Source organism: Pseudomonas sp. R3-41, from assembly GCF_054161485.1.
On the sequence record NZ_CP096421.1, the window covers coordinates 1,550,117 to 1,780,802 of the forward strand.

Genomic DNA, 230,686 nt, shown 5'->3' on the forward strand with positions numbered 1-230,686 from the left:
GCCGTAGACCCCGGATTGTTCCTGGAAACCGGAATGGCTGTGGTACCAGTAGGTGCCGTTCTGCCGGACCTTGAACTGATACACGTACATACCGCCGGGCTCGATGCCCTTGAAACTCAGCCCCGGAACGCCGTCCATGTTGGCCGGCAGCAGGATGCCGTGCCAGTGGATGGAGGTGGTGTCCTCCAAGCGATTGCGTACCCGCAGGGTCACGGTGTCGCCTTCACGCCAGCGCAACAGCGGGCCGGGGATGCCACCGTTGATGGTCTGGGCGGTGCGGGGGCTGCCGCTGAAATTGACCGGGCTTTCGCCGATGAACAGGTCGAACTCGGTGCCTGTCAGTACGCTGGGCAGGCCCGAGCCGGTGACTGCCCAGACCGGCGCACGCCACAAGCCCAGGCCGCCGAGGATGCCGCCGGCAGTCAGGCCCTTTACGAAGGTTCGCCGGGAAGTTTTTGTTTGCATGGGATGAAAGTCCGTCCGTCGATTCGCTGCGAACACCGGTTCCCCAGTGTCGCGTTGAAAAGAAGATGACATAAGCCGGCGGAGCGGGTGATTACATTTCAGTCAGCTTGCCCGAGGCGAGCACCGGGGCGCTTTTGTGGCGAGGGAGCTTGCTCCCGCTGGGCCGCGAAGCGGCCCCGAGATCTGCCATCCTATCTGCCAGTCTGTTGTTCCCGGCCCTTTTTGGGGCCGCTTCGCGGCCCAGCGGGAGCAAGCTCCCTCGCCACGGGGGGCTGCGTCCTGGCTTGTGGTCGGGCACAGGTCAGAATGATCTTTTGCATCGACGGGATATTCTGTAGCCTTGCCGGCTTCACGCTGTCCCGTGCCTGATTGATACCCACTTTCCCGGCGGTACCCGAGTGGTCCGGAGCCGGGTGTATACTCGACTTTCGCGCTAAACGCGCTTGCAGGTCTTGCGAACATGACGCAAATTTCCGAACGCCTTCTGGTCCAGGCCCACCTCGACGCCAAGCAGCCCAAGCCGCTGACCGCCGAGCAAGAGGCCTGGTACCGCGCCGCCATCGCCGCTGAGCTCAAGGCTCAGGACGCGGTGCTGGTCGCGCACTTCTACTGTGACCCGATCATCCAGGCCCTGGCCGAGGAGACCGGGGGCTGTGTCTCCGATTCCCTGGAAATGGCCCGCTTCGGCAATGCCCATCCGGCCAAGACCGTGGTGGTGGCCGGGGTCAAGTTCATGGGCGAGACCGCCAAGATCCTCAACCCCGAAAAACGCGTGTTGATGCCGACCCTGGAGGCCACCTGCTCCCTGGACCTGGGTTGCCCGGTGGACGAATTCTCGGCGTTCTGCGACCAGCATCCGGAGCGCACCGTGGTGGTTTATGCCAACACCTCGGCGGCGGTCAAGGCCCGTGCCGACTGGGTGGTGACGTCCAGTTGCGCGCTGGAAATCGTCGAAAGCCTGATGGACAACGGCGAGACGATCATCTGGGGGCCGGACAAGCACCTGGGCACCTACATCCAGCGCAAGACCGGCGCCGACATGCTGCTCTGGGACGGTGCCTGTATCGTCCACGAAGAGTTCAAGTCCAAGCAGTTGGAAGACATGAAGGCGTTGTACCCGGACGCCGCGATCCTGGTGCATCCGGAGTCGCCGACCTCGGTGATCGAACTCGCGGATGCCGTGGGTTCTACCAGCCAGTTGATCGCCGCGGCCCAGACCCTGCCGAACAAGACGCTGATCGTCGCCACCGACCGCGGCATTTTCTACAAGATGCAGCAGCTGTGCCCGGACAAGGTCTTCATCGAGGCCCCTACTGCCGGTAACGGCGCGGCATGCCGCAGTTGCGCACACTGCCCATGGATGGCGATGAATACCCTGGAACGGACCCTCAAGAGCTTGCAGGAAGGCGCCAACGAGATCTTCGTTGACCCGGCGCTGATCCCCCAGGCGATTCGCCCGCTCAAGCGCATGCTGGACTTCACCCAGGCGGCGCGGATGAAGCTGGCGGGCAATGCCTGAAGCTGAAGAAGATTGCGGGGCTGCGAGATTTTGTGGCGAGGGAGCTTGCTCCCGCTGGGCTGCGTAGCAGCCCCAAACGAGCCACCGCGCGGTTATTCTGTCATACCGCATTGGCTGGATTACGACTGCTGCGCAGCCGAGCGGGAGCAAGCTCCCTCGCCACGGGGATGTAGTGCGTTCCTACTTGGTCTTCTTGGGAATCCGTACCAGCTGCGTATCCGAGTAGATGTCATGCCAGCTGCGCTGGCGCTTGTCGAACAGCGCCCAGATAAAGCCCAGCCCCACCAGCAGCAATGACGCAATCGACACCACGAACCGCAACAGCGCCTGCCACAGGCTGATGGCGGTGCCATCGGCGTTCTGCACACGGATGCACCACACCTGCATGCCCAGGGTCTGGCCGTTGTGGGTCCAGAACTTGGCGAAGAAGCCGAACAGCACGAACAGCAGCACGGTGGACAGCAGCGGATCGCCGTCCAGGGCACCGGCTTCGGTCAGGGCGCGCATTTTTTCTTCGCCGATGATCGCCATCTGGATCATCTTGTAGGCACCGCTGGTCACGATCAGCAGCGCCGTGCACAGCAAGAAGTCATAAAACATCGCAGCCAGGCGACGGCCCAGGCCGGCGGGAGGAAAGTCACCTTGAGGGGTGAGCAAGTGTTTCGACATGACGGCCTCGAACAAAAAAGAAGCCATTTTACGGATTTACGCCCATAAAAAAGCCCCTGATATCAATCAGGGGCTTTTTAGTTCGCGAAAGCCTTAGGCTTCGGCTTGAACCTCGTCAGCCTGCATGCCTTTCTGGCCTTGCACGGCAACGAAAGTGACTTTCTGGCCTTCTTTCAGGCTCTTGAAGCCGTTGCCCTGGATGGCACGGAAATGCACGAACAGATCCGGACCGCTTTCAGGTGTGATAAAACCAAAACCCTTCTCGTCATTGAACCACTTGACGGTACCGCTCTGACGTTGAGACATTTTCTTATTTCCTTTGACGCTAAAATTGATGACAGCCTCTTTCACATGAAAGAGTACTGGGGCTGGGTTGCAGGAAAGTAAGAGACGTCGAACGGGATGTAGCGAACTTCATAAGCTACTGCCCAGGTCACGATTCCAAGCGACCCATGCAAACACAGTGACCAAACTCTACGCCAACTTCGAATGAAAAAACAACCCCCCGGAAGGCCCTGTATTTGCTCAGCTTGCCAGCATTTACGCCGCTTGCGGAGCGGGGGTTATTCGATAGGCTAGTTCAATTGTTTGCCCACGTTATAAGGAACGATCACCTCTAAAGATATGCACCTTTTTATGGCGATTGCGTTACACATTAGTGCACGTATAACGCAATCGCGTTACTTATAGAAACAACCAATCAGCCGCGGTAGTAGCGCTGTGGAACGAATGGCATTTTGCTTACAAGCAAAGGCACCTTTTTCCCACGCACGATGGCCCAGACCGGCGTATCCAGCGCTACATAGGCGCTGTCCAGGTAACCCATCGCCAACGGAGCGCCCAAGGTCGGGCCGAAACCGCCGCTGCACACCGTCCCGATAATCTCGCCCGCTTCGTTGACGATCTCTGCGCCTTCGCGCACCGGTGTGCGTTCCTGGGGCAGCAGGCCGACGCGTTTGCGCTTCACGCCGCCCTGTTGTTGGGCGAACACGCTTTCAGCGCCAGGGAAACCGCCAGCGCGAGCGCCGTCGGCACGACGTACTTTGGAAATCGCCCACAGCAGGCTGGCTTCGATTGGCGTGGTCTCGGTGTTCATGTCGTGGCCGTAGAGGCACAAGCCAGCTTCCAGGCGCAGGGAATCACGGGCGCCAAGGCCGATGGCCGCGACTTCCGGCTCGGCCAGCAGGGCGCGGGCGAGTTTTTCCGCATCGGCGGCGGGCACGGAGATTTCGAAACCGTCTTCACCGGTGTAGCCCGAACGGCTGACAAAGCAGTCCACGCCCAACAGCGTGACGCGCTGGAACTGCATGAAAGTCATTTTCACCATGTCCGGTGCCAGGCGGGCGAGCACGTTGACGGCGGCCGGGCCTTGCAGGGCGAGCAGGGCACGGGTTTCGAACAGCGGCTCGATGCTGCACTGGTCGCCGATTTTCCCTTGCAGGTGAGCCAGGTCCTGATCCTTGCAGGCGGCGTTGACCACCAGGAAGAGTTCGTCATTGCCCAGGTTGGCGACCATCAGGTCGTCGAGGATGCCGCCGTTGTCGTTGGTGAACATGGCGTAGCGCTGCATGCCCACCGGCAGGTCGATGATGTCCACCGGCACCAGGGTTTCCAGGGCCTTGGCAGCACCTGCGCCGGTCAGGCGGATCTGGCCCATGTGGGACACGTCGAACAACCCGGCCTGATCGCGGGTGTGCTGGTGTTCCTTCATCACGCCCAATGGGTACTGCACCGGCATGTCGTAGCCGGCGAACGGCACCATGCGGGCGCCGAGTTCGAGGTGCAGGGCGTGCAGCGGGGTTTTCAACAGTTGTTCGGTGGACATATCAACTCCTGGAAAATGAAAATGACGCGCGTCAGCATTCGATGATGTTGACCGCCAGACCGCCGCGGGCGGTCTCCTTGTATTTGCTTTTCATGTCGGCGCCGGTCTGGCGCATGGTGCGGATGACTTTGTCGAGGGAGACGAAGTGATGCCCGTCGCCGCGCATGGCCATGCGCACCGCGTTGATGGCCTTCACCGAACCCATGGCGTTGCGTTCGATGCACGGCACCTGCACCAGGCCGCCGATCGGGTCGCAGGTCAGGCCGAGGTTGTGCTCCATGCCGATCTCGGCGGCGTTTTCCACTTGCTGCACGGTGCCTCCGAGCACTTCGCACAAGGCACCGGCGGCCATGGAACAGGCCACGCCCACTTCACCCTGGCAACCGACTTCGGCGCCGGAGATGGAGGCGTTTTCCTTGTAGAGGATGCCGATGGCGGCGGCGGTCAGCAGGAAGCGCACCACGCCGTCCTCGCTGGCCCCGGGGATGAAGCGCATGTAGTAATGCAGCACGGCCGGGACGATGCCCGCCGCTCCGTTGGTCGGGGCGGTGACTACGCGCCCGCCGTAGGCGTTCTCTTCGTTGACGGCCAAGGCATACAGGTTGACCCAGTCCAACACCGACAGCGGATCGCGCAGGGCGGCTTCGGGGTTCTTGCATAACTGGCGGTGCAACGCCGCGGCCCGGCGCTTGACCTTCAGCCCGCCCGGCAGAATCCCTTCGTTGCGACAGCCCGCCGCCACGCAGTCCTGCATCACCTGCCAGATCTTCAGCAGGCCGGCGCGGGTCTCGGCTTCGGGGCGCCAGGCGCTTTCGTTGGTCAGCATCACCTGGCTGATGGACAGGCCATAGGTGCTGCAATGGCCCAGCAGGTCCTTGGCACTCTTGAACGGGAAGGTCAGGGGCGTGGCGTCTTCGACAATGCGGTCGGCACCGGCGGCGTCTTCATCGACGACAAAGCCGCCACCGACCGAGTAGTACTCGCGGCTGCGCACTTGCAGCCCGGCGGCATCGAAGGCGCGGAAGATCATGCCGTTGGGGTGAAAGGCCAGCGGCTTGCGGATCATCGCCAAGTGCAGCTTTTCATTGAATTCGATGGAGCGTTCGCCGAGCAGGTTCAGGCGACCGTTGCTGCGGATCTCCTGGAGCCGGGCGTTCACCGTCTCGGTGTCCACGGTGTCGGGGTGCTCGCCCTCCAGGCCCAGCAACACGGCCTTGTCACTGCCGTGGCCCTTGCCGGTGGCCCCGAGCGAGCCATAGAGCTCGACCTTGACGCTGGTAGTGCTTTCAAGCAGATCGTCACGGCGCAGCCCCTCGACAAAACGGGCAGCGGCACGCATCGGGCCGACGGTATGGGAGCTGGAAGGACCGATACCGATCTTGAACAGGTCGAACACGCTTAACGACATGGTGTTTCTCCGGTTTCTTTTTATGAGATCGACGGTTTTTATGAGATTCGCGTAGATCCAATGTGGGAGCGGGCTTGCTCGCGAAGACGGGGTGTCAGCCAAGTAAGCGTCGACTGATACGCCGCCTTCGCGAGCAAGCCCGCTCCCACAAGGGGATAGGCGGTGTTTGTTGAGAGGGCGAGCGGACCCGCCCCTTCACAGATCAAGCGTAGCTTTCGATCGACGGGCAGGCGCAGACCAGGTTGCGGTCGCCGAACACGTTGTCGACCCGGCCCACGGGCGGCCAGTACTTGCCTTCGACCAACGACGCCACCGGGTACACCGCCTGTTCGCGGCTGTACGGGTGGGTCCAGTCGCCGACCAGTTCCGCCGCGGTGTGCGGGGCGTTCTTGAGCGGGTTGTCGTCTTTGTCCAGGCTGCCGTTTTCCACCGCGCGGATTTCTTCGCGGATGCAGATCATGGCGTCGCAGAAACGGTCCAGCTCTTCCTTGGATTCGCTTTCGGTCGGCTCGATCATCAACGTGCCGGCCACCGGGAACGACATGGTCGGGGCGTGGAAACCGAAGTCGATCAGGCGCTTGGCCACGTCATCGACGCTGATGCCGCTGCTGTCCTTGAGCGGACGCAGGTCGAGGATGCATTCGTGGGCCACCAGACCGTTGCTGCCGGAGTAGAGCACCGGGTAATGCTCTTCCAGGCGACGGGCGATGTAGTTGGCATTGAGGATCGCCAGTTGCGAGGCGCGCTTGAGGCCGGCGCCGCCCATCATGCGGATGTACATCCAGGTGATTGGCAGGATGCTCGCGCTGCCGAACGGCGCCGCGCACACCGCGCCTTCCTTGCGTTCCATGTTGGCGTGGCCCGGCAGGAACGGCGCCAGGTGCGACTTGACGCCAATCGGGCCGACGCCCGGGCCGCCACCGCCGTGAGGGATGCAGAAGGTCTTGTGCAGGTTCAGGTGCGACACGTCGCCGCCGAACTTGCCCGGGGCGCAGAGGCCGACCATGGCGTTCATGTTGGCGCCGTCGATGTACACCTGGCCGCCGTTGTCATGAATGATGCCGCAGATTTCGCGGATGCCTTCTTCGAACACGCCGTGGGTGGACGGATAGGTGATCATCAGCGCAGCGAGGTGTTCGCGGTGCTCGATGGCCTTGGCGCGCAGGTCTTCGATGTCGACGTTGCCACGGGCATCGCAGGCGGTCACGACCACGCGCATGCCGGCCATGTTGGCGGTGGCCGGGTTGGTGCCGTGGGCCGAGGAGGGGATCAGGCAGATGTCGCGGCGGTCTTCGCCACGGCTCTGGTGATAGGTGCGGATCGCCAGCAGGCCGGCGTATTCACCCTGGGAACCGGCGTTGGGTTGCAGCGACACCGCGTCATAGCCGGTGGCGGCGCAGAGCATGGCTTCCAGCTCGTCGGTCAGTTGCTGGTAACCAGCGCTCTGCTCGGCCGGGGCGAACGGGTGCAGGGCGCCAAACTCGGCCCAGGTCACCGGGATCATTTCGCTGGCGGCGTTGAGTTTCATGGTGCAGGAACCCAGCGGGATCATGGTGCGATCCAGGGCCAGGTCCTTGTCGGCGAGCTTGCGCAGGTAACGCATCAGCTCGGTTTCGGAGTGGTAGCGGTTGAACACCGGGTGGCTGAGGATCGCCGTTTGGCGCACCAGCTCGGCCGGGATGCGGCTTTGCACGTTGGCGGCCAGTGCGGCGAAGTCTGGCAGGGCCTTGCCGTCGGCCAATAGGTTCCACAGTGCTTCAATGTCAGCCTGGTTGGTGGTCTCGTCCAGGGACAGTCCCAGGCGTTCAGTGTCCACCACGCGCAGGTTGATGCGTTGGGCGCGGGCCTTGTCGTGCAGGACGGCGGTTTGCGCGCCGGTGTGCAGGGTCAGGGTGTCGAAAAAGCTCTCTTGCTCGACGGTCAGGCCCAGCGCGCCCAGGCCCTTGGCAAGGATTGCAGTCAGGTGATGGATGCGGTTGGCAATTTGCACCAGGCCCTTGGGGCCGTGATACACGGCGTACATGCTGGCGATGTTGGCCAGCAGCACTTGGGCGGTGCAGATGTTGCTGGTGGCTTTCTCGCGGCGGATGTGTTGTTCGCGGGTCTGCATCGCCAGGCGCAGGGCCGGCTTGCCGAAACGGTCCACGGAAACGCCGACCAGACGGCCCGGCATGTCGCGCTTGAACGCATCCTTGGTGGAGAAATAGGCCGCGTGCGGGCCGCCGAAGCCCAGCGGCACGCCGAAGCGCTGGGCGCTGCCGATGGCGACGTCGGCGCCGAATTCGCCCGGAGGCGTCAGCAGGGTCAGGGCCAGCAGGTCAGCGGCGACGGCCACCAGGGCGTTGGCGGCGTGGAAGCGTTCAGTCAGTTCGCGGTAGTCGAACAGGTCGCCATTGCTGGCCGGGTATTGCAGCAGGGCGCCGAAGAAACCGCTGACGTCGCTCAGTTCGCGCTCATCGCCCACCACCACGTCGATGCCCAGGGGCTCGGCACGGGTGCGCAGCACGTCGAGGGTTTGCGGGTGGCTGTGGACTGAGGCGAAAAAGGCGTTGCTGCCCTTGTTCTTGCTCAGCCGCTTGCAGAAGGTCATGGCTTCGGCGGCGGCGGTGGCTTCGTCCAGCAAGGAGGCGTTGGCGATCGGCAGGCCGGTGAGGTCGCTGATCAGGGTCTGGAAGTTCAGCAGTGCTTCGAGACGGCCTTGGGAAATTTCTGGCTGGTACGGAGTGTAGGCGGTGTACCAGGCCGGGTTTTCCAGCAGGTTGCGCAGGATCGGTGCTGGCGTATGGCAGTTGTAGTAGCCCTGGCCGATGTAAGTCTTGAACAGTTGGTTCTTGCCGGCGATGGCCTTGATCGAGGCCAGTGCATCGGCTTCGCTCTGGCCGTCGCCCATGTCCAGCACGCTGGTGCCCTTGATGCTTTCCGGGATGACGCTGGCGCTCAGGGCTTCCAGGGAGTCGTAGCCCAGGCGTTCGAGCATGGCTTGCTCGTCGCCTGCACGCGGGCCGATGTGGCGGGCGATGAATTCGTTGGCGGTGCCGAGATTAACGGTCATGGGGCGCTCCTCAGGCTTCGGCGTTGGCTTTGATCAGGCGATCGTAGGCATCTTGATCCAACAGCTTAGCCACTGCGCCGGCGTCGGTCGGTTTAAAGCGGAAGAACCAGCCTTCGCCCAGCGGATCTTCGTTGACCAGTTCTGGGCTGGCGTCGAGTTTGTCGTTCACTTCGAGCACTTCACCGTCCAGGGGCATGTACACGCCGCTGGCGGCCTTGACCGACTCCACGGTGGAGGCTTCGGCGCCTTTTTCGTAGGCCTGCAATTCAGGCAGTTGCACAAAAACCACGTCGCCCAATGCGTTCTGCGCGAAAGCGGTGATGCCTACGGTGACGCTGCCGTCGGCTTCGGCGCGCAGCCATTCGTGATCTTCAGTGAAACGCAACTCGCTCATGGAAACTCCTGGGGCCAGATTCGTCTGGTGGACGCGAAGAAAGGCGCGGGGCTTGGCCCGGCCGAATGGTTATTCCCATAGCAAGAATGCGGCCAATGTTATTAATGGCTTATATATCAATGGGTTGAGTGGAGATGTCGAGATGTGGATTGGCTTGGCTGTAGCGAAATCGCTACAGCTGCAGGCCTGGAAAAAATCGTTGTGGGATCAAAGCCTTGCACCATGCAGGTTAGCGCGGCGTGTAGCGATATCGTTCCGCTGTAGCGCTTTCAGTACAGTGGAGGTCGTTTTTGACGCGATTTCGACCACAGCTCAGAACCTCTGTGGGAGCGGGCTTGCTCGCGAAGACGGTGTGCCAGCCAAGTTGATGTTGACTGACACACCGTCTTCGCGAGCAAGCCCGCTCCCACATGAACCGAGTAAAGCTAAGGCTTCCCGGAAATACCGTACTTGCGCAACCGATGGGCAATCGCGGTATGGGAGGTCTGCAGGCGGCTGGCCAACTGGCGGGTGGACGGGTAGTTGGCATACAAACTTTCAAGCAGGTGCTTCTCGAAGCTTTCCACAGCCTGTTCCAGGCTCTCGACTTCCACATCACCTTGGCGCGCTACCGAGGTGCCGGCGATGTCGAGGTCGCCGATGTCCACCAGGCTGCTTTCGCAGATGGCGGCGGCGCGGAAGATCACGTTCTGCAATTGCCGCACGTTGCCCGGCCAGCGATTGCCCAACAGTGCCGGATACGTGCCGGGAGCGAGGCGGCAGACCGGGCGCTGGATCTGCGCGCAGGCCTGCTGCATGAAATAACGCGCCAGCAGCAGGATGTCCTGGCCGCGCTCACGCAGCGGCGGCACTTCGACGTTGAGCACGTTCAGGCGATAAAACAGGTCTTCGCGGAACGAGCCTTCGCTGACCATTTTCTCCAGGTTGCGGTGGGTGGCGCTGAGGATCCGTACGTTGACCTTGATTTCCCGGTCGCCGCCCACCCGGCGGAAGCTGCCATCATTCAGGAAACGCAGCAACTTGGCTTGCAGGTACGGCGACATCTCGCCAATTTCATCGAGGAACACCGTGCCTTGGTTCGCCAGCTCCATCAGCCCTGGCTTGCCGCCCCGTTGTGCGCCGGTGAAGGCGCCGGGGGCGTAGCCGAACAGTTCGCTTTCGGCCAGGTTCTCCGGCAGCGCGGCGCAGTTCAGGGCCAGGAACGGCGCGCTGTGTCGGGCGCTGATGGCGTGGCAAGCCCGGGCCACCAGTTCCTTGCCGGTGCCGGTTTCGCCCTGGATCAGCAACGGTGCATCCAGGGCCGCGACGCGCTGGGCCCGGGCCTTGAGGGTGCGGATCGCCGGGGATTCGCCCAGCAGCGCGTCGAAACCTTCGGCGTGATCGTGATGCAGGGCCGACAGGCGCTCGCCGATGCGGTTGGGCTGATAAAGCGTCAGCAGCGCGCCGGCATCGGTGATGGGCGTGGCATCCAGGAGCAAGGTCTGGCCGTTGAGGGTGATTTCTCGAAGCGGCAAGCGGAAACCGTTCTCCAGCAGGGCGCCGAGCAATGCCTCGTCACCGAACAGCTCGGCCACGCTTTCCCCGGCCGGTTCACGCCCGTACAGGGCAATCAGCGCCGGGTTGGCCAGCAACACCTTGCCGGCGCTGTCCAGGGCCAGCACCGGGTCGGTCATGGCGGCCAGCAAGGCATCGAGCTGCAAGTGCCGGCGCTGGCCCGGCAGGATGTCCACCACGGTAACGGCCTGCACGCCGCGCACGCTGAACAACGCCTCGCGCAACTCGTCGAGCACTTGCGGGCTGAGGGTCGGGGCGTCGATGTAGACGTTGGGCGGCACCATCTCCACGGCATCCAGGTTGAGATTGCGCCCACCGAGCAAGGCCAGGACTTCCTGGGTGATGCCGACGCGGTCGATGAAACTGACGTGGATACGCATGGGGCGGTTTAGGGTTCTGGAGTGCGGAGGGTGGCCAGTATGCCTTGGGGCGGGCTGTTGGTGAAATCCCGACGCAGCCTTGAGAGCAACGGTGACCCCCCTGTGGGAGCGGGCTTGCTCGCGAAGGCGGTGTATCAGTCGACATCTAATTGGCTGACACTACGCCTTCGCGAGCAAGCCCGCTCCCACAGGAGATCGGAGGTGAGACGGGTATCGTTTAGAGCCCCACATCCCACTCAGGCGTCTCAGGAAACTTCAACACCAGAAAATCCAGCAGGCTGCGCAACGCCGACGGCATGTGCTTGCGTGAGGCGTACACCGCATACATGTTCATCCGGCGCGGTTCGGCGTGGCCCAGCAGGCGCACCAGTTCACCGCTCTGGATATGCGGGCCAGCCTGGTAGCTGGGCAGCATCGCCACGCCCGCGCCGGCTATCGTGGCCTGGAGCAAGGTGCTGGCTTCGTTGGCGCTGATATTGCCTTGCACCGGCACCGCGATCGGCTCGCCGTCTTGCTCGAAATGCCACAGGCTCTTGCCAACGTAGGAATGGGTCAGGCAGTTGTGCCGGCTCAGATCTTCCACGCGCAGCGGTGTCGAGTGCTCACGCAGATACCGCGGCGACGCGCAGATCACCGAGCGGCAGACGGTAAGGCGGCGTGCGATCAGGTTCGGGTCCAGGTCGTTGCTCATGCGGATCGCCAGGTCGATGCGTTCATCCACCAGGTTGACGGTGCGGTCGAGCATCTGCAGGTCGACGCTCACTCCTGGGTAGCGCTTGACGTATTCGGCCATGGCGCTCGCCAGTTGGGCCTGGCCGAAGGAGGTGCTGGCACTGATGCGCAACATGCCCCGTGGCGCGTCGTCCGGGGTGCCAACGGCGGCTTGCATGTCGCCGGACAACTCCAGCATTTGCCGGCAGCGCGGCAGGATCTCCGTGCCGGCGGCGGTCAGGCTCAGTTTGCGCGTGGTGCGGTGCATCAGCCGGGCACCGACCCAGTCTTCCAGCTCCGCCAGGTAGCGTGACACCACCGGCCGCGACAGGTCCAGGTGCTCGGCCGCCGCTGACTGGCTACCGAGGTCGACCACCGTGACGAACACCCGCATTGCTTGTAGACGATCCATGATTTGCCCGCTTTCAGAAACAAACTATGTCCCAGCATCGCATTTTTTGTAACGAGTCAGGCAACTAAGCTCAGTCACATCCCCTGACGGGTTTTTGGACAACGGAGCACACCATGACCGGACTTATCCCACTCAAGCGCCTGCTGCTGGCCACCGCCGCCCTGGCCTTCACCGTCCAGGGCTGGGCCGCCGATTTGACGCTCGACGTCTACAACCCCGGTGCGGCGGCGGTTTTTCCAGTGACGTCGGTGTTGGTCAGCGGTGAGAAGGAGGCGATTTTGGTGGACGCCCAGTTCGGCAAGACCCAGGCCGAGCAGGTGGTGGAGAAAATCCGCGCCAGTGGCAAACGGCTGACCACGATCTACATCAGCCATGGCGATCCTGACTACTATTTTGGCTTGGAAACCCTCACCGCCGCGTTCCCTGAGGCCAAGGTGCTGGCGTCGGCGCCGACCGTCGAACACATCAAGCACACCCTGGACGGCAAGCTGAAATATTGGGGGCCGATCCTGAAGACCGATGCACCCACCAAGGCCATCGTGCCCCAGGTGTTGAAGGGCGACAGCCTGACCCTGGAAGGCCAGCGCCTGCAGATCGTCGGCCTCGATGGCCCGCAACCGGACCGCAGTTTCGTCTGGATTCCATCGATCAAGGCGGTGGTTGGCGGTGTCGTGGTGGCCGAGAACATTCATGTGTGGATGGCCGACACCCAGACGCCGAAGTCTCACAAGGATTGGCTGGCGACGCTGGATCACATTGAAAAGCTGCAACCGGCCACGGTCATTCCCGGCCATTACCTGGGTGAAAGCGCCCGTTCCCTGGCCCCGGTGACATTCACTGCCGGTTACATCAAGGCCTTCGATGAGGAAACCGCCAAGGCCAAGGACTCTGCCGCGTTGATCGCCGCCATGAAGCAACGCTACCCGAAGTTGGGTGAAGACAGTTCCCTGGAACTCAGTGCCAAGGTGGCGAAAGGCGAGATGAAGTGGTGAGGTATTGAGACAGCGATGAGGCTGGGCTGATGCGCTTTTGTGGCGAGGGAGCTTGCTCCCGCTGGGCTGCGCAGCGGCCCCAATACCAGACAGTGAGTCGTACCTGGCGCTCCGCATGAGCATTTTTGCGACTGCTGCGCAGCCGAGCGGGAGCAAGCTCCCTCGCCACAAGGGCTTCATTTCAAGCCCTAAAGGCTCATGTCACTTGGAAATATTCAAGCAACTGCTTCAGTAGCATCTTGTGTAATCAACGGAGAATACCATGAGCAAAATCGCAATCATCGGCGCCACCGGGCGTGCGGGTAGCCAGCTGTTGGAAGAGGCCCTGCGCCGTGGTCACAGCATAACGGCCATTGCCCGCAACACCGCGAAAATTGGCGAAAGGACCGGGGTGGTCAGCAAACAGCTGGATGTATTGGACAGCGAGGCGTTGACTGCGGCCATCGCCGGCCACGACGTGGTGATCAGTGCCGCGCACTTTGCCACCGTGCCGGCCGACAAAATCATCGCACCGCTGAAGGCCGCCGGGGTCAAGCGCTTGCTGGTGGTCGGCGGGGCCGGTTCGTTGCTGCTGCCGGATAACAGCCGGGTGATCGACAGTGATGGTTTTCCTGAGGAATACCTGGCCGAAGCCAGCGCCGGTGCCGTGTTCCTGGATGTGCTGCGCAAGGAACAGGACTTGGACTGGACTTTCCTCTCGCCTTCGGCGGAGTTCGTTGAAACCGAGCGCACCGGGCAGTTCCGAGTGGGCAAGGACCACCTGCTGTTTGATGACACCGGGCGCAGTTGGATCAGCTTTGCCGATTACGCCATCGCGATGATCGATGAAGTGGAAACGCCGCAGTTTTCGCAAAAGCGGTTTACCGTCGGCTATTGATCACAGAATCAGCCGTGAAGCCGCACCCAGACGCTGACCAGCACCGTCGCCGCCATCAGCCAGGCGACGGCTGCCACGGCCAATGAGGCTTCGAGGCGCATGCGGTCGATCATCACGTACAGCGTTGCGAGATAGACGAAGTACGGAATGATCGACCACATGCCAAACACGATGGTGGTCTTCAGGTCGTCCACCGAGCGGCCCTTGCCGACGATGTAGTGGGCGATCAGGGCGAAGGTGGGGAACAGCGGCACCAACCCGGCGATGTAGTAATTCCTGGTCTTGGCGAGCATCGCCAGGATGACCACCACGGCGGCACCCAGCGCCGCCTTGAAAATCAGATCCACAGCTTCACATCCCAGGTCAGTGGCTCAGGCCATATTTTTTGACTTTGTCGAACAGCGTGGTCTTGGCCATGCCCAGTTCCTGGCTGGCCTGGGTCAGGTTGCCACCGCTGCGTTGCAGGGCGTCCACCAGCAGGTTGCGTTCGAAGGCTTCCACCGCTTCGGCGAAGGCCAGGCCCTGGCTGCCACCGCTGGCGCCGGAGCGCTTGAAGGCCGGCAGGCCCAAGGCGTAGCGCTCGGCGACGTTGCGCAGCTCGCGCACGTTGCCCAGCCAGTCATGGCTCATCAGGTTCGACAGGGTCTGGTTGTCCAGCTCCGGCACCGTGCGGTCGAAGCGCAGGGACGACTGCTGTAGGAAATGCTCGAACAGTTGCAGGATGTCTTCGCGCCGCTCGCGCAGGGGCGGCAGCTCCAGGGTCACCACGTTGAGGCGGTAATACAGGTCGCTGCGGAACTGCCCGGAGCGGCCCATTTCGTCCAGGTCGGACTTGGTGGCGGCGATCACCCGGCAATCCACGGCCACGCTCTGGTTCGAACCCAGGCGTTCGAGGGTGCGTTCCTGCAACACGCGCAGCAACTTGATCTGCAAGGGCAGGGGCATGCTCTCCACTTCATCGAGGAACAGCGTGCCGCCGTCGGCGTGCTCGATCTTGCCGATCCGGCGCTTGCCGGCACCGGTGAAGGCATTGGCCTCGTGGCCGAAAATCTCGCTTTCGAACAGGTTTTCCGGCAAGCCGCCGCAGTTCAGCGCGACGAACTGCTTGTCATGGCGCCGACTGAAATCATGCAGGCAGCGGGCGACCAATTCCTTGCCGGTGCCGGTTTCGCCTTCGATCAGGACGTTGGCCGAGGTGTCGGCGACGTTGGCGATCAGCGCGCGCAGGTGTTGCATGGCCGGCGAACGGCCAATGATCCGGCCTTCCAGGGAGTCGCGTTCGGCCAATTGCCGACGCAGCGAGGACACTTCTCGGGCCAGGCTGCGCTGCTCCAGGGCGCGGCGGGCGACGTCCACCAAGCGTTCAGGAGAGAAGGGCTTCTCCATGAAGTCATAGGCGCCTTTTTGCATGGCGCCCACGGCCATGGAAATGTCGCCATGGCCGGTGATCAACACCACCGGCAGGCTGCGGTCCCGCGCCTTGAGACGGGTCAGCAGTTCCAGGCCGTCGATGCCCGGCAGGCGAATGTCGCTGATGACGATGCCGGCAAAGTTATCGTCGACCCGCTCCAGCGCCTCTTCGGCGCTGCCCACGCCGACGCAGGGAATGTCTTCCAGGCTCAAGGCCTGCTGGCAGCCCAGCAGGACGTGGGGGTCGTCTTCGACGATCAGTACGCTCAGGTCGTGGTTCATAGCGGCTCGGCAGGTGAAGGGTTCACCAACGGTAGGTTGAGGACAAACGTGGTGCCACGCTCAAGCGGGTACTCGACGCCCAGGTGCCCACCCGCGGCGGCGGCCAGGCTCGCCGAGAGCGTCAGGCCCAGGCCCAGGCCTTGTTCGCCAGGCTTGGTGGTGAAGAACGGTTCGAACAAATGCTTGCGGGCCTCAGGATCGATGCCGTGGCCATTGTCGCGCACCCGCAAGCGATATTTACCGTCGGCGGCCTGGCCTTCGAGCCACAGTTTCGGCTCGGGTTGCGTCTGCATGGCGTCCAGGGCATTACCGATCAGGTTCACCAGGATCTGTTCCAGGCGGGTCTGGTCGATTTGCAATTGGACGTCATCGAAACCGCTGTGGATCTGGATGTCCAGGTTTTCCAGGCGTCCGCCCAGCAGTTGCAAGGCGGCTTCGACGGCTTTGCCCAGGCTCGCTCGGCCCTGGTCATCGCCGCGGCGGGCAAAGGCGCGCAGGCTGGCGGTGATCCGGCCCATGCGGTCGATCAATTCGTTGATGGTATTGAGGTTGGTGCTGGCGATGTCCAGTTGGCCGCGCTCAAGGAAGCGTACGGTGTTGCCGGACAAGGTGCGCAACGCCGCCAGCGGCTGGTTGAGTTCATGGGCAATACTGGTGGACATCTGGCCGATGGCCGCCAGTTTTCCGGCCTGGACCAGTTCGTCCTGGGCCCGGCGCAAGGTCTCTTCGGCCTGGCGTCGCTCGCGGATCTGGCCCTTGAGTCGTTCGTTGCTGGCACGCAGGTCGGTGGTGCGTTCGGTAATCCGACGCTCGAGCTGGTTGTTGGCTTCCTGCAACGCTTCCCGGGCCGCGAGACGGGTGGCGATGACCTTGCGCCGTTCGTTCCAGGCGATCAGCAGGAACGCCACCAGGGCGAAGGCCACGGCCACCAGGATGCCTTGGTTGATCGCCTGGCGACGCAGGTCTTCAAGGGGCGTCAGCAGGGTGAAATTCCACGGGGTATCGCTCAAGGGCCGGGTTTGCGACAAATAGCTGATGGCGCGCTCGTCGGACACCAGTTGGGTGTTGGCCGGGAAGGTCAGCTTCTCCATGCCTTCGGCCAGGCGCTCCCGGGCCAGGGGCACCAGCTCGTTCAAAGGGAACCAATAATATTGCAGGCTGCGGGCCAGGCGTTCCTTGGTCTCGTCGCTCAGGGGGCGCACCGACTTGAGCCGTCGCGCCGAGTCGCTGGACAGGATGATGATGCCGTTTTCATCACTGACGAACGCCTCCAGCCGCGCCCGCTGCCAGCGCTCCTCCATGGCTTCGAGGCGCACCTTGACCACGGCGACGCCGATGATCTTGCCCTGTTGTTCCAGGCCATGGGCGAGATAGTAACCGGGCTCGCCATTGGTGCTGCCGATGCCATAGAACCGTCCCGGCTGGCCGCGCACGGCGTTCTGGAAGTAGGCGCGGAAGGACAGGTCTTCGCCCAGATAACTGTCGACATCACGCCAGTTGCTGGTGGCCATCACCCGGCCGGTGGTGTCCATCACGTAGATGGCCCGGCTGCGACTGCGGCGGTTCAGGCCTTCGAGGTATTCGTTGACGGTCTTGCGATGCTCGGGCGTCGGGTCGTCCAGCAGTTGCGAGACGCTCGACTCAAGCTCCAACAGGCTGGGCAGGTAGGTGTACTTGCTGATCTCGCTCTCGACCGCACGGGCGTGCAGTTCCAACTGGCGCTCACCATTCTCGGCGAGGCCGCGTACGCCGTAGTGCTCGCTGATCCAGAAGCCGAGGTAACCCAGGCCGATCATCAGCGCAATGACCAGCGGCGGCAGGAACAGATGGCGGATCAGGCGGGGTTTCACGGCGAGTGATGGCGGCGCGGCGCGATAAAGGGTGGGGTCGCATTTCATCACAGAAGCCTTGGGTCAACCAGTGTGGCGGCGGTCGTCCTTCGAACGCGGTCCTGTGGCGAGGGAGCTTGCTCCCGCTCGGCTGCGAAGCAGTCGCAAAACGGTTCATGCGGTATGCCAGATACATTGCATTTGCCGGTTTTGGGGCCGCTGCGCAACCCAGCGGGAGCAAGCTCCCTCGCCACAAGGATCAGCGCGCCTAAAGAAGGCGACGCTTTAGTGCTGCAGGATTTTCTCGAGGAAATGCTGCGCACGTTCGGAGCGGGCGCTGATGTCGCCGAAGAACTCTTCTTTCGGGCAGTCTTCGATGATCTGGCCCTGGTCCATGAAGATCACCCGGTTCGCCACTTTGCGGGCGAAGCCCATTTCGTGGGTCACGCACATCATGGTCATGCCTTCGTGGGCCAGTTGCACCATCACGTCGAGCACTTCGTTGACCATTTCCGGGTCAAGGGCCGAGGTCGGTTCGTCGAACAGCATCACCACCGGGTCCATCGCCAGCGCACGGGCAATCGCCACGCGCTGCTGCTGGCCGCCGGAGAGCTGGCCCGGGTGTTTGTGGGCGTGGGCCGAGAGACCCACGCGCTCAAGCAATTGCAGGCCTTTCTTGGTGGCTTCTTCCTTGCTGCGGCCCAGCACCTTGATCTGCGCGATGGTCAGGTTCTCGGTGATGGTCAGGTGCGGGAACAGTTCGAAATGCTGGAACACCATGCCCACGCGCGAACGCAGTTTCGGCAGGTTGGTCTTCGGGTCGGCGATGGACGTGCCATCGACCACGATGTCGCCCTTCTGGAACGGCTCCAGGGCGTTCACGCACTTGATCAGCGTGGACTTGCCCGAACCCGACGGCCCGCACACCACCACAACCTCACCCTTGCTGACCTCGGTGCTGCAATTGGTCAGTACCTGGAAGTCCCCATACCACTTGTTGATGTTCTTGATAGAGATCATACGGCGAACCTTTTTTGCAGACGCTTGACCAGCAGCGAGGCGGCAAAGCTGATTGTGAAGTACACGAGACCTGCGATGATCAGGAACTCATTGGAGCGGCCGATGATGTCGCCATTGGCCCGCGAAGCATTGAGGAAGTCCACCAGGCCGACCGTGTAGACCAGCGAGGTGTCCTGAAACAGGATGATGCTCTGTTGCAGCAACAGCGGGGTCATCTTGCGAAACGCCTGGGGCAGGATGATCAGGCGCATGACCTGGCCATAGTTCATGCCCAGTGCCTGTGCCGCGCCCATCTGGCCCTTGGGGATCGACTGCACGCCGGCCCGCACGATTTCGCAGAAGTACGCCGCCTCGAACATCATGAACGCCACGACGCAGGAGCCGAACGCACCGATCGGCGTGTCTTCGCCGGTGATCCAGCGCAGCACGAACGGCACCGCCAGGTAGAACCAGGTGATGACCAGCAGCAGCGGGATCGAGCGGAAATAGTTGACGTAGGCGCCAGCGATATTGGAGACCAGCTTGTTGTGGGACAGGCGCATCAGCGCCAGGATCGTCCCCAGGATGATCCCGCCGACGACACCCAGGGCCATCAGCTTGAGGGTCATCACCATGCCGTTCCACAAGCCGGGAATGGCCGGGATGATGCCAGTGAAGTCGAATTCCATTATTTACCCCCCACGGAGATCAGGCCGGGCACCGCGACTTTCTCCTCGACCATGCGCATCAGCAGCATCAGGCTCATGTTCAGGGTGAAGTAGATCAGCGTCGCCAGGGTAAAGGCTTCGAACAGGTTGGCCGAGAACTCGGCGGTCTGCTTGGTCTGCGCGAGCAACTCCATCAAGCCGATCAGCGAGGCCACGGAGGAGTTCTTGAAGACGTTGAGGAATTCCGAGGTCAGCGGCGGAATGATGATCCGGTAGGCCTGGGGCAGCAGCACGTTCCAGTAGATCTGCGGCAGCTTGAAGCCCATGGCGCGGGCGGCGGATTCCTGGCCGCGCGGCAGCGCCTGGATGCCGGTGCGTACCTGTTCGCAGACCCGCGCGGCGGTGAACAGGCCCAGGCACACGACGACGCTCAGGTAGGCCGAGGTGGTCGGGTTCAGGTCCTGCTTGTACCACTCCTGCATGTCGGCGGGCAGCAGGTCCGGCACCAGGAAGTACCAGATGAACAGCTGAACCAGCAGCGGCACGTTACGGAAAAGCTCTACGTAGCACGTGGCGATACCCGACACCAGCCGGTTCGGTACGGTACGCATTACACCCAGGATCGAACCCAGCAACAGGGCGATGATCCAGGCGACGACGGCGATGGCGATGGTCCAGCCCAGGCCGGCCACGTACCAGTCGAGATAAATCTCGCTGCCCACGCCGGTGGACTTGAAGAACACGCCCCAGTCCCAGTTGTAATTCATTAGGGTCTCCCCTCAGATCGTTCGATATACAAATGCCCGCCTGGGGAAGCTCCGTTCCCGCCCGGCTTGGAGGCCAGGCACACGCGATCGGCTCGACAGCCACCGGTTCGAGTGTTTCCAGATTTGCCAGCAGGGAGTGACCATCCCCTGAAAGAGCGGGGCCCCTTCAGGAGATAAGGTTAATCAGAAATCAGGATTTCTTGTCGTCAGCCGCTTTATCGGTCGGCGTGGCGATCAGTGCCTTGAGTTCGTCGCTCATCGGGAAGTTGAGATTCAGGCCTTTTGGCGGGATCGGTTGCATGAACCATTTTTCGTAGATCTTGTTGATCTCGCCCGAAGCGTAGGTGGCCTTGATGGCGTCATCGACAACCTTTTTGAACGGCTCGTCGCCCTTGCGCATCATGCAGCCGTAGATTTCGTAGGACTGTGGGGTGCCGGTGACAGCCCAGTCATCGGCCTTCTTGGCCTTGGCGGCTTCGCCAGCCAGCAGGGCGTCGTCCATCATGAACGCGACGGCACGACCCGATTCCAGCATCTGGAAGGATTCGCCGTGGTCCTTTGCGGAGATGACGTTCATGCCCATCTGCTTGTCGGCGTTCATGGCCTTGAGGATGCGCTCGGACGTGGTGCCGGCGGTGGTCACGACGTTCTTGCCCTTGAGGTCGTCGAAATCCTTGTACTTGGAGTCTTCCTTGGACAGCAGCTTGGTGCCGATCTCGAAGATGCCAACGGAGAAGGCGACTTGTTGCTGGCGCTCGACGTTGTTGGTGGTGGAGCCGCACTCCAGGTCCACGGTGCCGTTCTGCACCAGCGGGATACGAGTTTGCGAGGTGACCAGGTTGTACTTGACCTGCAGGTTCGGTACGTCGAGCTCTTTCTTCAGGGCTTCGACAACTTTCAGCTGGATGTCATGGGAGTAGCCGACCGGCTTGCCGGAAGCGTCTGCGATGTAGGAGAACGGAATGGAAGCGTCGCGATGCCCAAGCGTAACGACGCCGGACTCTTTGATCTTTTTCAGTGTGCCGGTCAGTTCGGCTGCGAAAACCGGCGTGCTGATCAGAGCGGCAGCAATGGCTGCGCCCAGGAGATGGGGAACGATACGCATCGATGTTTCCTCGACATTGTTTTTTTTATTTCGGCCGGTTCGTCGGCCCTGAGTACTTCGAAATGCCTGGCAGCTCCTGGTGTGTTGGCGTACAGGCATTCGTCTCGAGGAGTGTAGAGCATGAGTCGTGCCAGGCCAGGGCGGTCTGTTTAACTTGTTGTTTTACCTGGTGATTAATGTTCTGTTTCAGGTTTCGTGCGGGCTTCTTTATCCGGTTAGCCGAACTGACTGGCGGGTCTTGTTCGGAAAACCGAATGCCTTGGGCCTTCACACAATCCCTGTGGGAGCGGGCTTGCTCGCGAAGACGGTCTACCTGAACCGATGATGTTGAAAGTGCCGCCGTCTTCGCGAGCAAGCCCGCTCCCACAGGGTCTCTGTGATGGGCTCCAGAATGCGAAAAGCCCCTGAATCGCGGGACTCAGGGGCTCTTCGGTTTAGCCGGGTATCGCTCAGGCCGCTTCGATCTTGCGGCGATTGTGCTCGACCTTATCCAAGTACTGCTGCAGCTTCTGTTGCTCGGCGGGGGTGGTGAACAAACCCAGCTTGCTGCGGCGCCAGAGGATATCCTGGGCATCGACGGCCCACTCGTCGCTGCACAGATAATCGATTTCGCGGGTGTAGAGGCCGGCACCGATGTGCTCGCCCAGATCGCCGAGGTCGTGCACGCCTTCGAGCATGCGCCAGGTACGGCTGCCATAGGTGGTGGCCCAGCGTCGGGCGATGTCGGTTGGCAGCCAGTCGAATTTGTCCCGCAGCGCCGAGCACAATGCTTGCGGGGTGGTCATGTTTTCCCCGCCGGGGAGGGCTTCCACGGCGGTCCAGCTCCCGCGCATCTGTGTGAAGTAGGGGGCCAGTTGCGCCATGGCTGATTCGGCCAGTTTGCGATAGGTGGTCAGCTTGCCGCCGAATACCGACAGCAACGGGGCCTCTTGACCTCCGCCCGACAGCGCCAGGGTGTAGTCCCGTGTCACGGCCGATGGGTTGTCGGATTCGTCATTGCAAAGCGGGCGTACACCGGAGTAGCTGTGCAGGATATCGTCGCGGCTGATTTGCTTCTTGAAGTGAGCATTGACCACTTTCAACAGATAATCGGTTTCGCCTTCGGTAATCGCCACTTTGGCCGGATCGCCGGTGTATTCGCGATCCGTCGTACCGATCAAGGTGAACTGATTCAGGTACGGAATGGTGAACACGATGCGCTGATCTTCGTTTTGCAGAATGTGCGCATGCTCGCCTTCGTAGAGTTTCGGCACGATCAGGTGACTGCCCTGGATCAGGCGGATGCCATAGGGCGATTCCAGCTTCAGGTCATCACGAATGAACTTGGCCACCCACGGGCCCGCAGCGTTGACCAGCGCCTTGGCGTGGATCGAAAACAGGCTGCCGTCGGCGCGTTCCAAGTGCAAGTGCCACAGACCTTTGCTGCGACGGGCATTCACGCAACGGGTGCGGGTGTGGACATGCGCGCCTTTCTCCCGGGCGGCCATGGCATTGAGCACCACCAGCCGCGCGTCGTCGACCCAACAGTCGGAGTATTCGAAGCCTTTGGTGATCTCGCTTTTCAGTGCGCTGTCGGCCCCGAACTTCAGGCTCCTGGAGCCGGCGAGTTGCTCGCGTTTGCCCAGGTGATCGTAGAGGAACAGGCCGGCGCGAATCATCCAGGCCGGGCGCAGGTGCGGGCGGTGGGGCAGCACGAAGCGCATTTGCTTGACGATGTGCGGGGCCTTGGTCAGCAGCACTTCACGCTCGGCCAAGGCTTCGCGTACGAGGCGGAATTCATAATGTTCAAGGTAGCGCAGGCCGCCGTGGATCAGCTTGCTGCTCGCCGACGAGGTATGGCTGGCCAGATCGTCCTTTTCGCAAAGGAACACCGAAAGACCGCGACCGGCAGCGTCCGTGGCAATCCCCACGCCATTGATACCGCCACCAATGACGGCGACGTCATAGATCTCGGCGAGAGGGGGCGTAGGCAAGGTAGAAGTGGGCATCGGCTGGCCTCGGGCTCTTTTTCACAATATTTGAATTCGAACATAAATGTTCATTTGCGAAAATACTAGCCCATAAGCACAGCCACGACCAGTCGAATTCGATTGAAATTACTGATCGAATGCGGCTGAAAGGAAAATTTACGAACAAAAAGAGAATTGTGGAATGCTTCTGTGGCGAGGGAGCTTGCTCCCGCTGGATGGCGAAGCCATCCCAAGCAGGCTGGCGTTTTTCTTCAGGCTAACCGCACCAGGCCGATTTTACGACGGCTACGCCGCCGAGCGGGAGCAAGCTCCCTCGCCACAGGGGATCGGGGTGAAGTCAGACCACCTCCAGCCGAATCTTGTGCTGGGTCAATAGTTGCGCCAGGGCCGGTACCGGCTGCTGGTCGGTCACCAGGCAGTCGATCAGGCTGATAGGCCCCAGGCGGACCATGGCGTTGCGCCCGAATTTGCTGGAGTCCGCCGCCAACAGCACTTGCCGGGCGTTGGCGATGATGGCTTGGGAAACCCGCACTTCCTGGTAGTCGAAGTCCAGCAGGCTGCCATCTTCATCGATCCCGCTGATGCCCACCAAGGCGAAGTCGACCTTGAACTGATTGATGAAGTCGACGCTGGCCTGGCCCACCACGCCGCCATCACGCCGTACGTTACCGCCAGCGACCAGGACTTCGAAATCGTCCTTGGCACTGAGGATCGAAGCGACGTGCAGGTTGTTGGTGATGACCTTCAGATGGTTGTGATTGAGCAGCGCCCGGGCGATGGATTCGGTGGTGGTGCCGATGTTGATGAACAGCGAGGCGTGATCGGGGATCTGGGCGGCGATGGCTTCGGCGATGCGTTGCTTCTCGTCGCGCATCTGGTCCGCGCGCATGGCGTAGGCAGTGTTTTCCACGCTTGAATCGTAGGCGGCGCCGCCGTGGTAGCGGCGCAGCAGGTTCACTTCCGCCAGTTGATTGATGTCGCGGCGGATGGTTTGCGGGGTGACGACGAATAGCTGCGCCATTTCCTCGATGCTGACATAGCCGCGCTCGCGGACCAGTTCGAGGATTTGTTGCTGGCGTGGAGGCAGATTCATGGGGCTTCCTTTGGGCTGCCGTACAAAATTTGCCCATGATGCCGCAGGAATCCACTCCCGACCAGTTTCGGAATCTTGTCGGCCTTTATTCCGCGTCTTCGTGGGGCTCCCAATCGCGGGTGCGGCTGACGGCTTTCTGCCAGCCGGCGTAGAGTTTCTCTTTCGCCGGCTCCTCCAGTTGCGGTTCGAATTCGCGCTCGATCACCGCTTTGCCCCGCAGTTCTTCCAGGCTGCCCCAGAAGCCGCACGCGAGGCCGGCCAGGTAGGCGGCGCCCAAGGCCGTGGTTTCACGCATTTTCGGCCGCTCGACCCGGGTGCCGAGGATGTCGGCCTGGAACTGCATCAGGAAATTGTTCGCCACCGCGCCACCGTCGACGCGCAGGGCCCGGAGGCGTTCGCCCGAATCCTGCTGCATGGCGTCGAGTACGTCGCGGGTCTGGTAGGCAATCGACTCCAGCGCTGCGCGAATAATGTGATCGACCCGTACGCCGCGGGTCAGGCCGAACAGCGCGCCACGGGCATAGGGGTCCCAATACGGCGCGCCGAGGCCGGTGAAGGCGGGCACCAGGTACACACCGTTGCTGTCCTTGACCTTGTTGGCGAAGTATTCGGTGTCCAGGGCGTCGTTGATGATCTTCAGTTCATCGCGCAGCCATTGGACCGTGGAGCCGCCATTGAATACCGCGCCTTCCAGGGCGTAGGCCACTTCGCCACGTGGGCCGCAGGCGATGGTGGTGAGCATGCCGTGATTGGATTTCACGGCCTTCTTGCCCGTGTTCATCAGCAGGAAGCAGCCGGTGCCGTAGGTGTTTTTCGCCTGGCCCGGCTCCACGCACATCTGCCCGAACAGGGCGGCCTGCTGATCGCCAGCGATGCCGCCGATAGCGATGCCGCTCTTCGTGCGCCCGTAGATTTCCGAGGACGACTTCACTTCAGGGAGCATTTCGCGAGGGATGTCGAGGATCTCGAGCATCTTCGTGTCCCATTCCAGCGAGTGGATATTGAAGAGCATCGTGCGCGAGGCGTTGGTGTAGTCGGTGACGTGGACCTTGCCGCCGGTGAATTTCCAGATCAGCCAGCTATCGACGGTGCCGAACAGCAGCTCACCGTTGCGCGCGCGCTCGCGGCTGCCTTCGACGTTGTCCAGGATCCACTTGAGTTTGGTGCCGGAGAAGTACGGGTCGGTGACCAGGCCGGTGGTCTGGCTGATGTATTGCTCGTGGCCGTCGCGCTTGAGCTGTTGGCAGATCTCGGTACTGCGCCGGCACTGCCAGACGATGGCGTTGTAGATTGGCCGACCGGTGGTCTTGTCCCAGACCACGGTGGTTTCCCGCTGGTTGGTGATGCCGATGGCCGCCACTTGGTCATGGTGCAGGCCGGCCTGGGCCAGGGCCTCGACCATGACCGCGCTCTGGGTGGCGAAAATTTCCATCGGGTCGTGTTCGACCCACCCGGCTTGTGGGTAATGCTGGGCGAATTCGCGCTGGGCGGTGCAGACCACGTTGGCGTCACGGTCGAAGATGATCGCCCGCGAGCTGGTCGTACCCTGGTCGAGGGCAATGATGTAATTCTTGTTCTGGATATCGGTCATGTCGATTGCCTTGGGACGTAAAAGGAAGAAGCCACGGCGCAGGTTCGATGGGCAAGAGCCTGCGTCGACTGTTTCAGGATGTTCTGGGCTTGCCGTCAATGGCCGGTGTTGCATCCTTTGTAGCAGTTATGGCGCTGGGCAGGTGGCGGGCAATCAACCCGCGATAAGCCGCGGCACCGAGGCACGCACCGACGATCGGCGCAAAAACCGGAACCAGGAAGTACGGGATATTGCGTCCACCCGTGAGGGAAATTTCACCCCAGCCTGCGAAGAAAGTCATCAGTTTAGGACCGAAGTCCCGCGCCGGGTTCATCGCAAAGCCCGTCAGTGGTCCCATGGAACTGCCAATCACGGCAATCAGCAAGCCGATCAGCAACGGCGCCAGTGGGCCACGAGGCAAGCCGTTGTTGTCATCTGTCAGGGACATGATGACCCCCATCAGAATGGCGGTGATGATCGCTTCCACGAGAAAGGCCTGGCCAGTGGACAGTGCCGCGTGCGGGTAGGTGGAGAACACCGAGGCCAGTTCGAGGCTCGCTTCGGTGCCGCGAACCATGTGCCGGGATTGTTCGAAATCGAAGAATAGATTGCTGTACAGCGTATAGACCAGAAAGGCGCCGCAGAAAGCGCCGGTCACTTGGGAAATGATGTAGAAGGGCAGCTTGCGTTTTTCAAAGTCGGTGAACAGGCACAGGGCGATGCTGACGGCGGGGTTGAGATGGGCGCCGGAAATGCCCGCGCTCAGATAGATTGCCATGCTGACACCGACGCCCCAAATGAGGCTGATTTCCCACAAGCCGAAACTCGCACCCGCGACCTTGAGCGCCGCGACGCAACCGGTGCCGAAAAAGATCAGCAGGCCCGTTCCCAGGAATTCGGCCAGGCATTGGCTGGACAGGGGCGGCTGTTGTAAAGCAGTTGTCATTCAAACCTCGGTTTTTTTGTTGTTTTGCAGCGCGTTCGATACGGCACGATTGCGCGATTTCCACCGAGACAGGATCCCCATCCTGATCTCGGGTTGCAGCTTGAGACATGTAATGTGACTTTCAGTTTCGAAAAAATATAGACAAGAAACGCTGGTGTCAAAGGTCGAAAGTGAACCGTCGGTCATATTTAAACTATTCGCGCTGTGAATGACTCTCCTGTTGGCGCGGCATCACCGGTCTTTGCAGTGCAGTCCCGGAGCCTTTTCACAGGCGATGGCTTAGAATCCGCTCACTCGTTTTGGATTTCCTTTTTCAGGAGCGGTCATGACACCCGCGTTGGATCTGCTTAAGAAAGTGCGCGCCGAACATCGCATCCACAGCTATGAACACGACCCCAAGGCTGCTTCCTATGGCTTGGAGGCGGCGGAAAAGCTCGGGCTGGATCCGGCGCAAGTGTTCAAGACGCTGTTGGCGGCCAGCGAAAAAGGTGAGCTGTTGGTGGCGGTAGTGCCTGTGGCCGGGAGTTTGGATTTGAAAGGCCTGGCCCATGCCGCCGGGGTGAAAAAGGTCGAGATGGCCGACCCGGCCGCCGCGCAGCGTTCGACCGGGTATTTGCTCGGCGGTATCAGCCCATTGGGGCAGAAGAAGCGTCTGCGCACGTTTATCGACAGTTCCGCACAGCCGCTCGCCAGCATGTTCGTCAGTGCGGGGCGGCGTGGGTTGGAAGTCGAGTTGGCGCCTTCGGTATTGAAGGAGCACACCGGGGCGGCGTTTGCCGATATTGGGCGGGCTTGATAGCCGGGTGGCTGCTGGGCAGCCAAGCGGGAGCAAGCTCCCTCGCCACAGGGGCGTAAGGCCTGGTCGGTGTTTTTATCCGGCGCTGTAGGGTGAAAATTCTGCTGATCTGTCTCTGGATAAGCCTTGCCGTTGCACCCATGCTGGCGCATCAGAAAAATAAGGAGAAGTGCCATGCAGCTTGCGTTTCATCAGGTCGATGCGTTCAGTGACCGGCCATTCGGCGGTAACCCGGCGATGGTCTATCGGCTCGACGGCTGGCTTGCCGATGACTTGATGCAGAAGATTGCCGCCGAACATAACCTGGCTGAAACCGCGTTTCTGGTGCGTGAAGGCCAGCATTGGCATATCCGCTGGTTCACCCCCACCACCGAAGTCCCGCTGTGTGGGCACGCCACGTTGGCCAGCGCTTATGTGCTGTTCGAGGTCTATCACGAACCCGTTGAGCGCCTGGATTTCATATGCCGGTCCGGTTCGCTGAGCGTGACGCGCGAGGGGGATCGGCTGTGGCTGGATTTTCCGGCCGTCGTGCCTGCCGAACTGGGCGCCTCCCTGGCGGTGCAGAGTGCCTTGGGCGTCGAAGCGGTGGATGTGTTGAGTTCCAACGAACTGTTCGTGGTACTGGAATCGGAGCAAGCGGTGCTCGATTGCAAGCCGGACATGGCGGCCCTGGCGAAACTGCCTTGGCCCGGCGCTATCGTCACCGCACCGGGGAGCAAGCATGATTTTGTCTCGCGCTATTTTGCCCCGGCGATCGGCATCAACGAAGACCCGGTGACTGGCTCGACCCATTGCAGCTTGATTCCCTACTGGTCCAAACGCCTGGGTAAACACGGGCTGACGGCTTATCAATGCTCGGCCAGGGGCGGGGCGTTGTTTTGCCGGTTGGAAGGTGAGCGGGTGAAGATTGGCGGGCATGCGACGTTGGTGGCGAGTGGGACGTTGATGTTGGGGGCGCACTGACTTTTGTGGGAGCGGGCTTGCTCGCGAAGGCGGTGTGTCAGCTACATTGATGTTGAATGTGCTGCCCTCTTCGCGAGCAAGCCCGCTCCCACACTGGGGGTGCGTTATCAGTTGGCGGCGCTATAGCGCCGTACACCGCTGTCCACCGGCGGGATCTGCGCTGCCGTGCTGCCCGAGGCCTGGAACAGCACCAGGTGCTCAGCCGCCACGCGGATGCCGACGTCGGCGCCCACCTGATGGTCGGCATGGCTGGGGAAGATCGATTCCAATTGCGCGCCGGTGGGCAACTGCAGGCGATACAAGGTTGAGGCGCCCAGGAAGGTCTTGCCGATGATTCTACCGGTGAGGGGGCTGTCCGGCGCATAGACGATATCGTCTGGGCGCAGCAGCACGTCCACCGCACCGCCGATGGGCCAAGTGTAGGCGCGGTTGCCACGCAGGATGCCCAGTTCGGTCTGCACCGATTCCGGGCTGTCGAGCTGGCCACGAATGAAATAGCCCTGGCCAATGAAACTGGCAACGAATGGCGTCAGCGGTTCGTGGTACAGGTTGTAGGGCGTGTCCCACTGTTCCAGTCGACCTTCCTTGAATACGCCGACATGGTCACTCACGGCGAAGGCTTCTTCCTGGTCATGGGTGACCAGGATCGCGCTGGTGCCACGGGCCTTGAGGATGTCCCGTACTTCATGGCTGAGCTTGCGGCGCAGCTCGCCATCGAGGTTGGAGAACGGCTCGTCGAGCAACAGCAACTGCGGTTCCGGCGCCAGCGCACGGGCCAGGGCCACGCGTTGTTGCTGGCCGCCGGACAGTTCATGGGGAAAACGCTTGCCCAAGTGTTTCAGGTTGACCAGTTCCAGCAGCTCTTCGACGATGCGGTCCTTGTCCGGATGCTTGCGAATGCCAAAGGCAATGTTCTGTGCCACGCTCAGGTGGGGGAACAGGGCGTAATCCTGGAACACCATGCCGATGCGACGCTTTTCCGGGGCGAGGGTGAAACCGGCGCGGGAGATGGTTTCCCCAGCCAGTTGGATTTCACCCTCATGCACCGGTTCGAAGCCGGCAATGGCGCGCAACGTCGTGGTCTTGCCGCAGCCGGACGAACCGAGCAGGCAACCGATGTCACCGGCATTGAGGTGCAGGTTGAGGTTCTGGACGACCCGCTGGTCCTGGTAGCCGCAGGCCAGGTTGTGCAAGTTCAGCAGTAGGGCGTGGCTCATGCGTGGTGATACGCCGGCTCGACCAGGAACTCGAGCAGGGCCTTTTGCGCGTGCAGGCGATTTTCGGCCTGGTCCCAGGCTACCGAACGCGGATCATCCAGCAGGTCCATGCTGATTTCCTCGCCACGGTGGGCCGGCAGGCAGTGCATGAACAGCACGTCGGCATCTGCCAGGTCGAGCAGGGCCCGGTTGACCTGCAGTGGCGCGAACAGCTCCAGGCGCCTGGCGGTCTCTTCTTCCTGGCCCATGGAGGTCCAGACGTCGGTGCTCACCAGGTGCGCACCGGCCACGGCCTGTTTCGGATCGCGGACGATGGACACTCGGTCCCCGGCCTTGGCCAGCAGCTCGGCATTGGGGTCGAAGCCTTCAGGGCAGGCAATGCGCAGCTGGAAGTCGAATTGCATCGCCGCTTCTATATAGCTATTGCACATGTTGTTGCCATCGCCGATCCAGGCCACGGTCTTGCCTTGGATCGAGCCACGGTGCTCGAGGAAGGTCTGCATGTCGGCCAGCAACTGGCAAGGGTGCAGATCGTCGGACAGGCCGTTGATCACCGGTACGCGGGAATGGGCCGCGAACTCGGTCAGGGTGCTGTGGGCAAAGGTACGGATCATCATCGCGTCCAACATGCTCGACATGACGATGGCGCAGTCGCTGATGGGTTCGCCACGGCCCAGTTGGGTGTCACGGGGCGACAGGAAGATTGCCTGGCCGCCCAGCTGGATCATGCCGGCTTCGAAAGAGATGCGGGTGCGGGTCGATGACTTCTCGAAGATCATCCCCAGCACGCGGTTTTTCAAGGGCTCGAACAGTACGCCGCGGTTACGCAGGTCCTTGAGCTCCACGCCTCGACGGATCACGCCGAGCAACTCATCGGGCGTGAAATCCATCAGGGAGAGAAAGTGCCTTGCGCTCATGATTGACTACCTTTTTGTAACTGACCGCAGATGCTCAAAGCCTTGTCTAATGAAAAAACGGGCGAGACCTGCGGCAAAAGCCGCACGGGGCGACGAAATAGGGGAAGGCGCGATCTTATAATTAAATGTCGCGTCTTACCAATAGGGCTACGGTTTTTGGGGAGTTCAGCGAGGCCATCACGCGAATGCGATGGCGTAGTTGAGGCCGGTTTCCTGACAGCAGCGGTCCATTTGTACACTGGCGTTGCTCGGCTTGGCAATCAAGCCCGGCGCGCGCGCGGTGGTCGATGGCCCGTTTATGCCATGTCATTCCATCCTTTCGCCTGTCTGCTGGTGCTTGTGAAACATTTCCTAATGCAAAGGCCTGGGTTATAAATGAGCCTCAGCGGCACAGGAGCCCGAAATGGATTCGAAAGAGCAACAACTGATGGAATTGCTGGGGCTGACCGCACGCTCGCTGACGCACCTGACGGCTTCGGTGACGTCCATGTCATTCGAATTGCTGCGCAGCGATGACGAAGTGACCAAGGCCGCCGGCCGGCGGATGATCGATCGCATGGCCACGATCAGCAGCGGCCTCGACGAGCATTGGCGGTTGATTGGCGAGCTGACCGGTGTACCCATCGCCCAGGAACAAGTGGAAACCATCGAGGAAATCCAACTCCTGGCGCCACCTCCCGAAGGTCCTTGAACGCACCTCATCGGCGGGCCTGATGCCCGGCAATTCACAGGACGAACGTCGCTGGCGCTGCCGGGAATCACGCGCCATAGTTTTGTTCCCGCGGCCGAAAGTGCCCGCCACGAATAAAACAGAGACTGGCCATGACCAAGACTCTCCACCACCGTGCGTGCCATCTGTGTGAAGCCATCTGTGGCTTGACCCTCGGAACCACCGAAACCGACGGCCAGGGCCTGGCGATCACCTCGATCAAGGGCGATGCGCTGGACACGTTCAGCCGTGGTCACATCTGCCCCAAGGCCGTGGCCCTGCAAGACATCCAGAACGATCCAGACCGCTTGCGCCAACCCATGCAACGCGTCGGCAGCGAATGGCAACCCATCGCCTGGGACGATGCCTTCGCGCTGGTGACCGAGCGCCTGGCGGCTATCCAGGCGCGTCACGGCCAGAACGCGGTGGCCGTCTACCAGGGCAACCCCAGCGTGCATAACTATGGGCTGATGACCCACAGCAACTATTTCCTGGGGTTGTTGAAGACCCGCAGCCGTTTCTCGGCGACCTCGGTGGACCAACTGCCTCATCATTTGACCAGTCACCTGATGTACGGTCACGGCCTGCTCCTGCCGATTCCGGACATCGACCACACCGATTTCATGTTGATCCTCGGCGGCAACCCGCTGGCTTCCAACGGCAGCATCATGACCGTGCCAGACGTGGAAAAGCGCCTCAAGGCGATCCAGGCCCGTGGCGGCAAAGTGGTGGTGGTCGATCCACGCCGCAGCGAAACGGCGGCCATCGCTGACCAGCACGTCTTCGTCCGCCCGGGTGGTGATGCGGCACTGCTGTTTGGCTTGCTCAATACTTTGTTCAGCGAAGGCCTGACCCGTGACAGTCATCTGCCGGTGGACGGCCTGGACGAGGTGCGCGCGGCCGTCGCTTCCTTCACGGCTGAAGCGATGAGTCCGCTCTGTGCGGTGCCGGCCGCGCAGATCCGGCAATTGGCCCGGGACTTCGCCGCCGCGCCATCAGCGGTGTGCTATGGACGGATGGGCGTGTCGACCCAGGCGTTCGGCACGCTGTGCCACTGGCTGATCCAGGTAATCAACCTGGTCACCGGCAATCTTGATCGGGTGGGCGGGGCGCTGTGCACCGAGCCGGCGGTGGACCTGGTGGCCACCACCTCGGGCGGGCATTTCAACCGTTGGCAGAGCCGGGTGTCCGGGCGTCCCGAGTACGCCGGGGAGCTGCCGGTGTCAGCCCTGGCCGAGGAGATGCTGACCGAGGGCGAAGGCCAGATTCGCGCGTTGGTGACCGTGGCCGGCAATCCGGTGCTGTCAACGCCCAACGGGCGGCAACTGGAGCAGGCCCTGGATGGGCTGGAGTTCATGGTCAGCGTCGATTTGTACATCAACGAAACCACCCGTTACGCCGACCTGATCCTACCCTCGACCTCGGCCCTGGAAAACGATCACTACGACACCACGTTCAACCTGTTCGCCGTGCGCAACGTGACCCGTTTCAACCGGGCGATCCTGCCCAAGCCCGAGGGGGCGCTGCATGACTGGGAAATCTTCGTCGGCCTGGCCAAGGCCTTCGCCGCCCGGACCGGCAAGGAGCTCAAGCCGACCATGCCGCCGGCACAGATGATCGATTTTGGCCTGCGCAACGGGGCGTATGGCGATGCCTCGCCGCACAAGCTGTCCCTGGCGACCCTGTTCGACCATCCCCATGGCATCGACCTCGGCGCACTCAAGCCCAACCTGGCGGCGCGCCTGAAAACCGAAAACCAGCGGGTGCAGGCCGCACCGGCGGTGATTCTCGCTGACCTGGCGCGCTTTGCCGCGTTGCAGGCGCCTGAGCCGGATGAGTTACTGATGATTGGCCGTCGCCATGTGCGCAGCAATAATTCCTGGATGCATAACTTCCATCGACTGGTGAAGGGCAAGCCGCGTCATCAGTTGCTGATGCACCCGGATGACCTCGCCGCGCGTGGCCTTGCCGATGGGCAGCGCGTGACCGTCAGTTCGCGGGTGGGGGTCATCGAAGTCGAGGTGCTGGGCAGCCTGGACATGATGAAAGGCGTGGTCAGCCTGCCCCACGGCTGGGGCCATGCCCGGCCGGGCGTGCAGATGACCATTGCCAGCGCACAGCCAGGCTCCAGCGCCAACGACTTGACCGATCACTGTCAGCTCGATGAGTTATCCGGCAACGCGGCGCTCAACGGTGTACCGGTGAAGGTGGCGGCTGCGTAAAATTGTCCCTGAGCAGCACGTTCTGCTTTCCGTTACAATGCGCCACCGTGTCGACATCTGAAGTCGCAAAGTTTAAGCCGAGGTGCTCCGTGGATATCATCGAAACGATTAAAGACCAGATTGCCAACAACACCATCCTGCTTTACATGAAAGGCTCGCCGAACGCGCCACAGTGCGGTTTCTCGGCCAAGGCCGCCCAGGCGGTGATGGCGTGTGGCGAGAAGTTTGCCTACGTGGACATCCTGCAGAACCCGGAAATCCGCGCCAACCTGCCCAAGTACGCCAACTGGCCAACCTTCCCGCAATTGTGGGTGGGTGGTGAGCTGGTCGGCGGTAGCGACATCATGACCGAGATGGCCGCTGACGGCTCTCTGCAGTCCACGATCAAGGCAGCTGTGGAAGCAGCAGCGGCGAACAAGACCGAAGCCTGATCCACATATCCGTATTCAGCACACAGTTTGTGGCTGAATGCGGACACTGTGGGAGCGGGCTTGCTCGCGAAAGCGTTGTACCAGAAACATCAACAGAGACTGACACACCGCTTTCGCGAGCAAGCTCGCTCCCACAGTGGTTTTAGGTGTGGCCTGGAACCCAGGCAATAAAAAGCCCCGCCTCTCGCAAGAGGGCGGGGCTTTTTAGTGGCTTGCTACTGGGGAAGCTTACTCTTCACCCATCTGCGATTGCAGGTAGTTCTCCAGACCGATTTTGTCGATCAGGCCCAGTTGGGTTTCCAGCCAGTCGATGTGCTCTTCCTCGGATTCGAGGATGTCTTCCAGCAGTTCACGGCTACCGAAGTCGCCAACGCTTTCGCAATGGACGATGGCGGCCTTCAGGTCGGCATGGCCGGTGCGCTCGATGCGCAGGTCGCACTCGAGCATTTCCCGGGTGTGTTCGCCGATGTGCAGCTTGCCCAGGTCCTGGACGTTCGGCAGGCCCTCGAGGAACAGGATGCGCTTGATCAGCTTGTCCGCGTGCTTCATCTCGTCGATGGACTCGTGGTACTCATGCTTGCCCAGCTTGTTCAGGCCCCAGTCCTCGTACATGCGCGCATGCAGGAAGTATTGGTTGATCGCGACCAGCTCATTGGCAAGGATCTTGTTGAGATGCTGGATGACTGTAATGTCGCCTTTCATGATGAGGCCTGCCCTGTAATAGCTGTGTATAGGGCGGAGTTTGAGCCGCGTATTTACCAGTGTCAAACCTAAGTTATTGAATAATAAATGAAAATTAATCGGAATAAGAATGTTTGTGTTCCGCGTCTGGACGCTAACTATTTGATTTGCAGGCATAAAAAAACCGGACATTAAGTCCGGTTCCTTGAAAAGCTGTGTTTACGCGGCAGTAAATTCTACCGGGTAAGGGATCGAGGCCTGTGCCGTTTGCACCTTGGCGAGGGTTTCACGCACCACTTCCTTGGCCAGGCAGGCACATTTGCCGCATTGGCTGGCTACGCCGGTGGCCTGGCGGACTTCGCGATAGCTGCAGCAACCTTCATAGATCGCTTCGCGGATTTGTCCGTCGGTGACGCCAGTGCAGAGGCATACATACATAAGTGAGAACCGTCGCTGGTTGTGACTCAATTGAGACGGATCTTAATGTTAACGAGAATGATTGTCAAAGTGGTTTCTCAAGGACTTTCACCCAGATGACGACAGGCTGACGAACGGTTTTATCCAGCGCGACGAAAGCGGCCCGCAGCGGGGCGGCGATTTTTCGATACCACGAAAAACCGTTGAAGACAGTCCAAATGCGCGGTGTATGATGGTCGGCCCTTGTAAGCGGGTTCGTGTCACAGGGCTGTCGCCTGAGGGTGGCAGGCTGGCCCGGACCTTGTTTTCACGCTATTACATCAGGAGATATCCCATGAGCGTACTCGTAGGCAAACAAGCCCCAGACTTTACCGTTCCAGCCGTCCTCGGCAACGGCGAAATCGTCGACAGCTTCACCCTGTCCTCGGCCATCAAAGGCAAATACGGCCTGGTGTTCTTCTATCCTCTGGACTTCACCTTCGTCTGCCCATCCGAGCTGATCGCACTGGATCACCGCATGGACGATTTCAAGGCGCGCAACGTTGAAGTGGTCGCTGTTTCGATCGACTCGCACTTCACCCACAACGCCTGGCGCAACACCCCGATCAACAATGGCGGTATCGGCCAGGTGAAATACACCATGGCTGCCGACATGAAGCACGAAATCGCCAAGGCCTATGACGTTGAGTCCGAAGGCGGCGTGGCTTTCCGTGGCGCGTTCCTGATCGACGACAAGGGTGTCGTGCGTTCGCAGATCATCAACGACCTGCCGCTGGGCCGTAACATGGAAGAGCTGATCCGTCTGGTCGACGCGCTGCAATTCCACGAAGAGCACGGCGAAGTCTGCCCGGCCAACTGGAAAAAAGGCGACAAGGGCATGACCGCATCGCCTGAAGGCGTTGCCGCTTACCTGGGCGAGCACAGCGACAAGCTGTAAGCGCACCCAGGCATAAAAAAACCGGCCCTCGATGGGCCGGTTTTTTTATGGGCAGTGCAAGCCGAATGGTTGGCAGAGACGCAGAGCCCTTTGCACTGAACCCTGTGGCGAGGGAGCTTGCTCCCGCTGGGTGGCGTAGCCGCCCCACATATTTTGTGAGCGCTTCGCGCTCAAGCGGGAGCAAGCTCCCTCGCCACAAGAGCCACAAGAGCCACAAGAGCCAGGCTTGGCCAATGTCAGTCGTCGAAATCCTGCCAGCCACCCATCTCTTTCCACCGGTTGACGATGCCGCAGAACAGCTCGGCGGTCTTCTCGGTGTCATAGCGGGCCGAGTGGGCCTCGCGGCCATCGAAGTCGATGTCGGCTGCCTGGCAGGCCTTGGCCAAGACAGTCTGGCCGTACGCCAGGCCCGCCAAGGTCGCGGTGTCGAAGCTGGAGAACGGATGGAACGGGTTGCGCTTCATGTCCAGGCGCGCGACGGCGGCGTTGAGGAAGCCGAGGTCGAAGCTGCTGTTGTGGCCGACCAGGATCGCTCGCTTGCAACCGTTGGCTTTCAGCGCCTTGCGTACGCCACGGAAGATGTCGGTCAGGGCTGTTTCTTCGCTGACCGCCATGCGCAGCGGGTGATCGAGCTTGATCCCGGTGAACTCCAGGGCCGCCGCTTCGACGTTGGCGCCTTCAAACGGTTCGACGCGGAAGAAGTAGGTGTGATCAGGGAACACAAAGCCTTTTTCGTCCATGCCGATGGTGGTCGCGGCGATTTCCAGCAGGGCGTCGGTGGCGGAATTGAAACCACCGGTTTCGACATCGACGACGACCGGCAGATAACCACGGAACCGCGCGGCCATGGGGTGACGGGCGCCGCCCGAACCACCGTTGCCGTCCAGCTCGTCGTCGAAATGATCTTCACTCACGCGTTTTCCTCCAGCAGGCGCCAGCGCAGTTTTTCACCGGCGCGCAGCGGGATGACGGTCTGCTCGCCGAAGGGCAGGCTGACAGGGGCGGTCCATTCGTCACGGACCAGGGTAATACGATCGGTGTTCACCGGCAGGCCATAGAAACGTGGGCCGTGCAGGCTGGCAAAGCCTTCGAGCTTGTCCAGCGCGTTGCGCTGTTCGAACGCCTCGGCGTACATCTCGATGGCGGCATAAGCGGTGTAGCAGCCGGCGCAACCGCAGGCCGCTTCCTTGGCGTGCTGGGCGTGGGGGGCCGAGTCGGTGCCGAGGAAAAACTTGGCGCTGCCGCTGGTGGCGGCGTCCAGCAAGGCTTCCTGGTGGGTATTGCGCTTGAGGATCGGCAGGCAATAGAAGTGCGGCCGGATCCCGCCCACCAGCATGTGGTTGCGGTTGTACAGCAGGTGATGGGCAGTAATGGTCGCGCCGACGTTTGCCGGTGCCTCGTTGACGAACTGCACGGCATCGCCGGTGGTGATGTGTTCGAACACCACCTTGAGGGTCGGGAAGCGCTCCACGACGCGGCGCATGTGCTCGTCGATGAAAATCTTCTCGCGGTCGAACACGTCGACGTCGCCCCGGGTGACTTCACCATGGATCAACAACGGCATGCCGACTTCGGCCATGGCCTCCAGCGCCGGGAAGATCTTGTCGATGCTGGTGACGCCGGAATCGGAGTTGGTGGTCGCGCCGGCGGGGTACAGCTTGGCGGCGTGGACAAAACCGCTGGCCTTGGCGTCGCGAATCTCTTCGGGCTGGGTGCGGTCGGTGAGGTAAAGCACCATCAGCGGTTCGAAGCGGCTGCCAGCCGGGCGCGCGGCGAGGATACGCTGGCGATAGCCATCGGCCTCGGCGGCGTTGCGCACGGGCGGAACCAGGTTAGGCATGATGATTGCGCGCCCGAAGGTGCGCGCGACATCGGCGACGGTATGGGTCAACACAGCACCATCGCGAAGATGAATATGCCAGTCGTCGGGACGCAGCAGGGTCAGGCGGTCGGACATTGGGGGGCTTCCAGGCGGGTCAAACTCTGGGGAATGCTACCGGAAAAGACCGATTCAGGCACCCGCTATCAAGTTCTGCCACAACTTACCGATAGCTCCTACAGGTGTGCCACGAATCCGTGCAGTGCCCCGGACAGGCGTCATGCCCTCAAGCAGGCGTCGATCTTTGTATTAAAGTCAGTGGAGCCTCCCGTGCGCCAGCGTTATCTAGCCTTGCTCAGTGTGTTTGCCAGCCTTCCCGCCATGGCGCTCACTTTCCAGACCCGTCTGGAGAGCATCGAGTGGACGGTCGAAGGCGACAAGTTCGAGTGCCGGCTGAGCCAGCCGATCACCGATTTTGGCAGCGGCGAATTCGTGCGCAAGGCGGGGGAGCAGGCCACGTTCCGCCTCAAGGCTTATAACCCGATGCTCGGTGGTGGCTCCGCAACGTTGCTCGCGGCCGCGGCGCCCTGGCAGCCAGGACGGGGCGATATCAACCTGGGCTCGGTCAGGATCGGCAGCGGCGATGTGCTGTTCGACAGTTCCCAGGTACAGGCAGGCCGACTGATCAGCGGGTTGATGGAAGGCCGCAGCCCCGTGGTTCGACGCAACACCGAGGATGGGCGCGTTTCCGAAGTTCGGCTGCTGCCCGTGCGCTTCAACAAGGCGTTCAACGATTACCAGGGCTGCGTGGCGAAACTGTTGCCGAAAAACTTCGAACAGATCAAGCAAACCCAGATCGGCTTCCCCGGAGAGGGGATTGAGCTGGATGCTCGGGCCAAGGCTCAGTTGCAGGTCATGCTCGACTTTATCAAGGCAGACCCGAGCGTCAATCATGTCGAGCTTGATGGCCATTCCGACAACAGTGGCAACCGCCTGACCAACCGTGAGCTTTCACGCCGTCGGGCCCTGGCGGTTCAGGACTTCTTCAAGGCCAACGGCTTCCAGGAGTCCCAGTTCACCGTGCGCTTCCACGGCGAGCGTTATCCGCTGGTCGCCAATACCAACGCCGCCAATCGGGCCAAGAACCGTCGTGTCGTCGTAAAACTGGAGCGAGTGGCGGCCACCCAGGCCCCGGCGCCACAACCGCCAACACCAGCGGCAACGCCTGCATCACCTGCTGTGGCACCCGCTGCTGCGCCGGGCAAGACGGCGGCGCCGGTTGTCCCGGCCAAGGCGGTTGCGCCTGCTGCGACGGCTGCGCGCACTTCCTGATCCCGCGCGGATCGTCGCGCAGTCGACATAATCTGTCGCTTCGTCGTCATAAGCTGTCGCGCCTCTGTAAATTATCCGCGCTGGACGTTAGACTTCCCGGCTTTCCGTACAACCCGTGGAGTGATGGCATGGCGGACGTAAACAAGGTCGTTCTGGCGTATTCCGGCGGCCTGGACACTTCGGTGATCCTCAAGTGGCTGCAGGACACATATAACTGCGAAGTGGTGACCTTCACCGCTGACCTGGGGCAGGGCGAAGAAGTCGAGCCTGCACGCGCCAAGGCCCAGGCCATGGGCGTCAAAGAGATCTACATCGATGACCTGCGCGAAGAATTCGTCCGCGACTTCGTGTTCCCGATGTTCCGCGCCAACACCGTTTACGAAGGCGAGTACCTGCTGGGTACGTCCATCGCCCGTCCGTTGATCGCCAAGCGCCTGATCGAAATCGCCAACGAAACCGGCGCCGACGCCATTTCCCACGGCGCCACCGGCAAAGGCAACGACCAGGTGCGTTTCGAACTGGGCGCCTATGCCCTCAAGCCGGGTGTGAAGGTCATTGCACCGTGGCGTGAATGGGACCTGCTGTCTCGCGAAAAACTGATGGACTACGCCGAGAAGCACGCGATCCCGATCGAGCGCCACGGCAAGAAAAAGTCTCCGTACTCGATGGACGCCAACCTGCTGCACATCTCCTATGAAGGCGGCGTGCTGGAAGACACCTGGACCGAGCACGAAGAAGACATGTGGCGTTGGACCGTCTCTCCGGAGAAGGCCCCAGATACCCCGCAGTACCTGGAACTGACCTATCGCAACGGCGATATCGTCGCACTGGACGGCGTGGAAATGAGCCCGGCCACCGTGCTGGCGACCCTGAACCGCATCGGCGGCGAACACGGCATCGGTCGCCTGGACATCGTCGAGAACCGTTATGTCGGCATGAAGTCCCGCGGCTGCTACGAAACCCCGGGCGGCACCATCATGCTGCGCGCCCACAGGGCGATCGAATCGATCACCCTGGACCGCGAAGTGGCCCACCTCAAGGATGAGTTGATGCCCAAGTACGCCAGCCTGATCTACACCGGCTACTGGTGGAGCCCTGAGCGTCTGATGCTGCAACAGATGATCGACGCTTCCCAGACCAACGTGAACGGCGTGGTACGCCTGAAGCTGTACAAGGGCAACGTGATCGTGACCGGGCGCAAGTCCGACGACTCGCTGTTCGATGCCAACATCGCGACCTTCGAAGAGGACGGTGGTGCCTACAACCAGGCCGACGCCGCCGGCTTCATCAAGCTCAACGCACTGCGCATGCGCATCGCTGCGAACAAGGGTCGCAAGCTGTTCTGACCTTGGCTACCCAAAAAAACGGCCTGCCTTGAGCAGGCCGTTTTTTTTGTCCTCTTTTTTTGTGCATGCCGCAGGTTCGTACCCGATGGCTCATTTATCCTGCCCGTGGGCTGCAAGATCTGTCTGGTTGTAGATGATGTACACGACGATGCCGGCGTGCCTTGAATGCTCCGATCGACAGGTCTCGATCAAGCGCTGGGATTGGCTGCATAAGGTACACAGGGTGTCCGGCGATTCACGGCTGTGTCGATGCAGGCCTATCAGCAGCAGTCGTAGCTCCTTGCCCGTCTGGCGCAGCATTCGTTTACGCCGACCGGTCGTGTCATCCATGGTCTTTATAAAGTGTTTGCTCTTGCGAAAATCCGAAGGTGAATACAAGGAGCGATAATTGAAGTTGAGTGTGATGAAAAAAGCAGCAACAGATAAAACGGAAAGCTGATCAGGAACCAGAGGTAATACTCGCGATCCTGATCATCCAGGAACGGCAGGGAAATCGCCGCGGAAGTTTCGGATAAAGTTGCGAATATGGCGATAAGGGTCATGGGGTGGGTGATGGTTTTCAAAGGTTTGTTCATGGTTAATGCTCATGGAATATTCATGCTCGGTGAGTAAAGTGAAAAAGAGTGTTTTGGGATAATAAGGTGTCGTGATAACCGTCAGGGATGCTGGCGTTTAATGTCAGGTGCCTGAGCGTCTTTTATATATGAATTCCTGTTGCTGAAGTGAGGTGTGGCAGTTTTAACAGCAAACAATTCAGTTACTCTTTATGAATAAAGAGCTTTCCGGCGGTCGGTCCGCGCCGGGCAGGGCGGTGAAAGAGCGCATTATTCGTGGGGGATACCGGAGGGTTGGTGAGGTCGATCTTTCTCTGAAAAAAATTCAGGACACATTTTTCCTGCCAGAATTTGTAGGAATTTTCTGCATATCTTGTAGGTTCTGTCTCTCGGTGCGAGCGGTCAGGGGGGGGCAGTATGCCAAGGTAGAAATGACTAGGCTATTGTGCGTGCTCTAAAAATTCGAACAGCGAAGTTGGATTTGCCCATGAATAAAGTGCTGATCGTGGATGATCATCCCGTCATTCGTCTTGCTGTACGTTTGCTGATGGAGCGTCATGGATATGAGGTCGTTGCCGAAACCGACAACGGCGTCGATGCGCTACAACTTGCTCGTGAACTTATGCCCGACATCGTCATTCTTGATATCGGCATTCCGAAACTGGACGGGCTGGAGGTTATTGCCCGTTTGGCGGCCATTCCTTCATCAATGAAAGTGCTGGTGCTGACTTCCCAGGCGCCTGGACATTTTTCGATGCGCTGCATGCAAACGGGGGCGGCCGGGTATGTCTGCAAGCAACAGGACCTTACTGAGTTATTAAGTGCAATAAAGGCAGTGCTGTCCGGTTACAGTTACTTTCCCAACCAGGCACTGCACACGGTGCGATCGAGCCTGGGTAATGCCAGCGAGTCCGATATGGTTGATCGGTTATCGGGGCGGGAAATGATGGTCTTGCAGCAACTGGCGCGCGGCAAGACCAACAAGGAAATCGCCGATGGAATGTTCTTGAGCAACAAGACCGTCAGTACTTACAAGACGCGTCTGTTATTGAAACTCAATGCCCGTTCGCTGGTCGACCTGATCGAACTGGCGCAGCGCAATGGGTTGGTGTGAGGCTTCAGGTCACGCGTACTTAGTAAAAAGCCTCCATCGGGGAGGCTTTTACGTGTCAGAGATCAAAATCGTATTCGGCCAGTTGCTTCTGTAAACGACGCTCTTCCAACAGGTTATCGATGGTGCGCCGCTTGCTCAGGTTGGTTTTCGCCACTTCCGGCACGGCCACAGGTTCGACGTCGTCGGCTTCAGCGGCGGTGAATTCGTCTTCTACATCCAGTTGTTCTTTGCCAGCACTCATGGGTTCGACTCCAGGCTAAGACTGCCATTGGCGCTCCTTATATCGATAAACCACGAGCGGGTAAAAAAGATTTTTTCAATCGATGGATCGAGAAAAGCAATAGCGCCTCAATCGTCCGACGTCTTGTGCTTGTATTCGCATAAATCTTCGATCCGGCAACTGCCGCAGCGGGGCTTGCGGGCCAGGCAGACGTAGCGTCCGTGGAGGATGAGCCAGTGATGGGAGTCCAGCAGGTATTCCTTGGGGACAAATTTCATCAGCTTCTTCTCCACTTCCACCACGTTTTTGCCGGGGGCCAGCCCGGTACGGTTGCTGACGCGGAAAATGTGGGTGTCGACGGCCATGGTCAATTGCCGAAATGCGGTGTTGAGCACGACGTTGGCGGTTTTGCGACCGACGCCTGGAAGGGCCTCCAGCGCTTCACGGGTCTGGGGGATTTCACTGCCGTGGCGCTCGATCAGCAGGCGGCAGGTTTCAATCACGTTTTTAGCCTTGCTGTTGAACAGGCCGATGGTCTTGATGTACTCGGACAACCCTTCAACGCCCAGGGCATGGATCGCCTCTGGGGTATTGGCGACCGGGAACAGTTTGGCCGTGGCCTTGTTGACGCCGACGTCGGTGGACTGCGCCGACAGGATGACCGCGATCAGCAACTCGAACGGAGAGGAATAGGCCAGTTCGGTTTTCGGCTCCGGGTTGTCTTCGTGAAAGCGACGGAATATTTCCAGGCGTTTTGCGGCGTTCATGGGCGCGGCGTTTCCTCGAGGGTTGAAGGGGATTTGGCGGCCGTCCAAGCCTGTCGGGCGGCCAGCAGCAGCCCGAGCAGAATGAACCCGCCAGGAGCGAGCAAGGCCAGGGGCAGGCCGCTGCCGATCAGTTCACGGATGGCGCCCAGGCTGATCATCAAGAGGCCGAACACCTCAACCAGCCGCAGGCGCACAAGCAGGCCAGACTCAACGAAGAACCCACCATGCTCCAGCGCCACGCAGCTCAGGGCGATCCAGCCCATGTACAGGCTCAGCGGTTGATACAGTTCCAGCGCCCAGGCCTGAATGAGCAAGCCTGTACAGGTGGCCAGGGTGGTGGCCAGCACAATGGCTGCGAGCAGCCTTTGCCCGGACGTCAGGCGCTGCCGGACAAGCCCCATTGCCAAGCCTTGGCAGGAGAGAATCAGCGTCCAGGCCAGCCATAGCGCCAGTGCGCCGACTAATGAATGACTAGCGCCAACCAACGGGACGAGCAGCAGGCCGCGTGTCAGGCCCCATGGCTTATTCATCCGCAGACACTCCCGTTAACTGGGCCTTGTGCTCGTCGAAATAACGCAACGCGTCATGAACCGCCTGGAGCACCGCCCGGGACGTCACCGTTGCGCCGGTCAATTGATCGAACTGACCCTGGTCCTTTTTCAAGGCCCAGCCGCTGTCATCAGGCGCCTGGCGTGATTTGCCGGTGAAGGTCTGCAACCAGGCGTTCGGCCAGCCGGCAATCGCCGCGCCCAACCCGGGCGTCTCGGCTTGGCGCAGGGTCTTGACCCCCAGCAACCGGCCTTGTGGATCGATGGCGACCAGCAATTCGATGCTGCCTTCATAACCCAGCGCCTGGCTACGCAGCAGCACGGCGCTGGGCTGGCTGTTGCGGGTCGCCAGGTAACCGCCCAACAGCGTGCTATGGGCCAGGGTTACCGCGGTTGTGAAAACGGGGCGCGCCAACGGCTGATTGTCATAGCGGGCAGTGGGCAGTACCTCGAGCAAGGTCTTGTTCGCCAGCATCTGTCGCTGGGCCTCGATGCGCCCGGCCGTAGCAAGGTGCGTGAGGTAAGTGGCACCGCTACCGAGGCCAATCAACAGGATCAGGATTGCCATGCCGCCGGGATTCTTCATGTCAGCGGTCGCCGTTGTCGCGCCTCGGCGAATCGGTCCAGTGCCGGCACGCCGAGGTTCATCAGCAACACGGCGAACGCTACGCCGTCCGGGTAGCCGCCCCAGGTTCGGATCAGGTAGATCAGCAGTCCCATGCCCGCACCAAACAGCAGCCGGGCAAGCGGGGTCTTGGCCCCCGAGACCGGTTCGGTCGCGATAAAAAAGGCGCCGAGCATGGTCGCGCCGCTGAACAGATGAAACAGCGGTGAACCATGGGAATCGGAACCCGACCCGTTCCAGCACAACAGGCTGATGATGAACAGGCTCGCCAGCAGGCCCACCGGCGCATGCCAACTGAACACCCGTTGCTGCAACAGGAACAGGCCGCCTGCCAGGAAGGCCAGATTGACCCATTCGGCGCCTCGACCACCGAAACGCCCGAACGCCGGATCGGTGCCGAACAGTTCATCGATGGTCAGGTTCGTGTTGATCCGCAGGCTGTCCAAGGCGGTCGCCCCGGCCCAGGCATCGGGCGCCGGATGAGTGCCGAACACTTGTTGCAAACCTTCCAGCAGGCCCATGCCGTGGGGCGCGGGCCATTGACTCATCTGGGCGGGAAACGCCACCAGCACCAAGGCGTATCCGAGCATCGCCGGGTTGAACGGGTTGCTGCCGACGCCGCCCCACAGGTGCTTGCCGAACAGCAAGGCGCAGGCGGCCGCCGTGACGGTCAGCCACCAGGGGCAATACGCCGGCAAGGCCAGGGCCAGCAGCGTGGCACTGACCAGCGCGCTGCCATCGTTCAGTTCGGGTTTGAGTGGTCGCTGCCGCACACACAACACGAACGCTTCGACCGCCAGCGCGGTGAGGCCGGACAATAGCAGGTTGAGCGCCACGCCCCAGCCTTGGAACCACAGCAGCGCCAGCACGCCGGGCAGCGTCGCCAGCAACACTTGCATCATCGCTGGTCGCAGCCGTTCGTCCACCGGCTCAGGAAGCGGCATGGGCGTCCACCTGGCGTTCGGCATCCTTCACCGCTTGCTCCAGCGCCTGCAACTGTTCATCCGACACCGCGGCCGTCCGGGCTTTGCTGAGTTCGGCGCGGCGCATCGCCAGTTGGATCTTGGCCCGCTTCAGCTCGGCGTTTTGCGCCGGTGCCGGGGGCGCGGTGACCGCAGGTGCGGCGTTTTCCAGTTGGCTCAGGGCCTGCTCGGCGGCTTCGAACTGGCGTTGCAGCACGATCAGTTGCGATTGCTGCTCGAAGGTCGGCGGATGGCCGAACGCTTTCAAGGATTTGTTCAATTGCGCCCGGCTCATGGCCAGGTCGATCTTGGCTTTTTTCAAGGCGGCATCGGCGGTGGCGGCTTTTTGCGCGCGTACGCGTTCCAATGCGACTTGTACGGGGTCGAGCGACGGCTCCTTGGCCTGCGCCGCCCTGTGGGTACGGGCCAAGCGCTCCGCCTGGCGCTGTTCTTCTTCACGGCGCAGGCGCGCATTGCGTTGTTCGAAGCGACGTCGGGCGTGGTTGCGCTTGGCGGTTCGCGCCTGCTGCTCATCGGTACTGAAGGCCAGGCCACCGACAATCGGCAGCACGGTCGCCATTGGCAGGGGGTGCATCTCGATGCAATCGACCGGGCAGGGCGCCACGCAAAGGTCGCAACCTGTGCATTCATCGATGAGAACGGTGTGCATCAGCTTGGCCGCGCCAACAATCGCGTCCACCGGACAGGCCTGGATGCACTTGGTACAGCCGATGCATTCGGCTTCGCGGATAAAGGCGATTTGCGCCGGGGCCGCGCCGCGGCTGGTGTCCAGTTCCAGCACGGGTATTTTCATCAGCTCGGCCAGGGCCGCGATGGTTTCGCGCCCACCGGGCGGACATTTGTTGATCGGCTCGCCTTGGGCGATGCCTTCGGCGTAAGGCTTGCACCCTGGGTGGCCGCATTTGCCGCATTGGGTTTGCGGCAGCAGGGCATCGATACGTTGAATCAGGCTCATGTCTTGACCAGCCCGCGCAATCCGAGAAAGACCACCGCCATCAGTCCGGCGCTGATCAACTGAATCGGCAGGCCCCGAAAGGGCAGGGCAATAGCGTTATTGGAGGTGCGCTGGCGCAAATCGTCGAACAGGCTCAGCACCAGCCAGAAACCCAGCCCGGCACCCAGGCTCAGGGCCATGGCGTGGCCCAGGCCTCGGTCATCCTGGCTGTTGAGCAGCGTCACGCCCATTACGCCGGCATTGCCCAGCAACAGCGGCCACAGCCCATCGAATGGCAGGGTCGGCAGCCAGCGCGCCAGCAGGCGCAGCAAGGGGGCGATCAGCAAGATGCTCAAGGACAGCCACGCCAACAGGCGCAGCGACACCAGGTTTGTCGGCATCAACAGCCCATGTTCGATCAGGTAGCCCAGGGTGCCGACGACCAGCATCAAGCACGTCGTCGCCAGGCCCAAGGCGTGCACCTGCTTTCTGCCGCTGGCCGCCAGCAGTGGATCGACGCCCAGCGGCCAGTGCAACACCAGGTTGTTGATCAGGGCAGCGCTAAACAGCGTGAGGAGGATTTCGGTCATGGGCGTGTTGGTGACGAGGGGCCTGTTACAAGATTAGGCATTATCCGGCACGCCGGGCGCGTGGGCCAGATATGAAAATCCCACAGCCACCTGCGAGGCGACTGTGGGATCGGTGCGGCGGAAGTCGTATTACTTGATCCGCTGGCCCGGCTTGGCGCCGCTGTCAGGGCTCAACAGGTAGATTTCCTCACCGCCGGGGCCCGCCGCCATCACCATGCCTTCGGAGATGCCGAAGCGCATTTTGCGCGGCTTGAGGTTGGCGATCATCATCGTCAACCGACCTTCAAGCTTGGCCGGGTCCGGGTAGGCGCTCTTGATGCCGGAGAACACGTTGCGTTGCTCGTCGCCGATGTCCAGGGTCAGGCGCAACAGCTTGTCCGCTCCTTCGACGGCTTCGGCCTTGAGGATCAGCGCCACGCGCAGGTCAACGGCGGCGAAGGCATCGAAATCGATTTCCGGCGACAGCGGGTCCTTGGCCAGTTCGCCGTTGCCGGCAGGGGCGCCGGTGTCGGTCTGGCTGGCGGCCAGGTCTTCCTTGGAGGCGTCGATCATGGCTTGGACCTTGGCGGAATCGATACGGGTCATCAACGGCTTGAACTCGTTCAACTGATGGTTGCTCAGCAGGGTCTGGTGGTCGTTCCAGGTCAGCGGCGCAACGTTCAGGAACGCTTCGGCATCGGCGGCCAGCAACGGCAGTACCGGCTTGAGGAAGATCACCAACTGGCGGAACAAGTTGATGCCCAGGGCGCAGATGGCCTGGACTTCGTCCTGCTTGCCTTCCTGCTTGGCCAGCGACCAAGGGGCCTTGTCGGCGATCCAGGCGTTGGCGCGGTCGGCCAGGGCCATGATTTCGCGCATGGCGCGGGCAAAATCGCGGCTCTCGTAGGCTTCGGCGATGCTGGGCGCGGCCGCCAGGAAGGCGTCGGTCAGTTCCGGCGCGGCGTTACCGGCGACCAGGACGCCGGCGTTGCCCTTGTGGATGAAGCCGGCGCAACGGCTGGCAATGTTGACGACCTTGCCCACCAGGTCGGAGTTGACCTTTTGCACGAAGTCTTCGAGGTTCAAGTCCAGGTCATCGACGCCACGGCCGAGCTTGGCGGCGTAGTAGTAGCGCAGGTATTCCGGCGACAGGTGGTCCAGGTAGGTCCGGGCCTTGATGAAGGTACCGCGGGACTTGGACATTTTCTGCCCGTTGACGGTCAGGTAACCGTGGACGTTGATGGCGGTCGGCTTGCGGAAACCGGCACCTTCGAGCATCGCTGGCCAGAACAGCGCATGGAAATTGACGATGTCCTTGCCGATGAAGTGATACACCTCGGCGGTGGAGTCCTTGCCCCAGAACGCGTCGAAGTCCAGCTCCGGTGTGCGGTCGCACAGGTTCTTGAAGCTCGCCATGTAGCCGATGGGCGCATCCAGCCACACGTAGAAATACTTGCCAGGCTCGCCGGGGATTTCAAAGCCGAAGTACGGTGCATCGCGGGAAATGTCCCACTCTTGCAGGCCGGAGTCGAGCCATTCGGCGAGCTTGTTGGCCACCGCGTCGTGCAAGGTGCCACTGCGGGTCCAGGTTTGCAGCATCGCCTGGAAATCCGGCAGCTTGAAGAAGAAATGCTGGGAATCCCGGAGCACCGGGGTGGCGCCGGAAATCGCCGACTTCGGGTCTTTCAGGTCGGTCGGTGCGTAGGTGGCGCCGCATTTCTCGCAATTGTCGCCGTACTGGTCTTCGGTGCCGCATTTCGGGCAGGTGCCCTTGATGAAGCGGTCGGCCAGGAACATGTTCTTTTCCGGGTCGAAATATTGGGTGACAGAACGGGTGGCGATATGCCCGGCGTCACGCAGCTTCAGATAGATCTGGCTCGACAGCTCACGGTTTTCTTCGGCGTGAGTGGAGTGGAAGTTGTCGAAGTCCACCAGGAACTCGGCAAAGTCGGCGCTGTGTTCAGCCTGGACGTTGGCGATCAGCTGTTCCGGGGTGATGCCTTCCTTTTCCGCACGCAGCATGATGGCCGAACCGTGGGCGTCGTCGGCGCAGACATAGATGCACTGGTTGCCGCGATGTTTCTGGAAGCGCGTCCACATATCGGTCTGGATGTATTCCAGCATATGGCCGAGGTGAATCGAACCATTGGCATAGGGCAGGGCGCTGGTGACGAGGATCTTGCGTGGCTCGGACATGGGGCTCGGCTACTTGATGAAACGGAGGTCGGCCACTATAAAGCGCCGGCGGCTTTTTTTCACCCTTCGGGGCTGTTTGTGGCGAGGGAGCTTGCTCCCGCTGGGGGGCGAAGCCGCCCCAAAATGGTTCTACGCCCTGGCGTATCGGCAGCGTCAGCCTCGTTGCGACTGCTGCGCAGCCGAGCGGGAGCAAGCTCCCTCGCCACAAGAGCGTTCGCCGGCCTTAATCGGGTCGCCACAAAAGCACGCGCGGCGTAGGATAGCGGCCTGTTTTTCAAGTCTTGCTATCGGAGTTGCCCATGAGCGCCGTCAACCGCGCAGCGGTGGAAACCGTCCTTCGCCAGTACACCGACCCCTACCTGAACCAAGACCCGGTCAGCGCCGGATGCGTGCGCGCCATCGACATCCAGGGCGATCGCGTCAGCGTCCAGCTGGAAATCGGCTACGCCGCCGACCTGTTCAAGAGCGGCTGGGCGCAGATGCTGCAAATGGCGATCGAAGGCCTGGACGGCGTGACAGCCGCGACTGTCCAGATCACCAGCGTCATCGCCGCGCACAAGGCCCAGGCCCAGGTGCCGGGGCTGGCGAACGTCAAGAACGTGATCGCCGTGGCCTCGGGCAAGGGCGGCGTGGGCAAGTCCACCACCGCCGCCAACCTGGCCCTGGCCCTGGCCCGTGAAGGGGCGAAGGTCGGGATTCTCGATGCGGACATCTACGGTCCGAGCCAGGGCATCATGTTCGGGATCGCCGAGGGCACCCGGCCCCAGGTCAAGGATCAGAAGTGGTTCGTGCCGCTGCAATCCCATGGCGTGGAAGTCATGTCCATGGCCTTCCTGACCGACGACAACACGCCGATGGTCTGGCGCGGGCCGATGGTGTCCGGTGCCTTGCTGCAACTGGTCACGCAAACCGCGTGGGGCGACCTGGATTACCTGGTGATCGACATGCCGCCGGGCACTGGCGATATCCAACTGACCCTGGCGCAGAAAGTCCCGGTGGCCGGTGCGGTGATCGTCACTACCCCCCAGGACCTGGCCCTGCTGGACGCGCGCAAGGGCGTGGAGATGTTCCGCAAGGTGAACATTCCGGTGCTGGGCGTGGTAGAGAACATGGCCGTGCACATCTGCTCCAATTGCGGCCATGCCGAGCACCTGTTCGGCGAAGGTGGCGGGGAAAAACTGGCGACCCAGTACGGCGTCGAATTGCTGGCTTCGCTGCCGCTGTCGATGGTGATCCGTGAACAGGCCGACGGCGGCAAACCGACGGTCATCGCCGAACCGGACAGCCAGATCGCCATGGTCTATCAGGAACTGGCCCGCCACGTGGGCGCGCGGATCGTGTTGCAGGAAGCGGCATCGCCGGCGATGCCGAATATCACCGTCAGCGACGATTGATGCTTTGAAACACAATCCCCTGTGGGAGCGGGCTTGCTCGCGAATGCAGTGTGTCATTCAACGAATAAGTTGACTGATCCAGCGCATTCGCGAGCAAGCCCGCTCCCACATTGGGTTATGCAGTGGGCTTAGATCCGCATCCCGCCATCCATCTCCAGGATCCGACCGGTGTAGTAGTCGTTCTCAAAGATATAGGCGGCCGAATGGGCAATTTCCTCGGGTTTCCCCATGCGCTTGAGCGGGATCGCGGAGGTCATTCTTTCCAGGGCCTCGGGCTTCATGCCCAGGGTCATCTCGGTTTCGATGAAACCCGGTGCAATGCCCGCCACACGGATGCCGTAGCGCGCCAGCTCCTTGGCCCAGGTCACGGTCGCTGCGGCCACGCCGGCCTTGGCAGCCGAGTAGTTGGTCTGGCCGACATTGCCGGCGCGGGAGATCGACGAGATATTGATGATGGCGCCGCTGTTCTTCAGCTCGACCATTTTCGCCGCCACTTCACGGGTGCACAGGAACACACCGGTGAGGTTGACATCGATCACCGCCTGCCACTGGGCCAGGCTCATCTTGGTCATTTCGCCGTCCTTGACCTTGAGCAGCAGGCCGTCGCGCAGGATCCCGGCGTTGTTGATCAAGCCGTGGATCGCGCCGAAGTCCTCGGCCACCCGGGCGACCATGTCGATCACCTGATCTTCATTGGCGACGTTGCACAGGTAGGCACGGGCCTCGACGCCCTTGGCCGCGCAGGCGGCCACCGCCTGGTCGAGTTTTTCCTGGTTGAGGTCCACCAGGGCCAGCTTCGCGCCTTTACCCGCGAAATACTCGGCCATGGAGCGACCCAAGCCCTGGCAACCGCCGGTGATAATGATTACTTTGTCAGTGAGTTGCATTCTCATGTCCAGATGGCGCAGCGGTGGAGGGGACCCTTTGGGCGGCCTCTCGATTCGCGACGGTGTAGCCCGACTGCACACGAGAATCGTCCCCTAGGTGTACCGGAACATTACTCCAGTCGCCTGACCGTTTTCTAGACGGATTTTATAAAAGGAGTCATAAATTGAGCGTTGAAGCTGCCAAGCATGCCCGGGAACTGCTGCTCAAGGAATACCGTGGAATGCTCTCCACGCATTCCAAATCGATGCCCGGTTTTCCGTTCGGTTCCGTCGTGCCCTATTGCCTGGACGCAGAAGGCCGGCCGCTGATCCTGATCAGCCGCATTGCCCAGCACACGCACAATCTGCAAAAAGACCCCAAGTGTTCGATGCTGGTGGGCGAGCGCGGTGCCGAGGATGTGCAGGCCGTCGGGCGCCTGACTTACCTGGCCGAGGCCCGGAAACTCGAAGACAGCGACGCCATCGAGGCGGCCGCCGAGCGTTATTACCGCTATTTCCCTGACTCGCAGAACTACCACAAGGCCCATGACTTCGATTTCTGGGTGCTTGACCCGGTGCGCCATCGCTACATCGGCGGCTTCGGCGCCATTCACTGGATCGACTCGCTCACCCTGGCCAATCCCTTCGCCGGCAAGGCCGAAGCCAGCATGATCGAGCACATGAACGCCGATCACGCCAAGGCCATTGCCCATTACGTGGAGCTGGCCGGCCTGCCGAAAAGCGAACCGGCGCAACTGGTGGGCATCGACAGCGAAGGCATGCACCTGCGTATCGGGCAGGGCTTGCACTGGCTGGCGTTTCCAACGCCTTGCAACACGCCGACACAAGTACGCGAAGCCTTGGTTTACCTGGCTCACGCCGAGCAATGGCCAAAAAATGCCGAGGCCGACGCTTGAATTCACGAAAGGTCGACGTCATTTAGGTTTTCATAGCAAGGCATTCTTGCGTAGAGGAACCCTTTGATGCGCCCTTTTTTGTTGCTCTTTCTGCTGTTCCCGGTGTTGGAGCTGTTCGTATTCGTCAAGGTCAGCGGTGCGATCGGGTTTTTCCCGGCGCTGCTGCTGGTCATTCTCGGCTCGATGCTCGGCGTGTTCGTGCTGCGCATTGCCGGTCTCGCCACGGCGCTGCGTGCCCGTGAAAGCCTGACCCGTGGCGAGCTGCCCGCCCAGACCATGCTCGAAGGCCTGATGCTGGCCTTGGGTGGCGGCCTGTTGATCCTGCCAGGCTTCATCAGCGACGTGCTGGGCCTAGTCATGCTGTTGCCGTTCACCCGTCGGTTGCTGGCCAATAAAATGCGCCAGCGCGCCGAGGAGCAGGCGATGCGCCAACGGGCCTTCGCTGATGACCTCCAGCCCCGCGGCGGGCCGGCTCCGCGCGAGCCCGTGGGTCGTGAGCCCAACGTGATCGAAGGTGAATTCGAACACCGGGATTCCAAGTAAAACTTTCTCCACGGCGCCTTCGGGCGCCGTGTTCGTTTTGGCTGCGTGAAGTAAAAAATTTTCTGCTTGCGCCCTTGTAATCCACTTGTACGCCCTTATGTAACGGTCACCGCAAGGTTTCCGGTGGCGACACCGGACAGACTTCCGCGGTTCGACTGACGAACCGCAACCGGCTCTGCCGGCTTTGTTAAACCCGCCGGGACTACACCGGCCGATGAAAACCAAAAATTAGGAGAGATCGACAATGAAGCTTCGTCCTCTGCATGACCGCGTCGTCATCCGTCGCAGCGAAGAAGAGAAGAAAACCGCTGGCGGTATCGTCCTGCCAGGTTCGGCTGCTGAAAAAGCCAACCACGGTGAAGTTCTCGCTGTAGGTCCAGGCAAGGCACTGGAAAACGGTGAAGTACGTGCGCTGGCCGTGAAAGTGGGTGACAAGGTTGTGTTCGGCCCTTACTCCGGCAGCAACACAGTGAAAGTCGACGGCGAAGACCTGCTGGTAATGAGCGAGAACGAAATCCTCGCTGTTCTCGAAGGCTGATTCCCCCGCCCATTTTCCCGTTACTACAAAGTATTTAAGGAATATCGATCATGGCTGCTAAAGAAGTTAAATTCGGCGATTCCGCCCGCAAGAAAATGCTCGCCGGTGTCAACGTCCTGGCTGACGCAGTAAAAGCGACCCTGGGCCCGAAAGGCCGTAACGTGATCATCGAGAAGAGCTTCGGCGCTCCGACCATCACCAAGGACGGCGTTTCCGTAGCCAAAGAAATCGAACTGAAAGACCGTTTCGAAAACATGGGCGCGCAACTGGTCAAAGACGTTGCCTCCCGTGCCAACGACGACGCCGGTGACGGCACCACCACCGCGACCGTACTGGCTCAGTCGATCGTCAACGAAGGCCTGAAAGCCGTCGCTGCCGGCATGAACCCGATGGACCTCAAGCGCGGCATCGACAAGGCGACCATCGCCATTGTCAAAGAGCTCAAAGCCCTGTCCAAGCCATGCGCTGACACCAAGGCGATCGCTCAGGTCGGCACCATCTCCGCCAACTCCGACAACTCCATCGGCGACATCATTGCCGAAGCCATGGAAAAAGTCGGCAAGGAAGGCGTGATCACCGTTGAAGAAGGCTCGGGCCTGGAAAACGAACTGTCGGTCGTAGAAGGCATGCAGTTCGACCGTGGCTACCTGTCCCCGTACTTCGTCAACAAGCCGGACACCATGACCGCCGAGCTCGACGGCCCGCTGATCCTGCTGGTGGACAAGAAGATCTCCAACATCCGCGAAATGCTGCCAGTGCTGGAAGCCGTTGCCAAAGCCGGCCGCCCACTGCTGATCGTGGCTGAAGACGTCGAAGGCGAAGCCCTGGCGACCCTGGTCGTGAACAACATGCGCGGTATCGTTAAAGTCGCAGCCGTCAAGGCGCCAGGCTTCGGCGATCGTCGCAAGGCCATGCTGCAGGACATCGCCGTACTGACCGGCGGTACCGTTATCTCCGAAGAGATCGGCCTGAGCCTGGAAAGCACCACCCTGGAACACCTGGGTAACGCCAAGCGCGTGATCCTGTCCAAGGAAAACACCACCGTGATCGACGGTGCCGGCGTCGAGGCTGACATCCAGGCTCGCGTGACCCAGATCCGCGCCCAAGTGGCCGAGACTTCGTCCGACTACGACCGTGAAAAACTGCAAGAGCGTCTGGCCAAGCTGTCCGGCGGCGTTGCGGTGATCAAGGTTGGCGCCGGCTCCGAAGTTGAAATGAAAGAGAAGAAAGCCCGCGTTGAAGACGCCCTGCACGCGACCCGCGCAGCCGTCGAAGAAGGCGTGGTACCTGGCGGTGGCGTGGCACTGGTTCGCGCTCTGCAGGCTATCTCCGAGCTCAAAGGCGACAACGACGACCAGAACGTGGGCATCCAGTTGCTGCGTCGCGCTGTAGAAGCGCCGCTGCGCCAGATCGTTGCCAACTCCGGCGACGAGCCAAGCGTTGTGGTCGACAAGGTCAAGCAGGGTTCGGGTAACTACGGTTACAACGCTGCGACCGGCGAATACGGCGACATGATCGAAATGGGTATCCTGGACCCAGCCAAAGTGACTCGTTCGGCTCTGCAAGCGGCTTCGTCGATTGCCAGCCTGATGATCACCACCGAGGCGATGATCGCTGAAATCAAGGAAGACGCTCCAGCTGGCGGCGGTATGCCAGACATGGGCGGCATGGGTGGCATGGGCGGCATGATGTAAGCCAGCCTTACCCCTGTAGCGAAAAACCCCGCCTGCGAAAGCCGGCGGGGTTTTTTATTGCCTTGGATTCAATCCCGCATTGGACTGGGCCACAGCTGTCTCTGTGGGAGCAAAGCTTGCTCGCGATGGCGGTGGGTCAGCTTGCCAGGATACTGAAGCTGCCATTGCGATCGCGAGCAAGCTTTGCTCCCACAGGGGTTGTCCGGTGCGTATTCAGGCGTTGGCGGGTTGGCTCAGCGCTATGCGATCAGCCATGGCGGCCGGTCGGTACAGGATGTAGTAGTAACACCCCAGGCAAATCAACCAACAGAACACCGCCGTCCACACGTTGTGGGAAAAGAAATGCGCCCCTTGCATCATCCGCCCCAGGGAAAACACCGTGCCCAGGGTGAAGGTGAGCACCAAGGCCTGGCGGGCCAGGCGCGGGCGGCGATCGCGCAGGACGAAGAACAGCGCAAACAGCGTGAACCCGGTGGCGGCGTGACCGCCGGGCCAGCATCGACCGGGTTTGTCCGTGGCCGGGCGTGGGCTGAGCAGCTCACTGTAGGTCTCCTTGCCGCCGAACTCTTTCAGGCTCCAGGGGCATTGCACCGCCGTCACCGCTTTCATCGGCGTGACGAAGGACGTCGCCAGTGCCAGGGACAGCACCAGACAGCCCAGTTCCCGCTTGAAGGGTTTGAGCCGGGTGATGAAAAACGTACCGATAAACCCCATGACCGCCAGCAGGGAAAACGCGATCACTACCTCCTTGGCTCGATCGTGCAGGATATCCTCGAGGAAAAAGCTGTGCCGACCGATAAACCCACCCGCTGTCGGATCGTAAAACAACTTGGCGAGGTCCATGTCCAGGGTGGTCAGTTCCAGCAACACCAGGATGGCTGCTACGACGGCAGGCAGGCCCAGGGCGACCCATAAATTCAGCGGCCTGGATGCGGGGCGGATGGCGGTGGGAACCATGGCAGTACCTTTGGGAGTTTTCGTTTTCAGCGTGTCGCGCAGTCTGGTCCGTGTTGCGTTCGGGCGGTGTGAAGGTTGGGTGAAAAACTCGTCAATGACTGTCGGCGCGGCCCCTGTGGGAGCAAGCCCGCTCCCACAGGGGGGGCATGCGCTGCTATGGCGGACACAACCCTAGCCGTGAGCCACGCTTGGCCGTAAGCTGCGCGGGCCAAGCCAGCCGTTAACCGTGCACGCAGAGGTGCCCATGCGAATTCTATTGGTCGAAGACAACCGCGACATCCTGGCCAACCTGGCCGATTACCTGGGGCTCAAGGGCTATACCGTCGATTGTGCCCAGGACGGTTTGTCGGGGTTGCACCTGGCGGCGACCGAACACTACGACCTGATCGTGCTCGATATCATGCTGCCGGGCATCGATGGCTACACCTTGTGCAAGCGCCTGCGCGAGGACGCCCGGCGCGATACGCCGGTGATCATGCTCACTGCCCGGGATCAGTTGGACGATCGCCTGCAGGGCTTCAAGTCCGGCGCCGATGACTACCTGATCAAACCGTTCGCCTTGTCGGAACTGGCGGCGCGGATCGAAGCCGTCATGCGTCGCGCCCAGGGTGGTGGCCGGCGGGCCTTGCAGGTCGGCGACCTGAGCTACGACCTCGATACCCTTGAAGTGACGCGCGAAGGCAAGCTACTCAAGCTCAACCCCGTGGGCCTGAAACTCCTGGCAGTGCTGATGCAAAAAAGCCCCCACGTATTGCGCCGCGAAATCCTCGAAGAAGCGTTGTGGGGCGACGATTGCCCAGACAGCGACAGCTTGCGCAGCCACGTCCATCAACTGCGCCAAGTGATCGACAAACCGTTCGAAAAACCGCTGCTGCATACCGTGCACGGCGTCGGCTATCGCCTGGCCGAGGGCCGCGATGGAGTTTAAGCAGAGCCTTGCCCAACGGATCATCATCGCGTTTGCGCTGATGAGCGCATTGGTGGCCGGCGCGTTCGCCATGGGCATCGTGGCGACGGTTCATTTGGTCGAAGAAAAGCTGATTTCCGCCGGGCTGGGTGGCGACCTGCAACGCCTGTTGCTGATGGACAGCGTCTCGGACTGGAACCATCGGCCGGAACCCGACCAACTGTTCTATTTCAGCGGCGGTCCGGGGGACTTCGAATTACCCAGGGACCTGCGCCATCTGGAGCGTGGTTTCCACGAAGTGTTTCGCGAGCAATTGTCCTATCACGCCATGGTCGAGATCGTGGATGGTCGGCACTACGTGTTGCTGCAAGACCAGAGCGATTTCGAGGAGCGCGAGCGGGTGCTGTTTGCCGTGGTCCTGGTGGGTTTCGTGCTCAGCCTGGCGTTGGCGGTATTTTTGGGTTGGGTCCTGGCACGCCGGGTGATGGCGCCTGTGGTTCGCCTGGCCCGGCAAGTCCGCCATCGCGACCAACTCCTCGGTCTCGCTCCGCCGCTGGCCCCGGACTATGCCGCCGATGAGGTGGGTGAGTTGGCCGTGGCGTTCGATGCCACACTGGGGCGCTTGCGCCAGGCCCTGACCCGCGAGCGCTTGTTTACCAGCGACGTCAGCCACGAATTGCGTACGCCGCTGATGGTTCTGGCGACCTCCTGTGAACTGCTGCTGGAAAACCCGGCGCTGGATCCGCGCGGTCGTACCCAGGTCGAGCGCATCAGCCGGGCCAGCGAAGAGATGCGCGAACTGGTGCAAACTTTCCTGATGCTCGCCAGGTCCGAACGCGAAGACAACGGCATGTCGCCTCGTCTGACCCTGGGGCAGGTGGCCGAGAACCTCCTCGGCGTATGGCGCGCGCCCATCGAATCCAAGGGCCTGACGCTGATCTTCGAACCCGGGCAAACCGTCGACACCCTGTATAACGCCACGTTCCTGACGGCGGTGATGGGCAACCTGCTGCGCAATGCCCTGCACTACACCGACCAGGGGTTCATCCGTCTGTCGCTGACCAGCACCGGATTCATGGTTGAGGACAGCGGTGTGGGCATTCCCGAGGAAAAACGCGAGGCGATGTTCGAGCCCTTCGTGCGTGGTAACGAAAAGCGCGGCGAGGGCCTGGGGCTGGGGTTATCCCTGGTGCAGCGCATTTGCGAGAACCGAGGCTGGACAGTCAGCCTCAGCACGATGGAACCCAACGGTTGCCATTTCGAAGTGGAATTGAATCCAAAGGGCTGAGCGACTGTGTTGAAAAGTCTTGTAAACATTGGAAGGTTTACCTGACTTTATTTTCACAAGTACATGACATCCCGATTCATAAGGTGGGGCCGATCAGTCATCGAGGCGCCGCCAATGTCCAAGCCCATCAAGTTGGCTTTTTCCGAAAAGTACAACGAGCAGCACGCCAGGGAATATTTTCATAAACATCGCACTGGTTTGAGTCGTCGTCTTTCCAATCAGCGAGACCAGCAATTGGCCCGGCGCGCATTGGCACTCGTCGGTGACCCCGGCCTGGTCCTGGACTTGCCGTGCGGTGCCGGGCGTTTCTGGCCCTTGTTGGCGGAAAAACCGAACCGGATCATCATCGGTGCGGACAATTCCGAGGCCATGCTCAATACCGCATTGGACGCTCAACCGAGCGACGTCGTAAAACGGGTACGGCCTTTGCACACTTCTGCGTTCGACATCGCCTTGCCTGATAACGCCGTCGATAGCATTTTTTGCATGCGCTTGCTGCACCACATCGGCGAACCCGCGCATCGATTGGCAATCCTGAAGGAATTCGAGCGTGTCAGCCGTGACAGCGTGATCGTTTCATTGTGGGTCGATGGCAATTTCAAGGCCTGGAAACGCAAGCGCCTGGAACGCACCCGTGGGCAGAAAGACTACCAGAATCGATTTGTGTTACCGACGGATACAGCAGAGAAGGAGTTTCGACAGGCTGGGTTTCGCATTCAGGAACGGCTGGATTTCCTACCGCTTTATGCCATGTGGCGAGTCTATGTATTACGCAAGGGGTAACAGCATGGTTGTGCAGGCCGTAGAGACACCCGGCATTTCCCGCAGCAGCTTCGAACACTTCTGGAACCAGCAAGGCGAGTGGGTGGAAGAACCCAATGTGCGGCGTGGTGGTGAAAGCGGCGTGCAGCGGATCAGCAGCAACGATGGCGAGTTGTTGTATGCCAAGCGTCAAACCGGACATATTTATCGCAGTTGGTTGTACCCCCTCGGTCGTCCGACCGTGCTGCGAGAGCAGGACGCGTTGCTGGCCTTGAGCCGCCTGGATGTCCGTGTGCCCGAGCTGATTTTTTGCGGCGCCCAGCGCGACCCGGCCTGCAAGTGGCGGGCGCTGCTGGTGACTCATGCCTTGGAAGGTTTCGAGCAGATCAAGCACTGGTACGCCGGAGGCGGACGTGAGCGCCATGGCGAAGCGGTGCATGACCAGATCCTCCAGGGCCTGGCTGAGAACCTGGCCCGCATGCACAAGGGCCGCTGGCAACATGGCTGCCTCTACATCAAGCATGTCTTTGTACGTGTGACAGGCGAGGGCGAAGCGGCGAAGGCTGAAGTCGCCCTGCTGGATCTGGAAAAATCTCGCCAGCGCCTGACTGCCCGGCAGGCGGCCTTCCATGACCTGAGGCAACTGCGGCGCCATTCGTCGTTCAGCGAGGCTGACTGGAAAAAAGTCGTCTATTTTTATGAGGCGGCGTTTGGCAGCGCTATCAAAGGTTTATGGCAATGAAACTCGAAATTGCTAGAGGTTTGTTTTTAGTAGGAGCCTTGGGAGTTGCATCGATGGCGGTGGCGGTATGGGAACAGCCACGCTCGCAGGTCCTCAGCGTTTCGAATGCTGGTACACATTGTCCTTTGCCACGGGTGGCAAAGGCCAGCGAGGCGATCCAACCGGACAATGACCTGCTGCTGTTCATGTTCAGCCTGTCCCAAGGGATGAGGCCGCAAAGTTGAAAGTCCCGAAACCAAGATAAAGGCCTCCCTTGTGTGAGGCCTTTATTTTTTGGTTTTTCCAATGCCACCACAAACCTTCAGCCAAATACACAACCCGTGGCGAGGGAGCTTGCTCCCGCTGGACCGCGAAGCGGTCCCCATCGGTTCAGGGTCTGGCAGCGGTCATTCAATGACGACTGCTTCGCAGCCGAGCGGGAGCAAGCTCCCTCGCCACAAAAACATCCCGTATCCGCGTGAGTTTGCTTGAACAGTCCTCAGGCCTTGTCCGGCTTGGCCAGCAGCGTGTAGATGCAAGGCAAGACGAACAGCGTGAACAGGGTCCCAATCGACATGCCGGTGGCGATCACCATGCCGATGTCGAAGCGGCTGACTGCCCCGGCGCCTGTGGCGAAAATGAGCGGTACCATGCCGAACACCATCGCCGCAGTCGTCATTAACACCGGCCGCAGGCGGATCGACGCGGCTTGTTCTATTGCTTCTCGCGGCGTCAGATGTTGTTCCCTGCGCAGTTGGTTGGCGAACTCGACGATCAGGATCCCGTGCTTGCTGATCAGCCCGATCAGCGTCACCAGGCCCACCTGGGTGTAGATGTTCATGCTCGACCAACCGAGGAACAGCGGAATCAGGGCACCGCAAATGGACAACGGTACAGTCACCAGGATCACCAGTGGGTCGCGGAAGCTTTCGAACTGCGCGGCCAGCACCAGGAAAATAATCGCCAGGGCCAGGGCAAAGGTTACCCACAACGCGCTGCCTTCCTGTACGAATTGGCGCGAAGCTCCTGCGTAATCGAAGGCGAACCCCACCGGCGCTTCTTCCCGGGCGATCTGGCGGATGGTCTCGATGGCCTCGCCCATGCTCACGATGGGGAAGCCTGAAATCGTCACCGCATTGAGCTGCTGGAACTGGTTCAGCTGTCGCGGTCGCGCCCGGTCGCTGACTTTGATCAGGGTCGACAGCGGTAGCGATTCACCCTGGGCATTTTTCACGTAATAGCTGTTCAACCAGTCCGGGTTGTCCCGGAACGGCCGTTCGACTTGGGCAATGACTTTGTAGCTGCGGCCCTCGAGGGTGAAGCGGTTGATCTCGGATTCGCCCAGCAGTGTCGCCAAGGTGCCGCCCAAGTCCTCCATGGATACACCCATCTGGGCGGCCTTGGCGCGATCGATATCCACCACGACTTCTGGCTTGTCGAACGCCAGGTCAATGTCCATGAAAGCGAACTTGCCGGATTCCAATGCACGCTTTTTGACCCGGTCGGCAACCTCCAGCAACGTTGCATAGTCTTTCGGGGAGTTGATGACGAACGCGAACGGCAAGCCTTCGCCAGTGCCCGGCAGCGAGGGCAGGTTGAAACCGAAGATCTGCAGGCCAGGCACGCTTTCCAGCCTGGCCTGGACCTCTGGCAGGATTTCCATCTGGGTGCGGCTGCGTTCGTTCCAAGGCTTGAGCAGGAAGCCGCCGATGCCCGACTGCACACCGTCATAACCATTGATCTGGAACGAGGAGTAGTACTCCGGGAACTCCTTGAAAATGGTGATGAAGTGATCGGTATACGTGTTCAGGTAGTCGAGGTTGGTGGGCTGCGGGGCGTTGGCCATCATGAAGATGATGCCCTGGTCCTCGTCGGGGGCCAGTTCGGACTTGCTGAACATGACCAGCACCGGGATCAGCAGCAGCACGATCGCCGCGAACACCAGCACCACCGGCCGGGTGTTGAGCGTGCCATGGAGCATGCGCTGGTAACGGCTCTTCAAGCGTTCGAAAAGCCTATCCAGCCGATGGGCCAGGCCCGAGGGATTCTCGTCGTGGCGCAGGAGCAGGGCGCACATCATCGGCGACAGGGTCAGGGCGACGATCCCGGAGATCACCACCGCCCCGGCCAGGGTCAAGGCGAACTCCTTGAACAAGGCGCCCGTCAGGCCCTCGAGCAGGCCTATCGGTGCATACACCGCCGCCAGGGTGATGGTCATCGAGACCACCGGCATGGCGATTTCCCGGGCACCTTCTATCGCAGCGTCGAACGGGGTCTTGCCTTCCTCGATGTGCCGGTGGATGTTTTCCACCACCACGATGGCATCGTCCACCACCAGGCCGATGGCGAGCACCATGGCCAGCAGCGTCAGGAGGTTCATCGAATAGCCCATCAACTGCATGAAGAACATCACGCCGATCATCGACAAGGGGATGGTCACCACCGGGATGACCACCGAGCGCAAGGCGCCGAGGAACAGGAACACCACGACGATGACGATCAGCACTGCCTCGAACAGGGTTTTCACCACCTCGTCGATGGACGCCTGGATGAACAGGGTGGCGTCGTAGGCGATCTCGGCCTTGAGATTGGTCGGGAGCTGGGCCTCCATCTCCGGCATGATCTTGCGCACTTCCTTGATCACATCCAGCGGGTTCGCACCCGGCGTGGCCTTGATCCCGATGTACACCGAGGGCGTGCCGCCAAAGGAACTGATGCTGTCGTAGTTCTCTGCGCCCATTTCCACGCGGGCGACGTCCCGCAACAATACACGGCTGTCGCCCTCGGTCTTGAGCGGGATCGCGGCGAAGTCCTCGGCGGACTTGAGCTCGGTGTTGGCGTTGATGCTGGTGACGACGTATTCGCCTTTCACTTCACCGGCGGCGGAGAGGAAGTTGTGCTGGCGCACGGCATTGGTCACGTCGGCGGCCGTCAGGCCGAAGCCTGCGAGCTTGATCGGGTCCAGCCACAGGCGCATGGCAAAGACCTGGTTGCCGAGGATCTCCGCCTCGGCCATGCCGGGCAGTGTCGCCAGCTTGGGCTGGATCACCCGGGACAGGTAGTCGGTGATCTGCGGGTTGTTCAGTTCCTTGCTGAAGAAGCTGATGTACATCAGTGCCGAGGCATCGGCGGCCTCGCGGCTGAGGACCGGGTCCTCGGCGTCCTGGGGCAGTTGGTTCTTGACCTCGTTGGCCTTGGCCAGCAGTTCGGTAAAGAGCCGGTCGCTGTTGGAGCCGATGCGGGCATAGACCGAGATCACCGAGAAATTCTGGCGACTGACCGAGGTCATGTAGTCGATGCCCTCGGCACTGGCCAGGCTCTGTTGCATCGGTTGGGTGATGTAGCCCTGGATGGTCTCGGCGTTGGCCCCGGGGTAGGCGGTGGTTACCGTGATCAGGGCGTTTTCCATTTGTGGATACTGACGCAGGGGCAGCTTGCTCCAGGCCTGGAAGCCCAGCAGCACGATCAACAGGCTGACCACGGTGGCAAGCACCGGGCGGCGGATGAACGGATCGGTAAAAGCCATGGGGGTTCCTTGATCAGTCCGCGCGCGGCGGGCTGTTCTGTTCGGTCAGGGTCTTGTCGTCGCTGATGGCGATCGGCGTACCGTTATCGAGCTTGAGTTGGCCGGCGATCACGACTTGTTCGCCGCTCTGCACGCCTTTGGACACCAGTACCTGCCCGTCGCGTCGCTCACCGGTTGCAACGAAACGCCGTTCGGCGATCAGGACCGGCTGGCCCTTGTCGTCTTTCTCGACAGTGCCGTCGGCGGCTTTCTTTTGCGTCACCACGTACATGGAATTGCCGTAGAGGGTGTAGGTCACGGCGCTTTCCGGGACGACGATCCCGGCGGCGACGTCCGGCAGGATCACCTGCAGGTTGGCGAACATGCCGGGCAGCAGTTTGCCGTCGGGGTTGGCCAGGGTGGCGCGCACCAGAACGTTGCGGGTGCTGTCCTCGACCTTGGGGTTGATCGCGCTGATGGTGCCGACGAAGGTCTGCCCGGGGTAGGCCGAGACGCTGACATTGACCGGCTGTGCCACGGCGAGCCGGGGCACGCTTTGCTCAGGGACGTAGAAGTCCACGTACAGGCTGCTGAGGTCCTGCAGGGTGGCGATCACCGTGCCACTGGCCAGGTAGTCGCCGACATCCACCTGGCGAATGCCGATGGTGCCGCTGAACGGCGCCAGGATGTGTTTCTTGGCCAGCGAAGCCTTGAGCTGGTTGACCGTGGCCTGGTTTTTCTTCAGTTGCGCCGAGAGCCGGTCGAATTCGCCCTTGGAGATCGCCTGGCTGCCCACCAGTTGTCGGCCACGACCAAAATCCAGTTGCGACAGGCCAAGATCGGCCTCGGCGGTTTCCAGCAGGGCGTTTTCGACTTCGCTGTCCAGTTGCAGGAGCGGCTGGCCGGCCTTGATCTTCTGTCCAGACTGGAATTGCACCTTCTGCACGGTCCCGGCGATTTCCAGGCTCAGGTCCACGCCTTGCAGCGCCTTGAGACTGCCAACGGTGGGTAGGCGGGCCTGCCAGGGTTGCTGGGCCGCTGTGGCCACGGCGACGCTGACCGGTGGTTTGGGGGCAGAAAACGTCTGGATCTGCTGGTAAACGGAGAAGGCCTTGTAGCCGGCGAGCAACAGCACCACCAGCAGCACAACACCCAACATGATCAGCATGCGGCGTCGCAGCATGTTCCACTTCCTTGGAAAGAGCCGAGAGAAAATACGGATAGGCGGGCACATTACTCTGAGTGTGCGGGCTATTCCAGATGCTGGCGGGACGGTAGTGCGTGGGGCTTTTCCGAAAAGCAGGGGCGCTCGGCGCCGATCGGCTTCGCTCCCCTGCGTCAGACCAGATGCAAATGGTTGTCCCAGAGCCCTGCCGGCAGATCCAGTGGTTTTGCAACCAGTTGTGTCTGCCGACAATCGTAATAGCGACAACGGCCTTGGCCCGACGTCACGACAAAACCGTCGGCCACCGCGCCCACGCCAGCGCAGTCCGGCAGGGGCGCGTCCAGGCGCACTTCGCCGCTGTCCAGGTCCCAGATGAAAAAGCGGTTGCCGCGGGGGGCGGTCAGGGCCACCAGGCGCAAGTCGCTGTGTACGGCAACGCTGGCGGTGTAGTGCCCCATGGCCTGCAATTGCTCTGCGGGCACGGGGAATGCCTGGAACGGTTGTCCTGGCCGTTTGATCGCCACCAGTTCCGACGGTTCGTGGGCTGCGCCCATGAACTGCTGGCCGGAGACGATGGTGCCGTCGCTGGCGATGCCCAGGTGGCGCACGCTGTTCATCGATTGGGCGAGGGTTTCCTTGCTCAGCAGGGTGCCATCGCGTTGCATCAGCACCAGACTCGGCTCCATGGCGTCGAGGTTCATTTCGACCCGGCTTTCGGCCTCGGTGCGAATGCCGCCGTTGGCGACCACCAGCGTCTCGCCATCGGGCATCCACGACACCTGGTGAGGACCGATGCCATGGGTAGAGATTTCGCCGCTGTGCACCAGCCGCTCGCCTTCGAAACGGTACACGCCCAACAGGCCGCGTCCCGGATCGGTGGTGTCGTTCTCGGTGGCATACAGCCATTCGCCGCTTTTATGGATGACCGCGTGGCCGTAGAAGTGCCGGTTCGGCAACGAGGCGATGGTTTGCAGCAGCGTCCCGTCGCGCAGGTCGATCAGGTAGCTTTCGGTGCCCGGGCGACGGGCGACGAACAGCGCAATCGGCTGCGTCGGATGGTTGATGATGTCATGGCAGCGCTGGCCGACCTGGGTGGCAAACACCCGCGTGCCGTCCAGCCGATAGCCGACGGCATAGTGCTTGCCGTCGCCATCGTCCCGTGCCGAAAGCAAGAGTGGCTGCTTGTCCTTTTGCTTGAACAGCGTCCAGCCGCCCAGGGTGACGGCGCCGAGCAGCAAGCTGCCCAGTGCCAGGACCTGACGTCGAAACATGATCAGTCACCGTCGTTGGCATTGAAGCCCAGTTGAATGCCCAGCGCCTTGGCCAGTTCGCCTTCGTGCAGGCGATGGACAACGTTGAGGCTGTCGTACAGATCGTTGAGTTGCTGGCGCCCGGCATCGTCGCCGAGCATTTCGGTCAGCGAGCGCTGGCTGCTGGCGAACAGTTTCAACGAGGCATCGTAGGCGGCGTCGATCTTGTCCGCCAATGGCTTCTGGTCGCTCGGCAGCAGGCCGCGCAGGCCCTTGTTGTCCACGCCGACCCAGACGGTCCTGGCCGCGCTAAGGCTGGCTTCCAACCCTTGCAACGACGACTGGCTGCGCCAGGCATCGGCCTGGAATGGCTGAGGTACGCCTTTGCTCTGGCGGCCCATCGGCGTGCCGAGTTTTTTCTTCAAAGTATCCAGGGCAGTAACCTGCACACGCAGCAGGTCGGCGATGGCCTCGTGGGAATCGGCGTAGCGCTGGTTGGGAAACTTGCTCATCTGGGCGAGCATGCCGTCGTTGCTGTTCCAGCCCGACAGGATCTCTTCGGCCAGCTGTTTCTGGCGTTCGCCGATGGCGATGAGCAGCGGGCAGTACTTGGCTTTCTGTGCGCTGTCGGCCATGTCGATTTTCGCGTCGAACAGCAGGTATTCGTAGGCCGACAGCCCTTGTACGACCACGCTGGACTTGGCCAGGCCTGCGGCGTCGATCTGTGGCTGGCTGTTGACCAATTGCTCGACCTGACGACCCACCAGGTTTTTCTTGTCCGGCCAGAACTGCACCTGCCAGGCGCGGTTGCCCTCGGCCAGCGGCCCGATCAGCAGCGGTTGCAATTCGGCCCAGGCTTTTTGCGCCTTGAGGAAGTCGGCGCGGGCGGTCTCCAGGTTTTCTTTACCTTGGCAGAACGCCAGGGCGCTGGTCGCCAGTTGCCGGTCGGCCTCGACCCAGCGGCTGTAGGTCGGCAGGATCACTTGCTTGGCGATGGCGGCCGAAGTGACGGCTTGCGGATCCTGGGGCGAGCAGGCGCCGAGGGCGAGGGCGGCGAGGCTGGTGAACAACAATTTGGGACGGAACATGTCAGGCTCCCATTTCTGGAAAAGGCATTTAAAGGGAATTCAGAAAGGCCAGCAACGCAGCGCGCTGCTCGGCATTGAACGCTAAAACCTGTCGCTGCGCCGCTTGTGCTTCGCCGCCATGCCACAGCACGGCTTCGAGCAGGTTGCGGGCACGGCCGTCATGCAGGAACTGGGTGTGGCCGTTGACGGCTTCGGTCAAGCCGATGCCCCACAGCGGCGGGGTTCGCCAGTCGCGGCCGCTGGCCTTGAATTCGCTGCGGTTGTCGGCCAGGCCTTCGCCCATGTCGTGCAGCAGCAAGTCGCTGTAGGGGCGGATGACCTGGTTCGCCAGTTCCGGCTCGGCGGCGTTGGCGGCGGTGGTGTATTTCGGTGTGTGGCAGGACTGGCAACCGACCTGGAAAAATAGATTCTTGCCTGCCAGCACTTGGGACGAATTCACGTCGCGACGGGCCGGCACCGCGAGGTTGCGGCTGTAGAACAGCACCAGGCGCAGGATGTTGTCGCTGACTTCCGGTTCGCCGTCCGGGCCATTGCCGCTGGGCGCACGCTTGCAGTCGACTTGGGTCTCGGTGCAGTCGTCGAGCGGCCGCAGGCTGGTCGTCAGGCCCATGTCGCCGGAAAACGCATGGACGTTCTGTTGGTTGAGGTTGGGCTGTCCGGCTTTCCAGCCGAAACGTCCCAGCACGGTTTTCTGCTGCTCATCGTCCCAGACCTGGTTGGGCCGACCGGCGATGCCGTCGTTCTCCCGCGCCTGGGCTTCGGCGTTCGCCAGCAGCGCCTCGTCGGGGATGGCTTCCAGCAGGCCCAGGCCGATCATCGGCGGTGCCACGCGGGCCGAAAAAAGCGTGTAGGGGTGCATCGGGCCATACCCCAACTGGGTGATCTGCAGGATTGGCTTGCGTAATTCGACGACGGTGCCGTCCTTGAAGCGCACCGGGACCGGGGTGTAATCGACCCGTACCTTGCCTTCGGGGGCGACGCCGGGCACCGACATGTCCTGCAACTGCCCACCATAGACCGGCTCGGGCACTACGCCCAGTTGCTCGATGACCTTGGCGTAGGCCGGTGCGTCGGGAATCGACAGGCGCACCAGCATCGACACCGCGCTGGTCGCATCCGGCGCCGGCGGATGGCCGCGACCGTCCTTGACGTGACAGTTCTGGCAGGCGTTGGTATTGAACAAGGGCCCGAGGCCGTCCCGGGCGGTGGTGGTCGAGGGGGCGATCACCCAGGGGCTGCGGAAGAAACTGTTGCCGACACTGAAATCCACGCGCCGCGAGGGTGGCAGGTTGGCCGAGGGCAGGGAAAAGGCGTTCTGGTCACTCTTGCGGACTGTCGCGGCGCCACCGGAACGGGCTTCACCCGGTTCGGCCTGGGTAAAACGCGGGGCATCATCGCAGGCACTCAGGCCCAGGGCCATGAACAGTGCACATAAACGAAGAGGCAACGACGGCATCGGGCGTCCCGGGGATGAGTGAAAACGAGGGCGCAAAGTCTAACAGGGCGGGGCAGTTTGAATAAGAGGAATTATCGTTTGGTTGATAGGACCGCGCTTGATTCACTGTGGCGAGGGAGCTTGCTCCCGCTGGGCTACGAAGTAGCCCCAAGATTTTGCGGTTGCTGCGCAGCCGAGCGGGAGCAAGCTCCCTCGCCACGGGATAGTGTTGGATGCATTTTCGGTGTTACGGCTGGACGACAGCTCCCGGCACCAACGGCAGCTCCAGTGTCGCAATGAAACCACCCTCGGGATGATTGCCCAGCACCAGCGCACCGCCATGGCGTTCGGCGGCACGGCGTGCGATGGCCAGGCCCAGGCCATGGCCGGCGGCGGTCTGGCCGGGGGCGCGGTAGAACGGCTCGGCCAATTGCCCGAGGTGTTCGGCCTCAACCCCGGGCCCGTGGTCACGCACGCTGACCAGGATCCGTTCGCCTTGGCGCCGCGCGTGCATCTCGATCGATTGCCCGGCCGGATTGAAGCGCTGGGCGTTGCGCAGCAGGTTGTCCACTGCTCGCTCGATCATGGTCGGCCAACCCTTGAGGGTCAGGTCCGCCTCGGCTTCAAGCTGTACGGTTTGCTCCGGTGAAGCCAGTTGCGCATCTTTTTGCAGGGTGACCAGCAGTGCGTTGAGGTCGACTTCTTCGGCGCTGGCGTTGTCGGCATCGACCCGGGCCAGGACCAGGATTTCGCTGATCAACGCCTCCAGGCGATCGCATTCACGGGTCAGGCGCGGCCAGAGCTTTTCACGCTCCTCGGGGCTGGCCCGTTCCGCCAATGCCAGGGCAATGCGCAGCCGGGCCAGGGGCGAGCGCAGTTCGTGGGACACGTCCCGTAGCAGTTGCCGCTGGCTGGCGATCAGGCTTTGCAAACGCGCGCCCATGCGGTTGAAGTCGGTGGCCAGTACGCCGAACTCATCCCGCCGGTTGGCCAGTTTGGCGAGGCTGTTCTGCTGGTAGGTGGCTTGACCCAGGTCATGCACCGCACCGCGCAGTCGACTCAGCGGACGAGTGATGGAGAGCGTCACCAACAGGCTGAACAAGGTTAGCACCACCAACGCGATCCCCAGGGCACTGAGGGGCCAGAGCAGACTGCCGCGGTGCCAGGCGTCCAGTTCGGGATGGGGGATGCGGTAGATGAATAGGTAGGTGTCGCCGCTTTTGGCGCTGGTGAACTCGTCGGTGAGCCGGCGCCAGGGCAGGCGGCGGTCGTCGTTGTTCTGCCGAGCCTCGAAGGCGGCGGCGCGATGGGGAAAAGTGCCACGCACCACCGGGTCGCCGCTTTCGTTGAACACCTGGACGTCAATGTGATACTGGCGCTTGCGCTGTTTCAGAATTTCTTGGGCGGCGTCCTCGCCTTGGGTTTCGTAGGTCTGCGTCCACTCTTCGGGCAGGGTATTGAGTCCCGGGTGGCGGCTGAGGATCCAGGCGTCCTGGTTCAGCATGTGGCCCATCAGGATCGAAAGTCCTGCAACCAGAGTGATGGCCAGCCAGAAACTGGCCAGGATGCGCCAGAACAATGAACGCACGATAAATCCTCGAAAACAAAGAAAGCCCAACGGTGATTGACCGTTGGGCTGGGGAGCTTCAGTGCATTATTGCGCTTTTTGCGGCTGTTGCGCTTTCCAGGCCTTGAATTCGGCCCACTCGGCGCGACGCTCGGCCTGTTTCTTCTGGATCGCGTCGAATTCTTTTTGCTGCTCAGGCTTCAACAATCCACGAATCTGGGCGTCGACCTTCTGGTGCCGGGCTTGCATTTCGTCCTGCATGGCTTTCTGGTCGGCTGGGGACAGCTTGGCCAGGTACTTGTCGACCAGTTCCCGTTGTTCGTGGCGCTGTTCGCCCATGATCTGGCGAATCTGCTGGCGTTGCGCGCGGCTCAGGTCCAGTTGGCTGTACGGGCCTTTGTCGTGCATCTGGCCGCCGTGACGCGGGCCGTCCATCGGCCCCATCGGGCCAGGGCTTTCGGGCATGGCCATGGCCACGGTCGGCAGGGCGGCGGCGAACATCAGAGCGATAAGGGTCTTGCGCATGGTGTGTCTCCTTGTCTCGTTCCCGGTCAGTTCCGGATGTGTGCAGATTACGGAGATCAAGGTCAGCGGCGGTCAGGGGTGGGTAAAGCTTGGGTAAAGACGGTTTGGTGCGAACCTGACAAATCTGCAGGGCCGGACACAAAGACCTGTGATGGGGGGGTACTTGCTGTGGTGAGGGGGCTTTTGTGGCGAGGGAGCTTGCTCCCGCTCGGTTGCGCAGCAACCGCAGAATCTTGGGGCTACTTCGTAGCCCAGCGGGAGCAAGCTCCCTCGCCACAAAAGTCTCTAGGGGCTTGTAATAACAGCCAAAGCCTCTAGAGGCTGTAGTAGTAACCCCGGCTACGCAGCGCCACGATGCGCGGGCGGCCGTCGGGGTGGGGGCCGATTTTCTTGCGCAGGTTGCTCACGTGCATGTCGAGGCTGCGGTCGTACAGGGTCAGCTTGCGGCCCAGGGCGATCTGCGCCAGTTCCTGCTTGTCCAGCGGCTCGCCCGGCTGCTTGAGCAGCGCTTCGAGCAGGCGGCTTTCGGACACGGTGAGGGTCTGTTCCTGTTCGTCGATGCTGACCACGCCACGCACCGGGCTGAAGGTCAGGTCACCCAGTTCGATCTGGCTGGACACGGCCGTCGGATGGCTGCGGCGCAGCACGGCGCGCAGGCGGGCGGTCAGTTCCCGTGGGTCGCAGGGCTTGGCCAGATAGTCGTCGGCCCCCAGTTCCAGGCCCAGGATACGGTCCAGCGGTTCACCCCGGGCCGACAGCATCAGCACCGGCAGCTCCGCGTGATCGTTGCGCAATTGCTTGAGCAGTTCCAGGCCACTGCCATCGGGCAGCATCACGTCCAGGACCACGGCAGCCGGGGCGGTTTCGGCCAAGGCCTTGCGGGCACTCTGGCCATCGTGACAGGCGCGGACCTGAAACCCTTCCTGGCTCAGCCAGCTTACGAGGAGCTCACACAGCTCCTGGTCATCATCTATCAGTAACAGCTCGCTCATGACTCACTCAATTTAGCCATTGCCGACGTTGTCTACGTCCACCGCTGGCAAAGATACCGCAGAGCAAGGCCAATAGCGCTACCCCGGCACCAATGACGAACCATTGCTGTTGATCGGTCAGCAGACGCGGCAGGGGGCTGGCCTGGGCTTCCTTGAGTTGCAGTTTCAGGCGCTGGTTCTCCTGGCGCAGCCGGCCCACCAGCGCGCTTTCGCGTTCGCCGTTGGTGTTTTGGAGTTGCTGGGTGAGTGCTTCACGCATGCGCTCGCTGTCTTTCAAGCGTTGCTGCAATTCGGCGATCTGGCCGCCAGCGCTCAGGGACAAGGGCGCCGAATGACTGCCCTCGGTGCTTTCCTCGCCATGGGCGGGCGCCCCGATCGCCAACGAGACCAACAACAGGCACAACGGACCTTTGCGCATTGCAACTCCTGAATTCCAATCGAGATTAGACAGGTTGTCGGCAGGCAAATGAGAAAGATGAGCAACTGGCGTAATGAGCCTTGGAGGCTCATTGCGCCAGGAGGATTTACGGCAGGACTTGCTTGAACGGCTTGACCACGACCTCGGCATAGACGCCGGCCGCCACGAACGGATCGGCCTTGGCCCAGGCTTGCGCGGCGGCCAGGGAGTCGAATTCGGCCACGATCAGGCTGCCGGTGAAACCCGCGGCGCCCGGGTCATTGCTGTCCACCGCCGGGTGCGGGCCGGCCAGCACGATGCGACCTTCGGCCTTGAGCTGTTGCAGGCGCTCCAGGTGGGCCGGGCGCACGGCCAGGCGTTTTACCAGGGAGTCGGCGACGTCGGTGGCAATGATTGCGTAGAGCATGTCAGTCCTCGGTTTTGGGCGTGGTGGGGTCGGCTTCGTGCAGGTGACGGGACAGGTAGATGCCCTGGCCAATCAGGAACAGCAGCGTCATGCCCAGGCTGCCGAAGACCTTGAAGTCGACCCAGTACTCCTGGAACGTGAACGCAACGAACAGGTTGGCGGCGCCGCAGAACAGGAAAAACGCGATCCAGGCGATGTTCAACCGGGTCCAGATCAGGTCCGGCAGGTTGATGGCATGGCCCATGATGCGCTTGATCAGCAGGCGGTCACCGATGAAATGGCTGCCAATGAACGCGAGGGCGAACAGCCAGTTGACCACCGGAGCCTTCCATTTGAGGAAGGTTTCGCTGTGGAACGCCAGGGTCAGGCTGCCGAATACCAGGCAGGCGATCAGGGTCAGCCACTGGCTCTTCTCCAGCTTGCGCTGGGACACGAACAGCGCGCCGTAGACCACCAGGGAACTGATGATCAGGACTGCGGTGGCGCTGTAGATACCGCCTACAGTCAAGGAGTGACCGGCGAAGTCGACGGTGCGCGGATCGAGTTTGTAGACGATGAAGAACAGCAGGAGCGGGATGAAATCGATGAATTGTTTCACAGTGGCAGCCAGAAGCAGGATGTGGCGGCATAATAACAAACATCCTTGGCCGCGATAGGGCCAGCTGATTTGAGGTAACAAACTCTCGTGAATGTTGATTTGCACTGCCATAGCACGGCCTCCGATGGTGCCCTGGCGCCTGCGGTTCTGGTGGCGCGGGCGTTCGAGCACGGCGTGCGAGTCCTGGCCCTGACCGATCACGACACCCTCGAAGGCCTCGACGAGGCCCGTGGCGCCGCCACGGCGCTGGGCATGCAGCTGGTCAACGGGGTGGAGTTGTCCTGTACCTGGGGCGGGGCGACCATCCATGTACTGGGCTACGGTTTCGATGTGAATGCGCCGGCGCTGGTCCAGGCCATCGCACAACTGCACGACGGGCGCTGGCTGCGGTCCGAAGAGATCAGTCGCAAGCTGGCCCTCAAGGGCATGCCTGGCGCGCTGGACGGCGCCCGGCAGATCCAGCAGGAACTGGGCGACAGCGGCAACGCACCGGCCCGGCCACATTTTGCCGACTGGATGGTGCGCGAAGGGTTCGTCAAGGACCGCGCCGAAGCGTTCCGCAAATGGTTGGGGGCCGGCAAGCTGGGGGACGTCAAGCAGCATTGGCCGACCCTGGAAGACACCGTCCAAACCCTGCGGGCAGCGGGTGCCTGGGTCAGCCTGGCGCATCCATGGCACTATGATTTCACCCGCAGCAAGCGCCGACGCCTGGTTGCCGACTATATTCAAGCGGGGGGCCATGCCATCGAGGTGGTCAACGGCCATCAGCCTGCCGAACAGGTCGGCAGCCTGGCGATCCTGGCCCGTGAGTTCGGCCTGCTGGTCACCGCCGGCAGTGATTTCCATGGCCCTGGGGGCTGGTCCGAGATCGGCGAATACCGCCCGTTGCCGGAAGATCTGCCACCACTCTGGTGTAGATTCAAACATGATCCCGTTATCGCCGCCGTCTGAACAGGTAGAACACGTGAGTCAATTTTTCCAGATTCATCCGGAAAACCCGCAAGCGCGCCTGATCAAACAGGCCGTGGAAATCATTCGTGGCGGTGGCGTGGTGGTCTATCCCACCGACTCGTCCTACGCCATCGGTTGCCAGATCGGCGACAAGAATGCCGTGGAGCGTGTCAGACGCCTGCGTCAACTGGACGACAAGCACAATTTCGCGCTCATCTGCAGCGACCTGTCGCAGTTGGGCCTGTTCGCCAAGATCGATACCGGCACCTTCCGCCTGCTCAAGGCGCATTTGCCGGGGCCGTACACTTTCATCCTCAACGCCACGCGGGAAGTCCCGCGGCTGTTGCTGCACCCGAAAAAGCGCACCATCGGCCTGCGGGTGCCGAGCCATCCCATCGCCCTGGCGCTGCTGGCGGAACTGGGTGAGCCGCTGATGAGCGTGACGCTGATCATGCCCGGTGAAACCGAGCCGTTGAACGATCCCTATGAGATGCGCCAGATACTTGAGCATCAGGTGGACCTGATCATCGACGGTGGTTTCGGCGGCATGTCGGCGTCCACGGTGATCAACCTGGCCGATGGCGAGCCCCAGGTGGTGCGCGTCGGTTGCGGCGATCCGACGCCGTTCATGGTCGAGGCCTGAATGTCCGTCGTGGAAACCGCCGTGGACAATGTCGACAGCCAGGCCGGCGCGCAGCAGGAGTTGCCGTTCGCCATGGTCTATGGCCAGGCGGTCATGGAAATGCCCCTGGACCTGTACATTCCGCCGGATGCGCTGGAGGTTTTCCTCGAAGCCTTCGAGGGCCCGCTTGACCTGCTGCTGTACCTGATCCGCAAGCAGAACATCAACATCCTCGACATCCCCGTGGCGGAAATCACCCGCCAGTACATGGGCTACGTCGAGTTGATGCAGTCGGTGCGCCTGGAACTCGCCGCCGAATACCTGGTGATGGCGGCCATGCTCGCCGAGATCAAGTCGCGGATGCTGCTGCCGCGCTCGGCAGAAGTCGAAGAGGAAGAAGACGACCCGCGGGCCGAGCTGATCCGCCGCTTGCAGGAATACGAACGCTTCAAGGCCGCCGCCGAAGGCATCGACGGCTTGAGCCGGGTGGGGCGCGATGTGGTGGTGCCCAAGCTCGATGCGCCCGAAGCGCGGGCGCGCAAGTTGCTGCCGGACGTGAGCCTGGAAGAGTTGCTGATGTCCATGGCCGAGGTCCTGCGCCGGGGCGATATGTTTGAAAGTCATCAGGTCAGCCGCGAAGCGCTGTCCACCCGCGAGCGCATGAGTGATGTGCTGGAGCGACTCAAGGGCGGCGGCTTCGTGCCGTTCGTCGAGCTGTTCACCGCCGAGGAAGGTCGGTTGGGGGTGGTGGTGACGTTTATGGCGGTCCTGGAATTGGTCAAGGAATCCTTGGTCGAGCTGGTGCAGAATGAGCCGTTCGCAGCGATCCACGTGCGGGCACGAGCCGAATAACGAGCAAATCAATGAATCTGACTGAACCCCGCGAGCTGGCCCCCTTGCTTGAAGCTTTCCTGTTGGCCTCGGGAAAGCCGCAATCGATGGAACGCCTGTTCGAACTCTTCGAAGAAGGCGAGCGGCCCGAGCCGGCCGTGTTCAAGAAAGCCCTGACATTGTTGGGCAAGTCCTGCGAGGGGCGGGCTTTCGAACTCAAGGAAGTGGCGTCGGGGTACCGCCTGCAAATCCGCGAGAAGTTCGCGCCGTGGGTGGGGCGCCTGTGGGAGGAACGGCCGCAGCGCTATTCCCGGGCGCTGCTCGAAACCATGGCGCTCATCGCCTATCGCCAGCCGATCACCCGGGGCGAGATCGAAGATGTGCGGGGCGTGGCGGTCAATAGCAACATCGTCAAGACGCTGCTGGAACGCGAGTGGATCCGCGTCGTCGGTTATCGCGATGTGCCTGGCAAACCGGCGATGTTTGCGACCACCAAGGCCTTCCTCGATCACTTCAATCTGAAGAACCTGGACGACCTGCCGCCGCTGGCCGAATTGCGGGAACTGGAACCCGAACCGATGCTGGAGTTCGACGACGCCCCGGTGCCCCAGGGCTTGCAGGAACTGGCGGACGCCAGTGCCGAGCCCGAAGAGCCGAAGGAGGAGACCAGTTTCCACTCGTTGTTGCTGGAGCTGGACACCATGGAGGAGGGCTTGAAGACTGATTTCGACGACCTGCTGCGGGAAGGTCCTGGTCCTGAGGGCGACTCGGATGAGCTGGCGGAGCCCGATAGCGCGGCGGCGCCGGAGCCAGAAGCAGAAGCGGAAGAAGATACCCTCGGCGTTGCCCAAGCCCGGGAAAAACTCCTGGCCGCCGTCGCCGCTCTCCAGCCGCCGGAACCCGAACTGAGCGACGAAGAAGCCGAAGCCCGGGCGTTGGCCGAAGCGATCGAGAACGAACGGCGCGAGTTCGACGATTGATCCGATTTGTGTCGCCGACATTGCTGGCACACCACAACTCCTGTGGGAGCGGGCTTGCTCGCGAAGGCGGCGGGTCAGTCGGCACTGATTAACCTGACACGCCCTCTTCGCGAGCAAGCCCGCTCCCACATGGATGATGCAATGCATCATGAGCGCCAAGCCGGGCATCACCGGTCGGCGGAAAAAGCGCCGGGCGCTGGTTGATCAGCTAGTCTCTGATGCGCAATCGCTTCAACGCGCGTATGATTCGCGACCCCTTGGCGATCCCTTCGCCAAAGACCCGTATTCAAAGCGTCAGGCCAAGCCTGACCCGACCACACCGGGAGGTGCCCAGAATGAAAGACCAAGACCAGAACGACAGCCAGGAAATCGGCCCAGCAGGCGAGAAACTGCAAAAAGTCCTCGCCCGTATCGGCGTCGGTTCGCGCCGTGACGTGGAAGCCTGGATCACCCAAGGCCGGATCAAGGTCAACGGCAAAGATGCCACCTTGGGCCTGCGGGTCGACATGCACGATGCCATCACCATCGATGGCAAGGTGATCAAGCGTGAAGAGGCCGCCGAAACGGTGCGCCGCGTGATCATGTACAACAAGCCCGACGGCGAGATCTGCACCCGTGACGACCCGGAAGGTCGCCCGACCGTGTTCGACAAGATGCCGCGTCCGAAAGAAGGCCGCTGGATCAACATCGGCCGCCTGGACATCAACACCACCGGTTTGCTGATGTTTACCACCGACGGTGAACTGGCCAACCGCTTGATGCACCCGTCCTACGAGATGGACCGCGAATACGCCGTGCGTGTGCGGGGTGAGGTCGACGACGAGATGATCGAGCGCCTCAAGGCCGGCGTTGTGCTGGAAGACGGCCCGGCGCGTTTCACCGACATCAAGCAGGCACCCGGCGGTGAAGGCTTCAACCATTGGTACCACTGCGTGGTGATGGAAGGCCGTAACCGTGAAGTGCGGCGTTTGTGGGAATCCCAGGGGTTGGTGGTCAGCCGCCTGAAACGCGTGCGTTTTGGTCCGGTGTTCCTCAATTCCGACCTGCCGATGGGCCGCTGGCGCGAAATGAGCCAGTACGAAGTCGACATCCTGGCCGCCGAAGTGGGCCTCAAGCCGGTGGCAATGCCGCAGATGACCGCCAAGAGCAAGGACAAGCTGGAGCGGATGCAGCGTAAATCCTCCCGTCCGATGGGCAAGACCGAGCGCGTGCGTACGCTGCGCCCGGCTGCTGATGGTGTGGCGACTGGTCCGCGTCCTTCGCGCGAGCCGCAGATCGAAGGCGAACGCCCGGCCCGCAAGCCTGCACCGCGTCAGGACGGCGAGCGTGGCCCACGCACGCCGCGTCCGGCCAATGGTCGGACTGAGCGCGGCGAAGGTCGCGGTGCACCGGCGGGTCGCGGTACGCCCGTCGCCGATCGCCCGGCCGACACCAAGCGTCCGGCCAAGCCGGCACCGAAAAAGCGCCCGGGCATCATCCTGGCCGACCGCGACACGCCATCGGGCAAGCGCCGTGGTGCCCCGGCAGGTTCGGGACAGCGTCCGGGTTTCGGGCGTCGCAAGCCGGAGTGAGGCAGCGGTGAGTTTCTAGCTGCAAGCTGCAAGAAAAACGCCAACCGTTGGGTTGGCGTTTTTTTTTTGTCTGGCTTTAGGGATGCGGTGCCTTCGAAACCGTCTTCGCGAGCAAGCCCGCTCCCACAGTGGCATAGCGGCGAACGCACCTCTCTCATTCACTGCAGATCAACTGTGGGAGCGGGCTTGCTCGCGAAGAGGCCTGCAATCCCACCGCTGTCGAAAGGTTATCCCCCTCTTTTCTTGCCGCTTGAAGCTCGCAGCTTGAAGCTGCCCCTAAAGCACAAACCGCCCATCAAACATCGGCTCTTTGTCCAGCGCCAGCACACCGCTTTCGAAAATCAGATCCAAATGGTGGCTGCCCTTGGCCCCGCCACCCAATCCCAGGTGCAGGCCGCAGTGGCGCTCTTCGAAACCGGCGTTGCGGGCGTACAGGCTCTTGACCCCTTCGTTGGTGCCGATCCCCAGTTCTTCGATGCGGCGGTTGGACGGGTTGGCGTCCAGGTATTTGTTGAAGTCGTGTTCCAGGCCCGGCACGTCGGTGGCGATTTTCTGGATGGTGGAGTCTTCGATCCACAGCTCGAGGGGCGATTGCAGCACGCCGTACTTGCGTGCGAACGGGATGGTGCTCAGGAACGTGCCGACGAATTTCACCTGGCCGTTGATGGTGTCGCTGTGGGTGGCGATTTCGCCGGGGGCCAGGTCGTAGTTGCCGAGGCCGTTGATGTCGGTCCACTTCTTCACGCTGCCCAGGGCGGTGTCGAAATACGAACCGTGGTCATCCTGGAAGCTCAGGGTTGTCGCCTGGGACATGCGCCGGATCAGGTGACTGTTGAGCCCGGCGATACGTTGGGGAATCACGCTGAAGGTGTCGTAGAAATAATCGCCGTAATCCTTGAACAGCAGCGATTTCTTCCAGTTGTCGGCCATCACGCCTTGCAATGCCCGAACAAAGTCCGGGCCGTCGGGGCGTGGATTGGGCAGGGTGGAAGAGTCGTAGAAGAAAATATACAGGTCGCTGTCGGCAATGGCCTTGGACAGGCGCTCCGTGGATTCGAGGTCCAGGCGCATGGCGCTGAACCGGAACGGCGAGCCGCTGCCCGCCTGTTCGGCAATGGCGCCGGTCAGTGCTTCGTAGTCAGCGGTATGGCCGAGCAACACCTTGGCGGGCTGGATGCCGGCCAGGGCGGGATGGTGTTCGAGGTAGTAAAGGAAATGTGAGATGGCTCGTTGTGTGTCCATGCTTATTCTTCCCTGACACGTTCATTTAATGTCCCTGACAACCGACAAGAGTGGCGGAGTCGACCGGCCGGATCGCCTCCGCCGGGCAGTGCCTACAGAGGCCACATCGCCGTGCCGAACGGAACCACGGCGTCGGCTTGCATCATTTCAACGGCGGCCTCATGGGTCGGCGCTTCAAACCATTCGTCCAGTTGCAGTTCGGTTTCCAAGTCTTTGTCCAGTGCTTGCATAGTGAATCTCCTAGATGACTTTTGCGGAAAACGCGGGCCGATTCGGCGAGTCATACCCGACAGAACCGGCACCGCAGAACTTGTCGGCACGATGCCTTGGCAAGTCGCTGAAAACCTAGTCGAGGGTTTTTTGGATTGCAAAAAATAATTTTATTTTTTTCTTTTGAACTTTTTGTTCCATTTTTGGCGTTGAAATTACTCATTCAAAAACAGCTGCCTGGGTGATTTATTTAATAGGTAGCTACCTACCGTCAATTTGCAGTCAGCCTACAGAATATTCCTACGTGGAAAGCCTGCGTTACGCGCTGTAAAGGAATGCTGACGATTTTGGCCGTTCGAACTGACCGGTATCGGCGTTTGGAAGGGCTGTAAGAAAAAGCTGCCGAGTAGACCGGCTTGGCGGGTTTTTTGAGACTTCGCAGCGCTTGTTTCAAGCCAACGGGAAAGGTCAGATGCGCGCCAGACCTCAAGTGTGGGGGTAGACGCTGATCCGGTGGTGTCTGGCAGCAGGGGGGCTGCAGTGTACAATGCGCCGCGTTTTACTGTGACCCTTCGCGTACCCACGCACCTTCAAGGTTATCCGCCTTGTTCACTCCGCCACGCCACAAGCGTGTCGGGTTCGATTTCGTCACAGATAAAAACAAATAGGTGACGCATGACCGTTGTAGAAAATACGCATTCGGGCGAGCTGAAACGCGGCCTGAAAAATCGCCATATTCAACTGATCGCCCTCGGTGGCGCGATCGGCACCGGCCTGTTCCTTGGCTCGGCGGGGGTGCTGAAATCCGCCGGCCCGTCGATGATCCTCGGCTACGCCATCTGCGGCTTCATCGCCTTCATGATCATGCGCCAGTTGGGCGAAATGATCGTCGAAGAGCCGGTGGCCGGTTCCTTCAGCCACTTCGCCCACAAGTACTGGGGCGGTTTCGCCGGGTTCCTGTCGGGTTGGAACTGCTGGATCCTCTACATCCTGGTGGGCATGTCGGAGCTGACCGCGGTCGGCAAGTACATCCATTACTGGGCGCCCGAGATTCCGACCTGGGTGTCGGCGGCGGCGTTTTTCGTCCTGATCAATGCGATCAACCTGGCCAACGTCAAAGTCTTCGGCGAGGCCGAGTTCTGGTTCGCGATCATCAAGGTCGTGGCGATTGTCGGCATGATTGCCCTGGGCAGCTATCTGCTGGTCAGCGGCCATGGCGGCCCGCAGGCGTCGGTGACCAACCTGTGGTCCCACGGCGGGTTCTTCCCCAATGGCGTGAGCGGGCTGGTGATGGCCATGGCGATCATCATGTTCTCCTTCGGTGGCCTGGAAATGCTCGGTTTCACCGCCGCTGAGGCCGACAAACCGAAAACCGTGATCCCCAAGGCCATCAACCAGGTGATCTACCGGATCCTGATTTTCTACATCGGCGCGCTCGTGGTGCTGTTGTCCCTGACCCCTTGGGACAGCCTGCTGAGCACCCTCAACGCGTCCGGCGATGCCTACAGCGGCAGCCCGTTCGTGCAGGTGTTCTCGATGCTGGGCAGCAACACCGCTGCGCATATCCTCAACTTCGTCGTGCTGACCGCCGCGCTGTCGGTGTACAACAGCGGCACCTACTGCAACAGCCGCATGTTGCTGGGCATGGCCGAGCAGGGCGATGCGCCCAAGGCCTTGTCGAAGATCGACAAGCGGGGCGTGCCGGTGCGTTCGATCCTCGCGTCGGCGGCGGTCACGCTGGTGGCAGTACTGTTGAACTACCTGGTCCCGCAGCATGCGCTGGAGTTGTTGATGTCGTTGGTGGTCGCGACCCTGGTGATCAACTGGGCGATGATCAGCTACTCGCACTTCAAGTTCCGCCAGCACATGAACCAGACCCGCCAGACGCCGCTGTTCAAGGCGCTGTGGTACCCGTACGGCAACTACATCTGCCTGGCGTTCGTGGTGTTCATCCTGGGCGTGATGTTGCTGATCCCCGGCATCCAGATCTCGGTCTATGCGATTCCGGTGTGGGTGGTGTTCATGGCCGTGTGTTATTGGATCAAGAACAAGCGCAGTGCCCGGCATGAACTGGCGGTGGCGGCTGCCAAGTAAGCACGAAACCCTGTGGGAGCGAGCCTGCTCGCGATGGTGGTCCGGCAGGTGAAACCTATGCCGGATGTACCGGCCTCTTCGCGAGCAAGCCCGCTCCCACAAGGTTCGGCGGTGAACACACATTCTGCGAGCACTGCAGATCCAATGTGGGAGCGGGCTTGCTCGCGAAGAGGCCATCAAAGGCGAGATCTGTATCGACTGTGCCTGCGCTATCGCGAGCAGGCTCGCTCCCACAGGTCTGTGGGATTCGCGGTATCCTGTGGGCCCTGACACCGGACACCTTCCATGCTGGTCATTTCCAACACCGTGCACATCCCGGACGCCGAGATCGAGCTGACGGCCATCCGCGCCCAGGGGGCAGGGGGGCAGAACGTCAACAAGGTTTCCAGCGCCGTGCATTTGCGCTTCGACATTCCGGCCTCGTCGCTCCCCGAGTTCTACAAGGAGCGGCTGCTGGCGCTGCGCGACAGTCGCATTACCAGCGACGGTGTATTGATCATCAAGGCCCAGCAATACCGCACGCAGGAACAGAACCGCGCCGACGCGCTGGAGCGCCTGACCGAACTGATCCTCAGCGCCACCAAGGTCGAAAAGAAGCGCCGTCCGACCAAGCCGACCCTGGGGTCGAAAAAGCGTCGCCTGGAATCCAAGACCAAGCGCGGCTCGATCAAGGCCGGCCGCGGCAAGGTGGACTTCTAGTTCTTTTCCCGCGCTTCACGGTACCGAGGCGCCTGCCGGTACAAGTAGACGCTCAAGGCCAACCCACCCAGGGCCGCCAGGGCAGCGAACAGAAAGATCGAGGCAAAGCCCAAGCCTGCGGCAATCGCACCGGCCAGCGGCCCGGTGATCCCCAGCGACAAATCGATGAACAGTGAATAAGCGCCCACCGCGGCCCCACGGCTGGAGGCCGGCACCAGGTTGACCGCTTCCACGCCCAGCGCCGGAAACACCAGGGAAAAGCCGAAACCGCTCAGCGCCGCGCCCGCCAGGGCCCAATGGGCATCCGGTGCGAGCCACAACAGCAAGAGCCCCAGGGTTTCCACCGACAGGCAGGCAATCGCCACGCGAAAGCCGCCCAGGCGGTTGATCAGGTTGCCGAACAGCAGGCGCGCGCCGATGAAGCTGGCGCCGAACAGGCTCAGGCACAGCACCGCGTTATCCCAATGCTGAGTGGCGTAATACAGGGTGATGAAGGTCGCGATGGTGCCAAACCCGATGGAACCCAGGGCCAAACCGCAGCCGTGTGGCAGCACACGCCCCAACACGTGCATGAACGGCAGGCGTTCGCCAGAGACAATGGGCGCAGCAGTCTTGCGCCAGGCCAATGCCAGTCCCAGCAGGCCCAGCAAGATGATGCTGGCGCCCATGCTCCACAGCCCCAACACGTTGACCAGCCACACCCCCAACGGCGCACCGATCGCCAGCGCGCCGTAACTGGCGATACCGTTCCAGGAAATCACCTTGGCGGTATTTGCCGCGCCAACCCGGCCGATGCCCCAGCCAATCGAACCCGACCCCACCAGGCTTTCGGCACTGCCCAGCACCAGGCGACCGATCAGCAGGCTGATCAGGCTGAACGTTGGCAGGTGGGGCGTCCAGGCCGACGCCAGCATGAACACACCGCTCAGCCCGCAGCCGGCGAGGCCGAACATCACCGCGCGCTTGCTCCCCAGGTTATCGATGATTCGTCCTGCGTAAGGACGGCTGAGCAGGGTGGCCAGGTATTGCACGCTGATCACCAGCCCGGCGATCACCGCGCCGAAACCCAGCTCGCCGTGGACGAAACCGGGCAGCACGGCCAGGGGAATGCCGATATTCAGGTAGCCGATGAACGTGAACAGGACGATGGAAACGACTTGCAGCGTGACCGCCAGGGGGCGCTGGGAATCTGACATGGGGAAAAGGTCCACGGAGCAGCTGGATAGATAGGCTGCTTATGATAACGGCGACCGTGGCGTCCGGGCGGGGAAAAGTAAAACTATTTGCCCAATGGTGGCTCAGCGGTCGTTCTGTTCGCTGACCAGGCGCGTGGTCACCAGCGCGGCGATGGCGTTTTCTTCGCTGCCAAACCGGGCCAGCAGGGCCGCTTGTTTCTCGGCGGGAAGGCGGGTCCAGATCTCGACCATTTTCTCGGCGGTGCCGATCAGGACGCTGGCCTGGGCTTCGCTGAAGGGAGGGGTGTCATCGGTCATGGGGCGCTCGGGATTCAGGCAGTGTGGAAAGCGCATCTTAGCGCTTTCCACACGGTCTGGTGGTACGGGTCAATCAGTCTTCGCTGTCGGCCTGGCGGCGTTCAGTGGCTTCCTTGGGCTCGGGTTGCTGGGCGTCAGGTTGCCCTCCGGCTTGTAGCGTGGTCGTCTGCTCAGTGTCGTGCAGGCTTGGGAAGGGGAGATTAGGGATCTCGTGCATTTCGCGCTCCTCGCAAAGTCTGTGGATAGATCTGGTAGATCCGCGCTTTTACAAAGCCTGGGCAGGATACAGCAGGAGAAATGACAAAAAGACTTTTAAATCCCATCGCGCCGACAAAAGGGATTGTCTGGACAGGTCATGTCCAGTCAGCAAGAACGATCCCGATACCGGTGGTCGCCACCGCTCAAGAACGCCCCGTACAGGCCGATGACTCTCCACATTCCGTTGTAACAGTGGACCCTGGTCATGGAGGTTCTTTATTTGAAGAGATCGACTCCATGTTTCTACAAAAATCCCTGAGAGCCCAGATTCTCGCCCTGCTCAGCGGCAGCCTGCTGGCCATGTTGCTGATCGCCCTGGCGTCCTTTCACTTCCTTTCCGATGGTATCCAGAATTATCGCCAACTGCTCGACGGTCCGTTGCGTGCGTCGCAATTGATCGACGAGGCCAACCTGCAATTCAAGGTGCAGGTCCAGGAGTGGAAAAACGTCCTGTTGCGCGGCAAGCAGCCAGCGGACCTGGATAAATACTGGAAGCAATTCGAGGCACGCCAGAGCGATGTCCAGGGCGTCCTTGGCCAGTTGACGACCCACGAAGGTGTCCCGGCGCAAATCAAGACACGTATCGAGCGTCTGCGGGGCGAACATGCGAAGTTGGGCGCGGCCTACCAGAAGGGCCGTGATGCGTTTGTGGCGGCGGGCGGCGACGCGGCGGCGGGCGATGCCGCGGTCAAGGGTGTGGACCGCGCGGCCAGTGAGCAGATGAGCGAGTTGGTGGTTGAGCTGCATAAGCTGGGCGATGAGCAATCGGCAATGATCAGTGCCGGTGCCGACCGCACGATCATGCTGGGTACGGTGATCATGCTCGCCTCAGGGCTGCTGGTCGGGTTGTTGAGTGTGTGGCTGGTCAACCGCAACCTGGTGCAGCCCATCCGTAACCTGATCGCGTACGTGACTCAACTGAGCCGCGGGCGTTTCGCCGAGCGTGTCACGAGCACGCGCCAGGATGAGTTGGGCGACCTGGCCCTGGCGGCCAATACGCTGCGCGATTTCCTTGCTGAAACCTTCACACGCTTGCAACGCAGTGCCACGGAGCTGGACAGCGCCAGCGGTGAGCTCAATGCGATTGCCAGCCTGATGAGCCAAGGCACCAGCGAGCAATTCGAACGCACCGATCAAGTCGCGACCGCGATGAACGAGATGTCCGCCACCGCCCAGGAAGTTGCCCGGCATGCCGCCGATGCGGCGCAGGCTGCCGATGATGCCGATCATTCGGCGCAGCAGGGCGAGAAAGTGATGCAGGGCACGATCCACACCATCACCCAAATGCGTGGCGAAATTGCCAACACCGCCACGGTGATCCGGCGCCTGGAAGCCGACAGCGGACGCATCGGCAAGGTGCTGGAAGTGATCCGCGGGATCGCCGAGCAGACCAACCTGCTGGCCCTCAACGCTGCCATCGAAGCCGCACGGGCGGGTGAGGCCGGGCGTGGTTTTGCGGTGGTCGCCGATGAAGTCCGCAGCCTGGCCCAGCGCACGGCGTCGTCCATCATCGAGATCAACCAGATCATCCAGACGGTTCAAACAGGCGCGGTGGACGCGGCCCAGGCCATCGAAAGCGGCCAGTCGCGCAGTGAGGAAAGTGTCGAGCAGGTGACTCAGGCCGGCGCGATGCTGGAACGCATCACCCAGGCGGTGGAAGCGATCCGCGACATGAACCGTCAGATCGCCACCGCTGCGGAAGAGCAGACCTCGGTGGCCGAGGATATTTCGCGCAACCTGACTGAAATCACCTGCATTGCCAGTACCAACCTGGATAACGTACAGCGCACCGAAGCGGCCAGTCGGGATCTGCACGGGTTGTCCGGGCAGTTGAATGAAGTGACGGCGCGGTTGAGTGCCTGACCGTATGTTCCTGATGCAGTACACCCACCTGTGGCGAGGGAGCTTGCTCCCGCTGGGCTGCATAGCAGCCCCAAAACCATTCAGCGCGGTGCATCAGGCATAAGATGGTTGGCAGATTTTACGACTGCTGCGCAGCCGAGCGGGAGCAAGCTCCCTCGCCACAAAAGCTCATGAAAATCTGGAGTAGCAGCCAGCAGGGCATCACCCTCAATAATCGCGACGCTTGCGAAAGGCCCATCGGCCTGCGATCACGGTGAAGGTCGCCACCAGCGCTACCAGGATCCAGAAGCCCTCGGGATCTTCGGCCAGAGGCACGCCGCCGACGTTCATGCCGAAGAAACCGGCAATGATGTTGATGGGCAACGCCAGCACCGTGACCACCGTCAAGGTGAACAGCGTGCGGTTGCTTTGTTCGTTGAGGTTGGCGGCGATCTCTTCCTGCAGCAATTTGATCCGTTCGCCCAGGGCGGTGAGGTCGTTGATGATCAGGGCGAACTCCTCGGTCGACTTGCGCAGCTCCTTGACGTCTTCCTTCTGCAACCATTGCGGCGGGCGGTTGAGCAGGCGCAGCAACGAGCCCGGCTCCAGGGCCAGCAGGCGTTGCAGGCGTACCAGCACGCGGCGCTGGCTGCCCAGCTCGGCGCGGTTGTTGGACACGCGCGAAGACAGCAGTTGGTCTTCGATCTGGTCGACGCTGAGGCTGGTCTTGCGCACGATCTGGGTCAGCACTTCGCCTTGGTCGCGCAGCAGATGCACCAGCAATTCCAGCGGCGAGCGAAAACACTCGCCGGCCTTGACCGATGAGCGCAGCTTGTCGACCGAGTGCAAGGGTTGCAGGCGCGCACTGATGATCAGTCGACTGTGTACGCACACCCACAAGGTGGAGACATCCGAGGACACCAGGTTGCTGAGGTTGAACACCACATCGTTCACCACCGCCAGCAGTGCCGAGTCCACGTGTTCGATACGGGTCGATCGCGAGCCTTCGTGCAGGGCTTCGAAGAATTCCTCGGGCAAGGCCAGATGGCTTTTCATCCAGCGCTCGCAGGCAGCGTGGGCCAGGTTCAGGTGCAGCCAGAGGAATTCGTCGGCGTCTTGCGGTTGTTGCAGGCTTTGCAGGGCTTGGGCCGAATCGATTTCCCGGCCACGCTCGCCGGGACGGAAACGAAACCCGTAAAGCAGGCCGAACAGGTCCGGATCGCGATGGCTTTGGTCGATGCTGTGGTTCATGAAGGCTCGCTGGCGGGAAGTGCCTGTCGCAGCGGCCACAGGTTCACTTGAGCGGCATCATTGCAGGGTTTTTTGATGGTTGTATGACAGTTGCGCGGCGTCGTCGGATCGGCGGCGGTTTACAGACGGCGTACATAAAAAAGCCGCGCAACTCGAAAGTTGCGCGGCTCTTCTTTAACCGATGGATCAAGTGTCTTGTTTGTTGGACAGGACTTTGCCGGTAGTTGCGTCGAAGTCCACGTCAAACTCTTTGCCGTCGGCCGTCTTCAGTTCCACTTCATATTCATAACCGTCGAAGTGGTTATCCAGGTCGGTGTCGGTGATGGTCGCGCCTGGGTGCAACTTCAGGGCTGCTTCGTTCATTTCTTCCAGAGGCTTGATCTTGCCGTCCTTGACCAGTTGAGGAATCTGGTCGATTCGTACATCCGCCTGGGCCAGGCCAGCGGTGAGGGTCAGGGCAGCAGCGGTAAACAGGGCAGTCAACGTTTTCATGAGTGCTTTCCTTGGTGTCGTTATTAAGGGTGAGTCGTTTAAGTGGGTTCAGATTATCTGTGGCAACTTAATTCACCCTTAATTCGAAAAATCTTGAAGCAAGTTTCCTGGAAAGGTCTTTCGACTCAGTAGCCGTTCTTTTCCAATAGCTGCGCCACGCTGCCTGTCTCGGGACGCTTGAAGTACTTGAGCAGCTCACTGGCCCGGTTGGTGAAGATGCCATCGACGCCGGCCTCCATCACTTTCTTGAAGTCCACCGGCTCATCCACGGTGTAGACGTGCACCAGCAAACCCTGGTCGTGGGTGTACTGGTTCATCCACGGTTGTACCAGGTCCGAATAGCTCTGGCTGCCGCCATGGGTCAATGCCGCCGAAGGGCCGGTGCCGATGGCGCCATGGGCCTTGGCGTACTGGACCCATTGTTCGAACTCGGCCTTGTCCTTGGGCTCCTGCTTGGCGTAATAGACGGCCTTGTCCGTTTCGCCGGACTCGGCAAGCGTCACCTTGGACTTGGGTTCGATGTTGCCTTCGCCCACCCACAGCAGCAGGATTTTCGGCACCTTCGGCATCTCTTTGTGCAACAGTTCGAGACTGCTTTTTTCAAAGGTCTGCAGCACCACTTTGCCCTTGCCCTGGCCGACGCCGGTGGCGCTTTTGGCCAATTTCGACCCAGCGGGGCTCAGCCAACCACGGTCCTGCAGTTTGTCCTTCAGGTCGCGCTCGATGCCGGGGAACAGCTTCGGCTCCTTGGTTTCGATGTACAGCCCCGGTTTATGCAGCGGGTTGCCCTCGGCGATGTTGATCACTTCATCGAGGGTGAGGATTTTCTGGCCGACGAACGAAGGGCGGGCGCGGTCCGGGTAGGCGGTGTTGAACCAGCTGCCGGCATCGAGGGTTTTGAGTTCCGCCATGGTGAATTCATTGGCGGTGCTGTCCTTGCGTTCGGGAAACTGGGTCGCGACATCCGTGGTGCGCAGCAGGCTGTCGTCATGCAGGACGAACAACACGCCGTCCTTGCTGCGCTGCAGGTCCAGCTCCAGGTAATCGGCGCCCAGGTCACGGGCCAGCTTGTAGGCGGCGGCGGTGGATTCCGGCGCGTCGAACGAGGCACCACGGTGGGCGATGACTGCCGGATGTGGAATGCCTTGAAGGGTGGCCAGGGCCTTGGGACTCGGGGCCTCGGAGGCTTGTGTCTGGCTGAAGCCGAGCAACAGGCTCAGCATCAAGGCGCTGCGGGTGAAGGTGACAGGCATGCTCGAGATCCTTTCGTAGAGGAGGCAAAACCTATCTTTTAACAATTGAACGCTGTCGGCGCTATCGCCATACCGACATAAACCTGTGTGAAGCAGATTTTTCCCACCCATTTTTCGGCCGCTTTGCAGTACCCTTGGCCGCACCAGTTTCCCCGGCAGAGGGAAACCTTAAAACCTGTGTTCACTTGCCCTGCGTGTAAACCATCGATCAGACGTCCCGAGGGACGCATCCATGAGGTTTACCATGCGCACCACTTCGACACTCATCTGCCAGGCCGCCGACCAGCTCAAGGGTTTTGTCGGCCTGAACCGCAAGACCGGCCACTACATCGTGCGGTTCAGCGAAGACGCCTTCGGCATGGACGTGGCTGACGACGGCATCATCCCCACCAGCGAGTTTGTCTGGGCCTCCGCGGCGGATGGCACCATGACCCTCAGTCGCGAGCGAATCCAACTGTTGCTGGACCAGAACATCGACGACCGCATCAACCTGACCGAACCTTTGCGGGTGTACATGGCCCGCGGCGACCTGCCGGAAATCAAGGCGGTGCGGCAGTTGGTGGAGGGCTGAGCCCCCGATCCTGAAGTGAACGGAAACCCTGTGGGGTTCACAAGAATTTTTGGAACGGCATGGTCCTGTGGCGAGGGAGCTTGCTCCCGCTGGGGCGCGCAGCGGCCCCAAAAAAGCGATGAGCGCTGCGCACTCAAGCGGGAGCAAGCTCCCTCGCCACAAAGCTTTCCAGCTATAACGCCACAGGTTGATCAACGGTGGACGCTGTGGAAGCGAGCTTGCTCCCGATGGCGATAGGTCAGTCACAGTGATGTTGGCTGATCTACAGCTATCGCGAGCAAGCTCGCTCCCACAGGGACTTTTGTCCTGGCATTAGGTTGGGCGTTGGAAGGCATAGTCCCGTTCAACCTTGCACACCCTCGTCTGGCATTTGGTATACCAAGTGGAGCGGCCTCGCTCACGAATCGCGCTGTGTTCGGGATGTTGCTTCCAGGCCAGGATCGCCGCTTCATCGCGCCAATAGGACACGGTAATCCCCAGACCATCGTCGCCACGGGCCGATTCAACGCCTAAAAATCCAGGTTGTTCCCGAGCAAGGGCCAGCATGCGCTCGGCGGCTTCGGCGTAGCCTTGGTCCCCCTCGGTACGCAGGGAGGTAAAAATCACTGCGTAGTAATGGGCGCTCATGACATTTTCCTGGCGCAGGCTTCGACAAACGCGCTGACCAGCGGTGGCACGCGGCCTTCCAGTGCGGCACGTTCAGGCTGGAACAGCGTGGCGACAAAGAACGGATGGCCCTGCAGTTCCACCGCTCGCAAGTCACCGGCCAAATCCCGGGCAACGGCGTGCAGGCGTTGGCTCAGCAAGTCTCTTTCAAAGTCTGGATTGACCCCGAAGCGGCAATGGTAGCCCTCGAACGCGGTCTGTCGGCCGTAGGCCTTGGCAATCAACGAGCTCGCATCGAACTGGAGGCTGTCGATGGTTTCGACCAAGGCACAGCTCAGCGGTGTCAGCAGCGCCTGTTCAGCCTTTGGAGAGGTTTCACCATGGACGGCATCGACCCAACCCATCACGTGACGGGCATATTCCAGCACGGCATGCTGAAAACCGCCGCAAGTGCCCAGGAAAGGGCGATGCTGTTCGCGGGCAAAACGAATGGCTAGCACGGCACCGGCTTCGTTTTGATAGGGGCTGCCGGGCACGCACCAGACACCGTCGAAATCTTCCAGCACGGCGGTGTCGGCGATGCGCGATGTTGCCAGCCATTGGAAGCGAATGGCCTGGCCGGTTTGTGTGCCCGCCAGCTCAAGTGCGAGGGGAATTGCCCGGTGCGCGGTGATTTGAGGGTCGTGGTCGCCGATCAGGGCGATGTTTAAAGGATGTTGATTTTCCATGGGAGGCTCGCCGCTTGTTGATTCCTGGTGGCCACTATAGATTGGCGTTCACGCAATCAATATTGGCGTTTACCCAAGTGATCAATGCAGCGACGCACTATCGTCTGGACTACCCCGACCTGTCCCTGATCCTCGCGCTGGTCCGTGGCGGCTCGCTGGCCCGGGCCGCTCGGCTGCTGCAGGTGGACGTGTCGACGGTGTTTCGTTCGGTACGTCGATTGGAAGCGGCCCTGGGTCAGCCCTTGTTCGAGAAAAGCCGTTCCGGGTATTTGCCCACGAGCCTGGCCCAGGCGTTGGCTGAACAAGCCGAGCGCGCCGAGCAGGCGTTGGAGGCGGCGCGGTTGGGGGTGGAGCAGGGCGGTGAAGTCATCAGCGGGACGGTACGCCTGACGTGCAGTGATTCAGTCTTGCAAGCGTTGCTGCTGCCGGCTTTAGCGCGTTTCATGCCTGCCTATCCGGCGTTGACCCTTGAGTTGAGCACTTCGAACGACTTCGCCAACCTGAGTCGCCGCGACGCCGACATTGCGTTGCGACTGACCCGTACGCCACCGGAACACCTGGTCGGTCGCAACCTGGGCAATGTGACTTACCGGGTATGCGCCAACGCCACGTATCTGCGCTCGGTAGAGGCGGGTGACCTGGCTTCCATGATCTGGATCGCGCCAGACGATTTCCTTCCGGACCACCCCACCGTGGCCTGGCGGCGCCAGCATCTACCCGGCGTGATGCCTGCCTATCGCTGCAACAGCATGCTCTCGGTCACCGAACTGGTGCGGGCTGGTTTAGGCGTTGCGGCGCTGCCGGACTTTCTGATCGACGAACGCCAGGGCCTGATGCCCCTTGGCGAATCGCTGGAGGGATACGACACGGCGCTGTGGCTCCTGACCCGCCCGGACTGTCGGGCCTTGCGCTCGGTGGTGACCTTGTTCGATGAGCTGGGGCGCAACCTGCGCTGGGGTTGAGATTCAGGCCTGGTAACGACTCAGGAACAGGTCGAGGGCCGATTCGATGACTTGGGTTTGCTCCTCCTGGGTCAGGCTCGGTTGCCCCATCGAAACCTGCGGCCAGAAAGCGAATGTCTTGAGCAGCCCATGCATTTGTTGGGCGGCAAAGGCCGGCTCCACGGGTTTCAATCGGCCATCGGCCTGGGCCTGGCGAATCCAGGCGGTCAGGCCTTCCTCACGCTGGCCCATGCGCGAGACCATGTCTTGGGCGCGCTCCGGGGAGTGAATGGTTGCGGCGATGGCGATGCGCGCCAGGTCGAGGAAATTTTCGTCCGCCAGCAGATGCAGTTTAGCTTGCAGCAACGTTTGCAGTTGCTCCCGTAGCGGCGTCTGCGGGCTGTAGGGCATGTCCTGTTCTGCGGTGATGCTGTTCCATAACCGATTCAGGATTTCCGCAAACAACGCTTCCTTGCTCGGGAAATGGTTATACACCGTGCGCTTCGATACGCCGGCGGTCGCCGCGATCCTGTCCATGCTGGTGATCTCGAAACCGCTGCTACGGAATTCAGCAATCGCGGCCTGGAGGATGGCTTCGCGTTTTCGCTCGGTAAGGCGCTGCGGTACGGTCATGGGCATTCGTCGGTTGAGAGGAGAGAACTTACACTCGGCAGTTTACTTGCTCCCGGGATTCATGCAATCTGGAAACTACACCGAGTGGTGTAGGTTTTCGTCTGACGGCTATGCGTGCATGCAACGGCCATCCAGCGTCCCACAACGACGAAGCGCAATGGCGACGACGTCCTTGGAGTTATCGCACCATGACCATCCCCTCTCATTCGACCGAAAGCCCGTCTGCCCACGATTCATCCCGGCAAGAGCAGGGCAAGTATCGCAATCATGCCTACACACCGCGAGAAGGTTTTGGCACCACCCTGCGCATCATCTGGAACATGATCTTTCACAAGCCGCATTCCACTCGCCCTGCAGGTGCCATCGACGTTCAACCGCTGACGCGCGCCGCGCTGCTGGCTGCGCCGAACCACAGCGTCTTCCGTCTTGGCCATTCCACCGTGCTACTCAAGCTGCGGGATAAATTCTGGCTGACAGACCCGGTGTTCTCCGAGCGTGCCTCACCCGTGCAATGGGCCGGACCGAAGCGTTTCCATCAGCCGCCCATCAGCCTGGACGAGTTGCCGCCCATCGAAGCGGTGATCCTTTCCCACGATCATTACGACCACCTCGATCATCAGGCCATTCTCAAGCTAGCGACCAAGACCCGCCACTTCCTGGCGCCCTTGGGTGTGGGCGACACCCTGATCAAATGGGGCGTCGACGCCAGCAAGGTACGTCAGCTGGACTGGTGGCAAGGCACCGAGGTGGACGGCATCGAGTTCATCGCCACGCCCTCCCAGCATTTTTCCGGACGCGGCCTGTTCGACAGCAACAGCACTTTGTGGGCGTCGTGGGTGATGATCGACGGCGGCACGCGAATTTTCTTCAGTGGCGACACCGGTTACTTCGAGGGTTTCAAACGCATCGGCGAACAATACGGCCCCTTCGACCTGACGCTGATGGAAACCGGCGCCTATAACGTTGACTGGCCCCATGTCCACATGCAGCCGGAGCAGACCTTGCAGGCCCATATCGACCTCAAGGGCCGTTGGCTACTGCCAATCCACAACGGCACGTTCGACCTGGCGATGCATGCCTGGTATGAACCCTTCGACCGCATCCTGGCCTTGGCCTGGGAACGCAACGTTTGCATCACCACACCGCAAATGGGCGAAGCCTTCACCCTGACGCAGCCGCAACGTGGCCGTGCCTGGTGGCTGGATGTGGACCCCTCGACCTATCAGGACCAGGCCGGTATCGCCTAGAACCTGCGCTGCGGGAATCATTCGATCATCGCGTAATCGGAACGCCCCATCGGGTCCGGGGTCGCGCCCTTGATGTTCATGCCGCGCCCCGGAGCGAAGCCGGGGAAGAACACCAGGCCCTCGGCCTCCAGGCGAAACGCCAGGGCCAGGCGGGTGACATCGAGCAATTCGCCACCGGCCTCAAAGCGGCGGATGGCCTGGACCGAGACGCCGGATTGCCGGGACAGCTCCTCGACACTCCAGCCCAACATGGCTCGCGCCTGTGCACAGTGGGCGGGGGTGAACTGATAGACAGCGATGCGTTCCAGGGTGGTTTTGATTGCGAGAGAGGCCATGGGGGTGCTCCAAAGCTGTGGGATTAAAAAATACTGTGTTTTTGTACAGTTGTTTTGAATCCCGATCAATCTCATTTTTTTGATCAATGACCGGCGGTCTTCGCCAACCAGGCGCTCGGCGCGTGACCCAATACGCGACGGAACATGGTGGAGAACGCAGCGGGACTGTCGTAGCCCAGGTCCAAGGCTATGCGTGTAACCGAATCCCCTTCAGCCAGGCGGGCCAACGCCGACATCACACACGCCTGCTGCCGCCACTGGCTGAAACTCAGCGTGGTCTGCCGGTTGAACAGGCGATTGAACGAGCGCAGGCTGATGTGCAATTGCGCCGCCCATTCCACGGGCGAGGCATGGGCGTCGGGGTGTTCCAGGAACGCCTGGCACAGGCTGAGCAGGCGAGGATCCTTGGGCAGCGGAAGGTGCAGGGGCAGGTGGGTGCTGCGCAGCAACTCGTGTAGTAGCAGATGAATCAACGCCCCGTCCCGACCCGCCTCGTCGTAGTCCGGCGCAAGCTCGACGGCCTCCATCAGCAACTGGCGCATCAGGGGCGACACACTGATGACCTGGCACTGCGTCCCCATGGCCATTACCGTGTCCGGTTCGATGTACAGGCTGCGCGTACTCACGCCCAGCATTAGCACCTCATGATCGACCCCCGGCGGAATCCACACCGCCCGTTGCGGCGGCACCACCCAATTGCCGTCCGCCGTGCTGACCTGCATGACCCCGGTGGCACCGTAGAGCAACTGCGCGCGGCGATGGCGATGCAGCGGCAATACGTGTCCGTGAGCGTAATCGGTGCCGATGGCAACGACGGCCCTGGGTGTCGCATCCAATAAATCGATCGAACTGTTGCGCATCGATGGGCCGCTCACGATTGGCGTAAATGCGAACATTATTGGCCTGTTTGCTGCTGCAGGCCAAGCTTCGCCTCCCTATCGTAGGCGCCTCCCATTCCACGGATTCGTCTCGATGTTCTATGTATTGCTTGCCTGCTTCGGCTGCCTGAGTGGCATCACCGCCGTGCTGTTCGGCTTCGGCGGCGGCTTCGTCGTGGTGCCCTTGCTGTACCGCATGCTCACCGCCAGCCACGGTGCCGACGACCCTGTCGGCCAATCGGCGATGCACATTGCCGTGGCCACCTCGACCTGTGTGATGATCGTCAACGCACTGATCGCCACGGTGAAGCATCACCGCGCCCGCAACCTCATTCGCCATTATGTATGGCCGTTGGGCGGCTTCATCGGCCTGGGTGCGGTCGTCGGAGCTGTTGGCGCCATGTGGGCGAGCAGCGAAGTCATTCGCTATGGGTTCATCGTTTATTTGGGCGTGACCATTCTGGACTGCTTGTTCAGACGCGGTTTTCTGACACAGTCTGACGGTGCAGTCCCACGGCGATTGGGCAGGGCAGAGGTCTCGGCTGGCGGGATCAGCATCGGTGCCATCGCTACTTTCCTGGGCGTGGGCGGCAGCGTCATGACGGTGCCGCTGTTGCGCCGTTGCGGGCTGAACATGTCACGCGCGACGTCCATGGCTAACCCGTTGAGTTCGCCGGTTGCGGTGGCCGGGACGCTGACTTACATGGCCATGGCCGGGTTTACCGAGTTTGATTTGGGGCCGTGGTTTGTGGGTTACATCGACTTGATGGCCTTCGCTGTGCTCACACTTGGCGCGCTACTGGGTATCCGTCTGGCAACACCATGGATCGGACGGATACCGGATAAGGTCCATGCGCGGGTGTATGTGGGATTGTTGATGTTGGTGCTGATCGGGATGTGCCTGAGGTAGGGGTCGTTATTGACCCGCCAACCCCGGCGCCTCACGGATGATGAAGTGATCCAGGTTCTCGATATTGGCACTGAACACCCCGAACGTTTCTTCGGGGTTCTTCTTGCTCGGCACCTGTTTCAACTCCGGCGTCACGCCATAAAAGAAGCAATACAACGGCGCGTCACTGTCGATGGCATGCTTGATCTCTGCCAGGAACGCCTTGCGCTTGCGGTAGTTATCGATCAGCTTCTTGCTCAGGTAAACGTTGACCGAGTAAGGCTTCTTCTTCGCCTCGTCCGGCTGCTTGAACCAGACCTTTGCTTCGAAGTCGATGCGAAAACTCAGGGTGTAATCCTTGATCTCCTTGATCTTGCCCCAGTAAATCAAGCCCTTGTTGTCCTGCAAATACTCGATCTTCTTGAAGAACGATCCATAGGGCGCCGTGTGCTCGCCAATCTTCAGCGGCTTGCGCTTGAGCAGATCCTTGTTATCGAAATTCGAAACGAAACACTCCACCGGATGGGCGAAGACACTGGTCTTGTCCGGTGTCGAGTCCTGGGCGGAATGAGCGCTATCACCGTGGGAAGATACGGAGGGAGGCGTAGGCCGAGTCGCGTCAACATCCTTCGATGGATCGGACGGCTTACGCACATACTGACGCCGAGTCAGCAACAGCTCCGACGGAAAATGTTCCTCGCGGTCGTCATCCGTTTCCGCCTCGCCACTCTCTACACCCAACCCCGGCGTTTTCGGACTGACATAAGGGCAGCCCTCGATATGCTGGCTCGTCGGCTGATTCTTGAAATGTGGCGTGCGGATGTAATTGACGTTTTTGGCATTGAACGTCGTCAGCCGATTTCCCTCATCGAACGCCGCCCGACAGGCATCGTTGGGGCACTGAAAGCGCTCCTTGGCCGAGTCGAAGGCCATGGTCTCGTCGAAATTCAGATCCCGAACGTCATAGATCGAAAGCTTGGCATCGAGGCTGAGGCAGTAGGCAGTGTCGAATTTCATCGGGGCTCGGGTCCGTGAGAGGAAGTGTATTAATACCGAAGGACGCGGCGGGCTGCACCCAAAGTTTCAGCCCACCACAAACCCTGTGGGAGCGAGCCTGCTCGCGATTCCCAAACCCAACCCAACCATCAAGCCTGCCACCCGTGGCGAGGGAGCTTGCTCCCGCTGGGCTGCGAAGCGGCCCCCGATCCGCAGTTTCTTACTCAGGGAAATCGATATCATAGTGCTGGTTTTTGCTCGACAACGTGGCCTCTAGTTATTTCGAACAGAAATAGGAGAGATCGATTTTTCCTTTTTTGGGTATGTCATCAACATGGATTGGGATGATCTGAAGGTCTTTATCTTCGTGGCTAAATCGAACAACGTGACCGAGGCTGGAATCTCGCTCAAGGTTTCGGCCTCGACGGTGTCGCGCAAGATCGCAGCGCTTGAGGAATCGCTCGGTACGGTATTGTTTTCGAAGAAAACCAACGGCTACTTCCTGACTGAGGCGGGAAGGGCGTTGTTGCCATTGGCACTGGAAACGGAGGAGCGTTTCAAACTGATCGAGCGGCAGATGTCGCAACCGGGTGATCGGATGGCGGGACAGGTGCGCATTGATTGTCCGGAGCTCATGGGCACGCACTTGATCATTCCGCAACTTGCGGTATTTCACGATCAGCACCCCGAGATCAGCTTCGACTTCATTAACTCGGCGGTGTCGTCGAAACTCACACAAAGCCACAGCGACATCATTATCCGCTTGCGCAGGCCGGAGAACGGTAACTTCACCATGCGCCGGGTCGGGACACTGACGCAGGGGCTTTTCTGCTCCCAGGCGTATGCCGATGCCAACGGCCTGCCGGCCGAACCCGCCGACCTCAAGCACCACAGCCTGATCGGCTGGACCGAAGAAATGTCGTACATGCCGCTCGCCCAATGGTTGAGCGAAATGGCTGGAAACCATAGGCTGTGGATGCGTGTTTCAAACCTGAATGCGCAGCTCAAGGCGGTCGAAGCCAATCTGGGGATTGCCGCGTTACCCGTCTATGTCGGACATCAGTCCGGTCTGTGCCAGGTGTTGGCCGATCGCCCTGCGCGCAGCTCGGAAATCTGGTTGTTGCGCAATCAGGCGACCCAGGGTGTGAGCCGCGTTGATCGAGTGGTGGAGTATCTGACGGAGCTGTTTCACCGCGATATTGCATGAACAATGGGTCTGGCCCTAGAAACCTCCTTAAAGCGGACCGATGCGCAGGAAAATCCAAACAGCCACCGCTATCAGCATCAGGCCGAACGCAGCGTTCTGGAACATCAGCAATTTAGGGCGCGATTGGATCAGCTTCTGCACGGTCGACCCCATCGACACCCAGATGACGTGCGAGAAGAAGTTCAGCGAAATCAGCGCCGCACTGAGGATCAACACGACGGTGCTGCTGGTCTCGCCGGAAGGCATGAACGTGGAAAACATCACCAGTAACATCACGATCCCTTGCACGTTGCCCAGTTGTACAACAATGCCGTCCCGAAATTGCAGGTGCATGGCCTTGTCGGTGTGCGCCTTCAGTGGCCGACGCAGCATGCGCACACCGAGCCACAAGATGTAGAAGCTGCCCACCACTTGCAGCGCCCATACCAGCGTCGGATTGTTCGTCAGCGTGTGATAAAGGCCTAAGCCGACCAGCACGGCGATCAGGAAGTAAGTCATGTCGAGCCCAACGATAAACCGCACCGAACGACGCACACCGCTTTGCGCACCCGACGTCGCCACCATCAAGTTGCCCGGGCCTGCACTCAGGGTCAGTGGCACCATGGTCGATAGCCAAAGCAACCAGTTGATGCTGAAAATTTCTTGCATGTTGTCTTCCTTAATCACAACGCGGACTGAACTCCGGCAAGTCTAATTCGCGGTTGCTTCTAAGGTTATGACGAGGAGCGCAAGGCGGTTTTTCATAAATGGGGGAAGGGTGGTGGGGAGGGGAGGCGCTCGCGACTACCACAAACAATTCAGCCATCAGGCCTGCCACCTGCCTGCGCCCTGACACCAACCCGTGGCGAGGGAGCTTGCTCCCGCTGGGCTGCGCAGCGGCCTCCGTTCCGCAGTTCCCTACTCTGAGAAATCGATATCATGATGCTGGTTCTTAGCTCGATCTGGAATTCTAATGGCTGCTTAGCTAAATCCATGGAGGCCGTTGTATGAGTGAACAGGTGCAAGTAACCCTGCAAGAAGCAAAATCCCAGCTCTTACAACTGGGGGCGCGTGCATGGCAGGGCGACAAGGTGGTAATCACCAACGCCGGCAAGCCTTATCTGGATCTGCTGCCCCATGTCGATACGCTTCAGGCGCGCAAGCCTGGACGGTTGAAGGGGACGATTCGGATATCAGCGGATTTCGACCGCACCCCCCAGGATCTCATCGATGGTTTTGAGGGCCGGTTCTGAGTACAGAATCGCCAAAGCCGTGGAAACCTGCCCGAAATTTTCAAAACAACGCAGCAACCAAGCCCGACACCAACCTATGGCATGAACCCCGTGGCGAGGGAGCTTGCTCCCGCTGGGCTGCGCAGTAGCCCCAATTCAATATTCCCAACAAAAAACCGCCGCCCGAACAACGGACGACGGCTTCCGATTGAATCTCAAAACCCTCGCAAAACCCGAGAAGCTTTCCGCCACCAGGATTCATGCTGACTAAACGGATCATCCACCAGCACCGCCGGCATATCCCGCAAGCGAATCCATGGCTCATCCTGCCAGTGCAGCATGCAGAGTGACATCTTTGGCCAATCCAACACGCTCAATGTAGGCCGTTCCACCTTATGCGAGTAGCGCTCATCCCGCAGGGTTGGCACCACCTGATGCGTGATCCACTCACGCAGCAATCGATACTCAGGGCAGTAGTGATAAACCAGCAACGCATAGACGCCCGACTCGCTGAGCATCAGACGCTCTTCGACCAAGCCGTGGACATGCACGAGCATCATTCTGCGTTGGTCAGGATCAAGCTTGCGGGTCATGCGCTCATCCAGGTGCTTGCTCATCAAACGCCCCAAATCGGATGCGCTGAACCAAGCCTGGTTTTCAACCAGGAGGGCATGCAGATGAATGTTATGGCGGGTGAAAACCGCCGGAATGTAAGCATTAGGCATGATAAGTCTCCGAGTTATACGGAGAGCAGAGCTGCGTTTTTGTGGGCATAGCTACCTCTACGTTTGACGGTTGGCGGCGCGAGCCCGACGTAGAGGATTCAAGAAAATCCCAACGAGCTATCTCTCCCACACAGAACTGCAAATGTCCTTGGACAGTACGCGGCTCTATGTTTGGCGATTAGCTACTACGTTGGGCATTTCTTAGGCACCTGCGATTAAGATAGGTAACGAGGCGATGTAGCGTCAATACGGAACAATTCTGAGTTTTGCGTAGGGGAACGGTAGGGTGCCGGCCTCAGAGTTAAACGCGGTTTTTGGTTCTGTAGAACAAAAAAAACCCCGTTTTCACGGGGTTTCTGTTACGCGTGCAGCCCAGGATTTTTCTGTCGAATCAATCCCAGCTCAAAGCCCCACCCGTCTGATACTCAATCACGCGCGTCTCAAAGAAGTTCTTCTCTTTCTTCAAGTCCATGATCTCGCTCATCCAAGGGAACGGGTTGGTCGTCCCTGGGTACTCTTCTTTCAACCCAATCTGCGACAAACGACGGTTAGCGATGAACTTGAGGTAGTCCTCCATCATCGCCGCGTTCATCCCCAATACACCGCGAGGCATGGTGTCGCGGGCGTATTCGATTTCCAGTTGGGTCCCTTGCAGGATCATCTGGGTCGCTTCTTCCTTCATCTCGGCGTCCCACAGGTGTGGGTTTTCGATTTTGATCTGGTTGATCACGTCGATGCCGAAGTTCAGGTGCATGGATTCGTCGCGCAGGATGTACTGGAACTGCTCGGCGACGCCGGTCATTTTGTTGCGGCGACCCATGGAGAGGATCTGGGTGAAGCCGCAGTAGAAGAAGATGCCTTCCAGGACGCAGTAATAAGCGATCAGGTTGCGCAGCAGCTCTTTGTCGGTGTCCGGGGTGCCGGTTTCGAACTTCGGATCGGAGATCGAACGGGTGTATTTCAGGCCCCAGGCGGCTTTTTTCGCGACCGATGGGATCTCGTGGTACATGTTGAAGATTTCGCCTTCATCCATGGCCAGCGATTCGATGCAGTACTGGTAGGCGTGGGTGTGGATCGCCTCTTCGAACGCCTGGCGCAGGATGTACTGGCGGCATTCCGGGTTGGTGATCAGGCGGTACACGGCCAGGACCAGGTTGTTGGCAACCAGGGAGTCGGCGGTGGAGAAGAAGCCCAGGTTGCGCATCACGATGCGGCGTTCGTCGTCGGTCAGGCCTTCCGGGTTTTTCCAGAGGGCGATGTCGGCGGTCATGTTGACTTCTTGCGGCATCCAGTGGTTTGCGCAGCCGTCCAGGTACTTCTGCCAGGCCCAGTCGTATTTGAATGGCACGAGCTGGTTGAGGTCGGCGCGGCAGTTGATCATGCGCTTTTCATCGACGGCGACACGGGCGGAGGCGCCTTCGAGTTCGGCGAGGCCTTCGGCGACGTCGAGTTTGTCGAGGGCGGCCTTGGCGCGAATGATCGCGGCCGAGTCGCTGGCCGTCACGGCCCGGGCTTCGAGGGCGGCGGCACCGCCGGCGCTGTCGAGGCGGTCCATGTTGGCTTCAGAAGCGTGGCCGGCGTTGGCGCCTTTTACAGCGACTTCGCCACTGTCTTCTTTGTCGAATTCGTCCCAGCTCAGCATGACGTGTCGTCTCCTGCGTGAGGGCCAGATGCCCGATGAAGGCCTACTGGCCGCGGTGGATCTTGAAAAATCGTTTGTTGCAGCAGCTGACGCAGGCAATAAACAGAAAAATGTACGGGTCGTTCCGGAGCGGCGGTGAACGCGAGGAGGCGATTGGCCTCTGCGTGGGCTCCGGGCTGGCGTGATCCCCTGTAAGGGAATATTGCAGGCCCGTTTAAGGCGGCATTATAAGGACTTTTTTGCCTACGTGCTGCGGCGAAATGGCTCACGGAAGGGGTGGCGGGTGGGATATCCGCGTGGGAGCGAGGGTTTACAAGGCTTTGGCCGCTCAAGATTTTTTTTGCATGGCGCGGATCGTGGTTTTTTTTGATCAAAAAACCAGCGTTTTTTGCGGTTTTGCACTACATGTTGTGTTTGTGGAGGGTTTTCGGCGGTTCTAGACACAACCTGGCCCGATCGAAATCGGACCATGGAAATTGCCAGTTGTGATCAGCCGTTGGAGCAACCGTTGCCCATGATGCTGTAGCGCAGGATGTGGCGTTGGCCTTTGGAGTCGTCGTATTCCATCTTCGCCGGGACCACTTCGCAGACGTTGGGGATGTCGCTCATGGAGATGACTTTGGCGATGTCCAGGTGGGTGGAGTAGGTGTACTCCTCGATGGCCGGTTTTTGCTGTGCTGCGTCGGTCGGGGCCTCATCCGCCATCGCGGTGGCGCATAGGCTGCCGAGGACCAGGACCCATAAAGCTTTCATTTGTATTTCACCTTTTTTGAGGTCGAGTGGGGTCACGCAACCGTTTTGGGGTTGCGTGTGGAGCAAGTGTTGGAAGTTGGATTAACGGCCTTCGTGGGGGCTGTGTTGCGCTAATCGTGTTTGCCGGTTGGCGAGGTGGATTTTAGAAGGTGAGGGTGGGGGTAAACAGACTCGGTTTTGATAAACACTGTTGGTTGATCTGGTAATAATCGCTAGAGGTGGTGGGGTGTCTGTGGCATCTGTGTTGGATTTACCACCGTCTTCGCGAGCAAGCCCGCTCCCACAGAGGGTCAGTGTTGGACACAAAATAGGTGTTCACTGAAATTCAACTGTTGGAGCGGGCTTGCTCGCGAAGGCGGCGTTACATCAAAGATTGATATTGGCTGACCCACCGTCATCGCGAGCAAGCTCGGCTCCCACTAGTACCGACATTTTGTAGGGACTTGTTACTACCATCGTCGAATGGTTCTATAGGCCCGCCCCGGGCTACAACGGGATCATACAAAAACAACTATTCACCGAGGTAAGAAAGATGAGTGCGGCTTCTGTGTATCCCGTTCGTCCCGAGGTAGCGGCCAATACGCTGACTGACGAGGCGACCTACAAGGCCATGTACCAGCAGTCGGTCGTCAACCCCGATGGCTTCTGGCGCGAGCAGGCCAAGCGCCTCGATTGGATCAAGCCTTTCACCACGGTGAAGCAGACTTCTTTCGACGATCACCATGTCGACATCAAGTGGTTTGCCGACGGCACCTTGAACGTTTCCTACAACTGCCTCGACCGTCACCTGGCCGAGCGCGGCGATCAAATTGCGATTATCTGGGAAGGCGATGACCCGTCCGAGAGCCGCAACATCACCTATCGCGAGCTGCACGAAGAAGTCTGCAAGTTCGCCAACGCCCTGCGCGGCCAGGACGTGCACCGCGGCGACGTGGTGACCATCTACATGCCAATGATCCCTGAAGCCGTGGTCGCGATGCTGGCCTGTACCCGGATCGGTGCGATTCACTCGGTGGTGTTCGGCGGTTTCTCCCCTGAAGCCCTGGCGGGTCGGATCATCGACTGCAAATCCAAAGTGGTGATCACCGCCGACGAAGGCATTCGTGCCGGCAAGAAGATCCCGCTCAAGGCCAACGTCGATGACGCGCTGACCAACCCGGAAACCAGCAGCATCCAGAAGGTCATCGTGTGCAAGCGCACGGCGGGCAACATCAAGTGGAACCAGCACCGTGACATCTGGTACGAAGACCTGATGAAGGTAGCCGGTACCGTTTGCGCGCCGAAAGAGATGGGTGCCGAAGAAGCGCTGTTCATCCTCTACACCTCCGGCTCCACCGGCAAGCCGAAGGGCGTGCAGCACACCACGGCTGGCTACTTGCTGTACGCGGCGCTGACCCATGAGCGCGTGTTCGACTACAAGCCAGGCGAGGTCTACTGGTGCACCGCCGACGTGGGTTGGGTCACCGGCCACAGCTATATCGTCTACGGCCCGCTGGCCAATGGCGCGACGACGCTGCTGTTCGAAGGCGTGCCGAACTACCCGGACATCACCCGCGTGGCCAAGGTCGTCGACAAGCATAAGGTCAGCATCCTCTACACCGCGCCGACCGCGATTCGCGCGATGATGGCCTCGGGCACCGCCGCGGTCGAAGGCGCCGATGGCAGCAGCCTGCGCCTGTTGGGGTCGGTGGGCGAGCCGATCAACCCGGAAGCCTGGGACTGGTACTACAAGAATGTCGGCAAGGAGCGTTGCCCGATCGTCGACACCTGGTGGCAGACCGAAACCGGTGGCGTGCTGATCAGCCCGCTGCCAGGCGCCACGGCGTTGAAGCCAGGTTCGGCCACGCGTCCGTTCTTCGGCGTGGTGCCGGCACTGGTGGACAACCTCGGCAACCTGGTCGAGGGCGCCGCTGAAGGCAACCTGGTGATCCTCGATTCGTGGCCAGGCCAGGCGCGTACGCTGTACGGCGACCATGACCGTTTTGTCGACACCTACTTCAAGACCTTCAGTGGCATGTATTTCACCGGTGACGGCGCCCGTCGCGACGAGGACGGCTACTACTGGATCACCGGTCGGGTGGATGACGTGCTCAACGTGTCCGGCCACCGCATGGGCACCGCCGAGATCGAAAGCGCCATGGTCGCCCACCCGAAAGTCGCCGAAGCGGCGGTGGTGGGTGTGCCGCACGACATCAAGGGCCAGGGCATTTATGTCTACGTCACCCTCAATGCCGGCGAAGAAACCAGCGAGGCCCTGCGCCTGGAACTGAAGAACTGGGTGCGCAAGGAGATCGGTCCGATTGCTTCGCCAGACGTGATCCAGTGGGCACCGGGGCTGCCGAAGACCCGCTCCGGCAAGATCATGCGCCGCATCCTGCGCAAGATCGCCACGGCGGAATACGACGGGTTGGGTGATATCTCCACCCTGGCCGACCCGGGTGTGGTGGCGCACCTGATCGAGACGCACAAGACCATGAATGTGGCCTGACGGTAGCGTGTAGCACCTAAGAGCCCCGCCCGGCGTTTGCCGGGCGGGGCTTTTTTATGGCCGCGCTGGGAGGGCCTGAAGTGTGGTGCCTTTGTGGCGAGGGAGCTTGCTCCCGCTCGGCTGCGCAGCAGTCGTAAACCGGTCAATGCGGTATGCCTGAACAAACGCGGTACCTGGCTATTGGGGCCGCTGCGCAGCCCAGCGGGAGCAAGCTCCCTCGCCACAGGGTTTGGTGTTTGGCTGACTGGTGTTCGAATAAATATCGGCGTTTAAAGTAGGAGGTGTCTGAACGTTACCGACGTTTCGAAATGTGTAACCAAAGGCGCCATAACGGGGCGATGTGAAACGCGAAGCCCCGCCATAGGGCGGTCCCAGGCGTCTGTGAAAATAAGCCGACACGCTGTGCTTGCCGGATTAGAAGGGTTTGCGAATAATGGGCCCGCTATTTGCAGCATAGATCGGTTTCCCTTCTTTTGCTCTTGCATGAATTTGCGAGGCTGTCAATGTGCTCGAACAGCTTTCTCGGTGCTTCTGTAATTTGTTGTCGCATTGAAGAAATATCGGCTTCGGGCCTGTCGTTAGAATGCCGATCACTCGCTCGTCGTGGCTCGCGTTGGATAAATCGTGAGCTTCCTAGGACGCAGCACCAAAGTTCGTTTCACCCATTCGCATATTGGGCTGTTGCTCACTCTGCCGTTTTTGCCCTTTACCGATGGAGTCCCAAGATGAAGAAACTTGTGCTGCTTGGCGCCCTGGCACTGTCCGTGCTGTCCCTGCCGACCTTCGCTGATGAGAAGCCCCTGAAGATTGGTATCGAAGCGGCTTACCCTCCGTTCGCCTCGAAAGCCCCGGATGGCAGCATCGTCGGTTTCGACTACGACATCGGCAATGCGCTGTGCGAAGAGATGAAGGTCAAGTGCGTGTGGGTCGAGCAAGAGTTCGACGGCCTGATCCCGGCGCTGAAGGTGCGCAAGATCGACGCGATCCTGTCGTCCATGTCGATCACTGAAGATCGCAAGAAGTCGGTTGATTTCACCAACAAGTACTACAACACCCCGGCCCGCCTGGTGATGAAGGTCGGCACCCAGGTCAGCGACGGCCTGGCCGAGCTCAAGGGCAAGAACATCGGCGTGCAGCGCGGTTCGATCCATGAGCGTTTCGCCCGTGAAGTCCTGGCCCCGCTGGGTGCCGAGATCAAGCCGTACGGTTCGCAGAACGAGATCTACCTGGACGTGTCCGCCGGCCGCCTCGACGGTACCGTGGCAGACGCTACGCTGTTGGAAGACGGTTTCCTCAAGACCGATGCCGGCAAGGGCTTCGCGTTCGTCGGCCCGGCCTTTACCGACGTCAAGTACTTCGGCGACGGCGTGGGTATCGCAGTTCGCAAGGGTGATGCGTTGAAAGACAAGATCAACGGCGCGATCGCGGCCATTCGCGAGAACGGCAAGTACAAGCAAATCCAGGACAAATACTTCGCTTTCGATATCTACGGCAAGTAACGACGTCCCGCCACTCGTGCGAAATGGCGCAAGCAACAGGATCTCTGCGGTTTGCGCCATTTTTTCATCCCACTTTCGAGGACCTGAATCATGTTGAAAGGCTACGGGGCTGTCATCCTCGATGGCGCATGGTTGACGCTTCAGCTCGCCTTGTCGTCCATGGCCCTGGCCATCGTCCTGGGGTTGATTGGTGTCGCGTTGCGCCTTTCGCCGGTGCGCTGGCTGGCGTGGCTGGGCGACCTGTATTCCACGGTCATCCGCGGCATTCCCGACTTGGTGCTGATCCTGCTGATTTTCTACGGCGGCCAGGACCTGCTCAACCGCGTCGCGCCGATGCTTGGCTATGACGACTACATCGACCTGAACCCGCTGGCGGCCGGTATCGGCACCCTGGGCTTCATCTTCGGTGCGTACCTGTCGGAAACCTTTCGCGGTGCGTTCATGGCGATCCCCAAGGGGCAGGCCGAGGCGGGCATGGCGTACGGCATGAACGGCTTCCAGGTGTTCTTCCGGGTGCTGGTGCCACAGATGATTCGCCTGGCGATTCCGGGTTTCACCAACAACTGGTTGGTGTTGACCAAGGCCACTGCGCTGATTTCCGTGGTGGGCCTGCAAGACATGATGTTCAAGGCCAAGCAGGCGGCGGATGCCACTCGCGAGCCTTTCACCTTCTTCCTCGCAGTGGCGGCGATGTACCTGGTGATCACCAGTGTCTCGTTGCTGGCGTTGCGTCACCTTGAGAAGCGCTACTCGGTAGGCGTAAGGGCGGCTGATCTATGATCTTCGACTACAACGTCATCTACGAAGCTTTGCCGCTGTATTTCAGCGGCTTGCTGACCACACTGAAGCTGTTGGCCCTGTCGCTGTTCTTCGGCCTGCTGGCGGCGCTGCCCCTGGGGTTGATGCGGGTGTCCAAGCAGCCGGTCGTCAACATGACGGCCTGGCTCTACACCTACGTGATCCGCGGCACGCCGATGCTGGTGCAGCTGTTCCTGATCTACTACGGGTTGGCGCAGTTCGCGGTCGTGCGCGAGAGCTTTCTCTGGCCATGGCTGTCCAGCGCAACGTTCTGTGCGTGCCTGGCGTTCGCCATCAACACCAGTGCCTACACCGCCGAAATCATCGCCGGCAGCCTGCGGGCCACGCCCAACGGTGAGATCGAAGCGGCCAAGGCCATGGGCATGTCGCGCTACAAGCTGTATCGCCGGATCCTACTGCCGTCGGCCCTGCGCCGGGCGCTGCCGCAATACAGCAACGAAGTGATCATGATGTTGCAGACCACCAGCCTGGCCTCCATCGTGACCCTGATCGACATCACCGGGGCCGCGCGCACGGTGAACGCGCAGTATTACTTGCCGTTCGAGGCCTACATCACGGCCGGCGTTTTCTATCTGTGCCTGACCTTCATCCTGGTGCGCCTGTTCAAACTGGCCGAGCGCCGCTGGCTGGGTTACCTGGCCCCGCGCAAGCACTGATAACGCATCGATCCGATCGACTGCTCAACGACTGACGTTTTGTGAGAACCGACCGCATGTACAAGCTTGAAGTCCAAGACCTGCATAAACGCTATGGCAGTCACGAAGTGCTCAAGGGCGTGTCCCTGAAAGCCGCCGCTGGCGATGTGATCAGCATCATCGGCTCCAGTGGCTCCGGCAAGAGTACTTTCCTGCGTTGCATCAACCTGCTTGAGCAACCCCATGCCGGCAAGATCCTGCTCAACAATGAAGAGTTGAAGCTGGTGGCGGGCAAGGACGGCGCCATGAAGGCTTCGGACCCCAAGCAACTGCAGCGCATGCGTTCGCGGCTGTCGATGGTGTTCCAGCACTTCAACCTGTGGTCCCACATGACCGCGCTGGAAAACATCATGGAAGCGCCGGTGCATGTACTGGGCGTGGCCAAGGCCGAAGCACGGGAGAAGGCTGAATACTATCTGAACAAGGTTGGCGTGGCTCATCGCAAGGATGCCTACCCGGGTCACATGTCCGGCGGCGAGCAGCAGCGCGTGGCGATTGCCCGTGCGCTGGCGATGGAGCCTGAGGTGATGCTGTTCGACGAGCCGACCTCGGCGCTGGACCCGGAATTGGTGGGCGACGTGCTCAAGGTGATGCAGGCCCTGGCCCTGGAAGGCCGGACCATGGTGGTGGTGACCCACGAAATGGGCTTTGCCCGTGAAGTGTCGAACCAGTTGGTGTTCCTGCACAAAGGCATCGTCGAAGAAAGCGGCAACCCGCGCGAAGTGCTGGTGAATCCGCAATCCGAGCGCCTGCAACAATTTCTGTCGGGCAGCCTCAAGTAATCGCTCCCGTTACGCACCTGATTTGGGTCATGCTGCGCACCGCGCGCCAGATGGTCTAATTTGGTTGCAGCCGCTTTTGGCTTTAACACTGTTTTCGCTTCGGATCGCCCGCCATGACTGCCCATCGAATAGGTTTCCTGATTTGGCCCAGCACTAAAGCCTTGACGCTGGCGCTGGCCGAGGACGCCTTGCGTGTCGCCCAGCGGGTGCATCCGGATGTGGTCTACGAGTTGTCGTTCTTGCAGGCCGAGCCACCGGCCGACGGCGCCTGGCAATTGCCGGGCGAACCCTGGGCCGGCAAGCTCGAGGGTTTCCAGAAGCTGTTCCTGCTGGCCGATGAGCCGCCGACCGCGCTGGCCTCGCCCCTGGGCAGCGCCCTCAAGCAACTGGTGCGTGCCGGTTGTGTGATCGGCGGTTTGTCTGCCGGTGTCTATCCCCTGGCGCAATTGGGGTTGCTCGACGGTTACCGTGCCGCTGTGCATTGGCGTTGGCAGGACGATTTCTCCGAACGCTTCCCCAAGGTCATTGCCACCAGCCATCTGTTCGACTGGGATCGCGATCGCCTGAGCGCTTGCGGCGGCATGTCGGTGCTGGACCTGCTGCTGGCGGTGCTGGCCCGGGATCACGGCGCGGAACTGGCCGGCGCGGTGTCGGAAGAACTGGTGGTCGAGCGCATTCGCGAGGGTGGCGAGCGCCAGCGCATCCCGTTGCAGAACCGCCTCGGCTCCAGCCATCCAAAGCTCACCCAGGCAGTGTTGCTGATGGAGGCCAACATCGAGGAGCCGCTGACCACCGACGAAATCGCCCAGCATGTGTGCGTATCCCGTCGGCAACTGGAGCGGATCTTCAAGCAATACCTCAACCGCGTGCCCAGCCAGTATTACCTGGAGCTGCGTCTGAACAAGGCCCGGCAGATGCTGATGCAGACCAGCAAGTCCATCATCCAGATCGGCTTGTCCTGCGGTTTCTCCTCGGGGCCCCACTTCTCCAGCGCCTACCGCAACTTCTTCGGCGCCACGCCGCGAGAAGACCGCAACCAGCGACGCAGCAGCAGCCCGTTCGAGTTGTCCTCGGTGCCGTCCGAACGCGGCTGAGCGGCACAACTTGCTTCTGTGGGAGCAAGGCTTGCCCGCGATGCAGGCGACGCGGTCCTTGGTGAACCGAGGCGCCTGCATCGCGAGCAAGCTTTGCTCCCACAAATAAGTCCCCTCGCCACAAGTGTTTTGCATGGCCGAGGGAAATGTAGAAGCCAGCACCTCAAATACACCGGCAACGTTTAAACTGCGCCTTTGCGACGCTATTTGTCGCATTGCCGTAAACCCGCGCAAAACGTGGGTTGGCGCTATAAGAAGTTGTCGCTTGGCGGCAAGGCCGGGCTGAAAACTGTCCTTACAATCCTTACCAAGCTCGCCAGTTCCAGGCGGGTGTTCCTCATCAGGAGACTCCGATGTCCGTTGAGCAAGCCGCGGTACAACGCGCCGATTTCGACCAGGTTATGGTTCCCAACTATGCACCTGCTGCCTTCATTCCTGTGCGTGGTGCCGGTTCCCGCGTATGGGACCAATCCGGTCGCGAGCTGATCGACTTTGCTGGCGGGATCGCAGTCAACGTACTGGGCCATGCCCACCCGGCGCTGGTCGGTGCACTGACCGAACAGGCCAACAAGCTGTGGCACGTCTCCAACGTCTTCACCAACGAACCGGCCCTGCGCCTGGCTCACAAACTGGTCAACGCGACCTTCGCCGAGCGCGCGTTCTTCTGCAACTCCGGCGCCGAAGCCAACGAGGCCGCCTTCAAGCTGGCCCGTCGCGTTGCGTTCGATCGTTTCGGCAGCGAAAAATACGAAATCATCGCCGCGCTCAATAGCTTCCACGGTCGCACCCTGTTCACCGTCAACGTCGGCGGGCAATCGAAGTACTCCGACGGTTTCGGGCCTAAAATTACCGGCATTACCCACGTTCCTTATAACGACCTGGCTGCTTTGAAAGCCGCCATTTCCGACAAGACCTGCGCCGTTGTGCTGGAACCGATCCAGGGCGAGGGCGGTGTGCTGCCGGCCGAGCAGGCCTACCTGCAAGGCGCCCGCGACCTGTGCGATGCCCACGATGCGCTGCTCGTCTTTGACGAAGTGCAAACCGGCATGGGCCGCAGCGGCCATCTGTTCGCCTACATGCATTACGGCGTGGTCCCGGACATCCTCACCAGCGCCAAGAGCCTGGGCGGTGGTTTCCCGATCGCGGCGATGCTCACCACCGAAGCGCTGGCCAAGCACCTGGTCGTCGGCACCCACGGCACCACCTACGGCGGCAACCCGCTGGCGTGTGCGGTGGCCGAGGCGGTCATCGACGTGATCAATACCCCTGAAGTGCTCGGTGGCGTCAAGACCAAGCACAACAAATTCAAGGCGCGCCTGGAGCAGATCGGCGAGAAGTACGGCCTGTTCACCCAGGTGCGTGGCCTGGGCTTGCTGATCGGCTGCGTGCTGAACGACGCCTGGAAAGGCAAGGCCAAAGACATCTTCAATGCCGCCGAACAGGAAGGCCTGATGATCCTCCAAGCCGGCCCGGACGTGATTCGCTTCGCCCCGAGCCTGGTGGTGGAAGACGCCGACATCGACGCCGGCCTGGACCGCTTCGAGCGGGCGGCGGCGAAGCTGACGCAAGCCTGAGGCTGACCCGGACCTCCCTTGTGGGAGCGGGCTTGCTCGCGAAGAGGCCATCGCATTCAACGCAAATGTTGACTGACAAACCGCCTTCGCGAGCAAGCCCGCTCCCACACTGAGTATTTTTTTCTCTGTGTCGACGTGACCGTCGAACCGTTTATTTCAAGTTAAGGAGTGACACCATGCTGGTGATGCGCCCCGCGCAAATGGCTGATCTGGGCGAGGTACAGCGTCTGGCTGCGGACAGTCCGATCGGTGTCACCTCCTTGCCGGATGACGTTGAACGCTTGAGCGACAAGATCGCCGCCAGCGAAGCCTCGTTTGCCGCCGAAGTCAGCTTCAACGGCGAAGAGAGCTATTTCTTCGTCCTCGAAGACACCGCGACCGGCAAGCTGGCCGGCTGTTCGGCCATTGTCGCTTCGGCCGGTTATTCCGAACCGTTCTACAGCTTTCGCAACGAGACCTTCGTTCACGCCTCCCGTGAGCTGAAGATCCACAACAAGATCCACGTACTCTCCCAATGCCACGACCTGACCGGCAACAGCCTGCTGACCAGTTTCTACGTGGTGCCGGAGCTGGTGGGTTCGCCATGGTCGGAACTCAATTCCCGCGGGCGGCTGTTGTTCGTCGCCAGCCATCCGGAGCGGTTCGCCGATTCGGTGGTGACCGAGATCGTCGGCTACAGCGATGAGAATGGCGACTCGCCGTTCTGGGACGCCATCGGTCGCAACTTCTTCGACCTCAACTACGCGGCGGCCGAGCGTTTGTGCGGGCTGAAAAGCCGTACCTTCCTCGCCGAACTGATGCCCCATTACCCGATCTACGTGCCGCTGTTGCCGGACGCTGCCCAGGAAGCCATGGGCCAGGTTCATCCGCGGGCGCAGATCACCTTCGACATCCTGATGCGCGAGGGTTTCGAGACCGATCACTACATCGACATCTTCGACGGTGGCCCGACCCTGCATGCCCGCGTCTCGGGCATCCGTTCGATTGCCCAGAGCCGCGTGGTGCCGGTCAAGATCGGCGAACCGGTCAAGGGTGCCGGCCGCCAATACCTGGTGGCCAATGCCCAATTGCAGGATTACCGCGCCGTGCTGCTCGAGCTCGACTACGCGCCAGGCAAGCCTGTAACGCTGGACATGGAAGCGGCCGAAGCCTTGGGTGTTGGCGAAGGCGCCAGCGTACGTTTGGTAGCGGTATAACGCTTTACAGCTGAGTTTCGCGGGTGGCGAGAGCGGCCCGTCTGAGGAGATAGCATGATCGTTCGTCCCGTACGCAGCAGCGACTTACCCGCTCTGATCGCCCTGGCCCGCAGCACGGGCACCGGCCTGACTACCTTGCCGGCCAACGAAGAACGCCTGGCCCATCGGGTCGGCTGGGCCGAGAAGACCTTTCGCGGCGAAGCCGGGCGTGGTGACGCGGACTACCTGTTCGTGCTCGAAGACGATGACGGTCGCGTGGTGGGCATTTCCGCCATCGCCGGCGCGGTGGGATTGCGTGAGCCCTGGTACAACTTCCGGGTCGGCCTGACGGTCAGTGCGTCCCAGGAGTTGAACATTTATCGGGAAATCCCGACGTTGTTCCTGGCCAACGACCTGACCGGCAATTCCGAGCTGTGCTCGCTGTTCCTCCACGCCGACTTCCGCAATGGCCTCAACGGCCGGATGCTGGCCAAGGCGCGGCTGTTGTTCATTGCCGAATTCTCGCAGTTGTTCGGCAACAAGATCATCGCCGAGATGCGCGGCATGTCCGACGACAACGGGCGTTCGCCGTTCTGGGAAAGCCTGGGCCGGCATTTCTTCAAGATGGAATTCAGCCAGGCCGATTACCTGACCGGCGTTGGCAACAAGGCGTTCATCGCCGAGCTGATGCCCAAGTTTCCGCTGTACACCTGCTTCTTGTCCGAAGATGCCCGGGCCGTGATTGGCCAGGTTCATCCAGATACCGAACCGGCGCTGTCGATGCTCAAAAGCGAAGGGTTCAGCTACCAGGGTTACGTCGACATCTTCGACGCCGGCCCGGCGGTGGAATGCGAAACCGGCAAGATCCGCGCGATTCGCGACAGCCAGGCGCTGGTGCTGGCCATCGGCACGCCGGGCGATGACGCCACGCCGTTCCTCATCCATAACCGCAAGCGCGAAGACTGCCGCATCACCGCGGCACCGGCGCGCTTTGCCGCAGGCACACTGGTGGTCGATCCACTGACCGCCAAACGTCTTCAACTCAACGCCGGCGATCAAGTGCGTGCCGTCGCGTTGTCTGCTGCCCGGGAGTCGAAATGATGAAGTCGTTGTACATCGCAGGTAGCTGGCTGGAAGGCCAGGGCGACCTCTTCGAGTCGTTGAACCCAGTCACCCAGCAGGTGTTGTGGTCGGGCAACGGTGCCACTGCGGCGCAGGTGGAATCGGCGGTGCAGGCCGCGCGCCAGGCGTTCCCGGACTGGGCGCGCCGCTCGCTGGATGAACGCATCCAGGTGCTGGAGGCCTTTGCCGCGTCCCTGAAGAGCCATGCTGACGAACTGGCCCGGTGCATTGGTGAAGAAACCGGCAAGCCGTTGTGGGAAGCGGCGACCGAGGTGACCAGCATGGTCAACAAAGTCGCGATTTCGGTGCAGAGCTACCGCGAGCGGACCGGCGAGAAGAGCGGCCCCCTGGGCGACGCCACCGCCGTGCTGCGCCACAAACCCCACGGTGTGGTGGCGGTGTTCGGCCCTTACAACTTCCCTGGCCATTTGCCCAATGGCCACATCGTGCCTGCGCTGCTGGCCGGCAACTGCGTGTTGTTCAAGCCGAGCGAGCTGACGCCGAAAGTCGCCGAGCTGACGGTCAAGTGCTGGGTCGAGGCGGGTTTGCCGGCGGGCGTGCTGAACCTGCTGCAAGGCGCGCGGGAAACCGGTATCGCCCTGGCGGCGAACCCGGGCATCGACGGGCTGTTCTTCACCGGCTCCAGCCGCACCGGGAACTTGCTGCACCAACAGTTTTCCGGGCGCCCGGACAAGATCCTCGCGCTGGAAATGGGCGGTAACAACCCACTGGTGGTGGATGAGGTGGCGGACGTCGATGCGGCGGTCTACACCATTATCCAATCCGCCTTCATTTCCGCCGGGCAGCGCTGCACGTGTGCGCGCCGCCTGCTGGTGCCGGAAGGTGCCTGGGGCGACGCCTTGCTGGCGCGCCTGGTGGCGGTCAGTTCGACCCTTGAAGTGGGTGCCTTCGACCAGCAACCGGCACCGTTCATGGGCTCGGTGATTTCCCTGGGCGCGGCCAAGGCGCTGATGGATGCGCAAAACCATTTGCTGGGCAAAGGCGCCGTGCCGCTGTTGGCCATGACTCAGCCGCAGGCCCAGGCTGCATTGCTGACGCCGGGTATCCTGGACGTGACGGCCGTGGCCGAGCGTCCCGACGAAGAGTTGTTCGGGCCGTTGCTGCAAGTGATCCGCTACAAGGATTTCCCCGCAGCGATTACCGAAGCCAACAACACGCAATATGGCCTGGCCGCCGGCTTGCTGTCCGATTCCCAGGACCGTTACCAACAGTTCTGGCTGCAAAGCCGCGCCGGTATCGTCAACTGGAACAAACAGCTGACCGGCGCCGCCAGCAGCGCGCCGTTCGGCGGCGTCGGTGCCTCGGGCAACCATCGCGCCAGCGCTTATTACGCGGCGGATTATTGCGCTTATCCGGTGGCTTCCCTGGAGACACCGAGCCTGGTCATGCCGGCTGCCTTGACCCCCGGTGTGCGCATGTCTTGAGACCGCCATCGCGGGCAAGCCTTGCTCCCACAGGAGTTATGCAAAACCTGTGGGAGCAAGGCTTGCCCGCGATAGCCGCGACTCGGTTGTTATTGATGCCTATAAAAAACAGATTCTCGTGGAGCCTCGCTGATGAAATCCTATGAAGTCAACTTTGACGGTCTAGTGGGGCCGACCCATAACTACGGCGGGCTCTCGTACGGCAACGTCGCCTCCCAGAGCAACAGCCAGCAGTCTTCCAACCCCAAGGAAGCGGCGTTGCAAGGCCTGGCGAAAATGAAAGCGCTGATGGACATGGGTTTCCAGCAAGGCGTGCTTGCACCGCAGGAACGCCCGGACGTGGCGGCCCTGCGCCGGCTGGGCTTTGCCGGCAGCGATGCCCAAGTCATCCAGCAGGCCGCGAAAGAAGCGATGCCACTGTTGGTCACCAGTTGCTCGGCCTCAAGCATGTGGGTGGCCAACGCCGCCACGGTCAGCCCGAGCGCCGACACCGCTGATGGCCGCGTGCACTTCACCGCCGCCAACCTGAACTGCAAATACCACCGCAGCATCGAGCACCCGACCACCAGCCGTGTGCTGGGGGCGATGTTCGCCAACCCACAACACTTCGCCCATCACGCCGCGTTGCCGGCGGTGGCGCAGTTCGGTGATGAAGGCGCGGCCAACCACACCCGTTTCTGCCGCGCCTACGGCGAGGCCGGCGTCGAATTCTTCGTCTTCGGTCGCAGTGCCTTCGACACCCGTTACCCCGCACCGCAGAAGTACCCGGCACGCCAGACCCTCGAAGCCTCCCAGGCGGTTGCGCGCCTGCACGGTCTGCGGGAGGAGGGCGTGGTCTACGCGCAACAGAATCCGTCGGTGATCGACCAAGGCGTGTTCCACAACGACGTGATCGCCGTGGGCAATGGCGAAGTGCTGTTCTATCACGAGGACGCGTTTCTCGAGACCGACAAGATGCTGGCCGAATTGAGCAGCAAACTCGCCAAGGTCGGTGGGAAATTTCAATCGGTGTGCGTACCGCGTTCGGCGGTCACCGTCGATGATGCGGTTCGTTCCTACCTGTTCAATAGCCAGTTGCTGTCGCGCCCCGACGGCTCGATGCTATTGATCGTGCCGGAGGAATGCCGTGGCAATGAACGCGTCTGGCAATACTTGCAAGGCCTGACGGGGTCTGGCGGGGTGATTCGCGAAGTGAAGGTCTTCGATCTCAAGCAAAGCATGCAGAACGGCGGCGGCCCCGCTTGCCTGAGATTGCGTGTAGCGCTGAACGAAACCGAACTGGCGGCCGTCAACCCAGGGGTTATCATGACCGCGCCGCTGTACGAGTCGTTGACCCAATGGGTCGAGCGTCACTACCGCGACCGCATGACCGAGAATGACCTGGCAGACCCGCAGTTGCTGCTCGAATGCCGCGGGGCACTGGATGAACTGACACAAATCCTTAAACTTGGCGCGGTTTATCCTTTCCAGATCAATTGAAAGCGCGCGCGACCTGACTACAGTCAAAGCAGGGCGCGTTGCCTTATCCCCAGACGAGAATGTAAAGACATGAGCGATACCCTGCAGCTGATCCTTGAAGACACCGACGGCACCCAACTGGAAACCTCCTGCACCCGCGTCGCGGTGATGTGGCAAGGCAAGGAATTGTGGATCCAGCAGGATGGCCGCGGTCAGCTGCTGATCGGCGTTGACGTCGAGGAAGGGGACGAGGAATACGCCAACCTGTTGTTGCGTCCATTGGCGACCAACCTGGTCAGCCTGCAACTGGAAATGGAACCGGCGGACGTCGGCGACGATGACCATGTCCATGGCCCGGATTGCGGCCACGACCATTAAGGAAACCGCGCTATGCTCGCCCTCGGCAAACTGCTTGAACTGACCCTCGCCGGCCGTGAACCGGCGGAGAAGACTCAACTGACTGTCGAAGGCGTACGGATGCGCTGGTTGAGCGAGGGCGCGCTGGAGGTCAAGCCGCCCGAAGCCTGGGACAACGGCCTGGACCTGCTGCTGTCGGCCGGCATCCACGGCAACGAAACCGCGCCGATCGAATTGCTCGACCGCCTGCTGCATGATATTGCCCGTGGTGACCTGAAACCCCGGGCACGCATTCTGTTCCTGTTCGGCAACCCCGAGGCCATCCGGCGCGGTGAGCGTTTCGTCGAACAGGACGTCAACCGGCTGTTCAATGGTCGCCATGAGTTGAGCGGTGGTCCTGAAGCGCTGCGGGCCTGTGAGCTGGAGCGGCTGGCCGCCAGTTTCTTCAGCCGGCCGGAGCGCAGTCGCTTGCATTACGACCTGCACACTGCGATTCGTGGCTCGAAAATCGAGCAGTTCGCCCTCTATCCATGGAAAGAAGGTCGCCAGCATTCACGCCGGGAACTGGCGCGCCTGCGTGCCGCGGGCATGGAGGCGGTGCTGCTGCAGAACAAGCCGTCCATCGTGTTCAGTGCCTATACCTACGATCAGCTCGGTGCCGAATCCTTCACCTTGGAGCTGGGTAAGGCCCGGCCATTCGGGCAGAACGACGGGGTCAACGTCAGCCTGCTGGAAACTGGCCTGCACCAGATCATCGAAGGCAACGAGCCGGAGTTGGACGAGGGTCTCGATGGCCTCCAGCTGTTCAGCGTGGCCCGGGAAATCATCAAGCACAGCGACAGTTTCCGCCTTAACCTGCCGGCGGATGTCGAGAACTTCTCCGAGCTTGAAAAAGGCTATGTGCTGGCCGAAGACATCGCCCAGACCCGCTGGGTGATCGAAGAGGAGGGCGCGCGGATCATCTTCCCGAACCCCAAGGTCAAGAATGGCTTGCGGGCTGGCATTCTGATCGTGCCGACGACGGACGAAAGCCTGGTCTAAAACCCACCTCATTCCAGTGTGGGAGCGGGCTTGCTCGCGAATGCGATGTGTCAGGCAATATATTTGTTAACTGACACACCGCATTCGCGAGCAAGCCCGCTCCCACAGGTTTTTTAGCCGCTTTTACACCGCTACCGCTCGCTGTTCACTGCGTCGCAACGCCCGGGTCTTGTGCAAGGTATCGGCGCAGGTCTTCGCCGCTTCCTGGCCCTTGTGCACGAAATGCTCGAAGAAGAACTTCTGGTGTTCGTCCCCGGCATGGAAGTGATGCGGCGTGAGCACGACCGAGAACACCGGCACTTCGGTTTCCAGTTGCACCTGCATCAGGCCACTGATGACCGATTGGGCGACGAACTCGTGGCGGTAGATACCACCGTCCACCACCAGGCCGGCGGCGACGATGCCGGCGTAGCGGCCTGACTTGGCCAGCAGCTTGGCGTGCAGCGGAATTTCGAAGGCGCCGCCGACTTCGAAGAAGTCGATATCACTTTCCTGGTAACCCTGGAGGATCATTTCGGCGACGAAGCCTTTCCGGCTCTGGTCGACGATTTCCTTGTGCCAGCAGGCCTGGATGAACGCGACGCGCTCGCCCGGATGACTTTTGCTTTTGCTGTCGATTGCAGTGGGTTGCATGTTCTGGTTCCTGTTTGTGTGAAAAACAGGGCGTCATGAATCGAAGGGGATTCGAGGGTACGCCGCGCACGGAGTCGCAGTCGGCCCTTGGGTGTCGATCCCGTTCTCTCTTCATCCGGACTATGACCGTCGGCCCCGGAATCACACCGGGTCTGCTGACCTTGTCGCTACACCCCAACAGTGATGTACCGCCAAGCGCTCGCGGGCTATGCACGTTGCGTGCAATTACCGCCGGTGGGGAGTTGCACCCCGCCCTGAGAACGTTTTGCCGCCACATTTTGTAACGGCGGACGATTTTTAACACATATTCCGGTGCAGTGCATGACTTGGAAGCCTTGAGCACACATTGTGGCGAGGGAGCTTGCTCCCGCTCGGCTGCGAAGCAGCCGCAAAAGATGGGCCTGCTTCGCAGTCCAGCGGGAGCAAGCTCCCTCGCCACGGAAATTACTTCGAGCGGGCTTGATTATTCTTGCCCATGCCCGCAGTAATTGTCCTTCGAAAGGGAATTCCCCAAACAGCACCCGAGGCCAGATTCATGAGTGTTATCGATCTTCGCAGCGACACGGTCACCCAACCTTCCGCCGGCATGCTCGATGCCATGGCCAGTGCGCCGACCGGCGACGATGTGTATGGCGAAGACCCGACCGTCAATCGCCTCGAAGCCGAACTGGCCGAACGCCTGGGTTTCGCCGCGGCGCTATTCGTGCCCACCGGCACCATGAGCAACCTGTTGGGGTTGATGGCCCACTGCGAGCGTGGCGATGAATACATCGTCGGCCAGCAGGCCCACACCTACAAGTACGAAGGTGGCGGTGCGGCGGTGCTCGGTTCGATCCAGCCTCAGCCTCTCGAGGTACAGGCGGACGGTTCCCTGGACCTGGCGCAGGTCGCCGCGGCGATCAAGCCCGATGACTTCCACTTTGCCCGCACCCGCCTGCTGGCTCTGGAAAACACCATGCAGGGCAAGGTGCTGCCGCTGGAATACCTGGCCCGGGCCCGGCGTTTCACCCAGGAACATGGCCTGGCCTTGCACCTGGACGGGGCACGGCTGTACAACGCCGCGGTCAAGTTGAATGTCGATGCCCGGCAGATCACGCAACATTTCGATTCGGTGTCGGTGTGCCTGTCCAAGGGCCTTGGCGCGCCGGTGGGCTCGGTCCTGTGCGGCAGCGTCGAGCTGATCGGCAAGGCGCGCCGGCTGCGCAAGATGGTCGGTGGCGGCATGCGCCAGGCCGGGATTCTCGCGGCGGCGGGGCTGTATGCCCTGGACCATAACGTCCAGCGCCTGGCCGATGATCACGCCAATGCCCAGCGGCTTGCCGAGGGCTTGCGCGCGGCGGGCTACGAGGTCGAGCCGGTGCAGACCAACATGGTCTACGTGCAGATGGGCGAGCGGGCCGAGGCGATCAAGGCGTTTGCCGATGAGCGGGGCGTCAAGCTCAGCGCGGCGCCACGCTTGCGAATGGTGACGCACATGGACGTGAGCGCGGCGCAAATCGACCAGGTGGTCGCCACTTTCGTCGAATTTTCCCACCAATGACCCGCCAATCGGGTCAATTGACAGTTTCTATTGCATAAACACGCTGTACCCCACGCGCGGGGCCGATATAATGCGGCCCTTTGCCGTTGCTTCGTCTGTTGACGTTTTGCACAGGCCTTTGGCCGCAGCCTCCGTGGAAGAACCTAATGAAAAGCGCAGAAATCCGTGAAGCCTTCCTTCGCTTCTTCGAAGAGCAAGGCCACACTCGAGTAGCCTCCAGCTCTTTGATTCCGGGCAACGACCCGACCCTGCTGTTCACCAACGCGGGGATGAACCAGTTCAAGGACTGCTTCCTGGGCCAGGAAAAACGTGCCTACACCCGTGCAGTGAGCAGCCAGAAGTGCGTGCGTGCCGGCGGCAAGCACAACGACCTGGAAAACGTCGGCTATACCGCACGTCACCACACCTTCTTCGAAATGCTGGGTAACTTCAGCTTCGGTGATTATTTCAAGCGCGACGCCATCACCTTCGCCTGGACCTTCCTGACCTCCGACAAGTGGCTGAACCTGCCCAAGGAGAAGCTCTGGGTAACGGTCTACGCCACTGACGACGAAGCCTATGACATCTGGACCAAAGAGGTCGGTGTCCCTGCAGAGCGCATGGTGCGCATCGGCGACAACAAAGGCGCGCCTTACGCCTCCGATAACTTCTGGACCATGGGCGACACCGGCCCATGCGGTCCTTGCACCGAGATTTTCTACGATCACGGCGCCGACATCTGGGGCGGCCCACCCGGCTCGCCGGAAGAAGACGGCGACCGCTACATCGAGATCTGGAACAACGTGTTCATGCAGTTCAACCGCACCGCCGATGGCGTGTTGCATCCGCTGCCAGCGCCGTCGGTCGACACCGGCATGGGCCTGGAGCGGATCAGTGCGGTGCTGCAGCACGTTCACTCCAACTACGAGATCGACCTGTTCCAGAGCCTGCTGAGCGCGTCGGCCCAGGCCATCGGTTGCACCAACGACAACCAGGCTTCGCTGAAAGTCGTCGCTGACCATATCCGTTCCTGCGGTTTCCTGATCGCCGACGGTGTGCTGCCTTCCAACGAAGGCCGCGGTTATGTGCTGCGCCGGATCATCCGTCGCGCCTGCCGTCACGGCAACAAGCTGGGCGCCAAGGGCAGCTTCTTCTATCAGATCGTCGGAGCGTTGGTGGCCGAGATGGGCGAAGCCTTCCCGGAACTCAAGTCCCAGCAGGCGCACATCGAGCGCGTGCTCAAGGCGGAAGAAGAACAATTCGCCAAGACCCTGGAGCAAGGCCTGAAGATCCTCGAGCAGGACCTGGCCGAACTCAAGGGCAACGTGGTCCCGGGCGACGTGGTGTTCAAGCTGTACGACACCTACGGTTTCCCGATGGACCTGACTGGCGACATCGCCCGCGAACGCAACCTGACCCTCGACGAGGATGGTTTCGAGCGCGAGATGGAAGCCCAGCGGGTGCGCGCGCGTTCCGCCAGCTCCTTCGGCATGGACTACAACAGCCTGGTCAAGGTTGACGTGGCCACCGAGTTCACCGGTTATGCCGGCACCACCGGTTCGGCCAAGATCGTTGCCATCTATAAGGATGGGCAGTCGGTGGACATCCTGAGCGAAGGCCAGGAAGGCGTGATCGTGTTGGACAAGACGCCGTTCTACGCCGAATCCGGCGGCCAGATCGGCGACAGCGGTTACCTGCAAGCGGGCAGCTCGCGTTTCGACGTGCGTGACACCACCAAGACCGGTGGTGCTTTCCTGCACCATGGCGTGCTGGCGTCGGGCAGCTTGATGGTCGCCGCTCCCGTGGCGGCCCATGTCGATGCCGAGGTTCGTCACGCGACATCGCTGAACCACTCCGCCACGCACTTGCTGCACGCTGCGTTGCGCCAGGTGCTGGGCGAGCATGTCCAGCAGAAGGGTTCGTTGGTGGACAGTCAGCGCCTGCGCTTCGACTTCAGTCATTTCGAAGCCATCAAGCCTGAGCAGCTCAAGGCGTTGGAAGAAATCGTCAACGCCGAGATTCGCAAGAACTCCCCGGTAGAAACCGAAGAAACCGACATTGAGACCGCCAAGCGCAAGGGCGCGATGGCGTTGTTCGGCGAGAAATACGGCGACAGCGTGCGCGTGCTGAGCATGGGCGACTTCTCCGTTGAGCTGTGCGGTGGCATCCACGCCAACCGCACCGGTGACATCGGCCTGATGAAAATCATCAGCGAAGGCGGCGTGGCCTCCGGCGTGCGCCGGATCGAAGCGGTTACCGGCGCTGCGGCCCTGGCGTACCTCAACGCGGCCGAAGAACAACTCAAGGAAGCGGCCATCCTGATCAAGGGCAGCCGCGACAACCTGATCGACAAGCTGTCGGCTGTGCTGGAACGCAACCGCCTGCTGGAAAAGCAACTCGAGCAGTTGCAGGCCAAGGCCGCCAGCGCCGCGGGCGACGATCTGTCGGCCCAGGCCGTGGACGTCAAGGGCGTGAAGGTGCTGGCCGTGCGTCTGGACGGCCAGGATGGCAAGGCGCTGTTGGCGCTGGTCGATCAATTGAAAAACAAACTCGGCCGCGCAGTGATCCTGCTCGGCAGTGTCCATGAGGAAAAGGTCGTTCTCGTCGCAGGCGTGACCAAAGACCTGACTGGCCAACTCAAAGCCGGTGATTTGATGAAGCAGGCCGCCGCGGCAGTGGGCGGCAAGGGCGGTGGTCGTCCGGACATGGCGCAAGGCGGTGGTACCGACGTCGGCGCACTGGACGCGGCACTGGCCCAGACCGTTGCATTTGTAGAGCAGGGTATTTAAGGCAGCGTCGCGGGCTCGTGGTCTAGTGACGAGCCCGCGCGCTGCTGATTGAATTATTGGGCGCCCTTCATGGGCAGAGGCGGCTTTGAAATGGCTTTGATCGTACAGAAATTTGGAGGCACCTCGGTCGGCACTGTCGAGAGAATCGAACAAGTCGCCGACAAGGTTAAGAAATTCCGTGAAGCGGGCGATGACCTGGTGGTTGTGCTGTCGGCCATGAGCGGCGAGACCAACCGTCTGATCGATCTGGCCAAGCAAATCAGCGGCGACCAGCAACCGGTTCCCCGCGAGCTGGACGTGATCGTTTCCACTGGCGAGCAGGTGACCATCGCCTTGCTGGCCATGGCGCTGATCAAGCGTGGTGTGCCGGCGGTGTCCTACACCGGCAACCAGGTGCGCATCCTGACGGACAGCGCGCACAACAAAGCGCGTATCCTGCAGATCGACGACCAGAAGATTCGCGGTGACCTGAAGGCTGGCCGTGTCGTGGTCGTCGCTGGTTTCCAGGGCGTGGACGAGCAGGGCAACATCACCACCCTCGGCCGTGGCGGTTCCGACACCACCGGCGTGGCGCTGGCAGCGGCTCTCAAGGCTGATGAATGCCAGATCTACACCGATGTGGATGGTGTCTACACCACCGACCCGCGGGTCGTGCCTGTGGCCCAGCGCCTGGACAAGATCACGTTCGAAGAAATGCTGGAAATGGCCAGTCTCGGCTCGAAGGTGTTGCAGATCCGGGCGGTTGAATTCGCCGGCAAGTACAACGTTCCGCTGCGCGTTCTGCACAGCTTCAAAGAGGGTCCGGGCACCCTCATTACTATCGATGAAGAGGAATCCATGGAACAGCCGATCATTTCCGGCATCGCTTTCAACCGCGATGAAGCCAAGCTGACCATCCGTGGCGTGCCAGACACCCCCGGCGTGGCGTTCAAGATTCTCGGCCCGATCAGCGCCGCGAACATCGAAGTCGACATGATCGTGCAGAACGTTTCGCACGATAACACCACAGACTTCACCTTCACCGTGCACCGCAACGACTACCAGTCTGCCGAAGCGATCCTGAAAAAGACCGCTGGCGAGATCGGTGCCCGGGAAGTGGTGGGCGATACCAAGATCGCCAAGGTCTCGATCGTTGGTGTCGGCATGCGTTCCCACGCGGGCGTGGCCAGCCGCATGTTCGAATCCCTGGCCAAGGAAAGCATCAACATCCAGATGATCTCCACCTCGGAAATCAAGGTTTCCGTGGTCATCGAAGAGAAGTACCTGGAACTGGCCGTGCGCGCCCTGCACACGGCTTTCGAACTCGACGCTGCTGTCCAACAGGGCGAATAAAGCGTTGTCTTGAGGGCGCGGCTGGACCGCGCCCTTTGTTTTTCTGAATGGCGCGTCTCAAAACTGTTCTTTTGCCCGCGCTGGTCAATACTAGGCCTGTAGGCTTCGACCGTTTCGGTTGTAGGTCCAATGCCTTTTTTTTGCAGACTGTTGTCCCTTAAGTGAATTGCGTGAGGAGAAAGGTATGCTGATTCTGACCCGTCGGTGTGCAGAAAGCCTGATTATTGGCGATGGCGAAATCACCGTGACCGTGCTCGGCGTCAAAGGAAACCAAGTGCGTATCGGCGTCAATGCCCCGAAAGAGGTCGCTGTACACCGGGAGGAAATCTACCTGCGTATCAAGAAAGAGAAGGACGACGAACCAAGCCATTAATTTTTATCGATTTTTATGTTTGCAAACGGGGATGAAGGTGGTTAATATACGCCCCGTGTTGCGGAGAGCTGGCCGAGTGGCCGAAGGCGCTCCCCTGCTAAGGGAGTACACCTCAAAAGGGTGTCGGGGGTTCGAATCCCCCGTTCTCCGCCATTATTCGTTTAGTGCGTCAGAACCTGGCTTTATCGGTAAGTGGTTGAAATTACTGAAAAAAGCGCTTTACAAAAGGAATTGACGACCTATAATGCGCGGCAACAAATGCACTCGTAGCTCAGCTGGATAGAGTACTCGGCTACGAACCGAGCGGTCACAGGTTCGAATCCTGTCGAGTGCACCATTTAAGAGTCGTTTGCAGCAATGCAAATAACTTGGCTTCAACCAGTTGTGATCTGGTATAAAACCACAACTTGCACTCGTAGCTCAGCTGGATAGAGTACTCGGCTACGAACCGAGCGGTCACAGGTTCGAATCCTGTCGAGTGCACCAAACACCAAAAAGCCCGCGTTTAACGCGGGCTTTTTGCTGTCTACGATTTGCCTTTCACGCACCCCTTCTCATCGAACACAACCTCGGCGCTGCGACCTTTCTTCGCCTTGTAGGTATAGCGTGTGCTCGAATTCCTGACTTTGATCGAATCTGGCTTGCCCAAGGCGCTCTCTACGTCTTGTTGGCTCATGCCGACGACGATGCGTCGTTCCAGGATGGCATCGCGCCGTTGCCTGGCATCGATGAGGTTCCCGCAGCGGTCCTGGAACTGGCCAACCACGGTCGGTTCCTTGCGGGCGGTTGTGTTGCCGGATGTTTGTCGGCGCTCCGCTTCGGGCAGCATCGCTTCGGTCGTCGGCTCGCTCGTGCCAGGGCTGTACGGGTGGATCTGCTGCAGCGACAGGGCTTCTCCCGGGCCGCAGCTCAAGGTGGTGAACGTCACGTGCCCTGCAAGACTTTCGCAGCGGTGCACGGTCTGCCCGGCTGCCCACAACGGCAGGCAGGGCAGGGCGGCGAGCAGGAACAGGTAGTGGCTGACAGGCATCCGATCGTCCTCCTTGACGGTGCAGGAGAAAAGGGTAGTCGCTGCATTCCTATCGGCGCGTGTGTTTTCTTTTCTGAATAAGTCGTCGTAAGGGGATGGTTCAGCCTGTGTTCAGGTTTGTCTCGCAAGCGCTTGTTCTTGCCATGATTTTTTAGCGTTTTAAAGCGACAAGCGGTGTATGATTGCGCCCGTCAGCCCCGCCGGGGCTTTGGAATATCTCCATGGACTTACCCAGTAGTTACTCAATATCTAGTTTTGCCAATCATGAATTAACTGATTGATCCTTCCGGCGTGCTCCACTGCTGGGAGTGGAGTTCGCCTATGACCCAAGTAGAAGTAAAAAAAACGCAGGAAAGCCTTCAGGATCGCCTCGCTCAAGTCGTTGAGCTGCTGCAGCGCCAGCGGGTCGTCGAAGACCTGACGCATCGCCAGGAAGGCCCGAATCATGACCGGGTCGAGAACCTGGTCCACCGGCAGAACCTCGTCGAGCTGCAACGCAAGCTCGATGACCTGCACTCCGCCGACGTCGCCTACATTCTTGAAGCCCTGCCACTGGAAGAGCGCCTGACGGTCTGGCAGTTGGTCAAGGCTGACCGCGACGGTGACATCCTGCTCGAAGTGTCGGACTCGGTTCGGGAAACCCTGATCGCCGACATGGACGATCACGAGTTGCTGGCGGCGGCCAAGGAGATGGACGCCGACGAACTCGCCGACCTGGCGCCCGAACTGCCACGGGATGTTGTCCACGAGCTGATGGAAGCCCTCGACGGCCAGCAGCGTGAGCGTGTGCGCTCGGCGCTGTCCTACGACGAGGAGCAGGTCGGCGCGTTGATGGACTTCGAGATGGTGACGATCCGCGAGGACGTCAGCCTTGAAGTGGTCTTGCGTTACCTGCGCCGTCTCAAGGAGCTGCCCGGCCATACCGACAAGCTATTCGTGGTCGACTATGACGGCGTGCTCAAGGGCGTGCTGCCCATCAAGCGCCTGCTCGTCAACGACCCGGAAAAGCAGGTCGCCGAGGTCATGGCCAGCGACCCGGTGAGCTTTCACCCGGACGAAGACGCCTACGATGCGGCCCAGGCATTCGAACGTTATGACTTGATTTCCGCACCGGTGGTCGACAAGAACGGCAAGCTGATCGGCCGTTTGACCATCGATGAAATGGTCGACTTGATTCGTGAGGAAAGCGAAAGCGAAGTCCTCAACATGGCCGGTCTGCGCGAAGAGGAAGACATCTTCGCCTCGGTCTGGAAGTCCCTGCGTAACCGCTGGGCCTGGCTGGCGATCAACCTGATCACGGCGTTCGTGGCTTCCCGGGTCATCGGCCTGTTCGAAGGCTCCATCGAGAAGCTGGTGGCGCTTGCGGCGCTGATGCCCATCGTCGCCGGTATCGGTGGCAACTCCGGTAACCAGACCATCACCATGATTGTCCGTGCCATGGCGCTGGACCAGGTCAGCACCGGCAATACCTCGCGGTTGATGCGCAAGGAGCTGGCTGTCTCCTTGATCAACGGCGTGATCTGGGGTGGCGTGATCGGTGTGGTGGCTTATCTGCTTTATGGCAGCTGGTCGCTGGGGGTGGTCATGACGGCCGCGATGACACTCAACCTGCTGCTGGCGGCATTGATGGGGGTATTGATCCCCATGACGTTGGCCCGTATGGGGCGTGATCCTGCCATGGGTGCCAGCGTCATGATTACCGCGGTGACCGACAGTGGCGGGTTCTTCATTTTCCTGGGGTTGGCGACTATCTTTCTGCTTTGATCATTTATCGGGAAAGCCGCCTGTTGGCGTAATACTGTTCACTTGGGAAAAACGGCGCTTGTTTCAGAAATGAAAAGCGCCGTTTTTTTTTGAAAAGTCTAATCGCCTTTTTCCAAGCGGGTGGTGCGCATATCCGTTTCTGCGGTAACGGCTGCTTAGGGTTCTCCGAGGCGGCCTGGTAGCCGACCTGTTTCTTATTAAAGGCCGCGATCTCCTGTGGGAGCGAGCCAGCTCGCGATGAGGCCGGAAAACCTGGCATCCATTTGACTGAGCTACCGCCATCGCGAGCAGGCTCGCTCCCACATTCAATTTCCAGTGAACACAAAATTTATATCCAACACGGAACCCCTGTGGGAGCGAGCTTGCTCGCGATGGGGCCGGAAAACCTGGCATCCATTTGACTGAGCTACCGCCATCGCGAGCAGGCTCGCTCCCACATTCAATTTCCAGCGAACACAAAATTTATATCCAACACGGAACCCCTGTGGGAGCGAGCCAGCTCGCGATGAGGCCGGAAAACCTGGCATCCATTTGACTGAGCTACCGCCATCGCGAGCAGGCTCGCTCCCACATTCAATTTCCAGTGAACACAAAACTTATATCCAACACGGAACCCCTGTGGGAGCGAGCTTGCTCGCGATGGGGCCGGCAAGCCCAACATCCATGTGACTGAACCACCGCTATCGCGAGCAAGCTCCCACAGGCTGGCGGGCTTTCTTATGGGTACGAGGAAAGTGGAGGAGGAGGGAGGGCCAAACGCCAGGCATAAAAAAGCCAGCACGAAGCTGGCTTGAGTGTTTTGTGTGTGATCAGCTCGGCTCTGCGGCCATCTCTACGTCATGAGCAATCAGCGAAACGAGGGCGTTCTGCTGGCGGTGGGAAAGTTGTCGGAAGCGTTGAAGCAACTCGCGTTCATGCAAAGACAGCTCTGGGCTGTCCAGGCGCATGCTCAACTCTTCACCCAGTGCACCTTCCTGAATCAGGCTTTGCTCCAGGCGCGCAATGATTTCAGAGTTCATGCTGCGATGATGATTACGAGCCACCTCGGCAATGCGTTCCCGCATTCCGTCTGGCAGACGTACGACGAACTTGTCAGCCGTACGGCTGGAATAAATTGCCTGTTTCATTGGGCGCATATTTATTTAACCGGTTAGTTCAGGGGAGCGGTTCTTGGGATTGGCCGCAGGATGTCGATAGGACAAGCCCCGTTGCCAAATGTTCAACCTGAATTGTTAAGAGGCCCGCATCATGCCTCAAAATTGCCAGATCATTGGCGCCAATTCTGTGACAAATTCTGATCCGGGTAAAGGCGTTATGCCAGCACCTTTCATCAAAAAAATGCGGACTGGTTGGAAAAAACAACAGGTTCGCATTTTGTGACCGTCAGATTGTGTCGTTGTGCCATACCGTTTGGCGGATAACGGAAATGGACAAAAACGCCTGCCGTCCCTGTCTTGTACAGGATAGTGGCAAATGGCCGATTTACTAGGATGAACAAGCCTGGGGCAGATGAATGGTGGCCGAGGCATGGCTGTCTGGCCTATCCAGCCTTCCGAGCAATACCATTTTGCCTACACTTAAAAAAGGGACGACATGACAAACGCAGGGCAGGTCGTTAACATGCACGCCGTTCCGCGCACCGCATTCCTCGTGGTCGACTCGTGTCTCAGTAGCTCAATTGGATAGAGCATCCCCCTCCTAAGGGGAAGGTTGGCAGTTCGAACCTGCCCTGGGACACCATTATAAACAGTGGGTTAGCGTGTTTGCCGCTCACTTTCCCCTGCTTCATTCCCCGTCCCAAGCGATCATCTTCGCCTTCAGCGCGCCATGCGTGCCTTGCACCGCTCTCATTCCCCCAGGCTGTGATCGACTGCCCATTTTTGCTCTTTTTTACCGAGCCTGTTTCGGTAACGCGAAACTTTCTCCCCCCTCTGCCATCTGACCGTCTCGGTACGTTATAGGACTTTTCCTTCGTAGCCGATGGATTCGTACCTCTTTTTTACCGATGTCGGTGCCGCATTTCGCAGGCCTGACCCACCGTTTCTTTGATTCAGGCCACAAGGATGTGACATGCAGCCAGCCGCACCCTGCCGAACGCGTAAACCGAGCAGCTCTCGCCGTTGTGTTGACGCAACCCGTTCATCCGCACAGAACGCCAGGCGTCTCGCACTGCTGTTGATGGCGGCCTGGATGACGGGCGCGTGGAGCGCTGCACAGGCGGCTGGGCCTGAAGAAGAGCTGCTGCGCCAGCAGGAACGCGAACGAGTGTTGAGGGAACAGTTGGAGTCCCGGCCGGACGTGCGCTTGCAGGCGACACCCGTGGATGAAGGTGTCGAGCGCTTGCCCGCCAAGGAGAGTCCCTGCTTCGCCATCAATGACATTCGCCTGATCGGCGAAGCGTCGGAACAATTCCAGTGGGCGTTGCGCGCCGCCAACCCCAAGGATGATCCGGCCATTGGCCGTTGCCTCGGTGGCGACGGGATCAACCTGACGATGAAACGCATGCAGAATGCGATCATCGAGGCCGGCTACGTCACCACGCGCGTACTGGCCGAAGCCCAGGATCTGAACAGTGGGGTCCTGGTGTTGACCCTCGTGCCGGGGCGCATCCGTGAGATTCGTTTCGAAGAGGGCACCAGCTCCCGAGCCAATGCCTGGAACGCGATGCCGGCCGGTCCTGGCGATCTGCTCAACTTGCGCGACATCGAGCAGGCGCTGGAGAACTTCAAGCGCGTGCCGACCGCCGAGGCCGACATCAAGATCGCGCCCGCCCGTGCCGCCGACGCCAAACCCGGTGAGAGCGACGTGGTAATCGCCTGGAGCCAGCGGTTCCCCGCTCGGGTGAGCCTGTCGGTGGACAATTCGGGCAGCAAGACCACGGGTAAATACCAGGGCAACGTGTCGCTGTCCCTGGACAACCTGCTGTCGCTCAACGATTTGTTCTACGCCAGCGTCAACCATGACTTGGGCGGTGGCGAGTCCGGCCATCGCGGCTCCGATGGCAGCACGCTGCATTATTCGCTGCCGTTCGGTTATTGGCAGTTGGGGTTCACCAGCAGCGAATACAACTACGAACAGTCGGTCGCCGGCGCCAACCAGACCTATCAGTACCGGGGCGAGAGTCGCAACAACGAGGTGCGCCTGTCACGCCTGCTGTACCGTGACGCCGTTCGCAAGACCACGGCCTGGGGCAGCCTGTGGACGCGCTCCTCTGAGAACTTCATCGACGACACCGAAGTCGGCAACCAGAAACGCCGCATGGCCGGTTGGCAGTTGGGGTTGGATCATCGGGAGTTCATTGGCGCTTCGATTCTTGACCTGGGCGTCGCTTATCGTCGCGGCACCGGTGCCCATGATGCGCTCAGGGCGCCTGAAGAAGACTTTGACGCCGGCACGTCACGCTCGCAGATCATCACCGCCGATGCCCAATTGCAGGTGCCGTTCCAGGTTGGCGATCAGCGCCTGCGCTACATCGGCGGCTGGCGCGCGCAATGGAACCGCACGCCGCTGGTGCCTCAGGATCGTTTCTCCATCGGCGGGCGCTACAGCGTGCGCGGCTTCGATGGCGAAAACATTCTGTCCGCCGACCGTGGCTGGACCCTGCGCAACGAAATCGGCCTGTCCCTGGGGCAGACCGGCCAGGAACTCTACACCGGTATCGACTATGGCGAGGTCAGCGGCCAATCCAGTGAATTCCTGATCGGCCAGCGCCTGGCGGGGGCCGTGGTGGGTATACGCGGCGGTTACAAAGGCCTGTCCTATGACTGGTCGGTGGGGACGCCGTTGAAGAAGCCCGATGGTTTCGAGACGGCCAACGTGACCAGCGCGTTCACCGTCATCTGGTCATTCTGAGGTGATTCCATGCAGTTCGAGACGCTAGACATTATCGCCCCCGGCCTGATCGACGAGCCTTGGAGCGAAGCCGCGGTGTTCGGCTCCGCCACCTGGTTGTGGATGCACTCCAAGGCCCATCGCGACGCGCCGTTGCACACCTTGCCAACGCTGCTGCTGCCGGCGCTCAAGCATCGCCAGTTCGTGCTTGGTTCCGAACACGGCAAGCCGGTGTTCTACCTGTCCTGGCTCAACCTCGACGAGGCGGCGGAGCAACGCTACCTGCGGCAGTCGCCGTTGGCGCTGACCCAGGACGACTGGAACAGCGGCGAGCGCCTCTGGCTCAACGACTGGGTCGCTCCCTTTGGCCACACGGCGGTATTGAGCCGCTTGTTGCAACGTCATCTTTTTATCGATCGCTGCGCCCGTGCCCTCTATCACCGAGGCGACGAGCGCGGCCTGCGGGTCAAGACATTCCAAGGCATCGGGGTCATTCCCGAACAGGCCCAGGCCTGGTTTGCCGCCCATCCGCTGGCAATCGAAGCGTAACTCCAACCACTGCTCGTGCGGGCCGGCTCCGCAAATGGAATTGCTATGAACAAGCATCTGTACCGAATCGTTTTCAACAAGGCTCGCGGACTGTTGATGGTAGTGGCCGAGAACGTTACCAGCCAAGTCAAGGCGCCGGGGACTCGTTCTGGCCCGGCGGCGGGCGCAGCGGCTTGCACGGCGACGCTCGGGGCGTTGCGCTTTGCCTTGATGACAGCGATTGGCCTGGTGTCCTTGAGCGTGGCGCCGACCTGGGCCGGCACCATCGTCGCCGACCCGGGCGCGCCGGCTGGCCAGCGACCGGTGATCATACAAAGCGCCAACGGCACGCCGCAGGTGAACATCCGCGCGCCTAGCGCTGGCGGTGTCTCGCGCAACACCTACAACCAGTTCGACGTCGATGGCCGCGGGGTAATCCTCAACAATGGCGCGGGCAATAGCCAGACGAAACTGGGCGGTTGGATCGAAGGCAACCCGATGTTGGGCAATGGCAGCGCGCGGGTCATCCTCAACGAAGTCAATTCCAGTAATCCCAGCCAATTGCGCGGTTACGTCGAAGTCGCCGGCCAGCGCGCCGAAGTGGTGATCGCCAACCCGTCCGGTATCACCTGCAACGGTTGCGGCTTCATCAACGCCGACCGGGCCACCCTCAGCACTGGTCGGGCGCAGTTGGAGAACGGTCGCATCACCGGCTACACCGTGCAGGGCGGGACCATCAACATCGAAGGCAAAGGCCTGGACGCCCGCGAGGCCGACTATACGGATCTGATTGCCCGTTCGGTACAAGTCAACGCCGGGGTGTGGGCCAACGACTTGAAGGTTACGGCCGGACGTAATCAGGTCAATGCCGACAACACCCAGGCCACGCCGCTACCAGGCGCCGAGGGAGAAAAACCCACCGTTGCCATCGACGTGGCCAAGCTCGGCGGCATGTATGCCGGGAAGATCATGCTGGTGGGCACCGAATCCGGCGTGGGTGTGCGCAACGCCGGGCAGATCGGCGCCATGGCGGGCGAGGTGGTCATCAGCGCCGACGGCAAGTTGCAAAACCAGGGCGCCATCAGCAGCACAACGGCGACCCGGGTTGCTGCCACCAGCGTTGAAAACAGCGGCACGCTCTACGCCAAGGGCGACCTGAGGCTCGACAGCACCGGTGACATCGACAACAGCGGCACGGTTGCCAGCCAGACCCACACCACGCTGACCGCCAAGACCATCCGCAGCACCACGGCCTCGAGCCTGGCGGCGGGCGTCGGCGCGGACGGCAAACTGGGCAGCAGCGGCAACCTCGCGCTACGGGCCGCCACCGTCAAGGCGCAGGGCCAGAATCTTGCTGGCGGCGATGTCAGCGTCGAGGCCGCTGACCTGGACCTGAGCGGCAGCCAGACCCTGGGCCGCAATGTGACCCTGACGGCCAGTACCGGCGATGCCAACCTCACTGGCAGTCAAGTCGATGCGACCCAAGTGCTGAATACCAAAGCGGCCAAGACCTTGCGCACCGATACGGCCAAGGTCACCGCGGGTAACCTGCAGATGGGCGCGCGGGATATTTCCAATGTCGGTGGCGAGCTGGTGCAGACCGGCACGGCCGACACGTCGATCAAGGCCACCGCCACGTTCGACAACAGCGACGGCCGGATTGCCTCCAATGCCACCAATGTGAAACTTGGCGCCGACCGGCTCGACAACAGCACGGGCAAGGTCGAGCACGCCGGCAAAGGCACCCTGGACATCCAGGCCACCCAGTTGGCCGGCAGCAAAGGTACCTTGGCGAGTAATGGCACATTGAGCGTCAAGGCCCGCGAGGTGGTGGTCGATAATGGCCTGACCCAAGGCCAGCAGATCACGCTCGACACAACGACGTTGTCCAACCAGCGTGGACGTATTCTCCAGACCGGCGCGCAACCGTTGCAGGTCACTGCCCGTGAACGCTTCGACAATCAGGCCGGGCAAGTCAGCAGTCCTGGTGCAGTGGTGCTGAAGGTCGGCGCGCTGAACAACCAGGGCGGCAAAGTCCTCGCCACCGTTGGCGGTGACTTGACCGTCACGGCCGACGAAAAGGTCAACAACGGCGGTGGCACGCTGGCCGCCAGTGGGACGACAAAGGTCAGCGGCAAGGCGCTGGATAACGCCCAAGGCACCGTGAGTGCCGGCGGTGAGCTGCACGCGAAGTTCGACCGCTTGGACAATATCGGCGGCACGCTCGCCGCCACCCAGCGCATGGAGATCATCGCCGGACAGTTGAACAACACCAACGGCGTGCTGGGGTCGGTGAAGTCCGGGTTGCAGGTCACCGTCTCGGCGGATGCGCTGAACAACAGCGGCGGACGCCTTGAAGCGCTGGGCGATATCACGCTGTCGGCCCTGGGCCTGAATAACCAGGGCGGGGTGATCAGTGGCCAGGCTTTGGACCTGAATAGCCACGGCCTGCTGATGGACAACAGCCAAGGCACGTTGAATGCCGGTGCGACCCTCGACCTGCGCAGCGGTGAATTGCGCAACGCGGCGGGCCTGATCCAGGCTAAGGGCAAGCTGTTCATCGACACCGGCACCCAGGCGCTGAACAACCTTCAGTCCGGCACCACCCAAGGCATCAGCGGCCAGGACGCGGTGGAAATCCACAGTGCCCATTTCAACAACAGCGCCGGTTTCCTCGGTGCCAAGGGCGCGCTGGTGCTCAAGGCCACCGACGTTACCAACGGCAGCGGCGGCCAGATCATTGGCCAGAAGAGCGTACAGGTCGAAGGCGCCCGGGTGGATAACCGCGGCGGTCAATTGCAGGGCCTCGGCGATGTCCAGTTGGCGCTGGGGGATACGCTCAGCAACCAGGGCGGACTGGTGCGCAGCGCGGGCACGTTGGGCGTGACTGCCGGCGTGCTCGACAACAGCGCCACCCAAGGTGCCAATCAGGGCCTTGAAGGCGGTGCCATGAGCCTGGTGCTCGACACCTTCGGCAACCAGGCCGGAGCCGTGCGCGCCGACGAAGGATTGTCCATCGGTGTCAGCCAAGCGCTGGATAACCAGGGCGGCCTGATTTCCTCGGGGGCCGGCCTGACCATCACCGATCGCGATCCGGCGCAACGTCGCCAGGCGGTGCACAACCTCGACGGGACCTTGCTCGCCGGCAGCCTGTTGTCCCTCAACGCCGCCTATTACTCGGGCACCGGCCGAGCCCTGAGCCTGGGGGACCTGACGTTCAGCCTGCAAAATGGCCTGGACCTGAGCGGACAGATACAGGCCAATGGCAAGATTGACCTGAGCACCGAAGGGGCTTTCAACAACAGCGGAAAACTGCTGGCGGGCAATCTCCTGCTGGTGCGCTCGCAAACCCTGGACAACGCCGTCAGCGGCGAGATCAGCGCCGGCCAGGTTCGCCTGACCGTCAACGACAGCTTGACCAACCGTGGCCTGATCGACGGCCAGCAAGTGCGTGTGCAAGCGCTGTCGCTCAATAACCTGGGCACGGGACGTCTATACGGCGACCGATTGGCGATTGCCACTTCGGCTCTGAGCAACCGCGATGAGAATGGCGTCGCCGCGACCATCGCCGCCCGCGAGTCGCTGGACATTGGCACCGGCACCCTGGACAACCGCGAGCAGGCAATGATCTTCAGTGCCGGGGACCTCGCCATTGGCGGTGCGCTGAGCGCCACTGACAAGGCCCAGGACCGGGCCCAACTGCTGACCAACGCCAGTGCGACCATCGAGGCCCTCGGCAACCTGTCGCTCGATGTGCAAAGCGTGCGCAACACCAACGAACACTTCAGTACCCAACAGGTGGAAGTCAGCCGCACCGCCTTGCAGGAATTCCAGCTCAGCGGTTCGCCGAACCGTTACCAGGGCAACCAGATTTCCGTGAGCCACGACGAGGTCAATTACCTCAACACGCCTGAGGGGAGCAAAGATAGCTGGAACCGCTACGACTACACCCGCGTGGTCCAGGAAACCCAGATCGCCACCTCGGCACCGGCGCAGATCCTCTCGGGCGGGACGATGCAGATCAATGCAGGGGATGTGCTCAACGACAAGAGCCGCATCATTGCCGGTGGGTTGTTGCAGGCCAACATTACCAGCCTGACCAACACCGAACTGACTGGCCAACGCACCACCACCGACAGCGGCACCGCAACGAGCTTCTATCGCATCCAGCGCAAGGGCCGGGACCGTCAAGGAACAGCCATCACGGCCTACACGCCTGCGCCGTTGATCCAGGACATCACCCTGCAACCGACCGTGTTCGCCCAGAACGCCGCCGGCAACGGTACCGGCGCCCAGATCAGCGCCCGCGCCACACAGGGCGTCGGCGAACAGATCGCCGCCACGGGCACGGTCAGCGCTCCGGTCGACAGGACCTTTCAAGTGGCGCCCATCGTTCAGGTCGCGGCCCAGACCACCCTCAACAGCAAGGGCGTGGCCGAGCAGATCCGCAGTGGCGGGCCCTCCCTGGCATTGCCGAACAACAGCCTGTTCACCACTAATCCCCAGAACACCAGCAGCTACCTGATCGAAACCGATCCGCGTTTTGCCAGCTACCGCACCTGGCTGTCATCGGACTACATGCTGCAGCGCCTGCAAGTCGACCCGGCACTGACGCAACAACGCCTGGGCGACGGCTTCTACGAACAGAAATTGATTCGTGAACAGATCGCGCAACTCACCGGCCGCCGTTTCCTCGACGGCTACGCCAATGACGAAGCGCAGTACCGTGCCCTGATCGACAACGCCGTGACCGTCGCCAGCCAATGGCAACTGGTGCCCGGCGTGGCCCTGACCTCCGCGCAGATGGCCCAGTTGACCAGTGACATCGTCTGGCTGGTTCAGAAGCAGGTCACCCTGGCCAACGGCGACACCCGCAACGTGCTGGTGCCGCAAGTGTACGTACGGGTCCAGGAGGGCGACCTCAACGGCTCCGGTGCCCTGATTGCCGGGCAGCAGTTGAACCTGAACATCGCTGGCGACCTGGTCAACAGTGGCAGCCTGGCCGGGCGCAGTGTCATGGCGATCACCGCGCAGAACATCGAGAACCTCGGCGGGCGCATCCAGGCCGACAAGGCATCGCTCACCGCGCGGGAAAACCTCAACAACCTTGGCGGCCTGATCGGTGCCGTGGACAGCCTGTCGCTCAAGGCCGGGCAGGACATCAACGTCGTCTCCAGCAGCCGGGACAGCAGCAGCGCCCAAGGCACCCGCACCAACCTGTCGCGGGTGGCCGGGCTGTTCGTCAGCGGCGCCCAAGGCACGATGGGCGTGAGTGCCGGCAACGACCTCAACCTCACCGGGGCCCAGGTGGTCAATGCCGGCAAGGGCGGCAGTACCTTGCTGGAGGCGGGCAAGAACATCAACCTGGCCACCGTCGGCGAAGCCCACGAGCAAGCGCTGGCCTGGAACAGCAGCAACTGGCGCAAGGATGCCAGCCAGACCGAAGTCGGCTCCCAGATCCAAGGGCAGGGCGACGTGCGCTTGAGCGCCGGCCAAGACCTCAACGCCCGCGCGGCCCAGGTCACCAGCGAGCAAGGGGCGGTGTTTGCCGAGGCCAAGCGCGACGTCAACCTGACCGCCGGCCAGAACTACCAGTTCGCCGATGAAGCCCACAAGGTCAAGGGCAGCAACGGGATGTTTTCCAGCAAGACCACCACCACCCGCGACACCATCAGCCAGACCTCGGTCGAAGGCTCCACCCTCAGCGGCGAGCAGACCTATGTGCAGGCCGGTCGCGACATCAACCTGAAGGGTAGCAACGTGGTGTCCACGACCCAGACGGTGCTGGTGGCGGACAACAACGTCAACATCGAAGCCGACACCGCCAGCAGCAGCGAACGCCATGACAAGTCCGTGAAGAAAAGCGGCCTGTTCAGCGGCGGCGGCATCGCCGTGACCATGGGGACCCAGCAACAGAGCGTCAAGGACCTCACCACCGAGCACACGGCCGTGGCGAGCACGGTCGGCTCGACCACCGGTGATGTGCTGATCGAAGCGGGCAAGGGCTATCGCCAAGTGGGCAGCCAGGTGTCGGCGCCACAAGGCAACATCGACGTCACGGCGCAGACCATCGACGTCGTAGAGGCGCGCAACACCCGCGAGCGCGAGCGTGAAACCCTGTTCAAGCAGACCGGGTTCACCCTCACCGTGACCAACCCGGTGATCAGTGCGATCCAGACGTCCCAGCAAATGAAACGGGCATCGGAAAAAACCGACGACGGGCGCATGAAGGCCCTGGCCGCCGCCACCGCCGTACTGGCGACCAACAATGCCGCCACCGCCGTGGCGATGGACCCGGGCGCGGCGGGCGGGATCAACATCAGCCTGTCCCTGGGCACCAAGAAGAACGAAAGCACCACCACCTACACCAGCGACAGCGCGGCCGGTTCGACCATGACCGCCGGCAACGACGTTCGCCTGCGCGCCACGGGCGCGGGTGCCGCGAGCAACATCACCGTACAAGGCAGCGATATCAAGGCCGGCCGCAACGCCAGCCTGCTGGCGGACGGTGACATTAACCTGCTCGCCGCGCGCAATATCGACAAACAGGAAACCGACAGCAAAGGCAGCAGCGCCAGCATCGGCATCGGCTTTTCTCTCGGTGCTCGCAACGGTTTCACCCTGGATCTGGGGGCATCCGGCAGCCGTGGCCAGGCGGATGGCGATGGCCTCACCCACACCAATACCCATGTCCAGGCGGGCAACCAGTTGTTGCTGTCCTCGGGCGGTGACACCAACCTCAAAGGCGCGGTGGCCAGCGGCAAGCGAGTGTTGGCCGATGTTGGCGGCGACCTGAACATCGAAAGCCTGCAAGACACCAACACCTATGTGGTCGACGAGAAGAGCCTGGGCGTTGGCATTAGCCTGTGCATTCCGCCGTTCTGCTACGGCATGAGTTCGGTCAACGGTGTCAGCGGCAGCTTCGGCGCCACGGATATCGATTCCAACTACGCCAGCGTGACCGAGCAATCGGGCATCAAGGCCGGGGACGACGGCTTTGACATTCGCGTGGGGGGCAACACCGATCTGGTCGGCGCTGTCATCGCCAGCAGCGACAAGGCCGTGCAGGACGGCAAGAATCGCCTGGTCACCGCCAGCCTCACCAGCCGCGACATCAAGAACAAGGCCGAGTACGACGCCAGCACCGTCAGCGTCGGTGGCGGCTATCGCGAAGTCGGCAAGGACCAGCAGGGCAACGCCACCAGCGGCGGCACGCAAACCCCTGGCACCGACCTGCCGAAGAACGACAACGACCTCAGCGCCACCATGCCGATCGCCATCAGCGCCAGCGACGACGCCAGCAGCGTCACCCGCAGCGGCATCAGTGGCGGCACCATTGTCATCAGCAACGACGCCGAGCAACAGAAGCGCACCGGCAAGAACGGCGAGCAAACTATCGCCAGCCTCAACCGCGATGTTTCCAGCGACCGCGACACCACCAACACCCTCAAGCCGATCTTCGACGAAGACGAAATCCGTGCCGGTTTCGAGATCGTCGGGGCGTTCTCCAACGAAGCCAGCACCTTGCTCGCCAACAAGGCCAAGGAGGTCGACCTCAAGCGCAAACAGGCCGAGAAAGCGCAGGCAGCGGCCCTGGACCCCAACGCCAAACTCACCGACAGCGAACGCTTGGCGCTGCTCGGCAGCGCTCAGCGGCTGAATGCCGAAGCCAGCGGCATCGCCGACAAGTGGGGCGCGGGCGGCACCTACCGGCAGATCACCACCGCCCTGGTCGGCGCGGCCAGCGGCAACATCAGTGGCGGCAACAGTGCGTTCCTCCAAGGGCTGGTGGTCAACTACCTGCAGCAGCAGGGCGCCGGCTACATCGGTGACCTGGTGGCGGACGGCAAACTCACCGAAGGCTCGCCACTGCACGCCGCCCTGCACGGCATCGTCGCCTGCGCCGGTGCCGCCGCCAGCAGCCAGAGCTGTGGCAGCGGAGCCGCCGGCGCGGCGGCGTCGAGCCTGCTCACCGGCCTGTTCTCCGAAGCCAGCCCCGATGAAAGCGAAGCCCAGCGCGAAGCCAAGCGCAACCTGATCGTCAGCATTGTCACCGGGTTGGCCGCCACCAGCTCCTCGCTCGACCCGGCTACCGCCAACAGCGCGGCCGGTGCAGCGGTGGATAACAACTGGCTGGCGACTCAGCAGCTGGTTCAGGCGGAGAAGGAGTACAGCGCGGCTGACGGTCTCGGGGCCAAAGCGCAGGTGATCGCCAAGTGGGCGTACATCCACAAGAAACAAGACGTCCTGACCCGCTTCGGCGTGGGCAAAGGTTTGGCGCAGGCGGGTTGGAGCGATGTCGAAGGCTTGGCGCAATTCCTCCTCAATCCGGTTGAAGGGATCAAAGGTATCAAAGCCTTGATCGACGATCCCGAGGCGCGCCAGAGATTAGGCGATGAAATGGTCGGTGACGCCAAAGCCAAAATCGCACGTATCGAAGACGCCCTTGAACACGGCGCCGACGAACGTGCCGTGCAACTGGGCCAGGATATTGGCGAACTGGTCTGGCAAGTCGGCACCATCGCCACGGGCGTGGGCACGGCGGCCAAGGGCGGCGTGGCGCTGGCGAAAACCGGGATCAAGGTGGGGGCCAAAGAGCTTGAAAAAATGGCCGATATGGCCAACATTGCCAAAGCTGAAGTGTCGGCCGGTAAGCCGATGAACTGGAGCAGCGTGGAGGGGGCGTATAGCAAGAAGCTTGAGGGGGGGTATGGCACTGTCACGACGACGGTTAATGGGAAGGTTGTTGAAAACACCGTGGACTATAGTTCGGGTGTTAAGGGGACTCAACCAACCAAGGTGATTGATCGTCTTGATGAGCTGAAGCTAGACGGTTTTAATCCCTACGATAATCCTCGCTACAAAGAAATGTCCCCCGATCAGCAGAAAACATTTTTGAAGGAGTACAACAAGCAGTTGCAAGCTCAGCAGGATGCGATTAATAGCATGACAGCTGATGAGTTTAAAATTGCACGGGATGCCTACATTCAACAAGGCCGCAATCCCGCAGCTGATTCAATGCAGCGAAGTCTAGGTCGTGAGTTCGAGAGAGAAGTGTCTGAGAGTATTCGACAAAGTTTAATAAATAAAGGTGTCGATCGTTCTACGGCAACGCAGATGGCAAAAGATCGCGCCAAGGAAATTAAATCTAGTCTTGCAGCCTTGCACGAGCCTGACATGGTTGCAGGCGGTTGGACGACGCCAGCGCCGGTAAGGATGGGGGACACCAATGTGAACTCATCCATAGGTGCTAGCTGGTCAAGTCGTTTATCATCTGTCGATCAAGCCGTAGATACGGCCATTTCCACCGGTGCTGGCAGCGCTAAATTGAATGTCCGGCTAGAGCTACTCAGAGGAGCACAGGCAAGATGAGGGACGAAGATTTCCAGTATTTCATCAGCGTGATGGGGGAAGCCACATCTCATCGACATGTGCCTGACTCCCAAATTGCTAAATATCGTGGGGTGCTGCCTGAGGCGTTGCTTGACTATTGGCAGGATGAGGGGTGGTGCGGATATGCCAATGGCCTTTTCTGGACGGTAAATCCGGATGATTATAAACATCTGCTCGATATGTGGCTCGCGGGCACTGAATTTCCACAAATAGATAACTACCACGTTATTGCGAGGAGCGCGTTTGGGACTCTCTATGCTTGGGGTGAAAAATACAATCAGAAGATTGTTGTTTCGTGTCCGACGGGGTCTATCGTCGCGTTAATGAGTAAACTGAAAACGCCTAACAAAAATCCGGATCTAGCCCTTCAGACATTTTTCGCTATGTCTGATAAGGAGCGTTATGATTTGGAGGATGATCAAGGTGAGTTTCTATTTGAGCGAGCGCTAGATAAGTTGGGGGCGCTTGATGAGAGTGAGCTTTACGGCTTTGAGCCGGCATTGTTTGTTGGGGGGACTGCTTCGCTAGATCATTTGGTTAAATGTAACTTGGAGGTTCATTTAATGATCCTGCGACAGATGCGTTCTTGAACGAGTAAGAGGGAAAGGAGGAAAGGGGATAAATTTGTTTGTTGGAAGGGCGGATTATTTAATTCCTAGTTTCCAAATAAGTCTGTCCCGAATGGCACTTACTTAACCTTCTTCGGGTGTCCATTCTTCCTGACCTCAGCCCTTGCTGATCGACGTGTTTTCATCAGCATGGGGTAAGGCTTGGGTCTTCGTTTTATGGTGCGCGGCTCAATTCTGCCAGGACGCTTTCCGACCCGTTTTTGGGCAATCAGCGCAAGCAGATTCAGCAGACGATCCTCTTGCTCCTGAGCCCTGTACTGCCTCAACGCTAGACACAGCTGAAGGCTATGCTTGAAGCTCAGTTCGCGAGGCAGACAGTCGGCCAACAGAGCTGATTGCGCCATGAGCATCCGTATCAGGTTGTGCGCCAGCAAGTAGATCCACAACTCTTTGACGGCCATACCTGGCGTTTTGCAGGTCAGTGCTTCAAGCCCCAGCGTAGTCTTGAGGTTGCGCAGATCCAGCTCCACGTGCCATCGGTCTTTAAACAGTGATTTAAGAGCAGCTTTTGGCACCTGCTGTGGACAATTCAAAGTGATGACCAGGATTTTTCCACCGGCCTTCAACTCACGTACTGTCAACGTTTCAGGTGCCTCGTCGTAATAGGCCTGACTCATCCAGGACGGCTTTGCCTTGGGTTTTTTCAACTCAACCAAATGATCTTCCGTCCCCAAGGGCTTTCCCAACTGAAAGTCCGTGCTACGCCGTCGAGCGCCATATTGTTCGAACACCCCGTCCACGCCTCGATGTTGCAATTCACACAACAAAAAGTAGGTTGCGTAGTAGGCATCGCCCAGCACAATGTCAGCTCGTTCCAAGGTATTGAGCATGGTTCTGAGCAGCGTCTGCTCATCACCTCCTTTACCGCGGAAACGTCCCAACGAGGCATCCAAAACAGCACCGCTGGCGAGGCAAACAATTCCCACCACCCGGCAGATAGGAAAGCCCAGTCCGGCTTTCTGCCCACGAGATTGCGGATAGGCCTCTTGGTGGGCCGGCGTATCCGGCAGGGTAACTGTAGTGCCATCCACGAGGCGCACAGGTCGCCCCCTCCAACGCCACGATGACGGAGCCCGGTTGCTCATCGATAACCCCGTGGAGCGCAACAAGGTTGAAACCATCTCCACCGGCAGCCGGGCTCTGGCTTTGCAGTAAGCACCGGTATGAATGCTGTTGGGCTTGAACCCCTCGTAGAGCGCCTGACAGAAAAATCATTCACGGCATTCTGACAGGAGCGATCGGCGCTCATCGCCTGGGACAAAAACAGGGACAGTGTTTCGGTCGGGGGGAATAGCCGCTGGCGATGCTTGGGTATCGACGACTCGACACCCCGCAATAGCTCTGGGTCGTTGAGCAGTTTGAAGAAAGCATGGGCATTGCTGTTCGTGGCGTGCTGGCGCATACGGTGCTATTGATGTCGGACGATTTGGCGTCTACGATTCACTCGGGCTGTGTCCTTGCTTGATCGGTGTGTGTTCGCAACTATCACCGTAGACCAAGGCCAGCCTTTTTTCATTTTTTGCAGCCGTATCAGCTAGTTAGCCGTTAAGTAAGTGCCATTCAAGTCTGTCCCCTTTTTACATGGCGAGCCGGAGGACGGTGTGCTCTCACCGGGAGTGGGTTCTTAGTGGCTCACTAAATTCGGGCTTTAGATATAGGCGCGATCACTGGCTCCCAGCTTAAATGCAGGAAAATTCCAGGATGTTGAATTTCGGAGGAAACATAGGTGATTCGGGCACCGCTGGGAGACTCCCGCTACTGGTCGGAATGGGTTGAGTATGGTGATCAGAGCATCGTCGACGCGCTGGAAACCGCCGCTAAACCTGCCGGCGATCCCGATTACGCGCCGCAGTACGTTTTCATCATCGCGTAGAAACACTGGCACCAGATGCTGTGCCGGTATTCTGCTGGCGATCTGATAGCGGACCTGTCGCGATACTTTCCCGGGCTGCTCGATGCCTGGGAGGAGGCCGAGCGCCTTGGCGCGACGGTCTGGACCCAGGAGCAGCAATTCACTCGCCATAGCTGGCGCGTCAACTACGACCATTACATCACCTGCTTCTGGCTGGTGGGCTTGGGATTGGCGCTGGATATTGCGGATGACCAGTGGAGGCGGTTGCTGGCGTTGATCGGTAACGAAGGCGAGGACGTGCTGCTCGACCGGATCATTGCGAGTCGCAGCCCTGAACGCAAAATAGGTTCTGTGCTTCTTTACCCGAAACCCTACGCTCGGTTACTGACGGCGGTAGACGCTCCGGCGGATTCGCAAGCATCGCTGTTGAGTGCGTTCGTCAAGCATTGGTACGCGGAGGTGCGTACCGGTGCCAAGTCTGGCTCTGATCCTCAGGCTGTCAGTTATAGACATCCCTATTGGTATACCTATGGCGATGAAAATTTCGAGGGCGGCGCCTATTTCGGTCGTTGGTGCGTAGAGGCCGTGGCGGCGGTCAAGGCTTTTGATATGGACGATTCACAGTGCTTGGGGCTGGAGCATTACCCAGGGGACTTGTTGAGACCCAATAGGCCGAGTACGCATCCGCTCAGGCAGGAAGCTGAACCGCCTGCTACGGTGGTTGTGGAGAATAAGGGAGGTTTTTGGGCGAGGTTGTTGAGGCGACGTGAGTGAGCAAGTTTCGTTTGATCAGTCGAGGGGCTGAAGCCTGACATCACCCTTCGTGGCGAGGGAGCTTGCTCCCGCTCGGTTGCGCAGCAGCCGCCAAACAGACAGGTCCGCTGCGCGGCCCAGCGGGAGCAAGCTCCCTCGCCACGGGTGTTCAGCCAGTCGTCTGCACTCAGTTTCTCCCACACCTTCTCCTTAACGGAACGCGGTCTCCTGCCGATAACCTGATGAGCCCGGTTGTCTCCAGCGTTTCGGCTCGCAAAGTGCGTCACGACACAGCCAGGCCAAGCGGGTGCTGAAATCCCTTGAACGTGGCTGGCTGGTGACTATCATCTGTGCGCCTCGGGGTTGTGACACGGCGTTTCGTTGTTATGCCATTGGGTTATTTTTTTACTTGCCTGGACATCCTCGATGCTGGCGTACCACCAAAAAAGCTTTTTGATCGTCGATGATTTCTCGGATTTCCGCAGTTCGATCCGCTCCATGCTGCGTGAGCTGGGCGTCAAGGACGTGGACACCGCCGACACCGGTGAAGTGGCGCTGCGCATGTGCTCGCAGAAGCGCTATGACTTCATCCTGCAGGACTATCACCTGGGCGACGGGCGCAAGAATGGCCAGCAGGTGCTTGAAGACCTGATGGTCGAGAAGTTGATCAGCCATGAAAGTGTCTTCCTCATGGTGACCGCCGAGACCAGTCAGGCGATGGTGCTCAGTGCCCTGGAGCACGAGCCGGATGCGTACCTGACCAAACCGTTCAACCGCTCCGGCCTGGCCCAGCGGCTGGAGCGGCTCGAGCAACGCAAGACCCTGCTCAAGCCGATCCTGCAAGCCCTCGACCGTGGCAAGCCGATGGAAGTGCTCAATGCCTGCATCGCCCTGTGCAAGCAGGACCCGCGCTATGGGCCGTTGTGCCTGCGTTATCGCGCCGATGCGTTGCGCGACCTGAATCAGAATGAGGCCCTTGAACGGCTGTACAACTCGATCATCGCCGATCGCCCGTTGCCGTGGGCCTACGCGGGGTTGGGCAAGTTGATGTTCAAGCGCGGCCAGGTGACGCAGGCCAAGGCCGTTTACGAAAAAGCCCTGAAAGTCTTTCCGATGATGCCGGCGTTGTACGACGGCATGGCCGAAGTGTTGATGGCCGAAGGCGACACCAAGCAGGCGCAGCACGTGCTGGAAGAGGCGGTGCGCCTGTCGCCGCTGGCGGTGCGCCGTCAGTCGTTGCTGGGCAAGCTGGCGATGACCAACGAAGACTTCGACACGGCGTCCCGAGCCTATCGCCAAGCGGTCGGGCAAGGCGCGCAGTCGCGCTTCAAGGACCCGGAAAGCAATCTCGGCCTGGCCCATGCGCTGATCAGCAAGGGCAGCGAAAAAGGCCTCGACACCCGGACGCGGCTGGAGATCAACACGACCCTCAGCGCGGTGGCGAAGGAGAATCTCAACGACCCGGGTTTGCAGGTCCGGGCGCGGTTGATGAAGGCCACGAGCCTGTTGCTCAACGATGCCGAAACCGCCGAAAAGCTCACCGAGCAGGCCTTGCAGCGCCTCGATGGCATGGAGCAGTTCATGAGCGCCGAGGCCGCGTTGCTGGTGGCCAAGCAGTTGCAAATGCTCGGCCAGACCAGCGCCGGCGAGTCGATGCTCAAGAACTGCGCGGAGATCTACGGTGATGACCCGACGGTGATGCAAGGCATCGCCAAGCTCACCGACGACCCGAACATTCTCAACCAGGGCAATGCCGCCGCCGAGTTGAACCGCGAAGGCGTGCGGGTCTACAAGACTGGCGCATTGCCAGAGGCGCGAGAACTGTTCCGCCGCGCCCTGAAGATGCAACCGAAGAACATCAGTATTGCCCTGAACATGGCGCAATCGCTGCTGCATGGCACCGACACCACTGTGGAGTCGGAACTGCTGCAGGAGTGCCGCGCCTGCCTGAAACTGGTGGGCATGATGCCCGACACCGATGCGCGTTTTGCGCGCTATCAAAAACTGCGAAGTAAGGCATTTGGCGATGAATGACAGCGAACAGGCACTCGATTTCTCCACGGTGATCGCGTCGACCGTGCATGACATGAAAAACTCCCTGACCTTGCTCATGCAGGCGCATGGGCAATGGCTCGAGCGCTTGCCCGAATCCGAGCGACAGACCTCGGAGCAGGGCGTCATCGAGTTCGAGTTCGCCCATCTCAACGGCCTCATGGTGCAGTTGCTGGGGTTGTACAAGCTCGGCGTCAACCAGTTGCCACTGCACCCGGCCTACCATGAGCTGGATGACTTCATCGAGGCGCAACTGGCTGGCCATCAGGATGTATTCCGCAGCCGTGGGATCATGGCCACCTTCGACGTCGATCCGCTCAGCCCGCTGGGCTTTTTCGACCGCGAGTTGGTGGCGTCGGTGCTCGACAACTGCATCAATAACGCCATTCGCCATGCGCGCCAGGCGCTGTTGATCAGTGTGAGCGACGAAGCCGGGCAACTGGTGCTGACCATCAACGACGACGGCGAGGGTTACCCGCCAGAGATGATCGAGCGTCAGGCCGAGTATGTGCAGGGCATCAACCACAGCAGCGGCAGCACCGGGCTGGGCCTGTATTTCGCCGCGCGGATCGCCGGACTGCACCAGCGCGGCGGCGTGAGCGGGCGGACCGAGATTGCCAATGGCGGTGTGTTGGGCGGTGGGGTGTTCCGGCTTTACTTGCCCTGAGCGTGCCCTAAAAAAACACCACAAATCCCCTGTGGGAGCGGGCTTGCTCGCGAAAGCGGTACATCAGTCATACTTATGCTGACTGACACACCGCTTTCGCGAGCAAGCCCGCTCCCACACTGGACCTCACATTCCCCGCACTCGTGTTTATTGTTTGTGGGCGCTTGATATTCCGAACAGCCGGAGCCTATTTTGTACGGGTTGCCGTTCGCGGCTCGCACATAACAAGGATTGCGTCATGACGACCGATGGCCAGCGTTCACTCGCGCAGCGACTGACGGGCATTGATGAGATTGAATGTGTCACGCCGGATTTGAATGGCGTGCCGCGGGGCAAGGTGATGACCGCCGAGGGGTTCCTCGAAGGCCGGCGGTTGCAGTTGGCGCGGGGCGTGCTGCTGCAATGCATCATGGGCGGTTATCCGCCGTCGCGTTTCTACGGCAGCGATGACGGCGATCTGGCGCTGGTGGCCGATCCGAAACAGATCCACCGCTTGCCCTGGAGCCAACAGCCCCGTGCCCTGGCGATCTGTGACGCCGACGAACTGACCGGTGAAAGCTCCCGGCTCTCGACACGTGGCCAGCTCAAGGCAGTTGTCGCGCGTTATGCGGCCCTTGGCCTGGCGCCGGTGGTGGCGACCGAGCTGGAATTTTTCGTCTTCGCCCCCAACCCGGACCCGACCCAGCCGTTCCAGCCGCCGATGGGCCTGGATGGACGGCGCGAAGACGGCCAATCGGCGTTCAGCATCAGTTCCAACAATGGCCTGCGCCCGTTCTTCAGCGAAGTCTATGCCTGCATGGCGGCGCTGGGCTTGCCTCGCGACACCTTCATGCATGAAATGGGCGTGAGCCAGTTCGAAATCAATTTGCTACACGGCGACCCTTTGTTGCTGGCGGACCAGACTTTCCTGTTCAAGCACCTGCTCAAGGAAGTCGCCCTCAAGCACGGCCTGACCGTGGTCTGCATGGCCAAGCCCCTGGCCCATACGCCGGGCAGCTCGATGCATATCCACCAGAGCGTCGTCGAGGCGGCCAGCGGCGGCAACGTGTTCACTGACGACGCGGGCGACCCGACGGCCGCGTTCCGGCATTTCATCGGCGGGCAACAGGCGTGCCTGGCGGACTTCACCGCGTTGTTCGCGCCGAACGTGAATTCCTACCAACGCCTGTGCCATCCGTTCGCTTCGCCGAACAATGCGTGTTGGTCCCATGACAACCGTTCGGCCGGGTTGCGGATTCCCGCCAGTTCGCCGGTGGCCCGACGGGTCGAGAACCGCTTGCCCGGGGCCGATGCCAACCCCTACCTGGCGATTGCCGCCAGCCTGGCCGCCGGGCTGTACGGGATCGAACATCGCCTGGAGCCGAGCGCGGCGATCCAGGGCGAATTCGAAGTGCCGGATAATCTGTCGCTGCCATGTACCTTGCATGCCGCCCTGGAGCGTCTGAAGCGTAGTCATCTGGCGAAGGAACTGTTCGGCACAGAGTTCATCGAAGGCTACATCGCCTCCAAGACCTTGGAACTGACCAGTTTCTTTGACGAAATCACGCCCTGGGAGCGGCGTGTCCTCGCGGCCCAGGCCTAACGAACCGTCGCATTCGGGCTATCTTCAACGGATAGCCCTTACTTACCTCAAGGAGCCGCTCGGAACGCCGATGCGCCAAATCTGGAAACCTTTTCGAGCGCTTTATTTCGCCTCGCTGATGATGTTGATCGGCTCGGGCCTCTTGAGTACTTACCTGGCCTTGCGCCTGGCCGCCGACCATGTGGACAGCCTCTGGGTCGGTGCGCTGATGGCCGCCAACTATTTCGGCCTGGTGCTGGGCGGCAAGATCGGTCACCGGCTGATCGCCCGCGTCGGACACATCCGCGCCTACTCGGCCTGTGCCGGGATCGTCGGGGCGGCCGTGCTGGGCCATGGCCTGGTGAACTGGCTGCCGGCCTGGATCGTGCTGCGGATGATCGTTGGCCTCGGCATGATGTGCCAGTACATGGTCATCGAGAGCTGGCTCAACGAACAGGCCGACGCCAAGCAGCGCGGTGTGGTGTTCAGCGGCTACATGATCGCCTCGTACCTGGGGTTGGTACTGGGGCAGTTGATCCTGGTCATGCACCCGGCCCTGGGCCTGGAACTGCTGATGCTGGTGGCGCTGTGTTTCGCCCTGTGCCTGGTGCCGGTGGCGCTGACCCGGCGGATTCACCCGGCACCGCTGCATCCGGCACCGATGGAGCCGCGTTTCTTTATAAAACGCGTGCCACAGTCTTTGACCACGGTGTTGGGCTCGGGGCTGATCGTAGGTTCCTTCTACGGTCTGGCGCCGCTCTACGCCTCCCAGCAGGGCCTGAGCACCGAACAGGTCGGCCTGTTCATGGGTAGCTGCATCTTTGCCGGCCTGCTGGTGCAGTGGCCGCTGGGCTGGCTATCGGATCGTTATGACCGCGCACTGTTGATCCGCTGCTTCGCTCTGGCCCTGGCGGTGTGTGCATTGCCCCTGGCCATCTTGTCGAAGGTGCCGCTGGAAATATTGTTCGTCGCGGGGTTCTGCTGTTCGTTGGTGCAGTTTTGCCTGTACCCGCTGGCGGTGGCGTTTTCCAACGACCACGTCGAGGGCGATCGCCGGGTGTCGCTCACGGCGATGCTGTTAGTGACCTACGGCGTGGGCGCCAGTATCGGCCCATTGGTGGCCGGCGTGCTGATGAAGCTGTACGGCAGCCAGATGCTGTATGGCTTCTTTGCTTTGTTTGCGTTGGTGCTCGTGTGGCGGATTCGGCCGAAAGCGGTCACCAATCTGCATCAGGTCGATGATGCGCCGCTGCACCATGTGGCCATGCCGGACAACATGACCAGCTCGCCCTTGGTGGCGTGCCTTGATCCGCGGGTCGACGAGCAGGTCGTTCAGGAGCAAATGCAGACATCGCCCAATCCGGACGGGGAGCCTGAGCCAGCCGCCGAAGCCGCTGCGGAAACCGAAGAGCCCGAGGGCCCCAGTTTTACCCAGGCCAGGCCTTGAGCTTGAACACTGGAGAGCCAGTGTGGGAGCCGAGCTTGCTCGCGATGAGGTGAGCCCAAACACAACAACACTTGGATCGAAGTGAAACCGTCCAGGGCAGGCATAAAAAAAAACGGGCAGTCACCGCAAGGGACTGCCCTTTTTTTATGCCTTGAGGATCAGAGGTCGTCTTTGTCGAAGCGGCGGGCTTCGCGCTGGAGCTGGTAGACGAACCGCTCGACTTGCCGTTGCACCAGGCCGCTGATGTTGTGGAAGCGTACGCCGGCGAAGGTGGTGTTGAATCGTTCTTCGAAGTGCAGGTAGCGCAGCTCGACGGGGGCGGTCATGTTGCCAAACGGCAGGGCTGCGACGAAGCGCTCGTACACTTGGCCCAATTGCAGTCGCTCGGTGATATCGCCGTCGAAACGCAACTTGCAACCGGTGGCGGAAATGTCCAGCAGCTTGCCTTCTACGGGGGACTTCATCTTGTCGCCGCCCAGTTCAACGCTCACCAGTTGTGCCAGCTTCAAGGCGGCGCGGAAGGCGTTGCGACGTTGGTGGTAGACCACCTCGTCGGGCAGGGCGCCGCGGTAGCAGCGACCGTCGCTGGATTCATCGATGGTCAGCGGGCCCTTGCCATCCCACGCGATGCGCACGCCGTCATGGAAGCCCTCGACGCGAAACGGCTCGCCGGCCAGTAGGAAACGCTCGCCGTCCCGGGGAATCATTTCATCCAGGGCGATGGAGTTGGTCTCGCGATCGACATTGACCAGATAACTCTGAAAGCGCTGGGTACGTTCATGGAACGTAATGATCAGCGGGTCGTGGCTATCTTGCAGCATCCGCAGGTTGCCGGAGATTTCCAGGGGCGTGGTAAGGACCTTGGGTGGCTGCGGAGCATCATCCGCGTTTGAGGCATTGAACACGGTGGGTCAATCTCCAGGCAAAATACGACTACGAATGGCTAGCATTTTGCCAGCATGTTTCGCGCGTTGATAGAGCGAAGGCATAGTTCGTTTCATGCCTGGCTGAGCGGACGGTGCTTGACCATTCTGGCCGTCGAACCGCTGGCGTCATACAGTGTCGGGATCTCGCCGCCGTTGAGAATGCGCAATTGGTTGGCGGTGGCGGCCTGCTGCATCTGGATCGACTGGCCGTTGCGGGCGTTGGTGGCCTGGCATTGGGCGAGCAGGTCGTTGAGCACCTTGCTCTGGGACAGCAACTGATCGCCGACGGTCGACTGACCGGCCAATTGCTCGAGGCCGTCATGATTGGCGGGCAGGTTGAGGCTGGCGAGGATCTCGCTGCGCTTGCGGCCATGCTGGTCGAGCAAGATGATCAGTGCCTGTTTCTGCGCCAGGATGTTTTCCAGCAAAGGCATGTCACGACCGTGCAGGGCCACGGATTCGGCCTGCAATAACTCCAGCAATTGTTGCGCTGGTACGAAGTCGTCGATGATCAGTTGCAATAATTGAGTGTCGTGCATGGCTGGCCTTGGGTCTTAGCGTCCAAAAGCCTGGCGCAGGCGGCGGCCTAGCGCTGGGCTTCGAAGTTGAGCAGTTTGCTGGCTACGCGGTTGCTGTCGACTTTGTAGCTGCCATCGGCGATGGCTGCTTTCAACTCGGCCACGCGGGCGTTGTTGACGACAGGTTGATCGCGCAGCTTGTCAGTGAGCTTCTGCAACTGCTGAGCCTCATTGCTGAGGTGTACCGACTCCCCGTTGCTGACTTCGGCTGGCGTGGACAGCGGCGCGGATTTGTCGGTTTCGACGGTTTCCTTGGTGGCGCTGGTACGCGTAGTGCCTGTCAGCGGTGAAGAGCTGTTTAAACGATTGAAATCGATGACCATGGTAAAAAACCTCTGGGTATTTGGACGCTTGCCATGTTTTCGGCCATTCCCAAAAAAACTTTAGGCTCATTTATTCAATGAACGTGCGCACGTCTGCGCTTGCCTTTGCATAAGGCACAGTCTAGGGAACACCGGGATCAAGCGCCAGCTTTCTACCTCCTCTATCGGGTCATCACATCGCCACTTCCACTTGGCCTGGGGCCATCACCTGCGCCTTGATGACGCGCTGGGAGTTAAGGTTTTTTACTCGTATCTGTTCACGCATGCCGCCATTGGACAGGGCCTCGCCGGGCATCCGCACGGCCAGGGAACCGCTGCGGGCGGTGATGACCACCTGGTCGCCCTTGCGGACCACCTCGGCCTGTTCCAGGTGCACCAGGGTCACGACTTGGTCGGCGACCATTGGTCGGACAAGTTTCTGCCCGACGGCCTGATCGACCGAGGTCAGGAAACCCTGGGTGATCTGGCTGATGTCGCGCTCGCGCAACATGACGTCCTGGGGCTCGACGATCCCGGCCCGCTTGAGCGGACGGGTGGTGGTGACAATTTCCCGGAACAGGCGCACTTGAGCGGGCACGAACACCGTCCAGGGCGCGGCGCTGTCACAACGGACCTTCACCGTGACGCGACCCAGGGGCCGGGCCGGGCTCTCCAGGGAAGCAGTCAATTCCTTGTCACACATGGGCATGCGCAGGCGCGGGTCGAGCTGGTTGACTTCGATTTCGTAACGACCTTCGGTTTGACTGGTTGCCAGATAGTCTTCTACGGTGAATTCAAGAAAGCCCTGAGTGACGCCGATAAGGAGATCAGGCAAGGTAACCGGAACCGCCGCAAGGGCAGGACCGCCCGAGGTGAACAGGCAGGCAGCCAGCAGTGCACCGAGCCAGTGGCGGCAGTGAGTGGTCAGGCGTCGAGAAAATGTCGTTTGTGCGTTCATGCCGGTTCAATAGCAAGCCCCGTGCCGTTTAGTGATGAATGCGCGTCGGACACATTAGCGTTAGGTAGGAGTCAGGGCATGGCGGGAGTAATGGATTCGGTAAACCAGCGCACTCAGCTGGTCGGTCAGAATCGCCTGGAGCTGTTGTTGTTCCGTCTCGACGGCCAACAAATGTATGGGATAAACGTATTCAAGGTCCGCGAGGTGCTGCAATGCCCCAAGCTGACCCTGATGCCCAAGTCCAGCCCCGTCGTGTGCGGTGTGGCCAATATCCGGGGTGCGACCATCCCGATTCTCGACCTGGCGATGGCGACCGGTTCCGGTCGGCTGCTGGACCAGAGCAATCCGTTTGTGATCATCACCGAGTACAACACCAAGACCCAGGGTTTCCTGGTGCGCTCGGTGGAACGCATCGTCAACATGAACTGGGAAGAGATCCATCCGCCACCCAAGGGCACCGGTCGCGATCACTACCTGACGGCGGTGACGCGGGTCGATAACCAGTTGGTGGAAATCATCGACGTGGAGAAAATCCTCGCCGAAGTGGCACCCACGCCGGAAGCGATCTCCGCGGGCGTGGTGGACGCCGAGACCCAGCACAAGGCGATTTCGCTGCGGGTGCTGACCGTCGACGATTCTTCGGTGGCCCGCAAGCAGGTCACTCGTTGCCTGCAAACGGTCGGCGTCGATGTGGTGGCGTTGAACGACGGGCGACAGGCGCTGGATTACCTGCGCAAGCTGGTCGACGAGGGCAAGAAGCCCGAGGAAGAGTTCCTGATGATGATCTCCGACATCGAGATGCCGGAGATGGACGGGTACACCCTGACTTCGGAAATCCGCAGCGACCCGCGTATGCAAAAGCTGCACATCATCTTGCATACTTCGTTGTCCGGTGTTTTCAACCAGGCGATGGTCAAGAAGGTCGGTGCCGACGATTTCCTGGCGAAATTCCGCCCCGATGACCTGGCGTCCCGGGTCGTCGATCGGATCAAGGCAGCAGAATAAAGTAGAGGTCGGGTGCGTTGTGCGCCCGGCAAGTCAACACGATGAAAGAGGCGGTATCTTGTCTACGGGTAATTTGGATTTCGAACAGTTCCGGGTCTTCCTGGAAAAAGCCTGTGGCATCCTGCTTGGTGAAAACAAGCAGTACCTGGTGTCGAGCCGTCTCAATAAATTGATGGAGCAACAGGGCCTCAAGTCATTGGGCGAGCTGGTGCAGCGTATCCAGACCCAACCGCGCAGCGGCTTGCGCGAGATGGTGGTGGACGCGATGACCACCAACGAAACCCTGTGGTTTCGTGACACCTATCCATTCGAGGTGCTGAAGAACAAAGTGCTGCCGGCGGCCATCAAGGCCAGCCCGGGCCAGCGCCTGCGGATCTGGTCGGCGGCCTGTTCGTCGGGCCAGGAACCCTATTCGTTGTCGATGTCGATCGATGAGTTCGAGCGGACCAACTTGGGCCAGCTGAAAGGTGGCGTGCAGATCGTTGCCACCGACCTGTCCGGCACCATGCTCAATAACTGCAAGACCGGCGAGTACGACAGCCTGGCCATCGGCCGTGGCCTGTCGCCGGACCGCCTGCAACGCTACTTCGACCCGAAAGGGCCGGGCAAGTGGGTGGTCAAGGCGCCGATCAAGAGCCGGGTCGAGTTCCGTTCGTTCAACCTGCTGGACAGCTACGCCAGCCTGGGCAAGTTCGACATCGTGTTCTGCCGCAACGTGTTGATCTACTTCTCCGCCGAAGTGAAGAAAGACATCCTGCTGCGTATCCATGGCACGCTCAAGCCGGGTGGCTACCTGTTCCTCGGCGCCTCCGAGGCGTTGAACGGTTTGCCGGATCATTACCAGATGGTCCAGTGCAGCCCGGGGATCATCTACCAGGCGAAGTGATTGGCTTTGTAAAAGAACGGGAGCCCCATGGGTTCCCGTTTTTTTTTGCCTGCCGGTTTTCTCTAATCCACCACAGTCCCCTGTGGGAGCGGGCTTGCTCGCGAAAGCGGTGTGTCAGTCAAGATAACAGTCACTGACACACCGCCTTCGCGAGCAGGCTCGCTCCCACAATGGGATGCATGCATGTGGCGAAAGCGGCAGAAAAGCGGCAGCCAGCGGAAGCCGATTGCCGCTTTTCTGGCATTGCCGCTTTGCCGATCCCCGCAAAGCCCCGGTTTACGGGGCTTCTGAAAGTGGCACGACGCTTGCTAAAGCCATCGTACGTACATTCTGGTCACCCAAAGGTTTCCGACATGAGCATCAGCTTCGATAAAGCGCTCGGTATCCACGAACAGGCCCTGAGCTTCCGCGCCCAACGTGCCGAAGTCCTGGCCAACAACATCGCCAACGCCGATACCCCGAACTACAAGGCGCGTGACCTGGACTTCTCCAAGGTGCTCGCCGAGCAGAACGAGAAGACCAAGAACGGCCACTTCGCCTTGAACATGACCAATAACCGTCATATCGAAGCCGAAGGCGTGGGCAGCGGCGACGAATCGCTGATGTACCGCACGCCGATGCAGCCGTCGATCGACCAGAACACCGTGGACGCTCAACTGGAACAGTCCAACTACGCGGAAAACTCCGTGAACTTCCAGGCCAGCTTCACCCTGCTCAACAGTAAATTCAAAGGGCTGGTATCGGCCCTGCGTGGAGAGTAAGCCATGTCGATCGCGAGCGTTTTCAACATCGCCGGCAGTGCCATGAGTGCCCAGACCACTCGCCTGAACACCGTCGCCAGTAACATCGCCAACGCCGAGACCGTTTCGTCGAGCATCGACCAGACCTACCGCGCCCGCCACCCGGTGTTCGCCACCATGTTCCAGGGCGGCCAGTCCGGCGGCAGCGACTCGCTGTTCCAGGACCAGGACGCGGCGGGGCAGGGCGTGCAAGTGCTTGGCGTGGTCGAAGACCAGAGCAACCTCGAAGCACGTTATGAGCCAAACCATCCGGCCGCGGACGCCAAGGGTTATGTCTACTACCCGAACGTCAACGTCGTCGAAGAAATGGCCGACATGATTTCCGCCAGTCGTTCGTTCCAGACCAACGTCGAAATGATGAACACCGCCAAAACCATGATGCAGAAGGTCCTGACCCTCGGTCAGTGATAAGGGGCGATTCATATGAGCGTCACCAGTACAACAGGCGGTTTGAGCCTCAACGAGATTCTGGCCAACTCCTCGGTCAAGACCAACACCACGACCGATGGCCTGGGCGCGGCGACCAATGCGGCGAGCGGCAACCAGGAATTGGGCAAGGATGCGTTCCTGCAACTGCTCGTGACCCAATTGAAAAACCAGAACCCGCTGGAGCCACAGGACAACGGTGAATTCGTTGCCCAACTGGCGCAATTCAGCAGCCTGGAAGGCATCACCACGCTCAACGACACCGTCAGCGGCATCGCTGGCAATTACAACTCGTCCCAGGCGTTGCAGGCTTCGTCCCTGGTCGGTCGCTCGGTGATCGCGCCCGGTGACAAGGCCGTGGTCGACACCTCCAAGAGCCTCAACGGCACGGTGGTGGTACCGGCGGCAGTGTCTTCCCTCTCGGTCAAGATCATGGACAAGGATGGTAAGACCGTCCGCACTATCGACCTGGGCAGCCAGAAGGCCGGCAACTCCGCCTTCATCTGGGATGGCAAGAACGACGCGGGCGCGACGGTCGAGTCGGGCACGTACACCTTCGCGGCCTCGACCACCATCGATGGCAAGGCCACGTCGTTGATCACCAACCTGCCGGCCACGGTCAGCAGCGTGACGATCAGCCAGACGGGCGGTGAGCTGATGCTCAACCTGGCCGGGCTGGGCAGCATTGCCCTGTCCAAAGTACAAACTATTGGTATGTAGAGCCGACTAACCGGCAAAAGGAGTCAACATGTCTTTCAACATCGGCCTTAGCGGTCTCTATGCAGCCAACAAACAGCTGGACGTGACCGGCAACAACATCGCCAACGTGGCGACCACCGGTTTCAAATCGTCTCGCGCGGAATTCGAAGACGTCTATTCGGCCACCAAGCTGGGTTCGGGCAGCAAGACCGTCGGCAACGGCGTGCGCCTGGCCAACGTTTCCCAGCAGTTCGGCCAGGGTGACGTGAACAACACCGGCAACGTGCTGGACATGGGCATCCAGGGCCAGGGCTTCTTTGTCCTGAGCAACGACGGCTCCCTGAGCTACACCCGTGCCGGTACGTTCAAGACCGACAAGGAAGGTTTCATCACCAACAGCGATGGCACCTCGCGCCTGCAGGGCTATGGCGTGGATGCCAACGGCAAGATCCAGAACGGCATCCTGACCGACCTGCGCATCGACACCTCGAACCTGCCGCCGACCGCCACCAGCCTGGTATCGTCGACCATCAACCTGAACTCGACAGCGACGCCGATCACTGCCGCGTTCAACCCGGCCGACACCGCTACGTTTACCAAGCAGTTCACGACCCCGGTCTATGACACCCAGGGCAACCAGCACTCCATGGACCAGTACATGGTCAAGACTTCCGGCAACACCTGGAATGTCTACACCTTGATCGATGGTCGTAACCTCAATGGCAGCGCGCCGACCACGACCGGTGCGAACGCGCCGATCCCTTCGACCATGTCCTTTGATTCGAGTGGCCGGTTGACGCAGGTCAGCACGCCGCCAGTGCCGCCTGCCACTACGCCGACTATCAACAGCGATCTGGTATTGACTGGTTGGGTTCCTGGCACCGTGACCAACGGAACATGGACCGCCAACGGTGCCGCCAGTGCGCCGACCATTACGATTTCCATGGGCAACACCACCCAGTTCAACGCCGACACCGCCCGTTCGATCCCAACCCAGAACGGCTACGCCACTGGCCAGATCACTAACCTGACCATCGATGGCAGCGGTGTATTGCTGGCTAACTTCAGCAACAACCAGACCAAGCCGATTGGTCAGCTCGCCCTCGCCAGCTTCACCAATGAGCAAGGCCTGCAGCCTGTAGGCGGCACCAGCTGGAAAGAAACCTTCGCCTCGGGCATCCCGGGCTACGATGCGCCACAGACCGGCACCCTGGGTTCGATCGTCTCCAACTCCCTGGAAGAGTCCAACGTCAACCTGACCAACGAACTGGTCGAGCTGATCAAGGCGCAAAGCAACTACCAGGCGAACGCCAAGACCATCTCCACCCAGAGCACCATCATGCAGACCATCATTCAGATGGCTTGATGTCGATGGCTGTTTGAAGGCTGCACAAGGAGCCCCTCGAAAGAGGGGCTTTTTTGTGGGTGGCTATTTTGTGTTGCCTGTCCCGGCCTCATCGCGAGCAAACAACTTCCGACTGTGGGAGCGGGCTTGCTCGCGAAGGCGTCGGCACAATCAGCATTGACGGTACCTGACCCACCGCTTTCGCGAGCAAGCCCGCTCCCACAGGGTTATGTGTACGCAGTTCTACATCCTGCTCGCGATGGGGCCAGGCGCCGACTTTCCTCCAGACAAAAGAAAACCCCCGATAAACCAGCGGTCTATCGGGGGCTTCTTCAGCGGGCGCTTTTACACGCCCACCCGCTCAGCTTATTGGCAAGCTTCGCAATCCGGCTCGTCGATCGCGCAGGCCTTCGGCACTGGCGCAGGTCCGGCTGGAGCAGCCAGGACCGAATCGTCACCGTGGTTGCCGCCGCTGGAAACCGCGTTCAGCTTACCGGTGTTGATGGTCGACTTCTCGGTGCTGGTGGCGGCCAGGGCACGGAGGTAGTAGGTGGTTTTCAGGCCACGGTACCAGGCCATGCGGTAGGTCACGTCCAGCTTCTTGCCCGAAGCGCCGGCGATGTACAGGTTCAGCGACTGAGCCTGGTCGATCCACTTCTGGCGACGGCTGGCGGCGTCGACGATCCACTTGGTGTCCACTTCGAACGCGGTCGCGTAGAGCGCCTTGAGCTCTTGCGGGATGCGCTCGATCTGCTGCACCGAACCATCGTAGTACTTCAGGTCGTTGATCATGACCGAGTCCCACAGGCCGCGAGCCTTGAGGTCGCGAACCAGGTACGGGTTGATCACGGTGAATTCGCCCGACAGGTTCGATTTCACATACAGGTTCTGGTAGGTCGGTTCGATCGACTGCGACACGCCGGTGATGTTGGCGATGGTGGCGGTCGGTGCGATGGCCATGATGTTGGAGTTACGGATGCCTTTCTGCACGCGGGCACGAACCGGTGCCCAGTCCAGGGATTCGTTCAGGTCAACGTCGATGTACTTCTGGCCGCGCTGGGCGATCAGGATCTGTTGCGAGTCCAGCGGCAGGATGCCCTGGGACCACAGCGAACCCTGGAACGTCTCGTAGGCGCCACGCTCGTCGGCCAGGTCGCAGGAAGCCTGGATCGCGTAGTAGCTGACCGCTTCCATGGACTTGTCGGCGAACTCGACCGCAGCGTCCGAACCATACGGGATGTGCTGCAGGTACAGCGCGTCCTGGAAGCCCATGATGCCCAGGCCCACCGGACGGTGCTTGAAGTTGGAGTTCTTCGCTTGCGGCACCGAGTAGTAGTTGATGTCGATCACGTTGTCGAGCATGCGCACGGCGGTGTTCACGGTGCGTTGCAGCTTGGCGGTGTCCAGCTTGCCGTCGACGATGTGGTTCGGCAGGTTGATCGAGCCCAGGTTGCAGACCGCGATCTCGTCCTTGTTGGTGTTCAGGGTGATCTCGGTGCACAGGTTCGAGCTGTGGACCACGCCCACGTGCTGCTGCGGGCTGCGCAGGTTGCACGGGTCCTTGAAGGTCAGCCATGGGTGGCCGGTCTCGAACAGCATCGACAGCATCTTGCGCCACAGGTCTTTGGCCTGGACGACTTTGAACAGCTTGATCTTGTTGTACTCGGTCAGGGCTTCGTAGTACTCGTAGCGCTCTTCGAAAGCCTTGCCGGTCAGGTCGTGCAGGTCCGGCACTTCGGATGGCGAGAACAGGGTCCACTTGCCGTCATCGAAGACGCGCTTCATGAACAGGTCGGGGATCCAGTTGGCGGTGTTCATGTCGTGGGTACGACGACGGTCATCACCGGTGTTCTTGCGCAGCTCGATGAACTCTTCGATGTCCATGTGCCAGGTTTCCAGGTAGGCACAGACCGCGCCCTTGCGCTTGCCGCCCTGGTTGACCGCGACAGCGGTGTCGTTGACTACTTTGAGGAACGGCACGACGCCCTGGGATTTGCCGTTGGTGCCCTTGATGTACGAGCCCAATGCGCGAACCGGAGTCCAGTCGTTGCCCAGGCCACCGGCGAATTTCGACAGCATGGCGTTGTCGTGGATCGCGCCGTAGATGCCCGACAGGTCATCCGGAACGGTGGTCAGGTAGCAGCTCGACAGCTGCGGACGCAGGGTGCCGGCGTTGAACAGGGTTGGGGTCGAGGCCATGTAGTCGAAGGACGACAACAGGTTGTAGAACTCGATCGCACGGTCTTCACGCTGCTTCTCTTCGATGGCCAGGCCCATGGCCACGCGCATGAAGAAGATCTGTGGCAGTTCGAAACGCACGCCATCCTTGTGGATGAAGTAACGGTCGTACAGGGTTTGCAGGCCCAGGTAGGTGAACTGCTGGTCGCGCTCGTGGTTGATCGCCTTGCCGAGTTTTTCCAGGTCGAATTCGGCCAGGACCGGGTTCAGCAGTTCGAATTCGATACCCTTGGCGACGTAGGCTGGCAGGGCCTTGGCATACAGGTCGACCATTTCGTGGTGGGTCGCGCTCTCGGCAACTTCCAGGAAGCTCAGGCCTTCGGCACGCAGGGTGTCCATCAGCAGGCGGGCGGTCACGAAGGAGTAGTTCGGCTCGCGTTCCACCAGGGTCCGCGCGGTCATCACCAACGCGGTGTTGACGTCCTTGAGGGCGACGCCGTCATAGAGGTTCTTCAGGGTTTCGCGCTGGATCAGGTCGCCATCGACTTCTTCCAGGCCTTCGCAGGCCTCGGTGACGATGGTGTTCAGGCGGCCCATGTCCAGCGGCGCCAGGCTGCCGTCGGCGCGTGCGATGCGGATCGAAGGGTGGGCCTGGACCGGGGCGTCGGCAGGGGAGCGGGTAGCACGCTCCTTGGCGCGGGAGTCACGGTAGATCACGTAGTCGCGGGCCACTTTCTGCTCGCCGGCACGCATCAGGGCCAGTTCGACCTGGTCCTGGATTTCTTCGATGTGGATGGTGCCGCCCGACGGCATGCGACGCTTGAAGGTCGCGGTGACCTGTTCGGTCAGGCGGGCCACGGTGTCGTGGATTCGCGACGAAGCGGCAGCGGTGCCGCCCTCAACTGCGAGGAACGCTTTGGTGATGGCGACGGTGATCTTGTCATCGGTGTAAGGAACGACAGTGCCGTTACGCTTGATCACGCGCAGTTGGCCCGGCGCGGTGGCGGACAGATCCGGGCTCGAATCGGCGGCCAGCGGCGCGGTGCCCTGCGGGTTCTCGCGAGTTGTGTCGGTGTGCATGGGTGTCTCCACGTTCTCTATGTTTGTTTGGGCACCATCACGGTGCCCACCGTTCCGTCCTGAAGCACTACAACCGACTGGCGCCGGGCATAACAACTTCGGGACAGTAGGAAGCAGGCGTTTAATGCCGCTTCCATCCGAAGTTCTCAGGTTGCGAGCGAGGCTCGAAACCGGGTTGCCGGGGTGGCAGCAATTGACTGCAACACCCGTACCGTTTCGGTCGTTTCGGACCTTGAAACAGTTGCCATCCGCAGGGGCGGTCTGGGCTTGGGGAAATGCGATGTTCCAGTTGGACAGAAGCAAGAAAAGCGCTTGAATTCTCTGCCCGACTTGTGTTTGGTTTTTGGCCTGAAACCCTACATGTAGGGTTTTTTACGCGGCGGGCTACAAGATAATGCGTTTTTGGGGGGTATGCAACGTACTACCTGTGGATAAGCCTGTGCGTAATTTGTGTGCGAAACGTGGAACAGCTCTGTAGGCCGCGACCTAGCTGGAGTGGACCTTTTTTCATTGGTTTCGACGATCCGAAAACAGCTTGAAGGTTTTTGCGGGCGCGGACGTTACCACAGAAAACCCACCCGATCGAAACGCATTTGTCTGCTTGTTTTCTGCGCAGGCGACGTTTATACAATCGGCCCATGCATGGGTGTGTTTATCCTCCTTTAACATGACAAAAAGATGGGGGGAGGTGTTTCCGAATAGTTGAAGCGGGCACTTTGTGGCGAGGGAGCTTGCTCCCGCTCGAGTGCGCAGCGCTCGCAAGTTTTTGGGGCTGCTTCGCCCGAAGCGTCGGACCGCCCCAGCGGGAGCAAGCTCCCTCGCCACAGGGGTTTGCGCTGATCCTTCCTTTTATATTCGCAGCAAGACGAGGCCCCAGTGGAACAAGAAGCCTGGCAGGTATTGATCGTCGAGGATGACCAGCGTCTGGCCGAGCTGACCCGGGAATACCTCGAAAGCAACGGGTTGCGTGTCGCCATCGAAGGCGACGGTGCGGTGGCGGCGGCGCGGATCATTGCCGAGCAGCCGGACCTGGTGGTCCTCGACCTGATGCTGCCCGGTGAAGACGGCCTGAGCATTTGCCGTAAAGTGCGCCAGCACTATGACGGGCCGATCCTGATGCTCACCGCTCGCACCGACGACACCGATCAGATCCAGGGCCTGGACCTGGGTGCCGATGACTACGTCTGCAAGCCGGTTCGCCCGCGTCTGCTCTTGGCGCGCATCCAGGCCCTGCTGCGGCGCAGCGAGCCGGAGCCGAGTACGGTGCAGAAGCCGCGGCGCCTGCAATTCGGCCCGCTGGTGGTCGACGATGCCCTGCGCGAAGCCTGGTTGCAGGGCAACGGTATCGAGCTGACCAGCGCCGAATTCGACCTGCTGTGGCTGCTGGTGTCCAATGCCGGGCGCATCCTGTCCCGGGAAGAAATCTTCACCGCCCTGCGCGGCATTGGTTATGACGGCCAGGACCGCTCCATCGACGTGCGCATTTCGCGAATCCGCCCCAAGATCGGCGACGACCCGGACCATCCACGGTTGATCAAGACCATCCGCAGCAAAGGCTACCTGTTCGTTCCTGAAGCTTGCGTAGACCTGGCGCCGTGAATTCGATCTTCCTGCGTATTTACGGCGGCATGTGCGCGGCGCTGGTGTTGGTGGCGATCCTCGGTGTGCTGGCCCTGCACCTGCTCAACCAGACCCGCGGCGAGCAATACCGCGAGCGCCTGGCCCACGGCACGTTTTCGTTGATGGCCGACAACCTGCGGCCGATGAACGACACCGAGCGCCGCCGGGCGCTGGCGGTGTGGGAGCGCCTGCTGGGCATTCCCCTGGCGTTGCAGACCTTCACCCAGACCGACCTCGACCTCGGCCAGCGCACCCGCGTACTGCGCGGCCAGGCGCTGGTCGAGCAGACCGGGCCGCACGCGGCAAAGGTCTATCGGCTGGTCAATGATGCCGAGCAATTGATGTTGGTGGGGGAAGTCCAGCAGATCAGCGAGCAACTGGCCCGCGCGACCATTTACCTGTTGGCCGACGAACTGGTGCGTTACCCGGTGGCCGAGCAACCCAAGCGGTTGGCGCAACTGGAGCAGGAAAAAGGCTTTGGTTTCGACCTGCGACTCATGACCGCCGAGCAGGCTGACATGGACGAAGACCAGCGCCGTCGCGTGTCCGAGGGCGATACGGTGATGGCCCTGGGCAAGGGCGGCGACTCCATCCGGGTCTTCGCTGGCATGGTCGGTACGCCGTGGGTGCTGGAGATTGGCCCGCTGTACCAGATGAACCCTTATCCACCGCAATGGCTGGTGTTGATTGCGGCGCTGGGCTTGAGTCTGATCGGCTTGATCGTCTATCTGTTGGTGCGTCAGTTGGAGCGACGGTTGCGTGGCCTGGAATCGGCCGCCACCCAGATCGCCCAGGGCAGCCTGGAAACCCGGGTGCCCGCCCGAGGCGCCGACTCGGTCGGGCGACTGGCTGCGGCGTTCAACGGCATGGCCGAACACCTGCAGCAACTGTTGGCGATCCAGCGCGAGCTGGTGCGGGCGGTGTCCCACGAATTGCGCACCCCGGTGGCGCGCCTGCGCTTCGGCCTGGAAATGCTCGGCAGCGCCACCACGCCTCAGGCCCGGGATAAATACCTGGCGGGCATGGACCACGACATCGAAGACCTGGATCGGCTGGTGGACGAAATGCTCACCTACGCGCGGTTGGAACAAGGCTCACCGGCCTTGAATTTCCAGCGGGTGGATCTGGATGCGCTGGTCAATCAGGTGATCGATGAACTGGGACCGTTGCGGGCCGGAGTCATCGTCGAGCGCGGCCTCTGCCTGTCGGCCGCTGATTGCGACGGCGCCTGGGTCGAGGCCGAGCCACGCTTCCTGCATCGCGCTTTGCAGAATCTGGTGGGCAATGCCATGCGCCACGCCCATTCCAAGGTCACGGTCAGTTATCAGGTGGGCCAGTTGCGCTGCCGGGTGGATGTGGAAGACGACGGGCCCGGCGTGCCGGAAGCGGCATGGGAGCGGATTTTCAAGCCGTTCCTGCGCCTGGACGACAGCCGCGCCCGGGCTTCGGGCGGCCACGGACTGGGGTTGTCGATCGTGCGGCGGATCATCCACTGGCACGATGGCCGGGCATTGATCGGCAAGAGCAAAAGCTTGGGAGGGGCGTGCTTCAGCTTGAGTTGGCCGAGGCATCAGGACAGGTCTTGAGAGATGCAGTGATCGATAGTCCCCCTTCGCGAGCAAGCCGCTCCCACATTTTGGAATGCATTCCATCTGTGGGAGCGGGCTTGCTCGCGAAGGCGGCATTCCAGGCACAACAAGTCTCAGGCCCTGATCCCCACCAGGCTCAACAACTGCCCATCCTTCACCCCAAACTGCGCCTGCAGCTCACTGCCATGGCGCCACTCGGCCGACAGGTCCGTCAGCAGACGCAATCGCACCTGTCCATCGGGTGTCCAGTCCAGCACCTCGGCATGCTCGAAATAAAAACGCTGCCTGACAATGGGGTACAGCGCCTTGAACAGACTTTCCTTCACTGAAAAGGTCAGGGTCACCAGCAAGGCCCGGTCATCGCGGGCGAGCCGGGTCATGCGTTGCAGCTCTGGCGAGGTGAGGATTTCACCGGCCAGGCGTTCGGCGCGTTCGGGGTCGAGCAGGTTCTCCACGTCCATGCCCAAGCCTTGCCAGTGTTCTTTTTTCGCGACGATGGCCGCTGCCCGGCCCGTGCTGTGGGTGATCGAGCCGCTGATATGCGCCGGCCACACCGGGGCGCGGTCTTCGCCAATGGCCGGTACGCAAATCTGGCCGTCGAGTCGCTGCAACGCCGCCCGAGCGCAGATCCGCCCGGCCAGGAACTCTGCCTGACGCTTGGCCACCGAGCGCTGGATGCTCGCCGGTGGCTCGATGACGCTGTTGGTGAAGTCGGCGCCCACCAGCAACAACGGGTCGAAGCGGGTGCTCAGCAACACCGTATCGGGCAGGGCGTCGGGCAATAGCCAGTGCTCATCCAGGGGCGAGCAACAGGCGGGGAGGGTGGGAAGTGTCTTCATGCCGGGCATTTTGCCGGGTTGGTGGGAGGCTGGGTAGTGGGGGGCGTGTGTATGGGGCAGAGGCTGGCTTTTGTGGCGAGGGAGCTTGCTCCCGCTGGGCTGCGAAGCGGCCCCAAAAGATCTGTGAGCGCTACGCACTCAAGCGGGAGCAAGCTCCCTCGCCACAAAAACATCATTTTTTCAGCTGAAAGAAGTGTGCTCAGCCAAAGATTTTCTTGAAGAACTTCTGCATATCCGCCCACGACTTCTCGTCGGCTTCCTTGTTGTAGGCGATGTCCGGTCCGCCATGCTCGCCGTGGCTCAAGCGGTCGGCATCGGGGTTGCTGAAACCGTGCTTGGCGCCTTCGAGGTTGACGAATTTATAGTCGGCACCGGCCTTGTCCATCTCACTTTTGAACGCGGTCACGTTGTCCTGGGTGACCATGCTGTCCAAGGCGCCATGTTCCACCAGCACCTTGGCCTTGACGCTGCCTGGCGTGGCCGGGGTATTGGTCACCAGCGCACCGTGGAAGCTCACCACGCCGGCCAGTGGCACACCCTGGCGCGCCGCGTCGAGCACGACTTTGCCGCCGAAGCAGTAGCCAATGGCAGCGAGTTTGTCCGGATCGGTCTGGGGCTGTTTTTTCAGCAGGTCGAGACCGGCCTGGAAGCGGGCGCTGGCCGCCTTGCCGTCCTTGAGCGCCGCCTGCATGAAGGCCATGGCGTCCTTGGGGTGCTCGGTGTTCTTGCCGCCGCCGTACATGTCGATGGCCAGGGCGCTGTAGCCCAGGCCCGCGAGATCACGGGCACGGCGCTTGGCGTAATCGTTCAGCCCCCACCATTCATGCACCACCACCACGCCTGGGCGCGGGCCTTTGACGGCGTCGTCATAAGCGTAATAACCGATCAGCTGGGTGCCGTCGGCACTGGTGTAGGGGATCTCCTGGGTCTGGATGGCGGCGTGGCTCACACCGCTCATGGCCAGAAGTACAACAGCTAGCAGCCTGCGCATGACGGATCTCCTTATAAAAAGTGGTCCGCACAGATTAGCCGATTCATTCAGCGCCGGTTCAGAGAACGTTCAACGGGTGTTCAGGGACCGCTGGTTAAGGTGACGGCGACTTCACAACACATCCACGCTGCAAAGGAACTTGATCATGACTGCTATGAAAAAACTGCTGCTGGCTTTCACCGTGCTGGGCGCCAGCGCCATGGCCCACGCCGATGACAATTTCGCCAGCCTGACCCTGGGCCAGACCAGCGACAAGGTGAAGAAGTCCGACGCCTTGAACAGCGCCCTGAACAACCCGAACGCCGACGGCATCATCGGCAAGGACACCACTTATGGCCTGCGACTGGGCAAGCAGAACGACCAGGGCCGCTACTACGCCACCTACGACAACGTCTCGGGCACCCACAACGGCATCAAGTTGCGCCAGGAAAACCTGTTGGGCAGCTACGATGTGTTCTATCCGGTCACCGGCAGCACCAAACTGTTCGGTGGCGGCACGGCGGGCCTGACCAAGCTGACCCAGGATTCGCCTGGCTTCAGTCGCGACAGCGACATCGGCTACGCGGTGGGCTTGCAGGGCGGCGTGCTGCAACAAATTTCGCAAAACACCTCGATTGAACTGGGTTACCGTTACCTGCGCAGCAACGCCAGCACCGAGATGAGCCCGCACGGTGGCGCCAAGGTTGGCTCGCTGGACCTGACCAGCAGCGCCCAGACCTACCTGTCCGCCAACTACACGTTCTAAGCAGGCGAGGGCACGGTGAGGAGATCCAGCCGGATCGGTCGAAGACGATCCGGCGCCTTTCGTTGAGGTGCGCCGCACTGGATTGTTTGATTTGCCTGGGGAGAGGCTCCATGAAATTACTGGTCGTCGAAGACGAAGCGCTGTTGCGTCATCACCTGCAAACCCGGCTCACCGACAGCGGCCATGTGGTGCAGGCCGTGGCCAATGCCGAGGAGGCCTTGTACCAGGCCCGGGAGTTCAACCATGACTTGGCGGTGATCGACCTGGGCCTGCCCGGCATCAGCGGGCTGGAGCTGATCCGCCGGCTGCGGGCCCAGGACAAGACGTTTCCGATCCTGATCCTGACCGCCCGCGGCAACTGGCAGGACAAGGTCGAAGGCCTGGCCGCCGGTGCCGACGACTACGTGGTCAAGCCGTTCCAGTTCGAAGAGCTGGAGGCTCGGTTGAACGCCCTGTTGCGCCGCTCCAGCGGCTTCACCCAGTCGACCATCGTCGCCGGGCCGTTGCTGCTGGACCTCAACCGCAAGCAGGCGTCCCTCGACGAGGAGCCGCTGGCGTTGACCGCCTACGAATACCGCATCCTCGAGTACCTGATGCGTCATCACCAGCAGGTGGTGGCCAAGGATCGCTTGATGGAGCAGCTTTACCCCGATGACGGCGAGCGCGATCCCAATGTCATCGAAGTGCTGGTAGGACGCCTTCGCCGTAAGCTGGAGGCCCCGGCCGGCTTCAAGCCAATCGACACCGTGCGGGGCCTGGGTTATCTGTTCAACGAGCGCTGCCAGTGATTCGTTCGCTTCGGCTGCGGCTGATGCTGGCCGCCATGACCCTGGCGGTGCTGTTCATGCTGGCCTTGCTGCCGGCCATGCAAGGGGCGTTCAGCCTGGCCTTGCAGGAATCCATCGAGCAACGCCTGGCCTCGGACGTGACCACGCTGATTTCCGCCGCCCGGGTAGAAAACAACCGCTTGAAGATGCCGGCGCAGTTGCCCGATGAACGCTTCAACCTCGCCGACGCCCGCCTGCTGGGCTATATCTATGATCGCGAGGGGCGGCTGGTCTGGCGGTCGAAGGCGACCCAGGAAGAAAACATCAACTACACGCCGCGTTATGACGGCCAGGGCAACCAGTTCGCCCGCATTCGCGAGAGCAATGGCCAGGAGTTTTTTGTCTACGACGTCGAGATCAAGCTGCTCGGCGGCCAGAGCGCGGCGTTCAGCATCGTTACCCTGCAACCGGTGCGCGACTACGAGGTGACCTTGCAGGGCCTGCGGGACAATCTCTACCTCGGCTTTGGCGCGGCCCTGGCGGTGTTGCTGGCGCTGTTGTGGATCGGCCTGACCTGGGGGCTGCGGGCGTTGCGGCGCCTGAGCCAGGAGCTGGACGAAATCGAAAGCGGGGCCCGGGAAAGCCTCAGCACCGAACACCCCCGGGAACTGTTGCGCCTGACCGGCTCCCTCAACCGCTTGCTTTATAGCGAGCGGGAACAGCGCAGCCGTTATCGCGACTCCCTCGATGACTTGGCCCACAGCCTGAAAACCCCGCTGGCCGTATTGCAGGGCGTCAGCGAAGACATGGCCCGGCGCCCCGAGGACCGTGGCCAGGCCTGGGTGCTGCAAACCCAGATCGAGCGCATGAGCCAGCAGATCGGCTACCAATTGCAGCGCGCCAGCCTGCGCAAGAGTGGGCTGGTGCGCCATCAGGTGCGCTTGCGCCCGGTGCTGCAAAGCCTGTGCGATACCTTGGACAAGGTCTATCGCGACAAGCGGGTCACCGTCAGTTTCGACCTGCCGGAGCACTGCCAGGTGCCGATCGAACAGGGTGCCTTGCTGGAAATGCTCGGTAACCTGCTGGAGAACGCCTATCGGCTGTGCCTGGGCGAGGTGCGCGTGAGCATGCACCAGACCCTCGGCGGCACCGAGTTGAGTGTCGAGGACGACGGGCCGGGCGTGCCGCCGGATCAACGGGCGCGGATTCTCCAGCGTGGCGAGCGGCTGGATCGCCAGCATCCGGGGCAGGGCATTGGCCTGGCGGTGGTCAAGGACATCATCGACAGCTACGGCGCCCGCTTGACCCTGGGGGATTCAGAGCTGGGCGGGGCGGCGTTCCGGATTCACTTTCCGGTGGTTTGACTGGAGTATTTTCGGTGTGTGTGCTGGCCTTTGTGGCCAGAGATTGCTCCCGCTGGGCTGCGAAGCGGCCCCAAAAACTTGCGAGCGCTGCGCACTCGAGCGGGAGCAAGCTCCCTCGCCACAGGAGACGGTGGATACACCACAGAAGTTGGATGTGATCACTCAGTTCTCCAACTCCCGATAAGCCCCCGGCGTCACACCCGTCCACTTCTTGAACGCCCGGTGAAACGCCGAAGGTTCGGAGAAACCCAACTGCTCGGCAATCTGCTGCAACGACAGCTCGGCACGCCCCAGATGGTAGATGGCGATATCCCGCCGCAGTTGATCCTTGAGTTCCTGGAAGCTGGTGCCTTCCTCCCGCAGATGTCGGCGCAAGGTCTGCGGGCTGATGTGCAAATGGGCGGCGACGGTGTCCAGGTCGGGCCAGCGCGCCGTGTCGCGGCTGAGCAGGCGGCGCAGCTGGCTGCTGAGGCTGTGGCCATCGTCCGGGCGCGACAGCAGGTCGGCGGGGGAGTGTTCGAGGAAATGCTTGAGGGTGCGTTCGTCCTGCAACAGCGGCATGTCCAGGTAGCGGCTGTGGAACAACAGGCTGCTGCCGGGTGCGTCGAATGCCAACGGGTAGGGGAACAACAAGTCGTACTCAGCCGCGTGGGCGGGCTTGGTGTAGCCGAACGTCACCTGCTCCAGGCCGATCCGCTGGCCGATTAGCCAACTGGCGAGGCGATGCCAGACCACCAGCAGGCTTTCGGTCAGGAAGTGATCCGGATCCCACAGCGTCGAATCGTCCAGTACCAGCCGCACGCGTTCGCCTTCGGTTTCCAGCGTCAGGCGCGGGGCGTCGGGGAATAACCCATAGAACAACAAGCCGCGCTGCAGGGCCTTGCCCAGGGTCCGACAGTGGATCAACGCGTGACACATCATCGCAAACGTCCCGGGTTTACTCGGTGCCCGGCCGAACCCCAAATATTCGTCCTCCATTGCCAGCCACAGGGCCTGCAACAGGCGGGCGAACTGCTCCGGCGCAATCCGCGCGCGCGGCTCATCCAAAAGTTCGGGGCTGATGCCCAGCTGTTGCAGCAAAGGCAAATAGTCGAAGCCTTGCCGACGCGCACCGCCCAAGGCGGCGCGGGCGAAGTGGCTGGCGATCGTGCGTTGGCGCATGGCAGAAATCCGTCCGTTAAGCGGGCGATGGTAGCAGGGGGCCGAGGTTGGACAAGGCGGATATCCGCCAAATCCCGGAGTGATAAACACCCTGTTGGCGGAAATCCGCCATGTTCTGCCGCCGTGTTTAACCGCTGAGGAATCCACAACGCCTTCTGTAATAACGGTTGTAGGGCTTTTCCAAAAAATGGCACGGGCTTTGCGATAGAGCCTGCAGGTCTGCCGCGTGCAGCCGAACAAAACAAATCCCTCCAGTTCAGGAGGGTTCGCAATTGAGGTGCCGTGGACGACAGGTGGAAGTCGTCATGCGGGACTCTTGAGGAAGGTTTGCCATGACGACTCGTCAGCCACTGTACAAATCCCTGTATTTCCAGGTGATCGTAGCCATTGCCATCGGCATTTTGCTCGGCCACTTCTACCCGCAGACCGGTGTTGCCCTCAAGCCATTCGGCGACGGGTTCATCAAACTGATCAAAATGGTCATTGCTCCCATCATCTTCTGTACCGTCGTCAGTGGTATCGGCGGCATGCAGAACATGAAATCGGTGGGCAAGACCGGCGGCTACGCGCTGCTGTACTTTGAAATCGTCTCCACCATTGCCCTGCTGATCGGCCTGGTCGTGGTCAACGTCGTGCAACCGGGCGCCGGCATGCACATCGACGTGTCGACGCTGGACACCAGCAAGATCGCTGGTTTCATCAATGCCAGTAAAGACCAGAGCATCATCGCCTTCATCCTCAACGTGATCCCGAACACCATCGTGGGCGCGTTCGCCAACGGTGACATCCTGCAAGTGCTGATGTTCTCGGTGCTCTTCGGTTTTGCCCTGCATCGCCTGGGTGCCTACGGCAAGCCGGTCCTGGACTTCATCGATCGCTTCGCCCACGTCATGTTCATCATCATCAACATGATCATGAAGCTGGCGCCTATCGGTGCGTTCGGTGCCATGGCCTTCACCATCGGCGCCTACGGTGTCGGTTCGCTGGTGCAACTGGGCCAGCTGATGATCTGCTTCTACATCACCTGCGTGGTGTTCGTGCTGGTAGTACTGGGCGCCATCTGCCGCGCCCACGGCTTCAGCGTCGTCAAGCTGATCCGCTACATCCGTGAAGAACTGCTGATCGTGCTGGGTACTTCCTCCTCGGAATCGGCCCTGCCGCGCATGCTGATCAAGATGGAACGCCTGGGTGCCAAGAAGTCGGTCGTAGGCCTGGTCATCCCGACGGGCTACTCGTTCAACCTCGACGGTACGTCGATCTACCTGACCATGGCTGCGGTGTTCATCGCCCAGGCCACCGATACCCCGATGGACCTGACTCACCAGATCACCCTGCTGCTGGTGCTGTTGCTGTCGTCCAAAGGTGCGGCTGGCGTGACCGGTAGCGGCTTCATCGTACTGGCGGCGACCCTGTCGGCCGTAGGCACCTTGCCGGTGGCTGGCCTGGCACTGATCCTGGGTATCGACCGCTTCATGTCCGAAGCCCGCGCCCTGACCAACCTGGTGGGCAACGCCGTTGCCACGATCGTGGTTGCCAAGTGGGTCAAGGAGCTGGACGAAGACCAATTGCAGACCGAGCTGGCTTCCGGCGGTCGTGGTATCTCCGATGTCCGTGAGGATGACGACGTGGTGGCAACCGCTGAAACCGCAGTGCCAACGAAGTAATCTTCAGGCTGCAATGAAAAACCCGCTTCGGCGGGTTTTTTATGGGTTCTCGATTTTGAAGCTGGCGCGCTTCTGTGGCGAGGGAGCTTGCTCCCGCTGGGCTGCGCAGCGGCCCCTTGCGAATTACCTGAAGCTACGCGGTGGCAGATATATTGGGATTGCTTCGCAACCCAGCGGGAGCAAGCTCCCTCGCCACGACAGCCCTCTGGATTGAGCGGATTGGTCAGCCCGAACGATGCCCCCGGTGATTGCCCCACCCTCCATCCCTGCCTAGTCTTCAATCATCACCCTCTCGGAGATCGCCCATGCAAGGTCCATTGGCATCGCTCAAGGTTCTGGACTTCTCGACCCTGTTGCCCGGCCCGTTCGCCTCGCTGTTGCTGGCGGACATGGGGGCCGAGGTGTTGCGCGTCGAGTCGCCGACCCGCCAAGACCTGCTGCGGGTGCTGCCGCCCCATGACCAAGGCGTATCGGCCAGCCATGCCTACCTCAACCGCAACAAGCGCAGCCTGGCCCTGGACCTCAAGCAGCCGGAAGCGTTGGAGGTGGTCACGCAGTTGCTGGGGGACTACGACATCCTGCTGGAACAGTTTCGCCCCGGCGTGATGGAGCGGCTGGGCCTGGGCTACGAGGCCTTGAAGGCCATCAATCCGCGGCTGATCTACGTGTCGATCACCGGCTACGGCCAGACCGGCCCCTATAAGGACCGTGCCGGTCACGACATCAACTACCTGGCCCTGGCGGGGCTGGCCAGCCACACCGGCCGTGCCGGCAGCGGGCCGCTGCCGTTGGGGATCCAGGCGGCGGACATCGCCGGTGGTTCATTGCACAGCGTGATCGGGCTGCTAGCGGCGGTCATCGCCCGTCAGCAGACCGGGCAGGGACAGCACCTGGACGTGAGCATGACCGACTGCGTGTTCAGCCTCAACGCCATGGCCGGCGCCGGTTACCTGGCCTGTGGCGTGGAACCGGGTTGGGAGAACCAGATGCTCAACGGCGGCAGCTTCTATGATTATTACCGCACCCGTGACGGTCGCTGGATGTCGGTGGGCAGCCTGGAACCGGCCTTTATGCTGGCGTTGTGCGAGGCTTTGGGGCGGCCGGAATTGGCGGCCACGGGGTTGTCGACGGCACCTGAACAGCAACACGCCCTCAAGCAGGCGCTGCAGGCTGAGTTCGAAAAGCGGGATTTTGCCGATCTGTGCAGTTTGTTTGCCGGGATTGATGCTTGTGTCGAGCCGGTGTTGAGCCTGGAAGAAGCCGTGCGGCATCCGCAGCTACAGGCTCGGGAACTGGTGACACAGGTGCCACGTGGGGAGGATTCAAGTCAGGCGCAGATGGCCTGTCCATTGAAGTTTTCCCAAGGGCTGCCCGAGCCTCGGCACATAGGGGCGAGGCTGGGGGCGCATACGGATCAGGTGTTGGGGGCGTTGGGGTTCAGTGTTGAGCGAATCGCTCAATTGCGCAGTGCCAAGGTGGTTTTGTAGTGCCCTTTAGGACCTCTTCGCGAGCAAGCCCGCTCCCACAAGGGGCTCATGCACGCTGCAGATCCAGTGTGGGAGCGGGCTTGCTCGCGAAGGGGCCAGCCCTGACACCGCATAAACGTACTATTCGACCCGAGTCTCCCCACTGAACACCAAGGTACCGCGACAGCTGCGGCACAAATACCGCCGCCCCTGGCGCACCAGGCTGTGGCGCTGGGCCGTGAACGGAAAGTCGCTGCCGTCGCAAGGGCACTTATAGATGTAGCGGGTCACGCTGCGGCGTTTGATTTCGTAAGTGTGGCAACGGTTGGGCGGCAGTTCGTACACCCCGCGCATGATCAGCTGCCATTCTTCGCCGTGGGCTTGGATACGGTCGCCAAACAGTTGGTGGGCGATCAGGTGCGCGACTTCGTGGGCGACGGTCTGCTTGAGGAAGTCCTCGGCATTTTCCCGGTACAACTGAGGATTGAAGCGCAGCAGATTTTCATGCAGGTGCGCGACACCGGCCTTCTGGCCGCGCAATTTGAAGCTGACCACCGGGCGTTTGAAAGGACGTTTGAAAAAGGCTTCGGCTTGTTGGTAACACTCTTCGACGCGGGTATTGAGTTGCTCGAGCATGCTTTACGGGTCTCCAGAAGCCCGAGTATGCCGCAAGCGCCGGCCGTTGCGAATCGTCCAGGTGCCCAGTGGTCGTTTCGCACACAGGAAGGCCGCCTTGCGGCGGCCTGTGTCGGCAGATCCTGCTTTTTTATGGGAGGGCGCTACGTCAATTGGTATAGACCGGGCCAACGCCCAGCCCCCAGACGATCACCGTGAACGCCATGATGGCCACCAGCACCACCAGGCCGACGGCGAGCACCGAGCTGGAAAACAGAAAACCTTCGTCCTGGGGAATGTTCATGAACGTCGGCAGGCCGACGTACAACAGGTAGACCGTGTAGCAGATTGCTGCGGTGCCAACGATCATCCCCAGCCACATGTGCGGGTAGAGCGCCGCGAGGCCGCCGATGAACAAAGGTGTCGCGGTGTAGGTGGCGAACGCAACGCAACGGGCCAGGCTCGGATTGGCGTCATAGGTGCGCGCCATCCAGTGGATGAAGGCCCCCATGACCGCCACGCCGCCCAACATGGCCAGGTACGACATGATGGTCATCCACAGCGCGCTTTCCTGAGTGAGCATGACCGGTGGACGATTGCCGATGACCCATCCCACCTGCGTGGTGCCGATGAACGCCGAAACCGCGGGAATGGCCGCCAGGATCAGCGTGTGGGTGAGGTACATGTGGCTGATGCTTTCCTCCTGATCGCCACGGATTTCTTTCCATTCTTGATCAGGGTGGGTAAAGAGCCCCACGACATGATGGATCATAGTCAGTCACTCCTTTGTTATTGCCATCGCCCCCCAACGGAGCGCCTACGGGCCAAGTGGCCGGGTAAGTGAAGGTCTGTAAGTGTGTGCGACCTTATGCCGCAGTATAGAAAGGAGTTACCCCGAGGGGGATGGGGGGCTTAGAGCAAATCGCGCTGTAGCGGGGCCGGTTAATCGCCGCTTGATCTGTATGCACAATTTCGCTGGCGAACAGATTCCCCTGTGGCGAGGGAGCTTGCTCCCGCTGGGTTGCGAAGCGACCCTCTGGGGTCGTCCTGTTGGCGTCTGCTTCGCAGCCGAGCGGGAGCAAGCTCCCTCGCCACAAGGGCCGTGCCACAGCGGAGATTTTTTGCGTAAAATGCCGGCCTTTCGTCACACCTCACGGATTTCGCGTCATGGGCACTCTTACGGTCAACCAGAACAAACTGCAAAAGCGCCTGCGCCGCCTGGCCGGTGAGGCGGTCGCCGATTTCAACATGATCGAGGACGGCGACAAGGTCATGGTCTGCCTGTCCGGCGGCAAGGACAGCTACACCTTGCTCGACGTGTTGATGCATTTGCAGAAGGTGGCGCCGATCAAGTTCGACATCGTCGCGGTGAACATGGACCAGAAGCAGCCCGGGTTCCCCGAGCACGTGCTGCCGGCCTACCTCGAGTCGCTGGGCGTGGAATACCACATCGTCGAGAAAGACACCTATTCGGTGGTCAAGGAACTGATCCCCGAAGGCAAGACCACCTGTTCGCTGTGCTCACGCCTGCGCCGCGGCACGCTCTACACCTTCGCCGACGAGATCGGTGCGACCAAGATGGCGCTGGGGCACCACCGCGACGACATTGTCGAGACCTTCTTCCTGAACATGTTCTACAACGGCTCGCTCAAGGCCATGCCGCCCAAGCTGCGTGCCGATGACGGGCGCAACGTGGTCATTCGCCCGCTGGCCTATTGCAACGAGAAAGACATCCAGGCCTATTCGGATTTCAAGCAGTTCCCGATCATCCCCTGCAACCTGTGCGGCTCCCAGGAAAACCTGCAACGCCAGGTGGTCAAGGAAATGCTCCAGGAATGGGAACGCAAGACCCCGGGCCGCACCGAGAGCATTTTCCGCGGCTTGCAGAACGTCATTCCGTCGCAACTGGCGGACCGCAACCTGTTCGATTTCACCAACCTGCGCATCGACGAAAACGCCACGCCGCGGTTCGTCAATGTGGTGAATCTCTGACGGTCGCAGCGACATTTATTCACGGCGCTTGCGAGCGCCGTTTTCATTTTTTAACTCAGGAGAGGGCATGCGCGATTACAAGTGGCTGCACGAGTACTGTCTGAACCGCTTCGGTTCGGCGGCTGAACTGGAAGCCCACCTGCCTGTTCCCAAGACCCCGGCGCAACTGCGCAAGATCAGCGACGACCGCTACCTCTCGACCATGGCGCTGCGGGTGTTCCGCGCCGGGCTCAAGCACAGCTTGGTGGACGCCAAGTGGCCGGCCTTCGAAGAAGTGTTCTTCAAGTTCGACCCGGAAAAAGTCGTGCTGATGAGCGCCGAACACCTGGAGCGGCTGATGCAGGACGCGCGGATCATCCGCCACCTGGGCAAGCTCAAGAGCGTACCGCGCAACGCGCAGTTGATCTTGGACGTGGCCCATGAAAAGGGCAGCTTCGGCGCGCTGGTCGCCGACTGGCCGGTGACCGATATCGTTGGCCTGTGGACCTACCTGAAGAAGCACGGCCATCAATTGGGCGGCCTGTCGGCGCCGCGCTTCTTGCGGATGATGGGCAAGGACACCTTCGTGCCCAGTTATGACGTGGTGGCGGCGCTCAACGCCCAAGACATCATCGACAAAGTCCCCACCAGCCTGCGGGACCTGGCGACGGTGCAGAATGCCTTCAACCAGTGGCATGAAGAGAGCGGTGGGCGGCCGATGTCGCAGATATCGATGATGCTGGCCTACACCGTGAATCATTGAGACCGCGTCGCGCCAATCGCGAGCAAGCTCGCTCCCACAGGGGATTTTCAGCGTTCAAAAATCCAGTGTGGGAGCGGGCTTGCTCGCGAAGGCGGCCTATCAGACGACGGAGGGCTCGCCTTCTCCCGCCAACCGCCGATTCAACTGAAACCGCCAGCGCACATACAGCAAGGCCGAGCAGAACACCGCCACGCTTGCCGCCATTTCCAGCACGCCGAACAGCTGCCGGTTCGGGTCATAGGCCGCCAATGCGCCCTTGATGAAATACAGGTTCACCACGAAGCACATCCACGAATGTCCACGGGCACTGCCGCTGAGCATGCCGGGCGCAAGTATCAGCAGTGGCACCAGTTCGATCAGCAGAATCACCCAGGGCCGGGCGCCGTGCAGGTCGGCGATCAGCAGGTAATACGCGCTGAGTAATCCCACCAGGCCGAAAAAGCACAGCAGGCTGAGGACGCGGGCCAGGCGTACGCGCGGTTCCAGCCATTGGATGGAAGGCAGGATCTTCGGCTTCTTAGCCACGGTCGTTCTCCAGCAACAGGGCGGTTTTCGCCAGGCGCGAGCCCAGGGCCCGGCAGAGGGCGACTTCATGCTCGTTCAAGCCGCTTTTCCCGTCGGCCCCGGCGTGATGGCTCGGGCCGTAGGGCGTACCGCCGCCCAGGGTGTCGATCAGGGCCGATTCGCTGTAGGGCAGGCCGGTGATCAGCATGCCGTGGTGCAACAGTGGCAGCATCATCGACAGCAGGGTGGTTTCCTGGCCGCCATGCAGGCTCGCGGTGGAGGTGAACACTCCGGCCGGTTTGCCCACCAGCGCGCCGGTCAGCCACAGGTTGCTGGTGCCGTCGAGAAAGTACTTGAGCGGCGCGGCCATGTTGCCGAACCGGGTCGGGCTGCCCAGGGCCAGGCCGGCGCAGTTCTTCAGGTCATCAAGGCTGGCGTAGAGCGGGCCTTGCTCCGGAATGTCCGGGGACACTGCTTCGCACTCGGTGGAAATCGCTGGCACCGTACGCAGCCTGGCCTCCAGCCCGGCCTGCTCGACACCACGGGCGATCTGCCGGGCCATTTCGTTGGTGGAGCCGCTGCGGCTGTAATACAACACCAGGATATACGGCGTGGTCACGGCAGGATCTCCAGGATCTTTTCCGGCGGACGGCCGATCACGGCCTTATCACCGGCTTCCAGGATCGGCCGTTCCATGAGTTTCGGGTGGGCGGCGATGGCGGCGATCAACTGGGCCTGGCTCAGGCTTTCGTCGGCCAGGTTCAAGTCCTTGTATTCGTCCTCGCCGGTGCGCAGCAACTGCCGGGCGCTGATGCCGAGCTTGGCCAGCAGGCGCTCCAGTTGCGCGGCGTCGAGCGGGGTTTCCAGGTAGCGGACCACGGTCGGCGCCAGGCCGCGGGCCTCCAACAGTTCCAGCGCACCGCGGGATTTCGAGCAGCGCGGGTTGTGATAAAGCGTCAGATCGGTCATGAGCGGGTCGCATCTTGCGTAAGGTGGCGGCTATTCTACTGTGCCGCGAAGTCCCTAGCACCTTAGAGAGGCGAAGGGTCGCAGCAGCGTTCACATCAGACAAGGATTGGCACATGACAAGGCGATTGACGGCGGCACTGACATTCATGGGCATCCTGTTGCTCGCCGGTTGCGGAAACGACTACGGGGTGGACCAGAACGGCCAGGCCATCGCCTCCCAGCGGCTGGACAAACAATGGCTGGTGCTCAACTACTGGGCGGAGTGGTGCGCGCCGTGCCGCACCGAGATCCCGGAGTTCAATGCCCTGGCCGAACAGCTCAAGGGGCGCAACATCGGTGTGTTCGGGGTCAACTTCGACCAGGTGCAGGGCGAAGAACTCAAGAGTGCCAGCGACAAGATGGGGATTCGCTTCACGGTGCTGGCGCGAGACCCGGCCGAGATCTTCGACCTGCCTCGCAGCGAAGGGTTGCCGGTGACCTACATCATCGACAACCAGGGCAAGGTACGCGAACAGTTGCTGGGGGAGCAGACGGCGGCGGGGGTGATGGCCAGGCTTGAGGCGTTGCAGGCACTCAAGTGATCCCGAACTGACATAGGGCGTTTGGTTATATAGGTTCTGTGACAGGGTGCTTTTGTGGCGAGGGAGCTTGCTCCCGCTGGGCCGCGAAGCGGCCCCAGATGTACCTGTCACTTTGATGTGTCAGACAGAATGGAGGGGGCCGCTGCGCAGCCCAGCGGGAGCAAGCTCCCTCGCCACAGGGTCAACCATGTCCCTGGTCCAAACTGGGGTGTCTGCAGGCTCAGGCCTCAGCCTTCCTCCAGCCACCACCGCAACGGCTTGCCCTGGGCCGGCCAGAAGCGCATTTGCTCGATGGGCGAGACGTCCCAGCGTTCGACCTTTTCCAAGGCCTGCAAGAAACGCGTCTCCTGCTCCATCACCGCAGGGGCGCAGAGTTTGCGGGTGCTGCCGATCTTGCCGAAGCTCAAGCGGTGGCCTTCCAGCGTGTAGGGCGCGAACCAGTGGTTGCAGCCGCCGTTGCCGTAGGCGCGGCCGTCATCCCCAAGGGTGATGGTCAGGTGGCTGTAGTCCATCAATGGCCGTTCGCCGATCCACTCCAGGATGTAGCTGCGGTTAGGTTGCAACTGCACAGGTTCAGCGGCACACCCCATCAGGCTCATGCCGATCGACGCGGACAGGGCCAAACGTTTCATCAGGCGGCTTCCTGGCATTTCGGGCACAGGTGTTTTTCACCCACGGTGGTCCAGCCCAGTTCGGCGATTCGCGCGGTGGCGGCCGGCTTCTCGGCCTTGACGCCAAGCTTGGCATCGACGGCGAATTCGAAGCTCAGTTCTTTGGCGCAGCTATCGCAGTTGACCTGCCAGGTATGGATCGCCAGTTCGCCGAACACCGGGCCGGTGGTCATGGCGGTCCATTGGCCCATGGGCTTGAGCAGGTGCCGCACGGTGTCCACGGTCAGACGCATGGACAAGTCCTTGCTGCCCTTGAGCGTGACGAGCAACACATCGTTGGCCTGGATCGAACCGCCATTGCCGGTGACCTGGTAGCGGCCCGGCGCCAGGGCGCGGACTTCGGTCAATGTATGCTGCGGGTTCATCAGGGTGTAGCGGAAATCGTGTTCGGCCATGGGTCCTCCAAATAGGCGCGACATGCTAGCACGGGGCATGGGTTGGGATGGTCAACCACGAATCTTGCCGACGAAACTCCATTCCTAATGTGGGAGCGGGCTTGCTCGCGAAGGCGGTGTGTCAGCAACACATAGGCTAACTGAAGCTCCGCCTTCGCGAGCAAGCCCGCTCCCACAGGAGGTGGTGACCTGGGGGATCAGCTATCCACCAGGTTCTGCGGCACACCAGCCGCCCAGGCGGCGATGTTGTCCAGGGTGGTCATGGCAATGGCGGCCAACGCCTCATGGGTCAGGAACGCCTGGTGGGCAGTGACGATCACGTTGGGAAAGGTCAGCAGCCGTGCCAGCACATCATCTTGCAAAGGCAGGTCTGAGCGATCCTTGAAAAACAACTGGGCCTCCTCCTCGTACACATCCAGGCCCAGGTAGCCCAACTGGCCGCTTTTCAAGGCCGCGATCAAGGCCGGTGTGTCCACCAGGCCGCCGCGCCCGGTGTTGATCAGCATGGCGCCGCGTTGCATCGCGGCCAGCGTTCGGGCGTTGATCAGGTGTCGGCTCTGTTCGTTCAGTGGGCAGTGCAGGCTGATGATCTGTGCTTGCGCCAGCAATTCGTCCAGGGGCAAATAGCGGGCGCCCAGGGCTTCGACCTGCGGGTTGGGGTAGGGGTCGTAGGCCAGCAACTGGCAGCCGAAACCGGCCATGATCCGTGCGAACGTAGCACCAATCTGCCCAGTGCCGATCACCCCGACGGTCTTGCCCACCAGGTCGAAGCCGGTCAGCCCATGGAGGCTGAAATTGCCGTCCCGGGTGCGGTTGTAGGCGCGATGAAGGCAACGATTGAGGGCCATGATCAACGCCACGGCATGTTCGGCCACTGCGTGAGGCGAATAGGCCGGGACCCGGACGATACTCAAGCCCAGGCGCTTGGCGGCGAGCAGGTCGACGTGGTTGTAGCCGGCCGAGCGCAGGGCGATCAGCCGCGTGCCGCCGGCGGCCAGCCGCTCCAGCACCGGTGCGCTGAGGTCATCGTTGATGAAGGCGCACACCACGTCATGCCGTTCGGCCAGGGCCACGGTGTCCAGGTTCAGGCGGGCGGGCTGGAACTGCAACTCAAGGCCGGCGGGTGTCGGGGCCTGGGTGAAGCTGTCGCGGTCGTAGGTCTGGCTGCTGAAAAAAATCACGCGCATGGCGGCCTCCTGGCAGAAAAAACAAGCCCGTAGGAGCTGCCGAGTGCAACGAGGCTGCGATCTTTGCGCTGACCATTGAATCGCAAGTGAAAGATCAAAAGATCGCAGCCTCGCTTCGCTCGGCAGCTCCTACGGGCCGGGATAGCGGACATTTTCAGTGATTCCGATTTCCAGGGTATTGCCCTGGATCAGGCACTGATACGCGCCTCGCTGGCCAGGCGATTGATGGCCCGCTCCAACTCTTCCAAGGCGGCGGCGGCCTTGGGATCCTGTTGCTTGAGCAGGGTTTCGCTGCGCTGGCAGGCCGCACGCAATTGCGGCACGCCGCAGTAGCGGGTGGCGCCGTGCAGGCGGTGGACCCGTTCGATCAAGGCGTTGTGATCGTTGGCCTCGCTGGCCTGGCGGATGGCTTCGCGGTCGGCTTCCAGGGACGCCAGCAGCATCGCCAGCATGTCCGCCGCCAGGTCGGCCTTGCCGGCGGCCAGGCGCAAGCCTTCTTCATGATCGAGCACCAGCAGCTCGCTGGCACCCTGGGCATCGTTGCTGCGCTCCGGCGACTGGTTGCGCAGGGCCAGGCCGGTCCACTTGAGCACCACCTGGGCCAGTTGCCGTTCGCTGATGGGTTTGGTCAGGTAGTCGTCCATGCCGCTTTGCAGCAGGGCGCGCTTTTCGTTGGCCATGGCGTGGGCGGTGAGGGCGACGATCGGCAGCGGCGTGCAGTGCCGCTCGCTTTCCCACTGGCGGATCGCCTCGGTGCTCTGGCGACCGTCCATGCCGGGCATCTGCACGTCCATCAGGACCAGGTCGAAGGTTTCCTTCTGCACGGCCTTGACCGCCGCGTAGCCGCTTTCCACCGCCAGCACCTTGGCGCCCATGTCTTCGAGCAGGGTCTGCACCAGCAACAGGTTGGCCGGGTTGTCGTCCACGCACAGCACTTTCGGGGCGCGGCTGGAAACCGGCTCGCTGGGTTCGCTGCGGGTCGGGCGGGGGTTGACCAGGTCGGACAACGAACGGCGCAACTTGCGGGTGCAGGCCGGCTTGGCCTGCAACTGACTGTGAGGGTTGGGCACCGAAAGGTGGTACAGGGTCTGTTCGGTGGTGGGGCACAGCACGAGCACTTTGCAGCCCAGGTGCTCAAGGTCCCAGATGTGCTGGTTGAGGCGCTCCGGCGGCATGTCGTTGCTGGTGATGCCCAGCACGGCAAGATCGATCGCCTGGTCGGTCTGGTGGGCGACGGTGATGCCGTTGGTCAGGCTCTCCAGGGTGTTGAACGGCGTCACTTGCAGGCCGCAGTCTTCGAGCTGGTGCTGCAAGGCCTGGCGGGCCAGTTCATGATTCTCCAACACCGCCACGCGCCGGCCCAGCAACGGCGGGCCCGGCAAGTCCTCGGCATCGTCACGGGTCTTGGGCAGGCGCAGGCTGATCCAGAATTCCGAACCTTCGCCCGGTGTGCTGTCAACGCCGATCTCGCCGCCCATCTGTTCCACCAGGCGCTTGGAAATCACCAGGCCCAAGCCGGTGCCACCCGGTTGTCGCGACAGCGAGTTGTCGGCCTGGCTGAACGCTTGGAACAGTGCCCGCACGTCCTGGCTGGACAGGCCGATGCCGGTGTCCTGAATGCTGATGCGCAACTGCACGCTGTCTTCGTGCTCGTCCTCAAGCATGGCCCGGGCGACGATAGTGCCCTCGCGGGTGAATTTGATGGCGTTGCTCACCAGGTTGGTGAGAATCTGCTTGAGACGCAGTGGATCGCCCACCAACGACAGCGGCGTGTCCCGGTAGACCAGGCTCACCAGTTCCAACTGCTTGGCGTGAGCCGCGGGGGCGAGGATGGTCAGGGTGTCCTGCAGCAGGTCCCGCAGGTTGAACGGAATGTTGTCGAGCACCAGCTTGCCGGCCTCGATCTTCGAAAAGTCGAGGATCTCGTTGATGATCCCCAGCAGGCTGTCGGCGGATTTCTCGATGGTGCCCAGGTAATCGAGCTGGCGCGGGGTCAGTTCGCTTTTCTGCAACAGGTGGGTAAAACCGAGGATGCCGTTGAGCGGTGTGCGGATTTCATGGCTCATGTTCGCCAGGAACTCGGATTTGATCCGGCTCGCTTCCAGCGCTTCCTTACGGGCCAGGTCCAGCTCGATGTTCTGGATCTCGATGGTTTCCAGGTTCTGGCGCACGTCTTCGGTGGCCTGGTCGATGCTGTGCTGCAATTCTTCCTGGGCGTTCTGCAAGGTGCTGGCCATGCGGTTGATGCCCGAGGCCAACTCGTCCAGCTCCTGGCTGCCCAGTGGTGGCAGGCGGGTTTCCAGGTGGCCGTCCTTGAGTTGCGCCACGGCTTGCTTGATCTGGCTCAGCGGACGGTTGATCGTGCGGCCCATGCGCAAGGCCAGCAGCGCGGTCAAACACAGGCCGGCGCCGATCAGCAACAGGCTGGCGAACAGGCTGCGATAGCCACGCAGCAACATGCCGCTGTGGGACAACTCCAGCTCGACCCAGCCCAGCAGGCGGTCGGCCTCTTCGGGGATCAACTCGCCCGCCAGGTTGCGGTGCTTGCCGAATACCGGCAGCAGGTAGCGCGTGGCGTCATTGCCGGTGCGTTGCAGCAACTGCGCACCGTTGCCCTCCGGCGCCCGGTTGAGCATGGTCGGGCCGGCGTGGGCCAGCGGCGCGCGGTCAGGGGCGAGGAAGGTCACGGCGCGCACGTCCGCTTGCTCAAGGGATTGGGTGGCGATGCGCTCCAGCAGATCGATGTCCTGGCGGCTCATGGCCGGAGCGACCAGCGGGGCCAACTGTTCGGCGATCATCTCGCCCCGTTGCAGCAATTGGGCATGCAAGTCCGCTTGCTGCATCCAAGTGAAATAGCCGCCCAGGACCAGCGCCATCAGGCTGGTCGGCAACAGGGTCAGCAACAGCACACGGCCTTTGATTCCCAGTTTCTTGAGCACACTTGTCTCCTGCATCCAGCGGTCTGATTGAGCTGTGCGCGCATCCGGCACGCAATACCTGCGCAGTGTAGCGATTTGCGGGCGGGGGATCTTTGGAAAAATGGTGTCTGCTGTGCATCGGTTCGACCGGAGGCTTGTTGCAGTGGGATTTGCAATCGCCTAGTGGATATCCGCCGACAGAGGTTGCGGCTGAACTTTAGGTAGGTGGCTCAGGAGCACGAAAAGATGAGCAGTCATGCTGTGGATACTTCGGCGTCTCCGCAGGAGAGTTCGTCATCACCTTATTGAAAGCGATCAGCCGATCTGTCGTTGCTTTCCAGTCTGCGATCCTGCTGTAGGCGTTGATAAACCAGCTTAAATTTTCACTTAGATTTCCAAAAGCTGAATTAATTTGCATCAGGTCACCAAAGGTTATATGGCCGGCAAAGAAGCGTGGGGCGGCTAATAAACTGCTAAGAATCAAGGCGAGTTGGCCATATGTCTCTGTGAACAAGGATAGACGCATTTTTATCTGTATTATCTTGCGAAAATTCGCCAGGCTACCTTCGAGCTTGTGATTAATGCTATTTTTCTCAGGTTCGTACCTCAACGGGGACGGAGGTTTTCTGAACTTTTCCCGAAGCCTAATTAAGAAGTAGCGTAGATCAGCTTCCAATCTTTGTTGGTTGTTGCTTAAGGCGATTAGTTTGAAGCCGATTTTTTGACTGATCAGAGTCCCGATAAAAGCATAAACAATAGCGGCTAGGAACATGTAGCAAGGAATCGTGATTCCCATAAGTACAGCATCACCGGAGGCGCTGATTAATACTATGCTGAAGGATATTACGCTGGCGGCGGTAAAAATTAGCCCGCAGGTCAAGTCAATGGTTTCAAAGGTGAATTTATTAATGTCCTCTGCGATACGTTGGTCAGGATTATCGACCTCGTTTCCAGTTTGGTCGACTTGGGCAGGATCTAATGTCCAAAGGCGAAGGTAATGATTGGTTAACCATCTTCGCCATCTCAAAGCCAGGATGTCAACCAGATAGGCTATCAGGACCGACCTGAAGACAGAAAAAATGACGACACCTATGAATATCAAGGCCAAGAGGTAAAATTGTTTTATGTTGCCTTCCTGTATTGCATCGTAGAAGTGTCGATACCATTCGTTAACGACCAGCGCTGTGGCAACGGCCATAAGCGATAAAAATATAAGCAGTGTTGCTGTAATCCATGCAAATATTCGCTCCTCACTTTGCCAATACGGCAATAAGATGGAAAAGGTGCTCCTGATAAAGCTTTCATTGTGTTGCGAAGGTCTGGGATTTAAAGGGTCACGGTCCATGCTGGTCTCATTGTGAGGTTCCTTGTTTATGATCTGTTGTGCTGCGTTAGTGCAACCTCCAAAAGCCCAGCAATCCCAAGTTTTCCGAAAGTCTTAATCGTGCGGTGTGCCAAGCATCCAAGGCGTTAATGTGCTGAGCTTCAGCGCCTGCGTAGGTGTTTAAAGCGCTTAACAATTCAATCATGCTACCCACCCCGGATCGATAGCGACCTTGCACTACCTCGAGGGATTGTTGTGACTGTGTGATCAACTTGTTGGTATGATTCAGTCGCTGAAGCTCATTGCTTAGGGTTTGATAGTTTTCCCAGAGATCAAGCGATAACCTCAGTTGCTCCTCCAGAAGTTCTTGCTTACTCGCCTCAAGACGGGCGAGGTCACTGCGTATCTGATACTTCCGGCTGAAGCCATCGAACAGCGGAATATTTAATTGCAGGCCAACGGCTCTATCCCGGTCACGTCTGTTGCCGTTAAGCATCTGGGATTGATCAATCCGGGTATGGGAAATATCCGCTGTTAGTGAAAGGGTCGGTTTTCCAGCCGCGCGACTCTCATCAAGCTTCGCTTCAGTGGCTTTGATTCGAGCCCTAGCGGCTATCAAGGTGGGATGATCTTGTTGGGCTTGTTGAAATAGCTCGTCAATTGTCTTGATGAATCGCGTATCGGGTAACGTCGTAAGGTTTCCCTCCAGTCCGAATGCCGTCTCAGGAGAGAGGCCCATGCGCATCGCAAGCATCCCAGTGGCATTGCGAAGCGCTCCCTGATCGCGAATCTGATTCAGACTGGCTTGGGAATAGGCTGCTTTCGCTTGCAATAAATCGGAAAGCGCCGCGGCTCCAGATCGATACTTCGCTTCTGCTGCGTCGAGATTTTCGGCAGCAAACGATGTAACTTTTGATGAGGTGATCAAGCTGCGCTGAGCGGCAAGAGCTCTGTAATAAAGCTCTGCTGCGGAAGCGAAAGATTTTTGCAATACGGCGTCCTGATTGGCATTGGCTGCAACCAAAAGCTGCATGGATCTTCTTAGCTCAGCCTCCCTATGCCCAAAATCGAACAATACCCAACTGAAATGCAACCTATTGAAAACCTGCCGTTGGTTTCCTTCGCTGGAAAGTTCGCTGCGTTGCTCATAATCAGTAACGGTCCGTCCCGTAGATACGCCGCTGCTGCCGGTGAACTTCGGAAAATATAAAGATCGACTGACTCCGATTTGAGCGGCTTGCGCTTTTGCATGAGCCCAGGCCGAGCGTGTTTTCGGATCATTGCAAAGTATCCGTTCTATGGTCTCCTGCAGAGATAATTTTGTAGGAATACTTCCGAAGGCGCACGGCTGATCCGTGTAGATACTTGCCTTTGAAGAAACTGATGTGACGTGGTTAGGCGCAACAAGCTCAGCCCCCATAGCTGATAACGTTATGCCCCCGACAAGTAGGGAGAGCGCACAGTTGGAATAGCCCATCATCTGATTGCATTCACATTTGCGTGGAAGGGGGACGGTTTTAATTTACCGGATTCTAATATGAAAACCCGATCCGCCGACGCGATCGTCTCGGGCCGATGGGCGACTATTATTCGAGTTATTTTGAGCGAGCGTATGGCGTCGTTGACTAATTGCTCGCATTGCAGATCGAGATGGCTGGTGGCTTCATCAAGGAATAAAATTCTGGCTTTTTTATAAAGTGCACGAGCCAACAGTACGCGTTGTTTCTGCCCGCCTGAGAGCACCGTCCCCATGTCCCCAACCAGCGTGCTGTATCCCATAGGCATTGATTGGATACTATTATGGATCGCGGCCATTTCTGCACATTGCATGATCCAGGACATATCAGCATCCTGATCGAAAAAAGAAATGTTCTCCGCCAGTGATCCGGCAAACAAGACATCATCCTGCATCACCGTGCCGACCATGTCTCGGAGTGTGCCTACGCCCATGTCTTTTACTTCTATTCCGGCAATCTTGATTTGCCCTTCGCTGGGAGGAAGAATCCCTAGCATCAAGTTGATCAAAGTGCTTTTTCCGGCACCGGAGGCTCCCGTGATAGCTATCGATTCTCCCTCGGCGATAGATAAGTTCAGCTTGTCAATAATATAAGACTCTTGGTCAGAGTAACGGTACATCAAGTCTCTTATTTCTATATGGGCGCTCCGTGTACAGGGAATGGCTAGTTTAATGTCCCCGTGGCTATCCTCCGGCGGATGAAGAACAATATCGGCTAAACGCTCACCGTAGAGTTGAAGCATATGCAATTCGAAAAAATGGTCGACCAGGTTCGATACCCTACTGACAAATTGTGTCTTATAGGCGGTGAAGGCCATTAATACACCTACACTGAAATGTCCACTCATTACCATGCCGGCGCCAAACCACACCGCCAGCAGGTTTTCAATGCCGAAAAGTAACCCGTTCATTTGGGTGTAAAGAAGTTGCATCTTTTGGGTTCGAATATCTGCATTGATTTGCTCGATCAACAGGCCTAACCAAGTGGAGCGTCGCTCATCGGGTCGCCGGAATAGTTTGATCGCCCGAACACCTCTGATGGTTTCCAAGAAATGGCTCTCCTGACGCGCCGCGTGGATAATTTGCTCCTCCGTCGCCCGGCGAAAAGGGGCGTACCAGATGCAGCGGCCTAATATATAGAGCACCATGGTGATGAGGGAAATAGAAGCCAGAGTAGGGCTGTACATAAACATTAGTACTAATGTAGCAATACTCATAAGGCCATCAAGAACGCTGGAAAAAAACGCGGAGGTGAGTGTTTGTTGGATATGGTCCACTGCGCCAAAACGCGATACGGCATCGGCCAGATGTCGTCTTTCAAAAAAGTGAATGGGCAATCTCAATAAATGAGTGAACACATTGGCGCGCCATTGCACGCTAATCATCGTGTTCATATGAATCAATACCCAGGCACGAATGGCTATCACCCCCTGTTGCATAAGCATTAATAACCCAAAGCCTAATACAAGGGTTTGCAACAACTCGTTATCTTCACTGACAAGCACATTGTCAATCGTCCATTGGAGAAGAAACGGACTGACGAGAGAAAATATTTCCAGTGCGAGCGCCAGTAGAAGTACTTGCAATAATGAACGATACAGTCCTGCCGTTTTCCCAAGCATCTGGGAAAGTCTGATGCCTGGCTTCTTTTTCTGCTCTTCAAAATTAAACTCTGGCCATAATTCCAGCGCTATTCCGGTAAAAAAATCGCTGCTCTCGGTAAGTGATATATGCCGAATGCCTCGGGCCGGATCGTGTAAGATAAGGTGGTTTTTACGTACGGATTTCAAGACGACAAAGTGATTGAAGTCCCAGTGAAGAATACAGGGCAGCTTCAGTTGCAGAAGGTCTTTCATATCAAGCCTGACGGCGCGTGTACCCAGCTTCAATTGGTCGGCTATTTGAATGATTTGTTTTAATGTCATGCCTTTTAATGAGGTTTGGAATCTGTTGCGGAGTTCATACAAACTTGAGTTATGCCCATGGTAGCCAAGTATCATGGCTAAACAGGCCAGGCCGCATTCAGTGGCTTCGGTTTGCAGTAATAATGGAAGCCGGCGTCCCCAGTGGAGTGAAATTGCATTTGTATAATTCAACTGCGTTGCTCCTAGAGCCTACCCGTCAGGCTATAAAGAGGCTCAAGAACCCATTCATAAAGATGACGCGTCTCTTGCATGATGTCCGCTTCAAGTAACATGCCGGTTTGCAATGGCCGTTGTTCGCCATAGGCCAGGACATGCTGCTTGTCCAGACCTACGCGTATTCGGTAATAACGTTCGCCGTCCAGACCAACGTCGGGTATTTCTCCGACCGTGTTTGCAAGTTCCACGGCAGAAACCGAGGCCTTGGAGATGGAATTAACTATCCCGTCGTGTTGCCCGAATTTTTGATAGGGATAGGCTTGATAGCGAATACGTACTTCATCGCCAACTCGGATGAAACCGATGGACTTACTCGGAGAGTAAAGCTCAGCCTGCAATAAGGCGTTATTTGGGACGATGCTTAACAGCGGTCTAGCGGTGCCTGTGGTCTGTCCGGGCTCTGCAAAAATGGCGGTCACGACACCTTCTTGAGGAGCCTTGATAACTAATATACGCCGCGCCTCACTCTCGATGATCTCTCGATCAATCTCCGATAGCGTTCTATGAATGATGGCAAGTTGATTTTCATGTCGAGCGGCTAAGCCAGAAAGATCGTTGCGGCGTTCGGTTATCTGTTGTCGCAGCGCGGAGCGGTCACGTTCAAGGCCATTTAGTTTCTGTCGATGATTGAGTAGCTCTGCCTGCCGCTGCTGTAGCTGATCCATGGCTATATATCCCTTTTCCATTAAACCTGAATAGCGACTGGTGGCATTGGAAGCCAAGGCAACCAGCTGTTGTTGACTGGAAATTTGTCCGGCTAAAATATCCAACTCGTTTTTTAAGCTGCTTAAATGGCTGGTAAGGCTTTTCCTTTGATCAGCCTGCAATGTTTTTGTTTTTGTGAGTTCATCAATTAAGGACCGTTTTCTTTCCTTAAGGTTGCTACTAATACTTTCCTGGATCGGATCGGAATTTTCGCCATAGTGCTCACTGGATAATGTGAGCAAGTGCGTGCCCGCCTTAACGTGCTGCCCCTCCTGAATAAAGCTTTCAAGCACCCTTCCTTGTTGTGGTGCATAAACTTTTATCTGGCCTGAGGAGGGCAGTAATTGCCCCGCTATGGTGCTTCGCTTGGTATAGCTTCCCCATAGGAAAAAAATAACAACGATTGATGCAAGGGCTGTGGCGAAGGCTGTGAGGAAGGCGAACGAGACAGGGCGAATCAGGACGATGCTGCCTAACCATTGCACCTGTTGGGCTTCCAGGGCCTCTGTTCTGAATAACGACGTGTCTTGGGTCAATGTGAGCATTCCTTGCTGACAATAGTTGCATCCCGGAGCTCCTTGGGAAGGCATGCCGCATAGCGGCGAGGTAGTAGAGATTCCCATAGACGGCCGCTTGGGTCACCCCTACATGTGTAGGGTACAAATCTTCGAATTTCGTCGTTATCGTTGATTTATGTGTGCTGTTTGGAATGGTGTTGGGTGAGCGATTTAAAAGTTGTGCAGCGAGGACGAATAGATGACCGAAAATGTTTTGAGAAGGTTAAAGCTTAGGGAGCAGTTGTCAGGAGATCCTTTCAAGATATTCGTTTTGGTTGAAAGAAATATAATGGTCGCCCTACTGATAACTTTGGTATTTATTTTTATGGATGAATTATCATTGAGAAATGATTTTTCAGGTTGGGAGGTCGTGGGAGGAACAATTGGATACTTGGCGGTAACTGCTAAGAAAATGTATTTTGATGAGGCATCTTCTGAATTAAGAGTTGGAACTAATAATATGGAGCCAAGCTTGTTGCGGAACGCAATGCTATCTATCGGATATTCAGAGCAGCGTGATGGTGTGTATTTCTCGGATGATTGCAAATCCGAAGTTATCACATGCTCCATCCAAAGGAGTGTCGCAATTTTTACTGGGCCATACAACCGACTGGTGACATTATCACGTGCTCTACAGTGAAGGTTTCTGGTAGTTGATTAGTGCTTGCAGGCGATATCGCAATGGTCGCCTATTCTGTGGGGTAAAATAGCTCCCCATTCTTTGGGTTGAATGAGCATTATTGTGACGGCCTCCAACGTCTGTTTATGAATGATGCGTTCTTAGATATTTAATGGCTTTCGCCGTATTTCCTAAACGAAAACGAAAGTCAATGATCTAGGTTTTCCCTTTGTTCCACTCTAGTTCGGTGCTGCCTAACCACCGAGCGCGCCGGACTCCTAACAAGCTGTTGGCTCCACGTAAGTGCTGATCATGATTGCATTCCCGCGCCCTGGTGAAGGTATGCCGCGTCGCGACGAGGCAGTGGAGACATCCCACAGATGTCCTTTTAAGTCACCCCTACAAGTGTAGGGTACAAATCATCGAATTTGGTCGCTATCGTTGAACCATATGAGCTGTTCGGAACGGCGTGGTTGAGCAATCTATGAAAAAATTATCGGATCTGCATGAGGTCTTCTTGAGCTTTAAGGCGGAGAAAGCTGAAGGCACTTCTATCGTCTTTATTAATAAAGGCCTGAAGTTTAACCTGACCGAAGAAGAGATACTCTCTAAGTACAGCTATGTTGTAGGCTGCAGAGGCATCGGTGGCGGGAAGACCAGGCACGAAAAAGAATTCTACGCCGAGAGATACGGTGGTGACGGTATTCTGCGAAATGGTGGAGGCGGGCGCTGTGGCTTCGATGGTGACTACCAACTGAAGGGAATTGGGCCAAATAATTTAGTAGGCGCAAATTCGGACGAGGCTCATGGCAACGGCCTTTTGTCTCTTGAGACCGCAGTTTATGAGTCAATATGGGCAGAAATTATAAATATTGCACTACCCTATGGCGCAATGAGAACCGTTGCCATTATTTCCATGGGGACTGAGTTTAATCAGGATGGAAAAACATATGCACGCGGACTTTTGGTCAGAGAAGCCGCTGTACGGCCTGCACATTTCATCAGGGCTCCTTACTTTAATGACATATCTCCGGATTCACTATGTAGTGACGCTAGGCGCGTAAAATTGGCAGTTCAGAGGTTGATTGAGTTTCTTCCGGCAGGGCCGGATGGTGAGCTGGTTAGTAATTTAGGTTTTGGTTTGGTGGAACTAGCGAAGCGTTATGCTCGGCAGTTTGCTGCTGCGAGGGCGAAGAGAATAATTCATTATAATGTAAGCGCTTCGAATGTTTCGTTGAATGGTGCGTGGCTTGATTTAAGTGGAACAAGAATATTTTCTCAGCTTATCACGGGTGACAAACTGGATATTGATCGTTTTGTTGGTGAGTACATACCGGCCTTGGATAGTATTCGATGCTTATGTTATGGCCTATGCAAGTACTCGGTGGTTTCTGCGGAAGATGCAGATATGGTATGGATGGATGTATTACTTCAGTTCGAAGCGGAGTATGAGCTTAGGTTTGGTTACTATCTCGCATTGCAGGCCGGCTTTTGTTCACGTCTTTTAGACGATTGTATAGGTAGTCCTTGTTTTCTGGAATTTTCTCGAGCGCTGAAAAACGTATTGCTACTAGATGAGTTTAGTATGTCTTTAGTAGCTGAAGGGGTGGTGAAGGGCGGTTATGAGTTCTGGGGGAAAGATTTGTATTTGTCTCTATTGCTGGGCAAGGTTTCTAAGTTGGTAAATGGAACTTTCGGAATTTGGATAGACTCCCTACGACTGGAAAGACTAAGTTTAGCGTACTCTTCTCTTTTTGATTTGATTCTGGAGCGGGCTCTTTTAAATAAGATCGGAAGAGTGGGTGTGATCCGTGGTATGGCCATTAATTTAGTAAGACTTAATAGAAGTGATAATTTGTTGCTTGATTTGAAGGGCCATATTTTTAGTGCATTGAGTAATGTGAAAAAAACTTCGTCCTCTGCGGAGCTTGATCGACTAGTTGAAGAGGTTGTGCAGGTGGCTTCAATTAATTACGCTAATGAAGGTAGTTTTGTTGTGCCGCTTTGGGAAAGCGAGCCTGTAAAAATTGGGTACGATATCGAGCGTGATTGTTTTATTGTAAAGCCTAAGGGGAAGGAGTCTTCTGTAGTTCGGGGCTTGTCCGAGGTTGTTTTGGTAAGTGGGGAGATAGAAAAGGCAAAAAACTATTACGAGCCCGTCTGGGATTATATTATGAAGGAAACATTTGACCTCTATACTGATTATGAGAGCCAATAGTCGTAAGGAGCGAGGTGGTTGGGATTCCTTGGCGTGATAATTTGTATGTATAGGCGTTATGTGGATTTGTATTCAGTAAAGTTTTATCGAGGTTTCAGTCGCAAAAAAAACGGAACGGCTTAATGTAGTTGTCTTTTATGCTTGTATAGGGGTGTTGTTGATGAAAAGGAAGTTCGATTTATATACTTCTTGTGGATGTGATGCTGTTTTGGATAAGGCAAAACAACTGGGTTTTGCTTGCATGATTACGTCTATGTGTAGGAGGTATTCTTCTTTTTCGATGACTACATTGAAATATTGGATTTCTCCAGCAATAGATCACAGACAAATTTTGTTTTTGTTTGATAAAACGTCCTCTCCTCTTGGCTATGTAACGTGGGCGCACTTGGCTGCTGATAGTGAAGAGCGTCTACTTACGCGTCTTGATTTTGTAATTCATCCTTCTGAGTGGAATGAGGGTGGAAGGACCTGGATAGTTGATTTTTGTTTTCCTTGTGGAGGTGTGTATGAATCTTTAAAAATAATTAGAAATCATCTTTGGGAGCGGGGTGTTAATAAGGTTTATTGGGTCCGTCGAAACGATGATTATACAGTTCGAAGGAGCGCTGGTTATCAAATGAAAGGTGACATATATATGAAAAAAGTTTTTTTGCAAAATTAGTGGTGTAATTGAATAGTGGATAGCTTTGATGTGAGCTTGCTGTGGATTGTTGGTATTGCTCGCTTAAGACAATATTGGAAGGAGGATTAGAAATGCGCGAGATTTCATTGGTCGAAGCAGCTGCTGTGGGAGGCGCCAACGGCGCCTTAATTGCCGGGGCCGCTATAGGTGGTGCGGCGGCAGCCGCTGGATATATTGGGACTTCAGTTGGTGGTGGGACATTTAACACAGGGGAATTTGTAGGGACGACTGTAATAGGAGCAATTGGTGGGGTGTTTACGGGGCCGACAGGAGCCGTGAGCACGAATATAATAAAGGGGGTCGGCGTTGGATACGGGGCCGGAGTGATTGGTGGAGGAATAAGTCGCCAAATGCAAGGCGCATGACGGATGAGGAGTGGCAAAGAAATAATCTAATTGCAGTATAACCATTTAAAAATGGTTGTGTTGGATTTCTTTGTTTTTCATTTCGGTTGTTGATTATTCTGTTGGTGGCGCTATGTATATGGTGTGTCTGTTGTTTTTATGTATGCTCATAGCGCTTGCCGACAGAATTTAGCTGATTTGCAAAAAAATGTTTTCAGCTAATCTTACCGAATGGTAGGTCATCAGCTTTAGTCTCTCACACGGATTAGCTTGATTTCCGTTACTCACGCTCGTACAGCGCTAAGGGTAAGGAGAATGTATTAAAGTGGAGTCGGGGGTTGGTATGTCTATTCTGTTATGGATTTTAATGGGGGGGGTGATGGGACTTGCTTTAAGAGGGCTGATTTCGGTATGTAAGTCTGCATTTGATTATACGATTTCAGATAATGTGATGTTCATGTTTATCTTTCCGGTTTTTATTGTGTTTCTAATTCAGATGGTCCCGCCACTGATAATTTGCCTGGAGGGGAGGGGGAGCTAAAATATTTCGATTAGCTACGGAAACTTACAGTTTTTGGTGATATGTTCCTGGTTGTATGCATGTTTGACGGAAGGTTCGCGTGAAAGACGAAGTCGTTTTGAGATATTTCGAGTTTTCTGCTCATACGGTTGGTAGTGTGTTGATTGTTCAAATTATACTTTTTTTAAAGTTGGACTTGTGGGTTGGCTTGTCTCTGATTTTGATTTGGTTTTCGTTGTTTTTGTTGTTGTATTTTAAGGGGCGTAGATTGCTTTGGCTGGAAGGGGGGCGAATTTGCTTTAGGCGTAAATTTAAAACGGTGTCATTTGATCGAGATGTGGTTGAAGTCAGCATAACAAACTGTATATTTAAACCAATTGAAATAGTGGTCAATATGTCTGGACGAAGAGTGGTTTTTTTACTGCCAAGATTTATACCTGAAGAGCAACGAGAGTTTGTGATTAAGATGATTGAAAAGTTTTGCTTGGAGCATAATATAGCTTATCAATGATTTTGTTGGGTTTGAGTTTGTTGGATTTTTGCTTCGAATGAGTGGAGTAGGCTTATGTTTAGTGTCTGGCTCCGTTGTGTTGGTGTGGTTTGGTGTTCGATCAGAGGGAGATGATGTCTATATTGTTGGTGTGTGTGGCAGGAGGGGCGGCGGGTTTAGCAATAGGGTTGTTTTTTAAAGGTGCTGAATTAATCCTGAAAAAGGTGTGTGGTTATGTTGTGCCGGATAGGTATAAGCAGCTGTACTTTTTCTTTGGGATCATGTTCATGGTTGTGTACGGAACGCAAGCTTTGAATGCTTACATTGGTGTCGGTTAAGTGTTGTGCTCAGGAAGTATTGATTTTAGAAGAGCTCCTACCTGGTGGTGATATGAGTACGTTGTTCGATCAAAATTTTTAATGGTGGAATACTGGAGGGAGTGGTAAAGCGCGTAATGCTTTTAAGGTTTGTTTAGCTTCTCCGAGAACAACTTCCCTCTGGAGTTTACCCCTTTCTTTCGTAAAATTGAGGAAACGTATTCTCGCACCGTGAAATCGCTAATGCCGAGCGCTAAAGCTATTCTTTTGTTTGTTTCGCCTTGCAGAAGCAACTGCAAAACTTCCTGCTCTCGCTTTGTTAAGTCTTTATTGTTTTTCTTCAATTGGCTGTTCCTTGGTTAAGATCGAGCGCTGAATTGCTTGGTAATAATATTATCGGTATATCTGATGGCTCGCTAGTTCATGGATGTCTCGACGAGTCGCGGGAAATATCCGATAAAAAATCGTGTTCCTACAGACTTTTATGTGCTGCGAGGAAAGAACTTCCCTTGGGGGGTAATAAGTACTACAGAAAGTGGCAGGTCTGACAGTTAGATGGAGCGAATATGGAGGAAGCAGCAGGTTGGCTACGTCTCTATAACTTCGCCCTGTTCGAATACGCTCCTGTCGTCCTGGGGCTGCGTTGGGTCAGGTAACGTCCCATAAATCATCGAGCGTGGCCTCCATGGCGAGGAAGCTTGCTCTCACCGGGGCGCAACTTTCATCCCCAGCTTAGCGGCACAGCCAGGCTGTCAATGGATTTACGGAAGTCGACGGGGTTGGGGTGTGGATAGACTTTTCGACTTGGGTGTCGGGGCGATCATGGCGGATGGGCTTCAGAAGGGGGTCGGGAGCGCAGCATTCGAGATCAGATGGAAGGTTTGAAGGCGGGGTTTTAACTTTATGTATAAGTCAACGATAAAGCCTTGGCGCAGGGACAGGTCTGGCCACCCAGTTAGCCATTGATCACAACCAGCGTGCCGGCAGCCAATTCGCGTTTTCCAATCAGGCAAGGAAAGTCGAGGAGTGGGGGAGCGTCGGGGAGGGCACCCACCAGTCCCAACCCCGCGAACCTGTTAGATCCTCTCCTACTCCCGACGTATGTCACGTGCCCGCTCACCCTCCCCAGTCACCAGCCACACTTCATTGACACTCAGCAACCGTGCCAATGGCTCCACCCGCTGTCGAGGTATACCCCGCGTGCTCCAGTTCGTCAGGCATTGAGGGCTGATGCCGAGCACCTTGGCAAACCCTGAGGGAGAGATGTCGTATTCTTCCAATAGGCTGCGCAAGCGTTGCCCGCAAGTCCGCCGGGCGCTGGGTTGTGGATCTTTTTGTTTCGCGTTGGCCATTGTTATTGCTCACTCCCTACCAATACGTTTAGCGCTACAACTGTAAAGAACATGGTGCCAAGCCAGATAGCTTTGGCCGCTTTGTCATCAATACAAAAGGAACGAGCCTACAAACCAGCAGGAAGAGTGCCTACAGGCGGCGCTTACAACAGACGTCCATGGGCGATTCGAGCGCTCAGATCTGTAGGAAAAAGCATCCTGTGGTGTACCGAATCGACTCCATGGGCCTGAGCATCACGCGCGCGCAAGGATCCGGTGGCGAGTGATCAAGCTCCTCCGCAAAGCAGCACACGCCTCGCTTATTCCCATAAGCCATAACCCCCTCACTTTGCGTGATATGGCCTCGCCGGGTTTGCCGGTATGATAGGCGCCCCCGCAGCCCGGATTGCGAATACGCCATGACTTTGCAGTACCCCACCATCGCCGATTGCGTCGGCAATACTCCGCTGGTCCGCTTGCAGCGCTTGCCCGGCGAGACCACCAATACGCTTTTGCTCAAGCTCGAAGGGAACAACCCGGCGGGCTCGGTCAAGGACCGGCCGGCGTTGTCGATGATCACCCGTGGTGAATTGCGCGGGCAGATCCGGCCCGGCGATACGCTGATCGAGGCGACTTCCGGCAATACCGGGATTGCCTTGGCGATGGCGGCGGCGATCAAGGGTTACAAGATGATCCTGATCATGCCTGATAACTCCAGCGCCGAGCGCAAGGCGGCGATGACGGCCTATGGCGCCGAGTTGATCCTGGTGACTCAGGAGGAGGGCATGGAAGGCGCCCGGGACCTGGCCGAGCGCATGCAGGCCGAGGGGCGTGGCAAGGTGTTGGATCAGTTCGCCAACGGCGACAATCCCGAGGCCCACTATACCTCCACTGGTCCTGAGATCTGGCGCCAGACCGACGGCACCATCACCCATTTCGTCAGTTCGATGGGCACCACCGGCACCATCATGGGCACCTCGCGCTACCTGAAAAAACAGAACCCCAACGTGCAGATCATCGGCCTGCAGCCGATGGAAGGCTCGGCCATTCCCGGCATTCGTCGCTGGCCCGAAGAGTATCTGCCGAAGATCTACCAGGCCGACCGCGTGGACCGCATCATCGACATGGCCCAGCGCGAAGCCGAGGACGTGACCCGTCGCCTGGCGCGTGAAGAAGGCATCTTCTGCGGCGTGTCTTCGGGCGGTGCCGTGGCGGGGATGCTGCGCCTGTCCAAGGAATTGGAGAATGCGGTGATTGTCGCGATCATCTGTGACCGTGGCGACCGTTACCTGTCGACCGGCATTTTCGACGCGCCCAACTGATGGCCAAGCATGAAAGAGGCTTGCGCTTCCAGCCCAGCGGCGGAAGCCGGGCCCCGCAAGTGCCCACCGGTAAAAAGCGGCGCTTGACCATTGAACGCCTGGCCAACGATGGCCGGGGCATTGCGTTTGTCGACGGCCGCACCTGGTTCGTCATCGGCGCCCTGGCCGGTGAAGAGGTCGAGGCGCGGGTGCTCGGAGCTCACGGCAAAGTGGTCGAGGCGCGCACCGAGCGCGTATTCCTGTCCAGTGAACTGCGCCGCCCAGCGCCGTGCATTCATGCCGGTCGTTGCGGCGGATGCAGCGTCCAACATTTGCCCCATGACGAACAACTCGCCCTGAAACAGCGCATGCTCGCCGAGCAACTGTCGCGGGTTGCCGGTGTCGAGCCCGATGAATGGGCCGCGCCGTTGAGCGGGTCGGAGTTTGGTTATCGACGTCGCGCCCGGGTGGCGGTGCGTTGGGACCAGAAGGCGAAAAAGCTCGAAGTGGGTTTCCGCGCCGCCGGCAGCCAGGACATCGTCGCCATTGGCGATTGCCCGGTGCTGGTACAGCCCTTGCAGCCGATCATGAGCCGCCTGCCGGAGATGCTGCGGCGCTTGAGCAAACCCCAGGCGCTGGGGCATGTGGAATTGTTCGCCGGTTCGTCCCTCGCGGTATTGCTGCGTCATATGGCGCCGCTGTCGGAGGCCGACCTGACGATCCTCAAGGATTTCTGCACGTTTCACGAGGCCCAGTTGTGGCTACACGGTGAAGGTGAGCCGCAACCGGTCGAACCCGGACAGGCGCTGGGGTTTCGCCTGGATGCCTGGGACCTTGAGCTGGCGTACCGGCCCGGGGATTTCATCCAGGTGAACGCCGGCGTCAACGAGGCGATGATCGCCCAAGCGTTGCAATGGTTGGCGCCCCGCCCCGAGGAGCGGGTGCTGGATCTGTTCTGCGGCTTGGGCAACTTTGCCTTGCCGCTGGCCCAGAACGTGCGCCAGGTGGTGGCTGTCGAAGGCGTGCAAACCATGGTGGACCGTGCGGCGGCCAATGCCGTCAGCAACAATTTGAATAACACTGCCTTTTTTCAGGCCGATTTATCCCAGCCTCTGGCGGATGCCGAATGGATCGGCGAAGGCTTTTCTGCGGTACTCTTGGACCCACCCCGTGACGGTGCTTTCGAGGTGGTGCGCAAGCTGTCGTCCCTGGGGGCCAAACGGTTGGTTTATGTATCGTGCAACCCGGCAACTTTGGCCCGGGATACGGTCGAACTGATCAAGCAGGGCTACCGGTTAAAACGTGCCGGGATTCTCGATATGTTTCCTCAAACGGCGCATGTCGAGGCCATGGCGTTATTTGAAGCGAGCCAGGATGGCTTGTCCGACTGACCCGTTCGTGCCAACCCGCCATAGCCTTGGGCGGAAACACGGACAGCGAAGGTCAGCGAAGTTGACGCATTGAATCTGCGTCGTAGGGAAGGTAAGTAAAGATGGTACAGGTGAGAGCACACCAGCCGATCAACACCGACGGCAGTATCAATCTCGAGGCTTGGCTCGATCACGCGGTCAGTATCGACACGGCACTGGATCGCGAAGCCTTGAAGGCCGCCTGCGAGTTTGCGCGCGAGGCGGAGCAGCAACACAACGCGGCGAAGAACCTCTGGTCCGAAGGCACCTCGAGTTTCCAGACGGGCCTGGAGATCGCGGAAATTCTCGCTGACCTCAAGCTCGACCAGGACTCCCTGGTGGCGGCGGTGCTGTACCGCGGCGTGCGCGAAGGGCAGATCCAGCTACCGGTGGTCAGCCAGCGCTTCGGCACCGTGGTGGCCAAGTTGATCGACGGCGTGCTGCGCATGGCGGCCATCAGCGCCAGCCTCAGCCCGCGCCAGTCCATGGTGCTGGGCACCCAGGGCCAGGTGGAAAACCTGCGCAAGATGCTGGTGGCGATGGTCGACGACGTGCGCGTCGCGCTGATCAAACTGGCCGAACGCACCTGTGCGATCCGAGCGGTGAAGTCCGCCGATGACGAAAAGCGCAATCGCGTTGCCCGGGAGGTGTTCGACATCTATGCGCCCCTGGCCCACCGTCTCGGCATCGGTCACATCAAGTGGGAGCTGGAGGACCTGTCCTTCCGCTACCTGGAACCCGATCAATACAAACAGATCGCCAAGCTGTTGCATGAGCGACGCCTGGATCGCGAACGCTTCATCACCGACGTGATGACCCAGTTACGCGAAGAATTGCAGGCCACCGGCGTCGAAGCCGACATCAGTGGCCGGGCCAAGCACATTTACTCGATCTGGCGAAAAATGCAGCGCAAGGGCCTGGAATTCAGCCAGATCTACGACGTTCGCGCCGTTCGCGTACTGGTCCCGGAAATGCGCGACTGCTACACCGCGCTGGGGATTGTCCATACCTTGTGGCGGCACATTCCGAAGGAGTTCGACGACTACATCGCCAACCCCAAGGAAAACGGCTATCGCTCGCTGCACACCGCGGTGATCGGCCCCGAGGGCAAGGTCCTGGAAGTGCAGATCCGCACCCACGCCATGCACGAGGAAGCCGAGCTGGGCGTCTGCGCCCACTGGAAATACAAGGGCACCGACGTCAAGTCCGGGTCCAACCACTACGAAGAGAAAATCTCCTGGCTGCGCCAGGTGCTGGAGTGGCATGAGGAACTGGGCGACATCGGTGGCCTGGCCGAACAGCTGCGCGTCGACATCGAGCCGGACCGGGTCTACATCTTCACCCCCGACGGCCACGCCATCGACCTGCCCAAGGGCGCGACACCGCTGGACTTCGCCTATCGCGTCCACACCGAGATCGGCCACAACTGCCGTGGCGCCAAGATCAACGGGCGGATCGTGCCGCTCAACTACAGCCTGCAGACCGGTGAACAGGTCGAGATCATCACCAGCAAGCACGGCACGCCGAGCCGCGACTGGCTGAACCCGAACCTGGGGTACATCACTACGTCCCGGGCGCGGGCGAAAATCGTCCACTGGTTCAAATTGCAGGCCCGCGACCAGAACGTCGCCGCCGGCAAGACCTTGCTCGAACGTGAACTCGGTCGCCTGGGCCTGCCGCAGGTGGATTTCGACAAGCTGGCCGAAAAAGCCAACATGAAGACCGCCGAGGACATGTTTGCCGCGCTGGGTGCTGGCGATCTGCGCTTGGCGCAGTTGGTCAACCTGGCCCAGCAGCTGGTGGAGCCGGAGCGGGGCAACGAGCAACTGGAGCTGATCCCGCGCAAGGCCACCGGCTACAAGCCGGGCAAGCGCGGCGATATCCAGATCCAGGGCGTGGGCAACCTGATGACCCAGATGGCCGGTTGCTGCCAGCCATTGCCGGGGGATGCGATTGTCGGCTACATCACCCAGGGGCGCGGCGTGAGCATTCACCGCCAGGACTGCGCCTCGGTGCTGCAACTGGCCGGTCGCGAGCCGGAGCGAATCATTCAAGTCAGTTGGGGCCCGGTGCCGGTGCTCACCTACCCGGTGGACATCGTCATCCGCGCCTACGACCGATCCGGTCTGCTGCGTGATGTGTCCCAGGTGTTGCTGAACGAGCGGATCAACGTGCTGGCGGTGAACACGCGTTCGAACAAGGAAGACAACACCGCGCTGATGTCCTTGACCATCGAGATTCCGGGGCTGGATGCGCTGGGACGGTTGCTGGGGCGGATCTCCCAGCTGCCGAACATCATCGAGACCCGGCGTAACCGAACGCCGGGTTAAAGGTCAGGCGCACTCCAAAAATGTGGGAGCAGGCCTGTGGGAGCAAAGTCTGTGGGAGCAAAGCTTGCTCGCGATTGTGGTGGTGGCCCCAGCCTATCCGGAGACTGACCCACCGTTATCGCGAGCAAGCTTTGCTCCCACAGGCTCACTCCTCTTGGCTTATTGAATTATTTCCCACAGGGCTTTTTTTTGTCATGGGATGAATTGATGTACAGCCTCGAAGACCTGCTCCACCTGATGAATCGCCTGCGGGACCCGCAGTACGGCTGCCCGTGGGACATCAAGCAAACCTACCGGACCATCGTCCCCCATACCTTGGAAGAAGCCTATGAAGTGGCCGACGCGATCGAGCGCGGCGATTTCGATCATTTGCAGGGGGAGTTGGGCGACCTGTTGTTCCAGGTGGTGTATTACAGCCAACTGGCCCGGGAAGAAAACCGCTTCGAATTCGCCGGCGTGGTCGACAGCATCACCCGCAAGTTGATTCGCCGTCATCCCCATGTGTTTCCTACCGGTGACCTGTATGCGCCCGTGGACATCCCGCGCCTGAACGAAGACCAGGTCAAGCAGCGCTGGGAGGAAATCAAGGCCGAGGAACGGGCCGAGAAGGCCACGGCGCCCGAACAATTGTCGCTGCTCGACGATGTACCGGCGGCGCTGCCGGCGTTGTCCCGTTCGGCGAAGTTGCAAAAGCGTGCCGGCCAGGTCGGTTTCGATTGGCCGGGGCCCTTGCCGGTGCTTGATAAAGTCCGGGAGGAACTGGACGAAGTGCTCGAAGCCATGGCCGACAACGATCCGGTGGCCATCAGCGACGAGATCGGCGATCTGCTGTTCAGCGTGGTGAACCTGGCGCGCCACCTCAAGGTCGACCCGGAAACCGCGCTGCGCGACGCCAACGGGAAATTCGAGCGACGCTTCCGATTTATCGAACAGGCATTGCGCGACACCCATCGCCCAATGGAAGATTGCACCCTCGAAGAGTTGGACGCCTTATGGGGCGAAGCCAAACGTCAGGAAAAGAATTTGCCCAGCTGTGGCTGAGGCCGTTGCCTAAGTGAGTAAGCACCATGAGCCTTTCCCTTCGCGACCAGTTGCTCAAAGCAGGGCTGGTCAACCAAAAGCAGGCCAAGCAGGTCGGCAAAGAGAAACAGAAGCAGCAACGCCTGGCCCATAAAGGCCAGATCGAACTGGATGATTCCCAGCAGCGCGCAGCGCAGGAAGCCATGGCCGAGAAGGTCAAGCGCGACCAGGAACTCAACCGGCAGCAGCAGGAAAAGGTCGAGCAGAAGGCCCGGGCCGCGCAGATCAAGCAATTGATCGAAGTCTCGCGCCTGCCGAAGCTGACCACCGAGGACTACTACAACTTCGTCGACGACAAGAAGGTCAAGCGCATCTCGGTCAATACCCTGATGCGCAACAAGTTGAGCAGTGGCTCCCTGGCGATCGTCCACCACGCCGGTGGCTACGAAGTGATCCCGCGCGAGGCCGCCCTGAAAATCCAGGAACGCGACCCCAAGCGCATTGTCCAGCTCAACACCCAGACCGAAGAAGTGGATGCCGATGATCCGTACGCGGCCTACCAGATTCCTGATGATTTGATGTGGTAAGCAGGGCGCAATGCCATTGAGTTGAAGCGCAAGACCTGCAGAAGGCTTGAGAAGCATCTGTAGGGAGTACGGATCTATAGGAATTTGTAGGAATTTGTAGGAATCTGTGGGAGCAAAGCTTGCTCGCGATAGCTGATTATCAGGCCACATTATTTGTCGGCTGACTCAGCGCCATCGCGAGCAAGCTTTGCTCCCACAGGTTCCACAGGACCCATAGGGTCTTGTGTGGTTCAGGATTCAGCGGTCTCCCGCGAACGCTGCCGCTCCTCGCGCTCCAGCTCAGCCCTGTAGCTATGGGCATCCGTCTCGGAGTGGAACATCCCTACCAACAAATCCTGTTGATGCACGTCCCAAATCCGGATACCGGCGGCAATGCCTTCGTGGGACATGTGGGCGTCGTCGCGTTCAGTTACTTTCACAGTCATCTTGCAAGCTCCAATCTCTGTTATCTGCAGCAAGGCGTGTGCAGGACTTTGTTATAGGTTTGGATAGCGTGCTAAGTAAATGCTTCGGCGGGTTAAGAAGTTTTCATGCAAAGCGCAGCAGTCCTGCAGGCCAGGCGGTGCGCGGCATTCGGTCGCAGGTGGCGTGCATGAAGAAGGTTTCATGTGGCAGCGCCAATCCTTGAGTGAACGCAAACCCCCTGTGGGAGCGGGCTTGCTCGCGAAAGCGGTGTATCAGATGGAGCTGCTTTGTCTGACACACCGCTTTCGCGAGCAAGCCCGCTCCCACAGGGTCATTGGGTGGTCATGAAGTCCTGGCAAATAAAAAGCCCCGCATCGGCGAGGCTTTTTGTTATCGGCGTCGATCAGCTGCCTTTCACAGCCTTGCCATTGACCGTACCGTCCTGGAGCATGATGTTGTACTCCTTGCCGTCGGTCTCGACCTGTTGCAGGCGCACCAGCAGGTAGTCCCAGTCCTTGGCGAACCAGAGCACGGTGATGCGCTTGCTTTGTGTCGGGTCGCGCACGCGCTCGACCTTGATTGCGTCGATCTGGCCGGCCTTGGTGTCGACCTTCTCCGAACCCAGGACGCGGAAGTCATAGGTATCGATTTCGCCATCGTCCACGACCTGGTAGCTCATGCTTTTCTTGCCGGCGGCCACGTCATGCTGCAGGGCCAACTGGTAAGTGGATTTGTCGACCATGCCACGGTTGAGCGGCAGCTTGACCGCGTCACCGCGATCGGTGCCGGTGACCATCTTGGTGTTCCAGTCGAAGTCCAGGTCGGCCTTCTTGGCCTTGCCCAGGCCACCGCGTTCGAAGTGGTAGGACTGTGGCAGCAGGGTGTCCTTGTCCAGGGTCAGGGTGCTTTCTTCGGTCAGGCTGGCGATCATCATCGAAGCCTTGAAGCTCAGCTTCCAGGTGCCGTTGGCTTCCTTGGTCAGGCTGCGCTCGGCAGTGCCGCTCATGGGCAACTGCTTCCAGTCGGCGGTGTAGCTGGCGGAGAACGGTTGAAGGTCTGCGGCCTGTGCCAGGGGCAAGGCAAGCAGAGCGCAAGCGAAGAGCAGGGCGCGACGCATAAAATCTCCTAGTATCGAATCAAATGGCCGCTGGCGGCGAGCAACTGGCCGTCCAGTGAGGCACCGCGATCGTCGAGGGTCAGCCTTCCTTCGGCAAACCAACGCACGGCCATCGGGTAGATCTGGTGCTCGCGGGCGTGAACCCGTTGCGCCAGGCTTTGCGGCGTGTCGTGCAACTCTACCGGTATTACTGCCTGTACGACCAGTGGTCCGCCATCGAGTTCCTCGGTGACGAAGTGCACAGAGCAGCCGTGCTCAGTGTCTCCGGCCTCCAGCGCGCGCTGGTGAGTGTGTAACCCTTTGTATTTGGGCAGCAGCGACGGGTGGATATTGAACAGGCGACCCTGGTAGTGACGCACGAAGCCAGCGCTGAGGATGCGCATGAAACCAGCGAGTACCACAAGTTGCGGATTGAAGGTGTCGATCTGTTCGATCAGCGCGGCGTCGAAGGCTTCGCGGCCCTCGAACGCCTTGTGATCCAGGACGCGGGTATCGATGCCTGCGTCCTTGGCACGTTGCAGGCCGTAGGCATCGGCGCGGTTGGAAATCACCGCGCGGATGCGGACCGGGCTGTCGCCGGCCCGCGTGCTGTCGATCAAGGCCTGCAAGTTACTGCCGGTGCCGGACAGCAGCACCACCACGTCACAGGTTGCGGACATCAGTGCGCCTTAAGGTTTTTCAGCTCGACCTGTGCAGCGCCTTCCGCCGCGGTGGCGATCTGGCCGATGACCCAAGGCTGCTCGCCGGCTTCACGCAGGACGTTCAGGGCGGTCTCGACGTGCTCCTGAGCCACGCAGATGACCATGCCCACGCCGCAGTTCAGCACGCGGTGCATTTCGGTTTCATCGACGTTGCCTTTCTCTTGCAGCCAGTCGAACACGGCCGGGCGGGTCCAGCTCGCCACGTCGACCACGGCCTGGGCGCCTTTTGGCAGCACGCGCGGGATGTTGTCCAGCAAGCCACCGCCGGTGATGTGGGCCATGGCCTTGACGGCGCCGGTGTCCTTGATCAGCTTGAGCAGCGGCTTGACGTAGATGCGGGTCGGGGCCATCAGCAGGTCGGCCAGCGGCTTGCCGTCGAGCTGGGTGTTTTCAATGTCGGCACCCGAGACTTCGATGATCTTGCGGATCAGCGAGTAGCCGTTGGAGTGCGGGCCGGAGGACGGCAGGGCGAGCAAGGCATCGCCGGCGGCGACTTTCGAGCCGTCGATGATCTCGGCCTTTTCCACGACGCCGACGCAGAAGCCGGCCAGGTCGTAGTCTTCGCCTTCGTACATGCCAGGCATTTCAGCGGTTTCGCCGCCGACCAGGGAGCAGCCGGACAGTTCGCAGCCGGCGCCGATGCCAGTCACGACCTGAGCGGCAGTGTCGACGTTCAGTTTGCCGGTGGCGTAGTAGTCAAGGAAGAACAGCGGCTCGGCGCCGCAGACCACCAGGTCGTTCACGCACATGGCCACCAGGTCGATGCCGATGCTGTCGTGCTTGTTCAGGTTCAGGGCCAGGCGCAGCTTGGTGCCGACGCCATCGGTGCCGGAGACCAGGACCGGTTGCTTGTAGCCGGCCGGGATCTCGCAGAGGGCGCCGAAACCGCCCAGGCCGCCCATGACTTCCGGACGCGCAGTGCGCTTGGCGACGCTCTTGATGCGTTCGACCAATGCTTCACCGGCGTCGATGTCTACACCGGCGTCCTTGTAGCTCAGGGAGGGTTGCTTGCTCATGATCCAGGCCTTTAGGGGGGATTTCTGGGTAACGACCGACGCCGGGGCCATTGAATAACCGTTGTACGAATTATTCCGGGAGCCCAGCCATTGCCGGTCTGCGAAGGCGCGCGATTTTATCAGGCTTGAGGGGCAGCGGCCATCCTCGCGCCGACGGGCAGGGACATATCCACGGAAAAAAACCGATATTTCTTATATTGGTACTGCGTAGCGCGTCTGTATAAGGTGTAGCGGTAACCGGTTATGGTGATGACCGTGCGAAACTTCCACCGGGCGTGTGAATGTTTTGCCGGGTGCTGTGGTCACAGCCATGCTCAATCTTCTTCACACGGCCTGTTCCAGCCGTTATGTCCGGGAATCTTCCATGCGTTTGTTCAAATTCTTGTCCGTGGGCTGCTTGTCGCTGATCAGCCTGGCGAGCCATGCCGAAACCGTCAATGGCCTCTATCAAGTGCTCGAACCGGTCACCAGCCAGACGCCGGAGGAGCGCAACCAGGCGACGCTGCGCGCCCTGGATACGTTGGTGCTGCGCCTGACCGGCGACGCCAAGGCGGCCCAGAATCCCGGGTTGGCGGCCATCCGCCAGGACCCGCAACAGATCATTCTTCAATATGGCTACGATGCCGGCCCGCCGGAAAGCCTCAAGGTGGACTTCGACCCGGCGAGCACCGACCGGGCACTGCGCTCGGCAGGCTTGTCGCTGTGGAGCGCGAACCGACCGTCGATCCTCGGTTGGTGGCTGAACGACTCGGCCGAAGGCTCCAGCCTGGTGGGCGATGGCCAGGCCAGCGCCACCCCGCTGCGGCGTGCTGCACAGCATCGGGGCTTGGCACTGCACCTGCCGCTGGCGGATTTGAGCGAGCAGATCATCGCCACCGCGCCGAACCTGGAAGGCAGCGACCCGGCACCTTTGCGTGATGCTTCGGAGCGCTACGCGACGGACGCCTTGCTGGCGGTCCATGCCAAGGAAGAGGGCGGACAGTGGCAAGGCACCTGGCGCCTGTGGCTGGGGGACCAGCGCGAACAGGGTACCGCCCAGGGCGCAAATCCTGCGGCCCTGGCCGATGCGGTCATGCTCGCGGTGAGCCAGCGCCTGGCACCGCGTTTCGTCGCCAAGCCGGGCGTGGCCACCGAGCAACTGCTGGAAGTGCAGGGCATGAACCTGGAGCGTTATGCAGCGCTGGGGCGTTTGCTCGAGCCGTTCGGTGGGCAGTTGCAGCGGGTCGAAGGGGATCGGATCGTCTATAAGGTCAACGGCAGCGCCGAGCAACTGAAGGCGCAATTGGCCCTGGCAAAACTGCAGGAAATTCCAGCAGGCGAGGCTGTAGCGCCGGTGCCTGAAGCGTCGCCCGCAGCCGATGGCTCGGTCCCGGTTGCAACACCTGCGCCAGCACCGGCCGCCAACTTGCGGTTCCGCTGGTAGGTTGTCTTTCTTTATATAGCTAGGAGTGGTTCATGGGCGATACGCGGCGTTGGTTCTGGTTGGGTGGGGTCGCCCTGCTGTTCGCGTTTATCTATCTGCTGCACCCGATCCTCACGCCGTTCCTGGTTGCGCTGCTGTTGGCCTACCTGTTCGACCCGGTGGTGGATCGCCTGGAAAAGCTCGGCCTGTCGCGGACATGGGGCGTTGTGACGGTCTTTGCATTGTTCACCTTGATCGTGGTCGCGTTGTTGCTGGTGCTGATCCCGATGCTCGCCAAGCAACTGCTGCGCTTGTACGAATTGGCGCCGCAGATGCTCGACTGGTTGCAGCACAGCGCGGTGCCGTGGGTGCAATCGAAACTGGGGCTGGCCGACGGCTTCTGGAAGTTCGACAAGGTCAAGGCCGCTATCAGCGAGCACATGGGCCAGACCACCGACATCGTCGGCGTGGTGTTGAGCCAGGCCACGGCTTCGAGCCTGGCGTTGATCGGCCTGCTGGCGAACCTGGTGCTGATTCCCGTGGTGGCCTTCTACCTGCTGCGGGACTGGGACTTGATGATGGCGAAGATTCGCAGCCTGCTGCCGCGTCATCGCGAAGAACGCATCATGACCCTGACCGGCGAATGCCATGAGGTGCTGGGGGCGTTCGTGCGCGGGCAACTGCTGGTGATGGTGGCCCTGGGTTTCATCTATGCGGCAGGGCTGATGCTGGTTGGACTGGAACTGGGGCTGTTGATTGGCTTGATCGCCGGACTGGCGGCCATCGTCCCGTACATGGGCTTTGTGATCGGTATTGGCGCGGCATTGGTCGCCGGGTTGTTCCAGTTCGGCGGCGACTTGTACCCGATGGTTGGTATCGTGGCGGTGTTCATGGTCGGGCAGGCCTTGGAGGGCATGGTACTGACGCCGCTGTTGGTGGGCGATCGCATTGGCCTGCATCCGGTGGCGGTGATTTTCGCCATCCTGGCGGGGGGCGAGTTGTTCGGCTTCACCGGGATCCTGCTGGCGCTGCCGGTGGCCGCGGTGATCATGGTGCTGGTACGGCATATGCACGATCTGTACAAAGATTCAGATATCTACAGTGGCGTCGAAGACCCCGATCTATAGGGCAAAGGGCAGGCGGGGTGTCAGGGAAACTGACGCTTCGCGCCCTTGTCGCTGCAAACCTTTGATTTTGCTCGTGGTCCGGCGCATTGTGCGGTCCGCGTCACGGGTATAAACTTTGCGCACTTTACACAGAGGCCACTAACGGTTCCCGAGGAACTGTTCAGTCAGCATGAAACCGATTCAGCTGCCCCTAGGTGTGCGTCTGCGTGATGACGCCACCTTTATCAATTACTACCCAGGCGCCAATGCCGCTGCACTCGGCTATGTCGAGCGGCTTTGCGAAGCCGACGCCGGCTGGACCGAAAGCCTGATCTATCTGTGGGGCAAGGACGGGGTAGGGCGCACGCACCTGTTGCAGGCCGCGTGCCTGCGGTTTGAGCAACTGGGCGAACCGGCGGTGTACCTGCCATTGGCCGAGTTGCTTGATCGCGGCGTCGAAATCCTCGACAACCTTGAACAGTACGAACTGGTGTGCCTGGACGATCTCCAGGCCGTGGCCGGCAAGGCTGACTGGGAAGAGGCGCTTTTCCATCTGTTCAATCGACTGCGCGACAGCGGTCGACGCTTGCTGATCGCCGCCTCGACTTCGCCTCGGGAGCTGCCGGTGAAGCTGGCGGACCTCAAGTCACGTCTGACCCTGGCGCTGATTTTCCAGATGCGCCCGCTGTCCGACGAAGACAAACTCCGTGCCTTGCAGCTGCGTGCTTCCCGCCGCGGCCTGCACCTGACCGACGAAGTCGGGCATTTCATTCTCACCCGCGGCACCCGTAGCATGAGCGCATTGTTCGAGCTGCTCGAACGCCTCGACCAGGCCTCGCTCCAGGCCCAGCGCAAGCTGACTATTCCTTTTTTGAAAGAAACCCTGGGTTGGTAAAAATTTTTTGGGCGAGATCTTATGTGGCGAGGGAGCTTGCTCCCGCTTGAGTGCGAAGCGCTCACAAAAGGGGCCGCTGCGCAGCCCAGCGGGAGCAAGCTCCCTCGCCACAGTCAAAATGGGCTTAAGCGCTTAGATGTAAACGTAAAACCGAGAAGTCACATTTGCATCGATTGAATTTGCAAATGAGGTTGATAGAAGGCATAGTCTCGCCATCTTTACTACTTCAGCCACGGTCGTGCCCATGCTAAATCGCTTCGCACCCCTCGTGCCTCTCGCACTCGTTACCCTGTTGTTCGGTTGCGCTGCCCACACTCCGGTGTCCCAGCAAGCGCCCCAGCCACAGGTCCAGAACTCTGTTACTGCCCAGTCTTCCTCCGTTGCGTTCCAGGAAGAAATGGCCTCCGACAAAGAACTCGCCGCCTTCGCCGGCAGCAAGCCTTACCAGCTTCCAGTACTGGCTGACAGTATCCTGGAGCGCGGCATGTCGTTGATTGGTACCCGCTATCGTTTTGGTGGTACTTCTGAAGCCGGCTTCGATTGCAGCGGTTTCATCGGCTACCTGTTCCGTGAAGAGGCCGGCATGAACCTGCCGCGTTCCACTCGCGAAATGATCAACGTGAACGCCCCCCTGGTAGCGCGCAACCAGCTGGAGCCCGGTGACCTGCTGTTCTTCAGCACCAACGGTCGTCGCGGTCGCGTCAGTCATGCCGGTATCTACTTGGGCGACAACCAGTTCATCCATTCCAGCAGCCGCCGCAGCGGTGGCGTGCGGATCGACAGCCTGGGCGACAGCTACTGGAGCAAGACCTTCATCGAAGCCAAGCGAGCCCTCGCCATGGCACCGACAACGGTCACTGCTCGCAAGTAAGCACACAGTTTGTAAGGCAAACTTAAAGTCTTACTTGAAGTTTGCCATATAGCCGCTAGAATCCTTGATCATTGATTGATGGCAATCCGCCTGCGTACTCCGCAGGCGGATTTGTTTTCATGCCCACGGCAGAAAAGCCGCATCCAGATCAGGATTGTTCTGCATATGTCGACGTCGGCCCGCCTCGCGCTCATCTTCCTCGCCGCACTGCTCAGTGCATGTGCCAGCCGTACCCCGCCGCCAGCACCCGTACGGGCCCCGGTGGTCTTTGCTCCCTCGCAAACCTTTTCTCCGGCCGCCGAAGACGTACTTTTCCGGGCGCTGGGCCTGGTGGGCACGCCTTATCGTTGGGGTGGCAACACGCCGGATTCGGGCTTCGATTGCAGTGGCTTGATCGGTTATGTATACCGCGACGCCGCCGGTATTGCACTGCCACGGTCCACGCGGGAAATGATCAGCATGCGGGCGCCAGAAGTGGGTAAGGACGCGTTGCAGAGCGGTGACCTGGTGTTCTTCGCCACCAATGGCGGTTCCCAGGTCAGCCACGCCGGGATCTATGTCGGCGAAGGGCGCTTTGTCCACGCGCCGGCGACGGGTGGCACGGTCAAGCTCGACAGCCTGTCCAAGGCTTATTGGCAAAGGGCCTATCTGGGCGCCAAGCGTGTGCTGCAACCGGAGCACCTGGCGCGCAATCCCTGACGATTGAGTTTTTGCGCCGCAAGAGCGCTCTTGTGGCGAGGGAGCTTGCTCCCGCTGGGTTGCGCAGCAGCCCCAAGCTTTTAGCGGTTGCTACGCAACCGAGCGGGAGCAAGCTCCCTCGCCACGGGGATCGGTTTCAGCCCTGTTTTTTCGACACCCGCCAAATCTTGTTCCCCACATCATCAGCCACCAACAACCCACCCTGCTTGTCGATCACCACGCCCACTGGCCGGCCTTGGGCTTTTTCGTCGGCGTCCAGGAAACCAGTCAGCACATCCATCGGTTGTCCCACTGGTTTGCCGCCGTTGAACGGTACGAAAATCACTTTATAGCCACTGTGGGGCTTACGGTTCCAGGAGCCGTGCTGGCCGATGAAAGCCCCTTCGGTAAACGGTGCAGGCAAGCTGCTGCCCTCGGCGAAGGTCAGTCCCAATGACGCCGTGTGCGGGCCGACGGCATAGTCTGGGGCGATGGCCTTGGCCACCAGGGCCGGGTTTTGTGGCTCGACCCGGGCATCGACGTTCTGCCCGTAATAGCTATAAGGCCAGCCATAAAAGGCGCCGTCCTTGACCGACGTGATGTAGTCCGGCACCAGGTCGCTGCCGATCTCGTCCCGCTCGTTCACTGCCGTCCAGAGCGCACCAGTGCGCGGTTCCCAAGCCAGGCCGTTGGGGTTGCGCAGGCCTGAGGCGAAGATCCGGTGCTTGCCGCTGGCACGGTCCACTTCCCAAATGGCGGCGCGACCTTCCTCGGCCTCCATGCCATTTTCCCCGACGTTGCTGTTCGAGCCAGTGGTGACGTACAGCTTGCTGCCGTCGCGGCTGGCAATCACATTTTTAGTCCAGTGGTGGTTGAGGGTGCCGCCGGGCAGGTCGACGACCTTGGTCGGTTGTGCCTTGATTTGCGTGTCACCCTCTTTGTAGGGGAAGCGGATCAACCGGTCGGTATCGGCCACGTACAGGTCATTGCCGACCAGGGTCATGCCGAACGGTGAGTTGAGGTTTTCCAGGAACACCGTACGGGTTTCGGCGATGCCGTCGTGGTTGGCGTCGCGTAGCAGCGTAATGCGATTGGGGCTGGGCACCCCGGCACCGGCGCGGCCCATGACTTTTTTCATCACCCAACCACGGATGCCCTTGGAATCGTCTGGCTTGGGCGGGGCATTGGTTTCGGCCACCAGCACATCGCCATTGGGCAGCACGTAGAGCCAGCGCGGATGGTCCAGCCCTTCCGCGAAGGCGCCGACTTGCAGGCCTTGGGCCGGGGTTGGCTTGGCGCCTTGCGGCCAGCCGATGGCTTCGGCGATGTTGACGGTGGGGATCAGGGTCTTGTTCGGTTCGGGCAGTTTCGGTGCAGGGCCAGTGCCGTCGGAGACTTGCAAGGTGGACGATTCGCCACAAGCGACAAGCCCGGCGGCAAGGGCGACGATCAGAAGATGAGGTGGCTTGAGCATGCTGGCGTCCCTATGAATGCATGTGGTTATTCATAGAGGAGCGTAGACGCGCGATGGTTCAACTCAGGCAGATCCCGCAGTGGACGCAGATTTTTGACCATTGAACAACCCTTTTTGGGAGCGGGCTTGCTCGCGAAGACGGCAGCACATCCAACATCAACGCCAACTGACATACCGCTTTCGCGAGCAAGCCCGCTCCCACAGGAGAACTGTGGTGAGCGCAGGATTTGTGAGTATCCGAGTGCTCGCTCCCACATGAGGTCACCTCGCAGTTCCTTGCTGAACGAATCAACCATGGGCCTGCTTGAACAGCACCGCAATGCCAGGATGGTACTGCCCGGCTTCGTTGCGCAATTTGCGATAGGCGTAAGGGAAGTACCAGGCCACGGCGCAGGTGTTTTCCTTTTGCAGGTCGTCGATCATGTCCTGCAGTTCTTCGGGCGTGGCACTTTGCTGGGTTTTTTGCGGCGAGACGAACAGGCAGCCCAGCTTCAGGTCGCTGGCGTAGCTGATGCGCTTGGCATCGCTGGTGGCTTCGAGCAGCGGTTGGGTCAGGTTCAGGTTGTTGACCTTGGGCCAGCGTTGGGTGGCCTGGATGAAGGCGCGCTCCTCGGTACTGGCGATGAACAGGTCGGCGCTGACGTTACGTTCGCCCTCTTCGTTCTGCTTGCGGGTCGGGGCGTTCTGCAGCGTGACCATTTCGGCCATCCAGGCAGCGGCCGACAGCAACCCAAGGTTGGCACGTTCATCGAACCAATAGGGCGTGTCGTTATCGCCGCGCACGGCGTTGTAGCGGTCGATACAATCAAACCAGCGTTCCAGCAGCGGGCGCAGGAATTCCAGCTTTGGATTGCTGATGAGCATGCCTTGCATGTTTTTGCCCTCTTGTTCTTGTGATATCGGGTCGTGATGCCTATTTGATATCACTTGCCGTAGCGTGGCACAAGATTGACGTCACTTTATTGATCCTGGCCAATGTTCCGTGCACGAGCCATGGCAGCTTTAATTGACGCTCCACCCCCAACCCTCTAACCTTCGCCGCTTGTTTCAGGTGCTCTGTGACCGCGTTCGACAGAGTGAAACAGGGAAGCCGGTGAGTGAACACGAACCCGGCGCTGCCCCCGCAACGGTAAATGAGTCAACGCTGTGCAAAAGCCACTGTGTCGCAGACATGGGAAGGCGCGCAGCCAGGCACCACGCCGCTCATGAGCCCGGAGACCGGCCTGATTCATCCAACGGCATCACGGTGGGCGATGCCAGGCTCGTTGCCGTCCTTTTTTGTGCCCGCCCGCCGTTATCCAATCCCAACGGAGAGCTTCCATGACCGACTCCCTCATCACCGATACGTCTGATCGCGACGAACGCCACCTGGCGCGCATGCTGCGCAAGAAAGCCGTGATCGACGAGCGCATCGCCAACTCGCCGAACGAATGCGGCTTGCTGCTGGTGCTGAGCGGTAATGGCAAGGGCAAGAGCAGTTCGGCGTTCGGCATGCTGGCACGGGCCATGGGCCACGGCATGCAGTGCGGCGTGGTGCAGTTCATCAAGGGCCGCAACAGCACCGGTGAAGAGCTGTTCTTCCGCCGCTTCCCGGAGCAGGTGCGCTTTCACGTCATGGGTGAAGGCTTCACCTGGGAAACCCAGGATCGCCAGCGCGACATCGCCGCCGCTGAAGCCGCCTGGGCCGTATCGCGTCAATTACTCAGTGATCCGTCCATTGGCCTGGTGGTGCTCGACGAGTTGAACATTGCCCTAAAGCACGGTTACCTCGACCTCGATCAGGTGCTGAGCGATCTGCAGGCCCGCCCACCGATGCAGCATGTGGTGGTGACCGGTCGCGGCGCCAAGCCCGAGATGATCGAGCTGGCCGACACCGTGACCGAAATGGGCATGATCAAGCACGCGTTCCAGGCGGGTATCAAGGCGCAGAAAGGCGTCGAACTGTGAGTGATCCCGCCATGACCAGCCGCCGCTGTCCGGCGGTGCTGATCGCAGCGCCGGCCTCGGGCCAAGGCAAGACCACCGTCACCGCCGCGTTGGCCCGGTTGCATCGCAACCAGGGACGCAAGGTGCGCGTGTTCAAATGCGGCCCGGACTTTCTCGACCCGATGATCCTGGAGCGGGCCAGCGGCGCGCCGGTCTATCAATTGGACATGTGGATGGTCGGTGAGCAGGAAAGCCGCCGGCTGTTGTGGGAAGCCGCCGCCGAAGCGGACCTGATCCTCATTGAGGGGGTGATGGGGCTGTTCGACGGCACCCCGTCCAGCGCCGACCTGGCGCGGCATTTTGGTGTGCCGGTGCTGGCGGTGATCGACGGCACGGCCATGGCCCAGACCTTCGGCGCCCTGGCCCTGGGCCTGGCCCGTTATCAACCGGACCTGCCATTCGCCGGTGTCCTGGCCAACCGGGTCGGCACCTTGCGTCACGCGCAATTGCTCGAAGGCAGCCTGACCGAAGGCCTGCGTTGGTACGGCGCGCTGTCCCGGGAAACCGGCATCGAATTGCCTAGTCGTCATCTCGGGTTGGTCCAGGCCAGCGAGTTGAACGACTTGGACGCGCGCCTCGACGCGGCCGCCGATGCCCTGGCCGGCAGTTGCGAAGTGGCGCTGCCGCCCGCCGTGGCGTTCGCCGCGCCCGAGGTGGTCGCCGTTGAGCCGTGGCTCGATGGGGTGCGCATCGCCGTGGCCCGTGACGAAGCGTTCGCCTTCACCTATGGCGCAAGCCTTGATCTGCTGCGGGCCATGGGCGCGCAGTTGCGCTTCTTTTCGCCGATTCATGACAGCGAACTGCCCGAGGCGGACAGCCTTTATTTGCCTGGCGGTTATCCGGAGCTGCACCACGTTGCACTGGCTCGGAACGCGCCGATGCTCGCCGCGATCCGTGCGCACCATGCCGCCAATAAGCCGTTGCTCGCCGAATGCGGCGGCATGTTGTATCTGCTCGATTCACTGACCGACGTCGACGGCGTGCGCGCCGAACTCCTGGGGTTGCTGGCCGGTGATGCGCAGATGCAAAAGCGCCTGGCGGCCCTGGCGTTGCAATCGGTGGACCTGCCCGAAGGCAACCTGCGTGGGCATACCTATCATCACTCCCTGACCAGCACCGAGCTCAAGCCGATTGCCCGTGGCCATAGCCCGAATGGCGGGCGAGGGGCGGAGGCGGTTTTCCGACAGGGGCGGATGACGGCGTCCTATGTGCATTTTTATTTTCCGTCCAATCCGCGGGCGATTGCTGCGTTGTTTGCGCCTGACCTTGAGGCCGCCTTCGCGAGCAGGCTCGCTCCCACAGGGGATTGTGTGATCTCAAGTACAGCGCCTGTCACTGTGGGAGCGAGCCTGCTCGCGAAGAGGCCATGACAGACACCACTTTTTCCCAGGCCGAACGCGACGCCGTCTACCGCGCCATCGCCGAGCGCCGCGACATGCGCCATTTCAGCGGCGGCACGGTAGAACCGGCCTTGCTGCGCCGCCTGCTGGAAGCCGCGCACCAGGCCCCCAGCGTCGGCCTGATGCAGCCATGGCGATTCATCCGCATCAGCGATCGCGCCTTGCGTGGGCAGATCCGCCAACTGGTGGAGCAGGAACGCATTCGCACCGCCGAGGCCCTCGGCGAGCGCAGCGACGAGTTCATGAAGCTCAAGGTCGAAGGCATCGACGACTGCGCCGAAGTGCTGGTGGCGGCCTTGATGGAGGATCGCGAGCGGCACATTTTCGGTCGCCGGACCTTGCCGGAAATGGACTTGGCCTCGCTGTCCTGCGCGATCCAGAACCTGTGGCTGGCCTCCCGTGCCGAAGGGTTGGGGATGGGCTGGGTGTCGTTGTTCGAGCCCCAGGCCCTGGCCGACCTGCTGGGGTTGCCCGCCGGGGCCAAGCCGCTGGCGATTCTTTGCCTGGGCCCGGTCGAGGGTTTCTACCCGGCGCCGATGCTCGCCCTGGAAGGTTGGGCGCAACCCCGTCCGCTCAATGAACTGTTGTATGAAAACCGTTGGGGAACGCGCCCATGAGTGTGGCTTTGATCAGTGCCGCCGCGGTGGCGCTGGATGCGCTGCTGGGCGAGCCCCGGCGCTGGCACCCGCTGGTGGCGTTCGGCAGTTTTGCCGATCGCATCGAACAACGCTTCAACGCCGGCGGACGAGGCTGGCGCAGCCACGGCGTGACGGCATGGGTCATCGCGGTGGTGCCGTTGACCCTGCTCGCCACGGCCTTGTCGTGGGCGCCGATGGTGGGCTGGCTGGTGGAGATTCTGGCGTTGTACTGTGCCCTCGGCCTGCGCAGCCTCGGTGAGCATGTCGAGCCGGTGGCGCGGGCGTTGCGCAGCGGTGATCTGGACGAGGCACGCAAGCGTGTCGGTTACCTGGTCAGTCGCGAGACGGCTGAACTGGATGAAACCGCCGTGGCCCGCGCCGCCACCGAATCGGTGCTGGAAAACGGCAGCGATGCGGTGTTCGCCGCGTTGTTCTGGTTCGCCGTGGCCGGCGCGCCCGGGGTGGTGCTGTACCGCCTGAGCAATACCCTCGACGCCATGTGGGGTTATCGCAACGAACGCTTCGAGCGCTTCGGCTGGGCGGCGGCAAAAATCGACGATGTGCTCAACTATATTCCGGCGCGCCTGGTGGCATTGACCTACGCGCTGCTCGGCAAAACCCGCCTGGCGCTCAAGTGCTGGCGCACCCAGGGTCCGACCTGGGACAGCCCCAACGCCGGACCAGTGATGGCCGCCGGTGCCGGAGCGCTGGGTGTCGAGCTGGGCGGGGCGGCGGTTTACCACGGTGAACTGCACCAACGTCCGCCCTTGGGCGAGGGCGTGCCGGCGAGTGCCGATTCCATTGACCGCGGCTGGCAATTGGTCCAGCGCGGGGTATGGTTGTGGTTGCTGATTCTCTGCCTGGGAGCTGAGTTCTATGCTTGAGCACGGTGGCCGTTTGCGCAACGCAGCCCGGCAATACGGCATTGCCGAAGCGGATTGGCTCGACTTGTCCAGCGGTCTGGCGCCTTGGCCGTTCGACGTCCCGGCGATTCCCCTGCGGGCCTGGGCGCGTTTGCCGGAAACCGATGACGGCTTGGAACAGACCGCCTGCGATTATTACGGTGCGCTGAATGTGCTACCGGTGGCCGGTTCGCAGATGGCCATCCAGCTGTTGCCGCGCCTGCGTCGCAGCGGCAAGGTCGGCGTCTTGTCGCCCTGTTACGCCGAGCACGCCGAAGCCTGGCGCCGCAGCGGCTACATCGTGCGCGAAGTGTTGGAGACGGAAGTGGATTTCTTCCTCGACAGCCTCGACGTGCTGGTGGTGGTCAATCCGAACAACCCCACGGGCTTGAGCCTGGCGCCCGAGCGCTTGCTGGACTGGCATGCGCGCCTGGCCCAGCGCGGTGGCTGGCTGGTGGTGGATGAGGCCTTCATGGACGTCACGCCGGCGCTGAGCCTGGCGGCGCATACCCAGCTGGTCGGGCTGATCGTGCTGCGTTCGTTCGGCAAGTTCTTTGGCCTGGCCGGGGTGCGCCTGGGGTTTGTCTTGGCCGAGCGGCGCTTGCTCAAGTTGCTCGCCGAACAGGTCGGGCCGTGGGTGGTCAGCGGGCCGACCCGGGTGCTGGGCCAGGCGTGCTTGCTGGACACCGACGCCCATGCGCGCCAGCGCCAACGCTGCGAAGCCACCAGCCAACGCCTGGCGCTGTTGCTCGAACGTCAAGGCTTCAAGCCGCAAGGCGGTTGCGGATTGTTCCAGTGGCTGGTCACCGAACAGGCCCAAGGGCTCCACGATTTCATGGCCCAGCGCGGCATTCTCCTGCGTCTGTTCGTGAATACCAGCAGCCTGCGCTTTGGGCTGCCGGCCGATGACAGCGAATTCCTGCGCCTCGAACAGGCTTTCGAGGCCTACGCCAAGGACAACCGATGACCACAGTGATGGTGCAGGGCACCACGTCCGATGCCGGCAAAAGTACCTTGGTCACGGCTTTATGCCGCTGGGTCCGACGCCAGGGTGTAAGCGTGGTGCCGTTCAAGCCGCAGAACATGGCCCTCAACAGCGCCGTCACGGCCGACGGCGGCGAAATTGGTCGCGCCCAGGCAGTGCAGGCCCAGGCCGCCGGCCTTGAACCACACACCGACATGAACCCGGTGCTGCTCAAGCCCAACAGCGACACTGGCGCCCAGGTCATCATTCATGGCCGCGCCGTCACCACCATGAACGCCGTGGCTTATCACGATTACAAAGCCATCGCGATGCAAGCGGTGCTGGCCTCTCATGCGCGCTTGAGCACGGCCTATCCGGTGGTGATGGTGGAAGGCGCCGGCTCGCCGGCGGAGATCAACCTGCGTGCCGGTGACATTGCCAACATGGGCTTTGCCGAGGCGGTGGATTGTCCGGTGCTGCTGATCGCCGATATCAATCGTGGCGGGGTGTTCGCTCATCTGGTCGGTACCCTGGAGTTGCTTTCCCCCAGCGAACAGGCACGGGTCAAGGGTTTCATCATCAACCGTTTTCGCGGCGACATCGCCTTGCTGCAACCGGGCCTGGACTGGCTGGAAGCGCGCACCGGCAAACCGGTGATCGGCGTGTTGCCCTACGTGATGGATTTGCACCTGGAAGCCGAGGACGGCCTCGACCGGCGCCAGATCGACAAGGCCGATCAGGTGCTGAAAGTGGTGGTGCCGGTGTTGCCGCGCATCAGCAACCACACCGATTTCGATCCACTGCGCCTGCACCCGCAGGTCGACTTGCAATTCATCGGCCCCGGCCAGCCCATCCCGCCGGCTGACCTGATCATCCTGCCCGGTTCGAAAAGCGTGCGCAGCGACCTGGCCTACCTGCGTACCAACGGCTGGGCAACGGCGATCCATCGTCATCTGCGCTACGGCGGCAAGTTGCTGGGCATCTGCGGCGGTTTGCAGATGCTCGGCCAGCAGGTTCACGACCCGTTGGGGCTGGAAGGCGCGGCCGGGTCCAGTGCCGGGTTGGGCCTGCTGGATTTTGAAACGACCCTGGAACACGAGAAGCAGTTGCGCAATGTGCGCGGGCGGCTGGCGTTGGAAGAGGCCGAGGTCAGCGGCTACGAAATCCACGCGGGCGTGACCAGCGGCCCGGCCTTGGAAAATCCGGCGGTGCATCTGGAGGACGGCCGTTGTGACGGCGCCCAGAGCCGCGACGGACAGGTGTTCGGCACTTACCTGCATGGATTGTTCGAATCACCGGCGGCCAGTAGCGCGTTGTTGCGCTGGGCCGGGTTGCAGGATGTACAGGCGGTGGATTACCACGGGTTGCGCGAGCGGGACATCGAGCGGTTGGCGGATCTGGTGGAGCGGCATCTGGATACCGGGATGTTGCGTGAACTCTGTGGGATCTAGGGTGGCTGGGCTGGCCCCTTCGCGAGCAGGCTCGCTCCCACATTGGATCTCTGATGACCACGGCATTCATGTACGCCCTGGACCAACTGTGGGAGCGAGCCTGCTCGCGAAGAGGCCGGCAGCCACACCGCCATAAAAAGGAATAGCCCATGCTCCACATTGGATCTCTGATGACCACAGCATTCATGTACACCCTGGACCAACTGTGGGAGCGGGCTTGCTCGCGAAGAGGCCGGCCGCAACACCGCCAATAAAAGATACCCAATGTTCCAGCATCGGATCTGCGGGTATACATAAGTCCCCTGTGGGAGCGAGCTTGCTCGCGATGGCGCCAGTCGCCACACCGCCAATAAAAGGAATAACCCATGCTGCAACTGATCCTCGGCGGCGCCCGCTCCGGCAAGAGTCGCCTGGCTGAAAAACTCGCGGCGGACTCCGGGTTGCCCGTGACCTACATCGCCACCAGCCAACCCCTGGACGGCGAGATGAACGAGCGTATCGCCCAGCACCGCACCCGGCGGCCGGTCGAATGGGCGCTGGTGGAAGAGCCCTTGGCCCTGGCCCAAGTGCTGCGAGAGAATGCCGCCCCCGGGCAATGCCTGCTGGTGGATTGCTTGACCCTCTGGCTGACCAATCTGCTGATGCTTGACGATCCCGAACGGTTGATCGCCGAGCGTGAAGCGCTGCTGGATTGCATCAGCGCGCTTCCCGGCGAAGTCATATTCGTCAGCAACGAAACCGGCATGGGCGTCGTGCCGCTGGGCGAGCTGACGCGCCGTTACGTCGATGAAGCCGGTTGGCTGCATCAAGCCTTGGCCGCACGGTGTCAGCGCGTCGTGCTGACCGTCGCCGGCCTGCCCATGACTCTCAAAGGTACTGCGTTATGAATCATCGCTGGTGGCTGGACCCGTGCAAGCCCGTCGATACCCAGGCCCTGGAACAGGCCACGGCCCGTCAGCAACAATTGACCAAACCGGCCGGTTCCCTGGGGCGGCTGGAGTCGGTCGCGGTGCAATTGGCGGGCCTGCAAGGGCAGCTCAAGCCGAGCCTGGACCGGTTGTGGATCGCGATTTTCGCCGGCGACCACGGCGTGGTCGCCGAGGGCGTATCGGCCTATCCCCAGGAAGTCACCGGGCAGATGCTGCTCAACTTCGTCAGCGGCGGCGCGGCCATCAGCGTCCTGGCACGGCAACTGGGCGCATCCCTGGAAGTGGTTGACCTCGGCATCGTCACGCCGTCGCTGGACCTGCCCGGTGTACGGCACTTGAACATCGGGCCGGGCACGGCGAATTTTGCCCAGGGCCCGGCCATGACCCTGGGCCAGGGCGAGCAAGCCTTGCACGCCGGCCGCGACAGTGTGCTGCGTGCCGTCGCGACGGGGACGCAACTGTTCATCGGCGGCGAGATGGGCATCGGCAATACCACCGCCGCCAGCGCCCTGGCCTGCGCTTTGCTCGACTGCCCGGTAGCGCATCTGGTGGGGCCGGGCACGGGGCTGGACGCGGCGGGTGTCAGCCGCAAGGCCCAGGTGATCGAACGGGCCCTGGCCCTGCACGCTGCCCAGGGCAACGACCCGTTGCAGACCCTATTCAACCTTGGCGGTTTTGAGATCGCCGCGTTGGTCGGTGCGTACCTGGCCTGTGCCCAGCGGGGCGTCGCCGTGTTGGTGGACGGCTTCATCTGCAGCGTCGCGGCCCTGGTGGCGGTGCGGCTCAATCCGGCGTGCCGGCAATGGTTGCTGTTCGCCCATCGCGGCGCCGAACCGGGCCATCGCCACGTGCTGGAGACCCTCGGTGCCGAACCGCTGCTGGACCTCGGCCTGCGCCTGGGCGAGGGCAGTGGCGCGGCGTTGGCGGTGCCGCTGTTGCGCCTGGCCTGTGACCTGCACGGGCAGATGGCGACGTTTGCCGAAGCGGCCGTGGCGGATCGCCCGGCATGAGCTTGCGCCTGGACCTGCTGCGTCACGGCGAAACCGAACGGGGCGGCGGCTTGCGCGGCAGCCTCGACGATGCCTTGACGGCCAGGGGCTGGGCGCAGATGCACACGGCTGTCGAGCAAGGCGGGCCCTGGGATCGCCTGGTGAGTTCGCCGTTGCAGCGCTGCGCCCGTTTCGCCGAGCAACTCGGCGCCCGGCTCAACCTGCCGGTGCACTTGGACAAAGACCTGCAAGAGTTGCATTTCGGCGCTTGGGAAGGCCGCAGCGCAGCGGCGTTGATGGACACCGACGCCGAGGCACTGGGCCAGTTCTGGGCTGATCCCTATGCCTTCACGCCGCCCGAAGGTGAGCCGGTGCTGGTATTTTCCAGCCGCGTCCTGGCGGCAATCGAACGCCTGCACGCGGCCTATGCCGGGCAGCGGGTGTTGCTGGTCAGCCACGGCGGCGTGATGCGCCTGCTGCTGGCCCAGGCCCGCGGCCTGCCTCGGGAGCAGTTGCTCAATGTCGAAGTCGCTCATGGCGGGCTGTTTTCCCTGACAGTGGCGGCAGGTGTTGTGCTCAAAGAGGCGGACTGACCATGTTGCCCTTCTGGATCGCCCTGCAATTTCTCAGCAGCTTGCCGGTGCGCCTGCCCGGCATGCCCGAGCCCGAGCAACTGGGTCGTTCGCTGCTGTTCTATCCCTTGGTGGGGCTGGTGTTCGGCGCCGTGCTGTGGCTGCTCGATGCACTGCTGCTGGGGGCGCCGCCATTGCTCCACGCCGCACTGTTGCTGACAGCGTGGGTGTTACTCAGCGGTGGCCTGCATTTGGACGGCCTGGCCGACAGCGCCGACGCTTGGTTGGGCGGCTTTGGCGACCGCGAACGCACGCTGCTGATCATGAAGGATCCGCGCAGCGGGCCGATTGCGGTGATCACGTTAGTGTTGGTGCTGCTGCTCAAGTTCGCCGCGCTGGTGGCGTTGATCGAGCAGGGGCAAGCGTTGGCCTTGATCATCGTGCCGGTGCTGGGGCGTGCGGCGTTGCTTGGCCTGTTCCTCACCACGCCGTACGTGCGGGCCGGTGGGTTGGGTCAGGCGCTGGCCGATCACCTGCCCCGGCGCGCGGGCTGGTGGGTGTTGTTGGCGTGTGCGTTGGGCTGCGTGCTGGTGGCCGGGTGGGCGGGTGTCTGTGGGCTGGCCGTTGCCTTCGCGGTGTTCGTCGGCTTGCGGCGGATGATGCTGCTCAGGCTCGGGGGCTGCACGGGGGATACGGCTGGGGCGTTGTTGGAGTTGCTTGAAATGGCATTGCTGGTTGGGGTGGTGCTGAGCCGATAAAGCCGCACTGTGCAGATAGCCACCTGTCAACTCTGACAGTTTCGGCCTATTTAAAAAAAGCGCTTACTTCCCTCCAGTGCAGAACGACGGGAAGCGTCTGGGCAGTGCCCGCAAATCATCGGTCTGCTTTTCGAACTGAAGCGCCATGGGTAGCCATGGCTTCCAGGTATGAATACGGAGAGCGATAACATGGCTGGTCCAGATAAAAAAGAGCCGTTCACCTCAAATGAAGGCGCGTCCGGCGGACCTGCGCCGTTTGAGGTCCAGGATCCGGTTGTGAAGCCTGACCCCCTATCCGGGTTGCCGGTGGGGCTTATTCGCAGAGACCATCTTGATACAGGCTTAACGACAACCATTGCGACCTGGGGTAACCCGGTACCAGACGGAGAGACGGAATATTTCCGACTGCAAATTGCGCGAGCACAAAGTAATGAGTGGGTGACGCTTAGGGAGCATTCTTTTACAGGAGGCAATACATGGGTACCGCTGGTTTTCGATATTCCCAGTGGTTATTTGCTGGACCCGGAGCACGAAGGCGCTTTTGACCTGCAATACGAGCATGAGAACTTCGCTAGCGTTCCCGATTACTCCGAGCGAACGAACATCTACATCGACAAGACCCCGCCCAACGGTGCGGTCCCTCCAAGGAAAATGGTATTCACCGTCACGCCACCCATTACCGATGCAACTTTTGGTGTAAATGATTACTTGGAAGCGACCATTCCATCTTGGACGGGCGATCAATCCGATGTGAAAGTCGCGTTCGGCTGGATAAAGGGGGAGCTGCCTGAAGATCCCTCGGCTATAGACCTGATTGGTCCGCAGCCGATTGCTTCGGGGGGGGGGGCAGGTACAGATACCCAAAGCCAAATTCGTTGCCGCCGGAGATGGCCTATGCTGCGGCGGCTACGTACTGCTCGACAAGGCTGGCAATATCAGCCAGCTCTCTCTATATGAATTGATGTCGGTCGCCCTCGACCCCCTGCCTGTTGCGCCATTGGACCCGCCCACGGCGGCGGATGCAACGGGAGGCGAGTTGCTGCGCTCGGACCTTGTCGACGGGAACGTGCTCGTCAATGTGCCTCATGTCACCAATGGCAAGTCAACCGATACCGTCATTGTTAAATGGGGCACCAAGGAAGTCACGCCGGGTACGCCTCTAGGCAGCAACCCATCGGGCGGGATCAACATCCCTGTGCCTTGGGCGACTCTCTGGGACGAATACGGCAGTACCGAGACAGGCGTGGTACCTACGCCACTTTCCTATACGGTGCTGCGGGGAGTGGAACCTTTTCGCTCAACTCCAGTTTCGGTCCCATGTAACTTTTCCGGCCCTGGGCCGATCAACCCGGATCCGGAACCCGGCAACGACCTACTGGAAGTGGTCACGGTCGTGGGTGAGTCGGATGTTGACAATGAGCTGGAGGCAAGCGACGAAGACGGCGAGATCAAGGCCAAGATCGAACTGGTCGCCCCACTGGCCAACGGTGATACCTATCAAGTCCTGTGGAACGGAACGCCCATCGGAGCCCCCTATGTGATCGAAACCAGCAGGGACAAAGTGGGGGACGTCATCCCGATTGATCTTGATTGGGACGTCATCCGCGGCGAAGGCCCGGATGCGGCCATGCCGGTCTGGTACGTATTGACCAACCCGGCTCATGCAAACCCGCAAGAGCCTAAACAACGCACCTCGGTCAAGATCGACTTCCTGGTCCAAACCTTGCCGGCGGCCATCCCTCAACACACCAACACAAACGGTATCGTGACCTGCCTCTCACTGCGCTGGGATCCGGCTAGTACAACCTTTGGCATCGAGTATCTGATACCGCCGAGCCCCTATTTGAAACAGGGCGATTCGGTCGAGGTGGAATGGAAGGCCTATACCGACTTCTCGAACCCGGTTCACGTTCCCGCCGCCAATAAAAGGCACACGTTCAGCGATATCACCCAAGAGCAGGCGGACAACGGGATTGTCTGGCTCATCGAACCCTACGCCACTCATGTTCTGCCCACTTGGCAAAGCACTGCCCAGATAGGCAAGGGTGAAGTGAGTTACAAAATCACGGGAAAACCTCTTCAAGAAACGCCCACCAATACCAGGGTGGCGATGTCGCAGGGCGAGGGGACTTGCAACGTACCACCGCCGGCGAATCCTTGAGCATGCGCGCCCTCAGCCGCATACGAGGATTCATGGGAGGCACCCTGCGGCGAGGGAGCTCGCCCCCGCGGGCTGTGCAGCAATCCAAAATGGTTGCTGCACAGCCATCGACAGAGATGCCCCTACTCCTTGGCTAGATACTCACTTAACTGATCGGCATGAGGTGCGTGAGTGAGTTCCTACAGTTTGCTTCATCGTGTGAGTGGGTTGATTCAGAATAGTCCTACATACCATGGTGTCGGCGTTCTGTAGCCTGCGCGGCCTTCTGTATTCTATTGTCACAGGGTGCCTGTATGTCCTCGTCTAAGTTATTCAAGCTGCGTCCGCTGTTCCGTGCCTTGAAACTGCTGTCCATTCCGCCCTTGTTGCTGATCGCCGAGATGGGGCACGCGCGGGTTCTGATTCCCGGGGAAATCCTGTCCATCGATAGCACCACAGCCTCCGATAATTACGTGCTGAACGGCGAGTCCACATTGAATGCCGATGGCGCCGAGACCCGCGACATCACCGTTAATAATTCAACCCTGAACCTCAACGGCACCGATGTGAAGGCAACAAACGCCAATGGCGTTCTGCTGAATGCTGGTCGGGCCAACATCAGCGGCAACAGTACCATCACCAGTGACCGGACAGGCCTGGCGGTCAGTCGCGATTCCACGGCTACCCAGGGTTCCACCGCGACAGTGAGCGACAGCACCATCATCGGCGGGACGACCGGCGTTTCGGTCACCGGTTTGAGCGAGGTAACACTGGTGCGATCAACCGTGGTGGGCACGGGTGCCAATGCTGCCGGCCTGCGACTGTTCGGAGGGACTGCGACGGCTATTGGCAGCACGATTTCCGGGGCGAGGAACGGGATCGAAATTGGCGGGGATAGCGTTGTGAACGCCCCCGCGAACTTGACCCTGGACGGCACCCATGTCGAAGGTCTCAACGGATCGGCGATCGTTGTCGATACCTTGGGGTTGGGGGCGAGTACCGCCAACATCTCAGTGGTCAACGGCTCCACGTTGTCGGCCAGCAATGGCATCCTGATGGATGTTCGCCGTGGCGCCGAGGGTAATTTGAGTGTCAGCGGCAGCACACTGGTCGGCGATATCGTTGCCGACGACAGCAGCACCGCCAATGTGCTGCTGGAGAACGCCGCGACCCTGACCGGAAACCTGAAAAATGTCCAGGACCTGGGCATCAATAGCAGTGCCCGCTGGATCATGGTCGGCGATGGCGAGGTCGAGAACCTGGTCATGAATGGCGGCGCCATCCAGTTTGGCAACCCTGGTGAGTTCTTCAAGCTGAACGTAGGCACTCTGTCGGGTGATGGCGGTACGTTCTACATGCACACCGATTTCAAGACCGGACAGGTCGATACCCTGACGGTAACCGGCACGGCCACCGGCAACCACACCATCGCCATTGACGCCAGTGGTTCAGAACCCGTAGGTGCCGGCTCCACCGCGGTGGTGAAGATTGGCGGCGGCGATGCGACGTTTGCCCTGGCCGGTGGCGAAGTAGACCTGGGGGCTTATTCATACGATTTGATCAAGCAAGGCAATGATGCCTGGTACCTCAATACCCTCACGCGCACGATCAGCCCGGGCACCCGTTCGGTGATTGCGCTGTTCAACGCAGCCCCAACCGTCTGGTATGGCGAACTCAGCACCTTGCGCAGCCGCATGGGTGAAGTGCGCATGAACCCTGATCAGAGCGGTGGCTGGATTCGCGCCTACGGCAACAAGTTCAATGTCAGCGCAAATTCCGGTGTCGCTTACCAGCAAGTCCAGCAAGGCTTGTCGTTTGGCGCGGATGCGCCGTTGCCGGTGGGCGACGGTCAGTGGTTGGTCGGTGTGTTGGGTGGCTACAGCAAGTCCGACCTTGACCTGAGCCGCGGTACCAGCGCAACGATCAACAGCTACTATTTGGGTGCCTATACCACCTGGCTGGATGAGCAGAGCGGCTATTACTTTGACGGCGTGCTCAAGTTCAACCGCTTCCAGAACGAATCCGACGTGCGACTGAGCGACGGCAAGAAAACCAAGGGAGACTACGACAGCCATGGGGTTGGTGGCTCCCTGGAGTTTGGCCGGCATATCAAGCTGGCGGACGACTATTTCGTTGAGCCGTTCACTCAGTTGTCGGGTGTGGTTATCGAGGGCAAAGACTACACGCTGGACAATGGTCTCTCTGCCGAAGGCAGTCGGTCACACTCTCTGTTGGCCAAGGCCGGTGCGACCGTAGGACGCGATTTCACTTGGGATGACAAAGTTGTGCAGCCCTACATTCGTGCTGCTTTCGTGCACGAGTTTGCCAACAACAATGACGTGCAGGTCAACAACAACCGGTTCAACAACGACCTTTCGGGTTCCCGTGGTGAATTGGGCACTGGTGTTGCCATGACCGTGACCGACAAGGTTTCGATTCACGCCGATTTCGACTACAGCAATGGCAACAAGATTGAACAACCGTGGGGTGCCAATGTAGGCGTGCGCTACCTCTGGTAGGTAGTGTCGGCATGCCGAATCTGATTTCGGCATGCTCCCTTGCGGCATTCGAATGTTCATCAGGATTTCCCCCCGGCCTTGGGCTGGGGGTTGATATTCAGCGATGGAGAACATGAATAATGTCATCGACCAAGTCCACCAAGCTCCCTCCTACTATGACCGCCCCCTGGACCGAGCCCGCACCGTTGGCGGATGTTCCTGGCGGCGAGCCAAACCTGCTGCATCGTTCGGCCTGGAGCGACCCGGACAATCCGCTGAAAGTCATGCTCAAGCCCTGGTACGACGACGATCCGTCGGGCGGTCCGTGGAAAGAGCGGGTTGATGTTTTTCTGGATGATGACGAGAGCGATATCATCGGGTCCCGGGAATGGGATCTGCCTATGGATCCGGATGATTACTACGTACCGATCAGTGCCGACCGGTTACCGTCCGGGAGGCATACGCTTAGCTTCATCATGACCAATTTTGTGAACGTATCGGCGCGATCATATCCGTTTCCGGTTACCGTCGATAAAAGCCCTCCAATACTCGCCACCGATAGCAAGTTGATCTTCCCTGCCGCTGTTCTCCCTCCCAATAAACTCACTGCCCACTACCTTGAGCAGAACAACGATGAGGTCAAAGCCAATCTCCCGAGATACACGGACCCCCGACCCTGGGATCGGATCACCTGGTACTGGGGATCTACACCAGGCACCCAGGACGAAGGCGATGTCATCGAACTTGATGACCAGAATTTTTCTGATCCCGTCGTGGTTACGATCAGCGCTGATTTAATACAGGACAGGGGTGATGGCTGGCGGTATGTGTGGTATCAGGTGGAGGATCGGGCGGGTAACGTGAGTTTGCGCTCCGAGCCGGTCGAGCTGGATGTTGCCGCCACGCCGATCCCCCGTGATTTGCCTTGGCCCTCTATTGAAGGCGCGGTTGGGACGGGGGAGCTACAAACGTTGGACCCGTGGGTGCCCGTTAACGGCGTTGTGATTGTGCAAGTGCCGGACACCGCCGTTATCTACCCGGGAGAGAAGGTTTGGGTGCAATGGGGGGAGCCTGGCACCCTGGGCGCTACTCGGGTCGAACAGCCCATCAGTTCAGGCTCACGTCGTTTTCGGGTGGAAATGCAGTACCTGGCGGCTCATATCGGCAGGGTGTTGCCGGTATCCTATGGTGTCATCGATGCGATGGATCAGGAGCATCCTTCTGACCGACGCCGGCTTCAGGTACGGACCCTCCCAAGTAATCGACTCGAAGCCGTCCAGTGCGAGGGCCTTTCCGGCGGTAATCTGAGCTATAACTCGGTGGCACCGGAGGGCGCACGACTGACGCTGAAAAAATGGCCGCTCATCACAACCGATCATTGGGTCATGATCACGATGACCGGCGTCATTTCAGGCCAGGACTCGGTATTTCCGGCCGTGAACGAGCGTGCGGTCACTGAGCAGGAGACTTTTGCCGGCATTGGTTTTGGTACTGAGGTCAGGGTGTCCAAGGCGTTTTTAAATACGCTACAACGCAATGCGCCATTGACGGGCAAAGCCTATGTCAGTTTTGATGGCGGGGAGACTTGGCCGCCTTTGGCGTCGCCTAATTTCCCACTGTTGCAGTTGACTCTGGTTGAGTGAAGCCCGTCAAAGATAAAACAAACGATGCCCTACCCGTGGCGAGGGAGCTTGCTCCCGCTGGGTCGCGAAGCGGCCCCGAAAGGTGACTGTTTCACAGTCCATCGGAAGCAAGCTCCCTCGCCACGGGCTTGATCACTTGTGTCAGGTCTCACTTCTCGTTGTTGATTGTATGCCTGAAATCATTTCAGTCAGTGATATCTCCATTAGCAGAGATTTACGGGAGAGGTGGAGGAAGTGGCTTTATGCTTGTCAATGACTCATGAAAAACCAAGTATGAAATTGAAAGGCGGTTTTATACTTGGTTTTAAATATTTATGGAATAAGCATCTGATGTAGCGGATTTCCCGCAACGTTGAGATTCTTCGTTCCGCCGGTCAATCTTGTAATGCCTTTAATTGCTTGGGCTTTCTGCGCTGGAGTTAGAGTTCCCGCTTGTTGGTTTGATGCCTTTAGCGCTGCACTGGGTGACGGAGGAGTCCATTCGGATGAACCAGACGAACTAGACGAACTAGCCGAACTCGACGAACTAGATGAACTAGATGAACTAGATGAACTAGATGAACTAGATGAATTACTCGAATAATCGACGGAGGGGGTGCGCATAGAATGATGTGATGAGTTGCTGGATGAGCTGGGACTACTAGAAGTACTGCCCTCGGAAGACACAGATGCAAAACTAGGGCTTCTGCTCCTCGGGGCATTTGAAGATGCAGCAGTGCTGCCCCTGGGGGTACTGGAAGCGGCCGGAGCTTTAGATCCTGAATTGCGACCGAAAAATGCACCGGCACTTATGAGGCCACCGATAGCTGTTAGTATCATGCCAATTGACATTATTGCCTCATTGTTTGTTTCAGTTCCATACACGGTCAGTCCAACGCCTATAGTCACTACTGCTAAGCCGACAAGTGCCAACGTCGCCCCCCCAGTTACAACGGCTGAAGCGATCGCGCCAACCAGTGCAACCGCTGCAAAAGCGTAACTCACTATTTTCCCCCATATAGATGTTTTTTGTTCCGGCTCTTCGATGGGGTCGATATACCCAGGGTTATCCGGCCGACGATAGTTGGTCCGATGTCCGGTCGGGTCACGGAACGTAATCGGATTGCCCAGGCAATACGCATAGGGGTTGACCCCGCCCGAGCCGAACGGGCTATACGAATCCGGACTATGAAAACGCATCAGGTTAGGGTTGTA

At 60.3% G+C, this 230,686-nt stretch carries 203 protein-coding genes, 4 tRNA genes, 3 pseudogenes and 2 riboswitches (2 of these 212 cut by a window edge); of the genes and pseudogenes, 111 read left to right on the plus strand and 99 right to left on the minus strand.

Translation table 11 applies throughout. From position 1 onward, the window contains the following. Positions 1 to 465: the beginning of a copper resistance system multicopper oxidase gene (locus tag M1D99_RS06985; RefSeq protein ID WP_434574521.1), read on the minus strand. It extends 1,278 nt beyond the left edge of the window; the window shows 465 of its 1,743 coding nt (coding positions 1–465); its start codon is at positions 463 to 465; its stop codon lies off the left edge, out of view. Between the two features lie 460 nt (positions 466 to 925). Here M1D99_RS06985 and nadA point away from each other — a divergent pair, with 460 nt between their 5' ends. Continuing rightward, positions 926 to 1,984, plus strand: a complete 1,059-nt coding sequence (gene nadA / locus M1D99_RS06990) for a quinolinate synthase NadA (RefSeq protein ID WP_003205010.1) — start codon at positions 926 to 928, stop codon at positions 1,982 to 1,984. Positions 1,985 to 2,164: 180 nt separating this feature from the next. On the opposite strand, the gene M1D99_RS06995 is transcribed toward nadA, so the two are convergent. The 8 genes from M1D99_RS06995 to M1D99_RS07030 all read right to left on the minus strand — a co-directional run bounded on the left by M1D99_RS06995 (position 2,165) and on the right by M1D99_RS07030 (position 12,389). Continuing rightward, positions 2,165 to 2,653, minus strand: a complete 489-nt coding sequence (locus M1D99_RS06995) for an RDD family protein (RefSeq protein WP_186706344.1) — start codon at positions 2,651 to 2,653, stop codon at positions 2,165 to 2,167. A gap of 93 nt (positions 2,654 to 2,746) precedes the next feature. Continuing rightward, positions 2,747 to 2,959: a cold-shock protein gene (locus M1D99_RS07000; RefSeq protein ID WP_003175786.1), complete on the minus strand. Its 213-nt coding sequence runs from the start codon at positions 2,957 to 2,959 to the stop codon at positions 2,747 to 2,749. A 394-nt stretch (positions 2,960 to 3,353) separates the two neighbouring features. Beyond that, positions 3,354 to 4,478 carry a glycine cleavage system aminomethyltransferase GcvT gene (gene gcvT / locus M1D99_RS07005; protein ID WP_434574522.1) on the minus strand — a complete coding sequence of 375 codons (1,125 nt, stop codon included), beginning with the start codon at positions 4,476 to 4,478 and terminating at the stop codon, positions 3,354 to 3,356. Positions 4,479 to 4,509: 31 nt separating this feature from the next. After that, on the minus strand, positions 4,510 to 5,886 hold the full coding sequence (locus M1D99_RS07010) for an L-serine ammonia-lyase (RefSeq protein ID WP_434574523.1): 1,377 nt from the start codon (positions 5,884 to 5,886) through the stop codon (positions 4,510 to 4,512). 202 nt (positions 5,887 to 6,088) lie between these two features. Next, positions 6,089 to 8,938: an aminomethyl-transferring glycine dehydrogenase gene (gene gcvP / locus M1D99_RS07015; RefSeq protein WP_434574524.1), complete on the minus strand. Its 2,850-nt coding sequence runs from the start codon at positions 8,936 to 8,938 to the stop codon at positions 6,089 to 6,091. Positions 8,939 to 8,948: 10 nt separating this feature from the next. Then, complete coding sequence (gene gcvH / locus M1D99_RS07020) at positions 8,949 to 9,332, minus strand: glycine cleavage system protein GcvH (RefSeq protein WP_434574525.1); 384 nt, start codon at positions 9,330 to 9,332, stop codon at positions 8,949 to 8,951. Between the two features lie 425 nt (positions 9,333 to 9,757). Then, positions 9,758 to 11,266, minus strand: a complete 1,509-nt coding sequence (locus M1D99_RS07025; protein ID WP_186706339.1) for a sigma-54-dependent transcriptional regulator — start codon at positions 11,264 to 11,266, stop codon at positions 9,758 to 9,760. 217 nt (positions 11,267 to 11,483) lie between these two features. Then, positions 11,484 to 12,389: a LysR family transcriptional regulator gene (locus M1D99_RS07030; RefSeq protein ID WP_434574526.1), complete on the minus strand. Its 906-nt coding sequence runs from the start codon at positions 12,387 to 12,389 to the stop codon at positions 11,484 to 11,486. Positions 12,390 to 12,502: 113 nt separating this feature from the next. Between M1D99_RS07030 and M1D99_RS07035 the strand changes: the two genes are divergently transcribed. Continuing rightward, positions 12,503 to 13,381, plus strand: a complete 879-nt coding sequence (locus M1D99_RS07035; RefSeq protein WP_458131572.1) for an MBL fold metallo-hydrolase — start codon at positions 12,503 to 12,505, stop codon at positions 13,379 to 13,381. A 262-nt stretch (positions 13,382 to 13,643) separates the two neighbouring features. After that, complete coding sequence (locus tag M1D99_RS07040; protein ID WP_458131573.1) at positions 13,644 to 14,258, plus strand: NAD(P)-dependent oxidoreductase; 615 nt, start codon at positions 13,644 to 13,646, stop codon at positions 14,256 to 14,258. An 8-nt stretch (positions 14,259 to 14,266) separates the two neighbouring features. Here the strand turns inward: M1D99_RS07040 and M1D99_RS07045 are convergent, their stop codons facing one another. From M1D99_RS07045 to M1D99_RS07095, 11 genes are all read right to left on the minus strand, one after another. Next, on the minus strand, positions 14,267 to 14,596 hold the full coding sequence (locus M1D99_RS07045) for a GlpM family protein (protein ID WP_434576373.1): 330 nt from the start codon (positions 14,594 to 14,596) through the stop codon (positions 14,267 to 14,269). Between the two features lie 25 nt (positions 14,597 to 14,621). Continuing rightward, the gene (gene aauR / locus M1D99_RS07050; RefSeq protein ID WP_458131574.1) at positions 14,622 to 15,950 is read right to left on the minus strand and encodes a two-component response regulator AauR; all 1,329 of its coding nucleotides are present in this window, start codon (positions 15,948 to 15,950) and stop codon (positions 14,622 to 14,624) included. Beyond that, a complete protein-coding gene (gene aauS, locus M1D99_RS07055; protein ID WP_186706334.1) occupies positions 15,947 to 17,848 on the minus strand; it encodes a two-component sensor histidine kinase AauS in 1,902 nt (633 codons plus the stop codon). The genes aauR and aauS overlap by 4 nt, the downstream gene beginning before the upstream one ends. A gap of 216 nt (positions 17,849 to 18,064) precedes the next feature. Beyond that, complete coding sequence (locus M1D99_RS07060; protein ID WP_018614195.1) at positions 18,065 to 18,799, minus strand: amino acid ABC transporter ATP-binding protein; 735 nt, start codon at positions 18,797 to 18,799, stop codon at positions 18,065 to 18,067. Then, positions 18,796 to 19,467, minus strand: a complete 672-nt coding sequence (locus M1D99_RS07065; RefSeq protein WP_014339892.1) for an amino acid ABC transporter permease — start codon at positions 19,465 to 19,467, stop codon at positions 18,796 to 18,798. Before M1D99_RS07065 ends, M1D99_RS07060 begins: the two co-directional genes overlap by 4 nt. After that, the gene (locus M1D99_RS07070) at positions 19,467 to 20,213 is read right to left on the minus strand and encodes an amino acid ABC transporter permease (protein ID WP_458131575.1); all 747 of its coding nucleotides are present in this window, start codon (positions 20,211 to 20,213) and stop codon (positions 19,467 to 19,469) included. The genes M1D99_RS07065 and M1D99_RS07070 overlap by 1 nt, the downstream gene beginning before the upstream one ends. Positions 20,214 to 20,403: 190 nt before the next feature. Continuing rightward, a complete protein-coding gene (locus M1D99_RS07075) occupies positions 20,404 to 21,318 on the minus strand; it encodes a glutamate/aspartate ABC transporter substrate-binding protein (protein ID WP_458131576.1) in 915 nt (304 codons plus the stop codon). 449 nt (positions 21,319 to 21,767) lie between these two features. Continuing rightward, positions 21,768 to 23,306, minus strand: coding sequence for a glycerol-3-phosphate dehydrogenase (glpD, locus tag M1D99_RS07080; protein ID WP_186706332.1), 1,539 nt, complete (start codon positions 23,304 to 23,306; stop codon positions 21,768 to 21,770). Between the two features lie 319 nt (positions 23,307 to 23,625). Next, positions 23,626 to 24,381, minus strand: a complete 756-nt coding sequence (locus M1D99_RS07085) for a DeoR/GlpR family transcriptional regulator (protein ID WP_186706331.1) — start codon at positions 24,379 to 24,381, stop codon at positions 23,626 to 23,628. Positions 24,382 to 24,466: 85 nt separating this feature from the next. Beyond that, the gene (gene glpK / locus M1D99_RS07090) at positions 24,467 to 25,972 is read right to left on the minus strand and encodes a glycerol kinase GlpK (RefSeq protein WP_186729806.1); all 1,506 of its coding nucleotides are present in this window, start codon (positions 25,970 to 25,972) and stop codon (positions 24,467 to 24,469) included. 73 nt (positions 25,973 to 26,045) lie between these two features. Continuing rightward, positions 26,046 to 26,897, minus strand: a complete 852-nt coding sequence (locus M1D99_RS07095) for an MIP/aquaporin family protein (protein ID WP_458131577.1) — start codon at positions 26,895 to 26,897, stop codon at positions 26,046 to 26,048. A 325-nt stretch (positions 26,898 to 27,222) separates the two neighbouring features. Here M1D99_RS07095 and ybaK point away from each other — a divergent pair, with 325 nt between their 5' ends. Both ybaK and M1D99_RS07105 read left to right on the plus strand, forming a co-directional pair. Further along, the gene (gene ybaK / locus M1D99_RS07100; RefSeq protein WP_053124560.1) at positions 27,223 to 27,693 is read left to right on the plus strand and encodes a Cys-tRNA(Pro) deacylase; all 471 of its coding nucleotides are present in this window, start codon (positions 27,223 to 27,225) and stop codon (positions 27,691 to 27,693) included. 174 nt (positions 27,694 to 27,867) lie between these two features. Continuing rightward, on the plus strand, positions 27,868 to 28,656 hold the full coding sequence (locus M1D99_RS07105; protein ID WP_186706327.1) for a PhzF family phenazine biosynthesis protein: 789 nt from the start codon (positions 27,868 to 27,870) through the stop codon (positions 28,654 to 28,656). A gap of 107 nt (positions 28,657 to 28,763) precedes the next feature. On the opposite strand, the gene M1D99_RS07110 is transcribed toward M1D99_RS07105, so the two are convergent. After that, positions 28,764 to 29,873 (minus strand): ABC transporter ATP-binding protein, encoded by a 1,110-nt coding sequence (locus M1D99_RS07110; protein ID WP_186729807.1) that lies wholly within the window; start codon positions 29,871 to 29,873, stop codon positions 28,764 to 28,766. Next, the gene (gene argF, locus M1D99_RS07115; protein ID WP_186706325.1) at positions 29,870 to 30,790 is read right to left on the minus strand and encodes an ornithine carbamoyltransferase; all 921 of its coding nucleotides are present in this window, start codon (positions 30,788 to 30,790) and stop codon (positions 29,870 to 29,872) included. The genes M1D99_RS07110 and argF overlap by 4 nt, the downstream gene beginning before the upstream one ends. A 403-nt stretch (positions 30,791 to 31,193) precedes the next feature. Between argF and M1D99_RS07120 the strand changes: the two genes are divergently transcribed. From M1D99_RS07120 to grxD, 3 genes are all read left to right on the plus strand, one after another. Continuing rightward, the gene (locus M1D99_RS07120) at positions 31,194 to 31,481 is read left to right on the plus strand and encodes a hypothetical protein (protein ID WP_053124551.1); all 288 of its coding nucleotides are present in this window, start codon (positions 31,194 to 31,196) and stop codon (positions 31,479 to 31,481) included. Between the two features lie 131 nt (positions 31,482 to 31,612). After that, a complete protein-coding gene (locus tag M1D99_RS07125; RefSeq protein WP_458131578.1) occupies positions 31,613 to 33,721 on the plus strand; it encodes a molybdopterin oxidoreductase family protein in 2,109 nt (702 codons plus the stop codon). A gap of 89 nt (positions 33,722 to 33,810) precedes the next feature. Then, complete coding sequence (gene grxD / locus M1D99_RS07130) at positions 33,811 to 34,152, plus strand: Grx4 family monothiol glutaredoxin (RefSeq protein ID WP_186643646.1); 342 nt, start codon at positions 33,811 to 33,813, stop codon at positions 34,150 to 34,152. Between the two features lie 228 nt (positions 34,153 to 34,380). Here the strand turns inward: grxD and bfr are convergent, their stop codons facing one another. Then, complete coding sequence (gene bfr / locus M1D99_RS07135; protein WP_186706323.1) at positions 34,381 to 34,854, minus strand: bacterioferritin; 474 nt, start codon at positions 34,852 to 34,854, stop codon at positions 34,381 to 34,383. A gap of 198 nt (positions 34,855 to 35,052) precedes the next feature. Next, entirely contained in the window at positions 35,053 to 35,271 is a 219-nt protein-coding gene (locus M1D99_RS07140) for a bacterioferritin-associated ferredoxin (protein WP_003178704.1), read from the minus strand. 313 nt (positions 35,272 to 35,584) lie between these two features. Here M1D99_RS07140 and M1D99_RS07145 point away from each other — a divergent pair, with 313 nt between their 5' ends. After that, positions 35,585 to 36,187, plus strand: a complete 603-nt coding sequence (locus M1D99_RS07145) for a peroxiredoxin (protein WP_003204949.1) — start codon at positions 35,585 to 35,587, stop codon at positions 36,185 to 36,187. Between the two features lie 236 nt (positions 36,188 to 36,423). Here the strand turns inward: M1D99_RS07145 and rnt are convergent, their stop codons facing one another. Beyond that, positions 36,424 to 37,101, minus strand: coding sequence for a ribonuclease T (gene rnt / locus M1D99_RS07150; protein ID WP_003204947.1), 678 nt, complete (start codon positions 37,099 to 37,101; stop codon positions 36,424 to 36,426). Then, complete coding sequence (gene pyrC / locus M1D99_RS07155) at positions 37,098 to 38,144, minus strand: dihydroorotase (protein ID WP_186706322.1); 1,047 nt, start codon at positions 38,142 to 38,144, stop codon at positions 37,098 to 37,100. Before pyrC ends, rnt begins: the two co-directional genes overlap by 4 nt. 192 nt (positions 38,145 to 38,336) lie before the next feature. Here pyrC and M1D99_RS07160 point away from each other — a divergent pair, with 192 nt between their 5' ends. Both M1D99_RS07160 and M1D99_RS07165 read left to right on the plus strand, forming a co-directional pair. Next, positions 38,337 to 39,338 (plus strand): OmpA family protein, encoded by a 1,002-nt coding sequence (locus tag M1D99_RS07160; RefSeq protein WP_186706321.1) that lies wholly within the window; start codon positions 38,337 to 38,339, stop codon positions 39,336 to 39,338. 128 nt (positions 39,339 to 39,466) lie between these two features. Beyond that, entirely contained in the window at positions 39,467 to 40,684 is a 1,218-nt protein-coding gene (locus M1D99_RS07165; RefSeq protein WP_053124536.1) for an argininosuccinate synthase, read from the plus strand. Between the two features lie 321 nt (positions 40,685 to 41,005). Here M1D99_RS07165 and M1D99_RS07170 read toward each other — a convergent pair. Continuing rightward, a pseudogene (locus M1D99_RS07170) lies at positions 41,006 to 41,259 on the minus strand (hypothetical protein); the annotation flags it as partial. A gap of 466 nt (positions 41,260 to 41,725) precedes the next feature. On the opposite strand from M1D99_RS07170, the gene M1D99_RS07175 reads away from it, so the two are divergent. Beyond that, the gene (locus M1D99_RS07175) at positions 41,726 to 42,352 is read left to right on the plus strand and encodes a response regulator transcription factor (RefSeq protein WP_109753848.1); all 627 of its coding nucleotides are present in this window, start codon (positions 41,726 to 41,728) and stop codon (positions 42,350 to 42,352) included. 55 nt (positions 42,353 to 42,407) lie between these two features. Here the strand turns inward: M1D99_RS07175 and M1D99_RS07180 are convergent, their stop codons facing one another. From M1D99_RS07180 to metG, 8 genes are all read right to left on the minus strand, one after another. Continuing rightward, the gene (locus M1D99_RS07180) at positions 42,408 to 42,593 is read right to left on the minus strand and encodes a PA3496 family putative envelope integrity protein (RefSeq protein WP_186706319.1); all 186 of its coding nucleotides are present in this window, start codon (positions 42,591 to 42,593) and stop codon (positions 42,408 to 42,410) included. 107 nt (positions 42,594 to 42,700) lie between these two features. After that, a complete protein-coding gene (gene nth, locus M1D99_RS07185) occupies positions 42,701 to 43,339 on the minus strand; it encodes an endonuclease III (RefSeq protein WP_186706318.1) in 639 nt (212 codons plus the stop codon). Then, the gene (locus tag M1D99_RS07190; RefSeq protein WP_434574534.1) at positions 43,336 to 43,869 is read right to left on the minus strand and encodes an Rnf-Nqr domain containing protein; all 534 of its coding nucleotides are present in this window, start codon (positions 43,867 to 43,869) and stop codon (positions 43,336 to 43,338) included. The genes nth and M1D99_RS07190 overlap by 4 nt, the downstream gene beginning before the upstream one ends. Next, entirely contained in the window at positions 43,862 to 44,473 is a 612-nt protein-coding gene (locus M1D99_RS07195) for an RnfABCDGE type electron transport complex subunit G (RefSeq protein WP_458131579.1), read from the minus strand. Before M1D99_RS07195 ends, M1D99_RS07190 begins: the two co-directional genes overlap by 8 nt. Further along, positions 44,470 to 45,456, minus strand: coding sequence for an RnfABCDGE type electron transport complex subunit D (locus M1D99_RS07200; RefSeq protein WP_434574536.1), 987 nt, complete (start codon positions 45,454 to 45,456; stop codon positions 44,470 to 44,472). Before M1D99_RS07200 ends, M1D99_RS07195 begins: the two co-directional genes overlap by 4 nt. Further along, positions 45,443 to 46,450, minus strand: coding sequence for an electron transport complex subunit RsxB (gene rsxB, locus M1D99_RS07205; protein WP_434574537.1), 1,008 nt, complete (start codon positions 46,448 to 46,450; stop codon positions 45,443 to 45,445). The genes M1D99_RS07200 and rsxB overlap by 14 nt, the downstream gene beginning before the upstream one ends. Beyond that, positions 46,447 to 47,019 (minus strand): Rnf-Nqr domain containing protein, encoded by a 573-nt coding sequence (locus M1D99_RS07210; protein ID WP_434574538.1) that lies wholly within the window; start codon positions 47,017 to 47,019, stop codon positions 46,447 to 46,449. The genes rsxB and M1D99_RS07210 overlap by 4 nt, the downstream gene beginning before the upstream one ends. Positions 47,020 to 47,148: 129 nt before the next feature. After that, positions 47,149 to 49,194 carry a methionine--tRNA ligase gene (gene metG / locus M1D99_RS07215; protein ID WP_434574539.1) on the minus strand — a complete coding sequence of 682 codons (2,046 nt, stop codon included), beginning with the start codon at positions 49,192 to 49,194 and terminating at the stop codon, positions 47,149 to 47,151. Between the two features lie 299 nt (positions 49,195 to 49,493). Here metG and apbC point away from each other — a divergent pair, with 299 nt between their 5' ends. Continuing rightward, complete coding sequence (gene apbC, locus M1D99_RS07220; protein WP_434574540.1) at positions 49,494 to 50,588, plus strand: iron-sulfur cluster carrier protein ApbC; 1,095 nt, start codon at positions 49,494 to 49,496, stop codon at positions 50,586 to 50,588. 128 nt (positions 50,589 to 50,716) lie between these two features. Here the strand turns inward: apbC and M1D99_RS07225 are convergent, their stop codons facing one another. After that, positions 50,717 to 51,475, minus strand: coding sequence for an SDR family oxidoreductase (locus tag M1D99_RS07225; RefSeq protein ID WP_186706310.1), 759 nt, complete (start codon positions 51,473 to 51,475; stop codon positions 50,717 to 50,719). A 164-nt stretch (positions 51,476 to 51,639) separates the two neighbouring features. Here M1D99_RS07225 and M1D99_RS07230 point away from each other — a divergent pair, with 164 nt between their 5' ends. From M1D99_RS07230 to groL, 4 genes are all read left to right on the plus strand, one after another. After that, positions 51,640 to 52,371: a HugZ family pyridoxamine 5'-phosphate oxidase gene (locus M1D99_RS07230; RefSeq protein ID WP_434574541.1), complete on the plus strand. Its 732-nt coding sequence runs from the start codon at positions 51,640 to 51,642 to the stop codon at positions 52,369 to 52,371. Between the two features lie 66 nt (positions 52,372 to 52,437). Then, complete coding sequence (locus tag M1D99_RS07235) at positions 52,438 to 52,914, plus strand: FxsA family protein (protein WP_434574542.1); 477 nt, start codon at positions 52,438 to 52,440, stop codon at positions 52,912 to 52,914. A gap of 244 nt (positions 52,915 to 53,158) precedes the next feature. After that, a complete protein-coding gene (locus M1D99_RS07240; RefSeq protein ID WP_003204913.1) occupies positions 53,159 to 53,452 on the plus strand; it encodes a co-chaperone GroES in 294 nt (97 codons plus the stop codon). Between the two features lie 50 nt (positions 53,453 to 53,502). Beyond that, complete coding sequence (groL, locus tag M1D99_RS07245) at positions 53,503 to 55,146, plus strand: chaperonin GroEL (RefSeq protein WP_053124505.1); 1,644 nt, start codon at positions 53,503 to 53,505, stop codon at positions 55,144 to 55,146. A gap of 213 nt (positions 55,147 to 55,359) precedes the next feature. Here groL and M1D99_RS07250 read toward each other — a convergent pair whose 3' ends face one another. Further along, positions 55,360 to 56,103: a phosphatase PAP2 family protein gene (locus M1D99_RS07250; RefSeq protein ID WP_434574543.1), complete on the minus strand. Its 744-nt coding sequence runs from the start codon at positions 56,101 to 56,103 to the stop codon at positions 55,360 to 55,362. A gap of 244 nt (positions 56,104 to 56,347) precedes the next feature. On the opposite strand from M1D99_RS07250, the gene colR reads away from it, so the two are divergent. From colR to M1D99_RS07275, 5 genes are all read left to right on the plus strand, one after another. Continuing rightward, complete coding sequence (gene colR / locus M1D99_RS07255; protein ID WP_024779529.1) at positions 56,348 to 57,031, plus strand: two-component system response regulator ColR; 684 nt, start codon at positions 56,348 to 56,350, stop codon at positions 57,029 to 57,031. Further along, positions 57,021 to 58,298: a sensor histidine kinase gene (locus M1D99_RS07260; protein WP_186706307.1), complete on the plus strand. Its 1,278-nt coding sequence runs from the start codon at positions 57,021 to 57,023 to the stop codon at positions 58,296 to 58,298. Before colR ends, M1D99_RS07260 begins: the two co-directional genes overlap by 11 nt. Before the next feature lie 114 nt (positions 58,299 to 58,412). Next, positions 58,413 to 59,081 (plus strand): class I SAM-dependent methyltransferase, encoded by a 669-nt coding sequence (locus M1D99_RS07265; RefSeq protein ID WP_458131580.1) that lies wholly within the window; start codon positions 58,413 to 58,415, stop codon positions 59,079 to 59,081. Positions 59,082 to 59,085: 4 nt separating this feature from the next. Continuing rightward, positions 59,086 to 59,802 carry a lipopolysaccharide kinase InaA family protein gene (locus tag M1D99_RS07270; RefSeq protein ID WP_458131581.1) on the plus strand — a complete coding sequence of 239 codons (717 nt, stop codon included), beginning with the start codon at positions 59,086 to 59,088 and terminating at the stop codon, positions 59,800 to 59,802. Continuing rightward, on the plus strand, positions 59,799 to 60,026 hold the full coding sequence (locus tag M1D99_RS07275) for a hypothetical protein (RefSeq protein WP_186706304.1): 228 nt from the start codon (positions 59,799 to 59,801) through the stop codon (positions 60,024 to 60,026). Before M1D99_RS07270 ends, M1D99_RS07275 begins: the two co-directional genes overlap by 4 nt. A gap of 254 nt (positions 60,027 to 60,280) precedes the next feature. On the opposite strand, the gene M1D99_RS07280 is transcribed toward M1D99_RS07275, so the two are convergent. From M1D99_RS07280 to M1D99_RS07330, 11 genes are all read right to left on the minus strand, one after another. After that, positions 60,281 to 63,307, minus strand: a complete 3,027-nt coding sequence (locus M1D99_RS07280) for a multidrug efflux RND transporter permease subunit (RefSeq protein WP_434574546.1) — start codon at positions 63,305 to 63,307, stop codon at positions 60,281 to 60,283. A 13-nt stretch (positions 63,308 to 63,320) separates the two neighbouring features. Next, entirely contained in the window at positions 63,321 to 64,469 is a 1,149-nt protein-coding gene (locus M1D99_RS07285; protein WP_434574547.1) for an efflux RND transporter periplasmic adaptor subunit, read from the minus strand. A 155-nt stretch (positions 64,470 to 64,624) separates the two neighbouring features. Then, complete coding sequence (locus M1D99_RS07290) at positions 64,625 to 65,722, minus strand: DUF1513 domain-containing protein (RefSeq protein WP_434574548.1); 1,098 nt, start codon at positions 65,720 to 65,722, stop codon at positions 64,625 to 64,627. Positions 65,723 to 65,724: 2 nt separating this feature from the next. Next, positions 65,725 to 66,789 carry an imelysin family protein gene (locus M1D99_RS07295; protein WP_186706300.1) on the minus strand — a complete coding sequence of 355 codons (1,065 nt, stop codon included), beginning with the start codon at positions 66,787 to 66,789 and terminating at the stop codon, positions 65,725 to 65,727. Positions 66,790 to 66,817: 28 nt separating this feature from the next. Next, positions 66,818 to 68,245, minus strand: coding sequence for a di-heme oxidoreductase family protein (locus M1D99_RS07300; protein ID WP_434574549.1), 1,428 nt, complete (start codon positions 68,243 to 68,245; stop codon positions 66,818 to 66,820). A 226-nt stretch (positions 68,246 to 68,471) separates the two neighbouring features. Then, positions 68,472 to 69,812 (minus strand): sensor histidine kinase, encoded by a 1,341-nt coding sequence (locus M1D99_RS07305; protein ID WP_186706298.1) that lies wholly within the window; start codon positions 69,810 to 69,812, stop codon positions 68,472 to 68,474. Between the two features lie 66 nt (positions 69,813 to 69,878). Beyond that, a complete protein-coding gene (locus M1D99_RS07310) occupies positions 69,879 to 70,316 on the minus strand; it encodes a Spy/CpxP family protein refolding chaperone (RefSeq protein ID WP_458131582.1) in 438 nt (145 codons plus the stop codon). A 314-nt stretch (positions 70,317 to 70,630) separates the two neighbouring features. After that, complete coding sequence (locus M1D99_RS07315) at positions 70,631 to 71,308, minus strand: response regulator transcription factor (RefSeq protein ID WP_186706296.1); 678 nt, start codon at positions 71,306 to 71,308, stop codon at positions 70,631 to 70,633. Between the two features lie 7 nt (positions 71,309 to 71,315). After that, entirely contained in the window at positions 71,316 to 71,726 is a 411-nt protein-coding gene (locus M1D99_RS07320) for a translation initiation factor 2 (protein ID WP_186706295.1), read from the minus strand. A 106-nt stretch (positions 71,727 to 71,832) separates the two neighbouring features. After that, positions 71,833 to 72,132 carry a YciI family protein gene (locus M1D99_RS07325; protein WP_458131583.1) on the minus strand — a complete coding sequence of 100 codons (300 nt, stop codon included), beginning with the start codon at positions 72,130 to 72,132 and terminating at the stop codon, positions 71,833 to 71,835. A 1-nt stretch (position 72,133) separates the two neighbouring features. Further along, the gene (locus M1D99_RS07330) at positions 72,134 to 72,730 is read right to left on the minus strand and encodes a septation protein A (RefSeq protein WP_186706293.1); all 597 of its coding nucleotides are present in this window, start codon (positions 72,728 to 72,730) and stop codon (positions 72,134 to 72,136) included. Positions 72,731 to 72,817: 87 nt separating this feature from the next. Here M1D99_RS07330 and M1D99_RS07335 point away from each other — a divergent pair, with 87 nt between their 5' ends. From M1D99_RS07335 to rluB, 5 genes are all read left to right on the plus strand, one after another. Then, complete coding sequence (locus tag M1D99_RS07335) at positions 72,818 to 73,681, plus strand: PHP domain-containing protein (protein ID WP_186706292.1); 864 nt, start codon at positions 72,818 to 72,820, stop codon at positions 73,679 to 73,681. Between the two features lie 13 nt (positions 73,682 to 73,694). Next, the gene (locus tag M1D99_RS07340; RefSeq protein WP_186706291.1) at positions 73,695 to 74,324 is read left to right on the plus strand and encodes an L-threonylcarbamoyladenylate synthase; all 630 of its coding nucleotides are present in this window, start codon (positions 73,695 to 73,697) and stop codon (positions 74,322 to 74,324) included. Between the two features lie 132 nt (positions 74,325 to 74,456). After that, positions 74,457 to 75,155, plus strand: coding sequence for a segregation and condensation protein A (locus M1D99_RS07345; RefSeq protein WP_186706403.1), 699 nt, complete (start codon positions 74,457 to 74,459; stop codon positions 75,153 to 75,155). An 11-nt stretch (positions 75,156 to 75,166) separates the two neighbouring features. Beyond that, complete coding sequence (gene scpB / locus M1D99_RS07350) at positions 75,167 to 76,114, plus strand: SMC-Scp complex subunit ScpB (protein ID WP_434574552.1); 948 nt, start codon at positions 75,167 to 75,169, stop codon at positions 76,112 to 76,114. A gap of 335 nt (positions 76,115 to 76,449) precedes the next feature. Further along, positions 76,450 to 77,685 carry a 23S rRNA pseudouridine(2605) synthase RluB gene (gene rluB, locus M1D99_RS07355; RefSeq protein WP_186706289.1) on the plus strand — a complete coding sequence of 412 codons (1,236 nt, stop codon included), beginning with the start codon at positions 76,450 to 76,452 and terminating at the stop codon, positions 77,683 to 77,685. 276 nt (positions 77,686 to 77,961) lie between these two features. Here rluB and M1D99_RS07360 read toward each other — a convergent pair whose 3' ends face one another. Together M1D99_RS07360 and M1D99_RS07365 are read right to left on the minus strand one after the other, a co-directional pair. After that, positions 77,962 to 78,927, minus strand: a complete 966-nt coding sequence (locus tag M1D99_RS07360) for a M29 family metallopeptidase (RefSeq protein ID WP_186729823.1) — start codon at positions 78,925 to 78,927, stop codon at positions 77,962 to 77,964. A 92-nt stretch (positions 78,928 to 79,019) separates the two neighbouring features. Continuing rightward, positions 79,020 to 79,157 carry a hypothetical protein gene (locus M1D99_RS07365; protein ID WP_003178782.1) on the minus strand — a complete coding sequence of 46 codons (138 nt, stop codon included), beginning with the start codon at positions 79,155 to 79,157 and terminating at the stop codon, positions 79,020 to 79,022. Positions 79,158 to 79,812: 655 nt separating this feature from the next. On the opposite strand from M1D99_RS07365, the gene M1D99_RS07370 reads away from it, so the two are divergent. Together M1D99_RS07370 and arfB are read left to right on the plus strand one after the other, a co-directional pair. After that, a complete protein-coding gene (locus M1D99_RS07370) occupies positions 79,813 to 81,231 on the plus strand; it encodes an amino acid permease (protein WP_186706287.1) in 1,419 nt (472 codons plus the stop codon). Between the two features lie 285 nt (positions 81,232 to 81,516). Further along, complete coding sequence (gene arfB / locus M1D99_RS07375; protein ID WP_018604539.1) at positions 81,517 to 81,930, plus strand: alternative ribosome rescue aminoacyl-tRNA hydrolase ArfB; 414 nt, start codon at positions 81,517 to 81,519, stop codon at positions 81,928 to 81,930. On the opposite strand, the gene M1D99_RS07380 is transcribed toward arfB, so the two are convergent. The 3 genes from M1D99_RS07380 to M1D99_RS07390 form a co-directional block, all read right to left on the minus strand. Beyond that, complete coding sequence (locus M1D99_RS07380) at positions 81,927 to 83,126, minus strand: MFS transporter (protein ID WP_458131584.1); 1,200 nt, start codon at positions 83,124 to 83,126, stop codon at positions 81,927 to 81,929. The genes arfB and M1D99_RS07380 overlap by 4 nt on opposite strands. A gap of 102 nt (positions 83,127 to 83,228) precedes the next feature. Beyond that, a complete protein-coding gene (locus M1D99_RS07385; protein WP_186706284.1) occupies positions 83,229 to 83,459 on the minus strand; it encodes a hypothetical protein in 231 nt (76 codons plus the stop codon). Between the two features lie 37 nt (positions 83,460 to 83,496). Beyond that, on the minus strand, positions 83,497 to 83,640 hold the full coding sequence (locus tag M1D99_RS07390; protein ID WP_162893862.1) for a hypothetical protein: 144 nt from the start codon (positions 83,638 to 83,640) through the stop codon (positions 83,497 to 83,499). A 278-nt stretch (positions 83,641 to 83,918) separates the two neighbouring features. Here M1D99_RS07390 and M1D99_RS07395 point away from each other — a divergent pair, with 278 nt between their 5' ends. Beyond that, on the plus strand, positions 83,919 to 85,544 hold the full coding sequence (locus M1D99_RS07395) for a methyl-accepting chemotaxis protein (RefSeq protein ID WP_458131585.1): 1,626 nt from the start codon (positions 83,919 to 83,921) through the stop codon (positions 85,542 to 85,544). A 207-nt stretch (positions 85,545 to 85,751) separates the two neighbouring features. Here the strand turns inward: M1D99_RS07395 and M1D99_RS07400 are convergent, their stop codons facing one another. The 3 genes from M1D99_RS07400 to M1D99_RS07410 form a co-directional block, all read right to left on the minus strand. Beyond that, positions 85,752 to 86,774, minus strand: a complete 1,023-nt coding sequence (locus tag M1D99_RS07400; protein ID WP_434703565.1) for a transporter — start codon at positions 86,772 to 86,774, stop codon at positions 85,752 to 85,754. Positions 86,775 to 86,960: 186 nt separating this feature from the next. Continuing rightward, the gene (locus M1D99_RS07405) at positions 86,961 to 87,266 is read right to left on the minus strand and encodes a PepSY domain-containing protein (protein ID WP_186729826.1); all 306 of its coding nucleotides are present in this window, start codon (positions 87,264 to 87,266) and stop codon (positions 86,961 to 86,963) included. Positions 87,267 to 87,391: 125 nt separating this feature from the next. Continuing rightward, positions 87,392 to 88,519, minus strand: coding sequence for a glycerophosphodiester phosphodiesterase (locus M1D99_RS07410; protein ID WP_458131586.1), 1,128 nt, complete (start codon positions 88,517 to 88,519; stop codon positions 87,392 to 87,394). 244 nt (positions 88,520 to 88,763) lie between these two features. On the opposite strand from M1D99_RS07410, the gene M1D99_RS07415 reads away from it, so the two are divergent. Then, positions 88,764 to 89,090, plus strand: a complete 327-nt coding sequence (locus tag M1D99_RS07415) for a DUF2025 family protein (protein WP_458131587.1) — start codon at positions 88,764 to 88,766, stop codon at positions 89,088 to 89,090. Between the two features lie 312 nt (positions 89,091 to 89,402). On the opposite strand, the gene M1D99_RS07420 is transcribed toward M1D99_RS07415, so the two are convergent. Continuing rightward, on the minus strand, positions 89,403 to 89,717 hold the full coding sequence (locus M1D99_RS07420) for an antibiotic biosynthesis monooxygenase family protein (RefSeq protein WP_458131588.1): 315 nt from the start codon (positions 89,715 to 89,717) through the stop codon (positions 89,403 to 89,405). Continuing rightward, on the minus strand, positions 89,714 to 90,424 hold the full coding sequence (locus tag M1D99_RS07425; RefSeq protein WP_458131589.1) for a CTP synthase C-terminal region-related (seleno)protein: 711 nt from the start codon (positions 90,422 to 90,424) through the stop codon (positions 89,714 to 89,716). Before M1D99_RS07425 ends, M1D99_RS07420 begins: the two co-directional genes overlap by 4 nt. Positions 90,425 to 90,438: 14 nt before the next feature. Here M1D99_RS07425 and M1D99_RS07430 point away from each other — a divergent pair, with 14 nt between their 5' ends. Next, the gene (locus M1D99_RS07430; protein WP_458131590.1) at positions 90,439 to 91,386 is read left to right on the plus strand and encodes a LysR family transcriptional regulator; all 948 of its coding nucleotides are present in this window, start codon (positions 90,439 to 90,441) and stop codon (positions 91,384 to 91,386) included. A 3-nt stretch (positions 91,387 to 91,389) separates the two neighbouring features. On the opposite strand, the gene M1D99_RS07435 is transcribed toward M1D99_RS07430, so the two are convergent. Then, positions 91,390 to 91,998: a TetR/AcrR family transcriptional regulator gene (locus M1D99_RS07435; protein ID WP_186710581.1), complete on the minus strand. Its 609-nt coding sequence runs from the start codon at positions 91,996 to 91,998 to the stop codon at positions 91,390 to 91,392. A 188-nt stretch (positions 91,999 to 92,186) separates the two neighbouring features. Between M1D99_RS07435 and M1D99_RS07440 the strand changes: the two genes are divergently transcribed. Then, on the plus strand, positions 92,187 to 93,245 hold the full coding sequence (locus tag M1D99_RS07440; protein ID WP_434574560.1) for an MBL fold metallo-hydrolase: 1,059 nt from the start codon (positions 92,187 to 92,189) through the stop codon (positions 93,243 to 93,245). Positions 93,246 to 93,262: 17 nt separating this feature from the next. Here M1D99_RS07440 and M1D99_RS07445 read toward each other — a convergent pair whose 3' ends face one another. After that, positions 93,263 to 93,580: a helix-turn-helix domain-containing protein gene (locus M1D99_RS07445; RefSeq protein WP_207965732.1), complete on the minus strand. Its 318-nt coding sequence runs from the start codon at positions 93,578 to 93,580 to the stop codon at positions 93,263 to 93,265. Between the two features lie 83 nt (positions 93,581 to 93,663). Then, entirely contained in the window at positions 93,664 to 94,440 is a 777-nt protein-coding gene (locus M1D99_RS07450; protein WP_434574561.1) for an AraC family transcriptional regulator, read from the minus strand. Between the two features lie 112 nt (positions 94,441 to 94,552). Between M1D99_RS07450 and M1D99_RS07455 the strand changes: the two genes are divergently transcribed. After that, a complete protein-coding gene (locus M1D99_RS07455; RefSeq protein WP_434574562.1) occupies positions 94,553 to 95,368 on the plus strand; it encodes a sulfite exporter TauE/SafE family protein in 816 nt (271 codons plus the stop codon). Between the two features lie 6 nt (positions 95,369 to 95,374). Here the strand turns inward: M1D99_RS07455 and M1D99_RS07460 are convergent, their stop codons facing one another. Next, entirely contained in the window at positions 95,375 to 96,364 is a 990-nt protein-coding gene (locus M1D99_RS07460) for a hypothetical protein (RefSeq protein ID WP_434574563.1), read from the minus strand. A gap of 313 nt (positions 96,365 to 96,677) precedes the next feature. On the opposite strand from M1D99_RS07460, the gene M1D99_RS07465 reads away from it, so the two are divergent. Continuing rightward, positions 96,678 to 97,550, plus strand: coding sequence for a LysR family transcriptional regulator (locus tag M1D99_RS07465; protein ID WP_434574564.1), 873 nt, complete (start codon positions 96,678 to 96,680; stop codon positions 97,548 to 97,550). Between the two features lie 27 nt (positions 97,551 to 97,577). Here the strand turns inward: M1D99_RS07465 and M1D99_RS07470 are convergent, their stop codons facing one another. Continuing rightward, the gene (locus M1D99_RS07470; RefSeq protein ID WP_458131591.1) at positions 97,578 to 98,198 is read right to left on the minus strand and encodes a LysE family translocator; all 621 of its coding nucleotides are present in this window, start codon (positions 98,196 to 98,198) and stop codon (positions 97,578 to 97,580) included. Positions 98,199 to 98,536: 338 nt separating this feature from the next. Between M1D99_RS07470 and M1D99_RS07475 the strand changes: the two genes are divergently transcribed. Then, a complete protein-coding gene (locus M1D99_RS07475) occupies positions 98,537 to 98,782 on the plus strand; it encodes a type II toxin-antitoxin system Phd/YefM family antitoxin (RefSeq protein WP_434574565.1) in 246 nt (81 codons plus the stop codon). Between the two features lie 194 nt (positions 98,783 to 98,976). Here the strand turns inward: M1D99_RS07475 and M1D99_RS07480 are convergent, their stop codons facing one another. From M1D99_RS07480 to M1D99_RS07490, 3 genes are all read right to left on the minus strand, one after another. Then, positions 98,977 to 99,486 carry a BRO-N domain-containing protein gene (locus tag M1D99_RS07480; protein ID WP_434574566.1) on the minus strand — a complete coding sequence of 170 codons (510 nt, stop codon included), beginning with the start codon at positions 99,484 to 99,486 and terminating at the stop codon, positions 98,977 to 98,979. 391 nt (positions 99,487 to 99,877) lie between these two features. Beyond that, positions 99,878 to 101,128, minus strand: a complete 1,251-nt coding sequence (locus M1D99_RS07485) for a ribonucleotide-diphosphate reductase subunit beta (RefSeq protein WP_030142465.1) — start codon at positions 101,126 to 101,128, stop codon at positions 99,878 to 99,880. Between the two features lie 489 nt (positions 101,129 to 101,617). After that, positions 101,618 to 101,881, minus strand: a complete 264-nt coding sequence (locus M1D99_RS07490) for a DUF2790 domain-containing protein (protein WP_186729835.1) — start codon at positions 101,879 to 101,881, stop codon at positions 101,618 to 101,620. Between the two features lie 532 nt (positions 101,882 to 102,413). Between M1D99_RS07490 and acs the strand changes: the two genes are divergently transcribed. The 13 genes from acs (at position 102,414) to astE (ending at position 117,430) form a co-directional block, all read left to right on the plus strand. After that, positions 102,414 to 104,369, plus strand: a complete 1,956-nt coding sequence (gene acs / locus M1D99_RS07495; RefSeq protein WP_186710565.1) for an acetate--CoA ligase — start codon at positions 102,414 to 102,416, stop codon at positions 104,367 to 104,369. 725 nt (positions 104,370 to 105,094) lie between these two features. Further along, on the plus strand, positions 105,095 to 105,868 hold the full coding sequence (locus M1D99_RS07500; protein WP_186710563.1) for an ABC transporter substrate-binding protein: 774 nt from the start codon (positions 105,095 to 105,097) through the stop codon (positions 105,866 to 105,868). Between the two features lie 90 nt (positions 105,869 to 105,958). Continuing rightward, positions 105,959 to 106,648, plus strand: coding sequence for an ABC transporter permease (locus tag M1D99_RS07505; protein ID WP_003178836.1), 690 nt, complete (start codon positions 105,959 to 105,961; stop codon positions 106,646 to 106,648). Next, positions 106,645 to 107,343: an ABC transporter permease gene (locus M1D99_RS07510; RefSeq protein WP_053124415.1), complete on the plus strand. Its 699-nt coding sequence runs from the start codon at positions 106,645 to 106,647 to the stop codon at positions 107,341 to 107,343. Before M1D99_RS07505 ends, M1D99_RS07510 begins: the two co-directional genes overlap by 4 nt. Before the next feature lie 56 nt (positions 107,344 to 107,399). Beyond that, complete coding sequence (locus tag M1D99_RS07515; protein WP_434574568.1) at positions 107,400 to 108,164, plus strand: ABC transporter ATP-binding protein; 765 nt, start codon at positions 107,400 to 107,402, stop codon at positions 108,162 to 108,164. 113 nt (positions 108,165 to 108,277) lie between these two features. After that, positions 108,278 to 109,258, plus strand: coding sequence for a GlxA family transcriptional regulator (locus M1D99_RS07520; protein ID WP_411385418.1), 981 nt, complete (start codon positions 108,278 to 108,280; stop codon positions 109,256 to 109,258). A gap of 353 nt (positions 109,259 to 109,611) precedes the next feature. Beyond that, positions 109,612 to 110,832, plus strand: a complete 1,221-nt coding sequence (locus tag M1D99_RS07525) for an aspartate aminotransferase family protein (RefSeq protein ID WP_186707070.1) — start codon at positions 109,612 to 109,614, stop codon at positions 110,830 to 110,832. Between the two features lie 176 nt (positions 110,833 to 111,008). Next, entirely contained in the window at positions 111,009 to 112,028 is a 1,020-nt protein-coding gene (gene aruF, locus M1D99_RS07530) for an arginine/ornithine succinyltransferase subunit alpha (protein WP_003178851.1), read from the plus strand. 54 nt (positions 112,029 to 112,082) lie between these two features. Continuing rightward, on the plus strand, positions 112,083 to 113,108 hold the full coding sequence (gene astA, locus M1D99_RS07535) for an arginine N-succinyltransferase (protein ID WP_434574570.1): 1,026 nt from the start codon (positions 112,083 to 112,085) through the stop codon (positions 113,106 to 113,108). Then, complete coding sequence (astD, locus tag M1D99_RS07540; RefSeq protein ID WP_458131592.1) at positions 113,105 to 114,574, plus strand: succinylglutamate-semialdehyde dehydrogenase; 1,470 nt, start codon at positions 113,105 to 113,107, stop codon at positions 114,572 to 114,574. Before astA ends, astD begins: the two co-directional genes overlap by 4 nt. 132 nt (positions 114,575 to 114,706) lie before the next feature. Beyond that, positions 114,707 to 116,053, plus strand: a complete 1,347-nt coding sequence (gene astB / locus M1D99_RS07545) for an N-succinylarginine dihydrolase (RefSeq protein ID WP_458131593.1) — start codon at positions 114,707 to 114,709, stop codon at positions 116,051 to 116,053. A 69-nt stretch (positions 116,054 to 116,122) separates the two neighbouring features. Then, the gene (locus M1D99_RS07550) at positions 116,123 to 116,410 is read left to right on the plus strand and encodes a hypothetical protein (protein ID WP_003178862.1); all 288 of its coding nucleotides are present in this window, start codon (positions 116,123 to 116,125) and stop codon (positions 116,408 to 116,410) included. Between the two features lie 12 nt (positions 116,411 to 116,422). Continuing rightward, positions 116,423 to 117,430, plus strand: a complete 1,008-nt coding sequence (gene astE, locus M1D99_RS07555; RefSeq protein ID WP_186728848.1) for a succinylglutamate desuccinylase — start codon at positions 116,423 to 116,425, stop codon at positions 117,428 to 117,430. 123 nt (positions 117,431 to 117,553) lie between these two features. On the opposite strand, the gene M1D99_RS07560 is transcribed toward astE, so the two are convergent. Further along, positions 117,554 to 118,063 carry a 6,7-dimethyl-8-ribityllumazine synthase gene (locus tag M1D99_RS07560; protein WP_186707065.1) on the minus strand — a complete coding sequence of 170 codons (510 nt, stop codon included), beginning with the start codon at positions 118,061 to 118,063 and terminating at the stop codon, positions 117,554 to 117,556. Between the two features lie 98 nt (positions 118,064 to 118,161). Continuing rightward, positions 118,162 to 118,329, minus strand: a riboswitch (FMN riboswitch). A 269-nt stretch (positions 118,330 to 118,598) separates the two neighbouring features. On the opposite strand from M1D99_RS07560, the gene ltaE reads away from it, so the two are divergent. From ltaE to M1D99_RS07595, 7 genes are all read left to right on the plus strand, one after another. After that, positions 118,599 to 119,603 (plus strand): low-specificity L-threonine aldolase, encoded by a 1,005-nt coding sequence (gene ltaE / locus M1D99_RS07565; RefSeq protein ID WP_458131594.1) that lies wholly within the window; start codon positions 118,599 to 118,601, stop codon positions 119,601 to 119,603. Positions 119,604 to 119,749: 146 nt separating this feature from the next. Further along, entirely contained in the window at positions 119,750 to 122,371 is a 2,622-nt protein-coding gene (alaS, locus tag M1D99_RS07570; RefSeq protein WP_458131595.1) for an alanine--tRNA ligase, read from the plus strand. 90 nt (positions 122,372 to 122,461) lie between these two features. After that, entirely contained in the window at positions 122,462 to 123,703 is a 1,242-nt protein-coding gene (locus M1D99_RS07575) for an aspartate kinase (protein ID WP_053124398.1), read from the plus strand. 184 nt (positions 123,704 to 123,887) lie between these two features. Next, entirely contained in the window at positions 123,888 to 124,076 is a 189-nt protein-coding gene (csrA, locus tag M1D99_RS07580) for a carbon storage regulator CsrA (protein ID WP_003178872.1), read from the plus strand. A gap of 62 nt (positions 124,077 to 124,138) precedes the next feature. Beyond that, positions 124,139 to 124,229 (plus strand) — tRNA-Ser (locus M1D99_RS07585). 107 nt (positions 124,230 to 124,336) lie between these two features. Then, positions 124,337 to 124,413, plus strand: a tRNA-Arg gene (locus M1D99_RS07590). A 72-nt stretch (positions 124,414 to 124,485) separates the two neighbouring features. Further along, positions 124,486 to 124,562, plus strand: a tRNA-Arg gene (locus tag M1D99_RS07595). 40 nt (positions 124,563 to 124,602) lie between these two features. Here the strand turns inward: M1D99_RS07595 and M1D99_RS07600 are convergent. After that, the gene (locus M1D99_RS07600; protein WP_434574575.1) at positions 124,603 to 125,106 is read right to left on the minus strand and encodes a cell envelope protein SmpA; all 504 of its coding nucleotides are present in this window, start codon (positions 125,104 to 125,106) and stop codon (positions 124,603 to 124,605) included. Between the two features lie 321 nt (positions 125,107 to 125,427). Between M1D99_RS07600 and mgtE the strand changes: the two genes are divergently transcribed. Continuing rightward, the gene (gene mgtE / locus M1D99_RS07605; protein ID WP_060741018.1) at positions 125,428 to 126,870 is read left to right on the plus strand and encodes a magnesium transporter; all 1,443 of its coding nucleotides are present in this window, start codon (positions 125,428 to 125,430) and stop codon (positions 126,868 to 126,870) included. 809 nt (positions 126,871 to 127,679) lie between these two features. Here mgtE and M1D99_RS07610 read toward each other — a convergent pair. Further along, positions 127,680 to 128,006 carry an Arc family DNA-binding protein gene (locus M1D99_RS07610; protein WP_186707061.1) on the minus strand — a complete coding sequence of 109 codons (327 nt, stop codon included), beginning with the start codon at positions 128,004 to 128,006 and terminating at the stop codon, positions 127,680 to 127,682. A gap of 527 nt (positions 128,007 to 128,533) precedes the next feature. Here M1D99_RS07610 and M1D99_RS07615 point away from each other — a divergent pair. The 5 genes from M1D99_RS07615 to M1D99_RS07635 all read left to right on the plus strand — a co-directional run bounded on the left by M1D99_RS07615 (position 128,534) and on the right by M1D99_RS07635 (position 141,212). Then, positions 128,534 to 128,610, plus strand: a tRNA-Arg gene (locus tag M1D99_RS07615). A gap of 450 nt (positions 128,611 to 129,060) precedes the next feature. After that, positions 129,061 to 130,722, plus strand: a complete 1,662-nt coding sequence (locus tag M1D99_RS07620) for a ShlB/FhaC/HecB family hemolysin secretion/activation protein (RefSeq protein WP_458131596.1) — start codon at positions 129,061 to 129,063, stop codon at positions 130,720 to 130,722. A gap of 9 nt (positions 130,723 to 130,731) precedes the next feature. Continuing rightward, the gene (locus tag M1D99_RS07625; protein ID WP_109753925.1) at positions 130,732 to 131,250 is read left to right on the plus strand and encodes a toxin-activating lysine-acyltransferase; all 519 of its coding nucleotides are present in this window, start codon (positions 130,732 to 130,734) and stop codon (positions 131,248 to 131,250) included. A 45-nt stretch (positions 131,251 to 131,295) separates the two neighbouring features. After that, the gene (locus M1D99_RS07630; protein WP_458131597.1) at positions 131,296 to 140,601 is read left to right on the plus strand and encodes a two-partner secretion domain-containing protein; all 9,306 of its coding nucleotides are present in this window, start codon (positions 131,296 to 131,298) and stop codon (positions 140,599 to 140,601) included. Next, positions 140,598 to 141,212 (plus strand): GAD-like domain-containing protein, encoded by a 615-nt coding sequence (locus M1D99_RS07635; RefSeq protein ID WP_434574578.1) that lies wholly within the window; start codon positions 140,598 to 140,600, stop codon positions 141,210 to 141,212. Before M1D99_RS07630 ends, M1D99_RS07635 begins: the two co-directional genes overlap by 4 nt. Before the next feature lie 98 nt (positions 141,213 to 141,310). On the opposite strand, the pseudogene M1D99_RS07640 reads toward M1D99_RS07635, so the two are convergent. After that, positions 141,311 to 142,653 (minus strand): annotated as a pseudogene (locus M1D99_RS07640) (IS4 family transposase). A gap of 324 nt (positions 142,654 to 142,977) precedes the next feature. Between M1D99_RS07640 and M1D99_RS07645 the strand changes: the two are divergent. The 5 genes and pseudogenes from M1D99_RS07645 (at position 142,978) to M1D99_RS07665 (ending at position 149,583) form a co-directional block, all read left to right on the plus strand. Continuing rightward, positions 142,978 to 143,877 (plus strand): annotated as a pseudogene (locus M1D99_RS07645) (PoNe immunity protein domain-containing protein). Positions 143,878 to 144,282: 405 nt separating this feature from the next. Then, complete coding sequence (locus tag M1D99_RS07650) at positions 144,283 to 145,890, plus strand: tetratricopeptide repeat-containing response regulator (protein ID WP_186707053.1); 1,608 nt, start codon at positions 144,283 to 144,285, stop codon at positions 145,888 to 145,890. Further along, positions 145,883 to 146,575: a sensor histidine kinase gene (locus tag M1D99_RS07655; RefSeq protein ID WP_186728824.1), complete on the plus strand. Its 693-nt coding sequence runs from the start codon at positions 145,883 to 145,885 to the stop codon at positions 146,573 to 146,575. Before M1D99_RS07650 ends, M1D99_RS07655 begins: the two co-directional genes overlap by 8 nt. Positions 146,576 to 146,915: 340 nt before the next feature. Further along, the gene (locus M1D99_RS07660; RefSeq protein ID WP_434576376.1) at positions 146,916 to 148,157 is read left to right on the plus strand and encodes a glutamine synthetase family protein; all 1,242 of its coding nucleotides are present in this window, start codon (positions 146,916 to 146,918) and stop codon (positions 148,155 to 148,157) included. Positions 148,158 to 148,227: 70 nt separating this feature from the next. Further along, on the plus strand, positions 148,228 to 149,583 hold the full coding sequence (locus M1D99_RS07665; RefSeq protein WP_186707052.1) for an MFS transporter: 1,356 nt from the start codon (positions 148,228 to 148,230) through the stop codon (positions 149,581 to 149,583). Positions 149,584 to 149,741: 158 nt separating this feature from the next. On the opposite strand, the gene M1D99_RS07670 is transcribed toward M1D99_RS07665, so the two are convergent. The 4 genes from M1D99_RS07670 to flgA all read right to left on the minus strand — a co-directional run bounded on the left by M1D99_RS07670 (position 149,742) and on the right by flgA (position 152,347). Further along, positions 149,742 to 150,488: a flagellar brake protein gene (locus M1D99_RS07670; RefSeq protein WP_186707051.1), complete on the minus strand. Its 747-nt coding sequence runs from the start codon at positions 150,486 to 150,488 to the stop codon at positions 149,742 to 149,744. 92 nt (positions 150,489 to 150,580) lie between these two features. Then, positions 150,581 to 151,048 carry a flagella synthesis protein FlgN gene (locus M1D99_RS07675; RefSeq protein WP_186707050.1) on the minus strand — a complete coding sequence of 156 codons (468 nt, stop codon included), beginning with the start codon at positions 151,046 to 151,048 and terminating at the stop codon, positions 150,581 to 150,583. Positions 151,049 to 151,095: 47 nt separating this feature from the next. Further along, on the minus strand, positions 151,096 to 151,410 hold the full coding sequence (flgM, locus tag M1D99_RS07680; RefSeq protein ID WP_186707049.1) for a flagellar biosynthesis anti-sigma factor FlgM: 315 nt from the start codon (positions 151,408 to 151,410) through the stop codon (positions 151,096 to 151,098). A gap of 172 nt (positions 151,411 to 151,582) precedes the next feature. Beyond that, positions 151,583 to 152,347 (minus strand): flagellar basal body P-ring formation chaperone FlgA, encoded by a 765-nt coding sequence (gene flgA, locus M1D99_RS07685; RefSeq protein ID WP_186707048.1) that lies wholly within the window; start codon positions 152,345 to 152,347, stop codon positions 151,583 to 151,585. A gap of 78 nt (positions 152,348 to 152,425) precedes the next feature. Between flgA and M1D99_RS07690 the strand changes: the two genes are divergently transcribed. The 6 genes from M1D99_RS07690 to flgE all read left to right on the plus strand — a co-directional run bounded on the left by M1D99_RS07690 (position 152,426) and on the right by flgE (position 157,529). Next, positions 152,426 to 153,352 (plus strand): chemotaxis protein CheV, encoded by a 927-nt coding sequence (locus tag M1D99_RS07690; RefSeq protein ID WP_186707047.1) that lies wholly within the window; start codon positions 152,426 to 152,428, stop codon positions 153,350 to 153,352. A gap of 58 nt (positions 153,353 to 153,410) precedes the next feature. Then, the gene (gene cheR, locus M1D99_RS07695; RefSeq protein WP_186707046.1) at positions 153,411 to 154,238 is read left to right on the plus strand and encodes a protein-glutamate O-methyltransferase CheR; all 828 of its coding nucleotides are present in this window, start codon (positions 153,411 to 153,413) and stop codon (positions 154,236 to 154,238) included. Positions 154,239 to 154,591: 353 nt separating this feature from the next. Next, entirely contained in the window at positions 154,592 to 154,999 is a 408-nt protein-coding gene (gene flgB, locus M1D99_RS07700) for a flagellar basal body rod protein FlgB (protein WP_186707045.1), read from the plus strand. Between the two features lie 3 nt (positions 155,000 to 155,002). Next, positions 155,003 to 155,446, plus strand: coding sequence for a flagellar basal body rod protein FlgC (gene flgC, locus M1D99_RS07705; RefSeq protein ID WP_039591882.1), 444 nt, complete (start codon positions 155,003 to 155,005; stop codon positions 155,444 to 155,446). 15 nt (positions 155,447 to 155,461) lie between these two features. Beyond that, positions 155,462 to 156,184: a flagellar hook assembly protein FlgD gene (flgD, locus tag M1D99_RS07710; protein ID WP_434574580.1), complete on the plus strand. Its 723-nt coding sequence runs from the start codon at positions 155,462 to 155,464 to the stop codon at positions 156,182 to 156,184. A gap of 28 nt (positions 156,185 to 156,212) precedes the next feature. After that, positions 156,213 to 157,529, plus strand: a complete 1,317-nt coding sequence (gene flgE / locus M1D99_RS07715) for a flagellar hook protein FlgE (RefSeq protein ID WP_411385401.1) — start codon at positions 156,213 to 156,215, stop codon at positions 157,527 to 157,529. A gap of 345 nt (positions 157,530 to 157,874) precedes the next feature. Here flgE and M1D99_RS07720 read toward each other — a convergent pair whose 3' ends face one another. Then, positions 157,875 to 160,766, minus strand: coding sequence for a ribonucleoside-diphosphate reductase subunit alpha (locus tag M1D99_RS07720; protein ID WP_053124363.1), 2,892 nt, complete (start codon positions 160,764 to 160,766; stop codon positions 157,875 to 157,877). 876 nt (positions 160,767 to 161,642) lie between these two features. Between M1D99_RS07720 and M1D99_RS07725 the strand changes: the two genes are divergently transcribed. Both M1D99_RS07725 and M1D99_RS07730 read left to right on the plus strand, forming a co-directional pair. Then, a complete protein-coding gene (locus tag M1D99_RS07725) occupies positions 161,643 to 162,365 on the plus strand; it encodes a response regulator (RefSeq protein WP_458131598.1) in 723 nt (240 codons plus the stop codon). Then, positions 162,362 to 163,972, plus strand: coding sequence for an ATP-binding protein (locus M1D99_RS07730; RefSeq protein ID WP_186707041.1), 1,611 nt, complete (start codon positions 162,362 to 162,364; stop codon positions 163,970 to 163,972). The genes M1D99_RS07725 and M1D99_RS07730 overlap by 4 nt, the downstream gene beginning before the upstream one ends. 116 nt (positions 163,973 to 164,088) lie before the next feature. Here M1D99_RS07730 and M1D99_RS07735 read toward each other — a convergent pair whose 3' ends face one another. Together M1D99_RS07735 and M1D99_RS07740 are read right to left on the minus strand one after the other, a co-directional pair. After that, positions 164,089 to 164,814, minus strand: coding sequence for a 4'-phosphopantetheinyl transferase family protein (locus M1D99_RS07735; protein WP_434574582.1), 726 nt, complete (start codon positions 164,812 to 164,814; stop codon positions 164,089 to 164,091). A gap of 199 nt (positions 164,815 to 165,013) precedes the next feature. After that, entirely contained in the window at positions 165,014 to 165,805 is a 792-nt protein-coding gene (locus tag M1D99_RS07740) for a dienelactone hydrolase family protein (protein ID WP_458131599.1), read from the minus strand. 145 nt (positions 165,806 to 165,950) lie between these two features. Between M1D99_RS07740 and M1D99_RS07745 the strand changes: the two genes are divergently transcribed. The 3 genes from M1D99_RS07745 to M1D99_RS07755 all read left to right on the plus strand — a co-directional run bounded on the left by M1D99_RS07745 (position 165,951) and on the right by M1D99_RS07755 (position 168,681). Then, complete coding sequence (locus M1D99_RS07745) at positions 165,951 to 166,550, plus strand: hypothetical protein (protein WP_186707038.1); 600 nt, start codon at positions 165,951 to 165,953, stop codon at positions 166,548 to 166,550. 110 nt (positions 166,551 to 166,660) lie between these two features. Further along, the gene (locus tag M1D99_RS07750; protein ID WP_053124352.1) at positions 166,661 to 167,338 is read left to right on the plus strand and encodes a response regulator; all 678 of its coding nucleotides are present in this window, start codon (positions 166,661 to 166,663) and stop codon (positions 167,336 to 167,338) included. Then, entirely contained in the window at positions 167,335 to 168,681 is a 1,347-nt protein-coding gene (locus M1D99_RS07755; protein ID WP_250964203.1) for an ATP-binding protein, read from the plus strand. Before M1D99_RS07750 ends, M1D99_RS07755 begins: the two co-directional genes overlap by 4 nt. Before the next feature lie 162 nt (positions 168,682 to 168,843). On the opposite strand, the gene M1D99_RS07760 is transcribed toward M1D99_RS07755, so the two are convergent. Then, complete coding sequence (locus M1D99_RS07760) at positions 168,844 to 169,842, minus strand: AraC family transcriptional regulator (protein ID WP_434574585.1); 999 nt, start codon at positions 169,840 to 169,842, stop codon at positions 168,844 to 168,846. Positions 169,843 to 170,174: 332 nt separating this feature from the next. On the opposite strand from M1D99_RS07760, the gene M1D99_RS07765 reads away from it, so the two are divergent. Then, positions 170,175 to 171,506, plus strand: coding sequence for a dicarboxylate/amino acid:cation symporter (locus M1D99_RS07765; RefSeq protein ID WP_186707035.1), 1,332 nt, complete (start codon positions 170,175 to 170,177; stop codon positions 171,504 to 171,506). Positions 171,507 to 171,811: 305 nt separating this feature from the next. Beyond that, a complete protein-coding gene (locus M1D99_RS07770) occupies positions 171,812 to 172,993 on the plus strand; it encodes a CaiB/BaiF CoA transferase family protein (RefSeq protein ID WP_458131600.1) in 1,182 nt (393 codons plus the stop codon). A gap of 120 nt (positions 172,994 to 173,113) precedes the next feature. Here the strand turns inward: M1D99_RS07770 and M1D99_RS07775 are convergent, their stop codons facing one another. Next, positions 173,114 to 173,608, minus strand: a complete 495-nt coding sequence (locus M1D99_RS07775; RefSeq protein ID WP_250964199.1) for a SprT family zinc-dependent metalloprotease — start codon at positions 173,606 to 173,608, stop codon at positions 173,114 to 173,116. 148 nt (positions 173,609 to 173,756) lie between these two features. Continuing rightward, the gene (locus M1D99_RS07780) at positions 173,757 to 174,359 is read right to left on the minus strand and encodes a Yip1 family protein (RefSeq protein WP_039591896.1); all 603 of its coding nucleotides are present in this window, start codon (positions 174,357 to 174,359) and stop codon (positions 173,757 to 173,759) included. A 395-nt stretch (positions 174,360 to 174,754) separates the two neighbouring features. Here M1D99_RS07780 and ttcA point away from each other — a divergent pair, with 395 nt between their 5' ends. Further along, positions 174,755 to 175,579: a tRNA 2-thiocytidine(32) synthetase TtcA gene (gene ttcA / locus M1D99_RS07785; RefSeq protein WP_003178962.1), complete on the plus strand. Its 825-nt coding sequence runs from the start codon at positions 174,755 to 174,757 to the stop codon at positions 175,577 to 175,579. A 67-nt stretch (positions 175,580 to 175,646) separates the two neighbouring features. Further along, a complete protein-coding gene (locus tag M1D99_RS07790; protein ID WP_109753950.1) occupies positions 175,647 to 176,321 on the plus strand; it encodes a DNA-3-methyladenine glycosylase I in 675 nt (224 codons plus the stop codon). Positions 176,322 to 176,420: 99 nt separating this feature from the next. On the opposite strand, the gene M1D99_RS07795 is transcribed toward M1D99_RS07790, so the two are convergent. Genes M1D99_RS07795 through arsC form a run of 3 tightly spaced genes read right to left on the minus strand, consistent with a single transcriptional unit; the run spans position 176,421 to position 177,794 of the window. Continuing rightward, positions 176,421 to 176,846: a DUF2069 domain-containing protein gene (locus M1D99_RS07795; protein ID WP_434574587.1), complete on the minus strand. Its 426-nt coding sequence runs from the start codon at positions 176,844 to 176,846 to the stop codon at positions 176,421 to 176,423. Further along, positions 176,839 to 177,444, minus strand: a complete 606-nt coding sequence (wrbA, locus tag M1D99_RS07800; RefSeq protein WP_458131601.1) for an NAD(P)H:quinone oxidoreductase — start codon at positions 177,442 to 177,444, stop codon at positions 176,839 to 176,841. Before wrbA ends, M1D99_RS07795 begins: the two co-directional genes overlap by 8 nt. After that, entirely contained in the window at positions 177,441 to 177,794 is a 354-nt protein-coding gene (arsC, locus tag M1D99_RS07805) for an arsenate reductase (glutaredoxin) (protein WP_186728804.1), read from the minus strand. Before arsC ends, wrbA begins: the two co-directional genes overlap by 4 nt. A 113-nt stretch (positions 177,795 to 177,907) precedes the next feature. Here arsC and M1D99_RS07810 point away from each other — a divergent pair, with 113 nt between their 5' ends. Further along, the gene (locus M1D99_RS07810) at positions 177,908 to 178,375 is read left to right on the plus strand and encodes a TlpA family protein disulfide reductase (protein WP_458131602.1); all 468 of its coding nucleotides are present in this window, start codon (positions 177,908 to 177,910) and stop codon (positions 178,373 to 178,375) included. 227 nt (positions 178,376 to 178,602) lie between these two features. Here M1D99_RS07810 and M1D99_RS07815 read toward each other — a convergent pair whose 3' ends face one another. The 8 genes from M1D99_RS07815 to M1D99_RS07850 form a co-directional block, all read right to left on the minus strand. After that, positions 178,603 to 179,007 (minus strand): META domain-containing protein, encoded by a 405-nt coding sequence (locus M1D99_RS07815; protein ID WP_186707027.1) that lies wholly within the window; start codon positions 179,005 to 179,007, stop codon positions 178,603 to 178,605. Next, positions 179,007 to 179,441 carry a hypothetical protein gene (locus tag M1D99_RS07820; RefSeq protein ID WP_003204688.1) on the minus strand — a complete coding sequence of 145 codons (435 nt, stop codon included), beginning with the start codon at positions 179,439 to 179,441 and terminating at the stop codon, positions 179,007 to 179,009. The genes M1D99_RS07815 and M1D99_RS07820 overlap by 1 nt, the downstream gene beginning before the upstream one ends. Before the next feature lie 197 nt (positions 179,442 to 179,638). Next, positions 179,639 to 180,628 carry a 2-hydroxyacid dehydrogenase gene (locus tag M1D99_RS07825; protein ID WP_458131603.1) on the minus strand — a complete coding sequence of 330 codons (990 nt, stop codon included), beginning with the start codon at positions 180,626 to 180,628 and terminating at the stop codon, positions 179,639 to 179,641. A gap of 188 nt (positions 180,629 to 180,816) precedes the next feature. Next, entirely contained in the window at positions 180,817 to 183,567 is a 2,751-nt protein-coding gene (locus M1D99_RS07830; protein WP_434574589.1) for a response regulator, read from the minus strand. Positions 183,568 to 183,763: 196 nt separating this feature from the next. After that, entirely contained in the window at positions 183,764 to 184,891 is a 1,128-nt protein-coding gene (locus M1D99_RS07835; RefSeq protein WP_434574590.1) for an SbmA/BacA-like family transporter, read from the minus strand. A gap of 46 nt (positions 184,892 to 184,937) precedes the next feature. After that, a complete protein-coding gene (locus M1D99_RS07840) occupies positions 184,938 to 186,350 on the minus strand; it encodes a TolC family protein (RefSeq protein ID WP_458131604.1) in 1,413 nt (470 codons plus the stop codon). Next, complete coding sequence (locus M1D99_RS07845; protein ID WP_458131605.1) at positions 186,347 to 188,482, minus strand: peptidase domain-containing ABC transporter; 2,136 nt, start codon at positions 188,480 to 188,482, stop codon at positions 186,347 to 186,349. Before M1D99_RS07845 ends, M1D99_RS07840 begins: the two co-directional genes overlap by 4 nt. A gap of 11 nt (positions 188,483 to 188,493) precedes the next feature. Beyond that, a complete protein-coding gene (locus M1D99_RS07850) occupies positions 188,494 to 189,768 on the minus strand; it encodes an HlyD family secretion protein (protein WP_458131606.1) in 1,275 nt (424 codons plus the stop codon). Positions 189,769 to 189,988: 220 nt separating this feature from the next. Between M1D99_RS07850 and M1D99_RS07855 the strand changes: the two genes are divergently transcribed. From M1D99_RS07855 to M1D99_RS07870, 4 genes are all read left to right on the plus strand, one after another. After that, positions 189,989 to 190,429: a hypothetical protein gene (locus M1D99_RS07855; protein ID WP_458131607.1), complete on the plus strand. Its 441-nt coding sequence runs from the start codon at positions 189,989 to 189,991 to the stop codon at positions 190,427 to 190,429. Positions 190,430 to 190,892: 463 nt separating this feature from the next. Then, the gene (locus M1D99_RS07860) at positions 190,893 to 192,626 is read left to right on the plus strand and encodes a hypothetical protein (RefSeq protein ID WP_458131608.1); all 1,734 of its coding nucleotides are present in this window, start codon (positions 190,893 to 190,895) and stop codon (positions 192,624 to 192,626) included. 160 nt (positions 192,627 to 192,786) lie between these two features. Beyond that, positions 192,787 to 193,287, plus strand: a complete 501-nt coding sequence (locus M1D99_RS07865) for a toxin-activating lysine-acyltransferase (protein WP_434574596.1) — start codon at positions 192,787 to 192,789, stop codon at positions 193,285 to 193,287. 985 nt (positions 193,288 to 194,272) lie between these two features. After that, complete coding sequence (locus M1D99_RS07870) at positions 194,273 to 194,683, plus strand: hypothetical protein (protein WP_458131609.1); 411 nt, start codon at positions 194,273 to 194,275, stop codon at positions 194,681 to 194,683. A 439-nt stretch (positions 194,684 to 195,122) separates the two neighbouring features. Here M1D99_RS07870 and M1D99_RS07875 read toward each other — a convergent pair whose 3' ends face one another. Next, positions 195,123 to 195,323 carry a response regulator transcription factor gene (locus M1D99_RS07875; RefSeq protein WP_458131610.1) on the minus strand — a complete coding sequence of 67 codons (201 nt, stop codon included), beginning with the start codon at positions 195,321 to 195,323 and terminating at the stop codon, positions 195,123 to 195,125. A 1,406-nt stretch (positions 195,324 to 196,729) separates the two neighbouring features. On the opposite strand from M1D99_RS07875, the gene cysM reads away from it, so the two are divergent. From cysM to M1D99_RS07900, 5 genes are all read left to right on the plus strand, one after another. Next, positions 196,730 to 197,632, plus strand: coding sequence for a cysteine synthase CysM (gene cysM, locus M1D99_RS07880; RefSeq protein WP_458131611.1), 903 nt, complete (start codon positions 196,730 to 196,732; stop codon positions 197,630 to 197,632). Then, positions 197,632 to 199,002: a 23S rRNA (uracil(1939)-C(5))-methyltransferase RlmD gene (gene rlmD / locus M1D99_RS07885; protein ID WP_458131612.1), complete on the plus strand. Its 1,371-nt coding sequence runs from the start codon at positions 197,632 to 197,634 to the stop codon at positions 199,000 to 199,002. The genes cysM and rlmD overlap by 1 nt, the downstream gene beginning before the upstream one ends. 101 nt (positions 199,003 to 199,103) lie before the next feature. Beyond that, the gene (gene relA / locus M1D99_RS07890) at positions 199,104 to 201,350 is read left to right on the plus strand and encodes a GTP diphosphokinase (protein ID WP_186707019.1); all 2,247 of its coding nucleotides are present in this window, start codon (positions 199,104 to 199,106) and stop codon (positions 201,348 to 201,350) included. Positions 201,351 to 201,557: 207 nt separating this feature from the next. Beyond that, positions 201,558 to 202,391, plus strand: coding sequence for a nucleoside triphosphate pyrophosphohydrolase (gene mazG / locus M1D99_RS07895; protein WP_186728794.1), 834 nt, complete (start codon positions 201,558 to 201,560; stop codon positions 202,389 to 202,391). 26 nt (positions 202,392 to 202,417) lie between these two features. Continuing rightward, positions 202,418 to 202,957: a DUF2058 domain-containing protein gene (locus tag M1D99_RS07900; RefSeq protein WP_053124301.1), complete on the plus strand. Its 540-nt coding sequence runs from the start codon at positions 202,418 to 202,420 to the stop codon at positions 202,955 to 202,957. A 230-nt stretch (positions 202,958 to 203,187) separates the two neighbouring features. Here the strand turns inward: M1D99_RS07900 and M1D99_RS07905 are convergent, their stop codons facing one another. The 4 genes from M1D99_RS07905 to purM form a co-directional block, all read right to left on the minus strand. Continuing rightward, positions 203,188 to 203,382, minus strand: a complete 195-nt coding sequence (locus M1D99_RS07905) for a hypothetical protein (protein ID WP_186728790.1) — start codon at positions 203,380 to 203,382, stop codon at positions 203,188 to 203,190. A 383-nt stretch (positions 203,383 to 203,765) separates the two neighbouring features. Beyond that, positions 203,766 to 204,479, minus strand: a complete 714-nt coding sequence (locus tag M1D99_RS07910) for a DUF3108 domain-containing protein (protein WP_186707016.1) — start codon at positions 204,477 to 204,479, stop codon at positions 203,766 to 203,768. 8 nt (positions 204,480 to 204,487) lie between these two features. Further along, a complete protein-coding gene (gene purN, locus M1D99_RS07915) occupies positions 204,488 to 205,138 on the minus strand; it encodes a phosphoribosylglycinamide formyltransferase (RefSeq protein ID WP_186707015.1) in 651 nt (216 codons plus the stop codon). Further along, positions 205,138 to 206,196 carry a phosphoribosylformylglycinamidine cyclo-ligase gene (gene purM / locus M1D99_RS07920; RefSeq protein WP_003204658.1) on the minus strand — a complete coding sequence of 353 codons (1,059 nt, stop codon included), beginning with the start codon at positions 206,194 to 206,196 and terminating at the stop codon, positions 205,138 to 205,140. The genes purN and purM overlap by 1 nt, the downstream gene beginning before the upstream one ends. A 364-nt stretch (positions 206,197 to 206,560) precedes the next feature. Between purM and M1D99_RS07925 the strand changes: the two genes are divergently transcribed. From M1D99_RS07925 to M1D99_RS07945, 5 genes are all read left to right on the plus strand, one after another. After that, positions 206,561 to 207,619 (plus strand): DUF2066 domain-containing protein, encoded by a 1,059-nt coding sequence (locus tag M1D99_RS07925; protein WP_458131613.1) that lies wholly within the window; start codon positions 206,561 to 206,563, stop codon positions 207,617 to 207,619. 32 nt (positions 207,620 to 207,651) lie between these two features. Then, the gene (locus M1D99_RS07930) at positions 207,652 to 208,725 is read left to right on the plus strand and encodes an AI-2E family transporter (protein WP_434574603.1); all 1,074 of its coding nucleotides are present in this window, start codon (positions 207,652 to 207,654) and stop codon (positions 208,723 to 208,725) included. Between the two features lie 169 nt (positions 208,726 to 208,894). Then, positions 208,895 to 209,599: a DnaA regulatory inactivator Hda gene (gene hda, locus M1D99_RS07935; RefSeq protein WP_003178999.1), complete on the plus strand. Its 705-nt coding sequence runs from the start codon at positions 208,895 to 208,897 to the stop codon at positions 209,597 to 209,599. A 244-nt stretch (positions 209,600 to 209,843) separates the two neighbouring features. Beyond that, positions 209,844 to 210,470 carry a C40 family peptidase gene (locus M1D99_RS07940; protein WP_186707012.1) on the plus strand — a complete coding sequence of 209 codons (627 nt, stop codon included), beginning with the start codon at positions 209,844 to 209,846 and terminating at the stop codon, positions 210,468 to 210,470. 165 nt (positions 210,471 to 210,635) lie between these two features. Then, positions 210,636 to 211,169, plus strand: a complete 534-nt coding sequence (locus M1D99_RS07945) for a C40 family peptidase (protein ID WP_186707011.1) — start codon at positions 210,636 to 210,638, stop codon at positions 211,167 to 211,169. A 136-nt stretch (positions 211,170 to 211,305) separates the two neighbouring features. On the opposite strand, the gene M1D99_RS07950 is transcribed toward M1D99_RS07945, so the two are convergent. Then, positions 211,306 to 212,622, minus strand: coding sequence for a PQQ-dependent sugar dehydrogenase (locus M1D99_RS07950; RefSeq protein WP_458131614.1), 1,317 nt, complete (start codon positions 212,620 to 212,622; stop codon positions 211,306 to 211,308). 288 nt (positions 212,623 to 212,910) lie between these two features. Continuing rightward, positions 212,911 to 213,495: a hypothetical protein gene (locus tag M1D99_RS07955; RefSeq protein ID WP_434574605.1), complete on the minus strand. Its 585-nt coding sequence runs from the start codon at positions 213,493 to 213,495 to the stop codon at positions 212,911 to 212,913. 159 nt (positions 213,496 to 213,654) lie between these two features. After that, positions 213,655 to 213,863: riboswitch (cobalamin riboswitch) on the plus strand. 79 nt (positions 213,864 to 213,942) lie between these two features. Here M1D99_RS07955 and cobO point away from each other — a divergent pair. From cobO to M1D99_RS08025, 14 genes are all read left to right on the plus strand, one after another. Continuing rightward, entirely contained in the window at positions 213,943 to 214,569 is a 627-nt protein-coding gene (cobO, locus tag M1D99_RS07960; RefSeq protein ID WP_458131615.1) for a cob(I)yrinic acid a,c-diamide adenosyltransferase, read from the plus strand. A gap of 11 nt (positions 214,570 to 214,580) precedes the next feature. Further along, positions 214,581 to 215,978 carry a cobyrinate a,c-diamide synthase gene (locus tag M1D99_RS07965; RefSeq protein WP_434574606.1) on the plus strand — a complete coding sequence of 466 codons (1,398 nt, stop codon included), beginning with the start codon at positions 214,581 to 214,583 and terminating at the stop codon, positions 215,976 to 215,978. After that, the gene (gene bluB, locus M1D99_RS07970; protein ID WP_458131616.1) at positions 215,975 to 216,625 is read left to right on the plus strand and encodes a 5,6-dimethylbenzimidazole synthase; all 651 of its coding nucleotides are present in this window, start codon (positions 215,975 to 215,977) and stop codon (positions 216,623 to 216,625) included. Before M1D99_RS07965 ends, bluB begins: the two co-directional genes overlap by 4 nt. Further along, complete coding sequence (cbiB, locus tag M1D99_RS07975; RefSeq protein ID WP_458131617.1) at positions 216,622 to 217,530, plus strand: adenosylcobinamide-phosphate synthase CbiB; 909 nt, start codon at positions 216,622 to 216,624, stop codon at positions 217,528 to 217,530. Before bluB ends, cbiB begins: the two co-directional genes overlap by 4 nt. Next, positions 217,523 to 218,515, plus strand: a complete 993-nt coding sequence (cobD, locus tag M1D99_RS07980) for a threonine-phosphate decarboxylase CobD (RefSeq protein ID WP_458131618.1) — start codon at positions 217,523 to 217,525, stop codon at positions 218,513 to 218,515. Before cbiB ends, cobD begins: the two co-directional genes overlap by 8 nt. Next, positions 218,512 to 219,963 (plus strand): cobyric acid synthase, encoded by a 1,452-nt coding sequence (locus M1D99_RS07985; RefSeq protein WP_458131619.1) that lies wholly within the window; start codon positions 218,512 to 218,514, stop codon positions 219,961 to 219,963. Before cobD ends, M1D99_RS07985 begins: the two co-directional genes overlap by 4 nt. 365 nt (positions 219,964 to 220,328) lie before the next feature. Continuing rightward, positions 220,329 to 220,850 carry a bifunctional adenosylcobinamide kinase/adenosylcobinamide-phosphate guanylyltransferase gene (gene cobU / locus M1D99_RS07990; protein ID WP_458131620.1) on the plus strand — a complete coding sequence of 174 codons (522 nt, stop codon included), beginning with the start codon at positions 220,329 to 220,331 and terminating at the stop codon, positions 220,848 to 220,850. Further along, positions 220,847 to 221,902: a nicotinate-nucleotide--dimethylbenzimidazole phosphoribosyltransferase gene (cobT, locus tag M1D99_RS07995; protein WP_458131621.1), complete on the plus strand. Its 1,056-nt coding sequence runs from the start codon at positions 220,847 to 220,849 to the stop codon at positions 221,900 to 221,902. Before cobU ends, cobT begins: the two co-directional genes overlap by 4 nt. Next, complete coding sequence (gene cobC, locus M1D99_RS08000; RefSeq protein WP_434574613.1) at positions 221,899 to 222,474, plus strand: alpha-ribazole phosphatase family protein; 576 nt, start codon at positions 221,899 to 221,901, stop codon at positions 222,472 to 222,474. Before cobT ends, cobC begins: the two co-directional genes overlap by 4 nt. 2 nt (positions 222,475 to 222,476) lie before the next feature. Beyond that, positions 222,477 to 223,211 (plus strand): adenosylcobinamide-GDP ribazoletransferase, encoded by a 735-nt coding sequence (locus M1D99_RS08005; RefSeq protein WP_434574614.1) that lies wholly within the window; start codon positions 222,477 to 222,479, stop codon positions 223,209 to 223,211. Positions 223,212 to 223,400: 189 nt separating this feature from the next. Continuing rightward, entirely contained in the window at positions 223,401 to 224,168 is a 768-nt protein-coding gene (locus M1D99_RS08010) for a hypothetical protein (RefSeq protein ID WP_458131622.1), read from the plus strand. Between the two features lie 4 nt (positions 224,169 to 224,172). Beyond that, positions 224,173 to 225,372, plus strand: a complete 1,200-nt coding sequence (locus tag M1D99_RS08015; RefSeq protein WP_458131623.1) for a hypothetical protein — start codon at positions 224,173 to 224,175, stop codon at positions 225,370 to 225,372. 293 nt (positions 225,373 to 225,665) lie between these two features. Beyond that, positions 225,666 to 227,870: an autotransporter outer membrane beta-barrel domain-containing protein gene (locus M1D99_RS08020; RefSeq protein WP_458131624.1), complete on the plus strand. Its 2,205-nt coding sequence runs from the start codon at positions 225,666 to 225,668 to the stop codon at positions 227,868 to 227,870. A 119-nt stretch (positions 227,871 to 227,989) separates the two neighbouring features. Beyond that, complete coding sequence (locus M1D99_RS08025; protein ID WP_458131625.1) at positions 227,990 to 229,492, plus strand: hypothetical protein; 1,503 nt, start codon at positions 227,990 to 227,992, stop codon at positions 229,490 to 229,492. A gap of 312 nt (positions 229,493 to 229,804) precedes the next feature. Here the strand turns inward: M1D99_RS08025 and M1D99_RS08030 are convergent, their stop codons facing one another. Next, a protein-coding gene (locus M1D99_RS08030) for an RHS repeat domain-containing protein (protein ID WP_458131626.1) crosses the window boundary here: on the minus strand, positions 229,805 to 230,686 show its end. It continues 4,098 nt past the right edge of the window; only the last 882 of its 4,980 coding nucleotides appear in the window; the start codon falls outside the window, past its right edge; the stop codon is at positions 229,805 to 229,807.

Coding starts and splice junctions, on each gene's coding strand:
- nadA (WP_003205010.1), top strand. CDS start 926: ATGACGCAAATTTCCGAACGCCTTCTGGTCCAGGCCCACCTCGACGCC.
- M1D99_RS06995 (WP_186706344.1), bottom strand. CDS start 2,653: ATGTCGAAACACTTGCTCACCCCTCAAGGTGACTTTCCTCCCGCCGGC.
- M1D99_RS07000 (WP_003175786.1), bottom strand. CDS start 2,959: ATGTCTCAACGTCAGAGCGGTACCGTCAAGTGGTTCAATGACGAGAAG.
- gcvT (WP_434574522.1), bottom strand. CDS start 4,478: ATGTCCACCGAACAACTGTTGAAAACCCCGCTGCACGCCCTGCACCTC.
- M1D99_RS07010 (WP_434574523.1), bottom strand. CDS start 5,886: ATGTCGTTAAGCGTGTTCGACCTGTTCAAGATCGGTATCGGTCCTTCC.
- gcvP (WP_434574524.1), bottom strand. CDS start 8,938: ATGACCGTTAATCTCGGCACCGCCAACGAATTCATCGCCCGCCACATC.
- gcvH (WP_434574525.1), bottom strand. CDS start 9,332: ATGAGCGAGTTGCGTTTCACTGAAGATCACGAATGGCTGCGCGCCGAA.
- M1D99_RS07025 (WP_186706339.1), bottom strand. CDS start 11,266: ATGCGTATCCACGTCAGTTTCATCGACCGCGTCGGCATCACCCAGGAA.
- M1D99_RS07030 (WP_434574526.1), bottom strand. CDS start 12,389: ATGGATCGTCTACAAGCAATGCGGGTGTTCGTCACGGTGGTCGACCTC.
- M1D99_RS07035 (WP_458131572.1), top strand. CDS start 12,503: ATGACCGGACTTATCCCACTCAAGCGCCTGCTGCTGGCCACCGCCGCC.
- M1D99_RS07040 (WP_458131573.1), top strand. CDS start 13,644: ATGAGCAAAATCGCAATCATCGGCGCCACCGGGCGTGCGGGTAGCCAG.
- aauR (WP_458131574.1), bottom strand. CDS start 15,950: ATGAACCACGACCTGAGCGTACTGATCGTCGAAGACGACCCCCACGTC.
- aauS (WP_186706334.1), bottom strand. CDS start 17,848: ATGAAATGCGACCCCACCCTTTATCGCGCCGCGCCGCCATCACTCGCC.
- M1D99_RS07060 (WP_018614195.1), bottom strand. CDS start 18,799: ATGATCTCTATCAAGAACATCAACAAGTGGTATGGGGACTTCCAGGTA.
- M1D99_RS07065 (WP_014339892.1), bottom strand. CDS start 19,467: ATGGAATTCGACTTCACTGGCATCATCCCGGCCATTCCCGGCTTGTGG.
- M1D99_RS07070 (WP_458131575.1), bottom strand. CDS start 20,213: ATGAATTACAACTGGGACTGGGGCGTGTTCTTCAAGTCCACCGGCGTG.
- M1D99_RS07075 (WP_458131576.1), bottom strand. CDS start 21,318: ATGCGTATCGTTCCCCATCTCCTGGGCGCAGCCATTGCTGCCGCTCTG.
- glpD (WP_186706332.1), bottom strand. CDS start 23,306: ATGCCCACTTCTACCTTGCCTACGCCCCCTCTCGCCGAGATCTATGAC.
- M1D99_RS07085 (WP_186706331.1), bottom strand. CDS start 24,381: ATGAATCTGCCTCCACGCCAGCAACAAATCCTCGAACTGGTCCGCGAG.
- glpK (WP_186729806.1), bottom strand. CDS start 25,972: ATGACCGATATCCAGAACAAGAATTACATCATTGCCCTCGACCAGGGT.
- M1D99_RS07095 (WP_458131577.1), bottom strand. CDS start 26,897: ATGACAACTGCTTTACAACAGCCGCCCCTGTCCAGCCAATGCCTGGCC.
- ybaK (WP_053124560.1), top strand. CDS start 27,223: ATGACACCCGCGTTGGATCTGCTTAAGAAAGTGCGCGCCGAACATCGC.
- M1D99_RS07105 (WP_186706327.1), top strand. CDS start 27,868: ATGCAGCTTGCGTTTCATCAGGTCGATGCGTTCAGTGACCGGCCATTC.
- M1D99_RS07110 (WP_186729807.1), bottom strand. CDS start 29,873: ATGAGCCACGCCCTACTGCTGAACTTGCACAACCTGGCCTGCGGCTAC.
- argF (WP_186706325.1), bottom strand. CDS start 30,790: ATGAGCGCAAGGCACTTTCTCTCCCTGATGGATTTCACGCCCGATGAG.
- M1D99_RS07120 (WP_053124551.1), top strand. CDS start 31,194: ATGGATTCGAAAGAGCAACAACTGATGGAATTGCTGGGGCTGACCGCA.
- M1D99_RS07125 (WP_458131578.1), top strand. CDS start 31,613: ATGACCAAGACTCTCCACCACCGTGCGTGCCATCTGTGTGAAGCCATC.
- bfr (WP_186706323.1), bottom strand. CDS start 34,854: ATGAAAGGCGACATTACAGTCATCCAGCATCTCAACAAGATCCTTGCC.
- M1D99_RS07140 (WP_003178704.1), bottom strand. CDS start 35,271: ATGTATGTATGCCTCTGCACTGGCGTCACCGACGGACAAATCCGCGAA.
- M1D99_RS07145 (WP_003204949.1), top strand. CDS start 35,585: ATGAGCGTACTCGTAGGCAAACAAGCCCCAGACTTTACCGTTCCAGCC.
- pyrC (WP_186706322.1), bottom strand. CDS start 38,144: ATGTCCGACCGCCTGACCCTGCTGCGTCCCGACGACTGGCATATTCAT.
- M1D99_RS07165 (WP_053124536.1), top strand. CDS start 39,467: ATGGCGGACGTAAACAAGGTCGTTCTGGCGTATTCCGGCGGCCTGGAC.
- M1D99_RS07175 (WP_109753848.1), top strand. CDS start 41,726: ATGAATAAAGTGCTGATCGTGGATGATCATCCCGTCATTCGTCTTGCT.
- M1D99_RS07180 (WP_186706319.1), bottom strand. CDS start 42,593: ATGAGTGCTGGCAAAGAACAACTGGATGTAGAAGACGAATTCACCGCC.
- nth (WP_186706318.1), bottom strand. CDS start 43,339: ATGAACGCCGCAAAACGCCTGGAAATATTCCGTCGCTTTCACGAAGAC.
- M1D99_RS07190 (WP_434574534.1), bottom strand. CDS start 43,869: ATGAATAAGCCATGGGGCCTGACACGCGGCCTGCTGCTCGTCCCGTTG.
- M1D99_RS07195 (WP_458131579.1), bottom strand. CDS start 44,473: ATGAAGAATCCCGGCGGCATGGCAATCCTGATCCTGTTGATTGGCCTC.
- M1D99_RS07200 (WP_434574536.1), bottom strand. CDS start 45,456: ATGCCGCTTCCTGAGCCGGTGGACGAACGGCTGCGACCAGCGATGATG.
- rsxB (WP_434574537.1), bottom strand. CDS start 46,450: ATGAGCCTGATTCAACGTATCGATGCCCTGCTGCCGCAAACCCAATGC.
- M1D99_RS07210 (WP_434574538.1), bottom strand. CDS start 47,019: ATGACCGAAATCCTCCTCACGCTGTTTAGCGCTGCCCTGATCAACAAC.
- metG (WP_434574539.1), bottom strand. CDS start 49,194: ATGTCCGAGCCACGCAAGATCCTCGTCACCAGCGCCCTGCCCTATGCC.
- apbC (WP_434574540.1), top strand. CDS start 49,494: ATGAGCGCCGTCAACCGCGCAGCGGTGGAAACCGTCCTTCGCCAGTAC.
- M1D99_RS07225 (WP_186706310.1), bottom strand. CDS start 51,475: ATGCAACTCACTGACAAAGTAATCATTATCACCGGCGGTTGCCAGGGC.
- M1D99_RS07235 (WP_434574542.1), top strand. CDS start 52,438: ATGCGCCCTTTTTTGTTGCTCTTTCTGCTGTTCCCGGTGTTGGAGCTG.
- M1D99_RS07240 (WP_003204913.1), top strand. CDS start 53,159: ATGAAGCTTCGTCCTCTGCATGACCGCGTCGTCATCCGTCGCAGCGAA.
- groL (WP_053124505.1), top strand. CDS start 53,503: ATGGCTGCTAAAGAAGTTAAATTCGGCGATTCCGCCCGCAAGAAAATG.
- M1D99_RS07250 (WP_434574543.1), bottom strand. CDS start 56,103: ATGGTTCCCACCGCCATCCGCCCCGCATCCAGGCCGCTGAATTTATGG.
- colR (WP_024779529.1), top strand. CDS start 56,348: ATGCGAATTCTATTGGTCGAAGACAACCGCGACATCCTGGCCAACCTG.
- M1D99_RS07260 (WP_186706307.1), top strand. CDS start 57,021: ATGGAGTTTAAGCAGAGCCTTGCCCAACGGATCATCATCGCGTTTGCG.
- M1D99_RS07265 (WP_458131580.1), top strand. CDS start 58,413: ATGTCCAAGCCCATCAAGTTGGCTTTTTCCGAAAAGTACAACGAGCAG.
- M1D99_RS07270 (WP_458131581.1), top strand. CDS start 59,086: ATGGTTGTGCAGGCCGTAGAGACACCCGGCATTTCCCGCAGCAGCTTC.
- M1D99_RS07275 (WP_186706304.1), top strand. CDS start 59,799: ATGAAACTCGAAATTGCTAGAGGTTTGTTTTTAGTAGGAGCCTTGGGA.
- M1D99_RS07280 (WP_434574546.1), bottom strand. CDS start 63,307: ATGGCTTTTACCGATCCGTTCATCCGCCGCCCGGTGCTTGCCACCGTG.
- M1D99_RS07285 (WP_434574547.1), bottom strand. CDS start 64,469: ATGCTGCGACGCCGCATGCTGATCATGTTGGGTGTTGTGCTGCTGGTG.
- M1D99_RS07290 (WP_434574548.1), bottom strand. CDS start 65,722: ATGTTTCGACGTCAGGTCCTGGCACTGGGCAGCTTGCTGCTCGGCGCC.
- M1D99_RS07295 (WP_186706300.1), bottom strand. CDS start 66,789: ATGTTCCGTCCCAAATTGTTGTTCACCAGCCTCGCCGCCCTCGCCCTC.
- M1D99_RS07300 (WP_434574549.1), bottom strand. CDS start 68,245: ATGCCGTCGTTGCCTCTTCGTTTATGTGCACTGTTCATGGCCCTGGGC.
- M1D99_RS07310 (WP_458131582.1), bottom strand. CDS start 70,316: ATGCGCAAGACCCTTATCGCTCTGATGTTCGCCGCCGCCCTGCCGACC.
- M1D99_RS07315 (WP_186706296.1), bottom strand. CDS start 71,308: ATGAGCGAGCTGTTACTGATAGATGATGACCAGGAGCTGTGTGAGCTC.
- M1D99_RS07320 (WP_186706295.1), bottom strand. CDS start 71,726: ATGCGCAAAGGTCCGTTGTGCCTGTTGTTGGTCTCGTTGGCGATCGGG.
- M1D99_RS07325 (WP_458131583.1), bottom strand. CDS start 72,132: ATGCTCTACGCAATCATTGCCACCGACGTCGCCGACTCCCTGGTAAAA.
- scpB (WP_434574552.1), top strand. CDS start 75,167: ATGAATCTGACTGAACCCCGCGAGCTGGCCCCCTTGCTTGAAGCTTTC.
- rluB (WP_186706289.1), top strand. CDS start 76,450: ATGAAAGACCAAGACCAGAACGACAGCCAGGAAATCGGCCCAGCAGGC.
- M1D99_RS07360 (WP_186729823.1), bottom strand. CDS start 78,927: ATGGACACACAACGAGCCATCTCACATTTCCTTTACTACCTCGAACAC.
- M1D99_RS07365 (WP_003178782.1), bottom strand. CDS start 79,157: ATGCAAGCACTGGACAAAGACTTGGAAACCGAACTGCAACTGGACGAA.
- M1D99_RS07370 (WP_186706287.1), top strand. CDS start 79,813: ATGACCGTTGTAGAAAATACGCATTCGGGCGAGCTGAAACGCGGCCTG.
- arfB (WP_018604539.1), top strand. CDS start 81,517: ATGCTGGTCATTTCCAACACCGTGCACATCCCGGACGCCGAGATCGAG.
- M1D99_RS07380 (WP_458131584.1), bottom strand. CDS start 83,126: ATGTCAGATTCCCAGCGCCCCCTGGCGGTCACGCTGCAAGTCGTTTCC.
- M1D99_RS07385 (WP_186706284.1), bottom strand. CDS start 83,459: ATGCGCTTTCCACACTGCCTGAATCCCGAGCGCCCCATGACCGATGAC.
- M1D99_RS07390 (WP_162893862.1), bottom strand. CDS start 83,640: ATGCACGAGATCCCTAATCTCCCCTTCCCAAGCCTGCACGACACTGAG.
- M1D99_RS07395 (WP_458131585.1), top strand. CDS start 83,919: ATGTTTCTACAAAAATCCCTGAGAGCCCAGATTCTCGCCCTGCTCAGC.
- M1D99_RS07400 (WP_434703565.1), bottom strand. CDS start 86,774: ATGAACCACAGCATCGACCAAAGCCATCGCGATCCGGACCTGTTCGGC.
- M1D99_RS07405 (WP_186729826.1), bottom strand. CDS start 87,266: ATGAAAACGTTGACTGCCCTGTTTACCGCTGCTGCCCTGACCCTCACC.
- M1D99_RS07410 (WP_458131586.1), bottom strand. CDS start 88,519: ATGCCTGTCACCTTCACCCGCAGCGCCTTGATGCTGAGCCTGTTGCTC.
- M1D99_RS07415 (WP_458131587.1), top strand. CDS start 88,764: ATGCGCACCACTTCGACACTCATCTGCCAGGCCGCCGACCAGCTCAAG.
- M1D99_RS07420 (WP_458131588.1), bottom strand. CDS start 89,717: ATGAGCGCCCATTACTACGCAGTGATTTTTACCTCCCTGCGTACCGAG.
- M1D99_RS07425 (WP_458131589.1), bottom strand. CDS start 90,424: ATGGAAAATCAACATCCTTTAAACATCGCCCTGATCGGCGACCACGAC.
- M1D99_RS07435 (WP_186710581.1), bottom strand. CDS start 91,998: ATGACCGTACCGCAGCGCCTTACCGAGCGAAAACGCGAAGCCATCCTC.
- M1D99_RS07440 (WP_434574560.1), top strand. CDS start 92,187: ATGACCATCCCCTCTCATTCGACCGAAAGCCCGTCTGCCCACGATTCA.
- M1D99_RS07445 (WP_207965732.1), bottom strand. CDS start 93,580: ATGGCCTCTCTCGCAATCAAAACCACCCTGGAACGCATCGCTGTCTAT.
- M1D99_RS07450 (WP_434574561.1), bottom strand. CDS start 94,440: ATGCGCAACAGTTCGATCGATTTATTGGATGCGACACCCAGGGCCGTC.
- M1D99_RS07455 (WP_434574562.1), top strand. CDS start 94,553: ATGTTCTATGTATTGCTTGCCTGCTTCGGCTGCCTGAGTGGCATCACC.
- M1D99_RS07460 (WP_434574563.1), bottom strand. CDS start 96,364: ATGAAATTCGACACTGCCTACTGCCTCAGCCTCGATGCCAAGCTTTCG.
- M1D99_RS07465 (WP_434574564.1), top strand. CDS start 96,678: ATGGATTGGGATGATCTGAAGGTCTTTATCTTCGTGGCTAAATCGAAC.
- M1D99_RS07470 (WP_458131591.1), bottom strand. CDS start 98,198: ATGCAAGAAATTTTCAGCATCAACTGGTTGCTTTGGCTATCGACCATG.
- M1D99_RS07475 (WP_434574565.1), top strand. CDS start 98,537: ATGAGTGAACAGGTGCAAGTAACCCTGCAAGAAGCAAAATCCCAGCTC.
- M1D99_RS07480 (WP_434574566.1), bottom strand. CDS start 99,486: ATGCCTAATGCTTACATTCCGGCGGTTTTCACCCGCCATAACATTCAT.
- M1D99_RS07485 (WP_030142465.1), bottom strand. CDS start 101,128: ATGCTGAGCTGGGACGAATTCGACAAAGAAGACAGTGGCGAAGTCGCT.
- M1D99_RS07490 (WP_186729835.1), bottom strand. CDS start 101,881: ATGAAAGCTTTATGGGTCCTGGTCCTCGGCAGCCTATGCGCCACCGCG.
- acs (WP_186710565.1), top strand. CDS start 102,414: ATGAGTGCGGCTTCTGTGTATCCCGTTCGTCCCGAGGTAGCGGCCAAT.
- M1D99_RS07500 (WP_186710563.1), top strand. CDS start 105,095: ATGAAGAAACTTGTGCTGCTTGGCGCCCTGGCACTGTCCGTGCTGTCC.
- M1D99_RS07505 (WP_003178836.1), top strand. CDS start 105,959: ATGTTGAAAGGCTACGGGGCTGTCATCCTCGATGGCGCATGGTTGACG.
- M1D99_RS07510 (WP_053124415.1), top strand. CDS start 106,645: ATGATCTTCGACTACAACGTCATCTACGAAGCTTTGCCGCTGTATTTC.
- M1D99_RS07515 (WP_434574568.1), top strand. CDS start 107,400: ATGTACAAGCTTGAAGTCCAAGACCTGCATAAACGCTATGGCAGTCAC.
- M1D99_RS07520 (WP_411385418.1), top strand. CDS start 108,278: ATGACTGCCCATCGAATAGGTTTCCTGATTTGGCCCAGCACTAAAGCC.
- M1D99_RS07525 (WP_186707070.1), top strand. CDS start 109,612: ATGTCCGTTGAGCAAGCCGCGGTACAACGCGCCGATTTCGACCAGGTT.
- aruF (WP_003178851.1), top strand. CDS start 111,009: ATGCTGGTGATGCGCCCCGCGCAAATGGCTGATCTGGGCGAGGTACAG.
- astA (WP_434574570.1), top strand. CDS start 112,083: ATGATCGTTCGTCCCGTACGCAGCAGCGACTTACCCGCTCTGATCGCC.
- astD (WP_458131592.1), top strand. CDS start 113,105: ATGATGAAGTCGTTGTACATCGCAGGTAGCTGGCTGGAAGGCCAGGGC.
- astB (WP_458131593.1), top strand. CDS start 114,707: ATGAAATCCTATGAAGTCAACTTTGACGGTCTAGTGGGGCCGACCCAT.
- M1D99_RS07550 (WP_003178862.1), top strand. CDS start 116,123: ATGAGCGATACCCTGCAGCTGATCCTTGAAGACACCGACGGCACCCAA.
- astE (WP_186728848.1), top strand. CDS start 116,423: ATGCTCGCCCTCGGCAAACTGCTTGAACTGACCCTCGCCGGCCGTGAA.
- M1D99_RS07560 (WP_186707065.1), bottom strand. CDS start 118,063: ATGCAACCCACTGCAATCGACAGCAAAAGCAAAAGTCATCCGGGCGAG.
- ltaE (WP_458131594.1), top strand. CDS start 118,599: ATGAGTGTTATCGATCTTCGCAGCGACACGGTCACCCAACCTTCCGCC.
- alaS (WP_458131595.1), top strand. CDS start 119,750: ATGAAAAGCGCAGAAATCCGTGAAGCCTTCCTTCGCTTCTTCGAAGAG.
- M1D99_RS07575 (WP_053124398.1), top strand. CDS start 122,462: ATGGCTTTGATCGTACAGAAATTTGGAGGCACCTCGGTCGGCACTGTC.
- csrA (WP_003178872.1), top strand. CDS start 123,888: ATGCTGATTCTGACCCGTCGGTGTGCAGAAAGCCTGATTATTGGCGAT.
- M1D99_RS07600 (WP_434574575.1), bottom strand. CDS start 125,106: ATGCCTGTCAGCCACTACCTGTTCCTGCTCGCCGCCCTGCCCTGCCTG.
- mgtE (WP_060741018.1), top strand. CDS start 125,428: ATGACCCAAGTAGAAGTAAAAAAAACGCAGGAAAGCCTTCAGGATCGC.
- M1D99_RS07610 (WP_186707061.1), bottom strand. CDS start 128,006: ATGCGCCCAATGAAACAGGCAATTTATTCCAGCCGTACGGCTGACAAG.
- M1D99_RS07620 (WP_458131596.1), top strand. CDS start 129,061: ATGACGGGCGCGTGGAGCGCTGCACAGGCGGCTGGGCCTGAAGAAGAG.
- M1D99_RS07625 (WP_109753925.1), top strand. CDS start 130,732: ATGCAGTTCGAGACGCTAGACATTATCGCCCCCGGCCTGATCGACGAG.
- M1D99_RS07630 (WP_458131597.1), top strand. CDS start 131,296: ATGAACAAGCATCTGTACCGAATCGTTTTCAACAAGGCTCGCGGACTG.
- M1D99_RS07635 (WP_434574578.1), top strand. CDS start 140,598: ATGAGGGACGAAGATTTCCAGTATTTCATCAGCGTGATGGGGGAAGCC.
- M1D99_RS07650 (WP_186707053.1), top strand. CDS start 144,283: ATGCTGGCGTACCACCAAAAAAGCTTTTTGATCGTCGATGATTTCTCG.
- M1D99_RS07655 (WP_186728824.1), top strand. CDS start 145,883: ATGAATGACAGCGAACAGGCACTCGATTTCTCCACGGTGATCGCGTCG.
- M1D99_RS07660 (WP_434576376.1), top strand. CDS start 146,916: ATGACCGCCGAGGGGTTCCTCGAAGGCCGGCGGTTGCAGTTGGCGCGG.
- M1D99_RS07665 (WP_186707052.1), top strand. CDS start 148,228: ATGCGCCAAATCTGGAAACCTTTTCGAGCGCTTTATTTCGCCTCGCTG.
- M1D99_RS07675 (WP_186707050.1), bottom strand. CDS start 151,048: ATGCACGACACTCAATTATTGCAACTGATCATCGACGACTTCGTACCA.
- flgM (WP_186707049.1), bottom strand. CDS start 151,410: ATGGTCATCGATTTCAATCGTTTAAACAGCTCTTCACCGCTGACAGGC.
- flgA (WP_186707048.1), bottom strand. CDS start 152,347: ATGAACGCACAAACGACATTTTCTCGACGCCTGACCACTCACTGCCGC.
- M1D99_RS07690 (WP_186707047.1), top strand. CDS start 152,426: ATGGCGGGAGTAATGGATTCGGTAAACCAGCGCACTCAGCTGGTCGGT.
- flgB (WP_186707045.1), top strand. CDS start 154,592: ATGAGCATCAGCTTCGATAAAGCGCTCGGTATCCACGAACAGGCCCTG.
- flgC (WP_039591882.1), top strand. CDS start 155,003: ATGTCGATCGCGAGCGTTTTCAACATCGCCGGCAGTGCCATGAGTGCC.
- flgD (WP_434574580.1), top strand. CDS start 155,462: ATGAGCGTCACCAGTACAACAGGCGGTTTGAGCCTCAACGAGATTCTG.
- flgE (WP_411385401.1), top strand. CDS start 156,213: ATGTCTTTCAACATCGGCCTTAGCGGTCTCTATGCAGCCAACAAACAG.
- M1D99_RS07720 (WP_053124363.1), bottom strand. CDS start 160,766: ATGCACACCGACACAACTCGCGAGAACCCGCAGGGCACCGCGCCGCTG.
- M1D99_RS07735 (WP_434574582.1), bottom strand. CDS start 164,814: ATGAAGACACTTCCCACCCTCCCCGCCTGTTGCTCGCCCCTGGATGAG.
- M1D99_RS07740 (WP_458131599.1), bottom strand. CDS start 165,805: ATGCGCAGGCTGCTAGCTGTTGTACTTCTGGCCATGAGCGGTGTGAGC.
- M1D99_RS07745 (WP_186707038.1), top strand. CDS start 165,951: ATGACTGCTATGAAAAAACTGCTGCTGGCTTTCACCGTGCTGGGCGCC.
- M1D99_RS07750 (WP_053124352.1), top strand. CDS start 166,661: ATGAAATTACTGGTCGTCGAAGACGAAGCGCTGTTGCGTCATCACCTG.
- M1D99_RS07760 (WP_434574585.1), bottom strand. CDS start 169,842: ATGCGCCAACGCACGATCGCCAGCCACTTCGCCCGCGCCGCCTTGGGC.
- M1D99_RS07765 (WP_186707035.1), top strand. CDS start 170,175: ATGACGACTCGTCAGCCACTGTACAAATCCCTGTATTTCCAGGTGATC.
- M1D99_RS07770 (WP_458131600.1), top strand. CDS start 171,812: ATGCAAGGTCCATTGGCATCGCTCAAGGTTCTGGACTTCTCGACCCTG.
- M1D99_RS07775 (WP_250964199.1), bottom strand. CDS start 173,608: ATGCTCGAGCAACTCAATACCCGCGTCGAAGAGTGTTACCAACAAGCC.
- M1D99_RS07780 (WP_039591896.1), bottom strand. CDS start 174,359: ATGATCCATCATGTCGTGGGGCTCTTTACCCACCCTGATCAAGAATGG.
- ttcA (WP_003178962.1), top strand. CDS start 174,755: ATGGGCACTCTTACGGTCAACCAGAACAAACTGCAAAAGCGCCTGCGC.
- M1D99_RS07790 (WP_109753950.1), top strand. CDS start 175,647: ATGCGCGATTACAAGTGGCTGCACGAGTACTGTCTGAACCGCTTCGGT.
- arsC (WP_186728804.1), bottom strand. CDS start 177,794: ATGACCGATCTGACGCTTTATCACAACCCGCGCTGCTCGAAATCCCGC.
- M1D99_RS07810 (WP_458131602.1), top strand. CDS start 177,908: ATGACAAGGCGATTGACGGCGGCACTGACATTCATGGGCATCCTGTTG.
- M1D99_RS07815 (WP_186707027.1), bottom strand. CDS start 179,007: ATGAAACGTTTGGCCCTGTCCGCGTCGATCGGCATGAGCCTGATGGGG.
- M1D99_RS07820 (WP_003204688.1), bottom strand. CDS start 179,441: ATGGCCGAACACGATTTCCGCTACACCCTGATGAACCCGCAGCATACA.
- M1D99_RS07825 (WP_458131603.1), bottom strand. CDS start 180,628: ATGCGCGTGATTTTTTTCAGCAGCCAGACCTACGACCGCGACAGCTTC.
- M1D99_RS07835 (WP_434574590.1), bottom strand. CDS start 184,891: ATGGACCGTGACCCTTTAAATCCCAGACCTTCGCAACACAATGAAAGC.
- M1D99_RS07840 (WP_458131604.1), bottom strand. CDS start 186,350: ATGATGGGCTATTCCAACTGTGCGCTCTCCCTACTTGTCGGGGGCATA.
- M1D99_RS07855 (WP_458131607.1), top strand. CDS start 189,989: ATGACCGAAAATGTTTTGAGAAGGTTAAAGCTTAGGGAGCAGTTGTCA.
- M1D99_RS07860 (WP_458131608.1), top strand. CDS start 190,893: ATGAAAAAATTATCGGATCTGCATGAGGTCTTCTTGAGCTTTAAGGCG.
- M1D99_RS07865 (WP_434574596.1), top strand. CDS start 192,787: ATGAAAAGGAAGTTCGATTTATATACTTCTTGTGGATGTGATGCTGTT.
- cysM (WP_458131611.1), top strand. CDS start 196,730: ATGACTTTGCAGTACCCCACCATCGCCGATTGCGTCGGCAATACTCCG.
- rlmD (WP_458131612.1), top strand. CDS start 197,632: ATGGCCAAGCATGAAAGAGGCTTGCGCTTCCAGCCCAGCGGCGGAAGC.
- relA (WP_186707019.1), top strand. CDS start 199,104: ATGGTACAGGTGAGAGCACACCAGCCGATCAACACCGACGGCAGTATC.
- mazG (WP_186728794.1), top strand. CDS start 201,558: ATGTACAGCCTCGAAGACCTGCTCCACCTGATGAATCGCCTGCGGGAC.
- M1D99_RS07900 (WP_053124301.1), top strand. CDS start 202,418: ATGAGCCTTTCCCTTCGCGACCAGTTGCTCAAAGCAGGGCTGGTCAAC.
- M1D99_RS07905 (WP_186728790.1), bottom strand. CDS start 203,382: ATGACTGTGAAAGTAACTGAACGCGACGACGCCCACATGTCCCACGAA.
- M1D99_RS07910 (WP_186707016.1), bottom strand. CDS start 204,479: ATGCGTCGCGCCCTGCTCTTCGCTTGCGCTCTGCTTGCCTTGCCCCTG.
- purN (WP_186707015.1), bottom strand. CDS start 205,138: ATGTCCGCAACCTGTGACGTGGTGGTGCTGCTGTCCGGCACCGGCAGT.
- purM (WP_003204658.1), bottom strand. CDS start 206,196: ATGAGCAAGCAACCCTCCCTGAGCTACAAGGACGCCGGTGTAGACATC.
- M1D99_RS07925 (WP_458131613.1), top strand. CDS start 206,561: ATGCGTTTGTTCAAATTCTTGTCCGTGGGCTGCTTGTCGCTGATCAGC.
- M1D99_RS07930 (WP_434574603.1), top strand. CDS start 207,652: ATGGGCGATACGCGGCGTTGGTTCTGGTTGGGTGGGGTCGCCCTGCTG.
- hda (WP_003178999.1), top strand. CDS start 208,895: ATGAAACCGATTCAGCTGCCCCTAGGTGTGCGTCTGCGTGATGACGCC.
- M1D99_RS07940 (WP_186707012.1), top strand. CDS start 209,844: ATGCTAAATCGCTTCGCACCCCTCGTGCCTCTCGCACTCGTTACCCTG.
- M1D99_RS07945 (WP_186707011.1), top strand. CDS start 210,636: ATGTCGACGTCGGCCCGCCTCGCGCTCATCTTCCTCGCCGCACTGCTC.
- M1D99_RS07950 (WP_458131614.1), bottom strand. CDS start 212,622: ATGCTCAAGCCACCTCATCTTCTGATCGTCGCCCTTGCCGCCGGGCTT.
- M1D99_RS07955 (WP_434574605.1), bottom strand. CDS start 213,495: ATGCAAGGCATGCTCATCAGCAATCCAAAGCTGGAATTCCTGCGCCCG.
- cobO (WP_458131615.1), top strand. CDS start 213,943: ATGACCGACTCCCTCATCACCGATACGTCTGATCGCGACGAACGCCAC.
- M1D99_RS07965 (WP_434574606.1), top strand. CDS start 214,581: ATGACCAGCCGCCGCTGTCCGGCGGTGCTGATCGCAGCGCCGGCCTCG.
- bluB (WP_458131616.1), top strand. CDS start 215,975: ATGACAGACACCACTTTTTCCCAGGCCGAACGCGACGCCGTCTACCGC.
- cbiB (WP_458131617.1), top strand. CDS start 216,622: ATGAGTGTGGCTTTGATCAGTGCCGCCGCGGTGGCGCTGGATGCGCTG.
- cobD (WP_458131618.1), top strand. CDS start 217,523: ATGCTTGAGCACGGTGGCCGTTTGCGCAACGCAGCCCGGCAATACGGC.
- M1D99_RS07985 (WP_458131619.1), top strand. CDS start 218,512: ATGACCACAGTGATGGTGCAGGGCACCACGTCCGATGCCGGCAAAAGT.
- cobU (WP_458131620.1), top strand. CDS start 220,329: ATGCTGCAACTGATCCTCGGCGGCGCCCGCTCCGGCAAGAGTCGCCTG.
- cobT (WP_458131621.1), top strand. CDS start 220,847: ATGAATCATCGCTGGTGGCTGGACCCGTGCAAGCCCGTCGATACCCAG.
- cobC (WP_434574613.1), top strand. CDS start 221,899: ATGAGCTTGCGCCTGGACCTGCTGCGTCACGGCGAAACCGAACGGGGC.
- M1D99_RS08005 (WP_434574614.1), top strand. CDS start 222,477: ATGTTGCCCTTCTGGATCGCCCTGCAATTTCTCAGCAGCTTGCCGGTG.
- M1D99_RS08010 (WP_458131622.1), top strand. CDS start 223,401: ATGGCTGGTCCAGATAAAAAAGAGCCGTTCACCTCAAATGAAGGCGCG.
- M1D99_RS08015 (WP_458131623.1), top strand. CDS start 224,173: ATGTCGGTCGCCCTCGACCCCCTGCCTGTTGCGCCATTGGACCCGCCC.
- M1D99_RS08020 (WP_458131624.1), top strand. CDS start 225,666: ATGTCCTCGTCTAAGTTATTCAAGCTGCGTCCGCTGTTCCGTGCCTTG.
- M1D99_RS08025 (WP_458131625.1), top strand. CDS start 227,990: ATGTCATCGACCAAGTCCACCAAGCTCCCTCCTACTATGACCGCCCCC.